The following is a 225,755-nucleotide window of genomic DNA, read 5'->3' as shown; positions in this document are numbered from 1 at the left end:
CGATCCACCCAGGTCCATCGTGCGGCCCTTGCGGTAGAGCGAGAAGACGCGGGGGTCGATGTAGCTCGACCGCGCCACGGCGGGGGTGTTGCCGAGCGCCTCGGCCGTCGCGCGGACGGCGGCGACCTCGGCCTTCTTGCGCTCGTTCTTCCCGCCGACGGCCCCCGCCTTGGCGAGCGACTCGGCGGCGATGATCGTGCCGCGGAGCGTACGGAAATCCTTCGCGCTGAACGGTCCACCGGTGAGCGAGCGCACGTACGCGTTGACATCGCCCGGCGTCAACGGCACGCGCCGCCTCCCCCGCTTGTAGCTCAGCAGCGCCGCCCGCGAACGTCCGAGAGCGAGTTCTTCGATGAGGGATGCCAGTTCGGCATCGTGCACGCGCAGGTCGGCGCGCTTGCCGCTCTTCGCCGGGAACGACAGGCGGATGAGATCGCCCTCGATCGTGGCATCCCTGCGCTGGAGGGTGGTGAGCCCGCGACTGCCGTTCGTGACGAAGTAGCGCGCGTTGCCGACGCGGGGTGCGACGAGATCGAGAAGCCGGAACGACGCCGCCAGCACCCGCTCCCGGTCGATCTCGCTCCGCCGCAGCGACTGCGTCGCCCGGGCGCGAGCGCGCGGCAGGGCTGCGGCGAGCTGCAGGGCGCGGGAGAACTTGCCCTTGTCCTGCCGCTTCGACCAGTCGGCGTGGTAGGTGTACTGACGCCTTCCGGCTTCGTCGGTGCCGACCGCCTGGATGTGCGCATTCGGCTCCCGGGCGATCCACACTTCGCGCCACGCCGGCGGGATGACCAGGCCTCGCGCACGCTCGGCGTCGCGCTCCGGGACGGCCGCACCGGTGTGGTCGACGAAGCGGAACCCCGACCCGTGGCGCACCCGTCGGTAACCCGGATCCTCGTAGGGCCGGACGCGGATCAGCCGCGCCATGCGCGTCAGTGCGAGCGGAGCATGTCGATGAGCTCCGCCTTCTTCTTACCGGAGTAGCCGGTGATGCCGAGCTCCTTCGCGCGCTTCTTCAGCTCGTCGACGGTGCGGTCCTCGTAGTTCTCCGCGTGACCGCCTTTCTCGCCGACCGCATCGCGTCCCTGCGCGGCGGCGGCGTTCGAGATACGGGCCGCCTTCTCCTTCGAGTCGCCCTGCTTGCGCAGCTCCTCGTAGAGCTCGGGGTCTTTCAGGCTGTTGGATCCTCGCCCCTGGGGCATGATCGTCTCCTTCCGTGGGGGTCTCCGACGCTACGGCCGCGCTCGTCACGACGTCCGCAGGGTTGACATCCGCGCGGCTACCAGCCGGTTTCGCGCAGCGTCAACCCCGGTGGCCGCCGTCCGACGCGGTGGCATGGTGGATACCGATCACCCGTTCCGTGCTGCGCCCGGCGCGGTGAGGGACGGATCGACCGACTCGCCAGGTCCCGCGCCATCGCGCGGGGAAGAAGGAGCCCCCCATGAACATCTTCCTGATCATCATCATCATCGCCGCGATCGTCATCGCCATCTTCAGCGGACTCGGCCAGGCGGCCAACTTCCTGCTGTGGATCGCCATCATCGTCGGCCTCATCGCCCTCATCGTGCTGCTGTTCCGCCTCATCAGCGGTCGCAAGCCCGTCTGACCCGATCGAGCGCGACGCGTTTCGGGTGCGCGTCGCCTCGACTCCCGGCGGGTTCGCCCGCCCCGGATGCCACGTCCTCACCGAGGGCGTGGCATCCGTCGTCTCCGCCCGTCGCGGTCCCTTCCACAGGCTCAGGGACCTCGGCTCGGTGCTGTCGCGGGGCCCCAGTGCCGCCGCGCCCGCCGAAGCCAGCGGCACCCCGCATCGAGGTGGCTGAGCCGGTCGAAACCGCCGGGCCCGCTCGGCCCTCGTGTGGGTTGACGAACTCGCGATATATCGCGATACTGGGCTCAACGCGATATATCGCGAGTGAGGAGCCCCACCATGGAGAAATGGATCGTCCACCCCGGCGAGACGCGCGTCATCGACGTCGCGGCGCTGCGCGAGCTGAAGATCGGCCTCGTCGGCGGACAGGTCGACGTGATCGCCCATGACGAGTCCGACGCCCGTATCGAGGTGCACGGCGTCACCGTCAAAGACCTCCGGATCGAGATGGCCGACGGCCGCCTCGAGATCGACCACCCGCAGCTGCGGTGGGACAACTTCCTCGAGGTGTTCCGCAACTTCGGCGCCGGCGGCCCCAAGGCCGAGATCAGCGTCGCCGTGCCCCGCACCGTCGCCCTCACGCTCGGCGTCGTCAGCGCCAGCGCGCTGGTCGCGGGCCTGCGCAGCGACGTGCGCCTGAACACGGTGTCGGGCGACATCATCGTCGACGGTCTCGTGGGCGATGTCGACCTGAACGCCGTTTCCGGCGACCTGCAGGTGCGCGAGCTCGACGGCGCGTTGAGCGCCAACAGCGTCTCGGGCGACGTGGCGGCCACCGGCCGCATCACGAAGGCCTCGATCGACACCGTGTCGGGCGCGATGCTGGTGGACTCCAGCGGCCCCACCCAGTCGATCTCGCTGAACTCCGTCAGCGGAACCGCGACGGTCCGCCTCGACCGCTCGCTGCCCGCGAACTACGTCTCCCGCTCCGTCAGCGGCCGGGTGCAGATCGACGGCGCCGTGCGCTCGGGCAAGGGCCCCACCACCTTCACGGGATCGACGGGCACCCTCGCCGGCAACTTCGTCGACGTGCGGGCCAACACCGTCTCGGGCGAGATCACGGTGCTGCGCCGCGGCATCTCGGGCCTGCGTCCGGAAGAGCTCGCCGGAGAGGAGGAGTGGTGATGAGCCCCGTCTTCTCCCACGGAGACCTGCGCCTGTACATCCTCAGCCTCCTCGACGAGGCGCCGCGTCACGGCTACGACCTCATGCAGGCCCTCTCGGAACGCACGGGCGGCACCTACTCGCCGTCCGCGGGCACCATCTACCCGCGGCTGTCGAAGCTCGAGGAAGAGGGCCTCGTGACCAAGACCGTCGACGGCCGCAAGACCGTCTACGAGATCACGGATGCCGGTCGTGCCGAGGTCGCCGAGCGCTCCGGCGATCTCGAGGGCATCCAGGCCGGACTCGCCGACAGCGTGCGCCTGATCGCCGACGAAGTGCGCGGAAGCGTCCGCGACGCGATGCGGAGCCTGCGCGCCGACCTCGCCGCCGCCTCCCGCGGGGAGCGCGAGCAGGCCGACGCCGCGCCCGTCGACGACGCACGCTCGCGCAGCCGCGAGCAGCTGTCGCGCGCCGACGCGGCGATCACCGAGTTCCGCGGCCGCGTGCGCTCGGAGCTCCGCGCGCACGTCGCCCGCGGCGGCGAGCTGTCGGCATCCGGGGTCGACGGGATCGAGGCGGCGCTGCAGCAGGCGTCGGACGCGGTCGCCCACGCGCTGCGCGGCTAGCGCGTCATTCCCACGGCAGCTGATCGTCGGCGCCGGCCGGCTCCCCCAACGGGACCACGAGCACCGGCCGGCGCTGACGATGGGTCAGGCGGGCGGCTACCGATCCGGTGAGGAACTCCCGCAGCGACTCGCCCAGCCCGCGCTTTCGCGTGCCGACGACGAGGAGCGACGCCCCGAGCTCGTCGGCCAGGTGGATGAGGGCCAAGGCGGGGTCGCCGATCTCCTGCCGCACGCTCCAGCTCACGTCGTCGTCGGCCAGGGCCTCGGTGGCCGCGCGACGCACCTCTTCCAGCGCAGCCTTCGACGCCGCCCCCGCCACGTCGACCGTGGAGGAGTGCACGTAGCCGTCGGGGTCTTCGAACGCGACGAAGCGGGTCGTGTCGACGTGGACGATCACGAGGGGCGCACCGGAGAGCGCCGCGTAACGGGCGGCCTCGCGGACGACCCGCGGCGACTGCCCGGGGACCACGCCCGCTATCACCGCACCCGCGGCGACGTTCGAACGGGACTGATCGGTCATGCCTGCTCCTCTCGCCATCCGGCGCCGAGCCGCCCATCGCCGCTCGGTCGGGCCGGACGGCTGGGCCGGAATGCGCCGTGATATCCTGGCTGTTACTCTTACCGGCTCGGTCCGGAACCGCAATACGCAGGGCCCCGCAACGCGGCCCTCGACGTCGATCGTGAGGGGGTCTCGCATGGGGCGTGGCCGTCAGAAGGCGAAGAACACCAAGATCGCCCGTGAGCTGAAGTACGACACCTACTCGGTGAACTACTCGGCACTCGAGCGCGAACTCGGCGCACCCGAGGCGGGTGAAGACGCGTACGTCGACAAGTGGGCCGACCAGTACGCCGACGAATACGAGGACGAGAAGGCCTGACGCCTTCCCTTCGAGCCATCCCGCCGACGCGCCAGCGCCGGGTGAGCGACAGCGCTTTTCGCCGACCCTCGATGTTGAACGGCGGTGACGTTTTCGTCACCGCCGTTCGCGCGTCCATCTCGCGATGAACGCAGCTGCGTCGATCCGTCACCAGGTGCGGCCGGTGCGTCGCTCCCAGGCGTCCTCGATCGTCTCGCGTCGCGCGACGACGATTCCCGCGGGCACCGCGCACGCGACGGCGCAGCCGAGCAGCACGAGCGCCGCCGTCCACCCGCCGGTGATCTCGTGGGTCACGCCGATGGCGAGCGGCATCAGCGCGGCAAGACCGTAGCCCACGCTCTGCACGAGCCCACTCAGCGCGACCGCCGTCTCGTGCGACCGGGTGCGCAGCCCGAACAGCACGAGCACCATCGGGAAGAGCAGCGGAGGGATGCCGATCAGCACGACCCACAGCACGGTCGCCGCGGTCGGGGCGAACAGCAGGCCGCCGGCACCGAGCAGGCCCGAGAACACGGCCACGGCGTAGAACGGCGTCGTCCGCCCGATCCGCTGCACGAGCAGCGGTACGACGAGCGACACCGGCAGCCCCATGAACGAGAACAGCGCGAGCAAGCCCCCGGCCGCGGCGGCATCGACCCCGGCCACGTCGATCAGCAGGGGCGGCAGCCAGGCGAACAGGCCGTACGCGATCGAGGAGTTCACCGCGAACGTGACCACGAGCGCCCACGTCTGCGGGACCCGCACGATGCGCGACAGCACCGAGGTGCGGGGCTCTTCCACCAGGTCGGCGCGTGAGGCGCGCGCCCGCAGGCTCATCGCGATCCACGGCACGACGGCCGAGAGGGCGACGACCGCCCACAACACGAACGACCCGCGCCATCCGACCGCCGCGGCCAGCGGCACCGCGACCAGCGGCGGCGTGAAGGTCGCGACCGCCATCGTGGTCGTGTACACCGTGGTCATCAGTCCGATGCGCTCGGGGAAGTACTTCTTCACCACCGCGGGGATCAACACGTTGGCCACGCCCACCGCCGCGAACACGCCCGCCGTCGCGGCCAGCAGCGTCCACGCGTCGACCGCGGCCGCCCGCAGGCCCAGCATGCTCGCGGCGACGATCGCGGCGATCAGCACGCTGCGTTCGAGCCCGAGTCGTCGTTCGATCGCGGGGGCGACCATGCCCGACAGCGCGAACGCCACGGGAGGCGCCATGCCGATGAGCCCCACCACCGCAGCCGGCAGCGGGAAGTCGCGGCCGATCACGACGAGCAGCGGCGAGAGGGATGCCACCGCGATGCGCAGCGTCAGCGCGAGCAGCACGATGGCCGCGGCGGCCAGCGCCAGCGTCCCCGCCGCGCGGCGGGTCAAGATTCCTGGCTGCCCTCGACCCAGGCGAGGTACTCCTCCGACACGGTGCCCGTGACGTAGCGCCCGTCGAAGCAGCTCATGTCGAGGTCGACGAGGTCGGTGCCCTCCATGATCGCGGCCTTCAGGTCGTCGACCTCCTGGTACACGAGGTAGTCGCAGCCCAGTTCCTCGGCGATCTCGGGGATCGTGCGGCCGTGGGCGACCAGCTCGTGACGCGAGGGCATGTTGATGCCGTACACGTGGGGGTAGCGCACGGGAGGTGCGGCCGAGGCGAACGTCACGCTCTTGGCCCCGGCATCCCGAGCCATCTGGATGATCTCGCGGCTCGTCGTCCCGCGCACGATCGAGTCGTCGACGAGGAGGACGTTCTTGCCCTGGAACTCGGTCGACATCGCGTTGAGCTTCTGGCGCACGCTCTTCTTGCGCACCGCCTGGCCGGGCATGATGAAGGTGCGGCCGACGTAGCGATTCTTGTAGAAGCCCTCGCGGTACTCGATGCCGAGCTTACGGGCCACCTGCATCGCCGCCGGACGCGCCGAGTCCGGGATCGGCATGACGACGTCGATGGCACCCGCAGGGGTGTACTTCGCGACGGTGTCGGCGAGGCGCTCGCCCATGCGCAGGCGCGTCTCGTACACCGAGACGCCGTTCATGACCGAGTCCGGGCGCGCGAGGTAGACGTACTCGAACGAGCACGGCGCGAGCATCGTCTTCTCGGCGCACTGCTGCGCGTGCAGGGTGCCGTCGAGGCTGATGAACACCGCCTCGCCGGGCTCGACGTCGCGCACGACCTCGAAGCCGCCGTTCTCGAGCACGAGCGACTCGGAGGCCACGATCCACTCGTCGCGCGGCTCGCCGCCGGGCACCTGGGCGGCGGGGCGCTTGCCGAGGATGAGCGGACGGATGCCGAACGGGTCACGGAACGCGAGCAGACCGTAGCCCGCGATGAGGGCGATCGAGGCGTAGGAGCCCTCGACGCGCTCGTGCACGCGCGAGACGGCGCGGAACACCTGGGCGGGGTCGAGGTCGGGGCCGGTGATCTCGGACTGCAGCTCGGAACCGAGGATGTTCACGAGCAGCTCGGTGTCGCTGCTGGTGTTGAGGTGCCGGCGGTCCTTGCTGAACAGCTCGCGCGTGAGTTCGCGCGTGTTCGTCAGGTTGCCGTTGTGCACCAGCACGATGCCGTAGGGGGCGTTGACGTAGAAGGGCTGCGCCTCTTCTTCGTTGGATGCCGTGCCCTTGGTCGCGTAGCGCACGTGCCCGAGGCCGATGTCGCCGAGGAGGGCCCGCATGTCGCGCGTGCGGAAGGCCTCGCGCACCTGGCCGCGGGCCTTGTGGATGTGGAACACGCCGCTGGACTCGGCGGTGGCCATGCCCGTGGAGTCCTGCCCCCGGTGCTGGAGGAGGAGGAGCGCGTCGTAGATCTCCTGGTTGACCGGACCCTGTCCGGCCATGCCGACGATGCCGCACATGAAGAGTTAGTTCGCTCCGTTCGCCGGGTGACCGGCATCCGCGTACGAGCCGACGAGACGCACGGCTCCGCCGTCGACGCCCTTCGCGCCCTGTTCGTAGTCGCCCTCGGGGCGGGCGTCGTCGCGCACGACGCCGACCTGCCAGGTCGCGATGCCGTCGGCCTGCAGCGCCGCGGTCGCGGCATCCGCGATCTCGGGGGCGACGACGGCGAGGAAGCCGATGCCGAGGTTCCACGTGCCCTCGGTCGCCGTGAGCTCGAGCCCGCCCAGATCGGCCAGCACGCGGAACACCGGCGAGGGGCTCCACGTCGAGCGGTCGACGTCGACCCACGTGTTTTGCGGCAGCACGCGCGCGAGGTTCGCCGCGATGCCGCCGCCGGTGACGTGGCTGAGGGAATGGATGCCGGAGCCCACCGCCGCGTCGTCGAGCAGACGCAGCAGCGGCGAGGTGTACAGGCGCGTGGGCTCGAGGAGCGCCTCGCCCCACGTGACGCCGAGCTCGGCCGAGGCGGCGCCGTAGGCGATGCCCGCGCCGGTGATGATGTGGCGCACGAGCGAGTAGCCGTTGGAGTGCAGTCCGCTCGAGGCGAGCGCGAGGACGACGTCGCCGCCCCGCACGCGGTCGGCACCGAGCACGCGGTCGGCCTCCACGACACCCGTCGCCGCCCCCGCGACGTCGTAGTCGTCGACGCCCAGCAGGCCCGGGTGCTCCGCGGTCTCGCCGCCGACGAGCGCGGTGCCCGTCATGGCGCAGCCGCGCGCGATGCCCGCGACGATGTCGGCGATGCGGGTCGGTACGACCTTGCCGCACGCGATGTAGTCCGTCATGAAGAGGGGGCGCGCACCCACGACGACGATGTCGTCGACCACCATGCCGACGAGGTCTTCGCCGATCGTGTCGTGCTTGTCGATCGCCTGGGCGATCGCGACCTTCGTGCCGACGCCGTCGGTGCTGGTCGCGAGCAGCGGCTTGGCGTAGTCGCGCAGGGCGGCCGCATCGAAGAGACCGGCGAAACCGCCGACCCCGCCGAGCACCTCGGGTCCGTGCGTGCGACGCACGGCCGACTTCATCAGTTCGACGGCGAGATCTCCGGCGGCGGTGTCGACGCCTGCGGCGGAGTACGGGTTTTCGTGGGGAGCGGAGGCCACCGCAACAGACTACCCGGGCGGACACGCGCGGGCGTCCCGCCGTCGGCGCAAGGGTCGCCCCTCACCCCGTTGCGCGTCCCTACAATGTGCGCATGACGGGCGGCCAGCCGGAGTGGGTGATCCGCGAAGACGCGGCGCAACCGGTGCTCGTCGCGCTCTATCTGCGCCAGGTGCTCGGCATCCGCTCCCCCGACGAGCTGCCGGCGCTCCGGCGGGTTCCGCCGCCGATCGTCGATGAACGCACGGATGCCGCGCAGGACCTGCTAGAGCGCGAGTGGCGGAGCTACTGGGCCCTGACGGTGGAGCCGCAGGCGCATCCCTCCCCCGTGCCGCTCGAGTTGGTGGACGGTTTCGACACCCTCGTCGCCCTGCCGGTCGAGGGCGCCGACACGCTGCGCAGGGCCATCGCCCGGCATGCCGACGACGCCGTCGACTTCGCCCGACTGGCCCACGACCGCTACGCGCGGGAGTCGGCGGCCCGGCCGGGGGTGTCGTACCGCGCCTACGCCAGTGCGATCGCGGCGCACGAGCGGGTCGTCGGCCGCCGGGCGCACTCCTTCGAACTGAACGTGCAGGTGCTGCCCCTGGCTCAGCGGGGCGTGTGGTGGATCGGCTCGCTGACGGTCGCGGTGACCGACGGGCTTCGCAGCGACGTGGTGGCGTTCGACACCGCGATCCACCCGATCATCGCCGAGCTGGCGTGACGCTCAGACCTCGAACTGCTCGTGGTCGACGGTCACCTGACGGGTGCGCCCGCCGAGGACGCGCTCGAAGACCAGGGCGACGATCGCGGCGAGAGCCACGCCCGCCACGACGCAGATGAGGGCCGTGAAGCCGAAGACCTGCATCTCGGAGTACACGACCTGCGTGTAGGGGCTCACGTCGGTGCCGTCGATGGCGACCGTGAGGATGAGGGCCACGAGGATGCCGAGGAAGGCACCCGCAGCCAGGAAGACGCCGTACTTGGGAGCGCGGCGCACCGTGACGGTCTCGATGTCGTCGCGGACGTACATCGGTCGTTCGTATGCGGGCTGGTCGGACATACGCATATTGTCCCACCGCCGCGCCGCGCGCGGGTCGGGTTCTTCGGCGTCGAGGCACCGCGCTCCCGGCCGCGCGTCGGGGGCATCGTGCGCGAGCTGACGGGCTTCTCGCGAGATGACCGGCGATTCGCACGAAAGCCGGGTCATCTCGCGCATCGCGGGTCCGTTGGGGGCGGCGGGGGCCGGGCGGGATGGCGGCGCGGGCGGGCGGGGGGCGGGGGGCCTGGGGGCCCGGGGGCCGGGCCGGGGCCTACGGGCGCAGCGGGAGCAGCGCGCTCAGGTCGGCGCGGACGCCGGAGGCGACGATGCGGCCCGCGGTCACGGCATCCGTCCAGTGCTCCTCGCCGGTGGCGACGGCGATCCAGGTCGCGGCGTCGGTTTCGACGACGTTGGGCGGGGTCCCGCGCGTGTGCCGCGGGCCCTCGATCACCTGCACCGCGCCGAAGGGCGGCACGCGCATCTCAACGGAGTTGCCCGGTGCCTTCTCGGCCAGCAGTTGCAGCAGGTAGCGCACCGCGGTGGCGGTCGCCGGACGCGGCGCGTCTCCGGCGGCCACGGCGGCGAGGGCGGCGCGTCCGTCTCCGGTCTCGATGCGGCGAGGGGGCATGGCATCCACGGTACTCGGGGGCGGTGCCGGGGGGGCGGCGAGACGGCGATCAGGGCGCGGCGGTGCCGAGAGGCTCCTTCGCACAACCTCGGCGATCCGCGCACCCTCGCCACCCGGCTGAGGCACGGAGCCTGGGCCAACCTCCCGCGCGGCGCCCCGCGACCCCGCACGCCGGAGCCGGTGCCCCTCGCTCGGTAGGCTGGCCGCGTGAGAATCCTGGTCCTCGGTTCGGGCGCGCGCGAGCACGCCATCATCCTCGCGCTGCGCTCGGAAGAGGCCTCGCACGCGATCTTCGCCGCACCGGGCAACGCCGGCATCGCGCGCGAGGCGCACCTGGTCGACCTCGACCCCCTCGACCCCACCGCCGTGCTGACCTTCGCGAAGAACGAGGCAATCGACCTCGTCGTCGTCGGTCCCGAGGCTCCGCTCGTCGCTGGCGTCGCCGACCCGCTGCGTGCGCACGGCATCCCGGTGTTCGGCCCGGGCAAGGCGGCGGCTCAGCTCGAGGGCTCCAAGACCTACGCCAAGCGGATCATGGATGCCGCGGGCGTGCCCACCGGACGCTCGGCGCGCGCGCACGACCTCGCCTCCGTCGAGGCCGCCCTCGACGAGTACGGTGCGCCGTACGTGGTCAAGGCCGATGGCCTCGCCGCGGGCAAGGGCGTCATCGTGACGAGCGACCGCGCGGCCGCGATCGTCCACGCCGAGACCTACCTGCCGACCGGCGCCGTGCTCATCGAGGAGTTCCTCTCCGGGCCCGAGGTCTCGCTCTTCTTCCTCAGCGACGGCGACCACGTCGCCCCCCTCAGCCCCGCGCAGGACTTCAAGCGCCTCCGCGACGGCGACGAGGGCCCCAACACCGGCGGCATGGGCGCGTACTCGCCGCTGCCGTGGCTCTCGGAGCGCTTCGGCGACGAGGACACGTTCGTCGACCACGTCAGGCGCGTGATCGCCGAGCCCGTGATCCGACAGATGGATGCCGAGGGCACCCCGTTCATCGGACTGCTCTACGCCGGGCTGATCCTCACCGAGCAGGGCGTGAAGGTCATCGAATTCAACGCCCGCTTCGGCGACCCCGAGACGCAGGTCGTGCTGCCGCGCCTGGTCGACCCGCTGTCGCGGCTGCTGCTGGCCGCGGCATCCGGCACGCTCGAGGACGAGCCCCGCCCGGCCTTCGCCGAGGCCACCGCCGTCACCGTCGTGCTCGCGAGCGAGGGCTACCCCGAGGCGCCGCTCACCGGTCGCGTGCTGACCGGTGTCGACGAGGCCGAGGAGGTCGATGGCGTGCACGTCGCGCACGCGGCCACCGCTCAGCGCGGCGGCGAGCTCGTCGCGACCGGCGGACGCGTGCTGAGCGTCGTCGCGACGGGCACGACCTTCGCCGAGGCGCGCGAGGCCGCCTACGCGGGGCTCGAGCGCATCGGCCTCGAGGGCGGGCAGTTCCGCACCGACATCGCGGCGAAGGTCGCGCAGGACTGACGGCGATCGCGGAGACGCGAGCCTTCGTCGGCGCGATCGCGCCTCGCGGCGCCGCGGGGCATCAGCGCCGCACCGGGTCCCCACCGCCGGCGAGGAAACGCTCGAGATCGCGGCGCGTCGGGGCCGCCTCCCAGTCACCGGGAACGAGGCAGGCCATCGCGCCGCAGGCGTTGCCGCGCACCAGCGCGTCCCCGGTGGGCAGGCCCTCGAGCCAGGCGCTGAGATAGCCGGCCACGAAGGCGTCCCCCGCCCCGACCGTGTCGAGCGGCTCGATCGCGAAGCCGAGCGCCTCGGTCGTGTCGTCGAGGGTGAAGACGGCGGCGCCTTCCGGTCCGCGTTTGACGATCACCTGCGCGGCTCCCGCCGCGAGGAGTGAGGTCGTGGCATCAGGACCCAGCAGGTCGAGCTCCTCGATACCGCCGAACACGAGGGTCGCGCGCTCCGCGATCTCGCGCAGCACCGGCCCCGCGACCTCGGGGGCGGCCAGGGCCGAGCGGTAGTTGATGTCGAAGCTCACCGGCACACCGGCGGCGCGCGCCCTCTCAACGACCGCGAGCACGGCGGAGCGGGCGGTGTCGGACAGCAGGGGCGTGATGCCCGTGACGTGCAGCAGCGCGGCCTCCTCGATCCAGCCGTCCGGCACGTCCGCGGCGCTCAACCGGGATCCCGCCGAGCCACGGCGGTAGTAGTGGACCGCGGTGGATGCCGCGGACGGACGCTCCTTGATCATCAGGCCCGTGGCGGCGGCGGTGTCGAAGACGGCCCGCACGTCCAGGCCTTCGCCGCGCAGCTCGCGCACGATGCGCTCCCCGAGGGGGTCGTCGCCGACGCGGCCGAGCCACGACGTCTCGATGCCGAGACGCTGCAATCCCACGGCGACGTTGCTCTCCGCCCCACCGATGCCCAGCGCGAGCCCCGACGCGTGGCGGAGCGACCCGATCTCGGTGGTGCGGGCGAGCGCCATGGTCTCGCCGAGGGTGACCACGCGCGTCACGACGCGCACACCTCCACGAACCGTTCCGCGCGCTCGCGCAGCGCTCCGAGGTCGCCACCACGGAACGCGTCGCCGAGCAGCGGGCCGCCGACGCTGACCGCCACGGCCCCCGCGGCCAGCCACGCGGCCGCGGAGTCGGCATCCACTCCCCCGGAGGGGACGACGGCGATGTCGGGGAACGGGCCACGTAGGTCTTTCAGGTACCCGGGGCCCACCTGTCCGGCCGGGAAGACCTTCACCGCGGAGGCGCCCGCCGACCACGAGGCGAACAGCTCGGTCGGGGTGAGGCCGCCCGGCACGATCGGCATCCCGGCATCCACCGCCCGCTCGACGAGTGCCGTCGAGGTGATCGGCGTCACGACGTAGTCGGCGCCGACCTCGATCGCCCGCTCGAGCTGGGCGAGGTTCGTGACCGTGCCGATGCCGAGGTCGCCGTCGAACGACGATCGCAGCACGGCGAAGGCGTCGAAGGTGCCCGGCGTCGTCAGCGTCAGCTCGACGCTCCGCACGCCCCCGTCGGAGAGGGCCGCGAGGACCGGCGCGTAATCCGACGCGGCAGACGCCCGGGCGACGACGACGAGCTTCGAGGCGAGAGTGCGGGCGGGGAGCTCACCAGTCATGGACGGTCCCATCCAGCAGGCGGTTCACCGGCAGATACGCCTTCGTGTACTCGAACGCGCCGGCGGCCTCTTCGTCGAGCTCGACGCCGAGACCGGGCTGATCGCCCGGGTGCAGGAAGCCCTGGTCGAACGTGAAGCTCGTCCGGAACACCTCGAGCGTCTGCTCGTTGTGCGGCATGTACTCCTGGATGCCGAAGTTGTGGACCGCGAGATCCAGGTGCAGGGCCGCCGCCATCCCGACGGGTGAGATGTCGGTCGGACCGTGGATGCCGGAGCGGATGCCGTAGATCGCCGCGAAGTCGAGGAGTTTCTTCATCGCCGTGATCCCGCCCGTGTGCGTGACGGCCGAGCGCACGTAGTCGATGAGGCGCTCGGTGATGAGCGTCTGGTAGTCGAACACGGTGTTGAAGACCTCGCCGATGGCGAGCGGGGTCGTAGAGTGCTGGCGGATCAGGCGCAGCGCCGTCTGGTCCTCGCCGGGGGTGGCGTCCTCGAGCCAGAACAGGTCGTAGGGCTCGACGTCCTTAGCGAAGCGCGCGGCCTCGATCGGCGTCATCCGGTGGTGGCCGTCGTGAAGGATCCGCAGATCGGTGCCGAATTCCTCGCGGATCTGCGCGAAGACGCCGGGCATGTGGGTGAGGTACTGGCGGGTGTCCCAGGTCTCCTCAGCGGGGCGATCGCCGGAGCGCTTGGCCGGTTCGTAGTCGTAGCGCACGCCGGGGCCCGCGGCCGAGACGCCGTAGATCTGCCCGAGGCCGGGGACGCCCGTCTGCACGCGCACGGCGGTGAAGCCGAGCTCGCGGTATCCGGTGATCGCGTTCGACAGTGCGGCGTAGTCGGTGCCCGAGGCGTGCGCGTAGACCCGCACGCCGTCGCGGCTCGCCCCGCCGAGCAGCTGGTACAGCGGCATCCCGGCCTTCTTGGCCTTGATGTCCCACAGGGCCATGTCGACGGCGGCGATCGCGGCCATGGTGACAGGTCCGCGACGCCAGTACGCGCCGCGGTAAAGGTACTGCCAGGTGTCTTCGATGCGGTCCTCGTCGCGGCCGACGAGCATCGACGCGAGGTGGTCGGAGAGGTACGACGCGACCGACAGCTCGCGCCCGTTGAGGGTGGCATCCCCCCATCCGACGACGCCGTCGCCGGTGGTGACCTTGAGGGTGACGAAGTTGCGGCCGGGGCTGGTGACGATGACGTCGACGGATTCGATGCTCATGCGGGGACTTTCTCGAGGAGGAGGGAAGAGGGATACCGAGCGGGCTCGCCGTCACGAGCCCGCCCGGGACGCGGGGCGTCGGGCCCCGCCGTTCACATCGCGGGACGGGGATCCCGCAGGTCGCGACCGGTCCACTCGGGGGCGACGATCGCGGCGACCAGCGCCGAGGCGGTGAAGACGCCCATGAGCACCATGATCGGGACGATGCTGCCGGTCGCGGCGGCCACCCACGCGGCGGCGACGACCGGGCCGATGCCGGTGGCGACGATGGCGGCGATCTCGCGGACCACAGCCGTCAGGGTGTAGCGGTTGCGGGCGCCGAAGATCTCGGGGATGGAGATGTTCTCCATGGATGCCAAACCCAGCACCGAGATGTTGTGGATCAGCGCGTAGCCGACGAAGATCCAGGCGACGTCGCGGGAGTTGATCAGCAGCAGGGTCGGGACGATCAGCAGGAGCGACAGCGCGGACATCACGATGTACATCCGACGGCGGCCGAACTTGTCGCCGAGGAAGCCCACCACGGGGATGGTGATGAAGCCGATCAGCGACGAGACGATGACGATCTCGGGGCCGACCTCCTTCGAGACGGCGAGGGTGATCGTGATGAACGAGATCAGGTAGGTCTGCACGATGCCGGAGTTGCCGGCCTGGCCGAAGCGCAGGAAGAACGACACGAGCACGGCCTTGAGCGGCTTCTTCTGCAGCGACTCGAGCGTGCGGATGTCGTTGGTCTCGGTGGCGACCTTCTGCAGCTCGGCGCGCGAGAGCGCCTTGCCGTCGACGACGTCGGTGCGCTCCTCGAAGACCGGGCTTTCCTTGAGGTTGAAGCGCACCCACAGGGCGAACAGCATGATGACGGCGCTGCCGATGAAGGGGATGCGCCAGCCCCACGCGATGACGTCGCTCTCCATCATCACGGCGAGCAGGATCGCCCAGATGCCGGAGGCGAAGAGCGTGCCGCAGTTCGTGCCGAGCGCGACGAGCGAGGCGACGACACCACGACGGTTGTCGGGGGCGTACTCGGCGAGCATCACGCCCGCGCCCGAGATCTCGGCGCCGGCGCCGAAACCCTGGGCCAGGCGGAGGATGACGAGGAGGATCGGGGCGAGGATGCCGACCTGCTCGTACGTGGGCAGGACCCCGATGAGGGTCGTCGCCGCTCCCATGAGCAGGATCGTGTAGAACAGCACCTGCTTGCGGCCGATCCTGTCGCCGATGCGGGCGAAGAAGAACGCGCCGACAGGACGGGCCACGTAGCCCACGCCGTAGGTCGCCATGGCCAGGACGACCGCCATCGCGGCGTCACCGCCGGCGAAGAAGATCTGGCTGAAGACGAGGGCGGCGGCGAGCGAGTAGAGCTGGAAGTCCATGAACTCCAGTGCGGTGCCGAGCCAGCCCGAGACGGCCGCGCGGGCGAGGTCGCCGACGGATCGCTTGGCGACGGGCGTCGGCGACGACGCGTCGACGCCGGGGGCGGAAGAGCTGCTCATCGGATTACTCCTTCGTAGTGATGATGATGTTCGGTGAAGCGGATCAGAGGGAAAGCAGGACCTTGGCGGATGCCGAGGAGTCGCGCGCGGTGGCGAAAGCGGTCACCGCGTCAGCGGCCGGGATGACATGCGAGACGACCGTGTCGAGGGCGTCGGTGGAGACGAGCAGGGCGATCGCGTCGTCGATCTCGGTCGAGAAGCGGAAGGCGCCGCGCAGCGTCAGCTCCTTGGCCAGCATCGGGGCGAGGTTCACGCCGATCTCCGCGTCGGGGAGCATGCCGACCTGCACGACCGTGCCGGCACGGCGGGCCGCGCGGACAGCCTGGGTCAGCGCGACGCCGACTCCCGAGCACTCGAAGACGACGTCGAACGACGCCGGGTCGATCGCGTCGGTGCCCACGAGGAACGTCTCGGTCGCCCCCAGCGCGCGCGCCCGATCGAGGGGCTCGGGCCGGACGTCGCTGGCGCCCACGACGGCGGCACCCGCGTGCACGGCCGCGGCGACGACGAGCAGACCGATGGGGCCGGCGCCGATGACGAGGGCGCGCTTCCCGGTCAGGTCGCCCGCGAGGCCCGCGGCGTGGATCGCGACGGCGAGGGGCTCGGCGAGCGCCGCTCGTTCGAGCGAGAGCCCCTCGGGGAGCACGCGGATCATGTGCTCCTCGACGATGAGCAGCTCGGCCGCCCCGCCCTGGCGGTGCGGGAAGCCGGCCGCGCTGCCGAGGTAGTCGCCTCCCGCGCGCAGGTGCGGGCGGTCCTCGAGGCCGGCGACCTCCGGCCCGAACCGTGCGGGGTGCACGGTGACCGGGGTCCCCGGCGCCAGGCGGCCCGAGGGGTCGAGGTCGACCTCGGCGGCGAGCTCATGTCCCGGCGTCAGGGGCTCGCGCACGGCGTACTCACCGTTCTTCCCGTGGAAGAAGTAGTGCAGGTCCGACCCGCAGATGCCGACGTAGCGCACGCGCAGGCGTACCTCGCCCTCGCCCGGCTGGGGCGTCGGGCGGTCTTCCCAGCGGATGTCTTCCGCGCCGTGGATCGCGAGGAGTTTCATCGCGTCTCTTTCCTGTCGTCTTGCGCTTCGGGAGCGCCGGGTGGGGCGCTCCGTGAACGCCATGTGGGCCGGGGGATGGGGCTCACGTCGAGGGATGCGCCAGGCTGCCGGCCGCCGCGAGGCTGTCGGAGATCGCGCTCTCGACACCGCGCTGCACGATGGTGTCGACGAGGTCGCCGACCCGCTCGACGAATGCGGTGCGGTGAGCGACCTCGTCCCCGAACAGCCGCAGGTCGACGACGGCGCGGTGCGCGAGGTCCCGCCCGCCGCGCGTCGGAACCGCCGTCAGCCGCTCTCTCGCGGGGTCGGTCATCGCTCCGGCGTGCGGCCCGGGGTCGAACCCGGCCGGCGGAGCGATGCAGGCGAGGTAGGCGGCCACGGTCAGCGCGATGAGGTGCGGGAATTCGCCGCGGTCGAGAGCGTGGGCGATCGGGCCCGGGATGCGCTGGCCGAGTTTGACCGATCCGTCGGACCCCACCTGGCTCGTGCGGTGCCCCAGCGCGCTGTTGCCCCACCGGGCGAAGAGCTCCCGCTCGTACTGCTCGATGTCGACACCGACGGGAGCGGTGACCGAGGGCTCGTATTCGCCGCGCAGGACGGCCGCCGCCGCGGCTTCGACGTCGGCCAGGGCGATGGCATCCGGGATCGTCGGGACACCCCGCAGAGCGCCGAGGTAGGCGATGAGGGAGTGCGTGCCGTTGAGCAGGCGCACCTTGAGTTGCTCGTACGCGCCGACCTCGTCGGTGAACACCGCACCCCCGGCCTCCCACGCGGGGCGGCCGCCGGCGAAGCGGTCCTCGATGGCCCACATCGTGAAGGGCTCGGCCGGCACGGGGACGTCGTCGCGCACGCCGAGGAGCCCGGCCACACGATCCGCCAGTTCGGGGGTGGTCGAGGGGACGATGCGGTCGACCATGCTCGAGGGGAAGGTCACGGCGCGGTCGAGGTAGGACAGGACGTCGGCACCCTCGGCATCCGGAAGCTCCTGGAGGAACTCGCGGACGAGCTTCTCGGTGTGCGATCCGTTCGAAAGCAGGTTGTCGCAGCTCAGGATCGAGACGGGAGCGCCGCCGGCAGCGGCGCGCGCCTGCAGGCCCCGAGCGAGCTGGCCGATGGTCGAGGTCGGCGCGCCGCCGCGCAGGTCGGCCCGCACGCGCGGATCGGTCACGTCGAGGTGCTGCGACGCCGACGAGAAGCTGTACCCGTTCTCCGTCACCGTGAGGGTCACGACGCGGATCCCGGGATCGGCGAGGTCGGCGACGACGCGGGCCGGGTCGTCGGCGGCGACGTACGAGTCGGTGTGGACGCCGGGGATGGCGAGCGTCGTGCCGTCGGGCGAGACCGTGGCGACGGCGTAGAGGTGGTCCTGCGCGTGCAGCGCGTCGACGACACGACGCGAGCGGGATGCCACGCCGATGATCCCCCACTCCCCGCCGTCGGCACGCAGCGCGGCCGCCGTGTACACCGCCTGGTGCGCGCGGTGGAAGCTGCCGAGACCGAGGTGCAGGATGCCCGCGGCGCCCGGGACCGGGGGGAGGGCGACCGAGGAGTCGCGACGCAGGCGCGCGGTCGGTGCAGAGGGATCATCGATGATCGACATACAAGCAGTGTGATGTGTTTGTACAAAGTTGTCAACTGATTACACGACGGTATGCGCGAAGATGGGACGACAGCACGAAGGAGCACGGATGGCGGCGACCCTCACCGACGTGGCCCGGCACGCCGGGGTCTCGATCGCCACAGCGTCGCGCGCGTTCGGTGAGCCCGACCGCCTGGCCCCGGCGACGCTCGAGCGCGTGCGCGCCGCCGCCAGCGAACTCGGTTACGCCGCCGCGCAGGTCGCGACCGGCGCGCGCACGATCGCGGTCCTCGTCCCGGATGCCGCGAACCCGGTCTATGCGACCCTCCTCAAGGCCATCCAGGGGCAGGCGTGGCACGGCCGCCACCGGATCGTGCTCTACGACGCCGACGAAGACCTCCGACGCGAGCGTGAGTCGATCGAACTCGCCGGGAAGGCCGACGGGCTCGTTCTGTGTTCCCCGCGCCTCCCCGAGGCGGACGTGCTCGCGCTGATCGGGGACACCCCGCATGTCGTGATCAACCGGCTCATCCCCGGAGCCGTCTGCGTGATCATGGACGCCGAGCGCGGCCCGAGTCAGGCGGTCGAGCACCTCGCCGCCCTCGGCCACGCGCACCTCGCGTACGCCTCCGGCCCGTACGGCTCGTGGGCCGACGACCAGCGCGCGCAGACCGTCGCGCGCGCGTGCGAGCGCTTCGGCATCCGCCTCACCCGCCTGAGCAATCACGCCGCTTCCATTCAAGGCGGCCGCGCGAGCGCCGCCGCCGCCATCGCCAGCGGCGCCACCGCCGTGATCGCCTACAACGACCTCGTCGCGCTCGGTCTGGAGGCGGGTATGGGCGAACTCGGCCGGTCATGCCCCGACGACGTGAGCATCGTCGGGATCGACGACATCGAGCTCGCCGGCGCCGTCACCCCGAGCCTGACCACGGTCCGGATGCCGATCGCACGATCGGGCGCCCTCGCCGTGGAACTGCTGCTGCAGTCGATGGCCGGCACCGCGCCGGAGGAGACCGCGGTGCTCTCGTCCGAGTTGATCGTCCGCGGGTCGACCGCGCCGCCGCGCGGCTGACGGCGAGGCGATACCCGCCTCCAGCGTCCTCACCCCGTCGCGGCTTTCGCCCGCGCGGGCACCCCGGCGCGCACTCCAGCTCCGACGAGTGAGGGCCGCGCAGGACGGACACGAATCGACGTCGTAGCCTCGAAGAGTGATCGCTCTCGAGACCGGCACCGGTCGTCCCCTGATCGCCCTTCACGGGTTCGGCGTCGACCACCGCATCATGCTCCCCCTCGAGCAGATGACGAGCGGCATGCCGTGGCGACGGATCTACATCGACCTGCCGTGGACCCACCTCGCCGCCGCGACCACGACGGTATCCAGCGCTCGCGAGGTCGCCGCCGGCGTCCTGGCCGAGATCGACGCGCACCTTCAAGGCGAGTCCTTCGCCGTCATCGGCAACTCCTTCGGCGGAATGCTCGCTCGTTTCGTCGCCCACGAGCGCCGCGAGCGCGTTGTCGGCGTCGCGACGCTCGCCGGCGTGGTCGAAGCCGATCATGTCTCGAGGACGGTGCCGCCGCGGACCGTCCTGGTCAGCGACCCCGCCGCCTTGGAACGAGCCGGCGCGGACCGAGACGCTTTCACCGAGCAGAGCGTGCTTCAAAATGTCGCGTCGCTCGACTCGTTCCGCCGCTTCGTCCTCCCCGGGCTGCGCGGTGCCGACGACGCCGTCATGGAACGGATCGCGAAGGATTACGCGCTCGACGACCTGCCAGAGCGCACCCACCCGGAACCGTTCGCTGCGCCTGCGCTGCACCTCTTCGGCCGCCAGGACCACGTCGTCGGATACGAGGACGGTCTCTCCCTGCGTGCACATTACCCGCGCGGCAGCTTCGTCGTGGTGGACGGCGCCGGCCACAACGTGCACCTCGAACGCCCCGAGCTGACGCGGGCGGCCGTCCGCGACTGGCTGGATCGCATGGATGCCGAGACCGCGGCGCCACCCGCCCCGTGAACGCCTACGACGCCCGCGCCGACGAATACATCGCGGCGCTCGGATCGATGGATGCCGTGCACCCGGTCGACCGCGCGATCGTCAACGCGTGGGCCACGGGACTCACGGGCCCGGTGCTCGACGCGGGCTGCGGCCCCGGCCACTGGACGGAGCATCTGGCCGATCTCGGCCTCGACGTGCGCGGGGTCGACCTCGCGCCACGGTTCGTGGAGCATGCGCGAGCGGCGCATCCCGGCATCCGGTTCGACGTCGGCTCGATCGATCGGCTGGACGCCGTCGACGACTCCTTCGGCGGCATCCTGTCGTGGTTCTCGACGATCCACCACGCGCCTGAGGCGATCTCGGCGCCGCTGAACGAATTCGCGCGCGTGACCCGCCCCGGCGGCGCGGTGCTGCTCGGCTTCTTCGTCGGGCCCGCGATCGAGCCGTTCGACCACGCCGTCGTGCGCGCGTACCGCTGGCCCGCGTCGGAGCTGGCTCGTCGAGTGGACGCCGCCGGCTTCGACGTGATCGAGACGCACACGCGTGAGTCGGCGGGCGAGCGGGCGGTCGGGGCACTCATCGCGCAGCATCGAGGATGACCCCGCCCGGGCCGACGTGGTCGCCGAGCCTCGCGGTTCACGAGCTCCCACCCGGAACAACGGACGCCGCCACCCGCGCGGGGTGACGGCGTCCGGGGTTCAGGTCCTACTCCCCCGCGGCGGCGGGAGCGGCCTGGGCGGTCTGCTGCGCGGTGGCCGCATCGCGCGGCGCGCCATGCGGGCGGATCATCGACGGCCGGCGCATGAACAGCACCGCGACGAGCCCGACGGCGATTACAACGATCGGCAGCAGCAGCGACTGGCCCATCGCCTGCGAGAACCCGCCGACCACCTGCTCCGGGAGCGGTCCGGATCCGAAGCTGGCCCCGGCATCCGCTGCCCCCGGCAGGTTCGCCTCGAGGCGCGCCTGCATGAAGGCGGCGATGGATGCCGAGCCGATCACGGAACCGACGGTGCGGGTGGTGTTGTAGATGCCCGCGCCGGCGCCCGCCTGACGCGGCGGGAGGTTGCGCGTGGCGGTGGTGGCCAGCGGGCCCCACATTCCGGCGTTGCCGATGCCCATGAACGCCGCGGGGATGAGGAACGTCCAGATGGGGGCGTCGTTCAGGATGAGCGCGGTGTATAGACCCAGCGAACCGCCGACGAGCAGCAGGCCCGGCACGAGCAGGAAGCGCGGATCGGTACGGTCGAGCAGCTTGCCCGCGAAGGGCGCGAGCACGCCCGACAGGATCGCGAGCGGGATGAGCAGCAGCGCGGATTCGGTGGGAGTGAGGCCCCGGGCCAACTGGAGGTAGAACATCTGGGGCAGCGCCATGCTCGTCACGGTGAAGCCGACGGCGGCGATGGCCAGGTTGGCGATCGAGAAGTTGCGATCCTTGAAGAGGTCGAGGGGTACGAGCGGTTCGCCCGTGCTGCGCGCCTGCGTCCACACGAACACCGCCATGACGGCGACGCCGGCGATGACCATGCCCCAGATCCAGGCCGCCCACGAGAAGTGCTCGCCCTCCTGCAGACCGAACACGATGAGGAAGAGGCCGACGGCGCTGAGGACGACCCCGAGGATGTCGAACTTGTGCGCGGTGCGCGGCAGCTGCGGGACCAGCACCACAGCGGCGATGAAGCCGATGACACCGACGGGGATGTTGATGAAGAAGATCCACTCCCAGCCGAGGCCGTCGACGAGCAGGCCTCCCGCGAGGGGACCGACCAGCGTCGCCACGCCGGCGGTGGCGCCCCACAGGCCCATCGCCGCGCCACGGTTCTGCGGCGGGAAGGTGCGGGTGATGACGGCCATCGTCTGCGGCGTCATCAGCGCGGCGCCGAGGCCCTGCACGGCGCGGGCGACGATCAACACCTCGAGCGTCGGCGCGAGACCGCACGCGAGCGAGGCGAGGGTGAAGATCGCGAGGCCCGTGAGGTAGATGTTCTTCGGGCCGAAGCGGTCGCCGAGGCGACCGGTGATCAGCAGCGGCACCGCGTAGGTGAGCAGGTACGCGCTCGTCACCCACACGACGTTGTCGAGGTTGTTGGTGTTCGGGTCGAGCGCCGCCTTGATGGCGGGGTTCGCCACCGAGACGATCGTCGTGTCGACCAGGATCATGAAGAAGCCGATGACGAGGGCCCAGAGGGCCGGCCACGGGCTCTTCGCCGGGGTCGTGAACGACCCGGTCCGGGTGGACCCGGTCGAGGGGGATGCCGCGGATGCGGCGGGGGAATCGGTCATGGGGTGGTCTCCTTCGAGACGCGTGATTTCGTCAAGTGTTCCGGGATTTCGCCGGGCCCCCAGGCGAGGGAGCCGTCGGCGAGGCGCGCACGCAGGGCGTCCTGCCACGCGAGTTCGGCGTCGAGGAGGGCGGCCTGCCGCTGCACCTCGACCATGAATTGGACGGGGACGTCGCGACGGGCGGCCTCGTCCAGACCGGCGCGGTGCTCGTGCGCCGAGGCGACGAGCAGGGCACGGCGTCGATCGAGCAGAGCGACCACGTCGTCGCGCTCGAGATTGTGCGCTTCGGCGAGCGCGACCCGGAAGTCGGTCGGGCGCTCGATCTGCGGCAGTTCGGTGCGCACCCACTCCTCGACCGCGAGGCGGCCGGCGTCGAGCAGCGTGTAGGTGGTGCGTTCGGGACGGTTGCCGTCGCGGTCGACGCCGACTTCGGCGAGCAGACCGTCGCGCTCGAGACGCGCGACCGTGTGGTAGATCGTGCCCTTCTGCAGCGGCACGAGGCGGTCGTCCTTGCGGTCGCGCAGCAGTCGCACGAGCTCGTAGGTGTGCATGTCCCCCTCGCGGAGGGTGGCGAGGATCATGACCGCGACAGGAGTGAGGCGCGCGCTCTCCGGCATCCCTTTCCCCCTTCGCATTGAGTGGTCCGTTTCGACTAGTCCACGTGGACTATACGCCCCGCGTGGACGAGACGCGAACCCGCGCGGATGAACATCGAGTGTCCAGAACACGCCGCCCCGCAGCGCCGGGATCGGCATGTCGTGGACAGTCAACGCTCGGTGGATGCCACGGGCGGCGGGCTTGCGCCCACGACACCGGGCGGTCACGACGAAGACGCCGCCCCGGCGGACCGGAACGGCGTCTTCGTGCGGGAGATACGGCTCAGGTCGACGAGGGAGAACCGGTCACCGCCTCGGCGGAATCCTTCGCCTCAGCGGCGGCGTCCGCCTGCGCGGCGACCGCCCGGCGGTGGCGCCAGCGCGCGGGGATTCCGAAGATGCCGCGCTGGTTGGGCTCCTCGACCTCGAGGCCGTAATGCTCGCCGATCGCGTCGCGCAGCTGGGCTCGTTCGGCCTTGTCGTAGGCCTTCATCTCTCGGCGGAAGGCCACGACGGTCGCCCAGCAGATCGCGAGCAGCACGATGCTGAAGGGCAGCGCGATGCTGATCGCCGCGGTCTGCAGGGCGGTGAGGCCACCCGCGATGAGGAGGGCGAAAGCGATGACGGCGGTGGCGAGCGCGAAGAACACACGCACCCAGTTCTTCGGCGACTCCTCGCCGCCCGTGGCGATCATGCTCATGACGAGCGCGCCGGAGTCGGCGGAGGTCACGAAGAACACGGCGATGAGGATGAGGAAGCCGACGATCAGCACGGCGGAGCCCGGAACGCCCTCGAGCATCTGGAACAGCGCCGTCGACACGTCGACCGACCCGTCCGCGCCCGTGTACGAGGCCGTGCCGGTCAGCTCGCCGTAGATCGCGGTGCCGCCGAGGACCGTGAACCACAGGATGCCGACGAGGGTGGGCACCAGGATCACGCCGACGACGAACTCGCGCACGGTGCGGCCGCGCGAGATGCGCGCGATGAAGATCCCGACGAAGGGGGCCCACGAGATCCACCAGCCCCAGTAGAAGGCCGTCCACGCGCCCTGCCAGGCCACGCCGTCGTCACCCGCGTACGCGCTGACGGTGAAGGACAGTCCGACGAAGCTTTGGATGTAGTTGCCGATCGACTGCACGACGTCGCGCAGCAGGAACTCGGTGGGGCCGACGAAGAGCAGGAAGAGCATCAGCACCCCGGCGAGCACCAGGTTGATGTTCGAGAGCCACTTCATCCCCTTGCCGACGCCGGAGAGCAGCGAGAACAGGACGAACCCGGTGATGATGCCGATGATGACGGCCTGGCTGATGATGCTGGGCGGCACGACCCCGAGGAAGTCGAGACCGGCGCTGATCTGGATGACGCCGAGACCGAGCGAGGTCGCGACGCCGAACAGGGTCCCGACGAGGGCCGCGACGTCGATCGCGTTGCCCCACCCACCCTGCACGAGGCGGGCACCGAGGATCGGCTCGAGCGCCCACCGGATGGTGCGGGGGCGCTTGCGACGGTGGAAGGCGTAGGCCAGGGCGAGGCCCAGCACGACGTAGATCGACCACGCGTGAACACCCCAGTGCAGGAAGGTCTGCGACATGGCCTGCTGCGCGAGTTCCGCGGGCGTGCCGGTGACGCCGGGCCGGGGCGAGACGAAGTGGCTGAGCGGCTCGCTCACGCCGTAGAAGACGAGGCCGATTCCCATGCCCGCGGCGAAGAGGAGCGCGAACCACGACATGGTCGAGAACTCGGGCTCGTCGTCATCCTGTCCGAGCTTGATGCTGCCGAAGCGACTGAAGCCCATCGCGAGGGCGAAGACGACGAAGAACGCCGCGATCAGCACGTAGTACCAGTTGAAGGTCGACACGATGGTCGTCTGCACGGTGTCGAAGGTGGCCTCGGCAGCGGCGGGGAAGAAGAGCGCGAAAGCAATGAACGCGATCGCGATCGCAGCGGCGGGCCAGAACACCCAGCCGCGAATGGTCGTGTGCCGGCTGCCCGCGTGAGGATCGATGGCTACCGCGGGTCCGGAGGGGTCATCGGTCATTCCATCGAGGGTAGCGAGCGCCCCCTCGCCGTCCGGGGGGCAGGCGTCGCGAGCGGCGTTGTGCGACAATTCGCGCGGGTGCGCCTCCCGCGTACCCGCAATAATGAGCGGGTGACCTCCGCCTCCCCCCTCGAGCTCGCCGGCTGGCGCCACGTCTACTCCGGCAAGGTGCGCGATCTCTACGTGCCCGCCGAGACGGTTGCCGACACCGCCCCCGCGCACCTCCTCGTGGTCGCGAGTGACCGCGTGAGCGCGTTCGATCACGTGCTCGAACCCGGCATCCCCGACAAGGGCGTGCTGCTGACGACGCTGAGCCTGTGGTGGTTCGACCAGCTCGCCGGGGCCGACGGCGGCTCGTCCCTTCCCAACCACCTCGTGGCCGATCACGCCCTCGACGGCGACGACGCGGTCAGCCTCATCCCGGCTGCCGTGCAGGGTCGGGCGATGCTCGTGCGCTCGCTCGACATGCAGCCGATCGAGTGCGTCGTGCGCGGCTACCTCACCGGCTCGGGCTGGGCGGAGTACCGCGCGGAGGGCACGGTGTGCGGAATCCCCCTCCCTCAAGGGCTGAACGACGGCGACCGTCTGCCGGAACCGCTCTACACGCCGGCGTGGAAAGCGCCGATGGGAGAGCACGACGAGAACATCACGTTCGAGCGCTCGGTCGAGCTGGTGGGCGCCGAGACCGCGGCCGCGCTGCGCGATGCGTCGCTGGAGATCTACCGCCGCGCCGCGGCGACCGCCGAAACCCACGGGCTGATCCTGGCCGACACGAAGTTCGAATTCGGCTACGACGCCGACGGCGTTCTCACCCTGGCCGACGAGGTGCTGACCTCCGACTCGTCGCGGTACTGGGATGCCGAGGCCTGGCGCCGCGGTACGACCCCCGCGGAGCGCATGGCGAGCTTCGACAAGCAGATCGTCCGCGACTGGCTGTCGGCCAACTGGGACAAGCAGGGCGAGCCCCCCGCCCTCCCCGCCGACATCGTCGAGCGCACCCGCGAGCGCTATGCGACGCTGCTGCGCCTGCTCACGGCATCCTGAATCGCCCTCCGGTCCCCCGCTGCTCCTCGGCCGCCCGTCGGTCTCGCCCCACCGCTGCCGCCCGCTCGACCACCGAGATGACCCGCTTCCCTCCAGACGACCCGCCGTTTCCCGCAGCGGCGCGTGGTCTCCGGGAACGCGTGTGATTTCGGCATCCACCCCCTCACAAGGAGACATATGTTCCGCTGGAAGCTGCACGGCGACGGCCGCACCGTCGCACCCGGAGCCGTCGTCGCCCCGGGCGAACGCCTGAACTGGGGCGCGACGATCGCGATCGGCCTCCAGCACGTCATCGCGATGTTCGGCGCGACTTTCCTCGTGCCCGTGCTCACCGGTTTCCCGGTGTCGACGACGCTGCTGTTCTCGGGCGTGGGCACGCTGCTGTTCCTGCTCGTGACGAAGAACCGCCTCCCCAGCTACCTCGGGTCGTCGTTCGCCTTCATCGCGCCGATCACCGCCGCCACCACCACCGCCGGCACGGGTTCCGCCCTCGCGGGCATCGTCGCGGTCGGTGTGCTGCTCGCGGCGATCGGCTTCGTCGTGCAGTTCGTCGGCCTCGGGTGGGTCGACAAGGTCATGCCGCCCGTCGTCGCGGGCGCGATCGTCGCGCTGATCGGCTTCAACCTCGCCCCCGTCGCGTGGTCGAACTTCCAGGTGCAGCCCCTCCCCGGCACGATCACGCTCGTCGCGGTGATCCTCTTCAGCGTGCTGTTCCGCGGCTTCCTCGGCCGCATCTCGATCTTCCTCGGCGTGATCGTGGGTTACGTCGCGACGGTGATCATCCAGCTGACGACCGGCGAGACCCTCATCGACTTCTCCGTCGTCGAGCAGGCGCCCTGGGTGGGCCTGCCGACGTTCGAGATCGCCGACTTCGCCTCTCCCGCGACCTGGTCGGTGATCGCGATGTTCCTCCCCGTCGTCCTGGTGCTGGTCGCCGAGAACGTCGGACACGTGCGCGGGGTCGCGGCGATGACGGATGCCACCGCCAACCGCTCCACCGGGCGCGCCCTCATCGCCGACGGTGTCGCCACGACGCTCGCGGGAACGTTCGGCGGCTCGGGCACGACGACCTACGGCGAGAACATCGGCGTGATGGCCGCCACGCGCGTGTACTCGACGGCCGTGTACTGGGTCGCCGGTCTCACCGCCATCGTGCTCAGCCTCTCGCCCAAGGTCGGCGCGGTGTTCAACACCATCCCGCCGGGCGTCCTCGGCGGTGTCACCACGGCGCTTTACGGCCTGATCGGCATCATCGGCATCAAGATCTGGGTCGACAACCGCGTCGACTTCTCGCGTCCGGTCAACCAGTACACGGGGGCCGTGGCACTGGTGCTCGCCATCGCCGGGTTCACGATGCAGTGGGGCGACTTCCAGCTCGGCGCGATCGTGCTCGGCTCGGTCGCCGCCCTCGTCATCTACCACCTCGGCAACGCGATCGCCCGCGCCCGCAAGACCGGCGCCGACGACGGCGGCCCGATCCCCGCGGTCGGCCCGCTGGGCGGCGACCCGTCCTGACGCGCGGCCCCGCGGCACCGGCCCCGCCCCACACCGCGTCCGCGCGGCGCGCGTGCCGCAGGATGACGCCGAGGTGACCCGCGATTCGCGCCGAACGCGGGTCATCTCGGCACACGCACGTCATGTCGAGGGCCGTCGGTCCACCCCGGACCGTCGGCCATCCCGGCACCACCCAGGCGGCCTCCGGTAAACTGGGAAACGGCGTGTCGGGAAGTCTGGTCGACGATCCATCGATCGACCCCGGAAGGGACCACCCCATGACCGAGACCCACACGCGCGCGCCGGGCTGGCCGGGCTACCGCGAAGTCCACCGCGTCACCACGCTGCTGCGCCGCGAGTCCGTCGGCGGGATGCTGCTGGTGGTCGCCGCGATCATCGCGATCATCTGGGCGAACTCCCCCGCCGCCGATGCGTACTTCGCGCTGCGCGACTTCCGCTTCGGCTACGAGCCGTGGCACCTCGAACTCAGCGTGGGGTCGTGGGCCGCCGACGGCCTGCTCGCCGTCTTCTTCTTCATGGTCGGCCTCGAGCTCAAGCGCGAGATCGTCTCGGGCAGTCTCCGTCGCTTCGGCACCGCCATCGTGCCCGTGACGGCGGCCTTCGCGGGCGTCGCCGTGCCCGCCCTCATCTACGTCGCGATCGTGCACACGCAGCCGAGCCTGCTCGCCGGGTGGGCCATCCCCACGGCCACCGACATCGCATTCGCCGTCGCCGTGCTCGCCCTCGTCGGCTCCCACCTGCCGGGACCGCTGCGCATCTTCCTGCTGACCCTCGCGGTCGTCGACGACCTCATCGCGATCGCCATCATCGCGATCTTCTACACGACCGACATCGCGCTGGTCCCCCTGGCCGTCTTCGCGGTGCTCGTCATCGTCTACGGCGTCATCGCCCGCCGCGCTCGCGCCTGGTTCTCGCGCCACGCGTGGGGTGCATGGGTCGTGCTGCTGCCGATCGGCTTCGCCGCGTGGGCGTTCCTGCACGCCTCGGGCGTTCACGCCACGATCGCCGGTGTCGCCCTCGCCTTCACCATCCCGGTAGCGGCCTCGCGCCGCCGGCCCGAGCACCACGGCATGGACCTCGCCGAGCAGTTCGAGCACCGCTTCCGCCCGCTCTCCAGCGGCATCGCCGTGCCGATCTTCGCGTTCTTCGCCGCGGGCGTCGCGGTGGGCGGCGGCGAGGGCATCGTCCGCGCACTCCTGGACCCCGTGACGATCGGCGTCGTGGCCGGCCTCGTGCTGGGCAAGCCCGTCGGCATCCTGCTCGGCGTGCGCCTGCTCACACTCGTCACCAAGGTGCGCCTCGACCCGGCCCTGAAGTGGATCGACATCGCGGGTGTGGGACTGCTCGCGGGCATCGGCTTCACCGTCTCGTTGCTGATCGCGGAGCTCAGCTTCCCCGCCGGCTCCCCGCACACCGACGACGCGAAGATCGCCATCATGGCGGCCTCGCTGCTGGCATCCGTCCTCGCCTCGGCCGTCCTGCTCGTGCGCAACCGCCGCTACAAGCAGCTCGCCCTCGCCGAGGACGTGGATGCCGACGGCGACGACGTGCCCGACGTGTACCAGCAGCCGGAGTCGCCGCGGCGTTGAGGCGTCCCGACGTCAGCCGAAGATCTGCGACGAGATCTCCGACAGCCACGCGCGGGCGTCGATGTTGACCGTCTCGAGGGAGATCCACACGCCGTCGCGCGCGACCACGACGTCTTCGGTCTCCGCCGTGCCGCCGACCGCCACGCAGTACTGGGCGCCGAAGTCCTCCGCCGCCTGGCACTGGTATCCCTGAGCGGGAAGTCCGTCGACGCCGGCGGCGACCTCTGCGGCGGCCGCGGTGCTGACGGTGAGCAGCACCCCGGCCGACTCCTCCTGGATCAAGTTGCACGACAGCTCGGTCGTCGCGTTCGCGGGCGCCGGCCGCACGAATCCGTCGGCGTGCTGAGCCGTGAGACCGCCCACCGTCTGCTGCCGCGTCGCCGCCGTACCGAGGTCGTCACAGGATGCCGGGATCACGGCCGGGTCAGCGGTCGCGGTCGCGGGCGTCGACGGCGCGGGAGCCGTCGGCGCGGCGCTCGGCGCCGTCGCCGACGGCGAGCCGACCGAAGCGGTCGGAGTCGGCGCGGGGTCCTCCGGGACGCACCCCGCCAACAGGGCCACAGCCCCGACCAGCAGCGCGCCCGTGACGGCGGCGGATGCACGATTCATGATGAGACACCCTCTGCTGAACGGTGATGTCCCCGCACCGTCCGCTCTCTGCGCTCACCATAGCGGCGATCCCGCGCCGGCTCGCCCTGCATTTGACCCTCACGCCGCGTGAGGGCCGACGCTGGGGTCATGGACGAGAACTTCCCTGCCTTCGACATCAGCCCCGTCCCCCCGCCCGGACCGGAGGCGGTCGCGCCTCCGTTGTACCGCGGCCTCTACGGCATGCCCATGTTCGTCACCCTGCCGACCGCCGATCTGACGGCATCCGTCGACTTCTGGACCCGAGGCCTCGGGTTCTTCGAACTGTTCGGCATCCCCGGGCAGATGGTGCATCTGCGGCGGTGGGCGTTCCAGGACGTCCTGCTCGTCAGCGGAGAGGTGATCGCGACCACGCCGCCCGCGAGCGTCAGCTTCGCGTGCGTCCTCGACGAGATCGACACCGTGGGCTCGTCGCTTCGCGCGCTCGGCGCCGCCCCGGAGGTGCGCGACACTCCGTGGAACACCCGGGACGTCGAGGTCGTCACGCCCGAGAACGCGCGGGTCCTGTTCACCGCCGCCAAGGTGTTCGACCCGGCGACCCCCGAGGGGCGAAACCTCCGGTCGGTCGGAATCGGACGCGACGACAATGGGTCCCATGGGTGAGCACGGGATGCCGGTGGGCGAGACGGCCGCTCGACTCGGCCTGACGGTGCGCACGCTCCACCATTGGGACGAGATCGGTCTCGCACACCCGGCCGGGCGCTCGAGCGCCGGCTACCGGCTGTACACGGACGACGACCTCGAGCGCCTCCGTCGCATCGTGGTCTACCGGGAGCTCGGGCTCGACCTCGACGCCATCCGCGCGGTGCTCGACGAACCGGGTGGAGACGTGGCCGCACAGCTCCGCGTCCAGCGTGCGCAGCTCGCTCAGCGCATCACGCAGCTGCAGCAGCTCGACGAGGACCTCGGCCGCATGATCGCGGCGCAGGAGCACGGCATCCTGCTCTCCGAAGAGGAGCAGGGCGCCACCTTCGGGCCGGGCTGGGACACGAATTGGCCCGCCGACGCACGAGCTGCCTACGGCGCCTCGCGCCAATGGCAGCAGTTCGCGGAGCGTTCGGTATCCCGTTCCGCCGACGACTGGGCGGCGGTGACCCAGGCGGTCTCCGCGTTCGACGAGGAGCTCGGCGCCGCCCTCGACGACGGCGTGGCACCCGGCGATGCGGCGGCCGAGGCGCTCGTCGACCGACACCGCGAGGTGTTCTCGCAGTACTTCCCCGTCACCCGGCAGATGCAGGTGCACCTGGGCCGGATGTACGCCGCCGACCCGCGCTTCGCCGCGCACTACGACGCCATCCGCCCCGGACTCGCGGCGTGGCTGCGCGACGCGATCGAGGCGAGTGCCCGCGCGCACGGCATCGACCCCGACACCGCGCGGTGGGAGTGATCAGGCGGAGCCGCGCTCGATGACCTCGGTGGGCAGGATCGTCGCGTGGGCGGCCGGCCGCCCGGCGAGGATGTCCAGGAGGACGGATGCCATGTACCGCCCCTGCGTGAGCGAGGGCTGGCGCACGGTCGTCAGGGCCGGGCTGAGAGCCGTCGACACCGCGGAGTCGTCGAAGCCCATCACGGCGATGTCGCGGCCCGGCTCCAGACCCTTCTCGCGCAGCACCGTGTAGGCGCCGCGCGCCATGAGGTCGCTGGCCACGAAGACCGCCTCGGGGCGCTCCCCCGCCGCGAGGACGCGGGTCATCGCCAGAGCCCCGCCCATCTCGGTGAAGTCGCCGTTCTCCACCGCCAGGGGGGCGAGCCCCGCCTCGGCCATCGCGTCGCGGAAGCCCTGGAGGCGGTCGATGCCGGCGGGCATGTCGGTCGGTCCGGAGATCGTCGCGATGCGGCGGTGCCCGCGCGCGAGCAGGTAGGCGGTGGCGACCCGACCGCCCTCGACGTTGTCGACGTCGACGTAGTAGTCGTCGGCGCGCACGCGCGCGGGCCGGCCGCCGTAGACGACGGGCACGACGTCGGCGACGCGGTCGAGGAAGGTGTCGCTGGTGTGGTGCGAGGCCACGATGGCGCCGTCGACGCTTCCCCCGCGGAGGTAGCCGAGCGCTTTCGCACTGGCGTCGTCGCTGGCGATCAGCATGTTCATGATGTAGTCGCTCTCGCCGATCACCTCGCCGATACCGGCGACGATCGAGGCGAAGAACGGGTCGCCGAAGAAGCGGTCCGTCTGCTCGGGGATGACCAGCGCGATCGCCCGCGTCTGACGACTGGCGAGCGAGCGCGCCGCGCGATTGGGAACGTATTGCAGTTCGTCGATCGCGCGGCGCACGGCCTCGAGTGCGGAAGGGGAGACGGCCGTCGAACCGTTGACGACGCGGGACACCGTCGAGCGGGAGACACCGGCTCGCGCCGCGACCTCTTCGATCGTGGCGGTACCGCGAACGGGTGCGATCTCCATTGCACTGCCTCCTGGCGACCCCGGCGGGCGAGCTCTAGACCGCGGGGACCACGGCCAGCGCGCGCTCGGCGATGATGCGAGCGTACTGCCGGCCCGAGTCCTTCAGGACACGCTCCTGGGTCTGGTAATCGACGTGCACGATGCCGAAGCGCTTGGCGTAGCCCCAGGCCCACTCGAAGTTGTCCATGAGCGACCAGTAAAAGTAGCCGCGCACGTCGACGCCCTGCTCGACGGCGTCGAGGACGGCACCCAGATGCGCCTCGACGAAGGCGGCGCGTTCGGTGTCGTGGACGTGGGTCTCGCCGCCCTCGACGGTCACCTCGTCGTCGTACGCCGCGCCGTTCTCGGTGACGTACAGCGCCGCGCCGGCCGCGGACGAGTACTCCTCGCTCACCCGCGCCAGCAGCCGCGTCAGCCCCTCGGGCTGCACCTCCCAGCCCATGTTGGTGCGCGGGAGACCCCGGTCGTGCCAGTAGAGCTTCTCGTGCGCCGGGAACGGCACGCCGATCGGACGCGTCGTGGGCGCGTCGCCCGCGGGCGGGTCGACCTCGGGCGGCGTGCCGCCGACGAACTCGCCGTGATAGTAGTTCACGCCGAGCGAGTCGATCGGGGTGGAGATGACGTCGAGGTCGCCCGGCCGGACGGCCTCCTGCCAGCGCGCGACGGCCTCGGCGTCGGTGTCGCGGAAGTCCCTGATGATGTCGGCGGGGTAGGTCCCACGGAAGATCGGGTCGAGGAACCACCGGTTGAACTGCCCGTCCACGCGCCGCGCGGCGTCGAGGTCCGCAGGGTCGGCCGGGTTCACGGCATCCGCCACCGTGAGATTGAGCGTGATGCCGAGGTTGAGGGCCGAGTCGCGCGCCCGCAGCTCGCGCACGGTCTGACCGTGGCCGAGCAGCAGATGGTGGGCCGCGAGCATGCCCTCGGCCTGCGAGTAGTGCCCCGGGGCGTGGATCCCGGCGGTGTAGCTGAGGAACGACGAGCACCACGGCTCGTTCAGCGTGGTCCACACGTCGACGCGGTCGCCGAGCGCGTCGTGCATGTCGAGCGCGTACTCGGTGAAGCGGTCGCTCGTCTCGCGCACGGTCCAGCCGCCGCGGTCCTGCAGGGCCTGCGGGAGGTCCCAGTGGTACAGGGTCAGCCACGGCAGGATGCCGGCATCCAGCAGTTCATCGACGAGGCGCTTGTAGAAGTCCACGCCCTTCGCGTTGAGCGCGCCGCCGTCGGGACGCACGCGCGACCACGAGGTGGAGAAGCGGTACGTCTGCAGGCCGAGCTGCTTCATGATCTGCACGTCACCGGCGTAGCGGTGGTAGTGATCGCACGCGACATCGCCGTTGTCGGCGTTGATCACGGCGTCGGGCACGCGGCTGAAGGCGTCCCAGATCGAGGCGGTGCGGCCGTCCTCGAAGGCGGCGCCCTCGATCTGGTATGCGGCGGTCGCGGCGCCGAAGAGGAAGCCCTCGGGAAAGGCTCGGGTGTCGGACATGGTTCGGGTTCCTTCCGTGGGCGCGAGGGTCATCCCTTGACCGCCCCTTGCATGATGCCACTGACCAGCTGCTTGCCCGCGAAGACGAACAGCAGCAGCAGCGGGATCGTCGACAGCAGCACGCCAGCGAGGACGATCGAGTAGTCGACGAAGTAGTTGGACTGCAGCAGCGACAGCGCCACCGGCAGGGTCGGGTTCTGCCGGTCGAGCACGATGAACGGCCAGAAGAAGTTGTTCCACGCGCTCACGAAGGTGAACAGCCCGAGCATCGCCGCGGCCGGACGCGCGGCCGGAACGCCCACGGTGAGGAAGGTGCGGAACGAGCTCGCCCCGTCGACGCGAGCCGCCTCGATCAGCTCGTCGGGAACCGCCTGGCGCAGGTACTGCGTCATCCAGAACACCCCGAACGCGCTCGTGAGCGCGGGGATGATGATGGCACCGAGCTGCCCGGTCCAGCCGAGCTCGCTGAACAGGATGTACAGCGGGACCACGCCCAGCTGCATCGGCACCGCCATCGTCCCGACGACGAACACGAGCAGCCACGGACCGCCGCGGAAGCGCAGCTTCGCGAACGCCCATCCCGCGAGCGTGGAGAAGAAGACGACGGATGCCGCGATCAGTCCGGAGCTGATGATCGAGTTCAGCAGCGCGGGCCAGAAGTTCACCGCCGGGTCGCCGATGACGGAGGCGGCGTTGGCGAAGAAGTTCCCGCCGGGGATCCACGAGCGGTTCGCGTCGCGGATCGTGGACGAGTCGCCCGAGCCGATCAGCAGCGACCAGTAGAAGGGGAAGACACTGGCCAGCAGTACGGCGCCGAGACTGGCGTAGACGATCCAGCCGGGACGCGAGCCGCGCACCGGGCGCGGGCGACGGCGCGGCGGCGACGGGATGTCGCGGTCCGCGAGGGGCACGGGGGCGGCGTTGACGGCGGTCATCGACGCGTCTCCTCTCCGCGGAGGCCGCCCGAGGCGGCATCCATCGTCAATCGTTGTCTCGCGGCCCGCGCTTGCGCACGACGCTCGCGGCGGCTGCGGGGGTCGCGGGTGCCGTCGTCGCGCACGAGGGAGCGCGTGACGACCATGTTGATCGCCCCGATGGCGAGGATGATCAGGAACAGGATCCAGGCGAGGGCGGCAGCGCGGCCGAAGTTCCACTCGCCCCACCCGACGTTGTAGAGCCACAGGGTGACGGTGAGCCACTGGTTGTCGGCTCCGCCCGTACCGTACTGGTCGTACATGCGCGGCTCGTCGAAGATCTGCAAGCCCCCGATCGTGGCGGTGATGATGACGAAGATCAGCGTGGGCTTGAGGCTCGGCAGCGTGATGGAGAAGAACTGGCGGATCTTGCCGGCGCCGTCCACCGTCGCCGCCTCGTAGTATTCGCGCGGGATCGCCTGCATCGCGGCGAGCAGGATGAGGGTGTTGTACCCGGTCCAGCGGAAGTTGACCATGGTCGCGATGGCGATGTGACTCGCGAACGCGTCTGAGTGCCAGGGCACGGCGGGCAGGCCGAGGTTCTGCAGCGTGGTGTTCACGACGCCGTACTGGTCGCCGAACATGTTGCTGAAGATGAGGGCCACGGCCACGGGGGCCATGACGTAGGGGATGAGCACGCTCATGCGCCAGAACGTCTTGGCGCGGATGTTCTGGTCGAGCATCGCGGCGATGAAGACGGCGATGATCAGCTGGGGGACGCTGGAGAGCAGGAAGATGCTGAAGGTGTTGCGCAGCGCGATCCAGAACTTGGGCTGCGAGAGCACCCACGCGTACTGGTCGAAGCCGATGAACTCGCCGGAATTGCGGACGAGGTCCCAATCCATGAACGAGATGACCGCCGTGTACGCGATGGGGAAGAGACCCGTGATCGCGAACAGGATGAAGAACGGCGAGATGTAGAGGTAGGGCGAGAGCTTCAGGTCCCACGCGCTGCGGCGGCTCCGGCCGAAGCCGAGGCGCCGGGGTGTGCGCTCCCCCGCGGACGGCGTCGCCGTCGGGGCGGGCCGCCGCTCGAGTGTGCTTGTCACGTGCTTTCTCCTTTTCCGATCGCGTGAGGTGCCGGAAACTGTCGCTTCGCGGGGTCGCGAAGCGACGTTTCTCGGCACCTCACGCGGGGAGGGACCTCAGGACAGGGCGTCGACCTCGGTCGCCCACTGCTTCCACGACTCGGCGGCGCTCTGCGTGCCGTCCTCGACGCGGGTCAGGGCCTTCTGCATCGCGTCGTTGATCTGGAAGTAGAACTGGCCCTTGTAGGGGGAGACCTTCACGGCCTGGGCGCGCTCGGAGAGCATCTCGCCGACGGGGGCGTTGTTGAAGTACGCGTTGACACTGCCGGTGAGGGCGTCGGCCTCGAGCGCTTCGGTCTGGCTCGGGAAGGTTCCCGCGTTCTCGAACGCCTTGACCTGCGTCTCGGGGTCGGTCAGCCAGTCGGCGAGCTCCTGTGCCGCCTCGACGTTCTCACCGTTGCCGGGGACGGTCAGGTACGACCCGCCCCAGTTGCCGGCACCGCCGGGGAAGACGTTCGCGATGTCCCAGCCCGTGACCTCGGGGGCGTTGCCCTCGATGACGCCGAGCATCCAGCCCGGGCACAGCATCGTGGCGAACGCGCCGTTTGACAGGCCCGCGAACCAGTCGTCGGACCACTGGCCGAGGTGCGCGGACTGCGTCGCGCTGGCGGCGAGCACCTGGTCGTAGATCTTCTTGACGTCGGGGTTGCTCGTCGCGGTGATCGAGCCGTCGTCCGGGTTCTCGTACGCGGCCTCGACCTGGTTGATCGCGCCCTGGTACGTGCCGCCGGCGGAGTCGAAGAAGGCCTTGCCGGTCGCCGCGACGTACTTGTCACCCGCTGTGAAGTAGGTCGACCAGTCGCCCTCGAGCATCTTGGCGACCTCGGCGCGATCGGTGGGCAGGCCCGCTGCGGCGAACAGGTCGGAGCGGTAGCAGACGCCCTCGGGGCCGATGTCGGTGCCGTAGCCGACGAGCTTGCCGTCGGAGCTGGTCGCCGCCTCGACCTTGTAGTCGAGCCAGCGGCTCTTGAGGTCGTCGGGCACGGGGGCCAGCAGGTCGGCGTACTCCATGACCTCGGGCAGCCAGTCGACCTCGATCGCCTCGATGTCGGCGAGACCGGTCTTGCCGAGCTTCTGGAAGTAGTTCTCGCGGGCCTCGTTGCTGGTGGCGGCCTTGTTGTGCACGATCTTCACGTTCGGGTGCGCATCCATGTACTCCTGCAGGAGCGCATCGGTGTAGCCGAAGTCGTTGAAGGTCGCGATGGTGAGGGTCACCTCGCCGTCTCCGCCCGAGGCGGAGCCCCCGGCGCCGGAGCAACCGGCGAGGACGAGGGCGGAGGTGGATGCGACCGCGGCGACGAGCGCGGTCCGGCGCAGGACATGGGTGTTCACTGATCACTCCTTTGTGGTGGGTGCTGACCGGCGCGACGAACGACTCTCCGTACGGTGCGTGGGAGCGCTCTCAACCGATCGGGACGACAGTATGGGATCGCTCCCACGAGGTCAAGAGATCGCTCCCATTCCGTTACCCGGTCGAGATCCGCCCGCACCTTCTCGATAAACGCTCGGTGCACTCGGAAACGCTCTCGGAACGCGTTTTTCCGTGCTGCAGGCGTTTATCGGGGTGGTGGTGCGGCGCGCCCCACCGGCGCCGGCCCCCCGCACCGCGTCGCATCGGGCACTCGCGTAAGATGACTCCCACAACGCCACCCGACTTCTGGAGCTGCAGTGCCCACCATCGTCGTCGACGTCATGCCCAAGGCCGAGCTGCTCGACCCGCAGGGGAAGGCCGTCGCCGGCGCCCTGTCGCGGCTCGGCGAGAACCGTTTCTCCGACGTCCGCATCGGCAAGCGCTTCGAGCTCACCGTCGAGGGCGAGGTCGACGAGGCCACGCTCGCCCGGGCCCGCGAGCTCGCCGACGAGATGCTCTCGAACGCCGTCATCGAAGACGTCGTCAACATCGAGGTCATCGAGCGGTGACCGCGCGCATCGGGGTCATCACCTTCCCCGGCTCCCTCGACGACCGCGACGCCCAGCGCGCGATCCGCCTCGCCGGCGGCGAGCCCGTCGCACTCTGGCACGGCGAGCACGACCTCAAGGGCGTCGACGCCCTCGTGCTGCCCGGCGGCTTCAGCTACGGCGACTACCTGCGCGCCGGCGCCATCGCCGCCTTCGCGCCGATCATGGCCGAGGTGAAGGACGCAGCCGCCAAGGGCATGCCCGTGCTCGGCATCTGCAACGGTTTCCAGATGCTCGTCGAAGCGCACCTGCTGCCCGGCGGCCTCATCCGCAACGCCCACCAGCAGTTCATCCGCCGCGATCAGCGTCTGCGGGTCGAGAACGCCTCCACCGCCTGGACCAACGACTTCACCGAGGGCGACGAGATCGTCATCCCTCTGAAGAACGCCGACGGCGGGTACATCGCGGATGCCGAGACCCTGGCCCGCGTGAACGGCGAGGGCCTCGTCGCCTTCCGTTACCTGGGCGTCAACCCGAACGGCTCGCTCGACGACATCGCCGGGCTCACCAACGAGCGCGGCAACGTCGTGGGCCTCATGCCCCACCCCGAGCACGCGGTCGAGCCGGGCTTCGGTCCGGGTACGGCTGCCGCCATGCGTTCCGGCGTCGACGGCCTCGGCTTCTTCACGTCGGCGATCGCCGCCGCGGTGAACGCCGCCGCCTGACCCGGCCCACCCCGTGACCGACAAGCGCGCCCCCGATCAGGACGCGCTGATCGATCGCATCCTGCACCTCTGGCGAGCGGATGCCGACACCCTGCCGTCCGAACCGCGCCTGGCCGAGCTGACCGGCGCCAGCCGCAACTCGGTGCGCGAGGCGCTCATCCGCCTCGAGGAGCGCGGATACGTGCACCGCACGCAGGGCGCGCGCACCTCGCCGAACCGCCGCCTCCCCGGCGTGGGGCGCCGCATCGACCAGCAGTTCGACCATCTCCTGTCGATCCGTTCCGCCGGCTACGACGCGACCCTCGACCTGGTGTCGTCGGAGCGCATCACCCTGGCTCCCGGCATCCATCGCTTCGATGACCTCCCCGACGGCACGAGCGTGCTGCGCACGGTGAAGATGTGGCGGGTCGACGGCGCGCCCTACGCCCTCGCCGAAGATCTGGTGCCCGTCACGCGGGAGTCCGAGGTCGACCCCCACCGCCCGGTCTTCGCGCTCGCGGAGGCCGTCAACGGCGTGCGCGTCGCGTGGGAGACCCTGTGGATCGAGGCGAGTGGTCTGGATGCCGAGCGCGCGGGCCTGCTGTCGGCGACGCCTTCGACGCCGGTCATCGAGATGACGTACTGCGGCTACGGCGCCGACGACGCGATCGGCTACTGGTCCCGCGAGGTGCAGCTTCCGGCGCCGCCGGGGCTGCGCAACGCGCTGATCCGGCGCGTGCGGGCGTGAGCGTTTCGGACGCGTAACGGCATCGTGAACTTGTCCGACAAGACCGATCCACCCTTGTTGGACAAGCGTAATCTCCGGGGACACCCGACGAAAGCGAGCCGTCATGTCCGACACCCTCACCGTCCACCCGCTGCGATCCGAGACCGTCTCGGCCGACGCCTTCAAGGCTTTCGGCGTCGTGCTGACGCCCATGGAGGACGGCACCCCGTTCACGGCCGAAGAGGCCGTTCTCGACGTGTCCGGCGGCATCCCGCGGTTCTACCTCATGCACCTCGACGACAAGCCCGCCGAGTTCGTGCGCGTCACCCGCCACCTCGAGACCACGCAGACGCTCATGGCCGTGGGCGATGTCGAGTGGACGATCGCCGTCGCCGCCCCCGGGATCGACGAGCCGGGCCTCGACGACCTGCGCGCCTTCCGCATCCCGCCGCGCACCGCGATTACGATGCGCAAGGGCACCTGGCACGCAGGTCCCTTCTTCGCCGCCCCGAGCATGGACTTCGTCAACCTCGAGCTCGACGACACCAACGTCTCGGACCACCACAACCACCGCCTCGACGACGCCTTCGGCGTGCGCGTCGTGATCGACGGGGAGTGACGATGCTCACCCCCCTTCCCGACGCCGCCGCGCGGCTGGCCGCCCTCGAGCGCGACGCCGCGCACCAGGCGGAGCTGAGCGCGGGCGACGGACGGTCGTGGGTCGGCGCCCGCGACGGCGTCCGACCGGTCGTCATCGTCGGCGCGGGGCAGGCCGGGCTCGTCCTCGCGCGCGGTCTGCGCCGCCGCGGGATCGACGACGTGGTCGTGGTGGACGCGGCCCCCGCCGACGCGGCCGGTCCCTGGACGACCTACGCGCGCATGCACACCCTGCGCACCCCGAAGGACATCGCATGGCCGACGTGGGGCACCCCCGCGGTGAGCCCGCGCGCGTGGTTCGAAGCCGTGTACGGCGACGCGGCCTGGGACGCCCTCGAGTTCTTCCCGACCTCGGCGTGGCAGGGCTTCCTGCGCTGGTATCGCGACGCCTCCGCCGTCACCACCGTCTCGTCGACCCACGTGAGCGCCCTGACGGTCGGCGGGGTCGACGACCCCCTCACCCTGCGTCTCGACGGACCCGACGGCGAGTGGATGCTGCCCGCCCGCCACGTCGTGCTCGCCACGGGCATCGAGGGTGCCGGCGGCCGCCACCTCCCCGCGCTGCTCGACGCCCTGCCCGCCGAGCGCGTGCATCACACGCACGACGACATCGACTTCGCCGCCCTCGCGGGCCTGCGCATCGGCATCCTGGGGGCCGGCACCGGCGCGTTCGACAACGCCGCCACGGCCCTCGAGCACGGCGCGGCGAGCGTCGACGTGCACATGCGGCGCCCGTCGATGCCGCAGGTGAGCCCCTACCGCTGGATGGAGTTCGCCGGGCTCATCGAGAACTACGGCTCGTTCACCGACGCGCAGAAGTGGGCGTTCAACGTGCACCTCTCGGCCGTCGACCAACCCGCGACGCAGAACGCCCTGTGGCGCGCGCACGCCTTCGACACCTTCCGCTTCCGCACCTCGTCGCCCTGGGAGAGCGTGTCGTGGACAGGCCGCGAAATCGCGGTCACCACGCCGCACGGCATCCATCACTACGACGTCGTGCTCGCGGCGACCGGAATCGTGGCGGACCTGGGCCGGCGCCCGGAACTCGCATCCGTGGCGGCCGACGCGACGCTCTGGAGCGACCGCCTCGCTCCCGCCGATGCCGCGCAGAACCCGGGCCTGGCCGCCTTCCCCTACCTCGACGACGACTTCGGCCTGGTCAGCCGCAGCGCCCCCGACGCCTCGCCGCTGTCGCGCATCCATCTGTTCAATCACGGCGCGCGCATCAGCCAGGGCATGCTCAGCCATCAGATCCCCGGCCTCGTCGGCGGGGCGACGAAGCTCGCCGCCGCCCTCTCGCGCCGGCTGTTCCAGCGCGACTCCGACGACCTCCTCGCCGAGTACCTCGCGTACGACGTCCCCGTCGGCGTGCACATCGGCCGACGTGCGCAAGACCCCGTCCCGGCGCCCACCCCGCCGGTAGCGTCGTGGGGGTGACGACCTCGACCCCGCTCTTCGTGTCCGTTCCCACCGCCCAGCTGCGCGACGACCTGGGCGAGCTGCCCGACGGCGTCGAGGTGGTGGTGTGGGACATGCAGGACGCCGCTCCCCGGGATCGCTTCGACATGGTCGTGCCGCCGTACATGTCGATGACCGGCGTGATCGAGCGCCTGCGGGAGGTCGAGGTCGGCCTCGTGCAGAGCCAGTCGATCGGCTATGACAACGTCGAGGGGCGACTGCCCGAGGGCCTCGTCTTCGCCAATGCGTCGAGCGTGCACGAGACCGCGACCGCCGAGCTCGCCCTGGCCCTCACCCTCGCCGCACAGCGTCGCCTGCCCAATTTCGTCCGCGCCCAGGACCGCGGCGAGTGGACCGGCGGCGGGGCTCCCGGGCTCGCCGACGCCCGCGTCACCCTGCTCGGCTTCGGCGGGGTGGGACGCGCGATCGCCGCACGGGTGAAGCCCTTCGAGGTGCGGCTGCGGGCCGTCGCCTCCCACGGCCGCCTGCAGGACGACGTCGAGGTGTTCCCCCTCGGCAAGCTCGCGGAGGTGCTCGCCGACACCGACATCGTCATCGCGTCGCTGCCCGGCGGCGACGCCACGCGTCACGTCCTCGACGACGCGGCGCTGTCGGCCCTCCCCGACGGCGCGCTCGTGGTGAACGTCGGACGCGGCCCCCTGATCGACACCGACGCCCTGGTCGACCACGTCCGCCGCGGACGCATCCGGGCAGCCCTCGACGTGACCGACCCCGAGCCGCTGCCCGCCGGTCACCCGCTCTGGAGCCTTCCGGGCGCGCTCATCGCCCCGCACGTGGGAGGGGCGACGGATGCCATGCGCCCCCGCATCGCACGTCTGGTGCGCCGCCAGATCGAGCGTCTCGTCGCGGGCGAGGAGCCGTTGAACGTGGTGCTGGGCGGCTGAGTCCCGCGCCGCGCACCCTCATGACGGCCGACGCCGACGCACCGATCGGGCCGTCTGCGCGATGAGCCGGGCATCGCTGCGACCGCAGACCGCCATCAGTGCCGACGCGGCCAGGAGCCACGTCACCGCGACGCACACCAACCGGGCGGATGCCGGCAGGTGCGCGAGCAGGGCACCGTCCACGCCCCACGCCGCCAGCGTCGCCCCGCCGCTGACGATCAGCGGCACCACGGCGGTGGCGGTGAGCCTCGCGGCGCGCAGCCCGGCCCGGGGGGCGAAGAAGAACGTGCCCGTCGCCCACAGGATCGTCTGCCCCGCCACGACGCCCCACGCCACTCCGGTCGGAGCGAGTGGCGCCCAGACGAGGATGAGCACGACGGTCGCCGCTCGGCCACCGATCTCGGAGAGGAACAGGGCACCCGAGCGTCCCTGGGCGGCGAACCCCCAGTAGTAGGCGTACGCCATCGTCTGGAACACCGTTCCGGCGGCCAGGATGGGCAGGTACTGCATGGCCGGAACCCACGGCGCGCCGAGGACGACCTCGATCAACGGCGTCCCGCACACGACGAGCAGACCCGTGACCGCCAGCAGCGCGTGGTTGACGAGTCGTTGCGCCCGCGCGAGCGCACTGTTCAGCGCATCCGCGTCGTCGGCGACCTGGGCCAGGCGCGGCAGCACCACACGCGTGAGGGGGGCGGCGATCTGCTGGAGCGGCAGCATGACGAGCTGGTACGCCCGCGTGTAGAACCCCACCGTCGCCGCGGAATACCAGGCCCCCATCGCGATCGTGTCCACGTTGGTCGTCACGTAGTGGGCGGCGTGCGTGCCCAGCGTCGAGACCCCGAACGTCAACAGGCGTCGCATCTCGGCCCGCCGCGGGAGGCCCGGACGCCACCCCGCCGCGACCCCCGCCCAGACGAGCGACACCGCGGCTGCGACCGTGCCCTGCAGGGCGAGGGCCGTGTACCCCGCACCCAGGAGTGCGAGGCAGATCGCCGTCGCCACCGCGAGGGCGTCGCCCCCCACCTCGGAAGCGGCGAGGCGGGAGAACCGCTCCTGCCGATTCAACTCGACCTGGAACTGCACGGCCGCGGCGCGGAACAGATACGCCGGAGCCGCGATCGACACCACCGCGATGAGCCGGTCGTCGCCGAAGGCGTTCGCGATCGGGACGGCGGCCAGCGCCACCCCCAGCGAAAGCACAGCGCCGACCGCGGAGTTGATCCACAGCAGGTTGCTCTTCTGCTGTGGGGTCAGGGTCTCCTCCCGCAGAGCCGCGAGGCTCAGACCGAAGTCGCCGAGCACGGAGGCGATGCCCACGACGGCGAGGCCCACGCTCACGACGCCGAAATCGGCGGGGCCGATGAGACGCGCGAGGACGACGATGTTCGCGATCTGCAGGAGGTAGCGGAGCCACTGCGTCGACAGCAGCACCGTCGCGCCGCGCACGCGCGAGCCGGTGGATCGTCCGATCTCCATACGAACCGTCCCTCACCGCCGGGCCGCACCCGCGGCACACCCTGGGAACCCTACGGTCGACTCACCCCCGCGCCCCGGCCCCCAGCCCTCCTCCCCGCCCGACGAGGCCCGATAATTCACCCGCGCCAGTGCGAGCGCGCCGCATCGGGAGCGCGGACGACGCGCCGCGAGGCGCGCATAGCCTGTGCGGATGACGACCCCCACCGCGGTGCCGCTTCGCGCCCGAGCGCTGGCGCCCGCCCTCCCGGACCCGGCGATCGCTGTCCGCTCCTCCGGTGCGCGAGCGATGACCTACGGCCTGTTGTCGGTCCTGTGGCTCGCCTGTCTCGCCGTGCCCATCGCACAGACGCTGACCATGAGCCGCCGCGTCGCGGTGGAAGGGGTGCAGACCGCCATCACGAGAGAGGTGAGCGATGCGTGGAGCGTCGCCTTCTACCTGCCCGCCGTGCTGGCCGTCCTCATCCTCGTCTTCGGCTTCGTCGGCACCCGCAACGACCTCGGCCCCCTCGTCGTGCTCGTCCTGCCCTGGATCTGGATCGTCGTCGACCAATACCTGCGCGGCGCCAAGGTCCCCGTCGAGATCCTGCTGCCCATCGGCATCGCCGTGGCGTTCTGGGTGGTGCAGGCCCGCGTCGCCGACCTGAAGATCTACGCGCTGCTGGGCGCGGCGCTCGCCGCGGTGACCATGGCTCTCACCTCGGTCGCGCCCACGCTCATGTACATGCCCCAGAGCTTCGACTCCGCCTCCGACAAAACGCTCACGGGACTGCCGCTGCTGGCGGGGGCGTTCAGCCACCCGAACCTCAACGGGCTCTTCCTCATCCTGGCCCTGCCGCTGACGCACCTCTTCGAACGGTGGTACCTGCGCTGGACGACTGCGGCCGTCCTCATCGCCGGGATCGTCTGGTCGTCTTCGCGCACGGCGTTCTTCGGTATCGCCGTCTGGCTCGTCGTGATCCTCCTCTCGCTCGTGCTGCGCGCCTCCCTGCGGCGGGTGCTCGGCATCCTTCTGCTCGTGCTCCTGGCCGCGGTGGTCATCGTCCCCCTCGTGACGAGGGATCCGTCGGCGTTCACCGAACGCGGCGCCATCTGGCTCTTCAACCTCGCGCAGCTCCACGGGTCGCAGTGGATCTGGGGCCTCGGTCACTCCTGGTACCTCGACAACTACCCGATGCTCAAGGACGCCCTGTCCTCGTCCGCCGGGCACGGCCACAACATCTTCGTGACGTACGTCGTGACGGGCGGTGTCGTGCTCTTCGCGCTGATCGCACTCGTCCTGCTCCGCGCCGGCCGGATCGCCGCGGACCTTCCCCGCCGGGAGCAGGTCGGCGCCTACTCGTTTTTGTGCGTCCTGGCGTTCGTCTCGATCAGTGAGACCGCGTGGCGCGTCGAAGCCCCCGATCCCCTGTTCGCCTCGATGGTCGTCCCACTTTTCGTGATCGCGACGCAGAGTCGCCGCGTGTCGGCCCCCACGCCACGCGCAGCGGGAGAGATGACCGGTGAACCGCTCACCCGGCGCGCCCGGCCCGGTCGGCGCTGAGCCGAAGGCCTCCCGTCAGGACGATCCGAGGAAGGCGCGCAGTCGTCGCAGGTTCGTCGACCCCGGCGGCAGATCCCACGTGAGAAGAGACCGCACGGCCGCATCGTCGATGCGCCGCGACCGCTGGATCGCACGCCGTTGCCGCAGCTTCTTGGGCGTCTTGGAAGCGGCGACCGCCGCCCCCTTCACCGCCACTCCCGCCTGACCACCCAGCACGGCGCGCCAGAACGTCAGCGCGTAGGCGAGCGCGAGCCGCGGGGCGACGGTGGGGAGCAGCCCACGGGGGACGTCCTTGATGAGGACCCACGGCAGGTTCTTCAGCGTCTGGTACGTGGTGAACCCCGGGATGCGCTCGCTCGTCGCCCCGATGCGGTGGTACGCGACGGCCCTCGGGGCGAGGCGCACTCGCCACCCCCGCAGCTGAGCACGCCAACTCAGGTCGACGTCTTCGAAGTAGGCGAAGAAGTCCTCGTCGAAGAGCCCGACCTCGCGCAGCATGCCGCTGCGGTACAGGGTCGACCCTCCGCTCGCCCCGAACACGTCGACGAGCTCGGCGTAGGCGTCCGAGCGGGCTTCGCCGCGGCCCCGCGGGAAAGGCAGACCCCAGCTCGAATAGCACTCGCCCGTGCTGTCGATGCGCTCCCCGTCCATCGTGACGAAGAAACTCGCGACCATCCCGACGCTGTCGTCGCGCTCCATCTCGGCGAGGAGCTCCTCCATCCACGTGGGGGCGGCGACCGCGTCGTTGTTCAGCAGAGCGACGAAGGGGTGACCGCGGTGCATCGCGTACCGCAGTCCCACGTTGACCCCGCCGGCGAATCCGAGGTTGATCGGCTGCACGAGCACGGTCACCTCGGGGTACGACGCGCGCAGCATCTCGAGGGACCCGTCCGTCGACCCGTTCTCGACGACCACGACATCGACCGGGACGCTCTGCCCTCGGAGCGAGTCGAGGCACCCGGGCAGGTCCTCCCGCCCGTTCCAGTTCGGGATGATGACCGCGGCGCGTGCGTTCTCGTTCACCGCTCGGCCGCTCTTCCGCGCAGAGCGTCCTGCAGACGCGCGGGGTAGGTCTGCATCGAGAACGCCGACTGCGCCCACTCGCGCGTGGAGCGCGCCGCGTCCCACGCCGCGACCGGATCGGCCAGCACACGCAGCAGCGCCGACGCGATGCCCTGCGCCTCGTCGACGACGACGAGGCCCGCCGTCTCACCCTCCCCCGTCAGCCCCTCCGCCCCGACCGCCGTCGAGACGACCGGGATCCCCCGCATCATCGCCTCGACCGTCTTGAATTTCAGGCCCGCGCCCATCCGTAGGGGAACGACGACCGCGGTGGCCGCGTCGTAGAAGGGCTCGAGGGAGGCCACTTCGCCCGTCACCTCGATCAGCGGGTCGGCAGCGGCCGCCGCCAGCATGCTCTCGGTGGGTCCGGCACCCGCGAGCACGAAACGGACGTCGCGACGCTCGGCGCGGACGAGCGGGACGATCTCCTCGATCAGCCACTCCGCCGCCTGCTGATTGACGTCGCGGAAGAACGCGCCGACGAACAGCACGGTCGCCGAGCCACCGTGACCGACGGGCATACGGCTCTCGACCCCGCCGGGGAACGGAGGCCGCAGCACCACGACGTCTTCCGCACCGACGCCCAGGCGGCGCACGTAACGGGCGTCCTTCTCACTGAACACGACGACGGTGTCCATCGACCGGTACAGGCGTCCCTCGTCTCGCCGCACGCTGAGGTTGCGCCACAGTCCGAGCAGCCAGGAGAACGAGCCCCTGCGCGTTCCGGCGAAGATGCGCTCGTAGGTCTGGACGATCATGTCCTGGGCGATGACCACTCGACGCACGCGGGGACTCGAGCGTCGCAGCGCCCGGGTGATCCACCCCATCTCGGTCCAGTGCGCCTCGATGAGGTCGGCACGAGCGACGGCCGCGCGAACCTCCGGAGACGTGAGGATCGCACGACGGTGGCGCAGCGGGGGGCGCACGGGGAACACGCGGATCTGCTGCGTGTCGACCCACCGAGACCATCGCCCCGCCGTCGTCGGCCCGCACACGAGCACCTCGACGTCGAGTTCGCTCCTCAGCAGACGCGCCCCGTCCGCGTTCCCCCGCCAGCCGGGGGCGATCACGGTGACCTCGTGCCCGAGCGCCCGCAGCGCGCGCAGGTGGGCCAGGACGTACTGGCCGCCCGCATGGGGGATGCCTGCGTACGGGACGTGCGCCATGACGCTGACGATCCGCATGTGTGTCTCCTCGCGCGACAGTCGATCGACGCACGCGGTCCGCGGGCGCCCCGGGGACGCTACCAACGCCCCGCGGAGGCCCGGCACGATCGGCCCGCTCCCGTCGGCCGTTCTCGGCCTCGCGCGAACGCCCGCGGCATCCTAGAGACGTCCCGCGAGACGGCTCGGATCCGAACTTCATCTGCAGCATCACCCGATATGCGCGCGGCGGCCGCTCATGGACTCCCCGCTCTCGACGGGCGACCGGCGACCATAATCTGCGGAGTCCCGGTTCGAGATGAGGCCCCTGTGGATGACCCGCGCCCGCACATCGTGATCGATGCCCGTTCGATGTTCACCTCCACCGGTCGCTACACGCGCACCCTCATCGAGCACCTCGCGCTGCTCGACACCGACCACCGGTACACGATCGTCCTGCCGCACGATCGCTTCGACGAGTGGGAGCCCGCGAACCCGCGCTTCGAGAAGGTCGCGACCGACACTCCGTACTTCTCCTGGCGCGAGCAGACGGTGTTCGCACGCGAGCTGCGCGCGTTGCGCCCCGACCTCGTGCACTTCGCGATGCCCCAGCAACCGCTGATCCTCGGGGTCCGCCGCGTGACCACCTTCCTCGACATGACTCTCCTCAAGGTGCGCAACCGCAAGAAGCACTGGGCGGTGTCGGCCGTGAAACGCCTGATCGGGGCGGCGGCGTTCGTGATCACCGCCCACCGCTCGCGCGTGAACGTCGTCATCAGCGCGCACGGCGGCCGCGACCTCGTCGCCTTCACCCGGACGCGCCCCGACAGCCTGTACGTCACCTACCCCGCGGCCGACCCGATCCCGGATGCCGCCACGGCGATCGACACACCCTTCTCGCGGTTCGTGCTCTACGTCGGACGGCAGGAGCCGTACAAGAACCTCGCGCGACTGGTCGACGCCGTGGCCGACCTGCGGGAGACCACCGGCCGCGACCTGGGCCTGGTCGTCGCCGGGAAGATCGACGACGACGGAGCGCGACTCATCGACGGCCTCGGCGACCGCGAGCGCGCCGCCGTGTATTTCGCCGGGTTCGTCAGCGACGGGCAGCTGCGGTGGCTGTACGAGGAGGCTGCGGTCTACGCCTTCCCGTCGTTCTTCGAGGGATTCGGATTACCGGGACTGGAAGCCATGCGACACGGCTGTCCCGTGGTCAGCAGCGATGCGACCTGCCTCCCCGAGGTCTACGGCGACGCGGCGCTCTACTTCGATCCCTCCGAGGTCTCGTCCCTCACCAGCGCCCTGGCGCGCGTGGTCACCGACGCCGCGTTGGCCGATGAGATGCGGGAACGCGGCCGTCGTCGCGCCGAGATGTACTCCTGGCGGTTCATGGCGCTGCGCACCCTCGATGCGTATCGGGACGCCCTCACCCGCTGAACCCGCCCGTGTCGCGCCGCGGTGGAGCACGCCCCCGCCGCAGAGCGGGTGAAGGCATGGGCGAAAACGATCGCCCGCCCCGTGCGTCGCGGGGTGGCCGGGAGCGGCGGTCAGCCCCGGAAGCCCGCCGGGTTCGACAGCAGATCGGCGAATGCGAGCTCGGCGGGCCCCACGAGCATGAGACGCGAGCGCAGGTGCGCCCGTTCGAGGCGGATCGTGCGTCCCTCGGCGCCGAGGGGGTGCACGCGGACGGCGTCGGCGAGGCGCTCACGGCTCACCGATAGCAGCGCCCCGAGGTACCCGGAGAGCACCACCGTCTCAGGGGCGAAGGCGTTGACGAAGTTCGTCAGTGCGAGCGACAGCATCTCGACCTGACGGGTGACCTCGGTCATCACGCGCGGGTTGCGTGCGACGCCGAGCTCGACGTCGAGCTCGTCCTCGTCGAGCTTGCGACGGCCCAGGAGCGGCTCGAGGATGTCGAGGCTGACCTCGGCCTCCAGGCATCCGCGACGTCCGCACACGCACGCCCGACCGCGCGGGTCGACGACCGTGTGTCCGAGCTCCCCGGCGTAACCGGACGTGCCGCGCAGCAGGGTGCCGTCGATGATGAGGCCGCCGCCGATGCTGTGCATCGCGCCACCGAGGTAGAGCAGGTTGCCGACGCCCACCCCGACACCGAAGCGCGATTCGGCGAGCGCCCCGATGCTCGCGTCGTTGCCCGCGGTCACCGGCATCCCGAGCTCGTCGCTGAGGCGGGCCGAGACCGGGTCGCGCTTCCACCCGAGGGTGGGCGAGACCAGCACCGAGCCGTTGGCGTTGACCAGGCCCGGCACGGCCAGGCCCGCGCCCACCACGCGGTAGTGCCGATCGATGTCGGCGCGCATGGCCTCCACCGACGACGCCACGATCTGCACGAAGCGCCGGGGCGAGGGCGCGCCGGCGGTGTCGTGCCGCAGTCGTGCGTGGACGACGCCCCCGAGGCCGACGAGGGCGACGGTCACCGCGTGGGGTTCGGCGCGCACGCTGAGGGCGGCGACGTGGTCCTCCGGCTCGAGGTCGAGGGTCGGACGCCCGACCTTGCCGGTGCGCTCCCCGCTCGGCGCTTCGCGCACGAGACCGAGCTCGGTGAGCTCCATGATGAGCCCCGTCACGGTGGACCGGTTGAGACCCGTCGTGGCGCCGAGCTGGGCGCGTGAGAGCGCTCCCCGCGAATGGAGCAACGACAGCACCGACGCGAGGTTCTGCTGCCGGATCAGGTCGTTCGTCGTACGACCGGCCGGGGGCGCGAGCGGGGTCGCGGGCTCGAACACGGCAGGGGTCATGAGGGGAGCACCTCCCCCATCATCCCATCGGAGTCACCTGGACGAGAAACGCAGCGGATGCCGCGGCGAGGTGGATGGGGAGCGGGGCCGGGGGCCGCGCTCCCCATCCGGTCAGACACCGCCGTTGCGGCGCTTGTTGAAGATGTCGAACGCAACGGCCAGCAGCAGCACGATGCCCTTGATGGCCATCTGCCACGCGGCGTCGACGCTGAGGATCGACAGTCCCATGTTCAGCACGCCCATGACCAGACCGCCGACGACCGCGCCCACGACCGTGCCGATACCGCCCTGCACGGCAGCCCCGCCGATGAACACCGCCGCGATGGCATCCAGTTCGTAGTTCTGACCGGCGGATGCCACGGCGCCGCCGGCGCGAGCAGTGCTGACCACCGCGGCGAGGCCCGCGAGCACGCCCATGTTCACGAAGATGAAGAAGTTGACCCACTTCGTCTTCACGCCGCTCATGACGGCGGCGAACAGGTTGCCGCCCATGGCGTAGATGTGGCGACCGAACGTCGTGCGGTTGAGCACGAAGGTGTACGCCAGCACCAGCACGGCGAGGATGATCAGCACGATCGGCGTGCCGTTGTAGGCGGCGATGGTGAAAGCGACCGCCATGATCGCGACGACCGCGATGGCGTTCTTCAGCCAGAACGACCACGCGAGCTCACGGGGCAGCTCGAGGCGGCGCAGCGTCGCCCGGGTGCGCAGCTGCTGGACGATCAGCAGCACGCACGCGATCGCACCGAGCAGGAGGGTGAGCGAGTCCCAGTTTCCGAGGTATCCGAGGAACGGCGGCAGCCAGCCGGCACCGATCGCGGTGAAGCCGTCGGGCAGGCCGCTGATCGTGCCACCGGTGAGCAGCACGAGCGTGAGACCGCGGAACAGGAGCATGCCGGCCAGGGTGACGATGAACGCCGGGATGCCGACGAAGGCGACCCAGAAACCCTGCCAGGCGCCGACCACGGCACCGACGACGAGCGAGAGCAGCACGGCGACGAACCAGGGCAGGCCCCACTGGTTCATCGCGATCGCGGCGATCGCGCCGACCATCGCGACGACCGAACCGACCGAGAGGTCGATGTGGCCGGCGATGATCACCATGACCATGCCGATCGCGAGGATCAGCACGTAGGCGTTCTGCTGGATCAGGTTGTTGACGTTGCCCGGCATGAGCAGGCGCCCGCCCGTGAGCACCTGGAACAGCACGATGATGATGACGAGTGCGGCGAGGATGCCGAACTGACGGAAGTTGATGCGCGAGAGGAGGCCGCGACGGCGCGGGCCCGGTTGCGTCGGCGCGTCGACCGTCTGGGTGGATGCGGTGGCCATTGCTGTCAGTTCCTTCCGGCGGTCATGTGCCGCATGAGGGTCTCCTGCGTCGCGTCGTCACGGCTGACCTCGGCCGTGATGCGTCCCTCGGAGATGGTGTAGATGCGGTCGGAGAGGCCGATGACCTCGGGCAGCTCCGACGAGATGACGATGACGGCCTTGCCCTGGGCCGCGAGTTCGTTGATGATCCCGTAGATCTCGTACTTGGCCCCGACGTCGATGCCGCGGGTGGGCTCGTCGAGGATGAGCACGTCGGGTCCGGTGAACATCCACTTCGACAGGACGACCTTCTGCTGGTTCCCGCCGGAGAGGCGTCCCGTGATCGCGGCGACGCTGGGCGCCTTGATGTTCATCTTGTAGCGGTACGAGTCGGCGACCTTGTACTCGCGGTAGCGGTCGACGACGCCGAGGCGGGCCAGGCGGGCCAGGGCGGATGCCGAGACGTTGACCTGGATGTCACCGATGAGGTTGAGGCCGTACTTCTTGCGGTCCTCCGTGGCATAGGCGATGCCGTGCTTGATCGCGGCGTCAACGGTCCGCACGTCGATCTGCCGACCGTTCTTGTAGACCTCGCCCGAGATGCCCGTGCCGTACATGCGGCCGAAGATACTCATCGCGAGCTCGGTGCGGCCGGCGCCCATGAGACCGGCGAAGCCGACGATCTCGCCCGCGCGGACCATGAACGACGCGTCCTGGATGACGACGCGCTCGGTGTCGACGGGGTGGTGCACGGTCCAGTTCTCGACGCGGAACAGTTCGTCGCCGATGTCGGGCTCGCGCGGCGGGAAGAGGCTGTTCAGGTCGCGGCCGACCATGGCCCGGATGATGCGCCCCTCGTCGGTCTCGGGGTCGGAGCGGAGCATCGTCTCGATCGTGCGCCCGTCGCGGATGATGGTGATGCGGTCCGCGATGCGCAGCACCTCTTTGAGCTTGTGGCTGATGATGATGCAGGTGATGCCCTGCGTGCGCAGCTGGTCGATCAGGTCGAGCAGGTGCGCCGAGTCGTCGTCGTTGAGGGCGGCGGTGGGCTCGTCGAGGATGAGGAGCTTGACCTCCTTGGCCAGCGCCTTCGCGATCTCGACCAGCTGCTGCTTGCCGACGCCGAGCTCGTAGATCTTGGTCGCCGGGTTCTCGCGCAGGCCGACGCGTTTGAGCAGGTCGGCGGCGGCGGTGTTCGTGGCGTTCCAGTCGATGACGCCGCGCTTGGATTTCTCGTTGCCCAGGAAGATGTTCTCGGCGATCGAGAGGTAGGGGCTGAGCGCCAGCTCCTGGTGGATGATGACGATGCCGGCGGCCTCGCTGTCGTTGATCGAGCGGAAGTCCATCTGCTCGCCCTCGAGGGTGATCGAGCCGTCGAACGTCCCTGCCGGGTAGACGCCGCTGAGCACCTTCATCAGGGTCGACTTGCCGGCGCCGTTCTCGCCGCAGATCGCGTGGACCTCGCCGCGGTACACGTCGACAGACACGTCGGCCAGGGCCGGAACGCCGTTGAACGACTTCGAGATCCCCGCCATGCGCAGGATCGGTTCGGTCATGGTGTGTTTCCTCCGTCAGCTCCCTCGCCGCGACGGCGAGGATCGAGCGGCGGGGCGGGCGAACCCGCCCCGCCGCGAGAGGGCCGGGGCGGGCACGCCCGCCCCGGCCGATGGGGATCAGAGCCCGACGTCGGAGGCCTTCAGGAAGCCCGAGTCGATGAGCTTGGACTGCACGTCGTCCTTGACGACGACCTCGGGGGTCAGCAGGTACGAGGGGACGACCTTCTTGCCGTTGTCGTAGGTCTCGGTGTCGTTGACCTCGACTTCCTTGCCGTCCTTGATCTCCTGGATCATCGTGAAGACGCGGTCGCCGAGGGCACGGGTGTCCTTCCAGACCGTCATGGACTGCAGCCCGTCGAGGATCGCCTTGACGTTGGCCTTGTCGGCATCCTGACCCGTGATGATCGGGTAGTCCGCTCCGGCGGTGTAGCCGGCCGACTTCAGCGACGCCTCGATACCGATGGCGAGGCTGTCGTTGGGCGAGAGCACGACGTTGACCTTCTTGCCGTCGCCGTAGAACGACGAGAGGCGGTTGTCCATCTCGGCCTGGGCCTTGTCGGAGGCCCAGCCCTGGATGCCGATCGACGCCCACGCGTCGTCGTTGGCGGGCGACTTGCCGCTGGGCACGACCAGCTGGCCCTTCTCGACGTAGGGCTGGAGGACGTCCCAGGCGCCGGCGAAGAAGAACTTGGCGTTGTTGTCATCGGGGCTGCCGGCGAAGGGCTCGAGGTTGAAGGGACCCTTGCCGTCCTTCAGACCCAGCTGCTCCTCGATGTACTGGCCCTGCAGGGTGCCGACCTTGTAGTTGTCGAAGGTGGCGTAGTAGTCCACGTTCTCGCTGCCGTTGATGAGACGGTCGTAGGCGATGACGGTGGCGTTCTGCGACTTCGCCTCCTCGAGGACGGGACCGAGCGTCGAGCCGTCGATCGCGGCGATGACGAGGATCTTCGCCCCACCCGAGATCTGGTTCTGGATCTGGCTGATCTGCTGGTCGGTCTTGTTGTCGGCGTACTGCAGGTCGACCGTGCAGCCGGCGTCCTGCAGCTTCTTCTGCAGCTGCTCACCGTCGTTGATCCAGCGCTCGAGGCTGCGGGTCGGCATCGCGATGCCGACGTTGCAGTCGCCGCTCGCGCCGGCGGCGTCTCCGCCGCCGTCCGCGGGGCGCGTCGAGCTGCAGGCTCCGAGGCCCACCGCGAGTGCGGCGATGGCCGCACCGGTCAGGATTTTCTTCAGCATGTGATCTGCGTTCCTCTCTGAACAGCAGGGACCCTCTGGTCCGTACCCGCGCCCTCCCCGGCGTCGGATCGGGTACGTCGTCGTCCCGGCACTCTGGTCCGTCGAATTATGACGGCTCCGAAAAAATATCCACCCGAGGGGGTTTTGTCTATAGCCACGTCAAAATACCTCCACGGCCGTGACCGGACCGTGACCGATCGGTCGGGAACCGCAGGACGCGCGGCGGACGGCCCGCGTCAGCGCACGTCGTGGTCGGCGCCCGACCACAGGTCCGCGCACTCCACGAAGGTCGCACCCTGAGCGATCAGGTACGGCCGCGCCCCCATGTCGCCGCGTACCGCGGCCGACACCGCGGTCCAGTGGGACCGCCCGAGCAGGACCGGGTGACCCGGTTCGTCGGCATAGGTGGCCTGCGCGAGCACGTCCCGGTCGGCGTGGCGGAGCAGGCGCGCCACGGCCGCCGGCGGCAGCTCGGGGGTGTCGACGGGGATGACCGCTGCCGCGACGGCCGGGCCGTCTGCGAGCGCCCCGAGGCCCGCGCGCAAGGACGCCGCCATCCCCGACGCCCAGTCGGCGACGTGCACGATCGCGACGCCGTCGGGCACGAGAACCGCCGCCTCGTCGGCCGCGGCTCCCAGCGCGACGGTGACGTCGTGGCATCCGCCCACTCTCAGCGCACGGACCGCGAGCGCCAACCAGGGCGTTCCACCGGGGGTGCGGGCGAGGGCCTTGGGACCGCCGAAACGGCGGCCCGCTCCCGCTGCCAGGACGAGCCCGGAGACGGCGGCGGAGGGCGCGGCGGGCATGGTCACGACAGCGTAGCGTGCGCGAAACACGCCCCGACTACCGTCGCCCCCATGCTCGATCTGGCCGCCGACCTGGTGCCCCTGATGGATGCCGGGGTGCCCCTCGCGGCCGTCACGGTCACCGCCGTCGTGCGCAGCGCACCGCGCGGCGTGGGCGCGACCCTCGTCGTCACCCGCGATGCGCGCGTGATCGGCTCGATCTCCGGGGGCTGCGTCGAGAACGACGCCGTGATGCTCGGACTCGACGCCCTGCGCACCGGATCGGTGCGCCGCGCCCGCTTCGGCTTCACCGCGGACGGGACCGTGACCCCCATCGCCGCGGGCCTCGCGTGCGGCGGCGCGGTCGACGTGGTCGCCTATCCCCTCGACGACTCGGTCCGCCCCGCGCTCGAGGCGGCCCGCGCGGGGCGCAGCGCGAGCGTGCGGCTCGAGCTCGACGGAGACCCGCTCGTGCTCGAGCGGCCCGCGGCCCCGCGCCTGATCGTCCTCGGCGCCGGCGAACACGCGGCGGCCCTGTGCCGCCTGGGCGCGGCCGCGGGATTCGCGGTGACGGTGTGCGACGACTGGGCGCTGCTCGCCACGCGCGAACGCTTCCCCGACGCCGTCGAGGTCGTCGTCGCCGCCCCGCACGACTACCTCGCGGGCCTCGACGACGCCGACGAACGCACCGCGGTGTGCGTGCTCACGCACGACGAACGCCTCGACGTCCCCGCACTCCGAACGGCATTGCGGATGCCGGTGGGGTTCGTGGGCGCGATGGGCGCGCGGGCGACGGTCGCTCGCCGCGCACAGCTGCTGCGCGCCGCCGGGGTGACGGATCCCGAGCTCGCACGCCTGCATTCCCCGCTCGGCCTGGATCTGGGCGGCGCCTCGCCGGAGGAGACCGCACTGTCGGTGATCGCCGAGATCGTGGCATCCCGCAACGCGGCGAGCGCACGGCCCCTGCGAGACGGCTCGGGTGCGCGTCTGCACGGCGCTCTTTCGTTCGCGGACACCGCCGCCGCAGCGTGCGCCGTGAGGAGCGCATGAGCGTCGTCGTCGTGCGCGGCGCGGTCGCCGTCGTCGAGGGCTCCGCGCGCGTGCGCACGGGCGACGTCGTGATCGCCGACGGGCGCGTCGTCGACACGGCCGACCTCGCCGGGGCGCGGGTCGTCGACGCGTCGGGCTGCGTCGTCACCCCGGGTCTGGTGAACGCGCACCACCACCTGCTGCAGACCGCGTTCCGGACGCTCCCTGGAACCCGCGGCATCCCGATGCGCGAGTGGCTGCCGGCGATGGCCGCCGCCTACTCCGAGGCCGGCGTCGACCCTGAGCTGACGTCCCTCGCCGCGCGCGCCGGCCTCGCCGAAGCGCTGCTGAACGGGGTGACGACGGTCGCCGACCACCACCTGACCTGGCCGAGCGGCGCCGACACGGTCGGGATGGCGCGCGCCGCCGCAACGGCGGCATCCGACCTCGGTGCACGCCTGGCGTTCGTGCGCGGCGCCGCGCGCGACGACCCGCAGGAGGCCGCCGTCTCGGCCGAAGCGATCGTCTCGGCGCTCGTGCCCGACGGCGTCGGTGGCCTGTCGCCCGACGGAATGCTGCAGGTCGCCGTCGGACCCGCGGGCGTGCACAGCGACCCACGCGAGACGTTCGAGCTGCTGGGCGAGGTGGCCCGACGCCACGGGCTGCGACGCCGCACGCAGGCCAACGAAGTGGTCGACGTCGAGATCGCGCTCGAACGGTACGGGCGGCGACCGCTCGACCTGCTCGAGGAGTGGGGCTGGCTCGGTCCCGACGTGACGCTCGCGCACCTGTGCGACGTGACCCCCGACGAGATCGCCCGCCTCGCGGCATCCGGGGTCACCGCCACGCACGCTCCCGGCTGCGACGTACCGATGGGCTGGGGCATCGCGCCCGTGCGACGACTCCGGGATGCCGGCATCCCGGTGGGTCTCGGCACCAGCGGCGGCGGAAGCAACGATGCGGGTCATCTGCTCGCGGACGCGCGCCTGGCGATGCAGGTGTCGGCGCTCGTGGGGCCGCAACTGCCGGCATCCGAGGTGCTGTCGATGGCCACGGAGGGGTCGGCCGACGGTCTCGGACGCCCCGACCTCGGGCGCCTGACGCCGGGATCGGCGGGCGACCTGTGCCTCTGGGACGTGTCCGGCGTGGCCGACGCCGGCGTCGCGGATGCCGTCGCCGGGCTGCTGTGGGCCGCCCCCGGCCGGCGCCCGCGCACGGTCGTCGTGGGCGGGCGGATCGTGGTCGACCGGGGCCGCCTCGTGAGCGCCGACGAGGGCGAGATCGTCGCCCGCCTCTTCGAGAGGGTGGCACGATGACGTCCATGGCTCCACCGGCGGTTCCCCTCTCGTTCGCGCATTCGACCCCGAAGACGCACGCCCCCACCAGCGACGAGCGCCTCGGGGCGCACCTGCGCGGCCTGCGCAAGGCACGGGGCCTCACGCTCACCCAGCTCGCCGAGGCGGCCGAGTTGTCGCATCCGTTCCTCAGCCAGCTCGAGCGGGGCCTCGCCCGACCGAGCATGGCGAGCCTCGAGCGACTGGCGCGGGCCCTGGGCACGAGCCGGGTCGAGCTGATCGCGGGCTCCGAGCCCCCGCGCGCCGACGCCGATGCGCAGCCGTCGTTCGTGGCGGCCGGCGCGGGCGTGACCGGTCCGTACGCCGAGGGCACCGCCCGCCTGCTCGCGGAGGGCCCCCGGCGCTTCGAGCCGCTCGAGTTCACCGGATCGAACCCGCAGCCGGGCGATCACTACGCGCACGACGAGGACGAGTTCCTCACGGTGCTCGAGGGCTCCATCGTGATCTCGTTCGGCGCCTTCGGCGAGCGCACGATGCACGTCGGCGACTCGGTGTACTGCCGCTCGGGCACGCCGCACCGCTGGCACTCGCCCGACGGCTCGCCCTACCGCCTGCTGATCGTCAAGGAGGTCGTCCACGGCGACGGCGCCGACGACCCGACCGACGTCTGACCGAGGAGAGCGAAACGTGAGTGCAGGGGTGAGCTTCGAGGCCGTCGTCCGGGAGCGACGGGATGCCGCCGACGGGGTCGTCGTGCTGGATCTCGAGCGGGCGGCGGGCACGCTGCCGCACTGGTCGCCCGGGGCGCACATCGACGTCGTGCTGCCGGACGGACTCGAGCGGCAGTATTCGCTGTGCGGTTCGCCCAGCGCGCGCGGCACGTGGCGCATCGGGGTGCTGCGCGAGCGCGAGGGCTCGGTCTGGCTGCACGAGAACGCGCACGTGGGTGCCACGCTGCGGGTACGGGGCCCCGCCAACCACTTCCTGTTCGCGCCCACCGCGGGTCGCTCGTACGTGTTCGTGGCCGGCGGTATCGGGATCACCCCGATCGTGCCGATGATCGAGGCCGCCGAGGCGGCGGGCGCCGCTTGGACCCTGCTGTACGTCGGGCGGTCGCGGAGGACGATGGCCTTCGTCGACGAACTCGAGGAGCGGTACGGGGACCGCGTCGAGGTGTTCGCGGGCGACGAGGGAGGTCGTCTCGACATCGCCGAACGCCTCGGGACGCCCGTCGCGCGCACCGTCGTGTACGCCTGCGGACCCGCGCGCCTGCTCGAGGCGCTCGACGACACGATGGCGGTCTGGCCGCGCGGAAGTCTGCACGTCGAGCGGTTCGAGGCGAAGGTGCTCGGCCCGCCCGTGTGGACCGAGCCCTTCGAGGTCGACCTCATGATGTCGGGGCTGACCGTGACCGTTCCCCCCGAGCGGTCGATCCTCGACGTGGTCGAGGAGAACGGCGTCGTGGTGCCCTCGAGCTGCCGCGTGGGCACGTGCGGCACGTGCGAGGTGGCCGTGGTGGACGGCGAGATCGAGCACCGCGACTCGGTGCTCTCGCCCGAGGAGCAGGATGCCAACCGCACGATGATGCCGTGCGTCTCCCGGGCCGCGTGCGAGCGGATCACGCTCGAGCTGTAGGGCCGGCTCCCCCGGTCGCGCGACGGCTCTCTCGCGCCGTCCGGCGCGGGCGCTGTCCCTGTGGAAGGCCCCCGAGCGCCGGTCCGGCCGGAGGTCTCGGGCGTGGGCGCTGCCCGGGAGGACTCCCGGGACAGGAGATCGGCTCAGAACAGGACGAACCGGCGTCATCGCGTTCTGTTCCCGCACGATCCCCGGTGCTCGTGCGCGAGCGAGGCCGGCACGCCCCGCGGGACGCGGGCGCGGCGGCGACCCTCGTCACAGCCTGTCGGACATGTTTGTCGAGAGGGTCACGCGGGAGAAATACGGCGGAAACGCACGCTTCCTAGCATCGGATCATCGCCGGATGTTGGTCACACCAACACTGACGTCGCCGCCTCGCGCGGCTCGCCCCATCGCCGTGGCGTTCGTCTCGACTCCTGTCTTCCCGACTCTCCGGAGGTCTCCGTGTCCGCCGTCCCACCCGTCTCGATCGCCGCTCTGCGGGGTGTGCGACTCGCCTCCGGCGACGTCGTCGACATCGCGCTCGACGGCGACACGGTGCTCGCGGTGGTGCCGGCCGGCAGCCCGCTGCCCGAGACCGACGGCGTCGTCCTCGACCTCCCGGGACACCTCGTCACCGCCGCCGGCGCGGAACCGCACGCGCACCTCGACAAGTCGCAGTCGTGGGATGCCATCCAGCCCCCGTTCGGCGACCTCGAGCGCGCCATCGAGAGCTGGCACGCCTTCGCCCTGACCCTCGATGAGGACGACACGCTGCGCCGGGCCCGCTCGACGGCGCTGCGGATGCTGGCATCCGGGATCACCTCGATCCGCACGCACGTCGACCTGCTGCGCGGAGAGGACGCGCTCACGGGCGTCCGCGCCCTGGTCCGACTGAAGGCCGAGCTCGAGGGGATCATGGACCTCGAGCTCGTGGCCCTGGGCGGCCCGACCGTCGCCGATGACGTCTTCGAGGCCGCGCTCGACGCGGGCGTCGACCTGGTGGGCGGGGCGCCGCACCTCGCCGACGACCCGATCGCCGACCTCGAGCGTCTCGTCGCCCTCGCCCGACGCCGCGACGTGGGTCTCGACCTGCACACGGACGAAAGCCTCGCGGGCGCCGACACCCTCGCCGCCTACGCCCGGGCCGTGACCGGCTGGCACCGGCCGCGCACCGCCGGCCACTGCGTGCGGCTGAGCATGATGCCCGCCGCCGACCTCTCCGCCCTCGCCGACGAGGTGCGCCGCGCCGATATCGGCGTCATCGCCCTCCCGATCACCAACCTGTACCTGCAGGGGTGGGATGCCGCGCACGCGGTGCCGCGCGGGATCGCGCCGATCGGGCGCCTCAAGGCCGCCGGCGTGCGCGTCGCGGCCGGGGCCGACAACGTGCGCGACCCCTTCAACCCCGTGGGCCGCTGCGACCACCTCGAGACGGCGTCCCTCCTGGTGACCGCGGGGCACCTCGCCCCCGCGGACGCCGTCGAGGCCGTCACCGTCGGCGCGCGCGACGTCATGGGCCTGCCGTTCGCGGGGCCCGTCGCCGGAGCGCGCGCCGATCTCGTCGCCGTCCTGGCCGACTCGCTCGGCGAGGCCGTCGCCTTCGCCTGCGCCGAGCGCGTCGTCATCCATCGGGGCCGACTCGTCAGCCGCACCCGCGTCTCGACCGAGACGGCCGCGATCTCCCCGTCCGAACCCACCCGCACCGCCGCACCCGCGACGGCGTCCTGACCCCGCCCCAACGGAAAGCGAGCGTCCCGTGACCCTGGCCTCCCCCGCCCCGGCATCCGTCGCGGATCCCACCGCGCCGATCCTGGACTTCCGCAACGTCGCCATGACGTTCCCCAACGGCACCACCGCCCTCTCGGGCGTCGACCTCACCGTCGAACGCGGCGAGTTCGTCAGCGTCGTCGGCCCCTCGGGCTGCGGCAAGTCGACGCTCCTGCGCATCGCATCCGGTCTCGAGTCCGCGAGCGAGGGCACCGCGACCGTCAACACCGACCGCATCGGCTACGTCTTCCAGGACGCGACCCTGCTGCCCTGGCGCGACGTGCAGGCCAACGTCGAGCTGCTCGCCGAGCTGAACTGGCAGCCCAAGCGCGTGCGCACCCCGAAGGCCCAGTGGGCGATCGACCTCGTCGGCCTCAAGGGCTTCGAGAAGCACCTGCCCAAGCAGATGTCGGGCGGCATGAAGATGCGCGCCTCCCTCGCCCGCTCCCTGACGCTCGACCCCGAGCTGTTCCTCTTCGACGAGCCCTTCGGTGCGCTCGACGAGATCACCCGCGAACGCCTGAACGACGAACTCATCAAGATCTTCGTCGAGCAGAAGTTCGGCGGGCTCTTCATCACCCACTCGGTCTCGGAGGCCATCTACCTCTCCACGAAGGTCGTGGTGATGTCGGGACGCCCCGGCCACCTCGTCGACACCTTCGAGGTCCCCTTCGACATGCCGCGCGACCCCGAGATCCGCTACACCGCCGAGTTCGCGAAGCTCGTCGGCGAGGTCTCCCACGCCCTCCGGGAAGGACACTCATGAGCACCACCTCCGCTGAGCCGGTCGTCGACCAGGCGACCGTACCCCCGGCATCCACTCCCCCGATCGAGCCGCCCCGCACCCGCACGGTCCCGCGCCGTCGGGGCTTCGGGTCGCGCGCCGCCGTCATCGGACCCCCGCTCGCCGTGCTCGTCGTGCTGCTCGGCGGCTGGTACGCCGTGTCGATCGCGCTGGCCGCGTCGGGCAAGGGCTTCCTCATGCCGATGCCGCACGAGATGTTCACGCTCGGGTTCTTCGACCCGCAGGTCGGCGCCGATATCTGGATCGCCCTGTTCCGCACGACCGGCGTCGCCCTCACCGGCCTCGCGGTGGCGATGATCCTCGGCATCGGCTGGGCCATCGCGATGTCGCTCGCGCGATGGGTCGAGCGGTCGACGTACGCCTACGCCGTGATGCTGCAGTGCATCCCGATCCTCGCGCTCGTGCCGCTGGTCGGCTTCTGGTTCGGCTACGAGTTCACCGCCCGCGTGATCGTGTGCGTGCTCATCGCCCTGTTCCCGATGGTGTCGAACACGCTGTTCGGCCTGCAGTCGGTCGACAAGTCGCAGCGCGAGCTGTTCCGCCTGCAGAAGGCGAACAAGTGGACGGTGCTCACCAAGCTCACCCTCCCCGCCGCCCTCCCCTCGATCTTCGTGGGCATGCGCACCTCGGCGGGACTGTCGGTGATCGGCGCGATCGTCGGCGACTACTTCTTCCGCCGCGGCGAGCCGGGCATCGGCTCGCTCATCGCCAACTACCAGTCGCGCCTGCAGAGCGCCGAGCTGTTCGCCGCCATCCTCGCGGCCTGCCTGCTCGGTGTCGCGATCTTCGCGTTCTTCGGCTGGCTGTCGAAGGTGGCCGTCGGCCGCTGGTACGAAAGCGCCCTCTAGACCCCGGATGCCACAGCACCGCCCCTCCCGCACGCACGTGCGGGAGGCGGCATCCGGCGTACCCGAAAACCCGCACCCGAGCTCCACCGACGTCACAGAAAGCGAACCAGCATGCAGCGCTCCACCCTTCTCCGCGGCACCGCCGTCACCGGCGCCGTCGCGATCGCCCTGACCCTCACCTCCTGCGCCGGCAGCGCGGCGGAGAGCGCCCCGGCCGCCTCCTCCGACATGGAGATCGGCTCGGTCGACCTCTCGGCCGACTGCCCCTCGACGATCGTCGTCCAGACCGACTGGAACCCCGAGGCCGAGCACGGTCACCTCTACGAGATGATCAAGGACGACTACGAGATCGACGCCAACACCAAGGCGGTCACCGGTCCCCTCATGTCGGACGGCGAGTACACCGGCGTCAACCTCGAGATCCGCGCCGGCGGCCCCGCCATCGGCTTCCAGACCGTGTCGGCGCAGATGTACCAGGACGACGCGATCACCCTCGGCTACATCAGCACCGACGAGGCGATCCAGCTCTCCTCGACCACCCCCACCAAGGCCGTCTTCGCGCCGCTGGACATCAGCCCGACCATGGTCATGTGGGACCCGGAGACCTACCCCGACGTCAAGACGATCGACGACGTCAAGGGCGCCCTGTCCGCGAACGGCGGCGTGTGGCGGTACTTCGACGGGTCGGCCTACATCGAGTACCTGAAGAGCGCGGGTCTCGCCGACGCCTCGATCCTCGACGGCTCGTACGACGGCACGCCCTCGAACTTCGTCGCCGCCGGCGGCAAGGACATGCAGCAGGGCTTCGCCTCGGCCGAGCCGTACGTCTACCAGAACGAGGTCTCGGCGTGGGGCAAGCCCGTCGACTTCGCCCTGATCCACGACGCCGGATGGCAGACCTACCAGTCGTCGGTGTCGGTGAAGGCCGATAAGTTCGACGAGCTCTCGCCCTGCCTCTCCAAGCTCGTGCCCGTGCTGCAGAAGGCCGGTGTCGCGTACTACGAGGACCCGTCCGCGGCCAACGACCTCATCCTGAAGCTCGTCGACGAGTACGCCACCGGCTGGACGTACACGCAGGGCGTGGCGGACTACTCGGTCAAGACGCAGGTCGACCTCGGCCTCGTCGGCGACGGCCCCGACTCCACCTACGGCAACTTCGACGACGACCGCTTCGCGGACTTCTTCGACAAGGCCGGCAAGGTCTACACCGACCTCGGCACCCCGCCGGCGTCGGGCTACACCCCGGCCGACCTCTACACGAACGAGTTCATCGACACCTCGATCTCGTTCTGACCGCCGCGACCCGGTCCGCCTCGCGCGGGCCGGGTCGTCCGGTGCGGCCCGGTGGCGTCGACAGGCTCAGCCACCTCCGCTCCGCCACCGCACCACCGGTGACTTCGAGGCCCAGCCACCTCCGCCCGACCCCCCACCCGTTCCACCCGGAGAAACACCCATGAGCGACACCGCCACCCGCGTCCTCTCCCTCGAGGACGAACTGCTCGACCTGCTCGGCCCCGCAGCCGTCAGCACCGAACCGCGCGTGCGCGAGCGCGCCAGCGTCGACGGCTCGCCGATGTCGCCGATCATCGCCGCGAAACTCCCCCTCGGCCTCGCCGACCTGGTCGTGTTCGCCGCCGACGCCGAGCAGATCGCCACGGCCGTGGCCGCGGCATCCCGTCACGGCGTCGCGATCACCGTGCGCGGCAAGGGCACCGGCAACTACGGACAGGCCATCCCGATGCAGGGCGGCCTCGTCATCGACACCACGCGCGCCAAGGCCATCGTGGAGGTCGGCGACGGCTACATCACCGCCGAGGCGGGAACGCCGATGGTGCTGCTCGAGCAGGCCGCGTGGGCCTCGGGCCAGGCGCTGTGGATGTACCCCTCGACCGCGCAGTCCACCATCGGCGGATTCCTCTCCGGCGGCTCCGGCGGCACCGGCTCGATCGCGTACGGCTCGAACGACCGCGGCTTCGTGGCGGCCCTCGACGTCGTGCACGCCGACGGCAGCGCCGACATCATCCACGTCGAGGGCGACGAGGCCCAGAAGTACGTGCACAACTACGGCACCGCCGGGGTCATCGTCCGCGCGACCGTCCGCCTCGAGCCGCTGCGCGAGTGGCGGGGCCTCTGGGCGAGCTTCCCCGACTTCGCCGGGACGCTGTCGGTGGTGCAGACCATCGGCACCCTCGACCCCTCGCCGCGCCTGGTCTCGGGCGACGGGCCGGAGATCTCGGCATCCCTCCCCGCCGACGACGCGATCCCCGAGGGGCGGTCGAGTCTTCGAGTGATCCTGGATGCCGGGCAGATCGACGCCGTCACCGCGATCGTCGAGGGCGCCGGCGGCCGCGTCGAGGCCGTGCGCGAGGGGCCGCAGGCCAGCATCCGGCTGTCGATGCTCAGCTACAACCACCCGATCGAGTGGTACCAGAAGAGTCAGCCGCACGAGGTGTTCCACCTCGAGGTCGCGGGCGCTCCGCTGGCCGACGACGTCGAGGCGGTCGAGGCCGTCTTCCCGGGCTCGCACCTGCACGTCGAGTCGACCAAGGCGTTCCCCATCGGCATGCTGGCCGCCCCGTACGTCAGCGAGGAGGACGTCTACCGCGGCATCGCCGCGCTCAACGCCATCGGCGTCGGCGTGCACAACCCGCACCAGTGGAACGTCGATTTCAACGTCGAGCAGACGGTCGAGACCGCGCGCGTCACCGACCCGAACGGCCTGCTGAACCCCGGCAAGCTCAACCCCGACTACACCGGCGCGCGCAAGGGAGCGATCATCTCATGACCCGTCTTCTCGCCGAGCTGAGCGGTTCCGCCGCCGCCGAGGCCCTCACCGAGGACTCGATCCTCGTGCTCCCCACCGGTGCGATCGAGCATCACGGCCCGCACCTGCCCCTGGCGACGGATGCCATCGTGGCCGAGGCGTCCGCGACGGCCGCCGTCGCGCGCGCCGCCGCGCAGGGCCTGGACGTCTGGCAGCTGCCGACGCTGTCGATCACGAAGTCGGACGAGCACTCGTGGGCGCCCGGGACGCTGTGGCTCACGCCCGAGACGATGCTGCAGACGATCGTCGACATCGGCCGCTCGATCCTCACGACCCGCGCGCGCACGCTCGTGTTCCTCAACGGCCACGGCGGCAACGTCGCCCTGCTCAACGTCGCGAATCGCGAGCTGCGTCGCCGCTTCGGTCTGCGCACGTTCTTCATGCCCGCCGCCCGCGTGCCCTCGTTCGACGGCAGCGACGGGGGCCCGGACGAGCACGGCACCGGCATCCACGCCGGGCACGGCGAGACGAGCATGATCATGCACCTGCGCCCGGAGCTGGTGGACGCGTCGAAATTCGAAGCGACCGTGCCCGCGCACATCGGCGACTTCCGCCACATCGGCTTCAACGGCAAGCCCGTGACCTTCGGGTGGCTGTCGAACGACTTCGGCCCCACCGGCGTGCTCGGCGACCCGACGGGGGCGAACGCCGCGCACGGCGCCCAACTGTTCGAGGACAGCGTGTCGTTCGTCGTCGAGGCGCTCGAGGAGATCAGCAGATTCGACTACACGGCGTGAGTCGCTCGAGGCGCGCACGACCCCTGCAGATCCGACGACTCCGCGCCGAGAACGGCTCGGAGGGCTCGCCCTGCAGGACTTGTGCAGCGCGCGGCCGCGACAGGTTGCCCGATGCCGCGCCTCGGGAGGTGCGCGCGTGAGCGTCGCCGCCGCCCCGGCCACCGGCGTCCGCGCCTACGGCCAGGTGCTGCGCCTGCCGGGTGCCCGCAGCTTCGTCGCCGCCGGCATCCTCGCCCGCTTCCCGCGGGCGACCCTGTCGCTCGGCATCATCCTGCTCGTCTCCGCCGCGACCGGGAGCTTCGCCTCCGCCGGGCTCGTCGTGGCCCCTCTCGTGGGCGGCATGGCCGTGGCGGCTCCGCTGTGGTCGTCGCGCATGGACCGACACGGCCAGGCCCGCGTCATCCTGGTGTCGCTCGGATGCCTGGTGTTCGCGGCATCCGGGCTCCTCGCCCTGGTGCTGGCGGGCGCACCGTTCTGGACATGGCTCGTGGCGGCGTTCGCCACGGGAGCGACCACCCCCGACCTGACGTCGGCCGTGCGCGCGCGGTGGACCGTGCTCGCGCCGCCCGCGCAGCGCACCCCGGCGCTCGCCCTCGAGACGATCGCCGACCAGATGGTGTTCATCGCCGGTCCGCCCGCGATCACCGCGGTGGCCGCCGCCGTCGATCCCGCGGTGGCGATGCTGGGCTCGCTCGGGCTCGGGGTGGTCGGTGGCGTGTGGCTCGCCGCCCAACGCGCGACGCAGCCGGCCCCGCAGCCGCAGGGGACCCGTCGCGGGGTCGTCCTCCCGCCCGCGGGCGTCGTGCCGATCGCCCTGGCCTGCATCGCGCTCGGCGGCGTCTTCGGCGCGTTCGACGTGAGCCTCGTCGGCTGGGCTGACGTCGGCGACCGGCCCTGGCTCGCCGGGCCCGCCTTCAGCGCCCTCGCGGTGGCCATCGCGATCGGGTCCGTCATCACGGGTGCGCGCTCGTGGGCGCTCTCCCCCGCCGCCCGCTACGTCGGCTTCGCCGCGCTGGCGGCGGTCGTCGCCGTGGGGCTGCCGTTCGCGCAGGGCTCCGTGCCGGTGCTGTTCGGCGTCATCCTGCTGCTCGGGCTCGCGGTGTCGCCGGTGATGGTGTCCGGCATCCTGGTCGCATCGGCGCGTGCTCCCGAGGGACGGGTGACCGAGACGCTCGCCTACCCGACCGCCGCGATGTCGCTCGGCGTGCCCATCGGCGGCGTGATCGCCGGAGCGGCTCTGGATGCCACGGGCCCCGCCGCGGCGCTCGTCACGATCGCGGTGTCGCTCGCGCTGGCTGCGGGGATCGCCGCGACGGGTGAGGCGTTACTGCGGGTGGGGCGGCGGTGACGGCCGAGGTGCTCAGCAGTGCAGAGATGTCACTCAGGTGTCTCACCGCGTCGGCGATCGCACCCCCGACATCGCATCCGACGGCACGAGCGGATGAGGCGCGTACTCGCGCAACACCAGCGACGTCGTGACAGGACCGAAGCGGGCGAGGGAGTCGACGATCCGCTCCAATCGGCCCGCGTCGACGCAGTGGATGTCGAGGAGCAGGCAGTCCTCCCCGGTGACGCGAAGAGTGGAGGTGACCTCGACCGTCTGGGACGCCAGTTCGAGTGCGGACGCCAGATGTGCGTGGGTGGTGCGCAAGCGCACCACGGCGCGGATGTTCAGCCCGACGGCGGCCGCATCGACGACGGCGCGGTACCCGGCGATCACGCCCGCCCGTTCGAGCCGGGCGATGCGTGCGCTGGCCGCGGGTTGCGACAGACCGACGCGGCGGCCCACCTCGGCCCCGGGTGCCGGCCGCGAAGCATCTCGCCTCGGGCTGGCGCAGCGATCTGCGTGTCATCGACGGCCGCGGCCACCTGAACTCGGCGAGCGATCTCGGCGGATGGCCCGAGGGACGCCGGCTACTCGACGAGCTCACGGCCCGCTGAAACCCTGGGAGACCCGGCGATCACAGGATGACGCCGAACTCCTCCGCCAGCGCGGGCAGTTCGGTGTGCAGCACGTGCGTCGCCTCGGCGGCGAGGGGGTTCGTCGAGACGCCGTTGTCGTTCACGAGCTTCCCGCCGACGTACACCTGCTTCAGGTTCCGCAGGCCGCACGCGAGGACGTAGCTGCGCACGGGGTTCCAGAGCGGTCCGACGTCGGGCAGACGCGGGTCGACCACCACGAAGTCGGCGAACTTGCCGACCTCGAGGCTGCCGACGCGATCGTCGACGCCCATGATCTCGGCACCGCCCAGGGTGTGCAGGCGCAGCACGCGCTCGGGCATCATCGACAGCGGGTCGTGGGTGCGGGCGCGCTGCATGAACATGCCCATGCGCATGTTCTGCCACGGGTCGGCGACGTCGGTGCAGGCCTGGTCGTCGAGGCCCATGCCGACCTTCATGCCCTGCTCCAGCATCTCGGGCACGTGCGCGATCCCGGACGCCAGACGCCCATTGGATGCCGGCTGCCACGACATCGATGCGCCGCCGGCCGCGGCATCCGCGATGATCTCCGGCGTCGTCTGGATGAAGTGGCCGAACATCATGCCGGGGCGGAGCGCTCCCGCGTTCTTGTACAGCTGGAACTTCGTCTGCTGGTGCTCGATCGCCTCGTACGTCTCGAGGAAGTGCGCCTGGTTGGTGACGCCGAAGCGGTCCATGACCGCGACCTCGATCTCGGCGGCGTCCGGCCGCGTCGACCACTGCACCTGCCCCATGATCGAGGCGCCGAGCGCGATGTCGGGGTCCATCGCCAGGACGTGATCGAGGGAGGCCTCGAACCGGGCGAAGATCTCATCGTCGGTGCCGACCGTCGCATCGAGCGCGGTGGAGTCGACGAAGCGGAGCCCCGCGTCGTGGCATCCGTCGGCCTGTCGGGTGTGCCAGGCGTGATCGCGGAGGATGCCGCCGCCGTCGGCGCGCTTGCCCTCCACCATCGGCTCCCAGGGCAGCAGCGGGTCGGTGAAGTTGTAGGCGGTGGTCACGCCGTTGGCGAGGAAGTCGAGCGAGCCGTGCAGCGTCGCCCAGTAGATCTGGTCGGGGGAGGCGTTGTTGAGCACGCTGAACATCGAGGTGCACCAGCCGTAGAGCGTCTGGTCGACGCCGAGGCCGCGCGAGCCGCTCGTGAACAGGTGGCTGTGAGACGACACGAAGCCGGGGGCGACGAACTTGCCGTCGACGTCGAGGATCTCGTCGGCCGTGACCTCCGGATCGGGGTCGCCCGCGCCGATCGCGGCGATGCGCCCGTCGCGGACGAGCATGTACCCGCGCTCGATGTAGCCGGGGTCGTCGGTGCCCGCGGGGACCGTGATGAGGCGTGCGTTCGTGACCAGGAGCGACATGTTGATGACGGTAACAATGGCGTGTTTCCGCGGTGTTCCGGGCCGGTGGCGGGGGTTTTGCGGAGGGGGCTCGTCCCACTCCTGGCGGGCATGTCCCAGAAATGGCCGGTGGAGCGCCCGCCGACCCACCACAAGTGGGACGAGGGGGCGCAGAGCTCAGGCGAACGCCGCCCGCACCGCCGGCGCGATCTGCGCGAGCACCTCGTCGCGCGCAGGCGTCGACGGGAACACCAGGAACAGGTGCGGCACCCCCGGCCTGCGCACGAATGCAACGGGGACCCCGGATGCCGCGAGGCGGTCGGAATACTCCTCCGCCTCGTCCGACAGGGGGTCGACCTCGGCCGCGACGACAACGGCCGGTGCCGCTGCGTCGACGGCGGGGGCGCGCAGCGGTGCCGCTTCGACCGGCGCCCCTCCCCCGGCATCCTGCACGTACAGCCGCCAGTACCACTGCATGCCCTTCGCCGTCAGCGGCAGGTTCTCGGTGTGCGCGCGGTAGCTCGAACGGTCGGGATCGGGGGCGTCGAGCACGGGGCAGAGCAGCACCTGTACCCGGATGCCGGGAGCCCGGCCCTCCCGCGCGCGCAGGGCCAAGGCGGCGGCGAGGTTGCCGCCCGCGCTGTGGCCGGCGACACCGAGCAGCGCGGGGTCGACCAGCCCTCCCGCGCCGTCGGCCGCGAAGCGCAACGCGCTCTCCAGGTCGTCGAGCCCGGCCGGGAAGGGATGCTCGGGCGCCAGCCGATAGTCGACGCTGAGCACCTGAGTTCCGGTCGTGAGGGCGAGGGCGCGGCACAGCGCGTCGTTGTTGTCGAGGTCGCCGGCGACCCAGCCCCCGCCGTGGGCGAAGACGAGCGTCCCGCGGTGGCCCCCGCGCGGACGGTACAGGCGCAGGGCGAGGCCGTCGGCATCCAGGTCGATCGATTCGAGGGCCTCGTCGTCGGGCAGGCGCACCCACGACGGGTTCGCGCGCAGCTCGGCGATCCGCGCGGCGTCGTCGCCGTCGGCATCCGTCGCCCCCGAGGGGATGGTCCCCGCCTGCGCGGCGAGCCGCGCGAGGTGCGCGCGCACGTGGGGGTCGGTGATGGCCGGGTGCACGGCGTCGGTCACGGGGGTCCTTCCGGTGGGGTTCGGGGTGCCGCTGGTCGCACGACGCACCGAGCGTAGAACGCCGGATGCCGCCGTCGCCGCCGTCACGACGAAGCTTCACGTCGCCGAAACATCGGCGCCTCCCCCACCTCCGACGCGCGTTACCGCCGCGAAACAGCACCGTCGCCGTGCCGTCCCCGGCTGGGCGTACGGTGACCGCCAGGGCGACCCGACGCCCGCGGAAGGAACCCCATGTCGCAGCGCGTCATCGTCACGGGAGGCTCCGGCGGCATCGGCGCCGCCATCGTCGCCCGCTTCACCGCCGACGGGGCCCGGGTCGCGGTGCTCGATCGCCGCGCCCCCGCCGAGGATGCGGCATCCTCCTTCTTCGCCGTCGACCTGCGGGACCCCCTCGACACACGACGCGCGGTCGGAGAAGCCGTCGAGGCGCTCGGCGGGATCGACGTGCTCGTGAACTGCGCGGGGGTGTTCCAGCACGCATCGCTCCTCGACATCACCGTCGACGACTGGGACCTCGTGCTCGACATCAACGCGCGGGCGACCCTCGTCACCATGCAGACCGTCGCTCCCCTCATGCTCGAGGCGCGGGGCGGCTCGATCGTCAACATCGCCAGCATGGCCGCCAAGCAGGGCGGCGGCGGCGAGGGCCACTACGCCGCCTCGAAAGCCGCGGTCGTCGCCCTCACCCGCGCCGGGGCGCAGGAGTGGGGATGCCACGGCATCACCGTCAACGCCGTTTGCCCCGGGTACGTGCTCACCGACATGGGAGCCGACACCCGCTCGGAGGACGACGTGCGCGCGTGGAGCGCGAAGTCGCCCCTCGGCCGGCTCGGCGCGCCCGAGGACGTCGCGGGAGTCACCCACTTCCTCGCCTCCGCCGCGGGTGGCTACCTCACCGGGCAGGCGATCAACGTCACCGGCGGCATGATCATGCACTGAGGTCGGCTCGCCCGGGCGTGTGACCGCGCGTGACGGCGGTCCCGCGGCCCGCCGAGGGGCGGTGGTTACGGTGGGGCTCTGGCATCCGTCCCGCCGTTTCCGACCTGGAGGCACCATGTCCGACTACTTCGACCGCACCGCCGACAAGACCTACACGAAGGTCTACAAGAGCGAGACGCCCGACATCCTCGCCGCCTTCGCCGCGTTCGATCAAGCCGTCTTCGCCCCCGAGGGCCGCGCGATCCCGCTGAAGTACCGGGAGTTGATCGCCCTCGCCGTGGGCATCACCACGCAGTGCGTCTACTGCATCGACGGACACTCGCAGAACGCGGTCAAGGCCGGGGCCACCGAGGCTGAGCTCGCCGAAGCCGCCTGGGTCGCCACCGCCATCCGCGCGGGCGGCGGATACGCGCACGGCCGCCTCGCGTTCAAGCTCGGCGAGGACGCCCGCCCCCACGAGCACTGACCCGTGTCGCCCCTGGAGGCGGAGGCGCTGGAGTTCATCCGCGCCCTGATCCGCATCGACAGCGTCAACACCGGAGACCCCGCCACGATCGGCGACGGTGAGACCCGGGCGGCGCGGTTCGTCCAAGCGCAGCTCGAGGACGCCGGCTACGACACGACGCTGGTCGAGCCCGTTCCGGGACGGGCGAGCGTGATCGCCCGCCTGGCCGGTTCGGATCCGGATGCCGGTGCCCTCGTCGCTCACGCGCACCTCGACGTGGTGCCGGTGGATGCCGCCGACTGGACGCACCCGCCGTTCGGCGCCGAGATCCACGACGGCATGCTGTACGGCCGCGGCGCCGTCGACATGAAGGACTTCGCCGGGATGCTGCTCGCGATCGCGCGGGCGTTCCGGCGCGACGGGATTGTGCCGCGACGGGACCTCATCTTCGCGTTCTTCGCCGACGAGGAGGCCGGGGGCGTGTGGGGCGCGCGCTGGATCGTGCAGAACCGGCCCGAGCTGTTCGCGGGGGCGACCGAGGCGATCAGCGAGGTCGGCGGGTTCTCGCTGGCGCTGCCCGAAGGCCGCCGCGCGTACCTCGTCGCCACGGCCGAGAAGGGCGTGTCGACCGCGACCCTCACCGCCCGCGGGCGGGCGGCGCACGGGTCGCGCCCCACCGCCGACAACGCCGTGGTGCGACTGGCGCAGGCCGTCGCCGCGGTGGGGGCGCACCGCTTCCCCGTCGTGCGCACCGCGACGCTGGACCGCTTCGTCGGCACCTGGGAGCGCGCCGGCGGCGACGTCGACGACCTCGGGTTCGCGGCATCCCTCCTCGATGCGGGTCAGCGCAACACCGCCTCGCCCACCGTGCTCGCGGCGGGCGGCAAGGCCAACGTCATCCCGGCTTCGGCGAGCGCGACGCTCGACGTGCGGATCGTCCCGGGACAGCACGACGCCGTTCGTGCGGAACTGGCGGCGGTGGTCGGCGACGACGTCGAGGTGACCTGGGCGTGCGACATCGCCGCGATCGAGGCGCCGGTCGACGCACCGATCGTCGACGTGCTCCAGCGCGCGATCACCGCGGAGGACCCCGACGGGGTGGTGGTGCCGTACCTGCTGCCGGCGAGCACCGACAACAAGCACCTCAGTCGGCTCGGCATCCGGGGCTACGGGTTCGTGCCGTTACGCGTGCCCGCCGATTTCGACGTGTTCGGGCAGTTCCACGCGGCCGATGAGCGGGTGCCCGTCGAGGCGCTCGCGTTCGGCACGCGGGTGACGGCGCGGATCCTCCGGGAGGCGTGAACCGGGATGCGGTAGCCCAGCCGCGCAGAACTCCTGCCGAGCCGGGAGTCGGGACGGCGGAACCGGGTCGCAGCGACGACGCTGCAGGAGGTGTGCACGACTGAGCCCGGTCCCCGACCGCCCGCCCGCCCCCGACGATCCTGGGCGCACACCTCCTGCAGGACCGGGTCTTCGATGTCTCGAACCCGCTTCGCGGGCCACTCTGCAGGAGTCGTGCTGAGCGCGCGCCGGGATCAGCCGAGCCGGTGTCGACCTATCCGACTCCGCTGCCCGCCGTCCACCGTGTTACCGCACATGGCGCCGCGTTGCCGTGAGCGGCGGGCCGTTGCGACGTGTGAATGAGCACCTCGATCCGGACGTCGATCCCGTCGTACCGTGACGCAACCCACCGGCGCCCGCGCCGCAACGGAGTCCGAGGAGCACGTCATGACCACCACCGCGCCGGCCCCCGCCGACCGCACGGCCCCGCCTGCCGGGACGACCGCCCCGGTCGATCTCGGCACGATCGCCGTCGTCCCCACCCGCCATTGGTGGCGCTGGATCCTCAGCGCCCTGCTGCTGTTCGTCGTCGCCCAGTTCGCCTGGAGCCTCGTGACGAACGACCGCTACATGTGGGGGACGTTCGCCGAGTACTTCCTCTCGGAGCCCGTGCTCGTCGGTATCGGGTACACCCTCGCACTCACCGCGGTCTCCGCCGTCGTCGGATTCGCCCTCGGCACGCTGCTGGCCCTCGGGCGCCTGTCGGCCTCGCCGCTGCTGAACGCGGTCGCGTGGGGCTACATCTGGTTCTTCCGGTCGGTGCCGCTCGTCGTGCAGATCATCGTCTGGTACAACCTCGGCTACCTGTACCCGACGCTCGGCCTCGGAACACCTTTCACCACCGACTTCTGGATCGTGGAGTTCCCCACGGTGCAGCTCGTCAGCGCCTTCGCCGCGGCGATCCTGGGCCTCGGCCTGCACCAGGCCGCGTACTCCGCCGAGATCATCCGCGGAGGGCTCGTCTCGGTCGACCCGGGTCAGCACGAGGCGGCTGCGGCCCTCGGCATCCCGGCATCCCGTCGCCTGTTCCGGATCATCCTGCCGCAGGCGATGCGATCGATCGTGCCGAACGCCACGAACGAGGTGATCGGCCTCGTCAAGGGCGCGTCGGTGGTGTTCGTCATCGCCATCCCCGAGCTGTTCTACGCCGTGCAGGTCATCTACAACCGCAACAGCCGCGTGATCCCGCTGCTGCTGGTCGCGGTGGTCTGGTACACGCTCATCACGACGATCCTCAGCGTCGCGCAGTACTACGTCGAGCGCCACTACGCCCGGGGCTCCGCCCGGGCCCTTCCGCCCACGCCGGTGCAGCGCGCCCGCCGCTGGGTGCGCACGCAGTGGGCGCGACTCGGCGACCCCCCTCCCGGAGGGAGGGATGCCGACGGCCCGGCCGCCGCGAAGGGGGTGCCCGCATGAGCACGATCGCCCCCCGCCGCGGACTCGTCGAGGTCCGAAACGTCCACAAATCGTTCCACGGCACGGAGGTGCTGAAGGGCATCGACCTCACGGTGCGTCCCGGCGAAGTCGTGGCGCTGCTCGGCCCGAGCGGCTCCGGCAAGTCGACGCTGCTGCGCACGATCAACCACCTCGAGACCGTGGATGCCGGCTCGGTCACCGTCGACGGGGAGTTCATCGGCTACGAGCTGCGGTACGGCAGGCTCCACGAGCTGCGGGAACGCGAGGTCCTGCGCCGCCGCACCCAGGTGGGGATCGTCTTCCAGAACTTCCATCTCTTCCCCCACCTCACAGCCCTCGAGAACATCACCGAGGCGCCCCTGGCTCTCAAGCGGCTGAGCAAGGACGACGCGACCGCGCTCGGCCGTGGCCTGCTCGACCGGGTCGGGCTCGCGCACAAGGCCGACGCCTACCCGCGGCAGCTCTCGGGCGGCCAGCAGCAACGCGTCGCGATCGCCCGCGCACTCGCCCTCCAGCCGAAGGTGCTGCTCTTCGACGAGCCGACCAGCGCGCTCGACCCCGAGCTCGTCGGCGAGGTGCTCGACGTCATCCGCGACCTGGCGAAGCTCGGCACGACGCTGGTGATCGTGACGCACGAGATCGGCTTCGCCCGCGAGGTCGCCGACCGCGTCGTGTTCCTCGATCAGGGGCGCATCGTCGAGCAGGGTTCCCCCGACGAGGTGCTCACGCGACCCCGGCATCCGCGCACCCGCGAGTTCCTCGCGAAGGTGCTCGGTTGAGGTCGAGCCCCGTGCCAGGTCCCTGAGCCCGTCGAAGGGGCCCCACCGCGGGGCGCCCGACCCGCACGACACAGGTCCCTGAGCCCGTCGAAGGGGCCCCACCGCGGGGCGCCCGACCCGCACGACACAGGTCCCTGAGCCCGTCGAAGGGACCGGGACCCGCCGCATGCCCGGTGGCTTCGACAGCTCAGCCACCTCACCGACCCCGCGGCGCGACCCGGCGCCGCGGCATCCCCACCCTCACAAGGAGAATCACCATGGCCCTCAGCAAGAAACAGGGGATCGCGCTCGGCGTGATCGCCGCAGCCCTCGTCGCGGTCGTCGGCGTGGGTGTCACCATCGGCCTCACCCGCCCCGTCGAGGCGGAAGCAGCGGCCGCGCCCACGGCGACCGCCGGCGCGAATCCTGACACGGGCGAGGTCCCGCGCATCACCGGGGAAGCAGTCCCCGAGGCCGTCGCCGCTCTGAAGGCGAGCGGCTTCACCCCGATCGAGCCCGGCAAGCTCACCGTTGCGGTCGGCGCGTTCGTCCCGCCCCTCAGCTACCAGCCCGAGGGGACCACGGCGGCCACCGACGTCGCCGGCACCGAGCCCAATTTTGGAGAGCTGATCGCCGAGGGACTCGGCCTCGAGTACAACCCGGTCGTGGTCGCCTGGGCCGATTGGCCGCTCGGCATCCAGTCGGGCAAGTACGACCTGATCACCTCGAACGTCACGGTGACCGACGAGCGAAAGGAGCTCTACGACTTCGCGAGCTACCGCCAGGACCTCCTGGGCTTTTACGTGCGGTCCGACAGTTCGATCTCGACCATCGAGAAGGCCGACGACATCTCGGGGCTCAAGATCGTCGTGGGCTCGGGCACCAACCAGGAGAAGGTGCTGCTGAAGTGGAACGAGGAGCTGACCGCAGCGGGCAAGGCCCCCGCCGAGCTGAACTACTACGACGACACCGCCGCGGCGACCCTCGCGTTGCAGTCCGGCCGCGTCGACGCCACCTTCGGTCCCAATGCCACGGCAGCGTGGGCGTCACGAGAGACGGGCCGGACGAAGCTCGTCGGAATCGTCCCCGGCGGCTGGCCGCTCGCGGCCGACATCGCCGCGGCGACGAAGAAGGGCAACGGCCTCATCGAGCCGGTCGGCATCGTGCTGAACGCCTACATCGCCGACGGCACCTACGCGAAGGTGCTGCAGGCGTGGGGCCTCGAGTCCGAGGGCGTCGACAAGAGCGAGATCAACCCTCCGGGACTCCCGAAGTCCTGATCCTCCGGCGGGGCCCGGTCATCCGCGACCGGGCCCCACCGAGCGCTGTGCGAGAAGAATGGATGCCATGACCCCCACGCCCTCATCGACCGTGACGATCCGCCTCGTCGAACCGCAGGAGTACGCCGAGGCCGGCCGCATCACCGCCGACGCCTACCGGCACAGCTACGACGGCCTGTCGGAGGCGTACCTCGCCTCCCTCGCCGACGTCGCCAGCCGTGTATCGCAGGGCGAGGTGTGGGTCGCGCTCGACGGAGAGGAGATCGTGGGGACGGTGTGGACGCCGCGGCCCGGCGAGCGACTGTCGCCGCTGGCCGGGGAGGGCGAGCTCGACTTCCGCCAGCTCGCCGTGGCCCCCTCGGCGCGGGGGCGCGGCATCGGCGAGTCGCTCACGCGGCACGTGCTGGCGATCGCGAGAGAACGCGGGGCCACGCGCGTCGTCATGAACAGCGGGCCCGAGATGCTCGGCGCCCACGCCCTCTACGGGAAGCTGGGGTTCCGGCGACTGACTGAGCGTGAGAACCCCGTCGAGGTCGAACCGGGTCGGTTCCTCGACCTGAAGGCCTTCGGGTACGACCTCTGAGACGTCGGCGGTCCGCTCAGCGCGGTGACCACGTGACGGCGAGCACCGTGACGTCGTCCTCCTGCTCCTGCGCGCCGGCACGGGTGATGAGGTCGTCCACGAGAGCGTCGATGTCGTCGTGCCCCGCGACGAGCGACGCGTAGCGGTCGATCGAATCGAGCGAGCCGCCGAACAGATCCAGCACGCCGTCGCTGACGCTCACAAGACTGTCACCCGGGGACAGAACCGCACCGAAGCTCGACCAGCTGCTGCCGACACCGACCGGGAGGTGGCCGGACCGCAGGAATTCGACCGCGCCGTCGACGCGCCGCAGGACGGTCAGGCCGTGCCCGGCGTCGACCCACCGGACGGTGCCGTCGGGGGCGATGCGCGCGTGGAAGCATGTGCTGAACTGCGCGCCGAGCATGTCGGTCGGCCCCGTGCGCAGACCGACCGCCGTGCGCTCGAAGGCCATCGCGGGATCCGCATCGTCGAGACCGCTGCGGATCACCGTGCGCACCGCGGCGGCGATCATTCCGGCCCCGGCGCCCTTGCCCATGACATCGCCGAGGGTGACCGCCGCACCCCCGTCGGGCGTCGGATACCAGTCGAAGAAGTCGCCGCCCACGGTGCGTGCCGGGACGCACGCGCCCGCGACCCGGAACGCGTCCGGGAGCTCCGAGCCGTCGGTGGGCTGGAGCGAGCGCTGCACGAAGGCCGCCTCCGACACTTCCGCCTCCGCGAGTCGACGGCGGTGCTGCGACAGCGAGAGCTTGAGCAGTGAACGGCGCGACAATTCGTTGACCACTCCGCCGACCGCGGCGTAGACGAGCATCGCGATGAGCAGACGAACGAGCTCGCTGGGCGTCAGGCCACGATCCGGGGACAGCATCAGCGGGAGCAGCAGCGCCGTACAGACCCCCAACAGAGGAAGGATGATCCGCCACCACCCACGGCCTGCGGCGATCCAGATGACGGGGAGGACGACGATCACGAAGAAGACCGACTGGTTGTCGCCGGTGCCGTACCGGAGCAATCCGATCGCGATGAAGTCGCCCAGGGGGATCACGATCTCCGCCCGACGGAGAGCGGGCCAGCGCGCCATCAGCACCGTCACGACGACGAGGGCCAGCGCCAGCGCCACGCCCTGCCACATGCGTGCGGCATCCGTGACCAGCAGCCACGGCACGGAGGCGCTCGCGACCCCGGCCACCACGACCAGTGTCGCCACCACGGCCTGCTTGGCGAGCGGTTCCCACGAGGTCTGCACGGTGGGCAGAAGCCTCGCGCCCGCGCCGGACGACCGGACTCGCGTGCGCGGCAGCTCCTGGGTCACCCTCCCAGTCAACTAGGGGATGCCGGTGCAACGGCCGATTTGAACCAGAATCGCAGCGAATTCGGCCGACTTGCGCAAACGACCCGTCGGCGGGCACCGACGGATGCCGTGTCAGCCCGAGGCCGCCGGTTGCGCGAGGTGACCGCCGAGTTGCACCGCGCCCGCGACCGGCGCAGAGTGTCCCGGTGACCTGCGCCTCGACCCTGAACATCCCGCACGCCGACGCCACCGTCCTCGACAACGCCGCGTGGCATTCACTCGCCGGCCCGCACGCCTCGTTCGCGATCGGCGGCCACCTCGTGCGGCGTTATCCGGCCGACGCCGCGCCCTTCGTGGCGGTGCGAGGGTGGGATGAGCCCGGGGTGTGGGACGCCCTGCGAGAGCTCGTCGGACCGGGCGCCGAGGTGGGCCTGTCGGGCTATGAGGGTGAGCTCCCGCAGGGATGGGAGTACCTCGGCGGCGGTGAGGGAGTGCAGCTCGTCGAGACCGACGCCCTGCAGACACGCCCCTTCGACGAGGCGATCGAACTCGGGGCCGATGACGCCGCCGACATGATCGCGCTCGTCGAGCGCAATCAGCCCGGCCCGTTCCGGCCGCGCACGTACGAGCTCGGTCGGTACATCGGCATCCGTCGAGAGGGTCGGCTCGTCGCCATGGCGGGCGAGCGTCTGCACCCCACCGGATGGACCGAGATCAGCGCGGTCGCGGTGGATGCCGATCATCGGCGCCAGGGCCTGGCCTCGCGCCTGGTGCTCGATGTCGCGTTCCACATCCAGCAGCGCGGTGACCGCGCGATGATGCACGCGGCCGCCGGCAACGTGAACGCCATCGCTGCCTACGAGAAGCTCGGTTTCGCGCTCCGGCGTCGCAACCGCTTCGCGGCGGTGCGGACGCCGGCATGACCCGCCGCCTGCGCTCCCTCGGCTTCCTCACCATCGGCCTCTTCGACCGCGACGACCCGCGGGCCGGACACGAGACGACCCTGTCGATCATCGAACGCGGCGAGCGCCTCGGCTTCGACAGCGCGTGGCTGCGCGACCGGCACCTGCAGTACGGCATCTCCTCGCCCGTGGCGGTGCTGGCCGCGGCCTCCCAGCGCACGAGCCGCATCCGGCTCGGAACAGCGGTGATCCCCCTCGGGTGGGAGAACCCGCTGCGGCTGGCGGAGGATCTCGCGACGGTCGACGTGCTCTCGGGCGGGCGACTCGAACCCGGGTTGTCGGTGGGCCCGCCGCGACGCCTCGACGACGTCGCCCCGGCGCTGTACCCCGACACCGCCGACCGGGAGGACTTCGGCTACGAGCGCCTCTCGCGGCTGCGGCGCTTCCTCGCCGGGGAGCCGGCCAGTCCGTTCGCAGGGACGGAGGGCATCGAGGAGTACTCGGAGCGCGTCGAACCCCACGCCGCGGGCCTCGCCGACCGGCTCTGGTACGGCGCCGGGAGCCCGGCATCCACCACCTGGGCGGCCGAGAACGGGTTCCATCTGCTCACCAGCAGCGTCATCCGATCGACCACGTCGACCGACTTCGACGTCGAGCAGCACGCGCAGATCCGCCTCTACCGCGACACGCACCCCGACGGCGAGAACGCGCGGGTGTCGCAGGGGCTGGTGGTCATCCCCACCGACTCGGCCACGCCCGAGCAGCGCCGACGCTACGAGGCCTACGCCGAGTCCCGGCGCGGGCGCGTCGGCATCCCCCAGGGTCCGCAGAAGATGCTGTTCGCCGAAGACCTCGTCGGCACCTCGGAGCAGATCGCCGAGCGCCTGCTGTCGTCGCGGGCCTACCCCGAGGTGGACGAGGTCGCCTTCGCGCTGCCGTTCTCGTTCGCCGCCGACGACTACGCGCAGATCCTCGACGACATCGCGGGGCGCCTCGGACCGCTGCTGGGGTGGGCGCCGGCAGACGTAACATGACGCCTCGCGGCGCCGTATGACGACGCCGATTGTGCGGCCCGGGCGCCGTTGACACAGTGGCCTTCCGGCGGGACCGACCCGTCGCGAAGGGAGCCCCGATGCCGGACCGCATCCACCTCGCCGTCGCCCTGGACGGCGCCGGCTGGCACCCGGCCGCCTGGCGCGAGTCCGGCGCCCGCCCCACGGAACTGACATCGGCCGGCTATTGGCGCGACCTCATCCGCACCGCCGAGGGCGCGAGCCTCCTCTTCGCCACGATCGAGGACGCGCTCAGCCTCGCTGGCCGTTCGAGCGAACCGGATGCCGAGACCCGGCGCGATCGTGTCCGCGGGCGCCTCGACGCGGTGGTGCTGGCGTCGTTCCTGGCTCCGGTCACGGGCCGGATCGGCCTCATGCCCACGGTGACGACCGCGCACCCGGAGCCGTTCCACGTCGCCACGGGACTCCAGACGCTCGACCACGCGAGCCACGGGCGCGGCGGCGTACGGCTCGTGGCCGGCTCCACGGCACAGGAGCGCGCGAACTTCGGTCGTCGCACCGACGGCCCCACCGCCCTGCCCGCGTCGGGCCGCGTCGAGGACGACCCGGCGCTGCTCGCCGCGTTCCGCGAGGCGGGCGAGGTCGCCGAGGTGATCCGCCGGCTCGCGGACTCGTGGGAGGACGACGCGATCGTGCGCGACGTCTCGACGGGGAGGTTCCTCGACCGCGACCGCGTGCACGACATCGACTACGCGGGCGAGTTCTTCTCGATCACCGGCGCCTCCATCGTGCCCCGCTCCCCGCAGGGACAGCCTCTCGTCACCACGCTCGCCCACCAGAGCGTGCCCTACCGCTTCGCCGCGGAGCACGCCGACCTGGTGTTCGTCACCCCCTCCGACACGGCCTCGGCCATCGGCATCCTGGACGAGCTGCGGGATGCCGCCGACGCGGTGCGCACGCTCGAGGAGCCGCTGCGCGTGTTCGCCGACCTGCTCGTGCTGGTCGAGGAGACGCGCGCGACCGCCGACGCCGTCTGGAACCGCCTAGAGGATCGAGCGGCCCTCACCACGGACGCGCACGTGGTGGTCGGAACCGCCGACGACGTCGTCGATGAGATCGCCGCGCTGGCCGCGGCGGGGGTCGACGGCATCCGCCTGCGCCCGGCCCGCCTGCCGGCCGACCTCGACGCGATCGCCGAGCGGGTGATCCCGCGGGCGGCGGACGCCGGCATCCTGCGTCCCGATGACGGCGCGGCGACGCTGCGCGAGCGTCTCGGACTCCCCCGTCCCGCCAGTCGCTACGCCCGTCAGGAGGTCGGCGCGTGACCCGTCGTCAGATCCACCTCGCCGCCCACTTCCCCGGCGTGAACAACACGACCGTGTGGACCGACCCGGCCGCGGGGAGCCAGATCGACTTCTCGTCGTTCGAGTACTTCGCCCGCACCGCCGAGCGCGGACTGTTCGACTACCTGTTCCTCGCCGAGGGGCTGCGCCTGCGCGAGCACCGCGGACAGCTGCACGACCTCGACGTCGCCGGGCGGCCGAACACCCTCGCGATCCTCGCCGCCCTGGCCGCGGTCACCGAGCACATCGGCCTCGTCGGTACGCTCAACACCACCTTCAACGAGCCGTACGAGCTCGCCCGCCAGCTCGGCACGCTCGACCTGCTGTCGGGCGGCCGCGCGGGGTGGAACGCCGTGACGAGCTCGGACGCCTTCCACGGCGCGAACTTCCGCCGCGGGGGCTACCTCGACCACGCCGACAGGTACGTGCGGGCGTCGGAGTTCGCCGAGCTGTCGAAGGCGCTGTGGTCGTCGTGGCGCGACGACGCGATCGAGGCGGATGCCGAGACCGGGGCGTTCCTGCGCGCGGGGGGTATCGCGCGGGTGCGGCACGCGTCGCGACTGTTCGACGTGGACGCCGTGTTCGACGTCCCGCGCTCGCGGCAGGGGCGGCCAGTGATCGTGCAGGCGGGCGACTCCGCCGACGGTCGTGACTTCGCCACCGCGCACGCCGACGTGATCTTCTCGCTGCACACGGAGTTCGCCGACGCGCAGCGGTTCTACCGCGACGTGAAGGGGCGGCTGGCCGCGCACGGCCGCGACGAGGACTCGCTGAAGATCCTGCCCGCCGCGACCTTCGTGCTCGGCGACACCGCCGAGGAGGCCCGCGAACGCTCGCGGGAGATCGCGCTCGCCCAGGTGCGCCCGCAGACGGCGATCACGTACCTCGAGCAGATCTGGAACCGCGACCTCAGCGGCTACGACGCCGACGGACCGCTGCCCGAGGTCGAGCCCGACACGGGGGTCGAGACCGCGCAGGGCTTCGCGGGTCGGCATGCGGCGATCCGCGCTCGGGTCGGGCAGTTGCGCGAGCAGGCCGCGGCCGACGATCTCAGCATCCGCGAGCTCGTCATCCGTCTGACCGCGAACCACACCTTCGTCGGCACGCCGGAGCACGTGGCATCCGAGATCGACCGCTCCGTGCAGGAGCGCGCGACGGACGGGTTCACCGTGGTCGGGCACGTGACCCCGCACGGCCTCGACGAGTTCGCCGACCGGGTCGTCCCGCTGCTGCAGGAGCGCGGCTCGTACCGCCGCTCGTACGACGAGGGTGCGACGCTGCACGATCTGCTGGGGCTGCCGGCGGTGCGCGAGGGGGTCGCCGCGCCGTGAGCGACCTCGTGATCGTCGGGGCGGGGCCCCGGGCGGTGATGCTCGTCGAACGCCTGCTCGCGCGGCGGACGCGCGTCACCGCCGTGCCCCTGCGCATCACGCTCGTCGACCCGTTCCCGCCCGGGGCCGGGCGCATCTGGCGGTACGAGCAGTCGCCGCTGCTGAAGCTCAACTCCATGGCGCGCGACGTCACCGTGTTCACCGACGACAGCTGCCTCATCGCCGGACCGGTGCGGTCGGGACCCTCGCTCATCGAATGGGCGGAGCGCGTGCGCGACGGTCGTCTGCCGGACGTACACATCGACGATCCCGAGCTGGCCGAGGAGGTGGACGGGCTCCGCGGCGACAGCTTTCCGACGCGCCGCCTGCAGAGCCTGTACCTCGACTGGTTCTGGCGCCGCACGGTCGCCATCGCCCCGCCCGGCGTGGAGGTGCGGTGGCATCCGGGCAGCGTGCAGTGGGTCGACGACATCCCCGACGGGTGGGAGGTGGCGCTCGCCGACGGCACCCGCTTGAACGCCGACGTCGTGGTCTACGCGCTCGGGCACAACGGGCGCGAACCCGAGGGGACGAACCTCGACATGAGCGCCGCGGCCGCCGACGCGGGCTTCACCTATCTCGAGCCGGCCTTCACCGCCGACGCCGACCTGTCTCGCCTCGCACCGGGCGACGACGTCATCGTGCGCGGGATGGGACTGGCATCGGTGGATGCCGTCGTGCTGCTGACCCAGGGACGCGGAGGGCGCTTCTCCCGCAACGCCGACGGGAAGCTCGTGTACGCCCCCTCGGGCCGGGAGCCGCGCCTGAACCTCGGGTCGCGACGCGGCGTGCCCTACCGATCGAAGGTCACGTCGCAGGTGCAGGGCGACCCGCCCGAGCGCGAGGTGCTGACGCCAGCGGCCGTCGCCGCGCTGCTGGCCCGCCCGGGCACCATCGACTTCCTCGACGACGTGTGGCCGCTCATCGCGCGCGAGCTCGTGTGGGGGCACTACCGCGAGCTCTTCACGGGGCATCCCGAACGCGTCGGCACCAGCTGGGACGCGTTCCGCGCGACATTGCGAGAGGTCGACGGCGACACAGCGGCGCTGCGCCGTGCCGTCGCCGAGGTGGTGCCGGACCCCCTCGACCGATTCGACGTGCCGCTGCTCGACGTCCCCCTGGGCGACGAGACCTTCCCGGACGAGCGGGCGGTGGACGACCGCGTGCGGCGGCACATCGCCGACGACCTGCTCGTGCGGACCTCGGCGGAGCGCAGCACGACGCAGGCGCTGTTCCTGACGATCCTCGGCTCGTTCCTCGCACTCGGTGACATCCCCATCGACCGCTGGAGCGCGCGCTCGCGCGCGGTCGACCTGCCCCTCACCTGGCACATGTTCTTCAGTTACGTCGCCTCGGGACCGCCGCCGCACCGCCTCCAGGAGCTGCTCGCGCTCGCGGATGCGGGGGTCGTCCGCTTCCTCGGCCCCGACCTGGCTGTGCACCTCGACCCGCTCCGGGGCTTCGTCGCGACCTCGCCCCGCCACGGCGGCGAGGTCGTGGCCGCCGCACTGGTCGACGCGTGGCTGCCCGCGCCGGGGGCCGCCGCGAGCGACAACCCGGCGCTGCGCGAGCTCGCCACGCGGCACGGGCGCGAGGTCCACGTGTCCGACGAGCAGTTCACCGGCTCGCTCGGACGCATCGACGTCGACTCCGACGGGCGTGTGGTCGGACGCGACGGCACGGCGCACGCGACACTGTTCGCCCTGGGGCCGTTCACGGCCGGCATGGAGGCGGGGGCCTTCACCCGGCCGAACTCCAACGCCCTCTCGCTGCGCCACACCGATCGCGTGGCGGGGGCTGTGGCGGCGGCGCTCGGGGCACGGGTCGGCGCATTCGCGCGCTGAGGGCGGGGACGTGCGCCGAGTACGGAGTCACACAACCTCAGCGATCCGAACGACCTCAGCCCCATCGGCATCCACCCGACTGAGGTTGCGCGAATCGCGGAGCCTGTGCGCCCGCCGTCAGCGCACCCGCTGCGCGATCTCGGCGAGCGCCTCGGCGAACGACTCCTCGGCGCCCTCGCGCCCGCCCGACAGATTCACGCCGACGACGCCGGGAATCGCGAGCATCTCCTGCGCCATCGCGGCTGCGAGGGCGATGCCCTCGGCGCGTGGGTCGCGAGCGTCACGGATGCGGCGGACGAATCCCTCGGGCAGCACCAGCGTCGTGAACGACTCCAGCAGGTCGGCCGAGGCGTGGTCCACCACGACCGGCACGCACGGGATGTAGCGGATGCCGTTTCCCGCCTCGGCGATGAACCGGCGGACGGGCACCGCACCGCCCGCGTGGTTGACGAAGCACACGTCGGCGCCCGCCCGGATCTTCTCCCGCAGCCGCGCCGCGCGCCGGTCGACGGGCGGGGCGGCCGGCGAGGCCGCGACCGAGACGACGTGCCCGGCGGCGCGGGCCAGAGCGGTGGCCTCCGTGGAGTCGAGGTCGAAGACCGGCGCCGCGTCGGGGCGGTGACCGGTGCGGGTGTGATCGCCGGTCACGCAGTGCACCCCGGCGACGCCCTCGACCGCGAGGGCCGCGAGCTCGCCCTCGATCGCCACGCGATTGCGGTCGCGCATGTTCAGCCCCGTCCAGACGCGCAGGCCCCGTCGCTGCAGCAGGTGCGCGCGGTATGCCGGAGGGAACTGCACGCGCGCGCTGCCCGCGTCGCCGGCCAGGACGGCATCCACTTCTCCCGTGAGAATCGCGGCGCACGCGTCGATGGATGCCACGCTCAGCGCCCGCGCCGGGAGATCGGCGACGATCCACGGGCGCGTGCCGAGCGCCTTGAGGGTCGCGGACGCCGCGGCGGTTCGTGAGCCGGGCGCCACCGCCGTGGTGCGATCGAGACCCGTCCACGGCACGGTCGGGCGGTGGACGAAGGCGCAGCGGTGCGCCGCGTCGACCTCGCACGAACCGTCGAAGCCGACCCCGCCGCAGGGGCCGTACTCCATGCGCTTAGGGCACGAGTCGATGAGGGGCAGCACGCTCATGCGGGGAGTGTACGAACGCCGTGTTTCCACGAATGTTCATGGCGGCAACATCGCCGAAACGCGCGCTGCCTACGCTCGTCGGAACCCGCAGCATCCCCGGAGGTCGCCATGATCACGGCCGGCACCACGTTCGGTTCCGACGTCGACGACGTCGACGCGCTCGTCGACGACCCGCTCGAGCTGCTCGTGCGGTGGTTGCCCCCGCACGACAGCGAGCTGCGCCCCCTCGCCGCCCTGGCGACGATGGGGCGCGACGGATTGCCGTCGCTGCGCCACGTGCTGGTCAGCGACCGCGACCTCACGGGACTGTACTTCCACACCGACTCCGCGAGCGCGAAGGTCGCGCAGATCGCGGCCCAGCCCGTCGCGGCCATGTCGGTCGCCTGGCCGGAGATCGGGCGGCAGCTCGTCGTGCGCGGGATCGTCGAGCGGGTCAGCGCCGCCGACGCCGCCGAGGTGTACCGGCAGCGCTCGCGCTACCTGCAGCTGCTGGCCTGGCTCAACACCGACGAGAACGCCCACCTTCACGTGCTCGAACGCCGACACCTGTGGGCCGAGTTCGACGCCGCCCACCCCGAGCTCGACCCGCCCGAGCGCTGGATCGGCTTCCGCGTGCGCCCGGTGACGCTCACGTTCTGGCGGGGCGACGCCCTCGGCCAGAGCACGCGCCAGCACTACTCCCTCGCCGACGGGCGCTGGACCGGCCGGATCATGGCGGGCTGAACGTGGACATCACCACCGTCACCTCGTACCGCGTCGCGCGCTCGCGCGCCGACCTCGCCCTGCGCCCCGGCGAGGTCGTGCTCGCCGGTGGCACGTGGCTCATGAGCGAGCCGCAGCCGGGCACGACCGGCTTCGTCGATCTGTCGGGCCTCGACTGGCCCGACCTCGAGGTCAGTGAGGAGGGCCTGCGGATCGGCGCGACCTGCACCATCGCGCGCCTGCTGGCGTGGGTCGAGGGCGAGGCTCCGTCCGCGTGGACGTCTCTCGCGCTCGCCCGTCCCGCCGCCGACGCCCTGCTGGCATCCTTCAAGATCTGGAACACCGCCACCGTCGGCGGCAACGTCTGCCAGGCGTTCGCGGCCGGGGCGATGATCGCGATGCTCTCGACCCTGGATGCCACGGCCCTGGTGTGGACGCCCGACGGCGGCGAACGCCGCATCGCGGTGGCCGACCTCGTCGTCGACAACGCCGCGACCTCGCTCGCGCCCGGCGAGGTGTTACGCGCCCTGGACATCCCGGCGCGCGCCCTCACCGCCGAGGTCGGGCTGCGCAAGATCGCCCTCGCCGAACTCGGCCGTTCCGGCGCGGTCGTCACCGCGCGCGTCGACCCCGACGGGTCGAGCGTGTTCGTCGTGACCGCGGCGGTGCGCCGCCCGCGGGTGCTGCGGTTCGCGCGGGTGCCCGGGGCCGGAGAGCTGCGGGATGCCGTGGCCGGAGCGACCGACTTCTACACCGACCCGCTCGGCAGCGCCGACTGGCGTCGCGGCGTCAGCGTCGTGCTCGCCGAGCGCCTGCGGGCGGGTTTCGCCCGCGAGCCGCATCGGGGTGCGGCGTGAGCGCCGGGATCGTCGAGCAGCGCCCCGGGCGATCGTGCGCGACGTCGCCGCGCACGGTCTCATCGTGCGCAGCGCGTCCCGGGCGCGGCATCCGCTCGAGCGCCTCGGCACCCGCTCCGCTCCGCCCACCGACAGCCGGGGAGGCAGCCGAGTGAAGTTCCATGTCAACGGCTCCCCCGTCGAGGCGGAGCCGCGGCCGGGTCAGTGCGCCCGCACGCTGCTGCGCGAGACGGGGCACGTCGAGGTCAAGAAGGGCTGCGACGCGGGTGACTGCGGCGCCTGCTCCGTGCTGCTCGACGGCACGCCCACGCACTCGTGCATCGTGCCCGCCGCGCGCCTGGAGGGACGCACCGTCACGACGGCCGCGGGCCTCGCCCCCGGCGACGAGCTGCATCCCGTGCAGGAGGCCATCGCCACCGGCTTCGGGTTCCAGTGCGGCTTCTGCTCCCCCGGCATGAGCGTGACGGCATCCACCCTCACCGCCGACGACCTCGACGACCTCGACCGCCGCATGAAGGGCAACCTGTGCCGGTGCACGGGGTACCGGCCCATCCGCGAGGCGATCCGGTCCTCGGTGCTCGGACCCGTGCGCGAGACGGGGAGCGGCGCGGGCGCCGACGCGGCCGAGTACGACGCGGGCGCGTGCGGCTCGGGCTGCGGCGGTCATTCCGGCGCCGCAACGGGAGCCGGGTCCACTCCGGCGGGGAGCACAACTCCTGCAGGACAGCGCGACCCGCTCTCCTCCGCCCCCGAATCGTCCGATCCGCAGAAGTCGTGCGCGTCCGCCCCCCGCTCCCGCGTCGGCACCTCGGTCGTCCCCGAAGCGGCGCGTCGCATCGTGCAGGGCCGGGAGCCGTTCACCCTCGACGAGCCCGTGCCCGGCGGTCCCGCCCTCGTGCTGCGGGTCGTGACCTCCCCGCACGCGCACGCCCGGGTGAGCGCGATCGATACCGCCGCGGCCCTCGCGACACCCGGGGTCGTCGCCGTGTTCACCCACGAAGACGTCCCCGACGTGCGCTACTCCACCGGGCGGCACGAGCACCGCACCGATGATCCCGACGACACCCGCATGCTCGACGACGTCGTGCGACACATCGGCCAGCGCGTGGCCGCGGTCGTGGCCGAGACGGCGGAGGCGGCGGATGCCGGCTGCCGGGCGGTGCGCATCGACTACGAGGTGCTTCCCGCCGTGTTCGACCCCGAGGAGGCCCGGCGCCCCGGGGCGCCCCTCCTGCACCCCGACCGCACCCCGGCCGAGCGCGTGATGGATGCCGGACGCAACGTCGTCGCCGGGTTCCACACCGGGCACGGCGGCGACATCGACGCCGCCCTCGCGGCCAGCCACACGACGGTGACCGGCGAGTGGCGCTCCTCGCGCGTCACGCACGCGGCGCTCGAGACGCACGCGGCCGTGGGGTGGCTCGACGACGACGGGCGCCTCGTCATCCGGTCGTCGACGCAGGTGCCGTTCCTCGCGCGCAACGAGCTCGCGCACGTCTTCGGCCTCGAGCACGATCGGGTGCGCGTGTACGCCACCCGGGTCGGCGGCGGCTTCGGCGGCAAACAGGAGCTGTTCACCGAAGACCTGACGGCCCTGGCCGTGCTGAAGCTCGGGCGCCCGGTGGCGTACGAGTTCTCGCGCACCGACCAGTTCGTCCGGGCTTCGCTGCGGCATCCGATGCGCGTGAGCGCGACCTTGGGGGCGGATGCCGCGGGCCGGCTCACGGCAATGAAGATCGACGTACTGAGCGACACCGGCGCCTACGGCAATCATGCGATCGGCGTGCTGTTCCACTCGTGCGCGGAATCGACGACCCTGTACCGGGTGCCGACCAAGTGGATCGACGCCGAGGCGGTCTACACCAACAACCCGCCCTCGGGGGCGTTCCGCGGGTACGGCCTCGGCCAGGTCGTCTTCGCCGTGGAGTCGGCGATGGACGCACTCGCCCAGGAGCTCGACATCGACCCGTTCGACCTGCGCCGCATCAACGCCGTGCGCGAGGGCGATCCGCTGCACCCCGACGACGACGAGAAGCACGAGGAGGACCTGATCTGGGGCAGTTACGGCCTCGACCAGTGCCTCGACCTGGCGCAGGACGCCCTGCGCCGCGGCAACGGCGTCGAGGCTCCCGCGGGGTGGCTCGTCGGCGAGGGGATGGCGACCGCGATGATCGCCACGATGGCTCCGCGCGGCCACATCGCCCACACCACCGCGACCCTGCGCGCCGACGGCACCTACCTGCTGCGGGTCGGCACGGCGGAGTTCGGCAACGGCACCTCGACCGTGCACCGGCAGATCGCCGCGACGGTGCTCGACGCCGCTCCCGAGCGCCTCGAGCTGTGGGCCGCCGACACCGACGCCGTCCGCCACGACACCGGCGCGTTCGCCTCGGCCGGGACCGTGGTCGCGGGCAAGGCGCTCTTCGGCGCCTGCACGGCGCTGCGCCGGCGCATGGTCGACATCGCCCGGGAACTCTCGAGCGGGGATGCCGCGGAGCTCGCTGTCGTGGCATCCGCCGTCGGGTCGGGGGCGCGCGGGTCGGTCGGCCGCGCCGGGGCGGCGGCATCCGCGAGCGACGAGGTGGAGTTCACGGCATCCGGGATCCGGGTGGGCGCAGAGATTGTCTCGTGGGCGCGGATCGTCGCGGTCGGGGCGGACGAGGATGCCGAGGGCCTGACCGCCGACGGCGCGGAGTTCGGCGACCTGCGCTCGCTCGCGTTCAACGTGCACGCCGCACGCGTGGCCGTCGATCCCGAGACGGGGACGGTGAGGGTGTTGCAGTCGATCCAGTCGGCCGACGCCGGGGTCGTCATCAATCCCGCCCAGTGCCGCGGGCAGATCGAGGGTGGGGCCGCGCAGGCCCTCGGCGGCGCGCTGTACGAAGAGGTGCTGCTCGAGGACGGCGTGGTGCAGAACCCGGTGTTCCGCACGTACCGTGTGCCGCAGTTCGCCGACGTGCCCGACACCGAGGTGTACTTCGCCGAGACCGACGACACCCTCGGACCCTTCGGCGCGAAGTCGATGAGCGAGTCGCCCTACAACCCGGTGGGCGCGGCGATCGGCAACGCCGTCGCGCGCGCGCTCGGGCGTCGCGGCTACGAACTGCCGTTCTCGCGGGATCGGGTGTGGAGGCTGGCGGGCGGGGAGTGAGGCGGGTCCGGTCCGCCTCCCGCTGGGGCCGGTCATCGTCGGGTTCGGGGCGCATCTCGCCGTTCGGGGCGGGGGAATGCACGCCACGAATGCGGGAAGCCGCCCCGAACGAGATGAAGGTGCAGCCGGCGAGGCCGTCTTCGGCTTTGGGGCGCATCTCGCCGTTCGGGGCGGGAAATTCACGCCCCGAACGCACGAATCCGCCCCGAACCGAACGTCAGAGGGGCGTCGCGGTTCCGCGCACGAGGATGCCACCGGATGCCGGCACCTCGACCTCGATCACGCTCGGCCGACCGATGTGCCGCCCCTGCCGCACGGTGAACGCGAACGGCACGGGCACGCCCACCCGCTCGCGCAAGTAGACGCCGAGCGAGGCGGCGGCGGAGCCGGTGGCGGGGTCTTCCGTGATGTCGCCGACCGGGAAGAGGTTGCGGGCCTCGGCGATCAGGCCGTCGGCGAGATCGCCGTCGGCGAGATCGCCGTCGACGTGCACGACGATGACGGTGCCCTTCCATTCCCTTTCGTCCATGAGCACACGCAGGGCGGCGGGGTCGAACGTGAAGGAGTCGAATCTCTCGCGCGCGGCGACGGCGACCACCGGGTGCAGGTTGCCGGCGAAGGCCTGGGCGAGTGGCATCCGGTCATCGAGATCGTCTCGCGTGAGGCCCAGGAGCGCGAGCAGGCGGTCGGCCACCGCCGGGTCGAGGTCGGTGACGGACGGCTCCACGCTCCGGAACCCTGCGACCGTGCGGCCGTCGTCGTGCCGGGTGTCCACCTCGATGGCGCCCGCGGGGGTGTCGAAGAGGAAGGGGCCGGGGCCCTCCGCGTCAGCGAGTGCGACCGCCGTGGCGATGGTCGCGTGTCCGCAGAACGGCACTTCGGCTCCGGGCGAGAAGTAGCGCACCGATATGCGGCGACCCTCACGGCTGACCACGAAGGCCGTCTCGGGGTGGCCGAGGTCGGCCGCGATGCGTTGCATGCGCGCGTCGTCGAGGGCCGCGGCATCCAGGACCACTCCGGCCGGGTTGCCGCCGCCGGGCTCGGCGGCGAAAGCGAGCAGCTGCAGGATGCCGGGATCTTCGGTCATGCAGCGATTCTCGCTCAGGTCGTTGCGCGGCGCCGGTGGCCAGTCGATGGTGCGTGGACCGTCGAGCGCACCTTCGGCGTCAGCGGACCTCCGCCCCCAGGTGCAGCACCGCCTCCGCGAGGGCCCGGAGCCCGGCGGCGACGTCGGCTGCGGACACCGCCTCGTCGGGATGGTGGCTGATGCCGTCGGGGTTGCGCAGGAACAGCATCCCGACCTCGGTGATCGCGCCGATCGACATGGCGTCGTGACCGGCGCGGCTGAAGAGCGTCGGCGCGTCGCCGCCGATACCGGCGCGGACGACGTCCTGCAGCAGGGGTGCGCAGAACACGGCGGGAGCGCTGTGCACTTCGCGGGCGCGCCACCGCAGACCCCGGCGACCCATGATCGCGTCGAGTTCGCTCGAGATCTCCGCCCAGGTGCGATCGCGCGTGTCGTCGAACTCCCCGCGCAGGTCGAGTGAGAAGTGCGCCTCCCCCGGCACGACGTTCACGGCGCCCGGGAAGGCCTCGAGCTGACCGACCGTCCCGATGATGTGGTGCTCGACGCGGCAGATGCGCTCGACGGCGAGGGCTGCCTCGCTCGCTCCGAGCAGCGCGTCGCGCCGCATGTCGTACGGCGTGCCCCCCGCGTGCCGGGCCTCTCCCTCGACGACGAGCTGGAATCGCCGGGCCGAGGCGATCGACGACACCGCGGCGAGCGCCTGCCCGCTGCGGTGCAGCTCGGGCCCCTGCTCGATGTGCGCCTCGAGGTAGGCGACGAGCTCGTCGGGTCGGCGTGCAGCCTCGCCGATGCGGCCGGGATCGAGCCCGAACTCGCGGAACGCCTCGCGGAGCGTGACGCCGTCGGCATCAGCGAGGTCCCACCACGCGGGATCCCACTGCCCGGCCACCGCCGACGATCCCAGCAGGGCTTTGCCGAAGCGTGTGCCCTCCTCGTCGCTGAAGGCGATGACCTCGAGGGCGAAGGGGAAGGGACTGGATGCCGCGCCGTCATCGTCGACGCGGCGGAGCAGCCGGACGACCTCGAGGGCCATCAACACCCCGACGATGCCGTCGAAACGCCCGGCGTCCGGGACGGTGTCGAGGTGCGACCCGAGGAGCAGGGCCGGGGCGTCGGGGACTCCCGCGGGAGCGAGGCGTCCGACCTGGTTGCCGGCGGCATCCTGTCGGGTCGTCATGCCGAGCTCGCGCATCCACTGCGCGGCGAGGCGGTTGACGCGCGCGTGCTCGGGCGAGAGGTAGACGCGGGCGATCTCGCCCGGCGTCGCGGTGACCCGGGCGAGCTCCTCGCACCGGCCCATGACGCGGCGGGCTGCCGCCGCGATGCGCTCGGGTGCCACCTGCAGGCGAGTGGCGGCGGTCATGCGCAGCCTCCCGTTCGAAGGCCGCGCAGCACGTGGGCGACCCGCCCGTCCGTCGCGCCGCGCGCGGCGCGCGACCGCGGCACGGGCATTTCTGCGCGCATCCCCCGCTCCGTGGGAGCGACACGGCGCATCACGCGCCGGCCCCCGCGTACACGCCCTGCGCCGCCTGCACACCCCCGCCGGCCGAGACCGTCGCGCCGTGGCGGCGCAGCACCGCCTCGAGCGCCGCGAGCGTGGTGAGCACGGCGTCGGTGCGCGCGTTGTAGCCCATCGTGCCGATGCGCCAGACCCGGCCGTGCAGCGGGCCGAACGACGTGCCGATCTCGATGCCGAAGTCGCTGAGCAGTTCGCTCCGCACTGCGTCGCCGACCACGCCGTCGGGGATCTCGACGGCGACGACGTTGGTCATCTTGTGCGCGACGTCACCGAAGACGGTGAGGCCGAGGCCCTCGACGCCCGCGAGCATCGCGTCGCCGTGCAGGCGATGCCGGGCGATCACGGCATCCCGGCCCTCCAGCAGCAGCACGCGCGCGCACTCGCGCGCGCCGTAGAGCATGGTGGTCGCTTCGGTGTGGTGGTTGAGGCGGCGCGGTCCCCAGTAGTCGAGGATCATCGCGAGGTCGAAGTAGTTCGAGCGGATGAAGTCGGATGCCACGGCGTCGCCCTCTTCGCGGATGCCGGCCTCGACGCGCGCACGCGCGCGCACGACCTCGACCGCGCGCTCGGACAGACTGATCGGCGCCGATCCCGACGGGCCGCCGAGGCACTTCTGCAGTCCCGCGGTTGCGGCGTCCAGCCCCCAGGCGTCCATCTCGAACGGGTTGCCACCGAGCGAGGCCGTTGCGTCGGTGTAGAAGAGGGCGCCGTGCGCGCGGCAGATCTCGCCGATCTCGTCGAGCGGCTGCAGCATGGTGGTCGATGTGTCGCCCTGCACGCACGCGACGAGGTGCGGCTTCACCCGCTCGATCGCCTCGCGGATCGCCGAGACAGGGAAGACCTCCCCCCACGGCACCTCGATCGTGTGCACCTCGGCGAGCGCACGCTCGGCGATCTCGGCGAGCAGGTGCCCGAAGCGACCGAAGACGGGCACGAGCACGCGGTCGCCGGGACGGATGAGCGAGACCATCGCCGCCTCGATCCCCGCGCGGCTCGTGCCGTCGATCAGGAGCGTCGCGTCGTTGTCGGTGGCCCAGACCCGACGGTAGAGCTCCTGCGTCTCGTTCATCGTGGCGGTCATGAACGGGTCGTACTGGCCGACGAGCGGTGCCCCCATCGCGCGCAGCACGCTCGGGTACGCCGAGATGGGACCGGGCCCCATCAGGAGGCGGGCGGGCGGATCGATCGGGCCGGGGAGGTGGGTCATCGGGGCTCCATGCTGCGGGCGTGGTGGGTGGGGCGAGAGGCGTGGGCGGCGAGGGGCGGAACGGCTCCGGCAGCACGGCTGTGCGAGGCGCTGGATGCCGCTGCGCGGATGGTCCGCGGGAGCGCTGCGCCGCGGGTCATCGCTCGGCTCCGGACGAGACGCGACCCGCGAGACGCCGGGCCAGGCGCACGAGTGCGATGTCGGTACCGGCGCGCGATACGAGACACACGCCGACCGGCGCACCGGCCACCGTCAGCAGCGGCACCGACACCGCCGGCAGTCCCGCGATGGCCGCGGGCGCGGTCATGCGCAAGGTCGCCGCGCGGACGGCATCCACGTCGGCGGTGCGCAGCGGCGCGGGTCCCGGGACGGTCGGGAAGATGAGCACGGCACCGTCGACCAGTTCGGCCAGGTGCGCGGCGATGGGGTCGAGGTCGGCGCGGGCGCGGGCCTCGTCGGCCGCGGTGATCTGCGACGCGGCGCGGAAGCGCTCGGCCACCGCCTCCCCCACCGCCCCGGGGTGCGCGCGCAGCCACTCCCCGTCGTTGCGCCAGGCCTCGGCGCCCTGCACGGTGCGGAACGCCGTGAAGGCGGCATCCACGTCGCCCGTGTGGACGGCGCGAAGCGACGGCGGGTCGTCGGATGCCGCGAGCGCGGCCAGCAGCCTCGAGAAGGCCTCGCGCGTGTCGGCGTCGGCGCAGTCGAGGATCTCCTCGGGCACGTGGAACCGCCAGGGTAGGTCGTCACCCGAGGCGCCGTAGACGCTCTCGGTCGACGCGGAACCGTCGTAGCTGAGGCACCAATCGGCCACGCGCTGAAGGGTGTCGCCGTCGCGGGTGAGCCAGCCGATCGTGTCGAAGGACTGCGCGAGCGGCAGCATGCCCTGGCGGGGGACGAGATCGTGCGTGGTGCGCAGCCCCCACAGGCCCTGGTACGACGCGGGAACGCGGATGGAACCGGCCGTGTCGGTGGCGAGTCCGACGTCGGCGTGGCCCGTGGCGACGGCCGAGGCCGGTCCGCTCGACGAACCGCCGGGCAGGGCGCCGACCACCGCCCCGTTGGGCGGGGTGCCGTAGTGCACGTTGTCGCCGGCGATCGAGTACGCGAATTCGTCGGTGCGCGCGATGCCGCGGAGGGAGGCGCCACCGCTCAGCAGGTCGGCGACGGCGGGCGCGGTGACCTTCTCGGGACGCGCTTCCTCGAGAAACGTGGGGTTGCCGGCGCCGATGCGGAAGCCCGCGATCGCGAAGAGGTCCTTCACCGCGACCGTCAGGCCCGCCAGCGGTCCTTCCCACGCGCCCTGCAGGAACGGGTCGCCGACGCTGCGCCAGATCGTGCGGTCGAGCGCGGGAGTGCGGGGGGTGACGTGGGCCGCGGTGATCAGCCACCGTCCGTCGATGCGCTGCCAGATCTGCGTCTGCAGACCGCGCCCACCGCCGCGGAACGCCGAGACCGAGACGAGCAGGGCCACGTCGCCGTCGATGCTCAGAGCGTCGGCGGTCGCGGCTGCCGCGTCGCCGGATGCCGCGCCCGCGCCGCCGCGGGCCAGCGGGCGGTAGTGCAGGTCGGCGATCTCGCGCGGCGGGACGCCGCCTCGCAGAGCCCGGAAGCCGCTGATCGCGTCGTGACCGACCAGCAGGCCGCCACTGTCGCCGCGCAGTGTGTCGCCCCCCGGGGCGAAGAACGCGTCGAGCGCGTCGAGGTCGTTCGCGACGATCGCCGCCTCGTACGCATCGAACGCGGCGCGCAGCTCGCCCGGGATCGTGGCCTCCGTCACTGTGCTCTCCTTCCCGCGCGATCGAGTGTCCAAGAAACGCCGACGGCGTCCCGCTCGATACGGCGTGCGACGGGCGTCATGCCGCACTCCCGTCTGCGTCGTCACCGGATGCCACGGACTCGGGCTCGACGGACGGAACGCCGGCGAAGTCCGCCTCGCGGATGCGGGCGTGAACACCGGAGACGATGTCGACGACCTGCGAGATGTCGAAGTCGGTGGCGGCGCTCAGGTAGGCGTAGGCGAGGTGCTCGTCCATGCCCCAGCGTCCCTCGATGAGCGCCAGGGAGGCGCGCACGCACGCGCGCATCGCAGCGTCGAGGTCGGGGTCCATCCCGGTCGGGACGAGATACCCGGGGGTCCGCACGAGCGGGCCGGTCACCTCGCCGAACGCCGCGCGGGCGGCATCCGCGGGGATCACCTCGAAGCGGAGGGTCGCCCGCAGTGAGGCCTCGAGCGCCGTGAGCGCGACCTCTCCGTCGCCCTGCGCGAAGTGAGGATCACCGACGTACGCGAGGGCGCCGTCGACCTGCACGGGCAGGAACAGCGTCGTGCCCTCGACGAGGAGATTGATGTCGATGTTGCCGCCGTGCGTACCAGGTGGCACCGAATGCGGTCGCTCGTCGGCCGCGACGGCGACCCCCATCGTGCCCAGGAACGGTGCGAGGGGGAAGGCGACGACCGGGTCGCCGCCCTCGATGACCGGGAGCGTGCCGTGCAGCACGCCCTCGCGCTCGGCGACGGCGGCGAAGACGCTGACATTGTGCTCGCCGCGGGGCAGCTCGCCCACCAGCGCACCCTTGCCGTGGCGGTTCGAGATCACGCCGTAGGGCACCCGGGGGGTCAGAGTCTCGACGGTGATCTTCAGCAGATCGCCGGGCCGGGCCTCGCGCACGCGCACGGGCCCCACCACGACGTGCGGTCCGTCGGCGAAGGGATCGCGGGAGACGGATGCCGCGATCTCGATCGCGTCGGCGAGCACGTGGTCCGCGGGCACGCCGTGGGCCGTGAAGTAGGCGTGCGGGTCTCTGCCCTGGTCGTCGAGGATGCCCTCGTGGCTGACGGTGTCGAAGGTCACGCTCTCGCCCGATGCGATCTCGAGCGCGGGCGCATCGGCCGCGCACGGGAGGCGCCCCCACATGACCGTGGCGGGGGCGGCGGGGAGGTAGTGGTCGCCGGGGATCGCGCCGACGCCGGGCTGGAGGATGGGGACGGGGGTCGCGCTCCCGGTCCCTTCGACGGGCTCGCGGACCTCTGTCGCCGCCGACTCAGGCGTGGCCGCGCTCATGCCTGCACCGCCGCGGCTGCGCGCAGGATCTCGCGGCCCTCGCGTTCGGTGACGGGTGCTCCCCGGCGGTAGGCCGAGACGCCGCGCACCCACGTCTCCCGCACGACTCCGATGAGGGTCTTGCCGTGCCACGGCGACACGGGATTGCGGTACTCGAGGCTCGCGGCGTCGACGACGAACCGCTCGTCGGGGGCGAACGCCACGAGGTGCGCGGGAGCGCCGGGCTCGATCACGCCGAGGCCGGGCAGGCCGGCGATGCGCGCGGGGCCCGTGGTCATGAGCGGCAGAAGGGTCTCGAACGCCAGGCCTCGCTCGCGGGCGGTCGTGTGGATCGCCGAGAGACCGGTCTGGAGTCCCGCGATGCCGCCCCACGCGAGGCCGAAGTCGGGGTTGCTCTTGAGCTCGACCGTCGCGGGAGAGTGGTCGCTCACGATGGCGTCGATCGTGCCGTCGACGATTCCGGCCCACAGGAGGTCGCGGTTGGCGGCCCCGCGGATCGGCGGGCAGCACTTGAACGCCGCGGCGCCGTCGGGCACCTCCTCGGCGTCGAGCGTGAGGTAGTGCGGGCATGTCTCGATCGTGAGGCGTACGCCCTCTGCCTTGGCCGCGCGCACGATGTCGAGCGCGCCGCCGTCGGAGACGTGGACGATGTGCGCGCGGGCGCCGGTGCGACGGGCCGCAGCGATCACGCGCTCGATCGCCGCGCGCTCACTCAGCGGCGGGCGACTGACCTCGAAGTCGCGATAGCGCGGTCCGAGCGCGCCGTGGGCGGGCAGGTGCGCGGGGTCTTCGGCGTGCACGATGAGCAGGCCGTCGAAGACGGCGAGCTCGGCGAGGCACTGCTCGAGCTGTTCGGCGTCGAGGTGGCCGAACTCGTCGATCCCGCTCGGCGAGAGGAAGCACTTGAAGCCGACGACGCCCGCGTCGGAGAGGGCGCGCAACGACCCCAGGTTCTCCGGAACGGCACCGCCCCAGTAGGCCACGTCGACGGCGAGCTTGCCCCGCGCGGCGGCACGCTTGGCCTCCAGCGCCTCGACGGAGGTGGTCACGGGGACGCTGTTGAGCGGCATGTCGACGACCGTCGTGACGCCTCCCGCTGCGGCGGCCGCCGTGCCGGTGGCGAAGCCCTCCCACTCGGTGCGGCCGGGCTCGTCGAAGTGCACGTGCGAGTCGACCAGGCCCGGCAGCAGTGTCGCGTCCTGCGGGAGCACGGTGTCGGCCCCGGCGTCGAACGCCTCGACCGCGACGATCGACCCGTCGGCGACGACGACGGTGGCGGGCGCGAAGGCGCCGTCGAGGAAGACCCGACGTGCGGCGATCCGAGAGCTCATGCGGTTCACGCTATGCGCCCCTCGTTTCACGAATGTAACCGTCATCAACATCTGTGCGAACACCCCGGAATCCGCCCGCTGGGGAGGAAACGTGCCGGCGGCCGGCCGTCACCGCGGCAGCGCTGCCGATCAGCACCCCCTCGCGCACCGGCGGCAGCGCGTACTCGTCGCGTTTGCTCGTGCCGAGTCCCATCCGCACCATCCCGGATGCCAACCCCACCGCCGCCGCCACCCCGTCGACGACCGGCACCCCGATGCGCGCCGTGAGCTCGGCGCACAGGTCCGCCATGCCCGCGCACCCGAGCACGATGACGTCGGCGCCGGCGGACGCGGCATCCGCGGTGTGACGGGCGATCGTCTCCGCGGCCGCCGACCCCGTGTCCTCGAGGTCGAGCACCGGGATCCCGGTCGCCGCGAGCGAGACGCACGCCCGCTCCATGCCGTAGCGCGCCACGAGGTCGCGAGCGCGACCGAGCGTGCGGCTCAGGGTCGTGACGACGCCGAAATGCCGCCCCGACACCGTCGCCAGATGCATCGCGGCCTCGGCGATCCCGATCACGGGCACCTCGACCAGCTCGCGCGCCGCGTCGAGCCCCGGGTCGCCGAAGCACGCGATGACGTACGCGTCCGCCGGGTCGATCCCGTCGCGGTCGGCGGCGATCAGTTCCACGACCGCCGCGGCCGCGGCGACCTCATCGACGTGGCTCTCGATGGCCGAGGCCCCGGTCGCGGGGCACACCGCCTCGACGAGCACGCCGGGTCCCGCCACCCCCCGGGCGGCGTCCGCGATCTTCGCGGTCATCGCCCGGGAGGTGTTGGGGTTGACGAGCAGGATCCTCACGCGGTCGCGCCCGATCCCGAGACGGGCCTGGCCGCCGAAGCCGTCGCATCCACCGGAATCCCGCCGGAGATCGCCGGCGGCTCGGATGCCGCGGTCGCGGCCGCCCCGTCGACGGCACCGTCGGAGATGCCCTCGGTCTCGCCGTCGAACGTCGGCACGCGGGGGTCGAGACGCTCGAAGAGGAGGAAGAGCACCAGGCCCAGCGCACAGCCGATGAACCAGCTGTAGTCGCTGATCGCGGAGACGTCGAACAGGCCCAGGTCGGCGAAGAGCTTCGGGGAGATCGCGACCGCCACCGTGGGAACCCCCGCGGCGATGACGGCTTTGACCGCGTTCGGGTTGAAGCCGTTGCGATACCAGTACGGGCCGGCGGCATCCATCGTGAACATCGCGTCGACCTTCACGCGCTGGCGGGCAGCGAAGTAGTAGCCGGCGATCAGGATGCCGAAGAGCGGACCGATCAGCGCACCGAGCACTCCGAGCGAGTAGTGGATCGCGTCGGCGTTCGAGTACCAGTTCCACGGCATGAGGAAGGTCGAGCCGACGGCCGCGATCATGCCGCCCGCGCGCCACGAGATCTTCTTCGGGGCGACGTTGGAGAAGTCGAACGCAGGCGAGATGAAGTTGGCGACGATGTTGATGCCGACCGTGGCGGTGACGAAGGTGAGGCCGCCGAGGAGGATCGCGAAGGGGGTGTCGATGCGCTCGACCGTCTGGATCGGGTCGGTGATGAGATCGCCGAACACGGGCACCGTGGCCGAGGCGGTGATGACGGTGAGCAGCGAGAAGAAGAGGAAGTTGATGGGCAGGCCCCAGAAGTTGCCCTTCTTCACCGCGGCGAAGCTTCTGCCGTAGCGGGCGAAGTCGCCGAAGTTCAGCATCGGGCCCGAGAAGTACGACACGACCAGGGCGATCGCGGCGAACATCACGGGGATCGAGGCCCAGAAGTCGAGCTGGGTGGTCGACAGGGTGAACGAGATGTTCTCGATGCCCGCCTGCGAGACGAGGTACACGGCGAGCACGATCATCACCAGGTAGACGGCCGGGCCGGCCCAGTCGATGAAGCGGCGGATGACCTCCATGCCGTTCCAGAAGAGGAGGAACTGCGCGGTCCACAGGATCGCGTACGAGATCCAGCCGAGCGCCGACAGGCCCGCGAACGACACGTCGAGCAGGGCGGCGGATCCCGGGATGAACTTCAGGAAGACGATGTTCAGCGACTCCGCCGCGAGGAAGGTCTGCACGCCGTACCAGGCGATCGCGATGAGCCCGCGGATGATCGCGGGGATGTTCGCACCCCGGATGCCGAACACCACGCGGTTGATCACGGGGTAGGGCACACCCGTCTTCTGGCTGGGCTTCGCGACGAGGTTCGCGAACACCTGCACGATGACGATGCCCGCGATGAGGGCGACGAGCACCTGCCAGGACTGCAGGCCCAGGGCGAACAGCGAACCCGCGGTGACGTAGCCGCCGACCGAGTGCACGTCGCTCATCCAGAACGCGAAGATGTTGTAGCTCGACCACTTCTGCTTCTTCAGCGGGGCGAGGTCCTCGTTGGCGAGCCGGTCGTCGTACTGCGGCTTCATGTTGCCGCCCCCGTGGGGGTGGCCGGCGGCCTCCACCAGATCGTGGGGGCCGGTGAGCGGGGTGGTCGTCATGTCATTCCTCTCAGGGCGATGGATGCCACGACGTGGAGTCCGCGGCCGGAGTGGAGCTCTGATGTGAAGTTATGGGTTCACGCGACGCGGGTGATTTCGCTCATGTAACGAGCGTGTGAAGTCAATCCTTCACACCCACCGGCTGCCTAGACTCGGGGCATGACGCAGCCGCCCCTCGCCGACGCCGTCGATCAGGACGCCGTCCCGACGGTCGACTCCGAGCCCACCGGTGTCGCGACGGCCGAGCCGTCGGCATCCGTCGGCGCCCGCATCCGCGATCTCCGGCAGGCCCGCGGCATCTCCGCCCGGGCGTTGGCCGCCTCGCTCGGCATCTCCCCCAGCGCCGTCTCGCAGATCGAGCGCGGCGTGATGCAGCCGAGCGTCTCGCGGCTCATCGCGATCACCGACGCCCTGGGCGTGCCGCTCGTCGCGGCCTTCGATCCGGCATCCGACCGTCCCGTCGAACCCGTCGGACCCTCGGGCTTCACGCTGCAGCGCGCGGGGCAGTCGCCCGACATCGTGCTCGACAGCGGCGTCTCGTTCCGCCGCCTGACACCCGGCTCCTCCCCCGGCGTCGACTACTTCGAGTCGATCTACCCGCCCGGCGCCGCAGCGCACGGCGCTGACGGCCTCTTCCACCACGAGGGCTACGAGGTCGGCACGGTCGTCGCGGGCGAGTTGACCATCGACTTCGAGGCCGAGCGCGTGATCCTCCGCGCCGGGGATGCCATCAGCTACCCCTGCTCGGTCCCCCACCGCCTGCACAACACCGGCGGAACGGATGCCGTGGCGCACTGGCTGATCGTGCACGCCTGACGCGGCGCGGGTCGGGGTGGGGCCCCCTGCGGGGCCGCGGGTCGGGACCGCGCGGCGGGGTCATGCGGCGGCGCCCTTCTGGTTCGGGGCGGGTCCGGCCCCTTGGGGCGCGAGTTTCACGCCTCGAGAAGCGGATCGCGCCCCGAAGGCAGCCGGTCGCCTCACCGCAGCCACGCCGAAATGTTCCCCACAGCAACATCGCCGACACATCGCGCCACAGCGCCGTAACGCGACGCCCCTAGCCTGGCCCGCATGCTCCTGCACCACTTCCATGCCCTCGACGACGCGGATGCCTCGGCCGTGGTCCGCGTGTGGGCCGACGTCCCCGGGTGGGTCGACGCCGTCGTCGCCGGCCGCCCGTACGCGACCGTCGACGCCCTCGCCTCGTATGCCGGGGACCTCGCTTCCGCGTGGTCGCCGCAGGACTTCGAGACGGCACTGCACGCCCACCCCCGCATCGGGGCGAAGGTCGCGGGCGACGGCGCCGAGGCCGCGGCATCCCGTCGCGAACAGGGCTCGATGGCCGAGGCCGCCGACGACGACGTCGCCGCGATCGCCGCCGGGAACATCGCATACGAGGAGCGCTTCGGCCGGGTCTTCCTCATCCGCGCCGCCGGCCGCACGCCGAGCGAGATGCGCGCCGAACTCGAGCGCCGCCTGAGCAACGACCCCGACGCCGAGACCATCGAGGCCACCCGGCAGCTCGCCGAGATCGCCCTCCTGCGGCTCCGCGCGACCTTCGCCGACGAGGCCCCCGCCGAGCCGGAGGCGGCCGAATGACCCACCTCACGACCCACATCCTGGATGCCACGACCGGCACGCCCGCGGCCGGGGTCACCGTGTCGGCGGCGGCGCTCGACGGCACCCCCGTCGCCGAGGGCACGACCGACCAGGACGGCCGCCTCGCGCTCGGCCCCGAGCGGCTCGCCGACGGCGACTACGCCCTGACGTTCGCAACCGGCGCGTACTTCCGCCAGCGCGGCGTCGCCTCGTTCCACCCCGTCGTGACGGTCGCGTTCACCGTGAGCGGCGAGGGCCATCTGCACGTGCCGCTGCTGCTGAGTCCGTTCGCCTACTCGACCTACCGCGGCAGCTGAGGAGAGTCATGAAGGTCATCGTCATCGGCGCCGGTGTCGGCGGAACCTCCGCCGCCCTCGCCCTGCAGAAACTCGGCCACGAGGTCGTCGTCTACGACCGCATGCGCGAGAACCGCCCCGTCGGCGCTGCGCTGTCGCTGTGGTCGAACGGCGTGAAAGTGCTCAACTGGCTCGGCCTGGGTCCGCAGGTCGCCGCCCTCGGCGGCCGCATGGACGACATGGCCTACTACGACGGCCACACCGGCGACGAGCTGTGCCGCTTCAGCCTCGCCCCCGTCACCGCCCAGACGGGCCAGCGGCCCTATCCCGTCGCCCGTGCCGACCTGCAGGCGCTGATGATGGATGCCGTCGGCCAGGCGTCCATCCGCCTCGGGAGGCAGCTGGTGGCCGTCGCCGACGACGGCGTCACGGTGACGGCGACCTTCGCCGACGGATCGACCGACACCGCCGACCTGTTGATCGGCGCCGACGGCGCGCGCTCGCTCGTGCGGGACTACGTCACCGAGCCCACCGGCATCCGTCCCGAGCGCTCCTACTCCGGCTACGTCAACTACAACGGCCTGGTCGCCGCCGACGAGCGCATCGGTCCGCTCGACCAGTGGACGACCTACGTGGGCGACGGCAAGCGGTGCGCGGTGATGCCCGTCGCGGGCGACCGCTTCTACTTCTTCGTCGACGTGCCGGGGCCGTCGGGGGTGCTCGAGGACCGCATGGCCGCCCTCGAGGAGGCGTTCGGCGCGTGGGGCGCCCCCGGCGTGCGGGCGCTGCTCGACGGCATCGACCCCGACGAATCGCTCAACCGCGTGGAGATCTGGGACATCGACCCCTTCAACACGTGGGTGCGCGGGCGGGTCGCCATCCTCGGCGACGCCGCGCACAACACCGCGCCCGACATCGGGCAGGGCGCCTGCTCGGCGCTGGAGGACAGCTTCGCGCTCGGCATCGTCTTCGCCACCTCGACCCTGGGCGTCGAGGACTCGTTGAAGCGTTACGAGCGCATCCGCACCGAGCGGGCCGGCGACCTCGTTCTGCGCGCCCGCAAGCGCGCGTTCGAGACGCACGCCTTCGACGTCGAAGCGACGCAGGCCTGGTACGACGGCCTCCGCCGCGAAGACGGGACGGGCGTCATCCGCGGCATCGTCGGCAACATCGAGGGCAGCCCGGTCGAGCTGGGCGCGAGCGTCCTGGGCTGAGGGCACCGGCACCGGCACCGGACAACCCTCACGGCCACGCCTGCCGTGGTCAGTACGCCCGGAGACGCTGCGGCGGAATCCAATCGACGCTCGCGCCGAGCTCGCGCGCCCAGCGCAGAGGCGTGCTGGGGTCGCGTAGGGCCGCACGCCCGATGCGCACTGCGGCGACGCCGCGCCGCACGACCTCTTCCGCCTGCTCCGCCGTCTCGATCAGACCGACGGCCGACGCGGCGACGCCCTCGCGGGCGATGCGCTCGGCGAGATGCGCCTGATAGCCCGGTCCGACAGGGATGTCGGCGAGCACGAGCCCGCCGGAGGAGGCGTCTACGGCATCCGCTCCCGCCGCGACCACCCAGGCGGCGACCGTCGCCGCATCGTCGGGGGTGAGTCCGCCGTCGACCCAGTCGGTCGCCGACAGGCGCACGATGATCGGCATCGTCCGCAGGTCGGCCCGGATGCGACGGACGATGTCGAGCAACAACGACGCCCGGCCCGCGAGGTCACCGCCGAACCGGTCGTCGCGGCGGTTCGCCAACGGCGAGAGCAGCTGATGCAACAGGTAGCCGTGAGCCGCGTGCACCTCGACGACGTCGAATCCCGCGTCGTCGGCGCGGTGGGCGGCCGCCACGAACGCATCGGCGATCTCCTCGAGCTCCGCGGCGGAAGCCGGACGCGGCGCAGCCAGCCCCATCACCGGGACGTCCGACGCCGACACCGTCTGCCAGCCACCGCGCTCGACGGGGACGGAGCCGCGTTCATCGCCGTCACGACCGAAACCCGCGAACGTGCTCGCCTTCGCACCGGCATGGCTCAGCTGCACCCCGATGGCCGCACCCTGCGCGTGCGCGAAGGCGACGATGCCGCGCCATGCCGCGACCTGCGCGTCGTTCCACAGTCCGGTGTCCTGGCGGGTGATGCGCCCCTCGGGAACGACCGCCGTCGCTTCGACGACGAGCAGACCGGTGCCGCCCGCGGCGAGCGCGCCGTAGTGCACACGGTGCCAGTCGGTGGGGATGCCGTCGTACGCATCGACCGAGTACTGGCACATCGGGGCGATCCAGATGCGGTTGCGCAGCGTCAGCTCGCGCAGCCGCATCGGCGCGACGATGCTGGTCACGCGGCATCGCCTCCGCCCAGGCGGACGAGGATGCCGGCCGCGAGCGCCGTACGCTGCACCATGCCGTCGATGGAGATCCATTCGTGACGCGCGTGAGCCCCGTCCCCGACGGCGCCCAGGCCGTCGAGCACCGGCAGCCCCAGAGCGGCGGCGAAGTTACCGTCGCTGGCTCCGCCGACCGAGATCTCCTCGACCGCCCATCCCTGCGCCGTCGACACCGCCTCCGCGATGCGGAACAGCGCGACCGTCGATGCGCTTCGCGGCATGACCGGTCGATTCCACCCGCCGGCGATGTGCAACGTCGCCTCCGCGCGGTGGGGCGCGAGGGCGTTCAGCGCGGCGTCGATCCGCTCGCTCTCGGCCACGTCGGTCACGCGCACATCGACGAGGGCCTCGGCGCGACCGGCGGTGACGTTGGAGCGCGACCCACCCGCGACGGTGCCGACGTTGATGCTCGTGCCGGCGCCGAGGTCCGCGAGCGCGTGCAGGGCGAGCACGATGCGAGCCATCTCGTCGATGGCGCTGACGCCCCGCTCCGGGTCGAGCCCCGCGTGGCCCTCGACACCGTGCGTCGTGACGCGGAAGATCCCCACGCCTTTGCGCGCCGTCTTGAGCGCGCCGCGGGCGCTCGCCTCGAAGACCAGCACGGCGTCGCGGCCCGTGACGGCCTCTTCGATGTGCGGGCGGGAACCGAGCGATCCGATCTCCTCGTCACCGTTGAGCACGAGACGGATGGCGGGCAGCGGCAGTCCCTGGGCCCGGGCGATCGCGATCGCGTGCGTCGCCTGGACGAGACCCGCCTTCATGTCGAAGACACCGGGGCCGGTGAGCCGATCGCCGTCGATCGCGACGGGCCACTCGGCCAGTGTGCCGAGAGGCCACACGGTGTCGTAGTGGCAGAGGATCGCAACCGACCCCGTACCGCCATCCGTCGCCTCCCAGTCGAGCACCGCGACATCGCCGTGGGGAGCGGCGTCGATCACGCGCTCCGCGTCGGGGGTGCCGAGGTGGCGCGTCACGAAGGCACGGACCCAGGCGAGCCCCCTCGCCAAGGCGTCGCGGTCGTCCGAGGGCGTTTCCTGCTGCGTATACGCCGTCAGATCGGCGACGAGCGCCTCGCGCGCTGCCTCGGCGGCCGTGAGCAGCGCACTCATGCGGTGGCCATCCGATCGAGCTCGTGCAGGTGCGCCTCGTCCATCGCGATCGCGTGCGTCTCGAGCTGCTCGATGCGGGACACCAGCCATCGCGTGAGCGGGGTCGGCATGCCTCTCCGCTCGCCGGCCTCGAGGACGGGGGCGTATTGCGTCGGCACCTCGGTTCGCCGGCCGCGCACGGCGATGTCGCGCCAGATGCCCGAACGCTTCTTCGTCTGACGGGCGAGCCAGGCCACCAGCCCGTCGGTGGCGGCGTTCGCGGCGGCTTCGTCGCCGAGATAGTCGTACGGGACGAAGGCGTCGAACCCCTCGAGCTCGATCCCCTCGGCCACGGCGATCTCGAGCACCTCACGGACGAGCGCGTGCAGGCCCACTCGATGGCGGTCGATGAGGTCGCCCATGTCGTCGTCGCAGAGAGCGGATGCCACGAGCATCGCGCCGAACCCCAGCTTCGACCACAGGAAGCCGGGCACGTTGTCGGAGACGATCGGCGCGCCCCACTCGCGCAGATCGTGAGCGAGTGCGCGGACGCGATCGCTCGACCCGCCGGCGTGCTCGCCCAGGGCGATGTCGCCGATGCCGCCGTCGCGCACCACACCGGGCTCGACGACGTCGGCGAACAGGTCGACGAAGGCGGCGACCGTGCGGTCGACGCCGACGTGCCGGGCGATGGTCGCCTCGTTCAGGCCGTTCTGCATCGACGCGATCCACCCGTCGGGCGTGAGTCGCGGCGCGATCCACGCAGCGACGGCGTCGGTGGCCTGCGCCTTGACGGCCAGGAGCACCGCGCCGAGCTCTGCGGGAGCCTCCTCGGGGGTCGAGATCGGCAGGCGGGCGCTGAACACCCCGCCGGGGTGCTCGATGCGCAGCCCGTTCGCGCGGACGGCGGCGATGTGATCGGCATCCGTGTCGACGAGATGCACGTCCGCGCCGGCCCGATGCAAGTGCACGGCGAGAGTGCCGCCGATGGCTCCCGCGCCGACGATCGTGTAGTTCGAGGTCATTCGTGTTCTCCCTGGCCGGTGGCGGCCCAGTGTTGCGGAAGGTGCCAGGCGCCGGTCGACGATCCGCCGTCGACGCGCAGCACCTCCCCGGTGATCCATTCGGCTTCCTCGCCCGCGAGCCAGACGACCGCGCGCGCGATGTCGGCGGGAGTGCCTCGACGGCCGAGGGGGGTGTCTCCGACCGCAGCGGCGTATTCGTCGGTCACGGGATTGACCCGCGAGTCGACCGTGACGAAGCCGGGCGAGACGGCGTTCACCCGGATGCCGTGAGGTCCGAGTTCCAGCGCCGACGCCCGGGTCGCGGCCTCGAGCGCCGCCTTGGAGGTCGAGTACGGCGCGGCGCCCGGCCGGGCGCGCAACGCCGCACCGGAGGAGATGTTGACGACGCTGGCGGGACGTCCCGACGCGATCGCGCGGCGGGCGAGGGCGACGGTGAGCAGTACGGGCGCCCTCGTGTTGACGTCGAGCACGCGGTCCCACGTGCGCGCGTCGAGGTCGAGGAACGGCGTCGCGGGATAGACGCCCGCGCTCGAGACGAGGACGTCGACCGGTGCGGTCGCCCAGGCCGTGCGCACCAGCTCGTCGGCGGCCTGGCCCTCGCGCAGGTCGACCGTCGCCGTCGCACAGACCGGTGCACCGGCTTCCCGGGCGAGCGCGGCCGTCTCGGCGAGGGGTTCGGCGTGCAGGTCGGCGACGGTCAGGGCCTCCCCGCGCCGCGCGAAGGCGAGGGCGATCTCGCGGCCGATCCCCGACCCGGCCCCGGTCACGACGACGTGGCGCATCAGTCGAGCTCCTTGCCCTTGGTCTCGGGCATGGTGAGGTACACCGCGAGGCCGATCGCTGCGGCGATGGACGCGTAGAGCCAGACCCATCCGCCGTAGCCGTTCGTGTTCATCCACGTGGTGATGTAGGGCGCCGTGCCCCCGAAGATCGCGACCGCCAGCGCGTAGGGCAGGCCGATGCCCGTCGCGCGCACCTCGGGCGGGAACTGCTCCGCCATGATCACCGCGCAGTTCGCCGAGTAGCCGACCAGCAGCACGATGCCGATGATCTCCACGGCCAGCAGGGCCCAGAATCCGCCGCCGATCAGCTGGAAGGCGGGCCACGCGAAGACGAGGAAGCCGCCCGCGAAGGCCGCCATGGTGGGCTTGCGACCGATCTTGTCGGAGAGCAGACCCCCGAAGGGCAGCAGCACGATGAAGATGATCATGGCGATGACATTCGCCAGCAGTGCCTGGTTCAACGGGATGCCCGTGGTGACCGCCGCGTAGGTGGGCATGAAGTTGACCCACATGTAGTAGAGCAGCGTGCCGGCGATGGTGATGCCGAAGACGCGCAGCGTGGCCTTGGGGTGGTCGCGGAACATGCGCACGAAGGCGTTGTGGCGGGCGGGCTTCGCGGAGCCGTCGACGCGCTCCCGGCCGGTCGCGAACGACTGCGTCTCCTCGATACCCCGGCGCAGCCACAGTCCGACGAAGCCGAGCGATGCGGCGAAGATGAAGGCGACGCGCCATCCCCAGTTGTCCACTGCCTCCGGCGGCAGCACGGTCGTGATCGTGAAACCGAGCGCCGACGCGATGAGCACTCCCGCGGCGACCGAGACCTGCTGCCACGATCCGGCGAACCCGCGCCGTTGGGGAGCAGCGGATTCGACGAGGAACGCCGAGGCCGAGCCGAACTCCCCGCCCGCGGCGAAGCCCTGTGCGAGGCGGGCGAGCACGAGCAGCAGCGGCGCGAAGATGCCGACCTGTTCGAAGGTCGGCGCGAGGCCGATCACGAGGGTGGCGGCTGCCATCAGGGTGATGGTGAAGAGCAGGCCCTTCTTCCGGCCGAAACGGTCGGCGTACGTCCCCATGACCGCGGCACCGATGGGACGCATGATGAAGCCGACGGCGAAGATGGCGAGCGTCGACAGCAGGGCCGCGACGTCGTTGCCCGCGGGGAAGAAGTGGTGGGCGAAGATCGACGAGAACGTCGAGTAGACGGCCCAGTCGACGAACTCGACGGCGTTGCCGATCGAGCCGGCGACGATCGCCTTCTTGCCCTTCTTGCTGAGCTTCGTCGCGTGGACGGTCTCGGGTGCGGTGGAGGTCATCTGCATTCTCTCTCGAGGCGGTGCGGGTCAGAGGAGGGGGCGCACGTGGGCGGCCAGGTCGGCGTGGGTGCCGATCCACACGTCGTCGAACGAGCGGATGTGACGGAGCAGCTCGTCGAGGATCCGCAGGCGCGAGCGGTGCCCGATGATGTGCGGGTGCATGGTCAGCTGGAAGACCCCGCCCTCCTCGCGCGCCGCGTCGAACTCGTCGATCCAGATCTGCAGGAGGCTGCGGGGCGGCATGTGAGGGCGGAGTCCGCCGAAGCGGTCCATCATCAGGTACGGGGCGTCGTCGCGGATCCACTCGACCGGGATCTCGACGATCCCGGTGCGCTCCCCGTGCTCCAGCAGCTCGTAGGGGTCGGCATCCGCCATCAATGAGGAGTCGTACACGAAGCCGAGCTCGCGGATGACGGCGAGTGTCGATCCCGAGAAGTCCCACGACGGGGTGCGGATGCCGGTGGGCCGATGTCCGATCTGCCGCTCGAAGACGTCGAGGCATCTGCTGACGAGATCGAGCTCGTCGTCATGTGTGAGCGCGGTGTTGCGTTCGTGGATCCAGCCGTGCACGGCGACCTCATGACCCCCCGCCACGTAGGACGGAGCCTCGTCCGGTCGCAGCAGTGCGCAGACCGCTGGCATGTAGAACGACGAGGGCGCCTCGTGCCGCGCGAGCAGATCGAGGATGCGGGGCACCGCGAAACGCGCGCCGAACTCACCCTGCGCCATCCGGCCGGGTGAGGTCTCGCCGTCGCGAAGAGGGATCGATTCGTGGTCGGAGTCGAACGACAGCAACACGGCGACCCGCGCACCCGACGGCCAGCGCTGCGCCGGGTCGTCGTGCACCAGTCGGCGTCCGGCGCGGACATGCTCGACGTGACCGCGCCACACGCTCTCGTCCCATTGCCACGGTTGCTGCTCGTCCATGCGATCCTCCTGGCCTTCGACGACACCTGCGTCATCGATGCAGGCAACTGTAGGAATAAACAAACTTGAGGGCAAGCATGATGGGCGAATATGTCATTCGTGTTTCCTCGAATGGGAAATTCGTGTTCCGGCCAGCGAGTGATGCCTGAGATAGGTTGAGATCGTGCACCGATCAGACCCACGCGCGGTCCGACCCCAGCTCGACGAGACCGATCTCGACATCGTCGCGGCCCTGCACATCGCCCCCCGCGTCCCCACGGCCGCACTGGCCGACATCCTCGGCATCCCCACGAGTACCGCGTCTCGGCGCCTCGCGCGCCTGCAGGACGAACGCCTTCTCCGCGTCGTCGGTCGGTTCGCCTGGGAGCTGATCACCTCGAGCAACCCCTTCGAGCTCTGGGTTACCTCCACCCCCGGTCACTCCGAGGCCGTCGTGCGCGAGCTCTTGCGTATTCCGGACGTGCAGTTCGTGCTCCGCACCAGCGGTGCGGCCGATATCTACGCCAACCTGTTCCCGCTGCGCGGGTCGGACCCCCACGACCTGTTGACCTCGACGATCCCCTCCATCCCGGGGGTCCGCGCCATCGACAGTCGCATGATCCTGGAGCCCGCCAAGGTCGGCCAGTCGTGGCGGTACCGCCGGCTCGACGCCGCGCGCACCACGGAGCTCGAGAAGCACGCCGCCGTGGCCGACGGCGAACCGCTCCGGGACCTCCAGCAGCTGTCGGACCTCGAGTTCGAGACCATGCGGATGCTCGGCGAGAACGGCCGCGTCACCGCCGCCGAGGTGGGACGTACGCTCGGCGTCTCGCCCACGACGGCCGCCCGCGCGATGCGGCTCCTCATCCATTCCGGGGCCATCTCCCCCCGCATCGAAATTCAGCCCGACCTCATGGGCTTCCCCCTCAACGCGGTCGTCACCATCGACGTCCGGCCGCGTGACATCCGCGGCGCGCTCGACACCCTCGCCGCGCACCCCAGCGTGCGCCTGCTGTCGACCGTCACCGGCTCGGCGCCGGTCAGCCTCGCGGGCGTCTTCGCCGGGCCCGTCGATCTCGCCCGCTTCGTGCGCGACGACCTCGGCACCCTCGCCGGCGTCAGATCGGTGCAGTCGGTCGCGGGCCTGCGGCTCGAACGTCGGTACTGGGTCGATCGCGACGGCCTCCGCCTCGGCGACTCCGTCGAGGGCGTCCTGCGCCGCTGAGCGGACTTCCGGGGCGTCGAAGCCCCGCCCTCCGCACGGCGGGAGCATTCATATCGCGCCGTTCGGGGTCCACTTGCTCCGTTCCGCGTTCTCGCGCGATGCCTCACGCGGCGGGTTCGGGATGCCGAGCCCGCGCGCGCGAGATACGCGGCATCCGCTCATATCGACGCGCGGCACTCTGGGGTCCGGTCGCACGCCGCCGGGCGGAGGCAGCTCCTCAGACGTGGAAGACCGAGTGCACCTCGTCGCCGAGCACGTCGCGGCCACCGAGGCCGTCGATCTCGAGCAGCGTCGCGATGCCGACGACCTCGCTGCCCACCGCCTGCAGCAGGTCGCGGCCCGCGCGGAGGGTGCCGCCTGTCGCGAGCACGTCGTCGAGCAGCAGCACGCGGGCGCCCGCGGCGTTGTCGTCGTGCATCTCGATCTGCGCCGACCCGTACTCGAGGTCGTACGACATACTCGCCGCGGGGCGCGGCAGCTTGCCCGCCTTGCGGATCGGCATGAGGCCCACGTTCGCGGCGATCGCGGCGGCGCCGGCCAGCAGGAATCCGCGCGCTTCGACGCCCGCGACCGCGTCGAAGCGGCCCGCGAAGGGCTCGACGAGCGCCTCGACGACGGTGCGCAGGGCCGCGGCATCCGTCAGCAGCGGCGTGATGTCGCGGAACACGATCCCCGGCTTCGGGTAGTCGGGGATGCTCGTGATGAGGGATTCAGCGCGGGCGAGGGCGGAGGCGTCGGGCACGTCTCCAGCCTAATCGCGGCTCTGTCGCACCGCCCCGCGCCCGGTGCCGCCCGGCGCCCGTGGCCGCCCGCTGCCCGCTGCCCGCTGCCCGCTGCCCGCTGCCCGCTGCCCGCTGCCCGCTGCCCGCTGCCGATTGTCCACAACACCCGGACGATTTTCCGGAGCGTCCGAGCGTCTTGGCCACTCGACGCCGCACGCCCAACCCAGCCCCTCCCTCGCTACGACGCCACCCCGATCCCACGCCCCGCACTCCGCGTGAGGCTTGACGCCACTGCAAGCGCTTGCAGTAGCGTGTACCGCATGACTTTCACGCAGGAAGACGCGCGCGCCGATCTCGCCTCGGCCCCGGGCTCCGAGTGGTGGCGCACCGCCGTCATCTACCAGATCTATCCCCGCTCCTTCGCCGACGCGTCGGGCGACGGCCTGGGCGACCTCCCCGGCGTCACCGCGCACCTCGACGATCTGCGCGACCTGGGGGTGGATGCCATCTGGCTGAGCCCCTTCCAGACCTCGCCGCAGAAGGACGCCGGCTACGACGTCGCCGACTACCGCGACGTCGACCCGATCTTCGGCACCCTGGCCGACTTCGACGCGATGCTCAGCGGTGCGCACGAGCGCGGCATCCGGGTCATCGTCGACCTCGTCCCGAACCACTCCAGCGATCAGCACGTGTGGTTCCAGCAGGCGCTGAAGGCCGCGCCCGGCAGCCCCGAGCGCGCGCGGTACATCTTCCGCGACGGCACGGGCGAGAACGGCGAGCTCCCCCCGAACAACTGGGAGAGCGTGTTCGGCGGCGGCATGTGGAAGCGCGTGACCGAGGCCGACGGCGCGCCGGGCCAGTGGTACCTGCACATCTTCGACGAGACTCAGCCCGACTTCGACTGGACGAACGAAGAAGTGCGCGCGGAGTTCCGCGACGTGCTGCGCTTCTGGCTCGACCGCGGCGTCGACGGCTTCCGCGTCGACGTGGCGCACGGCCTCATCAAGGCCGATGGTCTCCCCGACTTCACTCCCGACCCTGACGGCGGCTCGATGGGCGGCGACACCGCCGAGGTGCCGTACTGGGGTCAGGCCGGCGTCCACGAGGTGTGGCGCGAGTGGCACGAGGTGCTCGCCGAGTACGACGGTGACCGCGCGCTCTGCGCCGAAGCCTGGCTGCCGACGGTCGCGCAGACCGCGCTGTGGGTGCGTCCCGACGAGATGCACCAGGCCTTCAACTTCCACTACCTCGAGACGACCTGGGATGCCGCAGCCCTGCGCGACGTCATCACCGACTCGCTCGAGGAGTACGGCGCCGTCGGCGCCCCGAGCACCTGGGTGCTGTCGAACCACGACGTCGTGCGTCACGCCTCGCGCCTGGCGCTGACGGCCGAGAACCCGCAGGGCGCGGGAATCGGCCCGAAGTCCCCGGGCAAGCCCGACCCGGTGAAGGGACTGCGCCGCGCCCGCGCCGCCACCTCGCTGATGCTCGCGCTGCCCGGCTCGTCGTACCTGTACCAGGGTGAGGAGCTCGGCCTCCCCGAGGTCATCGACCTGCCCGACGACGCCCGTCAGGACCCGACGTGGTTCCGCACGAACGGCGAGCGTTACGGACGCGACGGATGCCGCGTGCCCCTGCCCTGGACCGCCGACGCGCCCGCGTACGGCTTCAACGACACGGGAGCGTCGTGGCTGCCGCAGCCGGCCGAGTGGGCGGACCTCGCCTTCGACCAGCAGGTCGACGATCCCTCATCGACCCTCTCGCTGTACCGCTCGCTGCTCGCCGAGCGCCGTGCCCGCAACCTCGGCGCCGGTGACCTCGAGTGGGTCGACGGCTACGGAGACGATGTCGTGGCGTTCCGCAACGGCTCGCTGCTGGTGATCGCCAACCTGGGCGACGCCGCCGTCGAGCTGCCCGCCGGAGAGGTGCTCATCGCGAGCGGTCCCCTCGACGGTGAGCGCCTGCCCACCGACACGACCGTCTGGATCGCGGCGGCGTAAGCCGCGGCATCCTCCATCCTCCCCGGACGCACGAGACCGTGGCCGGCATCGACGACGTCGCACGCGCGGCGGGCGTGTCGACGGCCACGGTCTCGCGGGCGCTGAGCGGACGGGGTCCCGTCTCCGCCGCCGCGCGCGATCGCGTGCTCGCCGCGGCCGACGAGCTCGGCTACGTGGTGTCGGCGGCGGCGTCGAGCCTGGCATCCGGACGCACGCGCGCGGTCGGGGTGGTCGTGCCCTTCCTCGACCGGTGGTTCTTCAGCACCGTGCTGGCGGGCATCTCCGACGCCCTCGTGCGTCAGGGCTACGACATCACGCTGTACAGCGTGAGCGCCGACCCCGCCGAACGCCGCCGCGTCTTCGACGACCACCTGCGGCGCCGCCGGATCGACGCGGTCATCACGATCGCCCTCGAACTGGATGCCGAGGAATCGTCGTCGCTGCGGGGCCTCGGTGTGCCGATCGTCGCGATCGCCGGCCCCAACCCGCTGCTGACCACCCTGACGGTCGACGACCTCGCCGTCGGCCGCCTCGCGACGACGCACCTGCTCGAGCTGGGGCACCGCCGCATCACCCACATCGGGGCGGACGCCGCGATCGATGCCGGATCGAGCGTGCCCTCGCTGCGTCGGCGGGGGTTCGAGCAGGTGCTCGCCGAGGCCGGTGTCGAGGGCGCGCGGTTCGAGCCCGCCGACTTCACCATCGAGGGCGGCTCCGAGGCGGCGGCGCGCGCGCTGGCCGTCGCCGATGCCCCGACCGCCCTGTTCGCGGCCTCCGACGAGATGGCCATCGGTGCGATCCTCGCCGCCCGGGAGCGAGGACTCCGCGTTCCCGACGACGTGTCGGTCATCGGTGTCGACGGCCACGAGCTGGGCCGCTGGTTCGGGCTGACCACCGTGGACCAGTTCGCGCGCGGCCAGGGCGAACGCGCCGCCGACGCCGTGCTGGCCGAACTCGACGGGGCCGAGCCCGCGCGCGGCCGGGGAACCCTGCCGTTCGAGCTGGTCGACCGAGGCTCGACGGCTCCGCCCGCGGCCTGACCGCGCGCGTCGGGAGCCGTCACCCCCGTCCACCGGCTCCGAGGGACGCGATCAGCGAGCAGACCCCCGCAGCGATCCGGTGGTCTCCTCCGCCTCGGGGTCGTACAGCAGGCACGAGATCTCGCGGTCGCCCTCGGCCCACGTCTGCTCGTTCGGCGCGACGTAGTAATAGGCGAGCGCGGACTGTTCCCAGGGGATGCCGACGAAGTCGGGATACGCGGCGTCGCACTGCTCGTACGCCGAGGACTCGACGGTGTCGTCGCCGGGGAAGGCGCCGTCCTCGAGGAAGAAGCTGCCGAAGACCTCGTACGCATGCGGCTGGGCGCAGTCGAGGACGTTCGCGGGCGAGATGACCCCGCTCGGGACCTCATCGAGACACAGCCCCACCGGCAGCGTGTACGCGTCGCTCGGCGCCTGCTCGCTCGGGCCGATGGTCACGCCCCCGTCGCCCGTATCGACGGGAGGATCGAACGGATCGACCGAGGTCGCCGCGACACCGGCGCCGAAGAGCGCGAGCATCACGAGGGCGACGACCGCGATGCCCGAGAGCACCGTGATGACGCCGCCCGCGACGATCCCGCCGATGGCGAGGCCGCGGCCCTTCTCGCCCGTGCGCTTGATCTGGGCGAGGGCGATGGCCCCGGCGATGATCCCGCCGATCGGCACGACGAAACCCATGATGATCGCGGCGATCGCGACGCCGTTGGTGCGTCCGGATGCCGCGGCCGGGGCGTAGGGCGGCATCCCGGGGGCGGAGGTCGACGTATCCGGGGCGTACGGAGACGTTCCGGGTGCGGAGGGCGAGCCGGACGGGACGAACTGGGCGGTTCCCGGGTAACCCGGGTAGCCGGCGGCAGCGGGGTTTCCGGGCGGCGGCACCGGAGACGCACCGACCGAGGGTGGGATGGGCCCGGCGATCGGCGCCCCCTCCGCGTCGCCCGCCGAGGCGCCGGCGATCACCCCCTGCCTCGCGAGCCGTTCCCCCACGCGGCGCGCGGCGTCGCGAGCGAGGTCCCCCTCGACCACGGCCGGGCCGTCGTCCGCCGGCGAGCGCTCGAACGACGCGAGCGCGCCCTCGGGGGAGTCGGTCAGGTGCACGTCGAACCGCCCGCGCGCGCCCGATCCGGTGGAGGCGTCTGCGTCGAGCGACGTCCCCCCGCTGTCGCGCGAGACGGAGAGCGCTCCGGTCGGCGTCGGCTGGACCGAGAAGCCCTCTTCGACGAGCGCGGCCGTCAGGGCATCGCGCGCGCGATCGATGGGCAGGGTGAGACGCAGCTCGGCTGTGGCCATGTGGGGTGCTCCCGGGTTTCGCGCACCGTGAGACGCACAGCGCGCGTCCAGGGTAGACCCGTGGAGCCGCGGGGCACACCGCCGATCGCGCGCGAGAGCGGCGGGCCGAGTCGTCACCGTCGCCGGTTCCGACCGGCCCGCCGGTCTCGATGCCCGTGGAGGCGCAGTCCGCTCAGCGGATCCGACCCACCAGATCGTCGCGCGTCAGGGTGTCGGCTTCCGCCAGCACCGTGCGGGCGGCATCCCGGGACTTCTCCACGTTCCAGAGGAGCACGCCCACGACGCGGTCGTCGTCGAGGTAGTAGACGACCCCGCGGTCGGCGTCGATCCAGTCCTCGACCGTGTCGAGCGAGGAGTCGAGGGTTCCCACCGCCTCGTACCGGATGCCGAACACCGCGGAGTAGTAGTACGGAGTGTGCGTGTACGGCTCGGCGGCGCCAGCGAGGTTGCGCCCCGCCGCCTTGCCCTGCTCGTTGGCGTTGTCGACGTGCTCGACCCGCCGGCGCCCCAGGAGGCGGTCGGGGTAGCTCGCCACGTCGCCGGCGGCGTAGACGTCGTCGGCCGAGGCGCGCAGCTGCGCGTCGACGTGCACGCCGTCGTCGACCGTGAGGCCGGCCTCCTCGGCGAGGTCGGTCGCGACCTCGATGCCGAGACCGCTCACCACGGCGTCGGCGCGCACCTCGTCGCCGTTCTCGAGTTCGAGGCGGGCGCCCGTGGCATCCACCTCTCCTCCCGAGACCTTCGACCCCGCGACGATCTCCACGCCCGCGTCGCGGAACAGCTTCTCGAAGCGCTCGGCGAGCGCCGCGGGGAAGACCGCGTCGCCCAGGACCGCCCCGGTGTGGATGAGCACGGTGTCGACGCCGTTCTGCACGAGGGCCGCCGCGAGCTCGGAGCCGATGTACCCGCCGCCCACGACCGCGATGCGCTCGACGTCATCGGCCAGCGAGCGGAGGCGCCGGTAGTCCTCGGCCGTGCGGAACGACAGCACCCGGTCACCGTTCGAGCGGTCGTCGACGGGGAGGGGCACGGGCTTCCCGCCGGTGGCGATCAGGAGCTTGCCGTACGAGAACGTCTCGTCATCGGCATCCACCTCGTGGTCATCGGGTCGGATGGCCGTGGCGCGCGTGCGCAGCCGGATGTCGGCGCCGGTGTCGGCGGCGGTGCCCAGCGGCACCGCGTCCCACGTGAACTCGTCGTCGGTCCACAGCTTCTTGCTGAGGGCGGGGCGCGTGTACGGCTCGTCGACGTCGTCGCTCAGGATGCCGATGGACCCGTCCGCGTCGATCTCGCGGATGCCGCGCGCGGCGGTGTCGGCGACCATTCCGCCGCCGACGATGAGGTAGTCGAAGTGTGTCGTGGTCATGCGCACAGCCTCTCCGCCTCGCCTGACCGGATCGGTCGGGTTGCGCCGGCTGCGGGGCATCCGGTAGCGCCCGTTCGCCGCAGCCGGGGCGGGTCCTCATAAGGCAGGTCGAGCGTCCAAGACACCCGGGGCAGTCTTCACGGCGTCCGGGTGTTCCGGACACTCGATCGAATGCCGGGGCCTGCGCGCCGGTGACGAGATTCTTCCGGGCGAGCGGGGCCCGGGGCGGGGAAGACGACCGCGAACTAGGCTCGATCCATGAGCGTCGACCTCGAAAGCCTCTACACCGACCTGCACACCCACCCGGAACTGTCGTTCCAGGAGACCCGGACGGCGGGCGTCATCGCGCGCCACCTCGCCGATCTCGGTCTCGAGGTCGAGGAGGGCGTCGGACGCACGGGGGTCGTCACGCGGATCGACAACGGCCCCGGGCCGGTCGTGTGGCTGCGCGCCGACATGGACGGCCTCCCCGTCGAGGAGCAGACGGGCCTCGCCTACGCCAGCACTGCCCGCGGCACCGACCCCGCCGGCAACGCCGTGCCCGTCATGCACGCGTGCGGTCACGACATGCACGTCACCGCTCTCATCGGCGCGCTCGAGCGGCTCGTCGCCACGACCGACGAGTGGTCGGGCACCGTCGTCGCGGTGTTCCAGCCGGCCGAGGAGTACGGCGCGGGCTCGCAGGCGATGATCGCCGACGGCGTGCTCGATCGCTACCCGAAGCCCGACATCGTGCTCGGCCAGCACGTCACACCGCTGCCCGCCGGTGTCATCGGCGTCCGCCCGGGCACGCAGATGGCGGCATCCGACGGTCTCACCGTGGTGCTGCACGGCCGCGGCGGCCACGGCTCGCGCCCGCACTCCACGATCGACCCGGTCGTCATGGCCGCGGCGACCGTCATGCGCCTGCAGACGGTCGTCTCGCGCGAGGTCGACCCGCGCGACGTCGCGGTCGTCACGGTCGGTTCGATCCACGCGGGCCTGAAGAACAACATCATCCCGGCCGAGGCGAAGCTCGAGCTGAGCCTGCGCTATCCCGACGACGCGGCACGCGCGCGGGTCATGAGTAAGGTCGAGCGGATCATCCGGGCCGAGGCCGCGGCATCCGGTGCCGAGCAGGAACCCACCATCAGCACCGACCACACCCTGCCGCCCACCATCAACGACGTGGATGCCACCTCCCGCCTGACGGCCGCGTTCCGGCGGGCTTTCGGGGAGGCCGGCGTGGTCGATCCCGGCATGTTCACCGGCAGCGAGGACGTGTCGTGGTTCGCCCGCGAGTCCGGCGCGCCGCTGGTGTTCTGGTTCTGGGGCGGGGTCGACCCTCAGAAGTTCGCGGACGCCCTGGCCGGCGGCACGATCGAGCGCGACATCCCGACGAACCACTCCCCCTTCTTCGCCCCGGTCATGCAGCCGACGATCGACCGCGGCGTGGAGAACCTCGTGGTGGCGGCGCGGGAGTTCCTGGACTGAGCGGTGTGACGTGCGAAGAGAGGGACCTCGCCACGGCTGGGCCCGGAGCGGCCATGCCCCGACTCGGCGTGTGAAGGCGCGACGGGAGCGGGCACGCGCACGGCGCACCCGCTTCGTCCTCACTCCGCGTAGGTCGCCAGACGCATCGTCGCCGTGGCGCTGTGCGCGGCCATGCCCTCGGAATCGGAGATCGTCTGCACCGCTTCGGCGAGGGCGGGCGTCGCGGCCCGGCTGATGCGCTGGTAAGTGAGCGGCTTGACGAACCGCGACACCGACAGACCCGCGCTGTGTTTCGCCCCACCCGCGGTGGGGAGCACGTGATTGGTCCCTGCCATGCCCTTGTCGGAGTAGGCGACGGTGCTCCACGGCCCGAGGAAGATCGAGCCGTAGTTGCGGAGGCGGTCGTGGTACCAGTCGTCGTCGGTCGTGATCACCTCGAGGTGCTCGGGAGCCAGGTCGTCCATGAGCGCGACGGCGGTCTCCCGGTCGGCCGCGACCGTCACCGTGCCGTAATCGCGCCACGCGGGACCGGCGATCGGCTCCGTGGCGAGCGTCGCGAGCTGACGCTCCACGGCGGCGATCACGGCCCGGCCGTGCTCGTGCGAGGTGGTCACCAACGCCGCGGGCGAGTTGGGTCCGTGCTCGGCCTGACCGAGCAGGTCGGCGGCGACGATCTCCGGGTCGGCACTGTCGTCGGAGAGCACAGCCACCTCGGACGGCCCCGCGAGGAGGTCGATGGCGACGGTTCCGAACAGCTGGCGCTTCGCTTCGGCGACGAAAGCGTTGCCGGCGCCGACCAGCATGTCGACGGGGAGGTCGCCGAGCAGGCCGTAAGCCATCGCGGCGAGCGCTTGCACACCGCCCAGCACGAAGACGCGGTCGACCCCGGACAGGTGAGCGGCGTAGACGACGGCGTCGTTGGCGCCCCCGTCGGGCTGCGGGGGCGTGCAGGCGATCACCGTCGGCACGCCGGCCGCCTTCGCCACGCCCACCGTCATGAAGGCGCTCGCGGTGAGGGGGAACCGCCCCGCGGGCAGGTAGGCGCCGACGCGCGACACCGGCACGTAGCGCACGCCCGTGGCCAGCCCGGGGACCAGTTCGGTCTCGAAGTCCCGCAGGCGGTCGCGCTGCTCGGCGGCGAAGGCCTTCGTCCGCTCGGAGCCCAGCTCGATGGCGGCCCTCAGGTCGGGGGCGAGACGCTCGCCGCTCGAGGCGATCTGCGCCGCGGTGAGTTCGATGTCGCCGCCCTCGTAGCGATCGAGTCGACGCGCGTAGTCGAGCACGGCATCCATTCCGCGGCGCCCGATGTCGCCGAGCATCTCCGAGACGGTCTGGATGACCGCCGGGTCGCGCTGCGCGGCAGGGGCGTCGATGAGCGGGGTCTTGAGGTGGGAGAAGGAGCCGTCGAGTCGCTCGAGGAGCGCGGGGGTGAATCGCATGGTTGAACGCTAGGGCGCCACATCATCCCCCACAAGGACGATGGATGCGATGGCATCCACAGGTTTTACCATTGGGTATGACGATCGCCCAGTTGCGCGCCTTCCTGACCGCTCTCGAGCGGGGCTCATTCACGGCCGCCGCGGTCGAGCTCGATTCCACGCAGGCCTCGGTGTCGGAGCTGGTGGCGCGCCTCGAGCGCGAGCTCGGCGTGCGCCTTTTCCAGCGCGGGGGGCGCCGCCTCGTGCCGACGGACTCCGCCCTCGCGTTGCGCCCGCACGCCGAGCGGGCGGTGGGCGCGATCCACCACGGCGTCGAGGCCATGCGCGCGCTCACCGCGCTCGAGTCCGGCACCTGCACCTTCGGCGTGCTGCGCAACGCCGCCTACTACGACCTGTCCGATCTGCTGCAGCGTTTCCACGAGCGCCACCCCGGGGTGCGGGTACGACTCGTGGGCATCAACTCGGCCCTCGTCGCACGGTCCCTCGCGGCGGGCGAGATCGAGGCGGGTCTCCTGGTGCTCCCCGTCGACGACGAGGGCCTGTCGATCACCCCCCTCCTGCGTGACGAAGTCGTCTTCGCCTCGGCGCGCGCCGACGCCCCGACGCAACCCGTGGGCATGGCCGAGGTCGCCGCCGCGAAGCTCGTCCTCTACGACGCCTACGCAGGCTGGGACGACCCCACCCGCCGTCAGCTGCGCGAGCGCGCGAGCGCGCAGGGGTTCGCCCTCGAACCCGCGATCGAAGTCGAGAACGTGGAGACCGCGCTGGGCCTGGTCGCTTCCGGGACCGCCGACACGATCGTCTCGCGCTCGATCGCCGACTCGCCGGCGTTTCCCCCCGGCATCCGGGTGGTCCCTTTCGCCGAACCCCTCTACGACACGATCGCTCTCGCGCGGCGGGAGGGGACGGAGCTGTCGCCGGCGGCCGGACGTCTGGCCGAGATGGCGCGGGACATGCTGCACGCCCGTGCGGGACGCATCGCGGTGCACTGACGCACGACGGCGACGGCGGCCGCCAGGCATCGGCGGCGCGACGCGCGCACGCGGAGCTCAGCCGTAGAGTTCGGGCCGCCGATCGGCGAAGAGGTCGTTGAACGGCGGGAGGGACTTGTCGGAAGGATGCCGTACGCGCAGCGTCGCGATGACCGTGCCGACACCGTCGGCCGGCGCCGCCGCGACCCACCCGTCGTCGTCGATGATCGCCGTACCCCCGGTCCAGGCGACACCGCGCTCGCAACCGTGTCGGTCGGCGATCACGGTCGAAAGCCGCGAGGAGCGGGCCGCCGCCATCGCCTGGATCGTCTCGGGTGCGCGCTCCCCCGCCGGCCGATCCACCAGCGGCCAGTTCACGGGCAGCGCCAGAACCTCCGCCCCGGCGAGAGCGAGCCGCCGTGGCACCTCGGGGAACTCGTTGTCGTAGCAGATCGCCACTCCGATGCGCCCGACCGGGGTCTCGACCACTGCTCCCGCGGCGTCGCCCGACGCGAAGAACAGCGATTCCTCCCCCCAGAGGTGCGACTTGCGGTAGTCGCCGAGGCGGCCGTCGCGGGTGAGGACGGCGGCGGTGTTGAACAGCCGGGCTCCGGCATCCTCGGCGTATCCGACGACGGCGACCGTCTCCTCGGGCAGCTCCCTCGCGATCGTCTCCCAGCCGGGATCGTCGCGGGACACCGCCGCGGACCGGGCCTCCGCGGCGTCGGCGAAGACGTAACCGCTGAGCGCGAGCTCGGGCACGACGATCAGACGCGCACCGGCCCGGGCGGCATCGCCGACCGCGGCGCGCGCCGCATCGAGGTTCGCCGCGACCTCCCCCACGACGATGCGGGGGGAAGTCGCGGCGACGACGAGCTCGCGCGGGGCGATCAGTCGTCCTCCGTCGCGGTGACCATCACGCCGACGGGCGCGAGGTAGCCGTTGGGGTCGATCATCCAATCGGCGTCGCGAGCGGCGTCGACGACCTCGGGGGCCCATTCGAGGTACACCCGGTCGTCGCCCGAATTGACCACGAGCAGCTCTCCGGCGCCGGTGTCACCGGCCTCGATGCACCGGAACGCCCGCCAGGCACCGGCGGGCACCGAGAAGGAATCCCAGGGGTCGAGCTCGATGGTCGTGGAGGGATCGCCGTTCAACGTGACCGCCCAGCGTCCGCTCTTGACGAGCAACGCCTGGTTCTTGTCGTGACGGTGACGCAGGATCCCTTCGTCTTCGACGGCGCGGACCCAGGCCATGTTGAAGGAGTGGGGTTCGTGGATGCGGGGGACCTGACGGCGGTCCTCGGTCATGCCGTAGCCGATGGCCAGGCTCAGCTCGGCGGCACCGCCCGGGAGGCTCGCGCACAGGAGCGCGTTCGCGCTGTAGACGCGGTCGCCGGGCTGGATGACCCGCTCGCGCATCTGCTCGACCGAGAACGGCGTCAGCTCGTCGATGTACTTCTGCTGGATCGGCTTGATCAGCGCCACGTCCTGCGGCAGCTCGTCGCCGGCCACGGTGTCGATCAGCTGATTGTCGGCGGTGAGGTGCAGACCGTACGACTCCGCCTCCTTCAGCACCGACGGTCCCCAGATGATGCCACCCGTCACATCGCGCCCGAGGACGGTCCAGAGGATGCCGTCGTCCGGACCCTCGTTGGTGAAACCGCGGAAGATCCACGTGGGGATCGAGATGATGTCGCCGTCGGTGCTGACGTACTCCCCCTGCTTGCCGTCGATGCCCCAGCGCAGACGGAATTCGCCGCCGAGGTTCACGAAGACCTCCGCGGTGAAGTGCAGGTGCAGGTTGTTCGAGATGCCGTTCGGCATGCCCGCGGCGCCGGTGTTGAAGCCGTGCTCCTCGGTGAGGTTGATGACCTGGCCCGCGTTCTGCGAGACGCCGCCGCCGATGAAGGCGTAGTTCGACTTGCGGTCGGAGCCGGGGGTGCGGCAGTCGATGAAGGCCGCGTTGTGGGGGGCCCAATCGCTCTTGCGGATGGTGCGCCGCTGGATCTCGGCCCCATCGACGTCGGTGGAGGGGCTCACGTGGTCGGTGCTCATGATGTGTTCCTTCGTTGGATCAGTAGATGTTGCCGAGGACGACGGGCTCGTCGCCTCGCATTCCGGCGATCTGCGCACGCAGCGCGATGTCGTCCCACAGCCGCACTTCCTTCACCAGCGCGCCCTGATGGAAGGTGAACTGCGAGATGCCCAGCACGTCGACGGGCCGGCCGGTGAGCGGTCCGTAGTTCGCGACGCCGTTGTAGTCGCCGACGAACTTCCACGTGACGGCGACGCGCAGACCGGCGTAGCGCACGTCGTAGTTGGTCTGGATGTCGCGGATTTCGAACCGCCCGGCCGGGAACGACTCGAGGAACCGCAGGAGCGCGCGTCGATAGCCCTCCGGACGGATGACGAGGCGGTTGCCGACCGTCAGCAGCACGAGGTCGCGGTGAAAGAACTTCTCCACTTTCTGCAGGTCGCGGTCGTTCCACACCGTCTGGATCATCTCGACCACGCGCTCGACCTCGGGACGGTAGTCGTCGGGTCGCGGCCCGGAGTCCCCCACCGCGATGGGGTCGGCCGGAGCGGGCTCGGTCCACGTGCCGGTGTAGCCGCGGAACGCCTGCGCACGGGCGAGCTCGTCGAGATCGCTCTGCAGCACGAGCGCGCCGGCGAGGGTGTCGCGCACCACCCATTCCTCGACCATGCGGCCGCGGCGGTACAGGCAGTTGGCGATCGTGCGGCTGTATTCGGAGGACTGCAGGTGCCCCGACAGCACCAGATGCGAGCTGAGGAAGGCGTCGTCTCCGCGTGCCTCCCAGATGACGTCCTCGGCCTGCCCGGTGCGATCGGGGGTCGCCGAGATGCGCATCAGTGTGCCCTCGATGACCTCGTCACGGGTCGTCGAGGTGCCGTAGGCCCCGTGGACGATCGAGTCGGGTTCGTAGTTGTCGCGGATGAAGCTGATGGAACGGTCCACCCAGATCAGATCGGTGACTTCGCGGATGAAGTCATCGGGATCCGCGTACGGCTGGTAGGCGACCGGGTCGAGAGGCACTCGAGGCTCCTTCGGGTGTGGCGCCGGGTGGGCGCGGGGCGATGTCGGCAGTGTATGCGTATGCACAACCGAGGCGCAAGACTCCCGCGCGTCTCGTCCGCCCCGCTCGTCGGGGCCTCGTCAGCCGATCAGCGGGAGTGGACCGCGGCCAGGGTCCGGCGTTCGACGAAGGTCGTCGCGAACTCCACGTGCGCGTACTCCTCCGGCCGATCCTCGATGCGTCGCACCATCAACCGGCCCGCCTCGCGCGCCATGCGCACGTAGTCGTAGGCGATCGTCGACAACTCGATGAGGGGCCAGGATGCCGGGGGCAGATCGTCGAAGCCGACGATCGACACCCCGTCGGGCACCGTCACACCGGCGCGTCGAGCGGCGTTGAGCGCGCCGTACGCCATGACGTCGTTGCCGCAGAAGATGAGGGTGGGGGCGTCCTCGAGCGCCAGCAGCTCGGTCGTTGCGGCGTCGCCTGCGGCCGTGTCGAACGGTCCGTGGCGCACGCAGGCGGCGTCCAGCGCGATCCCGCGGTCCGCGAGCGCGGTCCGCAGCGCGCGCTCGCGCGAACGGCCCGTGCTGGTGTTCTGCGGACCCAGGACGGCTCCGATGCGCCGATGCCCGAGGGCGAGGGCCCGGTCCACGGCATCCTGCAGTCCGGACGCGGGGGCGACCACCGTGGCGTCCGCATCGACGAGGGCCGCTGTGCGGTTGAAGTACACGAACGGCAGGCCCCTGTCGCGAAGGCGCAGCGGGACGACGGACTCGACCGTGGTGGTGGCGAGGATGACGCCGTCCAGACCGTTGGCGATCAGGCGCTCGGCGACCGACTCGTCGGTGGTCTCGGTGTGGAGAACCAGCTGATAGCCGTGGGCCTCGAGCTCGCGATGGAGGGGGGCGATGATGTGCGAGTAGAACTGGTTCTCGAGGTCGGTCACGAGCAGGCCGATGCGACGCGTCCGGCCGGACGACAGCGCACGCCCCGCCTCGCTGGGCACGTACCCCAGCAGTACCGCCGCGTCGCGGACGCGCTTCTTGGTCTCCTCGGAGACGCGCGGGTCGTCGCGCAGGGCACGGGAGACGGTGGGCTGCGAGACGCCGGCCAGTCGAGCGACGTCTCTGCTCGTGACGGCCATGGCTCCCCCTGGCGACTCAGTGCTGAGGAGGGAAGTCTAGCGAAAGGTTGACCCGGTGTGCATACGCAGTCATGATGGACGCATACGTATGCAATGGAAGGACGCGAAGATGCCCCTGTACCTGAAAACGGCACCCACGAAATCGTTCACGGACACCGCGCAGAGCGATGTCGCCGCCCGGGTGGGGACGATCATCGACGACATCCGCGCGCACGGGGATGCAGCGGTGCGCCGGTATGCGTCGCAGTTCGACGGGTGGGAGCAGCCCTTCCGTCTCGACGACGCCCGCGTCGCGGAGATCATGGCGACCCTCGACCCGCAGGTCATCGACGACATCCGTTTCGTCCAGGAACAGGTGCGCACCTTCGCACAGGCGCAGCGCGACTCGCTCGTCGACATCGAGGTCGAGACCCTGCCCGGCGTGCACCTCGGACAGAAGCACGTCCCCGTGCGCGCTGCCGGCGCCTACATCCCCGGCGGAAAGTACCCCCTCACGGCATCCGCGCACATGACGATCATCACGGCCAAGGTGGCGGGCGTCCCCCGCGTCGTCGCGTGCACCCCGCCGATCCGGGGCGAGATCCCCGCGGCGACGGTCGCGGCGATGAAGCTCGCCGGCGCCGATGAGATCTACATCCTCGGCGGGGTGCAGGCGGTCACCGCCATGGCGGTGGGCACCGAGACCATCGCGCCGGTCAACATGATCGCCGGGCCCGGCAACGCCTATGTCGCCGAGGCCAAGCGGCAGCTGTTCGGAGAGGTGGGCATCGACCTCTTCGCGGGGCCGACCGAGATCCTCATCGTGGCCGACGACGACGCCGACCCGTTCCTCACCGCCGTGGATCTGCTCTCGCAGGCGGAGCACGGTCCCGAGTCGCCGGCTGTGCTCATCACGACCTCCCGCCCCCTCGGCGAGCGCGTGATGGAACTCGTCGAGGAGATCCTGCCGGGCATGCCCACGCGCGACTACGCCGGGCCCGCCTGGCGCGACTGGGGTCAGGTCATCGTGGTCGACGACCTCGACGAGGCGTACGCCCTCGCCGACTCCTTCGCGTTCGAGCACGTGCAGATCTTCACGCGCGAGCCCCGCATCGCGCTCGAGAAGATGCACGACTACGGGGCGCTGTTCCTCGGCGAGAACACCTGCGTCTCCTACGGCGACAAGGTCATCGGCACCAACCACGTGCTTCCGACGCTCGGCGCCGCCCGGTACACCGGGGGCCTCTGGGTGGGCAAGTACCTGCGCACGATCACGTACCAGGAGATCACCGACCCCGCGTCATCGGCGATGCTGGGCGAGGTGTGCGGGCGAGCCGCACGCGTGGAGCTGTTCGAGGGCCATGCCCGCTCGGGCGACGCGCGGGCGTGGCGGCACGGGGGCGCGAGCTTCCCCTGGATCGAGCAGAGCACGGCGGGAGCCCGATGACCGACCTCGCCGGGCGCACCGCCCTGGTCACCGGTGGGGGGAGCGGCCTCGGAGCGGCGATCGCGGATGCGCTGTCGAGGGCCGGGGCCGACCTCGTCGTCGTGGGCCGCCGGCGCGATGCGCTCGACGCCGTCGTCGATCGACTGCCCGGGCCGGCGCGCGCGCTCGTCTGCGACGTCGCCGACGAGCGCTCCGTGGCCCGGCTGAGCGAAGACCTCGCCGCCACCGAGGTGTCGATCCTCGTCAACAACGCCGGCATCGCGGGGCCCGTCGCGGCGCTCACCGACATCGGCGTCGACGACTGGGACGAGGTCTTCGCGGTCAACGTGCGCGGGATCTTCCTGATGTGCCGGGCATTCCTGCCCGCGATGGTGGCGAGGGGAGCCGGCGACGTCATCAACCTCGCCTCGGTGTCCGGGAAGCGGCCGCTCGCCCACCGCACGCCCTACACCGCGTCGAAGATGGCGGTCCTGGGGCTCACCGCCACCCTGGCCTTCGAGGTGGGCCCCGCGGGGGTCAGCGTGAACACGCTGTCGCCGGGGCCGGTCGACGGCGAACGCATGAGCCGCAACTTCCGCCGCGAGGCCGAACGCTCGGGCGGGACGGCCGCTGAGGCCGAGGCGGCATTCGTGTCGCGCGCCGCGCTGGGACGCATGGTGACCGAGGCGGAGGTGGGCGCGGCGGTCGTGGCCATGCTGGCGATGCCGGGCATGTGCGGGGCCGACGTCGACCTCTCGGCGGGGATGATCGCGTGAGCGCGCCCCAGGCGTCCGATCGCCCGGTGTCCCTCCGCGCCCGCGCCGAGGCCGGAGAGCGGCTCATCGGCGCGCTCCTGCGCATGCCGGGTGAGGAGCTCGCCGAGATGCTCGCGGTCGCGGGCTTCGACTTCGTGCTGATCGACGCCGAGCACGGACCCGCCGACGTGATCGCGCTGCGTCAGCACATCGCCGTCGCCGCCGTGCACGGGGTGCCCGTGATCGTGCGTGTCGGGGAGGACGAGCCGGGCATGATCCTGCGCGCGCTCGATCAGGGCGCCCAGGGCGTTCTCGTTCCGCACATCGACGACGCGCGGGCGGCCGCGGCCGTCGTCGCGGCGACGCACTATCCGCCCGTGGGAACCCGCGGCTTCGCGACCTACAGCCGCGCCGGGCGGTTCGGCGAGACCCCTCCCGCGGACCACCGCGACTGGTATCTGCGCAACACCCTCGTCCTCGGCATGATCGAGTCGCCGGCGGGCGTCTCCGCGGCGGAGGCCATCGTCGCCACGCCCGGCCTCGACGGGATCATGATCGGCCCCGCCGACCTCGCGGCATCCACCGGTCCCGACGACCTCTCCGTGCCCGAGTCGACCGCGGCCGTGAATCGCGCGGTCGCGGCGGCGGGCAAGATCCGCATGGACATCGTGGGCACCCCCGGCGCGGCCGTCGCGGCGTTCGACGACGGGGCGGGCCTCGTCGTCTACAACCTCGCGGCGTCGCTCATGACGCATCTGCGCGGCCTCCGGGCGGCCGCGGACTGATCAGGACTCGGACTCCACACGGGCGCGCCACGCCTGTACGAGCCCCCCGAATTCGGTGGGCCGCTCGAGCGGAACGAGGTGCCCCGCCACGAGCCGCTCCTGGTGCGCGCCCGTCAGCGATGCGGCGATCTCGTCGTGGAAGCTCGGCGGACACAAGGCGTCGTCGGCCCCGGCGATCACGAGAGTCGGCACGGAGAGGGCGGTGAGCCGCGGCCGCAGGTCGACGCGGCTCGCCTGCAGGCGCAGCTGCGCCGCCAGCGCGCGCGATGACGTCTCCTCGCCCATGCGCAGCGTCCGCTCGACGAGGTCGGGGCGCGAGGCGAGCGCGGTCGCCGACAGCAGCGCGGGCAGGATGTCGGCCTGCAGCGCGGCGGGAGTCTCGCCGGCCGACAGCCGGGCGAGCCAGGCCGCCCACCCCGAGTACTGCCGAGGGGTGGGCGCCTTCGCGTTGGCCGCGGTCACGCACAGACCGACGACGCGCTCGGGCGCACGGATCGCCAGCGCCATCGCCAGGATGGCCCCGAGCGAGAGGCCGCCGATGACGAATCGTGCCGGCAACCGCCGCAGCAACCGGTCCACCTGGGCGTCGAGGTCGTCGGCATCCAGAGCCGGGGTGAGGGCGTCGTCGAGCCCGCACCCCGTCCAGAGATCGGCCGTGCAGTTCATCCCCGCCAGCAGGACGAGCGGCGCAGCCGACACCGTCAGCCCTTCACCGCACCGTCGCTGAGGCCCGCCACGAGGTACTTCTGCGCGATGAACGCGATGATCACGACGGGGATCGTCAGCAGCATCGAGGCCGCACCCGCCTGCTGCAGCATCGGCAGCGTCTGTCCGAGCTGCGTGGCGATGAACACGGGCACGGTCTTCGAGGAGGTGTCTGTCAGCACGAGCGCGGTCAGGTACTCCTGGAAGGCGAACAGGAAGACGAAGATGCCGGCGGTCAGGATGCCGGGACCCATCAGCGGGATCATGACCCGCCGCAGCATGCCGATGCGGGTGCAGCCGTCGATCATCGCGGCCTCGTCGAGCTCGCGGGGGATCTCGGCGAAGAAGTTGCGGAGCAGCCAGATGGTGAACGGCTGGTTGATTGCGACGAGGGCGATGGCCAGCGCGAAGGTGGTGTCGTAGATGCCGAGCGCTCGGCTGATGTCGTACATCGGCAGCACCACCGCGAATCGCGGCAAGGCGCGGAAGATCAAGGCCAGCACGAGGAGCAGGGCCGAGATGTAGCTCGGGAACCGCGAGAGCGCGTAGGCGGCGGGGATGCCGATCACCAGGGCGATCAGCGTCGAGATCACCGCCACCGACAGGGTGTTCACGAGGTAGTCGGCGAAGTAGGTGGTCTCCCACAGGTCGACGAACGCCTTCAGCGTCGGCTCGTAGCCCGACAGGACGGGCGGGTTGGCGAAGGCGACGTCGGTCGGCTTGGTCACCGACAGCGTCATCCACACGAAGGGACTGAGCATGAGGAAGCACAGGATGCCGAGCAGCACCCCCGTGACGCCCCGGATACGTCGTCGCGGCCGCGGTCGGCGGTTCTTGCCCTCGATGTCGCCGGTCGTGATGGCGCGCGTCGAGAGCGCTTCGGTGCGGAGGGTCATCGGGCGGCCTTCGCTTCCTTGAAGATGCCCCGGATGAAGGGGATGAGCATGACCAGGATCAGCAGGATGGTCAGCACGTTGATGGCGCTGCCGAGACCGAGCGCCTGCGCCCCGTTCGCGAAGGCGACGGAATAGACGTAGAGCATGATCGACTCGTTGCCGATGGTCTCCGCCTGCGGCGACAACGGGATCAGCGCGTCGAAGATGCGCAGCACGTCCATGATCGTGATGAGGCAGACGAACCCGAGTACCCCGCGCATGGTGGGGATGATGACCTGCAGGTGCGTCTGGAACGCGTTCGCACCGTCGATGCGGGCGGCTTCGCGCAACTCCACGGGCACACCCTGGAGGCCGGCGAGGATGATGAGCATCGCGAACGGCAGCATCTGCCAGACGGTGTTCAGGATGACGAGCAGGGCGTTGGGGACCTGATCGGTGAACCAGAGCACCTGCGTGCCGCCGAGGAGGCCGATCAACCGGTTGACAACGCCCCCGAAATTGTCGTCGAAGAGCCACGAGAAGGCGACGGCTCCCACCAGGTTGGGCAGCACGTACGACACGAGCATGATGCCGAGCACCAGGGGCCGGGACAGGCGGAGGGTGTTGACCGCGATGGCGATCAGGTAGCCGAACACCAGCAGGATGACGGTGGTCACCACCGTCACGACCAGGGTGAAGACGACGGCACGGTGGAAACGCGGGTCGCCGAGGGCGTCGGTGAAGTTCGCCAGACCGACGAACGTCCCCGGGACGCCGTAGCGGACATTCTCGAAGCTCCATTGCACGGTGCGCAGGAGGGGGAACACGAGCAGGGCGCTCATGATGGCCAGACTGGGGGCGAACAGCACCCAGAACTCGCGGGCTTTCACGGGACGACTCCTCTCAGTGGGCTCCGGCCCGGTCGTCGTCGACCGGGCCGGGCTCACCTGTTCACCGGTGGGTGCGGGCGATCGCGGGCGTCAGCCCGCGATCTTCTCCCCCGCGGCCTGCATCTGCGCCGTCGCCTCGTCGACCGACATCCCGCCGGCCAGGAACTGCGCCACGATCGGCGTGATCTCGTTGCTGATCGGGGCCAGGACGGGCGAGACCACGGGCGGCATCGCCCCCGCGATGGAGTCGTTGGCCGCCTGGCCGTACGGCGAGTTGTCGGTCGTGACCATTCCCTCGCGAGCCGGGTAGGCCGCCGGGACCGACGCCTTCGACGCGTCCTCGCTGACGGCCGAGGCCATCATCTCGAACAGCATCTTGTGATCGAGCTTCGTGTTGAAGGGGATCGACCACCCGTCGATCGAGAGTCGGTCGTACAGGTACGGCGCCGACGACGACACCTTCGGCGGGGCGGCGAAACCGAAGTTCTCGGACAGCTTGCTGTTCTCGGCCTTGGTGAGGTCGCTCATACGCCCCGAGAACATGATGGACATCGCCGCGGTGTCGTTGTACATCTGCTGCTGCACCTTCGGCTGATCGAAGGTGGTCACCTGCGGGTCCATGTAGGGCTGCAGGCTCTGCATCGCCTGCAGGGCCTCCTTGGCCTCCGGGGTGTCGAGGGTGACGTTGCCGCTCGCGTCGACGAAGTCGCCGCCGAGCGAATTCATCACGGCCTGGAAGCTCGTGGTGACATCAGCGGTGGCGAGCCAGGGCAGCGCGATCGGGTATTGCATCTTGCCCGAAGCCTTGATGGCCTCGGCGGCGCTGATCATGTCGTCGAAGGTCTGCGGCACCTCCAGGCCCAGCTCGTCGAACACGTCGGTGCGGTAGGCCATGACGAACATCTGCGCCTGCATCGGCAGAGCGTAGAGCTTGCCGTCGTACGACATCCCCTGACGCATCGACTCGCTGATGGCGTTCAGGTCGTACTCGTCGGCGAACTCGTCGAACAGGTCGTCGAGGGGGACCAGCTTGTCGTCGACGGCGAGGCTCGGGATGACGAAGCCGTAGGTCTCGACGATGTCGTAGCTGCCGGTCTCGCCCGACAGCGTCGCCGTGGTCTTGGTGACCTGCCCGCCGAAGTCGATGGGGTCGTGCTTGACCGTGACATCATCTTTGGTGCAGCTGGAGACCATCGTGTCGGTGAAGGGGTCGATGGCGGAGGAGTTGTAGGCGAGCACGTTGACGGTGGTCGCGGATTCGGGTGCGGTGTAGTCGCAGGTGACCTCGGTGGCATTCGCGTTTCCCGTGCGGCTACCCGCGCCGCATCCGGAGAGGGCGAGTGCACCCACGGCCGCGACGGCGGCAAGGGCGATAGCGCGCTTCTTGGTGGATGACATGGCCAAACCGTATACGTATGCATAGCCCTTAGGGAAGCCTAAGCGCGCACATCCGCCGGTAACGATCGTGTTTCATGAATACGTATGAGCACAAGCGTCTCGCGCGCGACCCGGAACGCCGCGAGGCGGCGGTCCCTCCGTCGGCGCCCGCCCCCGATGGCGCCGGGCCTCACTTGATCCCGCTGCGCGCGAAGCCCGCCACGAAGTACCGCTGGAAGACGAGGAAGACGATCGCGATCGGCACGACGTTCAGCAGCGCGTAGGCCATCGGTACGCCCCCGATCAGCGGGGATCGGGGGGTTGCGGAACCGGCGGAGTTTTCGATGAAGCGGTCACGGGCGAGAAGTCCAGCCCCGTGACCGCCGCATCGTGCGCCCGTACCGTGAACGTCGTGACGTTCAACGACAATGCCCGCGTCGGCGGGAACTCGGCCAAGCGGCGCGGCGGAACGGTCGCGGCCGTCGGTGGCGGCGCGGTGGGCCTCGGCGCGATCGTGGTGTTCCTGATCTCCGCCTTCACCGGCACCGACCTGTCCGGACTCCTCGGCGGCGGTGGTGCGCCCGCCGCGCCCCAGGGCGGCGGCGAGGCGATCGCCAACTGCTCCACGGGACAGGATGCCAACACCGACGACACCTGTCGCCTCGCGGCCGCGACCCTCAGCATCGACCAGTTCTGGCAGGAGCGCCTCGACGGATACCGCGAGCCGCAGCTGATCATCGTCGATCAGGCGACGTCGAGCTCATGCGGAACGGCGTCGAACGCGACCGGACCGTTCTACTGCCCGCCGGATGAGACCGTGTACGTCGATCCGACGTTCTTCTCGATCCTGCGGGAGCAGTACGACACCACCGCCGGCCCCCTCGCCCAGCTCTACGTGCTCGCGCACGAGTACGGCCACCACGTGCAGAACCTCACCGGCGTGATGCAGCAGTACCCGAACAACGGCACCGGGCCCGACAGCAACGGCGTGCGCACCGAACTGCAGGCCGACTGCTACGCCGGCGCGTGGGTCGCCGCGGCCGGCGAGCAGGTCGACGAGAACGGCACGCCCTACCTGCAGCCCCCGACCGAGCAGCAGATCACCGACGCGCTGTCGGCAGCGGCCGCGGTCGGCGACGACCACATCCAGGCCGAGGCGGGCCAGGTCACCAACCCCGAGAGCTTCACGCACGGCTCGAGCGAGCAGCGCACGCGCTGGTTCGACGCGGGGCGCCAGGGCGGCGTCAACGCCTGCGACACCTTCTCGGTCGCGGGCTCGAACCTATAGGCCGCGGCGTTCGGCCCCTCGCGGCCCGTCGCCCTGGCGGCGGCGCCGGGGCACCGGCATCCGGAATCCGGCGCCGGGTGGGACGGCGCGAGACGGCCCGCCCGCCGCGGACCTCCGTCGGCGGGCGGGGCCGCCTCAGTCCTCGCGGCCGCGCGTGCGCAGGATGATGACGATCAGGATGCCGACGAGGACCACGGCACCGCCGCCCGCCAGCAGTCCGATCGTCAGGCCCGACATGCCGGCCGGGGCCGGGGTGTCGGTCGCGGGTGCCGCCTCTCCCGCGCCGACGGCGGCCGCGCAGGGGGACTCCTCCGCGCCAGACGAGACGCCCTCCCCCGTGTAGGTGAACGGGATCACGCCCGAGACCGGGTGACCGTCGGACGACACCGCGCGCCACTCGACCTGGTAGTCGCCGGGCTCACCCAGCGCGACAGCGGTCGTCAACGTGGGGCCCGCGAGAGCCGTGCACTCGCTCTCGTAGTGCCGCCCGTCGGGGCCCACCACGATGACGAGGTTGCCGCCGTCGGTTCCGAGCAGGTTGGCGCTGAAGTCGAGGGTGACCTCCGACAGCGTCGAGACGCTGTCACCGTCGGCCGGCGACGACGACACGAGACTGTCGTGCGCCGAGGCCGCCGTGGCCCCGCCCAGGGCGGCCGTCATCGCCGCAGCGACCACCACCGCCCCGGCGAGAACGCGACGCAGCGCATTGCGGGTGCGCATGCTCACGCGCGCTTCGGACGACGCGCGAAGGCGAGGGCGCCGAGCACGGCGCCGGCCGCGGCCACGACCAGGGCCGCGATGCTCAGGCCCAGCGCGATGCCGGACGAGGAGTCGCCCGCCTCCGCGCTCGCCTCGCTCGAGTGGTCGTCCCCGCCGGAGGATGCCGTCGTGGACGTTCCGTGGCTGTGCTCCGCGGTCGGCGGGGCGTCGTTGATGTAGAGCACGGGGGCGGGCTCGAGCGTGTCGTCGGCGGCGACCTCGTCGGGCGTGGCGGCCCAGTCCACGACCTCCCCGTCGGAGTACGTCTGCTCCGCGGGCAGCAGCAGGTGGCCGGTGTCGGGCACCGGGCCGAGCACGGCCGAGAAGATCTGGAACTGGTCCTGACCGATGCCGACGCCGGGGTCGGCCTGCCACACGATCTTCAGCGCGGCATCCGAGATGGTGTTGCCGTCGACCTCGACGGGCGCGGGCAGGGCGCCCTTCTCGACCGTGGCGGTCCAGCCGGGCACCGGCTCGACGAGCACGGCGCTCAGCGGGGTGTCGGTGGGCAGGGTGACCTCGACCTTGACGGTGGATGCCGTCTCGGACTCGGTCGGCACGCGGAAGTTCACCGTGGCGTAGCTGCCGGGGGTGGCGGTGTTCGGGTTGACGGTGACGTGCGCGGAGGCCGCCAGGGGCGCGCCGAGGGCCAGGACGGCACCGGCGGCGAGACCGGCGAGGGTACGACGAAGGATGGTCTTGCGAGACATGGGTGCTGCTTTCTGCGGATGGGCGCGCCGATCAGGCGGTCGCGCCGCGGATGAGGAGGTCGAAGGTCACGCCGCGCGCGGCGGACCCCGGTGCCTCATCGGCGACAGCACCGTCATTGCCCGCGGCAGCAGCAGAGGCTCGGGCGCGGTGCGCACGGCGTCGGTGGGCGCGGCGATGCCGCGGAACGGACGCAGGACCAGCAGGGCGGCGACGAAGAAGCGAGCGATCGCCTGCGCCGCGCGCTCGCCCCGGCCGAGCGCCAGGATCGTCACGACGGCGGCGAAGGCGTGGGCGGCCCACATCCATGGGGAGTGCGCGCCGTGCTCTGCGACAGGGGCGGCGGCATCGAGAACGACAGCGGACGCGCCGTGATGGCCCCCGCCGACGGCAGTGCCGTCGCCGCGCAGATCGAGGATCAGGATGCCGTGGAACAGCGCCTGGCTGAGCACGACCGCCGCCGACAGACGCCACCACGACATCGCCCGCCCGGCCAGCAGCACGCACACCGGCGTGGCGAGGCAGAGCGCGACGGCGATGTTGATCGCGGACGGCAGAGCGGAGTCGACCGCACCGTGCGAGACGGTGGCGAGGAAGGTCGCCGCAGCGGCCGCGGCGACACCGCGACCCGCGCGCTGAGCACGCCCTGCTCTCGACGACATGGGACTCCTTCTCGCCCAGCCTATTCGGCGCGCGGTGCGGTTCGACGGTGGTGGTCCGTCATCGAGACAGGTCGAGGGGCGTGCGGGCGCCGCAGCCGCGCACAACGGCGGGTCGCCACCGCGACGCGCCGGGTCACGGCATCCGGGATCGGCGAGCCGGTCGCGGTCCCCGCCGCCGTGCACGCGCGGGGCCGCGCGGGTCAGGCCGAGCCGGCCCGCAGCGCCTCCCACGCGTCGTGCGCGGCATCCGCGAGCTGCTCGACGTCGGGCACCGCGGCCGGGTCGACGCAGAACCCCACGCCGAGCCAGCGATCGTTGGAGATCGCGGCGACGCGCAGCGCGTGTCGGGGACCCGGCTCCGACGACGTGTAGACGTGTCCGACACGGCGCCCGGCCACGGCCACCGCGACGCGCGGCCCGGGCACGTTGGAGATGGCGAGTGCGAACTCGCGCGGGTCGTCGGCGAGGCCACGCGCGAGCGTACCGAGCGGACCCGCCGACGCGAGCGCGTGGAACAGCTCCTCGAGCGCCCGGGCATCGCGCCCCTTCTTTCGCGCGCGCATCTCGGCGCTCAGCAGATCGAGTCGGCGCAGGTCGTCGGGCTCGTGCAGGTGCAGGCCCACGTCGACGAAGGAGTCGCGATTTCCGGATGCCGCGGCATCCTCCCCCTTCTCGTGCAGGCTCACCGGCACCTGTGCGTTCACGCGCGGCGCGTGGCCGTGATGGAGGAGCCGTCGGCGCAGCGCTCCCGCGATCACGGCGAGGAGCACGTCGTTGACGGTCGCGTGGGCGGGGCGCGACGCGCCGACCGCCCGCGCCTCGGCGAGGGGCACGTCGACGAACGCCAGGGCACGGCGCGCGGTGAGCGGGCGGTCGAACGGCGAGTGCGACCCCGGGTGGCCGAGCTCACGGGCCAGGGTCAGCGGCATCCGCTCCCATTCGCTCCACCGCGTCGGGCGCGCGGCGGGATCGCGGATGCCGACCTCGTGCGCGGGGGCATCGTGCGGTTCGAAGACCACGGTTTCGAGGAAGCGCACGGCGGTCAGTCCGTCGGCGAGCGCGTGGTGCAGGCGCACGGCCACGGCCTCGCGCCCGTCGGCGAAGGGCCCGATGAGATCGATGGTCCACAGCGGCCGAGATCGGTCGAGGGGTTCCGACATGAGCCGCCCGACGACCGCACGCAGGTCCGCCGGGTCGCCCGCGACGTATCGACGAACGTGGTGGTCCATCTCGACGTCGGCCACGTCGACCCACGCGGGCCCGTCGCCGTCGTCGACCACGACCTGACGCCCGCGCGGGAAGGCGCTCAGCCGCTCGGCGACGCTCGCACGCACGGACTCGAGATCCAGGGCCGCGCCCGGCTCGAGCACGAGCAGCTTGAGGGCGTGCCCGCGCACGACATCGGATTCGAGCGCCAGGATGCGCGCGTCCGCGGGCGACAGCGGCTCTCTCATGCGGTCACGGTAGCGCGGCAGGTGATCCCCCGCATGCGCCGCCGCTCGCGACCCGCCCGACGCGCCTTCTCCGCGCGTCACCCGGAGAGTGGTTACAGCGGCCGCTTCCACGACGAGGTGCTCATGGGCGTGCTGGCCGAGGAGTTCGCCGCGAACCGGTGACGTCCACCGGGATCGTCAGATCCAGGGCCGGAACTCGGTGTCGATGTCGCGCCGCTCGTGCAAGACGCGGTGGACGCGGACGGCATCGTCGTCGCACGGGGAGAAGAGGAGTCATGGGCGGAGGTCTCCGCGAGCCGACGATGTCGCATCCACTGACGGACTCACCGCCCCCGCCCGATCATCGACCAGGCGGCGGCGTCCGATCCACCCGGTGAGGCCGCGCCCGTCGCGCCACGCGACGAGAAGCGCCCCCGTCGCCAGCGCCAGCAGGAATGCCAGCAGCGACCACGGCACCGGCAGCGCCGCGAGCAGCGTGTAGGCCCCGGCCCCCGTGAGGAACCGCAAGAGACGCGCCACCCACGTCGGCAGCACGCCGTTCGTGAAGCGCACGCGCGTGGCGAGGTCGCCGATCGACCGCCCCGTCGTCAGGATCACGACCAGCCACACACCCGTCGACACCGCGGTGCCCGCGAGCGAGGCCACCTCATCGGTCGAGAAGGCCGCGGCATCCCCCAGGGTGAGGGAGATCACCGCCTGCACGACCACCGATACGCCGAACCCGACGAGCCACACACCCACGACGTCGCACACGATGCCGAGCAGCCGACGGCGGCGCGTCACCGGGCGGGGGCGCTCGGCATCCGGACTCCTCTGCGCCCCGCGGTGCTGCGCGGGCACCGTGAGCGCGAGCAGAGACCCCAGCAGAGCACCCGACGTGTTCGCGATCAGATCGTCGACGTCGAAGACGCGGTAGGCGCAGGGGAAGATGCCCCACACGCCGGTGAGCTGCGTGGTCTCGATGAGACCGGAGACGACGAGTCCCGCGAGGCCCGCGGTCAGGATGCCGCGCCCACCGAGCACCCGCAGGAGGAAACCGAGCGGGAGGAAGAGGAGCACGTTCAGCGCCACCTGCAACACGGCGGGGTCGGTGAGATAGCGGCCTGAGACGGCGACCGCCGCGCGGATGTCGTCGACGAACTCGAAGGGGCGGAGGTTCACGCCCGCGCAGCGGTAGTCCTCGCCGTCGGGCAGAGGGATCAGCGTGTACGTCCAGATCGACCAGAAGTACACCGCAGCTCCCGCCCAGAGGAGGGCGCGCCACAGCGTCAGGCCCCCGCGACGGCGGTAGCTGAGCGCGACGAACGGCACGAAGGCCAGCACCGCGATGATCGCGCCCGCCAGCACGGCGAGCAGTCCGGATCTCACGATGTCGTCCACGACGCGAGCTTAGGCGGGCACCCGGGTCGACTCCGTAGCCTTGTGCACATGACGCGTGCCGCCCTCCTGCGCGATGATCTCGTCGCCCGCATCGACGACACCGGCTTCCGCGCGCACGGGGTGCACGTGCGGGTGGGCGATGACACCGCGACGCATCGCTGGACACCCGACGTGCGAGAGGAGATCCACTCCGTCGCGAAGGCGGTGGCGGTGCTGGCGGCCGGGATCGCGGTCGACGAGGGAGTGGTGTCGCTCGACGAACCCGTCTCCGAGATGCTTCCCACCGCGGCCGACGTCACGCTCCGGCACCTGCTCACCATGTCGAGCGGCATCGATCTCCCGTACTCCGCGACGATGATGAGCGACTGGCCCGACCTCGCCGCCGAGTTCCTCTCGCGCCCCTCGCGCGGCCGCGTCTTCCACTATTCCAACGCCAGCACGTACACCGCGATGCACGCGCTGTCGCAGCGCACCGGCGACGTCGAGGACTACCTGCGCCCACGGTTGTTCGCGCCGCTGGGCCTCGACGACGTGTCGTGGCGCCGATGCCCGAACGGGCGCGTGCTCGCCGGCGAGGGCCTCGCGCTGCGCACCGAGGAGATGGCGCGCCTGGGCCTGCTCATCCGCGACCGCGGCGTCTGGAGCGGGCGCCGCCTCGTGTCGGCGGAGACGGTGGATGCCATGCACTCGGGGTGGATCGACACCGGCGGCGTCGGCGACGGGTACCGTCGCTACGCCCTTTCCGGCTGGGAGGGCCCGGGCGACGCGTGGCGCCTGCACGGGGCCCACGGCCAGCTCGTCGTCTTCGCCAGCGACGCCGTCGTCACGATCTCGGCCGACGACCACGCCGGGGCCGATGCGGTGGCACTGTTCATCGCCGAGGTCGCCACACCCTGATCGCGTCGTCGAACGCCGGGAATACGGCATCCGGAGCCACCGTTCATCACGTTCGAGCGACCAGCGGCTGAACGACCTGCGCGTCAGATTGCGCAGAGCCCGGAGTGCGCGTAATGTCGCGCGCCGTGACTGACGAAAGTCGCGTTGACGGCGAAGAGACGCCGATCGCGAAACGCATCTTGATCGGCGAGCCCCTCACCTCCGAGAAACTCGACGAGCAGCTCCTCCCCAAGAAGATGGCGCTGCCCATCTTCGCCTCCGACGCCCTGTCGTCCGTGGCCTACGCGCCGCAGGAACTGCTGATGATCCTGCTCATCGGCGGGACGGCTCTGCTGACGCTCAGCCCGTGGGTCGCCGTGGCCGTCGTGGTGCTGCTGGTCGTGGTGGTGCTCAGCTACCGTCAGCTCATCAAGGCCTACCCCTCGGGCGGCGGCGACTACGAGGTCGCCAGCAAGAACCTCGGCGAGGTGCCCGGTGTCGTGGTGGCCGCGGCCCTGCTCGTCGACTACGTGCTCACGGTGGCCGTGTCGGTGGCATCCGGGGTCGACAACATCATCTCGGCGCTTCCGGAACTGAACCCGTTCCGCGTCGAGATCGCCGTCGGCTTCGTCATCCTCATCGTCATCGTCAACCTCCGCGGCGTGCGCGAGGCCTCGAGCGTCTTCGCCATTCCGACGTACCTCTTCATCGGTTCGGTCGGCGTGATGATCGTCGTCGGCCTGGGCCGCACCCTCCTCGGCTTCGCGCCCGTCGCCTCGAGCGCGCAGTACGCGGTGCAGGCCGAGTCGCTGACGCAGGCGGCGCTGATCCTGCTCGTTCTGCGCGCGTTCTCGAGCGGCTGTTCCGCGCTCACGGGCGTCGAGGCCGTGTCCAACGGCGTGCCCGCCTTCCGGATGCCGAAGATCCGCAACGCCCAGACGACGCTGACGATGATGGGCGGCATCGCCATCATCCTGTTCGTCGGCCTCACCGCGCTCGCGCTCATCTCGGGTGTGCACTACGCGGAGAACCCCTGCCACCTCATCGGGTTCGACTGCGCCAACAACCCGCAGCCGAGCCTCATGGCCCAGGTCGCCGCCGCGACCTTCGGCATGGGCAGCATCCCGTTCTTCATCATCCAGGCCGCGACCGCGTGCGTATTGCTGCTGGCGGCCAACACCGCCTTCAACGGCTTCCCGCTGCTGGGGTCGGTGCTCGCTCGTGACGGCTACGCGCCGAAGGCGCTGAACACCCGCGGGGACCGGCTCGTGTACTCGAACGGCATGATCATCCTCGGCATCGTCGCCATCGGCGTGCTGATCGTCTACCAGGCCAATCTGACCACGCTGATCCAGCTCTACATCATCGGCGTCTTCGTGTCGTTCTCGCTCGGGCAGATCGGCATGGTCAAGCACTGGCGACGGATGCTGCGCGGACTGAAGGAGCTCCCGCCCGAGGCGGCGAAGCAGCAGTCGGCCGCGATCGAGCGGCGCTCGGCGATCTCGGGCCTGTGGATCAACTCCGTGGGTGCGGCCATGACCGTGCTCGTGCTGCTCATCGTCACGATCACGAAGTTCACGCACGGCGCGTGGCTGGTGTTCATCGCCATCCCGATCCTCGCCGTGCTGATGATCGGCGTGAACCGCTACTACCGCGACGTCGAGCACGAGATCCAGATGGATGACACCGTGCACTTCGGCTCGTCGGGCGACGTCGCCATCGTGCTGGTGAACCGTCTGCAGAAGCCGGTGATGAAAGCCCTCGACTACGCCCTCGCCGCCAAGCACGAAAAGACGCTCGCCGTGCACGTGGCCATCACCGAAGAGGATGCCGCGAAGCTGCAGAAGGAGTGGCAGGAGCACGACATGCCCGTGCCCCTCGTCATCATCGAATCGCCGTATCGCACGTACACCTCGCCGGTGACCTCGTTCATCAAGAGCTACCGCGCGAAGCACGGCTCGTCGGTCGTGACGGTGTACCTGCCGCAGTTCATCGTCGGGCACTGGTGGGAGTCGATCCTGCACAACCGCCGCTCCCGCCGCCTGGCGCAGCAGCTCATGCTCGTGCACGGGGTGTCGATCACGCTCGTGCCGTGGCTGCTCGATTCGTCCGAGCTCATCTACGGCCGGCGCTCCCGGCCGCTCCCCGGCCAGCAGCGTCGGGGTCAGCCCGTGGCCGAGGTCCCCGCGCACCGCGGCACGAAGAAGACCCCGACCAGCTCGGCATCCTGAGTCCGTTCGAACGCCCTCGCCATCGGCGGGGGCGTTCGGCGTTTCCGACGGCGTCGCGCGCGGTGGGCCGCCGCGGGCTCGATCGAGTGTCCGAGAAACCCGGACGGATTTTCGCGACGCCCGGGTGTTGTGGACACTCGCGCCGCGCGCCCGCCCCATCCCTGTCGAGCCAGAAGGGGCGGGAGTCAGTCGGTCGGGCGGCGGCGCAGGCGCTTGACGTCGGTGCGGCGCTGCTTGGCCTGCAGGCGACGTTCCTTCGAGCCGCGGGTCGGCTTCGTCGCGCGACGCGGCGGGGCGGGAGAACGCACGGCCTCGGCGACGAGGGCCGCGAGCCGGGCGCGCGCGGCGTCGCGGTTGCGCAGCTGCGCCCGATGCTCGGATGCCGCGATCGTCAGCACCCCGCCGACCAGACGCTCGCCCAGCCGGTCGAGGACCCGTTCGCGCTGCAGCGGGGAGAGCACCGCCGAGTTCCCGGCATCCCACGTCAGCTCCACCCGGGAATCGGCGGTGTTGACGCCCTGCCCGCCCGGCCCCGACGAGCGCGAGAACCGCCACGACAGCTCCGCCGCCGGGATCACGAGCGCCCCGTTCACGCGCACGTCGCTGTCGGCCATGCCTCCATCATGCGGGGTCGTGCGCACAGCGACTGCGTGAGCACCCCGTATGCGTTCGTCAGGGAGCCGTAGGGAAAGCGTGAGGAACCCCGGATGCCGGCTCCCGGCGGAGTTTCATCGACACACGTGCCGCCCCGCGGCGCCCGCGGATTGCCCGCGGTACAGACCCGAACCTGGAGTCGTCGTGCTCGATGTCGTCTTCCTCGCCGTGACCGTCGCGCTGTTCGCGCTGGTCGCGCTCGTCGCCAAGGGGGTCGAGAAGCTGGGCCCCGAGGCCCGCCCCTCGTCCGCTCGCCCCACCGGTCGAGGCGGTGACCGCTCGTGATGTTCTTCTCGATCCTCGCCGCCGTCCTCGCGGTCGCCGCCGTGGTGTACCTCGTGGTCGCCCTCGTCCGCCCCGAGAAGTTCTGACGTGGATGCCGCACAGATCTGGTCGATCGTCCTGACCAGCCTCACCCTCATCGTCGCCCTGGGCCTGGCCTACCGCCCGCTCGGCGACTACGTCGCCCGCATCTACACCGGCGAGCGCGACCTCGCCGTGGAGCGCGGCACGTACCGCCTGATCGGCGTCGACGCGCGCAGCGCGCAGACATGGCAGGCCTACCTGCGGTCGGTGCTGCTGTTCTCGTTCGTCAGCGTGCTGTTCGTGTACGCCCTCATGCGCCTGCAGGCGGTCCTGCCGTTCGCCCTGGGCCTCGAGGCCCCGGGCGAGGCGCTGTCGTTCAACACCGCGGTCTCGTTCGTCACCAACACGAACTGGCAGTCGTATTCCGGAGAGACGACGCTCGGCTACACCGTGCAGTTCGCCGCCCTCACCGTGCAGAACTTCGTCAGCGCGGCCGTCGGCGTCGCCGTCGCGATCGCGCTCGTCCGCGGCTTCGCCTACCGCCGCAGCGGAGTGATCGGCAACTTCTGGGTCGACCTCGTGCGCGGCACCTTCCGCCTTCTGCTGCCGTTCTCGATCGTGGCCGCGCTCGTGCTGCTCGCGGGCGGCGTCATCCAGAATCTCAACGGCTTCACGGATGCCACGACCCTGGCTGGAGCGACGCAGTCGATCCCGGGTGGGCCGATGGCATCCCAGGAGGCCATCAAGCTCCTCGGCACCAACGGTGGCGGCTTCTTCAACGTCAACTCCGCGCACCCGTTCGAGAACCCGACGCCGTGGACGAGCCTCTTCGAGATCTTCCTGATGCTCGTGATCCCGTTCTCGCTTCCCCGTGCATTCGGCCGGATCGTCGGAGATCACCGCCAGGGCTACACGATCCTGGGCGTGATGGCCGTGATCTTCGCGGCATCCACCGCCCTGCTCACCTGGGCCGAGACGGTGGGCGCGGGCACGGCCCCGACGCTCGCCGGCGGCGCGATGGAGGGCAAGGAGGTGCGGTTCGGCATCTTCGGCTCGACGCTGTTCGGCTCGACCAGCACCCTCACCTCGACGGGTGCGGTCGACTCCATGCACGACAGCTACACGGCGCTGGGCGGCATGATGCCGATGATCAACATGATGCTCGGCGAGGTCGCCCCCGGCGGCGTCGGCTCGGGCCTGTACGGCATGCTGATCCTCGCCGTGATCGCGGTGTTCGTCGGCGGTCTGCTGATCGGCCGCACGCCGGAGTATCTCGGCAAGAAGATCGGGCCGCGCGAGATCAAACTCGCGAGCCTCTCCATCCTCGTCACGCCCACCCTCGTGCTCGCCGGCACCGCGCTGAGCTTCGGTGTTCCCGGCATCCGGGACGACGTCGAGACCACCTCGATCTGGAACCCGGGCGTGCACGGCCTGAGCGAGGTGCTCTACGCCTTCACGTCGGCGGCGAACAACAACGGGTCGGCGTTCGCCGGGCTCACCGCGAACACGCCGTGGTTCACCACCGCGCTGGGCGTGGCGATGCTGCTCGGGCGCTTCCTGCCGATCGTGTTCGTGCTCGCGCTGGCCGGCGCCCTCGCGGCTCAGGATGCCGTGCCGGCGACGGCCGGGACCCTGCCCACGCACCGCCCGCAGTTCGCGGGCCTGCTCGCCGGTGTCGCCGTGATCGTCACCGCCCTGACCTATTTCCCCGTCCTCACCCTCGGACCCCTCGCTGAAGGACTGACCCGCTGATGTCCACTCCCCTTTCCACGATCCCTGAGCCTGTCCAAGGGTCGCCGGCCCCTCAGCCCGTCGGCGGGCCCGGCGCCAACAGCGCCCCGCGCCGCGCCTTCAGCGCCGCGCAGATCGTCGCCGCCCTGCCGGGAGCTGCCAAGAAGCTCAATCCCGCCGCCCAGTGGCGCAATCCCGTGATGTTCCTCGTCTGGGTCGGTGCGGCGTTGACGACGCTGATCGCTGTGGCGGAGCCGTTCCTCGGCGACGCCTCGACAGGGTCCGGAGGCGGCTCCGCGTCCGACGCCCTGCCGTTCGGCTTCACCGGGGGCATCGCCGCGTGGCTCTGGCTCACGGTGTTCTTCGCGAACATCGCCGAATCGGTCGCCGAGGGCCGCGGCAAGGCGCAGGCCGCGACGCTGCGCAAGACGCGCACGACGACCTCGGCCCGCCGCGTCGTGTCGTATGACGAGAAGGCCGACCCCGCGGCATCCGGGGCCGCCACCGAGGACGTCCCGTCGGGTGACCTGCGCGTCGGCGACATCGTGCTGGTAGAGGCCGGGGAGCTCATCCCCGGCGACGGCGACATCGTGCACGGCATCGCGACGGTCGACGAATCGGCCATCACGGGCGAGTCCGCGCCCGTCGTCCGCGAGTCGGGCGGTGACCGCAGCGCGGTGACCGGAGGCACGCGCGTGCTGAGCGACCGGATCGTCGTGACGATCACGTCGAAGCCCGGAGAGACGTTCGTCGACCGGATGATCGCCCTGGTCGAGGGTGCCTCCCGTCAGCGCACGCCGAACGAGATCGCGCTCAACATCCTTCTCGCGAGCCTGTCGATCGTGTTCGTCGTCGTGGTGCTCGTGCTGAACCCGATCGCCTCGTACGCGGCATCCCCCGTCTCGATCCCCGTGCTCGTGGCGCTGCTCGTGTGCCTCATCCCGACGACGATCGGCGCGCTGCTCAGCGCGATCGGCATCGCGGGCATGGACCGACTCGTGCAGCGCAACGTCCTGGCGATGTCGGGCCGCGCGGTCGAGGCCGCGGGAGATGTCACCACCCTGCTGCTCGACAAGACCGGCACGATCACTTACGGCAACCGCCGGGCCTCGGCCTTCGTGCCCCTCGGCGGTGTCGGCGGGCCGATGCTCGCGCAATACGCGTCGCTGTCGTCGCAGGCCGACCCCACGCCCGAGGGTGTCTCGGTGGTCGAGCTCGCCGTCGCCCAGGGCATCGTCGCCGACATGCCCCGCGACGCCGAGCCCGTGCCGTTCACCGCCCAGACCCGCATGAGCGGCCTCGACCTCGCCGACGGCACCCAGGTGCGCAAGGGCGCGGCGGCCGCCGTGGTGGCCTGGCTCGCGGCATCCGGATCCCCCGTCCCCGACGACCTGCGCGCGCAGTTGCAGAGCGCGACGGATGCCATCTCGCAGTCGGGCGGAACGCCGCTGGTCGTCGCGACCTGGACGCCGGCGCGGGGCCCGGCGGCTTCGGCGAGCTCAGCCACTTCCCCCGGGACCCAGGTCCCTGAGCCTGTCGAAGGGACCGGCCGCGTGCTCGGCGTCATCCACCTCAAGGACGTCGTCAAGGACGGCCTGCGCGAGCGCTTCGGAGAGCTGCGGGCGATGGGCATCCGCACCGTCATGATCACGGGCGACAACCCCCTCACCGCCAAGGCGATCGCCGCCGAGGCCGGCGTCGACGACTTCCTCGCCGAGGCCACGCCGGAGGACAAGCTGGCGCTCATCCAGCGGGAGCAGGAGGGCGGCAACCTCGTCGCCATGACCGGTGACGGCACGAACGACGCCCCGGCGCTCGCGCAGGCCGACGTCGGCGTGGCGATGAACACGGGCACCTCCGCTGCGAAGGAGGCCGGCAACATGGTCGACCTCGACAGCGATCCGACCAAGCTCATCGACATCGTGCGCATCGGCAAGCAGCTGCTCATCACGCGCGGCGCGCTGACGACGTTCTCGCTCGCCAACGACATCGCGAAGTACTTCGCCATCATCCCGGCGATGTTCATGGGGGTGTTCCCGGGCCTCGCGGTGCTCAACGTCATGCAGCTGTCGTCGCCGGCATCCGCGGTGCTCAGCGCGATCATCTTCAACGCGATCGTGATCATCGTGCTCATCCCGCTCGCCCTGCGCGGAGTGAAATACCGCGCGGCGAGCGCATCGAGCATCCTCAGCCGCAATCTGCTCGTGTACGGGCTCGGCGGCGTCCTCGTCCCCTTCATCGGCATCAAGCTCATCGACCTCGTCGTGAGCCTGCTCCCCGGCTTCTGAAAGGCCCCGTCATGCGCACCACCCTGCGTACCGCCGGCGTCGCCGTCCGCGCGATGCTCGTCTTCACCGTCCTCCTTGGGGTCGGCTACATGCTCCTCATCACCGGGATCGGGCAGGTCGCCCTCCCGTTCCAGGCGAACGGATCGCTCGTCCGCTCGGCCGACGGGACGGTGGCGGGCTCCCAGCTGATCGGCCAGTCCTTCACGGATGCCGACGGGCAAGCGCTTCCGCAGTACTTCCAGTCGCGCCCCTCCGCGGCGGGCGACGGCTACGACTCCGCGGCGTCGAGCGGGTCGAACCTCGGCCCCGAGAACGACGACCTGATCGCCTCGATCGAGGAACGCAGGACGGCCTCCGTCGAGCTCGACGGGGCCGGGGAGATCCCCGCCGACGCCCTTACCGCCTCGGCCTCGGGCCTGGACCCCGACATCTCCGTCGCGAACGCGCAGCGCCAGGTGGGGCGGGTGGCCGAGACCCGTGGCATCCCCTCGTCGGAGGTGTCGGCGCTGGTCGCCGCGCACACGATTCCGCGCGACCTCGGGTACCTCGGCGAGCCGCGCGTCAACGTGCTCGAGCTCAACCGCGCGCTCGACGCGCGCTGAGCGGCGAGAATCAGGACATGCGCCTGTCACCCGCCGCCGTCGCGCCCCTCGCGCGGCGGCGGCGCCGTGCGCCCGGGGCCCCGACCGACCCGCGGAGCGCGTCGTGAAGCGCGGGCGCCTGCGCGTGCTGCTCGGCATGGCCCCGGGCGTCGGCAAGACGTACGAGATGCTCGAGGAAGGCCGGCGCCTGCGCGACGAGGGGCGCGACGTCGTCATCGCGATCGTCGAGACGCACGGCCGCGTCGCCACCGCCGCCCAGGCCGAAGGCCTCGAGGCCGTCGAGCGCCGGACCGTCGCGCACCGCGGCGTCGCCCTCGACGAGATGGACCTGGATGCCGTGCTCCAGCGGCATCCGCCGATCGCCCTCGTCGACGAGCTCGCGCACACCAACGCCCCCGGCTCCCGCAACGACAAGCGCTGGCAGGACGTCGAGGAGCTGCTGGACGCGGGCATCGACGTGATCACCACGGTCAACGTGCAGCACATCGAATCCCTCAACGCCGTCGTCGAGAAGATCACCGGCGTCGCGCAGCGCGAGACGGTCCCGGATGCCGTGGTGCGCGCCGCCGACCAGATCGAGGTCGTCGACCTCGCCCCGCAGTCTCTGCGCGACCGGCTCGCGGCCGGGTCGGTGTACCCGGCCGAGCGCATCGACGCGGCCCTGTCGAACTACTTCCGCCTCGGCAACCTCACCGCCCTGCGCGAGCTCGCGCTGCTGTGGCTCGCCGACGAGGTCGACTCCGCCCTGCAGCGCTATCGCTCCGAGCACGGCATCGAGGGCACGTGGCAGGCGCGCGAGCGCGTCGTCGTCGCCCTCACCGGCGGCCCCGAGGGTGAGACGCTGCTGCGCCGCGGCGCGCGCATCGCCGCCCGGTCGGCGGGGGGCGAGCTGCTCGCCGTGCACGTGTCGTCGCAGGACGGCCTGCGCGCGAGCGCCCCCGGCGCCCTCGCCGAGCAGCGCGCGCTCGTCGAGGCCCTCGGCGGCACCTACCACCAGGTGGTCGGCAACGATCCGGCGACCGCCCTCGTCGACTTCGCCCGCTCGGTGAACGCCTCGCAGCTCGTGATCGGCGTGAGCCGTCGCGGGCGTGTGGCCGCCGCCCTCACCGGTCCCGGCATCGGCGCGACCGTCATCCGCCTCTCGGGCGACATCGACGTGCACATCGTCAACCACGCCCGCGCGGGCGGGCGCTTCACCCTCCCCCGCCTCACGGGTCCCGCGCTCAGCGCGAAGCGTCGCATCCTCGGCTTCGTCACGGCCCTGGTGGGCGGACCGCTCATCTCGCTGCTGCTGCTGTCGACCGGGAGCGACGACTCCGTCGCCGCCGACGTCCTGGTCTATCAGCTGCTCGTGGTGGTCGTGGCGCTGATCGGCGGCATCTGGCCCGCGGTGTTCGCCGCCGTGCTGTCGGGCGTCACGCTGAACTTCCTCTTCATCGAGCCGCTGTACACCGTGACCATCAGCAACCCGGCCAACGCGATCGCCCTCGCGCTCTACGTGATCATCGCGACGCTGGTGAGCGTCGTCGTCGACCAGGCCGCCCGGCGCGCCCGCGCGGCCCGCCGCGCCGCGGCAGAAGCCGAGCTGCTGGCGACGGTCGCCGGGAGCGTGCTGCGGGGCGAGAGCGCCGTCCCCGCGCTGGTGAGCCGGGCCCGCGAGGCGTTCGGACTCGCGGGGGTGCGGCTCATGGCATCCGATGGGTCGACGCTGGCCACCGACGGCGAACCCGTCCGCGACGGCCGATCGACCATCGTGCCCGTGGGCAACGACCGCGCGCGCCTCGAGCTGCACGGGAGCGACCTGGATGCCGGTGAACGACGTCTCCTCGACGTCGTCGTCGCGCAGCTCGCCGCCGCCCTCGAGCGCACCGACCTCGCCGAGACCGCGGCCGAGGCGGGGGCGCTGGCCGAGACCGACCAGGTGCGCAGCGCCCTGCTGTCGGCCGTCAGTCACGACCTGCGCCGCCCGCTCGCCGCCGCGGTCGCCTCTCTCGGAGGACTACGAGCCGCAGGCGACAACCTCACCGAAGCCGACCGCCTCGAGCTGCTCGAGACCGCCGACGAGAGCCTCACGACCCTGTCGGTGCTGGTGACCGACCTGCTCGACGTCAGTCGTGTGCAGGCCGGCGTGCTCGCGGTGTCGCTCACCGAGGTCGATGCCGCGGGCGTCGTGCTCGCCGCCCTCGACGAGCTCGGCCTGGGACCGGATGCCGTCGAACTCGCCCTCGACCCCGATCTCCCGGCCCTGCGCGCCGACCCCGTGCTGCTGCAACGCGTGATCGTCAACGTGCTGACGAACGCCGACCGCTATACCCCCGCGGGACAGCGCGTCCGCATCGCGACGAGCCGCCTGGGCGGTACGGCCGAGATCCGCGTGATCGACTACGGCCCCGGCATCGCCGCGGAGCGGCGCGAGGACATGTTCTCGCCCTTCCAACGCCTCGGCGACACCGACAACACCGCGGGCCTGGGTCTCGGACTCGCGCTGTCCCGCGGCTTCGCCGAGGGGATGAGCGGAACGCTGACCCCCGAAGACACCCCGGGCGGCGGGCTGACGATGGTGGTGGCGCTGCCGGTGTCCGCCGACCGGCCCGCTGATGATCCGTACACCCGCGACGCCGCGCCCCTGGCATCCGGATCCCGAGAGGACGCGCCGTGAAGGTCCTGATCGCCGACGACGACCCGCAGCTCGTCCGCGCCCTGCGCATCACCCTCGCCGCGCACGGCTACGACGTGGTCGCTGCGGCCGACGGCGCTGCCGCGATCACGCTCGCCGCCCAGGCGCACCCCGACCTCGTGCTGCTCGACCTCGGGATGCCGCACCTCGACGGCGTGCAGGTGATCCAGGCGCTGCGCGGGTGGACGACCGCGCCGATCATCGTCGTCTCCGGTCGCACGGGCTCGGCCGACAAGGTCGAGGCGCTGGATGCCGGCGCCGACGACTACGTGACCAAGCCGTTCCAGATCGACGAGCTGCTCGCGCGCCTGCGCGTGCACGCGCGGCGTTCGGTTCCGGCATCCGGTGATGCGGTCGTGCGCTTCGGCGAGGTCGAGGTCGACCTCGCGGCCAAGGCCGTGCTGCGGGCGGGAACCCGCGTGCACCTCACCCCGACGGAGTGGCGGATGCTGGAGTTCCTCGCCCGTAACCCCGGCTCGCTCGTGACGCGTCAGACGCTGCTGAAGGAGATCTGGGCGAGCGAGCAGGTGGCCGACAGCGGGTACCTGCGGCTGTACATGTCGCAGCTGCGAAAGAAGCTCGAGGCCGACCCGTCGAACCCGGTGCACCTGCTCACGGAGCAGGGGATGGGGTACCGGTTGGTGGTGTGACGCTGCGGGCGGCGCGCGCCGCAGTCCTCACTGTTCGCGTGCGGTGAGGCTCAGTTCAGCACGGCCGGCACCTCGGCCCACACCGCACGGTCGGAGACCGACGGAGCGTCGGGGATGCGCCCCTCGCCGTCGGGCTCGGGGATCGCCGCCAGCAGGGCGCGCGTGTACGGATGCCGCGGCTGCGCCCAGAGGTCGGAGGTCGGCCCCGATTCCAGCACGCGTCCGCCGAACATGACGTGCGTGCGATCGGCGATGCGGCGCACCACGGCGAGGTCGTGGGAGATGAAGAGCATGCCGGCGCCCGCCTCGGCGACCAGGTCGCGCATGAGCGCGGCCACGCTCGTCTGGGTCGAGGCGTCGAGGGCGGAGATGGGCTCGTCGGCGACGAGCAGCGACGGGCGCGCGGCGAGGGCGCGCGCGATCGCGAGGCGCTGCTTCTGGCCGCCCGAGAACTGGTGCGGGAAACGGGTGGCGACGCCGGCCGGCAACCCCACGCGTTCGAGCCACTCGGCGACGCTCGATCCGGCGGCGCCGCGCGCGCGGGCGGTCGCGATGCCGTCGGCGATCTGGTCGCCGACACGGCGGCGCGGGTTGAGCGAGGTCGACGGGTCCTGGAACACCATCTGGATGCTCGTCAGCGCCTTCGCGCGACGGCGCAGCCCGAGCGGGGCGACGGGCGCACCCTGGAACAGCACGGTTCCGTCGGCGGTCTTCTCGATACCCACCACGGCCCGCGCGAAGCTCGACTTGCCGCTGCCCGACTCCCCCACCAGCGCCACGGTCTCCCCGGGCGCGACGCGCAGCGACACCTCGTCGACGGCGACCACGGGCGGAGTGCCCGGGTAGCGCACGGTGACGCGCTGCGCGTCGAGGACGGCGGTCTCACTCATCGATCTCGCCCTTCATCACGGCATCCGCATCCGGAATCTCGATCTTCGACCCCGGCAGCGCCGCCAGCAGCGCGCGCGTGTACTCGTGCCGGGGGTCGCGGAAGAGGGTCTCGCGGTCGGCGCGCTCGACGATCAGACCGTCCTTCATCACGGCGACCTCGTCGGCGATCGCGCTCATCACCCCCAGATCGTGGGTCACGAGCAGCACCGCCAGGCGACGCTCGGTCGCGAGGTCGCGCAGCAGCTGCAGGATGCCGGCCTGCACCGTCACGTCGAGGGCGGTGGTCGGCTCGTCGGCGAGCAGCACCTCGGGGTCGCACGCGAGGGCGCACGCGATGGCGATGCGCTGACGCTGCCCGCCGGAGAACTGGTGCGGGTAGCGACCGAGCGCATCCGCCGGCCGCGGCACCTGCACCGTCTCGAGCAGCTCTTCCGCCCGCGCGCGAGCGGCCTTGCCCTTCAGCCCGAGGTGCACGCGCAGGTGATCGGTGAGCTGCCGGCCAACCGTCAGCTGCGGATGCAGAGACGACGATGGGTCCTGGAAGACCATCGCGATGCGCTTCCCGCGGATGCGGTTGAGCGCGCGGCGACCGAGCCCGAGGATCTCCTCACCCGCGAGCAGGATCGACCCGCCGGTGCGCGCGTGCCGCGGCAGCAGACCGAGGACTGCGAGCGAGGTGAGGGTCTTGCCCGACCCGGACTCTCCGGCCAGTCCGTGGATGCGACCCGGCTCGAGCTCGAGCGAGACGCCGCGCACGAGCGGGCGGCCGATGTCGATGGTCAAATCGCGGATCGAGAGGGCGCTCACGCGGGCACCCCCGCCGAGGCCTTGTGGTCTGCCTGACGTTCGTGCGTGATCTCGGCCGTCGGGTCGAGCACGTCGCGCATCGCGTCGCCGAGGAAGTTGAAGGCCAACACAACCGTCAGGATCGCCAGGCCCGGGAACACTCCCAGCCACCAAGCGTCGAAGTTCTGCATCGCGCCCGAGATCATCGAGCCCCATTCGGCGGTCGGCGGCTGAGCGCCCAGGCCGAGGAACGACAGTCCCGACAGCAGCAGGATCGCGGCGCCGATGTCGAGGGTCGCGAGCACGAGCACCGGACCGGCGATGTTCGGGAGGATGTCGACGAAGAGCGTGCGCAGCGGCGAGTGGCCGAGCAGGCGCCCCGCGATGACGTAGTTCTGACCGCGAAGGCCCAGCACGATGCTGCGGGTGACGCGCGAGTACTGCGGCCACGACACCACGATCGCCGCGATCACGGCGTTGAAGAGCGACGGCCCGAGCGAGGCGGTGACGACCATGGCCAGGATGACGGTGGGGAACGCCATGAACAGGTCGGTGAGGCGCATGAGCGTCTCGTCGACCCACCCGCCGAAGTAGCCCGCCACCGAGCCGATGACCGTGCCGATGATCATGGCCGCGATCACGAGCATGAGCGCGAGCGGCAGACTGACGGTGGCACCGGTCATCAGGCGCGAGAAGATGTCGCGGCCGTTGCCGTCGGTGCCCAGCAGGGTGTCGATACCGGGCTCCTGCAGGCGGGGAAGCACCTGCGCGTTCGGGCCGAACGGCACCCACCACTGAGCGGTGAAGGCCACGATGATCCACGCGGCGGCGATGACCGTGCCGATCACGCCCAACGGCGTGCGCCAGGCGCGGGGCCAGCGGAAGCGGAAGCGCCCGCGTCTCGATGCGGCGGCGAGGTGGCTCATGCGATCCTCACTCTCGGGTCGAGCACGCCGTAGAGCAGGTCGACGACGAAGTTGATGAGCAGGTAGATGAGGCCCACCACGAGACCGACGCCCATGATGCCGGGCAGGTCGAGATTCGCTGCGGAGTTGTAGGCGTAGGTCCCCAACCCCGGCCACGCGAACACCGACTCCACGAGCACGGTGCCCGACAGCAGGGCGCCGAAGGCGACGCCGACGACCGTGAGGATCGGCAGCGAAGCGCCGCGCAGCACGTAGTCGAGGATGATGCGCATCGCGGGCAGTCCCTTGGCGCGGGCGGCCCGCACGTAGTCGCTGCCGAGCACCTCGAGCACCGAGGTGCGGATGAAGCGGGTCAGCAGACCCACCGTCACCAGCGAGAGCACCAGGACCGGCAGCGCCAGGTGCGCGAGGGCGTCGAAGAAGCCGACACCGTCGCCGTTCAGGAGGTAGTCGACGGTGTAGAGCCCCGTCACGCGCGGGGGCGGGGTGATCGCCGGGGAGATACGGCCCGACCCGGGCGCGATGCGCAGCTCGAGGAAGAACACGTAGAAGCTGACCAGGGCCAGCCAGAACGTCGGCACGCTGAGCCCGACCAGCGTGACCACGCGGATGACCTGGTCGGACACGAGTCCGCGACGGTAGGCCGCGAGGGTGCCGAGCACGATGCTCACGACGAGGCTCAGCACGATCGCGCCGATGGCGATCTCGATCGTCGCGGGGACGGCCGTGGCGAGGTCGCTGGTGACCGGGCGGCCGGTCACCAGCGACGTTCCGAGGTCTCCGCGCAGGAGGTTCCCCATGTAGATGAAGTACTGCACGAACAGCGGCTGATCCAGACCCTGCGCCCGGATGAACGCCTCGCGGGTTGCGGGATTCTGCGAGGCGCCCTCACCGAGGGCCGCGGAAACGGGGTCTCCGGGAACCAGGTTGGTGAGCGCGAACGTGACCACGGTCACGCCCACCAAGAGGATGAGGGAGGTTCCCGCGCGACGCAGCAGGTAGCCGATCAGGGGTGATCGACGCCGCGCGCGCCGCTGAGTCGGCACTGTCGTCATGAGGGTCCCGCTCAGCCGGCCGGGGTGATCTCGGCGATGTCCATCTCCCAGACCGAGTTGTAGACGGCACCCGTGACGGTGTTCGACGTTGCGATGTTGCGGCCGGGGATGATCAGCGGCACGAACGGACCCTCGGCCTGCATGGCCTCGGCGAAGTCGGTGAAGGCGGCCGTGCGGGCGCTCGCGTCGGTGGCGGAGGCGGCATCCGCGGCGATCTGCGCGATGGTGGGGTTGGCCTCGGCGGTCCATCCCGAGCGCAGGCCCACCTTGAGGCCGGGGCCGAAGGGCAGGAAGTTCGCCGAGTCGGCGTAGTCGGGGCCCCAGAACCACAGCCCGAAGCCTTCCGTACCGCCGACGTAGGCATCGAGCTCGGTGGCGAAGGGAGCGGGGGCCAGCTCGACCGAGATGCCGGCATCCTTCAGCTGCGACTGCACGCGCTCGGCGAGCGGGGTGAACTCCACACCGCCGACCGGGTAGTCGTTCGGGAACTGCAGGCGCAGCGTCTGGCCCGTGTAGCCCGCCTCGGCCAGCGCGGCCTTGCTCTTGGCGAGATCCTGGGTGACGCCGGAATCGAGCGCGCCCTCGAAGCCCAGCGGGATCACGCCCGTCGCCTGCTTCGCGCCCGCGCCGGCGAGCTCCAGCAGAGCGTCGTAGTCGAGGGCGTAGCGGATGGCCTCGGCCATCTTGACGTTCGCGAGCTCCCCGGCGACGGCCGGCGACTGGTTCAGCAGCAGGAAGATGGTCTGCCCCGAGGGCACCGAGTCCACCGTCAGCGAATCGCCGAGGCCCGAGACCTGGTCGCCGTTGAGGTCCATCGCGACCATGGAGTCGCCGCCCTTGAGGTTCGCCAGCTGCGTGGCGCTCTCGGTCACGTTGCGCACGACGACGCGCGAGAAGTCCGACTTCTCGTCGCCGTTGTACGCGTCGTTCCGCGTCAGCACGACCTGCGACGAGAGGTCGAGGGTGTCGAGCACGAACGGGCCCGAGCCGGCCGAGGCGCCGTCGAGGTACTTCTGCGCCGAGTCCGACCCGTCGACGCTGCCGCCGTTCTCCTGCACGACGTCGGCGTTGACGATGCCGAGCGCGGGGTTGGCGAGGATCGCGGGCAGCTGCAGCAGGGGCGTCTGCGACGTGAACGAGATCGTCTTGTCGTCGACCTCGGCGATGGTGATGCCGCCCAGCAGGAAGTTCGGCTTGGCATCCTCCATGCCCTGGATGCGCTGCAGGCTGAACACGACGTCCTTCGCCTCGATCGGCGAGCCGTCGGAGAAGACGCGGTCGCCCTCGAGCGTGAAGGTGAACTCGGTCGCGGCGTCGTTCTGCGTCCAGGAGGCGAGCCCCGGGACGGGCGTGGAGACGTCGGACCCGTCGAAGTCGACGAGGGTCTCGTACAGCGCCTTCGCGATCATGTTGCCCGTGGGGTCGTAGGTGTGGCCCGGGTCGGCCGTCTCGATCGAGAATGCGGTGTCGATCACGAGCGACTGGTTGCCCTGCGCGTTTCCGCCGTTGGTGTTCGCCGAATTACCCCCGGTGCACCCGGCGAGCGCGAACAGCGCCACCGCTCCGATCGCGAGAACCGAGGTGGTGCGACGTGACGACATGGGGGCCTCCGGAGTCGAGGAGTACATTCGGGAAAAGTCGTCCGACAAGTGGACGACCCGGTTTAGATTCGCACCTTATGCGACGATGTGTCCAGCGATGTTACGCGACAGCGTCGGTCCGTCCAGAGAAAGCGCACCTTGGAGCAGAATGTCCAGCAATGATGCGGAACCCCCGAAGGATTCTGGACGAAGTGGCACGCCGTTGGACGATACGGCGTACAAAATCCTCGCCGTCCTCCGAGATAACGGTCGCATTTCGATAGCCGCCCTCGCCGAGAAGGTCGGAATCTCGCGCGCCAACGCATACACGAGGGTCGAGGCACTCGTCCAGGACGGGGTGATCACGGGCTTCAGCGCCCAGGTCGACCACGCCCGGGCGGGGCTGTCGATCGGTGCGCTGGTGTTCGTCACCGTCATGCCGCAGGCCTGGGCCTCGTTCCGCGACCGGGTCGTCGAGATGCCCGACGTCGAGTGGTGCGCAATCACCACCGGAGAACACGACGCGATGCTGCTGATCCGCGCGGTCGACGTCAGCGGCGTGCACGAGTTCTCGACCGGCGTCATCGCGCAACTGCCCGAGGTGCGCACCGTCGTGAGCGTCGTGGTGCTCGACGAGGTCATCCGCCGGCCCTACCTGCTGCCGGCCGACCTGCCCGACCGCACGGCGACCAACACCCTGCTGGGCATGACGCGCTGGACGCCCGCGACCCCGGGCCGCGACACCCTGCCGCCGCGCTGACTCAGGCCGTGATCTCCTCGCAGACGCTCAGCTGCGGGGCGCCGTGCATCTCGTAGTGCTCGACCAGCCGGATGCCGCCGCCTTCGGTGAGCTCGAGGTCGCTCTCGCCGTCTCCCGTGACCACCGTGCCGTCGGCCACCAGCACGTGCACGAACGAGACCCAGATCTTGTCGGCCGTGCGGGTGCCGACGAACTTGCCGAAAGTGACGGTGTCGCCCTCGTAACCACCCCAGATGGCTCCGTCGCGTTCGAAGTACTCGAAGACGCTGGGGGCGTCGGGGTCGACGACGGAGGTGGTGGAGGACACCATGCGGAATCGGCGGCCGTCGAGAGAGGGGAGCGTCGCGGTCATCTGTCGATTATGGGGGGCGCCGCCGACGTCGCCGCGTGCGCACCCCGCAGCTGCGGTCATCGGGCGCGCGTCGCCGGTCGCAAACGGCGAAGCGTCGCTCCGCGACCCGGACCATGGCAGCGGGAGAGGCGATGATTTTCCTTTCTCGGGTGAATCGGCCACGGCGGCGCCGTCAGACCTCGTCAGCTCCTGCCAGCGTGGAATCACCGTCACCGTGATGAACGGGTCCGCACCGTCAGCGGGCGTGGCCGTGACGGTCAGCCTCTCGGACGGCTATACCTTCGCCGGCGGCGCGACCTCCTACGCGGGCACCACGGACGCCTCGGGGAAGGTTCTCGTTCCGACCATCTTCGTCCCTCGCGGGGCACCTTCGACGGTCTTCACCGCCACATCCTCCGGCGCCGTCGGGACCGCAAGCAGCTCCGGGACGCCCGGCGTCGGGTCCTATCCGCTCATCGCTCGACGGGTGAGTACGTCTGCACAGGTGTACGCCGCCATGGTCATAGCCACCGACGGCTACGCCTACACGTGCTCCTTCAACCGAGACACCGGCGCATGGGACAGCTGGAACCGACTCGCCATGGCGAACACCACGTTCCTGACCGCCAGCACCGACGGAAACCAGGCATTCCAATCGGACGGAACCGTCGTCAGCACGATCGAGGGCACCAACTCCCCCGCCCTGCCAGCCGGCATCACGGTGACGCAACTCTTCGCACGCCGGGCGAGTGAATCGCCCGCCGTGTACAGCGCCATCATCATCGGAAGCGACGATCGCGCATACGGCTGCGACTTCTACCAGGACTACAACGTGTGGCAGTCGGCGTGGAGCGCCACCGCGATGACCGGCGTCGCCTATGTCGCCGCCAGTACCGACGGACTCCAGGCGTTCGAGTCCGACGGCATCACCGTCTCCACCCTCGGCGGGAAGACCGCGCCCGCCCTCCCCGGCAGCATCGCCTTGGCGCACCCGTGCTGACCGGCGGGGCGACTCTCGGACAAACGCTCGAAGCCGCCCCGTCGTTCTGGCTGCGTACCCTCCCGGCACTCACCCACCCGCCGCCGCGTAGCCTGGAATCGTGACACTCCCCTTCGACGTCGACGCCGTGCGCGCCGACTTCCCGATCCTCGAGACCGAGGTCGACGGCCGCCCCCTCGTCTACCTCGATTCCGGCGCGACGAGCCAGAAGCCGCGCGCCGTGCTCGACGCCGAGCGCGACTTCCTCGAGCACGCGAACTCCGCCGTGCACCGCGGGGCGCACACGCTCGCCGCCGAGGCGACAGAGCTGTTCGAAGACGCCCGAGTCACGGTCGCGGAGTTCGTCGGGGCCGAGCCCGAGCAGCTCGTCTGGACGAGCGGCGCCACGGCCGGCCTGAATCTCGTCGCCGGCTCTCTCGGCTACGCCGGGCGGCTGCGCGAGGGCGACGAGATCGTCGTCACCGAGGCCGAGCACCACGCGAACCTCATCCCGTGGCAGGAGCTCGCCGCCCGTACCGGCGCGCGACTGCGCCACATCCCCGTGCTCGACGACGGCACGCTCGACATGCACGCCGCCGCCGACCTGATCGGCGAGCGCACGCGGGTTGTCGCTTTCCCGCACGTCTCGAACGTGCTCGGCATCGTGAACCCGGTCGCCAAGCTCGTCACCCTCGCCCGCGGCGTCGGCGCGCTGACGGTTCTCGACGCGTGCCAGTCGGCACCGCATCTGGCGCTCGACCTGTCGGCATCCGGGGTCGACCTCGCCGTGTTCTCGGGGCACAAGGTCTACGGACCGTACGGTATCGGTGCGTTGTGGGGCCGCGACGAGGTGCTCGAGTCGCTGCCGCCGTTCACCACCGGCGGCTCGATGATCACCACCGTCACCCTGGACAAGGCCGAGTACCTGCCCGCGCCGCAGCGCTTCGAGGCGGGCACGCAGCCGGTGTCGCAGGCCGTGGCCTTCGCCGCCGCGGTGCGATGGCTCGGTGAGCACGACCTCGCGGCCGCGCACGCGCACGAGGCCGCTCTCGAGCAGCGCATGCGCGAGGGGCTCCGCTCGATCGCGGGCATCCGCCTGCTCGGAGACACGGATGCCGCCGATCGCGTCGCCCTGCAGGCGTTCGCCGTCGAGGGGGTGCACGCGCACGACGTGGGCCAGTTCCTCGACTCGCGCGGGGTCGCCGTGCGCGTCGGACACCACTGCGCCCAGCCGCTGCACCGCCGCTTCGGGCTGACGGCGTCGGTGCGCGCGAGCGCGGCGATCCACACGACCGAGGCCGAGGTCGACACCTTCCTCGACGCCGTCTCGGGCGTCCGCGGGTTCTTCGGCGTCGGCGCCGGCACGGCGGGAGCGCGCGCATGAGCGGGCTGGAGTCGCTGTACCAGGAGCTCATCCTCGACCACGCGAAGAACCGCCGCGGCTTCGGCCTCGCCGAGCCCGGCGCGCACAGCGCCACCGTGCACCAGCGCAACCCCATCTGCGGCGACGAGATCACGCTCCGCGTCGACGTCGAGGGCGATCGGGTGGCATCCGTCACCTGGGAGGGCGCGGGCTGCTCGATCTCGCAGTCGTCGGCGTCGATGCTCGTCGCGCTGCTGCAGGAGGACGGCGGGGTCGAGGGGATGCCGACCGCCGATGTCGAGGCACTGATAGCGCAGTTCCGCGAGGCCCTGCGCTCGCGCGGCAAGATCCCCCTCGACGAGGAGACCTTCGCGGATGCCGCCGCCCTGTCGGGCGTCTCGAAGTACACCGCGCGCGTGAAGTGCGCGATGCTCGCGTGGGTCGCGCTCGAAGAGGGATTGCGGCAGGCCTGAGACTGCCGGCACGGCGGTCCACTCCCTCACCGTTCGAGTGTCCAGAACACGCGGACATTCCGAAAAACCGTCCGGGTGTCTCGGACACTCGACGGGCCGTGGGCTGAACATCCGGACCCGTTCACCCCGCCGACGCCGCGGCGATATCCTGCGTCCAGACCGACGAGAGGACGGATGCCATGGCCACCAGCGGAGCGGGATTCAGCGACGAAGAACGCGCGGCGATGAAACAGCGCGCCGAGGAGCTCAAGGCGATGAAGGGCCTGAAGGGCCTGGCGAAACTGCAGAAGGAGAGCGAGGCCTGCCTCGAGGCCATCGAGAAGCTCGAGGGCGTCGACCGCGCGGTCGCCGAACGACTGCACGTCATCGTGCTGGAAGAGGCTCCGCATCTGAACCCCAAGACGTTCTACGGCTTCCCCGCGTACGCGAAGGACGGCAAGGTCGTGGTGTTCTACCAGCCGGCCTCGAAGTTCACGACGCGCTACGGAACGGTCAGCTTCGACGAGACCGCGCAGCTCGACGACGGGCCGATGTGGCCGGTGTCGTTCGCCGTCGTCGAGGTCACGCCCGAGGTCGAGCAGCGCATCCGCGAGCAGGTGCGCCGGGCGGCTCCGGCGGCCTGAGGTCCGCCACCCGCCCGCAGAGCGGCGCGGAGCTCGCGAAGCTCCCTCCGGATGCTGCGAGCAGCGAGACTCTCTGCGGGCCTCGCATCGACGCACCCCGGGAGGCGGGTGCCGCGAACCCCGGGCCGCGGCACCCGCTTCCCCTCACGCCAAAACGACGCGCTCCATGCGCCGGAAGCTCTCCTCCATGCCGTCGACCATGCCCGTGGCGAGCACGGCGTCGCGGGTGGCGGCATCCGGATACTCGATCAACAGGGTGACCAGCGTCGCGCCGTCCTCCTCGTAGAGCGACAGGTCGTTGAGCGTCGAGGGGTAGTCGGTACCGGTCATGTGCTCGGTCTGCACCATGCGCCGCGGCTCGTCGAGCAGCAGGATGTCACCGTCGAAGCCGAAGGGCTCGCCCTTGGTACCGGGCTCGGGCTCCCACGCGATGCGGTAGCGGCCGCCCTCGGTGCGGTCGATCTCGCAGATCAACATGCGCCACCCGTCGGGACCGAGCATCCACTGCCGCATGAGGTCGGGGTCGAGGTGCGCGCGCCAGACGAGCTCGCGCGGACCCTCGATCAGCCGGGTGATGCGCACGTGCTGATCGTCGAGGATCTCCAGGCGCGTGCCCTTGCCCTGCGCGAACTCGCGGAGACCGAGCAGCACCGCGTCGAGCTGGTTCATCGCGAGGGTCGAGCCCTCGACGGCGCCCATCTCGATCAGCTGCTCGAGGGCCTCGAGCGAGTCGAAGTACGTGACGTTCGTGAGGCGGGCGCCGGCATCGGTGGCCTCGAAGGCGAAGGTCATGCGCATCGACGGCATCCCGGGGATGGCCTCGCCGTCTTCGTCGACGAAGGAGTCCACGACCTCGAACCCGCGCGGCGCCTCGATGTCGACGAATCGCCAGCTGCCGCGCGCGACCTCGCCGCCGGTGCTGCGCATCTCGTACCGGGCGCGCCCACCCGCCTCGAACGCGAACGAGGTGAAGGTCGCCGGCCACCCGGGAGGTCCCCAGAAGCGCTCGAGCTGACGCGGATCGGAGAAGGCGGCCCACACCCGCTCGGGGCCGACCGCGAAGTCGGCGACCAGGGTCATGGTGAGCGCTTCGGCGTCGCTCTCGACGGACGTGACGGGCATGACGGACTCCTTCGTCGGTTTCAGGTCGTGGGGTTCTCGGTCGGCGGGGTGGATGCCGTGGGCGCCGGCGTCCCGCGACGTGCGGCCGGGGCGCCCGCTCCCGGCATCGCGGCCGAGGAAGAGGGGGCGGTGGATGCCGCGGCATCCGGTTCTTCGGCCAGCAGCGCGTCGAGACGGTCGACGCGCCCGCGCCAGAGGTCTTCGTACGAGCGGAGCAGCTGCTGCGCCCGGGCGATCGCGGTCGGGTCGGCACGCACGAGTCGCACCCTCCCCTCCGCGCGTTTGGTGATGAGCCGCGCTTCGGCGAGCACGGCTATGTGCTTCGACACCGCCGCGAACGACATCGCATAGGCCGCCGCGAGCTGGGTCACCGACTGCTCGGCGATCAGGGTGCGCCGCACGATGTCGCGTCGCGTGGCATCGGCGAGGGCGTGGAACACCCGGTCGATGTCGGCGTCGCTTTGTTGTTCAACCATTTGGTTGTAAAATAGCGGACGCCCTCTTCGATCGCAAGACCGACTCGAAGGGGCCCGCCCGGAGCCAAGCGGCTCCGCCGATCCCGCCGGGCGCGGTCGATGAGGACGTCGCGTCAGCGCGACAGGGTGCCGGCTGCGAACTGCGCCGACAGCATGCCGGCGACAGCGTCGAGAGCGCCGGGCACGAGTCGGTAGTACGCCCACGTTCCGCGCTTCGAGCGCGTGAGGAAACCCGCCTCGGTCAGCACCTTGAGATGGTGCGAGACGGTGGGCTGCGAGAGGCCGACCGGCTCGGTGAGGTCGCACACGCACGCTTCCTGCTCGGCGGCGGTCGCCACGATCGACAGCAGGCGGAGCCGCGTCGGATCGCTGAGCGCCTTCACGCGTCGGGCGAGATCGTCGGCGTCCGCGACCGACATCGGAACGCCACCCGCGGGTACGCAGCAGGCGGCGGGCTCCAGAAGCGGCAGCGAGGTCATGCATCGACGATACTCGATATTGACATCCGTCGATAGATGCGGGCACCATGAGGCATCGACAACCATCGATGCAGGAGGAGTCCCATGTCGACGCTCACCCTCACCCCGCGACCTCGCGTGACCGACCGGCTCACCACCCTCCCCGTCGTCGTCATCGGCGCGGGACCCGTCGGTCTGGCCGCCGCCGCCCACCTCGCCGACCGAGGAATCCCCTTCACGGTCCTGGAGGCGGCATCCGGACCCGCCGCAGCGGTGCAGCAGTGGGGCCACACCCGCCTCTTCTCGGCCTGGCGCGAGGTCGTCGACCCCGTCGCCCGACGTCTGCTCGAGGCGACGGGCTGGACCATGCCGGGCGAAGGGCGAGCCCCGTCGGGCCGTGAGCTCGTCGACGACTACCTGCGCCCGCTCGCCGAGCTGCCCGAGATCTCCGCCCACGTGCGTTACGGCGCCCGCGTGATCGGAGTCGCCCGTCAGGGCATGGACCGCACGCGCTCGCTCGACCGCGAGACCACGCCGTTCCTCGTCCGCACCGCCGACGGAGAATTCCTCGCCCGCGCGGTGCTCGATGCCTCGGGCACGTACGACTCGCCCAACTCCCTCCTGTCGACGGGCCTGCCCACCATCCATGACGCGCGCATCTCGCACGCCCTGCCCGACGTTCTCGGCCATGAGCGCGAGCGCTTCGCCGGAAAGCACACGATCGTCGTCGGCGCCGGTCACTCCGCCGCGAACACCCTCATCTCGCTCGTCCGCCTCCAGCGCGACGCCCCCGGCACCCGCATCACGTGGCTCATCCGAAACTCCAGCGCCGTGCGCGTGTCGTCGTCGGTCGACGACGAGCTCGTCGGTCGCGCGCAGCTCGGCGCACGCGTCGACCGTTACGTCGAGACTGGCGCCGTCGAGAAGATCGACTCGTTCGAGATCGGGCATGTCACCGCGCGGGAGGACGGCATCCGTCTGTCCGGAACGCGTCGCGGCGAGCCCGCCGAAATCACAGCCGATGTCGTCGTCAATGCGACGGGGTTCCGCCCCGACCTCGCGCCGCTGCGCGAGATCCGCACCGACCTGGATGCCGTCGTCGAGGCGCCGCGGCTGCTCGCGCCGCTCATCGACCCCAACGTGCACTCGTGCGGCACGGTCGAACCGCACGGCTTCCGCGAGCTGACGCACCCCGAGCACGGCTTCTTCCTCGTCGGGATGAAGTCGTACGGCAGGGCGCCCACGTTCCTCCTCGCGACGGGCTACGAGCAGGTGCGCTCGATCGTGGCGTGGCTCGCGGGCGATCTGGCCTCGGCATCCCGCGTCGAGCTGACGCTGCCGGCGACCGGCGTGTGCTCGACGGATGCCGGCGGGTGCTGCTGACATGACGCTCGTGCGCGCGTTGGAACGCACGGACTGGGCGGCGGTGGAGGACATCTACCGCGAGGGCATCGAGGGCGGTAACGCGACCTTCGAGACCGAGACACCGACCTGGGACGCGTTCGACCAGGCGAAGGCCCGGTTCGGACGTCTGGTCGCGGTCGATGACACCCGCGTGGTCGTCGGCTGGGTGGCGGCGTCGCCGGTATCGGCCCGTGCCGCGTATCGGGGTGTCGTCGAGCACTCGGTGTACGTGGCTCCGCGCGCGCAGGGTCGCGGGATCGGCGCCGCCCTGCTGCGCGCGTTCATCGCCGCGGCCGAGATGAACGGGGTGTGGACGATCCAGTCGAGCATCTTCCCCGAGAACGCGGCATCCCTCCGACTGCACGAGAGCCTCGGCTTCCGCGAGGTCGGTCGACGCGAGCGCATCGCGCGGTCGTCGATCGGCCCGTGGGCCGGGCAGTGGCGCGACACCGTCCTCATCGAACGCCGGAGCGCGATGAACGGTCGCGCGTGACCCCTCACCCCGCACGTCACCAGCCGTTCACCTCGACGGAGAAAGATAACCAGATCATGACCCGCCCCACCGTGCTCTTCGTCTGCGTCCACAACGCCGGCCGCTCGCAGATGGCCGCCGGCTATCTGCAGCAGTTGGCCGGCGACCGCATCGACGTGCTGTCCGCCGGATCCGCGCCCAAGGACTCGATCAACCCGATGGCCATCGCCGCGATGGCCGAGGAGGGCATCGACATCTCGGCGAACCAGCCGAAGGTCCTCACCGTCGACGCGGTCAAGACCTCTGACGCCGTCATCACGATGGGGTGCGGCGATGCGTGCCCGATCTTCCCGGGCAAGCGCTACGAGGACTGGGATCTCGACGACCCGGCAGGTCAGGACCTCGACGCCGTACGTCGCATCCGCGACGAGATCAAGGGGCGGGTCGAGGGGCTGATCGCGAGCCTGTCCGGGGAGTGATCCGCCGGCGTCGCGTGCGGGCGAGCTGAATCAGACGGCGCAGGAACCCAGCGGAGAGGCGCCGAGCCTCTCCTCAGCGCGCGATCAACGCCTCCAGCGGTCCCTCCGGCAGCACGACCCACCCCTCGCGCCGCGCGACGGCGAGCATGTCGGGGGCCGGGGCCGGGAAGAGACCCAGCGCTCCCGCGCGCGTGGCCAGCGCGGCGATGACCGCGTCGAAGGCGTCGGCCTTGCGGATCGCCGACGCGGCGAAGCCGCCGAGGTCGAACCAGGGTGCCCGCTCGCGCAACGCGTCGAGCAGGATGGCCCGGCGGGCGGCATCGACCCGGTATCCCGTCGTGTCGAAGCCCCATACGCGCAACGACCCGCCGGGGTAGACCTCGAACAGGCGCCCCTCGGCCGCGCGATCGACGGGGAAGTCCGCCGCGGCGAGACGCCGCAGCAGCCCCGCGCCGCGCAGGGCCGTGACGCCGAGCCGATCCGTCGAGACGCTCAGGGGCCAGCGCCCGATCCGCTCGCGCACGACGTGATCGGTGTGGCGATAGACGAGCGGGCGACGCCAGTCGGCGTGGCCCTCGACCGGCCCGAGCAGCGGGTCGGTGGCGGCGTGATGCGCGCCGACGAAGTCGACGAACGCGTCGGGCCAGCCGAGGGGGCAGTCCACGCCGAGCCATGCCTCGCCGGAAGTGACGGATGCCACGATGTCGGCATCCGTCATCCCGATCTCGAGGCGCTCGAGTCGGGCGGCGCCGCCGGACCAGATGATCTCCGCGAGCGCGGTACCGGGCGCTCCCGCGGCGAGGTCGACTCCGACGGTTCTCATCGGGAGGAGCCTAGGTCACGGCGGGGCGGCACGGGCGGGCGGGATGGCGAGGTGCGCTGTGCTCGCAGAACGGCGGCGATCTCGCAGGACCCGCCGCGGGGAATCCGAGGGCGCGGTCGAGCTGCGAGATCCACGTGCCAGGGCGCTTCTTACGGCGGGGCGCGTCAAACGGGATGCCGCGGCTGACAAGACATCGCCGATCCGCGCCATGACCTGGGAGGATCGACGCATGGCAGACGAGGATCTCCCCGATTCGCTCGAACCGGCGAGCGACGTCCCGCCGCGCGACGAACCGCCCGCTCCCCCGACCCCGAAGGGCGACCTTCGCGCCGTGTCGATCATCGCGATCGTCACGGGAGTGATCGTCGTCGCCTGGTACCTCTTCATCGCGACCGCGCGGACGATCGCGGAGATCGATCAGCTGCCGTGGATCCAGATCGGCATGTGGGTGCTCGCCGCCGTGTCGTTCGTGTGCGGCATCCTGAGCCTGAATGCCCGCATGGCGCGGGAGCTCGCCGCTGCGGGCTTCATCGCCGGGGTGGCCGCGGGTCTGCTGTCGATCTCGATCGGCTTCTTCAGCGAGCTGCTGAACTGAGGGTCAGCCCTAGCACTCCCGGCTGAGATCGGTCAGCATCCACGACCCGCTCGTGCGGTCGAGGTGCACCGTGCCGCAGTCGCCGCCGGCGTAGGTGACGTTGAGCACCACCTCCGTCGCGGTCTCCGAGGCGAGTTCGACGTCGACGTCGGCCGACATGCCGGTCGCGGCATACAGTGCCGAGGTCTGTGCGATCAACGTCGCGCAGTCAGCGATTCCGGCGCCGGTCGCGGCGTTGTACTCCTGGATCATGCGCTGCTGCAGCGGCTCGGTGAGGGCGCCGCAGGCCGCGACCGTGTCGGCCGCGCGCACCGCCGTCCACCAGGACTCGAAGCGCGCGACGGGACCGGGTTCGGGAGACGCGGTGGTGGTGGCGGCGGGGGCGGCGCTCGGCGAGACCGCGGCCGGGGAAGCGGAAGCGGAAGGGGCGGTTTCGGACGCCGTCGGGCCGGTGCAGGCGGAGAGCACGACGGCGCTGCCGGCGAGCGCGGCGAGGAGCAGCGGGCGGGGGGATCGCATGCCTCCATCCTCCGGCAGGCGGCTCGCGGGTGCCAGTCGGGTGAGGTCGGAGGGGCTGCGGAATAGCCGCACGGTGACACCGGTTCGCCAGTGACATGACCTCGCCGCATGCCCTCGAACGCGCCCTGTCGAGCATCGACGTGACGCCCGGACGGGCATGGCGGCAGCTCCTGGCGGCCGGAGAACGACTTCCGCTGGCCCGCGGCGTCGCGGCGCTGGTCTACCTTCGCGGCGGCGAGCTCACCGGCCGCGCGTCGCAGCGGTCGGCGTGCACGGTCGACGCTCCGTCGGGTGCGGCGACGACGCTCGACGGCGAACGGACGCTTCTCGCCGGAGACGCCGTCGTCTCGCTCGGATGCCACGGCCTCACCCTGACCTCACAGTCCGGCGCCGAGGTGACCGTCGTGCCCCTGGAGGTCGCCCCCACGAGCGACACCCGCGCCCTGCCGCCCGTCGTGTTCGTGAGCGAGTTCTCCCGCGCCGAGCCCGCCGCCGCCGGCCTGGCCGCGCATCTCGGCATCCCGGCCGCGGGGGCGACGAGCGGCCGTGACGGTGACGAGACGATCTGCAAGCTCATGGTCACGACCGTTCTGCTGTCGGCGCTGCGGGCCTGGGCCGCGACCGCGCAGGAGCAGACCTGGCCGCCCCGCACCGACGACCCGTTCCTCACGCGGGTGGTGTCGGCTGTCGTCGACGATCCCGGTCGCGAGTGGACGATCGACCACCTCGCGGCCCTCGGAGCCATGTCGCGGTCGGTGTTCGCGGCGCGGTTCCGGCAGGTGTTCGGCACCTCGCCCGCGTCGTACGTGACCGAGGTGCGCATGCGGCGGGCGAAGGAGCTGCTGGATGCCGGGACCGGCGTCTCGGAGACCTCCCGCGCCCTGGGCTACGCCTCGGACGAGGGCTTCCGACGGGCGTTCCGGCGTCACGTCGGCGTCGCGCCGTCGGCGTGGCGGGCGGGTCGACGCGGCGTCACCGTCTGACGCGGGCGCGGCAGCGCGCCGCCGCCGCTCCACACCCCCGGTCCCGCGCCGATTCGGGGCGCGATCCTGCGTTCGGAGCGCGAAAGCTCACGCCCCGAACGCGAGAATGCGCCCCGAACCCGGGGCCGACCCCGGCGTCACCGCGGCTCAGCCCCGCACGGACCGCCGCTCGCGCACCGACACCCCGAACAGCACAGCGCCGATCACGAGGAGCGCGATGCCGATGGCATCCACGGTCTGCACGCTCGTCGCGTCGACGAGGATGCCGCCCGCGCCCGCCGCGATCGTGATGGCGAGCTGGAAGCCGGTGACGACGAGGCTTCCACCGGCCTCGAGACGGTCGGGCATGCGGTGCCCGACCCAGGTGTTGACGATGATCAGCCACGACGAGAAGAAGAAGCCCCACACCGCCACGGCCGTCGCGACGGCCGCGATGGCCCCGGGCAGCAGCATGACGCCGGCGATCGCGAGCGCGATGGCGAGCGGTCCGACGACGGCGAGGCGGCCGAAGGCGCGGTCGACGACGACGCCCACCGCGAGGTTGCCGACGAAACCACCCACCCCGAAGAGGGCGAGCAGCAGCACGATCGTGCCGGCGTCGACGTCGGGGATGCGCTCGAGCGACAGACGCACGTAGGTGTAGGCGACGAAGTGTCCGAGCACGACGAGCACGTGACCCGCCATACCCAGGCCCACACCGGGCCGCCGCAGGGTGCCGAACAGGATGCCGAGGCTCGACGCTGCGGCCGGCGGCACCGGGGGCAGCGTCACGCGCACGGCGACGCCCACGGCCGCGGTCGCCACGGCGACGAGGAGGAAGGCCAGCCGCCAGTCGAGCGCCTCGCTCAGCGCCACGCCGATAGGCACACCCGCGACCGTGGCGAGGGAGAGTCCGGCGGAGCCGAACATCATCGCGCGACCGATGCGGTCGGGGCTCGACAGGCGGGCGGCGACCGTTATCGACATCGACCAGAACGCGCTGATCGCGGCCCCCAGGAGGAACCGGGCGACGAGGATCGCCGGGAGGCTCGGGGCGATCGCGACGACGAGGCTCGAGACGGTGGCCGAGGCGGCTGCGCCGATCAGCAGCGTGCGGCGGTCGAGCCGAGGAAGCAGCAGGCCGACGGTGGGGGCGAAGAGGAGCCCGGCGAGCGCGGTGACGGTGACGGTCTGGCCGGCCTGGCCCGCGGTGACGCCGAGCGAGGCGGCCATCTCGGTGAGCACGCCGTTGGGGAGGAACTCCGCGGTGACGAGCAGAAAGCTCAGCAGCATCACGACGACGAGCCCGCCGTAGCGCATCGTGGACGGCCCGGCGACGGGCGTGGGGACGGGAGCGGTGGTGGTCATGCTCCGATGCTCGCGCCGGGCCGCGGCTCGCGCCGGGCCGTTCGTCCGCGGCATCCGACCGATCGTCCGGGGTGGCTCGGCCGCCCGGGCTCACCGGGTCAGCGCCGGCCCCACGTACCGCGCCGCGGGCCGGATGATCTTCGGATCCCGCGCTTGCTCGAGCACGTGCGCGCTCCAGCCGATGGTGCGGGCGAGGGCGAAGGTGGGCGTGAACATCTCGCGCGGGATGCCGCACTGCTCCATCACCACGGCGGCGTAGAACTCCACGTTGGCCTTCAGGGGCCGCTCCGGATGCCGCGCGGCGAGTTGCCGCTCGGCCTCGGCCTGGAAGGCCAGCGCCTGCTCCACGCGCGGCCCCCCGAGGCCGCGCGCGACCTCGCGCAGGAGTTCCGACCGCGGATCCGCCGTGCGGTAGACGGCATGTCCGAATCCCATGAGGCGTCGCCCGGCGGACAGCTCCCCCGCGATCCATGCGGCCGGGTCGTCGCCCGCGGCGTCGAGACTGTCGAGCGCCCGCGCCGGAGCTCCGCCGTGCAGCGGCCCCGAGAGGGCTCCGAGCGCTCCGGTGAGACAGGATGCCATGTCGGCCCCGGTCGACGCGATGACCCGGGCGGTGAACGTCGAGGCGTTGAAGCCGTGGTCCATCGCCGCGACGAGGTACGCCGACAGCGCGCGTACGTGCACGTCGTCGGGGACGACGCCGGTCACGCGCTCGAGGTAGTCGGAGACGACGCCGCGACCCGCCGGCATCCGCTCCGATGCCGGGGCGAGGGCGAGGGGCGCGAGGGCGGCGAAGGCGACGGCCTCCTCCAGCCTCCCGGCCTCGTCGAGGTCGTAGAGCGCCGGGGAGCGGCGGATGGATGCCGCGAGCGTCCACACCGCGCGCAGTACCGCGAGCGGTTGGTCGCTGCGCGCGCGCACGGCGGCGATCAGGGAGGGCATCCGGTCGTCGACCTGCGCCGCGGCGATCCGGTCGGCGAAGGCGCGCGCGTCGCCGGGCCACGCGCCGACCACGAGCAAGTGCCACACGTCTTCGAACGTGCGGGTACGGGCGAGCTCGACCGCCGGGTGGCCGCGGTAGTGGTAGAAACCCGCCTCGCCGTTCACGTCGCTGATGGCGGTCTCGGCCGCCACGACGCCGTTGAGTCCGCGGGGCACATCGATCAGGTCGCTCATGCGCCCAGTGTGCGAACATGACGCCGACAGCGTCAACGTTGATCGGATCAAGATGTCTACTCCCCTCCCCCGCCTTTCCGCCGCCCAGGCCGCCGCTCGCCTGGGCGTGAAGCCCGAGACGGTCTACGCCTACGTCTCGCGCGGCCTGCTCGGCCGCGAGCGCGACGCGCGCGGCTCGACCTTCGACGCCCTCGAGGTCGAGGCGTTCGCGGCCGGCCGGCGACGCGCCGCCGCGCAGACGCCGGCCCACCCCACCACCGGGATGCCGCTGGGGGTGGTGCACACCGACATCGCCGACATCGAGGACGACGAGCTGCTGTACCGCGGCCGGCGCGCCCGCGATCTCGTCGACCGTCCGTTCGCCGAGGTCGTCGCGTGGCTGTGGGACGCCGGGCGCGTCGACGCTCCCGACCCCGCCATCGGGAGCGCGCGGGAGATGGTGGCGGCGCTGCCCCCTCATGCCGACGCCATGGATCGCCTGCGCGCCGCCCTCACCGGCTTCGCCGCCGATGATCCCCTCCGCCATGACACCGCGCCGGCCACCCTCCATCGCATCGGGTGGACGCTGCTGACCGGGCTCCCGGTGGCCCTCGGCGGAGACGCCGGCCCCGACATCGCGCTGTCGCTGTCGCGCGCGTGGAACGCCCCGGCATCCGTCGGTCCCGCCGTCAATGCGGCCCTCGTCCTGCTGATCGACCACGACCTCGCGGTCTCGACCTTCGCCGCGCGGGTGGCCGCATCGGCGCGCGCCGACGGGTACGCCGCGGTCAGCGCCGCCCTCGGTGCGGCCGACTCCCCGCTGCACATCTCGGCCGCGGCCCGGACGGCGCGACTGCTCGCGCGCGTGCGACGGGGCCTCGACCCCGAGCGGGCCCTGGCCGAGGCGCTGCAGGACGGCAACGGCATCCCGGGCTTCGGCCACCCGCTCTACCGCGGTGTCGACGACCGCGCCGACGCCCTGTTCCCGTTCATCGCAGTGCTTCCCGACGGGACGGCGACGATGGATGCCGTGCACCGGCTCTCGGAGGTCGTCGCCGCTCGCGCGCGCCTGCGGCCCAACGTCGATCTGGCGCTGGCAGCCTTGGCATCCGGTGCTCGGCTGCCCGAAGACGCCGCGAGCACGATCTTCGTCATCGGCCGGCTGGCGGGGTGGATCGCGCACATCGCCGCGGAGTATGGGGAGCCGGCGATGCGGCTGCGTCCGCGGGGTGAATACGTCGGGCGGTAGCGTCGTTCTAGCCAGGTATATGGCTAGGATGCCGTCATGATGTACAACGTCCTGGAGGCGCGCAACAACCTGTCGCGGCTGATCGCCGACGTCGAGTCGGGCGTCGAGGTCACCATCGCGAGACGGGGCGTGCCCGTCGCGCGGATCGTGCCGTTCGATGCGCCGGAACCGTCTCGGAACGCCTTCGCGACGTGGCTGTCGGAGAACCCGTTGACACCCGAGCTGACACGACCCGTCGAGGAGATCGAGGGGATCATCGCCGTGAGCCGGGTAGCCGGAGGATGATCTATGTCGACAGCTGCCTGGTGATCTACGCGGTCGAGCGCGGTGACGACCTCGGCGACCGCGCGCGCCAGGTTCTCACCGAGGCGGACTCACCCCTGGCCGCGAGTCCTCTCGTCATGCTCGAAGCCATGGTCGGACCGATGCGCGACGGGTACGCCGAGCCGCAACTGCGCATGTGGAGCGTCTTCGACCGGTTCGAGATGCTGCCCGCGGAGCCGGACGCGTACCTCCGTGCCGCACGTCTGCGGGCGAAGTACCCGAGACTGGGGACGGCGGACGCCCTCCATCTCGCCATCGCGCAGCGTGCGGGGTGCTCGCGCTTTTGGACGAACGACTCGCGTCTCGCCGCCATCGCGCCGGAGTTCGCGGTCGACGCGCTCACGTCGGCCTGACCTCAGCGAGCGGCACCGACCAGCGTCAGCAGGCTGCGCAACCCCTCGGGCGTGCCCGGCCAGTGCCGCTCGATCGCCGGCATCCCGGCGTGACGGATCGCGAAGCGCAGGGCGATGACCACCACGATCGCGTCGTCGGCGTAACCGATCACCGGCAGGAAGTCGGGGACGAGGTCGATCGGCAGCAGCAGGTAGACCAGCAGCCCTCCCAGCCACCACCGGGTGGGCCGCGGCACGGTGGGGTCGGCCGCCAGCCGGCGGATCAGTCGCACCACGTCGGGCGCCAGGCGCAGCACGGCGCGCCAATCGACCGCCTCGCCCGACCGCTTCTGCTGCAGCCACAGCACCGCCACGAGGGCGAGCCACAGGATCACGAGCCCGGCGAACACGCCGAGCACGATGACGAGCCACTCAGGCATCGCGGATCAGCGGTGCTCCCACCCGCGCGCCATCTCGACGACGGCGGCGACGGCGGCCTCGGTGTCGGCGGGCGAGCCTCCCGCGCGGCCTGCGACGAGACCGGCCACGAACGCGCTGAGGGGGGCCGCCGGGCGGGCGACACCGTTCGCGACGTCGCGGGCGAGGTCGAGGACGAGCGAGATGGGGATGTCGCCCTCGGCCAGGCCGAATCGCTCGGCCAGCGCGGCACTCCAGTCGTTCAGCGCCTCGGGCGGCAGGGTGCGGTTCTCGGTCATGGCTCCTCCTCGGGCTCTCCGGAGATCGTCCCACGTGTCGACGTCGCGCGTGTCGGTGGGCGGCGCCGGGATCGCCGTCACTGTGAGGCCGCCGAGCAGCGCCCGCATCGACGCGTCGCGGCCTTCTTCGGGGAGGCCGGATGCCGCTGCCCGCAGCGCCGCGGTGCGATAGCGGCCGATGAGCCACTGGCGTCGGCCATCGTCGAGACACACCCCGTCGGCCCCGGGCGGGAGCGGGTCGGTGAGCCGGCGGACGGCCGCGGCCGGTGCGGCGAGGTCGCAGGAGAGGACGTAGACCTCGTCGGCATCCACCGTCGGCAGCGCCGCGACGACGGCGGCGACCGGGCCGCCGAAGGGCGGATCCTCACGGACCCACTCGACGTCGAGCGCGGAGTCCAGCACCGGTGCGACCACGACGACGCGTTGCGCGCCACCTGTCCGGACGGCGTCGACCGCCGCGGCGAGCAATGTCGATCCGCCGACCTCGAACAGCGGCTTCACGGCGCCGCCCACGCGCGACCCGCGGCCGCCGGCGAGCAGGATGGCGTCGACGCTCACCACAGGGCGACCGTCACGAGGGCATCGGGGGCGAGATCGTCCTCGCGCGAGGGGATCACGGCCAGTCCCTGGGCCTCGCCGAGTCCCCGCGTGCCGCGCGGCGTCGGGGTCGCCCGCCAGCGTTCCGGGTCGGAGCGGTCGAGAGACACGGGCACGTACTGCGTCCTGCCCGGGCGCGCCCGCCACCCCCCGGCGAGCGCCACCCGCACCTGCGCGCGCCCCAGGTCGACGTCGCCCTCGAGCGCGCGCAGCGCCGGACGCACGAACAACTCGAACGACACCGCGGCGCTCACGGGATTGCCCGGGAGCCCGAACAGCAAGGTGCCGGCGGGGCTGCGTCCGAAGCCCTGCGGCTTCCCGGGCTGCATGCGCACGCGGTCGAAGCGCATGAGGTCGCCGAGGGTGTTCTTCACGACCTCGTACGCTCCGGCGCTCACGCCGCCGGAGAAGACGACGACGTCGGCCTCCGCCGCCTCGGCGGCGGCGATCGCGCGGCGCGGGCCGTCGCCCTCGTCGTCGACGCTCGTGCGCAGCACGACGTCGGCCCCGGCCTCTTCGGCGAGACCGGCGAGCAGCACGCTGTTGGACTCGGGGATCTGGCCACGTCGCAGCGCGACGCCGGGCGCGACGAGCTCGGCCCCGGTCGACACCACGGCCACCCGGGCGGCGCGCGACACCTCGACGGCGCCGACGCCGGATGCCGCGATCGCGCCGATCCGCGCGGCGGTCAGGCGCACGCCGGCCTCGACGACGAGGTCCCCCTGCCGTACGTCCGAGGCGCGGCGGCGGATGTGCGCGCCCGGCGCCCGCGGGGCGACGACGACCTCGACGGGCTCGAGGCCCCCGGAAAGCCCGCGCGCGGTCTCCTCGAACGGGACCACGGCGGTGGCGTCGGTGGGGACGGGCGCCCCGGTCATGATGCGGGCGGCGTCACCGGCATCCATCGGCGGGTCGAGGTCGGTGCCGGCGGGGAGGTCGGCGACCACGCGCAGGGTGCCCGGGGCGGTGAGGTCGCGCACGGCGAAGCCGTCCATCGCGGACGAGTCGAAGCCCGGCACATCGACCGCGGCCGAGACCGGATGCCGGAGCACCCGGCCGCGTGCGGCGGCGACGTCGCGGGGCTCGGGGGCGAGGGGCCGTACCGCCTCGAGGATCGCCGCGAGGTGCTCGGCGACGTCGATCACGCGGCGGACCGGGGACGGGACAGGGGCATGTGCCCAGCGTAGGCGCGGCGCCGCGGGCGGACGCGGGATTGCGGGCGCCGCGGGTACGAGCGAGGCGGGGCGCAGGCGCGCCAGGGAGGGAGTGCGCGGTCAGGGTGCCGCGGGTACAGGGAGGGGGCGGGCGCATCGGCGAGCAGGCGCTCGAGACGCGGCAACGGAGACCGGCGCCTCGAGCGTCGCGAGCGGCCACCCGCAACCCGGACCGGCGCGGCATCGCGCCCCGCTACCGTGAGCGCATGGACGACCTGACCTACGCGGAGGTCGGTGCGACCGCCGGCGAAATGCCCGCGAGCTACCACCATGTGCGCGCCCGCCGGGTGATCGGCCGCGGTCCGGACGTCTTCGCGCGCGCCGCCGATGCGCTGCTCGCGGGCGAGGCGCAGCGCCGGGCGGGAGCGCGGGTCGAGCTCAGCGAGACCCCGATGCGCGAGGGCACCCGCGTGACGATGCGTCTGGGGGTCGGCATCCTGAGCTTCCGCATCCCCTGCCTCGTGGTGTGGGCCGAGCGCACCGACACCGTGGCGGGGTTCGCGTACGGCACGCTGCCCGGGCACCCCGAGCGCGGGGAGGAGCGGTTCACGCTCACCCTGCGGCCGTCGGGCGAGGTCGTGTTCGAGATCGCCGCGTTCTCGCGCCCCGGCCGCTGGTTCACGCGCGTCGGCGCTCCGCTGGGGCGCCTCGTGCAGGCGTGGATGACGCGGCGCTACCTGCGGGCGCTCTGACCTCGGGGCGGTCCGCGCGGGGTGCGCGAGACGGCATCATCCGCGCGAGCGCGCGTGTCCCCCACCTCGGTGTGGTGCCGAGGCGTGCTCTCGCGGAAGGGATGCCGGCATCCCCGCGGGGGAGAACTGCTTATGCCACGTCCCGGGCGTCTTGGCAACGCCCTCGACCTTCTCCGACCACTTCTCGACCCTGGCGAAGCGCTTCTCGACGCCGAGACGGCGCGCGAAAGGAGAAGACAATGCGCGACATCATCCCCGGGTCCTCCGCCGCCGACCGGTCCTGCCGGTGACCGTCTCCTCCGCCCCTGCCACCGAGAGCGACACCGCGCGAAAGCACCGCCGACCTCCCCGTCAGAGGGTCAAGTACAACCGCCGCGAAGCGGTCGCGGGTTACCTGTTCATCTCGCCGTGGATCATCGGGTTCCTCGTCTTCACGGCGGGCGCGATGATCTACAGCCTGGTCATCTCGTTCTCGAGCTACAACCTCGCCACCGGCGCCGCGCGCCCGGTCGGGGCGTCCAATTACGCGCAGCTGTTCGAGGACCCGCGCGTGGCCGTGTCGCTGGGCAACACCCTCTTCTACGCCGTCATGGCGGTGCCGCTCGAGATCGCCTTCGCACTCTTCCTCGCGCTGCTGCTGAGCCGCGTCGGGCGTGGTGCCGGCATCTTCCGCACGCTCTACTACCTGCCCAAGATGACGCCGGCGGTGGCGACGGCGGCGGTGTTCTTCCTGCTGCTCAACGGCAACTCCGGGGCGATCAACCAGGCGCTCGGGGCCATCGGCATCCCGGGCCCGCAGTGGCTCGTCGACCCCGCGTGGGTCAAGCCGAGCATCGTGATCATGGCGCTGTGGACGGTCAGCGGCACGATGGTGATCTTCCTCGCGGCGATCAAGAACGTGCCCGTCGACCTCTACGAGGTCGCGCAGATCGACGGGGCGGGGCCGGTCCGTCGTTTCTTCTCGATCACCCTGCCGATGATCTCGGGCGCGATGTTCTTCAACGTCATCGTGCTGACCATTGCGGCGTTCCAGGTGTTCGACCAGGCGTACCTGCTGTTCTGGCGTGACCAGAGCAACGCCTCGCCCGAGGCCTCGCTCTTCTACGCGATCTACCTCTTCCAGCAGGCGTTCCGGCAGTTCAACTTCGGCTTCGCCGCCGCGATGGCGTGGCTGCTGTTCGTGATCATCCTGCTCATCACGCTCGTGCAGGTGCGCCTCGGCAACCGCTTCGTCTACTACGAGGGGGACCGCTGATGACGAACACCCTGCAGACCCCGGGCGTCGCCCAGGCCCGCCCCGAGCTCGCGGCATCCGCGGCTCGTCCCCCGCGGTGGCGCCGCGCGCTGAAGCAGCCGAGGACCCTCGCCGGCCGCGTCGTGCTCGCGGCGGTGCTGGTGCTGTTCGCGCTGCTGTTCCTCTACCCGTTCGCGTGGCTGCTCGCCGCGAGTCTCAAGCCGCGCGGCGAGGTCTTCGACAACGCCCTCATTCCCAAGACGTTCACCCCCGGCAACTACGCCGACGTGTGGAGTCAGCTGCCGCTGCTGAACTGGATGTTCAACAGCGTCGCGATCGCCCTGCTCGCCGCGACCACCGTGGCGGTGATGAGCTCGATCGTCGCGTTCGGCTTCGCCTACTTCCGCTTCCCCGGTCGCGGCCTGCTCTTCGGGCTCGTGCTGGCCACCATGATGCTGCCCGGCGCGGTGACGATGATCCCGATCTACCTCATCTGGAAGGAGACCGGGCTGCTGGGCACGTGGGTGCCGCTGTGGGGCATGAACCTGTTCGGCAGCGCCTTCTACATCTTCCTGCAGAGGCAGTTTTTCCTCGGCGTTCCGCGCGAACTGTTCGAGGCGGCGCGGCTCGACGGCTGCAGCGCCTGGGGCCTGTTCTGGCGCATCGCGATGCCGCTGTCGATCCCCTCGTTCATCATCGTGTTCCTGTTCGAGTTCCAGGCGAGCTGGAACAACCTGCAGGCGGCGCTCATCTACCTCAACGCCGGCAGCGTCGAGGACTTCACCGCCCCGCTCGGCATCGCCTACGCGATGACGAAGTACAGCCCCAGCGCGGGCGGGCAGGGCGACTACCAGTACGTCATGGTCGCCTCGCTCCTGGTGACCCTGCCGATGCTCATCATCTTCGCCTTCGGCCAGCGGTACTTCGTCGAGGGCGTCGCGACCCAGGGTCGCAAAGGCTGATCCCCTCCCCCCGTTTTCGAAAGGACCCACCATGCGCACGCATTCCCTCGCCGGTGCCGCCGCGATCGCGGCATCCGTCCTCGTCCTCACCTCCTGCAGCGGCGGCGGCGACCCCTCCGAGCAGGCCGCCGACGTCGACTTCTCGGCCGCGCCGAGCGGCACCCTGTCGGCATGGGGCTTCGAGAACGCCGACGACGTCGGCCAGTCGCGCCTCGACTACGCCGCCGAGCAGCTGCCCGACGTGGAGGTGACCCTGGATGCCACGGCCTTCGACGCGCAGAAGTTCACCACCCGCATCGCCGGGGGCAACGTGCCCGATGTCGTGCAGATGGACCGCCGCTACGTCACGACCTACGCCGCGCAGGGACTGCTGATGCCGCTCGACTCCTGCTTCGAGGCGAAGGACGTCACCCCCACCGACCGCTGGTACCAGAACGTCGTCGACGACGTCACGTACGAGGATGCCGTCTACGCGGTGTCGCAGTTCTACCAGCCGCCCGCGATCCTGCTGAACATGAACGTGCTGAATGAGGCGGGCGTGAGTCCCGACGCCTTCGACACCTCCGACATGGACGGCCTGCTCGCCGCGATCGACAAGATCTACCAGGGCTCGGGCAGCACCCCGACCCGCCTCGGGTTCGACCCCGTCGCCACCGGACAGGGCGGACTGTGGGTGCTGGGCATGGGCGGGCAGCTCACCGACAACACCGGAAAGCCCACTCTCGACGACCCCTCGAATGTCGCAGGCATCGATGCACTGAAGAAGATCACCGACGCGCAGGGCGGATACGCCGCGGTGAAGAGCTTCACCGACTCGTTCGACACCTTCGGCGACGCGAACCAGTTCGTGTCGAACCAGGTCGGCGCGCAGGTCGCCAACCAGTGGTACCCCAACGTGCTGAGCGCCTACCGCGACCAGATCTCGCTGCAGGCCGTTCCGTTCCGGGATGCCGAGGGCCAGCCGTTCTCCCTCGCCTCCGGCACCGCGTTCGTGATCCCGGCGGGGGCGAAGAACCCCGCCGCGGCGTGCGCGTGGATGACCGACCTCACCTCGACCGACGCGTGGATGGCAGCCGGCGCCGCGCGCGCCGCCACCATCGAGGGCAAGGGCGGGCTCAACACGGGCCTGTTCACCGGGTCGCCCGAGGCCGACGAGAAGATCCGCTCGCAGTACGTCACGCCCACCGGCGACAGCGGCTTCGACCAGGTGATCTCCACGTACTACGACGTGGTTGGCTCCGGCCGGTCGTTCGGTTCGTCGCCGGCCGGTCAGGACATCCAGAACGAGCTCAACAACGCGATCACCGCGGCTCTGCTGGGCGACAAGACGACCGAGCAGGCACTCGCCGACGCGCAGCAGGCGGCGCAGCGGGCGTACGACAACGCGACGGCGCAGTAAGCACCCCCAGGACGACGAAAGGGCGCCCCGGCCGATCGCCGGGGCGCCCTTTCACATCTGCAGGTCAGCTCTGCGGCCGCTCGTCCTCCACGACCGACTGCACGCCGTCGGTGGCCGGCGTCGCGTCGTCGGCGCGTACCTCGTCTGCCGCGATGGCGATGTCGACCGCGGCGTCTTCGAGCGCCTCGGCGACGACGTCGTGCACATCGGCGCGTTCATGGGCGCCGCGCACATCCGCGCGCTCATCGGCACCGCGCACGTCGGCGCGCTCGCCCGCGGCAGGCACGGTGGTGTCGAGGGCCGAACCCTCGTCGGTCGGATCGAGGCCCTCCGTCACGCGGTCGGCGGCGTCGATGTCGGCCTGCGCCTGCTCGCGGCGGGTGGCCTCGCCGTTCTGGCGGGCGAACTCGCCGGCCGCGGCGGCCGCACCGGCGGCGAGGTCGGACGCGGCGTCCTTCGCGTCGCCGAGCGCCTTCGCGGCGTCGTCGGCCTTCTCGCGCACGACGGCGGCGGCGTCGGCCGTCCTCTCGCGCACGGCCGCCGACGCGGCATCCGTCCGCTCCTTCACGTCTCCGGCGATCTCGCGAGCGCGGACGCCCGCGGCATCCGTCTTCACCTTGACGTCCCCGGCGATCTCGCGGGCGCGGTCCTCGGCGGCATCCGCCCTCTCTTCCGCCTCGTCCACGATGTCGCGGTCGAAGGGACCGAAGACGCCGGTCACGACGACGTCGACGTCGATGCGTCCGCGCCCGAGCGGCTCGAGGGCCGTGCGGACGGCGGTGCGCACGGCATCCGACACCTCGTGGAGCTTGTGCGGGTAGTCGACGACCAGCGAGATCGTGGCCGTGACCGAGTCGGCGCGGTCGGTGTCGATCTTCACGCCGGGGGCGGTGCTGGCCAGACCCACGCGTTCGCGGACGGCGTCCGACGCGCGGCCCAGCAGGCTGCCCAGGGCGTGCACGCCCGGCACCGAGCCGGCCGCGGTGGCGGCCAGGCTCGCCGCGGCATCGAGGTCGGGCGGGTCGATGGTGGCATCGATGGTGGTCATGACGGCTCCTCGTGGAATGTCAGTGTCAGTGCACGCGGGTGTTGTCGCGCGCGAGCTTTGCGCGCAGGCCCGAGTGGATGGAGATGTACGCGCGCAGGTTCTGGCCGGTGAGGGCGGCGAGGTTCGTCACGAGCGTGTCGACGTGCTCCGCCACCTGGCGGGGCGAGGTGTTCTGGCGCGGGGTGACCGCGACGTGCAGCACCGACTCGTTCTTGATCTCGCCGGCGCTGACGCGCGAGGACAGGATCTCGTCGCGCTCGGCGAGGGCGTTCTTCAGCGCCTCCGAGGCGAATCCGTCGGTGACCGTGATGCGACCGGCGTCGCTCGCGCTGCCGGTGGACTGCAGCGGCGCCGGACGGCGTCCGCGCACGGCGGCCGACGCGATCACGATGAGGATGATCGCCAGTACGACGAAGGCGGCCACGGCGCCCCAGCCGGCGGACTCACGACCGAGCGACTCGAGCCAGCCCTGGAAACCGCCCATGACGGAGGTCCAGGTGTCGGTTCCGCCGGGCAGCAGCCCGACGGCGAGCGCGAGGGCGCCCAAGCCCAGCAGCACGAGGGCGACCAGGAAGAGGATGAAGCGGTTGAGACCGCGGCGCGTGGCGTTCATCAGGACTCCTTGGTGTCGGGACGCTCCACGCGCAGGTGGGTGCGCACGGCGGGGGTGAGCTTGTAGGCGGCGACCTCCTCGTCGACGATCCGACGCAGCTGCGCCTCGTCGACCGGGATGCCGACCGGGGGCCGCACCGTCACGTCGACGGCGCGGTGGGCGACGCCCACGACGATGTCGTCACGGGCGATGCCGGACTCGTTGCTGAGGTGCTGGGCGAGGGCGGATGCCACGACGCCGTTGTCGACGACGACGGCACGCTCGCCCCACTCCATCTCGTGACGCGAGAGGCGACCGGGCTTCAAGGCGATCACGAGGACGACGAGGCCGAGGATCGCGAGCACGACGCCGCCGACGATGAAGGCGACCGGCATGAGCGCGGTGGGTGCCGCGACCACGGCGTTGAGCGCCTCGCCGGGCGAGACCAGCAGCGGCTGCGCGCCGGTGAGGGCGAGGATGATCTCGACCGCGGCGTACGCCAGGGCCAGGAGCAGTAGGGCGACCACGACGAGCATGGCCACGGTGCGCGGGGAGTGCGTCTCGCGACGCACCACGGTGCGGAGCACGGCGTCAGTCATCACAGCACTCGCTTTCGCTGAGGGGCGGTGGCGCCCGAGATGGTCAGGTCGACGCGCGAGATCTCGCGGCCGAACAGCCGCGTCAGGCGCGTGCGGAGTTCGCTCTGGGCGGCGGTGGCCGCTTCGAGCACGGGGGTGGCAGACCGGACGGCCGCCGTGTCGTCGAGGCGCGGCACCGGGAACGGCGACCTCACGCGCACGGCGGCGGTGTCGCGGGCCGAGACGATCTCGACGTGGACGCCCTTGGCATCCACGCCGATGATGTCCGCGGCGGCCCGCTCCGCCGTCTTCTGCAGCACGCGGTCGGCGATGGTCACCCGGCCGGCCGGGAGGCCGGGGCCGGCAACCGCGCTGCGGCTGCCGACCCCGGGGGAAGCGGTGACGGTGGTCACGATGTGCTCCGACCCTTGAAGGCGTTGACGACGTTGCGGAAGTCGATCTCGCCCGCGGTGATACGGGCGACGACCACACCGATCGCCATGAACAGGGCGACGAGGATGAATCCCCAGAAGCCGAAGATCAGAGCGCTGAGGGCCAGCACGAGGCCGGCGAGAGCGCCCTTCGTGGTGGCGCTCACTGGACGCGCTTCTCGGTCTCGGCGTCGTCGTTGTCGTCGCCCGGGATGTGGACGTCGTTCACGTCGACGTTGACCTCGACGACCTCGAGACCGACGAGCCGGTTGATCGCACCGGCGACGCGGCCGCGGACCTGGTCGGCGACCTCCTGGATCGGAGCGCCGTACTCGACGACGATGGTGACGTCGGCGGCGGCCTGGGTCTCGCCCACCTCGACCTTGACGCCCTGCGTCAGGTCGGTCGCATTGATGGCGTCGCGGATGGCGCCGAGGGCGCGGGCTCCGCCGCCGCCGAGCGCGTACACGCCGTTGACCTCACGCGCCGCGATCCCCGCGACCTTGGCGACGACGCCCTCGGCGATCGTGGTCTTGCCTTCGGTGTGGGTCTCCTGGCCGCGCGCGGCGAGGGGACGGTTCACGCGCGACGCCGACTGGGGGACGATCTGCGCAGCGGGGGTGGTGGGGGCGTTCTCAGCCATGTCCGTGCCTTTCGATGTCGTGACCCGGTGTCCCGGGGTGGGCGCTTCGGCCTACACCACTAAGACGTACCGGCTTGCGCAATCGTCACGCCGGGATTGAAATTCCTTTCGCAATGTGTATGTGAACGAATGCGCTTACGCCGTATATCGCCGTGGTGGCGGGGCGGTCAAGCGCCCACTCGCGTTCGTTTCGCGCCGCGATGATTCCGTGGTGGCGGCGGCATCCGGGACTGTCCGGGTGCGACACTCGCCCCGCTCGCAACGTCGTCCCCCCCGACACGCCCCTGGGAACGGACAGAACGGAGCATGATGGGCAAGAAGGACAAGAAGCGCAACGAGCCGGTCGGCATCGCGGACTCCCCCCTCGGAGCAGCAGCGGCTGTTGGTGTTCGTCATCGCCCCGATCGCCGGAGCCCTCGTGGCCGGTGCCGTGGTGCGCGTGCCGGGTCGTCGCGCCGTCACCGCCTGACCCCGACCGCCCTGCCACCACGTCCGCCGGGCGTACGCTCGACCCATGTCCCCCCTGCTGCCGTCGGCCCGGTCCTGACATGGGCCGCCTCACCACCTCGCGCCGGGTGACGCGCCTCACCCTCGAGGGGGCGAACCGACAACGACCGGATGCCATCGCGGTCGAGGAGCCGCTCGAGATCCGCGTCGCGGGCTCCCCGCTCGCCGTCACGATGCGCACGCCCGGGCACGACGTCGAACTCGCCGCCGGCTTCCTCGTCTCGGAGGGCGTTCTCAGCCGCGGCGACCAGTTCGCCCGCGCGATCCACTGCGGCGGTCCGGGCACCGGCGGCGCGGACGGCAACACGTACAACGTGCTCGACCTCACCCTCGCGCCGGGCGTTGCCCTGCCCTCCCCCGACATCGCGCGCTCCTTCTACACGACGAGCTCGTGCGGGGTGTGCGGCACGGCCTCCATCGAGGCGGTAGAGAAGGTCTCGACCTACGACGTCTCGACCGACGCGCTGTCGGTGTCGGCGCACGACGTCGCCGCCTTCCCCGACCGGCTGCGCGAGCAGCAGAAGACGTTCGACAAGACCGGTGGCCTGCACGGGGCCGCCCTCTTCGACGGCACCACCGGCGAGCTGCTCGTCGCCCGCGAAGACGTCGGTCGGCACAACGCCGTCGACAAGGTCGTCGGGTGGGCGCTGCTGAACGACCGCCTGCCCCTGCGCGGCACGGTGCTGCAGGTTTCGGGCCGCGTGAGCTTCGAGCTCGTGCAGAAGGCCGTGATGGCCGGCATCCCGATGCTCTCGGCCGTGTCGGCGCCGTCGTCGCTCGCCGTCGAGCTCGCCGAACGCGCGGGCCTCACTCTTGCCGCCTTCGTGCGCGGCTCGAGCATGAACCTCTACACGCGTTCGGATCGCATCGTCGCCTCGTCCACAACCCCCGTTGCCGACGAGGTCGCGGGCGTACGCTGACGGTCGTGCGCGCGGTGTGTGGATGCCACCGACTCGGCGCCGGATACCACGGAGGGTGAACATGGGTGAGTCGTTCGGGCTGATGACCGAGGAACCGCGCCAGGGAGGCCTCGGCCCGCAGGTCGACGGCGAATGGTCGAGCACCGGCCCCTACGAGCACCCCGCCGCCGGATGGGGCGCCGCGCTCACCGTGGGCAAGGTGCTGTACGAACAGCGTCAGCCGATCGCGGGCACCAAGGCGATGTTCACGATGAACCACCCGAAGAGCGGTTTCGACTGCCCCGGGTGCGCCTGGCCCGACGACAAGGGCGTCGCCCTCGACATCTGCGAGAACGGCATCAAGCACGTCACGTGGGAGATGACGCACAAGCGCGTGGGCAAGGAGTTCTTCGCCGAGCACTCCGTGAGCGAGCTGTCGCAGTGGAGCGATTTCGAGCTCGAGGATGCCGGGCGCCTGGTGGGCCCGATGGCGTACGACGCCGCGACCGACCACTACGTGCCCATCTCGTGGAACGACGCGTTCCGTACGATCGCACGGCATCTGACCGCGCTGGACTCGCCCGACCAGGCGGCGTTCTACACCTCGGGGCGCCTGAGCAACGAGGCGTCGTTCCTCTACCAGCTCTTCGCGCGCGAGCTCGGCACGAACAACCTCCCCGACTGCTCGAACATGTGCCACGAAGGTTCGGGTCGTGGGCTCACGGCATCCCTCGCCACGGGCAAGGGCACCGCCGACCTCGAGGACTGGGAGGCGTGCGACGCCCTCTTCGTGCTCGGCGTCAACGCCGCCTCGAACGCTCCGCGCATGCTCACGAGCCTCGCCGAGGCCATCGACCGCGGCGCGCAGGTCGTGCACGTCAACCCGCTGCGCGAGGTCGCGGGCACCCGCACGATCGTGCCGCACGAGATCGTCGACATGGCGACCTTCCACTCGACCCCCACCAGCACGATGAACCTCCAGGTGCGCCCGGGCGGCGACCTCGCGCTGGTCCGCGGCATGGCCAAGGTCGTGTTCGAGGCGTCCGAGACCGACCCCACCGCGCTCGATCAGGCCTTCCTCGACCAGTACACGACCGGCCTCGACTCCTACCGCGCCCTCGTCGAAGCGACCTCCTGGGCCGAGCTCGTCGAGCAGGCGGGGCTCACCGAGGCCGAGATCCGCGCGGCCGCCGGCATCTACCTCGCCTCGAAGGCGTGCGTCATCAGCTGGTGCCTCGGCGTGAGCCAGCACCAGCACGGCGTCGACACGGTGCGCGAGATCGTCAACCTGCTGCTGCTCCGCGGCAACGTCGGGCGCAAGGGCACCGGCCCTTCCCCCGTACGCGGCCACAGCAACGTGCAGGGCAACCGCACGTGCGGCATCAACCACAAGCCCACCGAGGAGTGGCTCGCGAAGCTCGACGAGGTGTGCGGCATCACCTCGCCGCGCAAGCCCGGACTCGACACCGTGCACACCGTCGCGGCCCTGCACCGCGGCGACCTCAAGGTCTTCCTCGGCATGGGCGGCAACTTCGTGCGGGCAGCTCCCGACACCACGCTCACCGCCGAGGGCATGGGCCGCTGCGATCTGACGGTGCACGTGAGCACCAAGCTCAACCGCAGCCACCTCACCCACGGCAAAGAGGCGCTCATCCTCCCGTGCCTCGGCCGCACCGAGCGCGACGTGCAGGAGGCGGGCCCCCAGTCGATCTCGACCGAGGATGCCATGAGCTCCGTCATGCTCTCGCTCGGATCCCGCAAGCCCGCGTCGCCGCACCTGCTCAGCGAGCCCGAGATCATCGCGCGCATCGCGCGGGCGACGATGCCCGATTCGGCCACCCCGTGGGAGTGGTACGTGGGCGATTACGACCGCATCCGCGACACGATGGCCAAGGCGCTGCCCGGCTTCGAGGGCTTCAACGAGCTCGTGCGCCAGCAGTACGGCTTCCGCATCCCCCAGCCCGCGCGCGAGCGTGACTTCCAGACACCCTCCGGCAAGGCGGAGTTCTCGGATGCCGAGCTGCCGAACGTCATCCCCGAGGAAGCCGACGTGCTCGTGCTGCAGACCATGCGCTCGCACGATCAGTGGAACACCACGATCTACTCGGCCGACGACCGCTACCGGGGTGTGCGCAACATCCGCGAGCTGGTCTTCATGAACCGGCGCGACATGAAGGAGCGCGGCATCGCCGAGGGCGACCTCGTCGACATCGTCGCCACGTCGCGCGACGGCTCGGTGCGCAGCGTCACCGCGTTCCGCGCCCTCGAGTACGACACCCCGCGCGGCAGCGCCGCCGGCTACTTCCCCGAGATGAACGTGCTGCTCGGCCCCGACGACTACAGCCGCCAGAGCGACCAGCCGCTGATGAAGGACATCCGGGTGCGGATCGCGAAGACGGCCTGACGCCGGGACTCAGCCCGGCAGCACCCCCGTCCGCGCGAGCTCGGCGTACCAATGCCCGCTGTCCTTCACCGTGCGATCGAGGGTGTCGAAGTCGACGCGCACGATGCCGAAGCGCTTCGCGTAGCCGTAGCCCCACTCGAAGTTGTCCAGCAGCGACCACACGAAATACCCGCGCAGGTCGACGCCCTTCTCGAGCGCGCGGTGGGCGGCGGTGAAGTGGCGACGGAGGTAGTCGCGTCGCTCCGCGTCGGGGACGGAACCGTCGGCGGCCACGACGTCGTCGAACGCGGCGCCGTTCTCGGTCACCATGAGCGGCTGCTGCGGGAACTGCTCGCGCAGCGACAGCAGAAGCTCCTCGAGCCCCTCGGGGGCGATGTTCCACCCCATCGCCGTGGACGGACCCGGCTGGGGCAGGAACTCCAGCACGTCGTCGCTCCCGGGCCAGGCCGTGCCACCGGCGGCGGCCTTGTGCCCATCGTTGTTCTGCTTCGGCGACACCCCGTCCCAGATCTGCACGGTGACGGTGGAGTAGTAGTTCACGCCCAGCACGTCGAGCGGCTGGTGGATGGCATCCAGGTCACCGTCGTGCACGAACGACCAGTCGGTGACCGATGCCGTGTCGGCGAGCAGGTCGTCGGGATAGGCGCCGCGCAGCATCGGTCCGGTGAAGGCGCGGTTTGCCAGAGCGTCGACGCGGCGCACCGCCTCCGCCGCCTGCTCCCCCCGGCCCCGCGGCACGTGAAAGTTCAGCGTCACCGAGTATTCGGGGTCGCCGGTCGACGTGGCCCGCAGCGCCTGCACGGCACGGCCGTGGGCGAGGTTCAGGTGGTGCACCGCGGCGAGCGCTGCCGCCGGTTCGTGACGCCCCGGCGCGTGTCCGCCCTGGCCGTAGCCGAGGTAGGCCGAGCACCACGGTTCGTTCAGCGTCGTCCAGGTGTGGATGCGATCGCCCAGCGCCGCGCCCACGATCTCGGCGTATCGCTCGAACGCGTCAGCCGTCGCGCGCACCGGCCAGCCGCCGGCATCCTCCAGGGTCTGCGGCAGATCCCAGTGATACAGCGTCGCGACCGGACGGATGCCGCGATCGAGGAGGCCGTCGACGAGGCGCGAGTAGAAGTCGATTCCCGCCTGGTTCACCGCACCGGTGCCCTCGGGGACGATGCGCGGCCACGCGATCGAGAAGCGGTAGGCACCGAGGCCCAGCTCCGCCATGAGGTCGAGGTCGGCCTCCCAGCGGTGGTAGTGGTCGCAGGCCACGTCGCCGGTGTCGCCGTTCCAGACGCGGCCCGGGGTCTTGCTGAAGGTGTCCCAGATGGAGGGGAGGCGGCCGTCCTCCGCCGCTGCGCCCTCGACCTGGTACGACGCCGTGGCCGAACCGAACGTGAAGCCGGCGGGGAAGACGAGTCCGCTGTCGCGGTAGTCGGCGGCGCCGACCGTGGGAAGAAGGGTCATCGGGAGGCCTCCTGGAGGTCGACGGTGAAGACGGAGGCGTGTCCGTCGGGGGTCGTGACGGTGACGTCCCGCGTGCCGGACCCGCCGGGGAAGACGCGCAGTTCGAGTCCGTCGAGGTAGTCGTAGTCGGGTCGGTCGACGCGCGCACCCCAGGGGATGACGGCGCCCGGCCGGGCGTAGAGCGGGAGGCTGTCGAAGCCGTGGCGTTCGCGGAGCCAGCGTCCCCCCTCGACCGTCTCGCCGCTCAGCAGGTGCGTCCAGCGCCCCGCGGGGAGGTAGAACTCCACCTCGCCCCCGGCCGAGAACACGGGGGCGACGAGCAGGTCGGGCCCGAGCATGTACTGCCGGTCGAGGTGGGCTGCGGCGGGATCGTCGGCGAACTCCAGCGCCATCGGACGCATGACGGGCACCCCGGTCGCGGCCGCCTCGAGACCGAGCTGGAACAGGTACGGCATCAGCCGCATCTTGACGTTCGTGAATAGGCGCGTGATCTCCACCGCCTCCTCGTCGAACTGCCACGGCACGCGGTACGACTCCGAGCCGTGGAAGCGGCTGTGGGTTCCGAGCAGGCCGAACGCAGTCCAGCGCTTGAACACCGCGGCATCCGGGAGCCCCTCGAACCCGCCGATGTCGTGGCTCCAGTGCGCGAAGCCGCTCATCGCGAGCGACAGCCCTCCGCGCAGGGTCTCGGCCATCGAGGCGAACGTCGACGTGGAGTCCCCGCCCCAGTGCACGGGCATGCTCTGCCCGCCGGCCGTGGCCGACCGCGCGAACAGGACGGCGTCGCCCTCGCCCCGCTCCTCCACCAGCACGTCGTAGACCGCGCGGTTGTACAGCTCTGTGTAGAGGTTGTGCATGCGGTCGGGCGCGCTGCCGTCGGCGTAGACGACGTCGAGGGGGATGCGCTCCCCGAAGTCGGTCTTGAAGCAGTCCACGCCCTGACGGATGAGGCGGCGGAGGTGCTCCTGGAACCAGCGGGTGGCATCCGGATCGGTGAAGTCGACCAGGCCCATGCCGGCCTGCCACAGGTCCCACTGCCACACCGAGCCGTCGGCGCGGCGCACGAGGTAGCCCGCCTCGGCCGCCTCGGCGAACAGCGGCGATGCTTGACCGATGTAGGGGTTGATCCAGACGCAGACGCGGAGGTCGCGCTCGTGCAGGCGCCGGAGCATGCCGTCGGGATCGGGGAACACGCGGGGGTCCCACTCGAAGTCGCACCACTGGAACTCGCGCATCCAGAAGCAGTCGAAGTGGAACACCGACACGGGCAGTTCGCGGCGCGCCATCTCGTCGATGAACGACGTGACGGTCGCCTCGTCGTAGTCGGTGGTGAAGCTCGTCGACAGCCAGAGCCCGTACGACCAGGCCGGCACGACCGGAGGGCGACCGGTGAGGGCGGTGTAGCGCGAGAGGACGTCCTTGGGCGTCGGCCCGTCGAACACGAAGTACTCCAGGGCCTCGCCGGCGACGGAGAACTGCACGCGCTCGACCGCCTCGGACCCCACCTCGAACGACACATGACCGGGGTCGTTGACGAGCACGCCGTAGCCGCGGTTCGACACGTACAGCGGCACGTTCTTGTACGCCTGCTCGCTGGAGGTGCCGCCGTCGGCGTTCCAGATGTCGACGGACTGGCCGTTCTTCACCAGGGGCCCGAACCGCTCGCCGAGGCCGTAGACGAGCTCGCCGACGCCGAGGTCGAGCTGCTCGTGGACGAAGGTGCGCGGAGGGCTCGATCCCGCCGGGTCGACGATCGCCCGGTCGACCTGGGCCCCCTCGTCGAGGGTGACGTAGGCCTGCGCCTTGGCGGCACTGGCGGTGAGCAGGCGGCCGTCCGACCGGAACGTCAGCGACCACGGCGCGCCGGCGGTCACCCGCGCCTCGAGCGTCCCGGTGCGCAGGATGCCGGCATCCGCATCGACCGCCCCCGCCGAGCGCCCGGCGCCGGGCAGCGGGAAGGAGCAGCCGCGGCCCCCACCCGTGTGGTGCTCGATCCGTACGCGCACGACCCCCTCGGCCGGCGACGACAGGGTCGTGGTGAGCACGGGCCGGTTCAGCGTGTCGCCGCGACGCTCGATCACCTTCGTCGGGGCCAGCACCCGCAGGCCCGGGCCGTCGATCGTCTCGACCTCGCGGACGTCGACCGCCTCCTGCGCGTACAGCGCGCGCACGCCCGGCCGCAGCTGCCAGAACCCGTCGGTGAACTTCATCGCTCCTCCTCCACGACGACGACGGCTCCGGATGCCACCCGCACGGTGCCGTCGTACCGCTCGCCCGTCACGAGGTCGCGCCCCGACGCCGACGCCGAGCGCGCGGCATCCGTGTGATTGATGAGGAACAGGTACGACGAGCCGTCGCCCACCCGTCGGATCACGTCGAGCCCCGGCTCGGACGCGACCACCGGACCCACCCCGGCGGCATCGAGCACGTCGGAGAGCACGGCGTCGAGACCCTCGGTGTCGGGGCGGGTCGCGAGGTAGGAGGCACTGCCGCGTCCGAGCGCACGACGCGTCCAGGTCGGGATGCCGGAGCGTTCGCCGCTCGTCACGCGCGCCCGCACCTCGGCGTCGCGCGCGTCGACGTTCTCGAGCCAGACCGATGCGGAGTGGCCGGTGTCGAGCGACACGCTCTCGCCCGCCATCAGCGGGAAGAACTCGTCGACGCGGATGCCGAGCAGCTCGCGGAAGGCGCCCGGGTATCCGCCGGGGCGCACGCGGTTCTCGGGGTCGACGATGCCGGAGAGGTAGGTCACGAGCACGTGGGCACCGCCGTGCGCGAGCCGTTCGAGGCGCGCGGGCAGCGCGTCGTCGACGAGGTAGAGGGTCGGCACGATCACCGCCGCGTACCCGTCGAGATCGGCCGACGACGGTAGCACGTCGACGGCGATCCCGCGCAGGGTGAGGGCGCGATGCACCGCGATCGGCATGTCCATGGGGTCGACGAGGTCGCTGGGCTTTCGGCCGCTGCGAAGGGCCGCGACCGTGTCGTGGTCGAAGAGCAGCGCGACGCGCGCCTTCTCCACGCGCGTTCCCCGCACGGGCGCGAGGGCCTTCAGCGTCGCGCCGAGCCGTTCGACGTCGCGGAAGATCGTCGAGTCCGCTCCGGCATGCGGCACCATCGCCGAGTGGTACTGCTCGGCCCCCGCTGTCGACGCCCGCCACTGGAAGAACAGGATGCCGTCCGAGCCCCGAGCGACGTGGGCGAGGGAGTCGCGCGCCATCTCACCGGCGGACTTCGCACGGTTCACGCCCTGCCAGTTCACGGCCGCCGTCGAGTGCTCCATGAGCATCCAGGGACGCCCGTCGACGAGCCCGCGGACGCGGTCGGCGCTGAAGGCCAGCTCGCTGTGCCGGAAGGGGTCGGCGCCGATCGTGTAGTGGTCGTTCGCGACGATGTCGACCTCGCGCGCCCACACCTCGTGATCGGTGGCGCCCGGGGTGTTCATCACCATGAAGTTCGTGGTGATCGGGATTCCGGGGGTGATCCGCCGCAGTTCGTCGCGCTCGGCGCGATAGTGGGCGATCAACGCGTCGGAGGTGAAGCGCTCGAAATCGAGCAGCAGCCCGGGGTTGTGGCCCGTCCGCGCACCGCGCGGGGGCTCGATCTGGTCGAACGAGGTGTAGTGATGGCCCCAGAACGCGGTGCCCCACGCAGCGTTCAGGCGCGAGACGTCGCCGAAGCGCTCGGCGAGCCAGACGCGGAACGCCGCCCCCGTCTCCTCGCTGTAGCAGCGCCCGTTCTCGTTGCCAATCTCGTTGCTCACGTGCCACATGCGCAGCGCCGGGTGAGTGCCGTACCGCTCGGCGATCGCCCGGACCAGGCGCAGCGCGTAGCGCCGGAACACCGCCGAGCTCGGCGACCAGGCGAGGCGCCCGCCCTGCGCGGTGCGGTGGCCGTCGGCATCCACCGTCGCGATCTCGGGGTGCGCCCGCAGGAGCCAGATCGGCGGCGCCGCGGTCGGGGTGGCCAGGTTCACCCCGATGCCGCCGGCGTGCAACAGGTCCATGATGCGGTCGAGCCAGCCCCAGTCCCAGACCCCGTCGGCCGTCTCGAGCAGACCCCACGAGAAGATGCCGAGCGACACCGAGGTGACTCCGGCGCGCTGCATCAGGGCGATGTCCTCGGGCCAGAGCTCCTCGGGCCACTGTTCGGGGTTGTAGTCCGCTCCGAACGCGAGGCCGTCGGCGATCCAGTCGAAGCGGGTGGGGGCGGGCAGGTCGGCGGCGTGCGAGGAGAAGTCGTTCATGGTTCTTTCGTGAGGAGGGGGCGCGGTCGGGGGAGGTCAGCCCTTGAGGCTGCCGCTGACGAGGTCGAGACGCCAGAACCGCTGCAGGAAGATCATCAGGAGCAGCAGCGGCACGATGGCCAGCAGCGCGCCGACGATGGCGAGCGAGTACAGCGCCGGTGTCCCCGTCCCGCGGTTCAGCAGCAGGTAGAGGCCCGTCGTGAGGGGATAGAGCTGCTCGTTGCTGAGCATGATGAACGGGAGCAGGAAGTTGTTCCAGATGCCGACGAACTGCAGCATGAACACCGTGATCAAGCCGGGGACCATGACGGGCATCGCGATCGACAGGAAGATGCGGAACTCGCTCGCCCCGTCCAGCCGCGCGGCCTCGACCGTCTCCTCCGGCACCGACGACTGCGCGTAGATGGTCGCCAGGTAGATGCCGAACGGGTTGATGATGCTCGGCAGCAGCACGGCCCAGTACGTGTTCGCGAGGCCCATCTCCGCCATGAGGAAGTACTGCGGGATCGCGAGGGTGATCTGGGGCAGCATGACGCCCGCGAGCAGCACGTTGAACACCACCGCGCGTCCTCGGAAGCGGTAACGGGCGAGCGCGTACCCGGCCGCGGCCGACACGAGGGTCGACAGCACGGCGCCACCCCCGGCGTAGAGCAGGCTGTTGCCCGCCCACTTCCAGTACACGCCACCGCCGTAGGTGGACAGATCGACGAGGTTCTGCCAGAACCCGGTCCCGGGCAGGAACGAGAAGGTGCTGAACAGCTCCCCCCGCGACTTCGTCGAGGCCGTGATCACCCAGACGATCGGGATGAGCGTGTAGATCGCGCCCATCAGCAGCACGAGGGACGGGATGACGCGACCCCGGGCGGCGGGGCGCGGCCGTCGCGCGGGCGGACGCGGCGCGGTCTTCGTCGGGGCGTCGGCGGTGAGGGTGGCCATCAGTTCTCTCCGAAGGTGCGGCGCTGCAGGAGGCGGAGGAGCCCGAGCGAGATGACGAGGGTTCCGAGGGCGAGCACGACCGAGGCGGCCGCCGCCCCCGAGGTGTTGTCGAGGTTGAAGGCGTCGCGGTAGATCTTCATCAGCGGGAAGAAGTTGAACGAGATCGAGTTCGACATCGACCGCAGCGTCGTGGGTTCGCCGTACGCCTGGAGCGTGGCGATGATCGAGAACAGGAACGTCAGCACGAGCGCCGGCGTGAGCAGGGGCACCTTGATCCGCCACGCGATCTGCCACTCCGAGGCGCCGTCGATCTTGGCCGCCTCGTAGAGCTCGGTCGGGATCGACCGCAGCGCGGTGTACATGACGATCATGTTGAAGCCGACGCCCGCCCACACCGCGATGTTCGACAGCGACAGGTAGAGCCACGAGCCGTTCAGGAAATCGACCGAGGGCAGCCCCACGGCCTGCAGCAGGTAGGTCGCCGGACTCGTCCGGGGGAGGTAGAGGAAGCCCCACAGCAGGGCGCCGATCACCCCGGGCACGGCGTAAGGCAGGAAGATCGCCAGGCGCGAGAAGCGGGCGAGGCGCACGCCGGGCAGATCCAGCAGCAGCGCGAACGTCAGCGCCAGACCGAGGGTCAGCGGCACCGAGATGAGCGCGAAGATCCCGAGGCGACCCAGGGATGCCACGAGCTCGGGGTCGGTGAGCGAGGCGACGTAGTTGTCGAGACCGACGAAGGTCTGCCGACGGATGCCGAAGGCACCGCCGCTGGAGCGCAGCTGCATGACGCTGAGATAGATCGCGTACCCGATGGGCACGACGAGGAACATCGTGAACAGCGCGAGGGCCGGGGCGAGGAACGCCCACGGGGCGATGCGGGGCCGGAGGGAGGTGCGGCGGGATGCCCCGCGCGAGACGGTGGTGGTCACAGGTCGTTCTCCTGGGTGGGCGGAGGGAGGGCGCGTGCCCTCCCACCGCGGGGCGATCACTGGACCGTGAATCCGGACTTCTCGAGGTCGGCGACGACGGCATCCTGAGCCGACTCCAGAACGGCGGTGTAGGAACCGCCGCTCTGCGTGGCGGCCTTCACCCCGTCGGACCACGCGTCGAAAGCCACCTGGACGTTCGGGCCCCATGTGAAGGGCGCGCTGTTCTCGGCGATGTCGACCGCGAGATCCCAGAAGTCCGCCTGAGTGCTGACCAGATCGGGGACGGGCTGACCGGCGAGCTGCGACTGGCCGGCGGAGGAGGCCGGGAACAGTCCGATGTCGATGAGACCGCGGGTGCCGTCGTCGCTCGCGTTGAGCCACTGCAGGAACTCGACGGCCTCCTTCGGGTGCTCGGTGTTCTTGGTCACCATGACGGAGGAGCCGCCCATGAAGCCGGTGCCGGTCTCGCCGTCCCACGTGGGCATCTTCGCGGCGGCCCACAGGCCCGCCGTGTCGGGGGCCACCGAGAAGGCGGCGGCGGGCGCCCACGCTCCGGCGGTCCAGCTCAGGATGCTGCCGTCGTTCATCTTCGTGCCCCATTCCGGGGTGAAGAAGTGCGTCGTGTCGACGAGGCCCTGCTCGACCAGCGGCTGCCAGAAGTCCACGACGCGCTGGGTGGGAGCCTCGTCGATGCCGACCTTCCACGCGTCACCCTCGGTGGCCCACCACTCCGCGCCGAGGGGCTGCGCGTACGCGGCCATCGTCGACGCGTCGTCGGGGTAGCCCCCGAGCAGGGTCCCGGGGAGCGTGGTCTTCACCGTCTGCGCGAGGGCGGCGTACTCGTCCCAGGTGGACGGAGCGGCCCACCCGTTCTGATCGAAGATGTCCTTGCGGTACATGAAGATCATGGGGCCCGTGTCCTGCGGCACCGCGTAGACGCCGTCGCCGACGGTGACGAGGCTCATGGCCCCGTCCGAGAAGCCGTCCGCGAACGTGTCGGCGTACTCGCTGATGTCGAGCGCGACATCGCTGACGACCATGTTGGGCAGCTTCTGGTACTCCGCCTGAGCGAGGTCGGGGCCCTCCCCCGCCCGCTGCGCCGCGAGCAGCTTCGCGATCATGTCGTCGGCGCCCGCGGCTTCCACGACCTTCACCTGGACGTCGGGGTGCTGCTCGTTCCAGACGTCGATGACGTCGCCGATGCCGGGCGCCCAGGCCCAGTATTCGAGGGTCACCGGACCCGATGACTGGCCCGCATCGCCGGCGCAGCCGGCGGTGGTCAGGACGGCGGCACTCGCGACGGCGAGGGCGCCGGCGCGGAAGAGATTGCTGCGCTTCACGAACTACTCCTTTGTAGGTGCGACCGGCTCCGGGCGACGGTGCGGCCGATGCTCCCCGGGGCCGACCCCCGGGTGCTCGCGTCCTACCCTCGCCGCCCCGCTCTATTTTGTCAACCTATGAAACAAAACATTTGGCGCGCTCGCGAACGACACCCCTCGCACGGGGCGACGCCTGCGGGGGTCAGACCGATAGCAGCTCGCGGATCGCGGTCGCGGCCGCACCGCGGGCGTACAGGCCGAAGGCGAAGGGCGGCCGATCGATGCGGACGCTCGCGCGCGGAACCTGCTCGAGATGCGCGGTGAGGCCCTCGTCGAAGGCGGTGGGGTCCAGGTCGAGCATGTCGAGACCCTCCCCCATCAGCGAGACCAGTTCCGGGTCGAGGAGGTTCACCGTCTCGGCCACCGCCGCGCCGAGCGCGTACGCCGCGGCCGCGAACGCGGCCCGCTCGCGGCCGTCGACCGCCCGCGCCCGCTCGAGAGCCGATGCGTACTCGCCGGGCGCGACGCCCGCGTTGGCCTCGATCGCGGGCATGCTCACGAAGCTGTGCACGCAGTCGGAATGCCCGTTCGTGCACGGACGCCCCGTTCGCGCGATCCGGGTGTGCCCCACCCGCCCGCTGCGCCCGTGAGCTCCCTGCACGAGCTCGTCGTCCACGACGACCCCGCACCCGATGCCGGCCCCCACGCCGTAGACCACGACCGACCGGTGGTCCACGCCGCTGCCGAACCAGTGATGTGCCGCCGTCAGTGCGTGCACGTCGTTCGCGACGGTGACGGGCACCCCCACCCGCTCCGCCAACAGCCCGGCCAGCGGGACGGGGGCGCTCCACCCGAGCAGGGGCGAGCTCGCCACGAGGGGCTCCCCCTCGCGCCGCAGCACGTCGGCCGCGAGCCCGACGCCCACCGCCGACATCGTCCCGTGCCGGTCTCCCAGCGTGCGGGTGGCTCCGACGATCGCGTCGACGACCTCCCTCTCGGCCGGTGAGGCGAGGGCGATCTCGAGTTCGTCGACGACGGTCGCCGCGAGATCGGTGACCACCGCGTACACCCGCTCCGCGGTCACTTTCACGCCGACGAAGTGCGCCGCCTGCGGGCGCAGGTGCAGCTCCTCGGCCGGGCGCCCGCGCGAGGCGCTGGCCAGCATGTCGCCCGGCAGGATGAGACCGCCGTCGACGAGCTCGCGCGCGACCCGCGTGAGGCTCGCTCGGGAGAGCCCGAGGCGCTCGGCGATGCGGATCCGGGAGCGGGGACCGTGCACCAGCAGGTCCAGCAGCACCCGCCGGCCCGTCGCGCTCATAGCCGACCACCTCAGGGGCGGGCCCGAGGCGATCTCGGCGGGGCGCGACGTCACGAGATGAGGCTACGCCCATCGGCCCGCGCACCCCCGTCCCTCCTGCGCCGCGATACGCCCGGCATCCGCTCGACGGTCAGGGCCGGATGCCGCCTCCCCACCGCGACAGCGCCGCCTGCGTCGTCGCGCGGACGGCGGCGACGGGCGCGCTCCGGGCGCGATCCTCGCCCACGGTGTCGACGAGCGAGATCGTCAGCGCCCGGGCCGCGCGCGGGTCGACCACCCCCGCGATCACCACCGCGGGCACCCCTCGCGCCGCGGCGAGCGCGAGCACATGACCTGGGCCCTTCCCCGTGAGCGAGGTCTCGTCGAAGGCGCCCTCGCCGGTGAGGACGAGGTCGGCATCCGCGATCTTCCCGTCCAGTCCCAGCGCCTCGGCGACGAAGTCCGCTCCGTCGACGAGCTCCGCCCCCGCGGCGAACAGCGCCCCCGAGAGCCCACCCGCCGCGCCCGTGCGGGGAACGCGACGCACGTCCCGCCCGAACCGCACCGTCCACTCCTCGGCATCCGTCTCGAGTCGCGCCGTGAGGCGCTGCACCATCGCGGCATCCGCGCCTTTCTGCGGTGCGAACACCCGCGCGGCGTCGCGGAAGGCGACCGTCGTGTCGGTCAGCACGACGACCCGGCCGGGTGCGAAGGGGACGCGGGCGTCGAGCGCCTCGAGCGCGCCGCGTCCGCCGTCGGTCGTCGCCGAGCCGCCCATGCCGACGACGATGTACGAGGCGCCCGCGTCGAGGGCGCGCGCGATGAGCTCCCCGGCGCCCCGGCTCGTGGCGCCCCAGGGGTCGTTACGGTCCGCTCCCCCGGCGAGCACGAGACCGGATGCCGCGGCGGATTCGATCACGGCCCGCGCGCCGTCGAGGCGCCACGGGGCGCGGACGGGCGCACCGAGCGGTCCGGTCACCTCGTCGTCGCGGTTCGCGCCGCCCAGGGCATCGAGCGTCCCGTCGCCACCGTCGGCCATGGGGATCACCGCGACCTGCGCCTCGGGCCAGCGATGCCGCACCGCGTGAGCCATGGCATCCGCCGCCTCGCGGGCGCTCAGCGTGCCCTTGAACTTGTCGGGGGCAATGACCACGCGCATCCGATCGACTCAGACGTCGGCGCTGACGAGCACGCCCTGCCGCTGCAGGTCGGCCTCCACGCGGCCGACGACCTCTTGGTAGGCCTCGCGCAGCTTGAGCTGCTCGAGGCCGTCGTCACTGCCGCCGGCCGGCTGGAAGATCGGGCGATGCAGATCCACCCGCACGGTGCCGCCCAGGTCGGCGAAGCTCACGTCGAGCACCTCTCGCACGTCGGCGTCGTGCGCGCGCAGGCCGAGGAACATCGTCTTGGCGACGCTGCCGTGGGTCGCCTTCCAATGGTCGCGCTGCTCGGCGACGGTGAAGCCGGCCGCGTCGAGGGCGGTGCGGGTGGCCTGCTGGGCGGCGGCGAGGTCGCCGGAGACGACGAGGTGGAAGTTCAGGATGGCCATGGGTGCGCGCCTTTCGGTCCGGTGCGGCCAGCCTGTCGCGTCCTTCGACCTCCGCACAACCTCGGTCCGCTCCACCGCGCGCCGACCGAGAACGTGCGGATCGCCGAGCGTGGAGGGTCGCCGGAGGTGCGGGGGTGCGCGAACAGGGGAATGGATGCCACCGCCCGCCCCTCCTCCCCACCAGCCGCTCCTCCTCGGGCCGGGGAATGCCGCCCGGGCATGTCGGCCCGCCCAACTAGACTGACTCCCGTCCGGCCCCTGCGATTCTTGGAGCTCAGCCGCGTGACCACCCCGAACCCCGCCGCCCGTACCGCCCTCGCGGATACCGTCGAGAACGCGATCGCCACGCCCGAGAAGGACCAGCCGTACGGCGCCCTCGGCCTCAAGAGCGACGAGTACGCCAAGATCCGCGAGATCCTGGGCCGCCGGCCCACCAGTGGTGAGCTGGCGATGTACTCGGTCATGTGGAGCGAGCACTGCTCGTACAAGTCGAGCAAGATCTACCTGCGCCAGTTCGGCCAGAAGGTCAGCGACGAGATGAAGACCCGCCTCATGGTCGGCATGGGCCAGAACGCCGGCGTCGTCGACGTGGGCGACGGCTGGGCGGTCACCTTCAAGGTCGAGTCGCACAACCACCCCAGCTACATCGAGCCCTTCCAGGGCGCCGCCACCGGCGTCGGCGGCATCGTGCGCGACATCATCTCGATGGGCGCGCGCCCGGTCGCGGTCATGGACCAGCTGCGCTTCGGCGCGATCGACCACCCCGACACCCCGCGCGTCGTGCACGGCGTCACGAGCGGCATCTCGTTCTACGGCAACTGCCTGGGCCTGCCCAACATCGGCGGCGAGACGGTGTTCGACGCCGTCTACCAGGGCAACCCGCTCGTGAACGCCCTCGCGGTCGGCGTCATGCGCCACGAAGACATCAAGCTCGCCAACGCCACGGGCGTGGGCAACAAGGTCGTGCTGTTCGGTGCGCGCACGGGCGGTGACGGCATCGGCGGTGCCAGCATCCTGGCATCCGACACCTTCGCCGACGGCGGCCCCACCAAGCGCCCCGCGGTGCAGGTCGGCGACCCGTTCGCCGAGAAGGTGCTCATCGAGTGCTGCCTCGAGCTCTACCGCGACGACCTCGTCGAGGCCATCCAAGACCTCGGGGCCGCGGGCATCTCGTGCGCGACGAGCGAGCTCGCCGCCAACGGCGACAGCGGCATGAAGGTCGAGCTGTCGAAGGTGCTGCTGCGCGACCCCTCGCTCACGCCGGAGGAGATCCTCATGAGCGAGAGCCAGGAGCGCATGATGGCGATCGTCGCGCCCGAGAAGCTCGACGCGTTCCTCGCGGTCGTCGGCAAGTGGGACGTCGAGACCAGCGTGCTCGGCGAGGTCACCGGCGACGGCCGCCTCGTCATCGATTGGTACGGCGAGCGCATCGTCGACGTCGACCCCTCGACCGTCGCGGTCGACGGCCCCGTCTACGAGCGCCCGGTCGCCTACCCCGCGTGGATCGACGCCCTGCAGGCCGACTCCGCCGCGTCCCTCCCGCGGGCGACGGATGCCGACACCCTCCGCGAGCAGTTCACCACTCTGGTCGCGAGCCCCAACCTCGCCGACACGTCGTGGATCACCAACCAGTACGACTACTACGTGCTCGGCAACACCGCCCTGAGCTTCCCCGACGACGCCGGCATGATCCGCGTCGACGAGGAGACCGGCCTCGGCTTCGCGATCGCGACCGACTGCAACGGCCGCTACAACCAGCTCGACCCGTACAACGGCGCGAAGCTCGCCCTCGCCGAGGCGTACCGCAACGTCGCCGTCACGGGTGCCGTGCCCACCGCCGTCACCGACTGCCTCAACTTCGGCAGCCCCGAGAACCCCGAGGTCATGTGGCAGTTCAGCCAGGCCGTCGAGGGCCTGAGCGACGGCTGCCTCGAGCTCGGCATCCCGGTGACGGGCGGCAACGTGTCGTTCTACAACCAGACCGGCGACCAGCCGATCCACCCGACCCCCGTGGTCGGCGTGCTCGGCGTCATCGACGACGTGGCCGCGCGCATCCCGAGCGGCTGGCAGGATGCCGGCGAGAACCTCTACCTGCTCGGCACCACCGCCGATGAGCTCGACGGATCGCAGTGGGCCGGCACCATCCACGACCACCTCGGCGGGCGCCCGCCGAAGGTCGACCTCGCGCAGGAGCGCAAGCTCGCCGAGCTGCTGCAGGCCGCGGGCTCGCAGTCGCTCGTCTCGAGCGCGCACGACCTGTCGTCGGGTGGCCTCGCTCAGGCCCTCGCCGAGGGCGTCCTGCGCTTCGGCATCGGCGCGCGGGTGTGGCTGACCGAGCTCATGGAACGCGACGGGGTGGATGCCACCGCCGCCCTGTTCAGCGAGTCGACGGGCCGCGTGCTGGTCAGCGTCCCCCGCGAGGAGGACGTGAAGTTCCGGGGCCTCTGCGACGGCCGCGGCTACCCGGTGCTGCGCATCGGCGTGACCGACGTCGAGCCGGGCACCGAGGCGGCGCTGGAGATCCAGGACGTCTTCACCGTCGCCGTGTCGGAGCTGCGTCGCCTGTCGACCGAGACCCTGCCCGCGGTCTTCGGGCCGACCGTCGCGGAGCCGGTGGCATAAGCCGCTCGGCGCGGATGGTCCCGCCGAACGCACCACGTGAGGAGACACGCGATGACCGATGACGACGACGACATGACCGTGTTCAGCGACAAGCGTCAGAAGCGGGTGAAGATCACGGCCTGGGTGGTGATCGGGGCGCTCATCCTCACCGGCGGGGGCGCCACGGTGATCTCGCTCATCCTCGGCTGACGACGACGCAAGGCGGTTCCGCATGTCCCTCATCGACCCGGCCCCGGAGACCGTCGCCTCGATCGACGCGCTGTCCGACGCCGCGCGTGCCCAGCCCGACAGCTTCGCGGCGATGGACGCCCTCTGGCGGGCCGTGTACGCGCTGCCGCACTGGTCGTTCATCGCCCGGGGGCCCGATGACGCCCCGTCACCGTTCATCGGTCAGCTCCCGAACGGCCCGATGGTCTTCGCCTTCACCTCGCGGCAGCGCGCGCACGACGGAGCGCTCGCGAACGGGCTCGACGAAGAGGCAGCCTCCCGCGTGCTGAGCGTTCCCCTGCCGGGGGCGGTCGAGTGGCTCGCCGCGTTCGCCCAGCAGGGCGTCGCGGGCGTCGTGTTCGACATGCCCGCGCAGGGTTACATGGCACCGCTGCACAACCTGCTCCCGATGCAGGCGCACATCGCGAGCGCTCCCCCGGCCTGAGGGCCGGCGTCAAGCCAGGGCGGCGAACCGCTCCGTCCGCTCGACCGGGCCGATCACGATGAGCAGGTCACCCTCTCGGATCACGGTCGCCGCGCCCGCAGCGTGCCACTCGCCGTCCGCGCCGCGGACCTTGACGATCGTCACACCGTGGCGCCGACGGACGGCTGCCTGCTCCAAGGTCTGACCGACGAGCTCCCGCGGGGCCACGGTCTTCGCGACGACGAGGTCGCGGTCGAATTCGACGTAGTCGAGCATCGAGCCGCGAACGAGGTGCGCGACGCGGCGCCCCATGTCGGCTTCGGGATAGACGACGTGCTCGATGCCGAGCTGCTCGAGGATGAGGCCGTGCTGTTCGCTGATCGCCTTGGCCCAGATCGAGCGGGTGCCCATGCGCTTGAGCAGCGACGTCGTCAGGATGCTCGCCTGGATGTCGGAACCGATGCCGACCACGACCCGGTCGAATTCGGCGATCCCGAGCTGCTCCAGGGCAGCCTGCTTCGTCGAGTCGGCACGGACGACGTGCGTGAGGACGCCGTTGAGCGACTGGACGATGTCTTCGTCGGTGTCGACGCCCAGCACCTCGCTGCCACTGCGCGCGAGCTCGGTGGCGAGCGCCCCGCCGAATCGTCCGAGGCCGATCACCGCGATCGACGTCGCCGCGGTTCCGCGCACTCGGCGTCGGCTGAAGAACGTGTTGTTATCCAATGATCGGACGCTCCTTCGGGAGTTCGTACATGCGCTTCTCGCGCGTCAACGCCAGCGCGGCGCCGAGCAGGACGGGGCCGAGCCGGCCGATGAACATCAACAGGATCAGAACGAGCTGCGCCACCGGCGGAAGGGATGCCGTGATGCCGGTCGACAGGCCCACGGTGGCGAATGCCGAGATGACCTCGAAGAAGACGCGGTCGAAGCCGAACGGGCTCACCACCATGATCGCCAGAGTCGATCCGACGACGAGGGCGACCGACAGCAGCGCGACCGTGAGGGCCTCGCGGTGGGTCGAGCGCGGGAGTCGCTTGCCGAACATGTTGACCGCGGTGTCGCCGCGCAGCTCGGCCAGCACGATGAACAGCAGCACCGCGAACGTCGTGATCTTCACGCCTCCCGCGGTGCCGGCGGGGCCGCCGCCGATGAACATGAGGATGTCGGTGACGAACCAGCTCTCGGGCAGCATCTGCGAGACGTCGATCGAGTTGAAGCCGGCGGTGCGGGGCATCACCGACATCGTGAACCCGGCGAGCAGGCGGCCGGCGGGGTCCATCGCCCCGAGCGTGGCCGGATTCGACCACTCCAGCGCCGTGAGGACGATCGTGCCCCCCATGAGCAGGGCGGCACTTCCGACGAGCACGGTGACGGTGTTCAGCGTCCATCGACGGGGGAAGCGGTACTGACGCCAGAGCTCCATGATGACCGGGAAGCCGAGGCCGCCGAGGATGATCGCCGCGCAGATCGGCAGGCAGATCAGCGGGTCGGTGGCGAACGACATGAGGCTGTCGCTGAAGAGCGCGAAGCCCGCGTTGTTGAACGACGACACTGCGTGGAAGACGCCGAGCCAGACGGAGTGGCCGAGAGATTCGCCGTAGCCGAGCCAGAAGCGTCCGGTGAGCATCATCGCGACCACGGCCTCGGTGACCAGTGCGATCACGGCCACGCCGAGGAGCACGCGGCGCACGTCGCCGACCGCGACCGTGTGCGTCTCGCTCACGGCCGTCAGGCGCGTGCGCAGACCGAGGCGTCGGGCGACGAGCAGACCGAGCAGCGTCGCGAGCGACATGACGCCGAAGCCGCCGATCTGGATCAGCACCAAGATCACGACCTGGCCGAACGGCGACCAGAAGGTCGGTGTGTCGACGATGATGTGGCCCGTCACGCACACGGCGCTGGTCGCCGTGAAGAGGGCCTCCATGAAAGTGGCCGGCCGCCCCTGGGTCGCCACGGGCAGCGAGAGCAAGGCCGTCCCCAGGGCGAGCACGATCCCGAAGGCGAGTGCGATGACCCGCCCGGGCGTGAGCACGACGCGCCGTCGAGCGAACCCCGGGATGCGGGCCGCGCTGGTTCGCCGAGTCACCGGCCTACGATCTCACACCCGGCGGCTCGCCCCGTGCGCATTCCGGCCCACCGCCCAGCCGCCTGTCGGGACCCCGGCATAGCATGGGCACGTGGAACCGCTGATGGCCCTTCTGGTCGAGTGGTGGTGGATCGGCCCCGCGGCGGCCGGTGCGGGCACCGTCGGCTGGGTCGGCGTGCGCCGAACGCGGCGGCGCGCCCTGCCTTCCGGGGTGAACACCACCGGCGACCGCGCAGCCCGGGCGTGGGCGTCCCGCCCCCTGGGCAAGGCTGCGGCGCGACGCCTCGAGCTCGACGCCGCTCTGCTCGACCTGCAGACCGCGCGCCACGCCGTCACCCGCGGACGCGCCGACGTCAAGGTCGCCGACGCCGAGGTGGTGCGCGCTCAGGCCGAGCGGGCGGCATCCCGGGTTTCGCCCGACGTCGTCTCCGCCGCACGCGGACGCCTCACCGACGCGCAGCGCGACCTGCGCGCCGCGATCGCCGAGGTGCGCGCCCGGCGTGCGGGCGTGCGGGCGGCCAAGGCGATGCTCCCGGCGATCCGCGCGGGCAGCGCTCCGCTGCCGGTGGCCCGGCTGCTCGCCGAGCACGACGCGATCCTGGCGCGCTGGATGGCCTACGAGACCGACCCCGGCCTCGCGATCGACTACCCGCAGATGAGCGACTCCCGCTCGCCCCTGCTGGCCGAGTTCCTCCGCGCGCACGAGCGTGCGCAGTGGCTGCGTCCCGCGTCGGTGCAGACGCGCCTCGAGCCCGCCGACTTCCTCGCCTACCGCGACGCCGTCCGCCGCACCGCCCACGCCTTCGACCGTGCCGAACGGGCGGCCCGCCAGAGCGGTGAGCAGCCCGGCATCGAGGGCGGCGACGCCTGGAGCCGCGTCGCATCGGACCTCGCCGAGACGGCCCAGCGCGCCCTCGCCCGCTCGATGGAGTCGATGGGCCGCGCCGCCGCCCGCGGCTGGGAGGAGCGCGGCGCCCGACGCGCGCAGAAGCGGACCCCGGATGCCGGCGACCCGCCGCCGCGGAACGGCCCGGTCTGGCCGCCTCCCGCACGCGATCGGCCGCGACCCCCGGCATCCTGACGAGGGCGAAGTCGGTCGGCGTAGCATGGCGCAGGTGGAAGAGCTCCTGAACTTCGCCGGTCACTACTGGTGGCTCGCCTTCCCCCTCTTCGGAATGGCGATGGGTGCCGTGAACGCGCGTGCGAAGCATCGCGAGGTGACCGCACGCCGCCGCCACAAGGAGCAGCTGGAGCTCCTTCAGGCACAAGGCATCGCGTCGGGTGCCCCGGCCCCCGCCTCGGCTGCGATCGCCGCCCCGGTCGACGCCCGCGAGCGCTTGACGTCCGCACACGACGCCGTCACGCACCGCTGGCTCGAGTACGAGCTCGATGCGACCACGCTCATCACCTACCCAGCGATGAGCGACGGTCGCCAGCCGCTCACCGCCGCGTTCCTGCGCGCCAAGAAGGTCGCCGACAACCTCCGCCCCGCCGAGGGTGAGGCCCTCACGCCCGAGCGGCTCACGGAGTACCGCGAGGCCGTCACCGACTACGAGGTCGCCTTCGACGTCGCCGAGCGCGAGGCACGCCGCGTCAAGGATGCGGCGTTCACGGCCGATGAGCGCAAGCGCCTCGACACGGCGAAGCAGCTGCTGACCGTCGCCACCGACCAGGCGGCGACGCCGAACGAGCGTCAGCTCGCCTACAAGCGCGTGCGCGAGGAGCTCGACGGCCTCATCTGGCTGAGCGACGAGGCGGTCGACGAACTCGAGAAGAAGGTCGCCCTGGAGCTTCCCCGCGGCGCCGCGCAGCCGCGTTCCTCGACGGCCCCGCCCGAGCCCGCCGTCTGACCGCCGCTCACCCCTTCCGGCGGATCCGCACCGGCCCCCGCGCCGTGGTCACGTCGACCACCTCGCCCTTCTGCGTGACCTCGACCTCTCCGAGACCGACCAGCTCGTGCGCGGCGTCGCGCGCGGGCTGCATGAGGTCGCGCCAGTCCTCGCCGCCGACGGCCCGCGCCGCTTCCGAGGGGCAGATGGTCTTCCCGGCGTCGCGTGCGGCGAGCAGCTCCCGGATGGATGCCACGAGCCGAGGGTCCGCACCAGACGACGAGGTCATCTGTCCAGTGTCCCTCCGCACGAGGGCGCCGGGGCCAGAATGAGCCGGTGATCACCGAGCGCCACGCCCCCGACCTCCCCGGTCGCGCCGTCATCGCCCAGCGCTGGAACCGCGCCGTGTTCGTGCACTGGCGCATCGACCCTGCCGAGGTCGCCCCTCTGCTCCCCCCGGGCACCCGTCCTGACGTCCACGACGGGTCGGCCTGGGTCGGGCTCGTACCGTTCGTGCTGAGCGAGTTCCGCTTCCTGCCTCTCCCGCCCGTCCCGTTCGTCGGCACCTTCACCGAGATCAACGTCCGCACCTACGCCGTGGACGACGCGGGGCGGCGCGGCGTCGTCTTCCGCACGCTCGAGGCGGAGCACCTCGCGCCGGTGCTCGCGGCGCAGGCGCTCTTCGGCCTGCCCTACCGCTGGGCGCGCGCCGGCGTGCGCACCGAGGGCGACCGCATCGAGTACCGCTCGCGACGCCACGGGGGTCGGCATCCGGGGACGCGCATCCGAGCCCGACTCGGCACCGAGACGGTCGACGATGACCTCTCGCGCTTCCTGACCGCGCGCTGGGGCTTCCACGAGCGCCACCTCGGCCGCACGATCTGGGCGGCCAACAGCCACGAGCCCTGGCCACTCGTCACGGCCGAGCTCGAGGCGCTCGACGACGAGCTCGTGGCGGATGCCGGCTTCCCCCACCTCGCGGGACGCGCCCCCGACTCGGTTCTCGCGATGCCCGCCGGCCACCCCGGCTTCATCACGCGCTTCACCGCGGCGCACGCCATCGCCTGACGACGTCACGGCCCCGAACGCAACGACGGCCCCCTCCACCCGAGGGGGAGGGGGCCGTCACTGCGCTGCGCGCGGGGTCAGTCGCGCTGCGTCGAGAACGCGTCGGGGTTCTGCTCGAGCCAGGCGTCGACCGCGTCGGCTTCCTGGCCCTCGCCGTACTCGTTGACGACGAGGTCTTCGAGCGAGCCGTACTGCGCGTCGTCGAGCTGGATGCCGGCGATGAGCTCGGCGGCATCCGGGTACTCCTCGGCGAAGCCGGCGGTGCCGAGGAAGTGCAGCGCCTCGGGGTCGCCCATCAGGCCCTGGGGGTCTTCAAGGTCCTTCACGTCGTAGGCATCGTTCGCCCAGAAGGGGCGCCAGAGCGTGACGGCGATGTCCTTCTGCGCCGAGATGGCGTTGTCGAGCTCGGTCAGCATCGCCGCGGTCGACGAGGTGACGAGCTCGTAGCCGTCGAGGCCGTAACCCGGCATCGCGACCTCCTGCGTCTGCTTGGTCAGACCCGCACCCGGCTCGATGCCGTAGATCTTCCCGTCGAAGCGCGCGGCGTTCGCCTGCAGCTGGTCGATCGAGTCGATGTCGACGTAGCTGGGCACCGCGATCGTGAGCTTCGCCCCGTCGTAGTAGGCGCCGAGGTCCTCGATCGAGTCGCCGTACGTCTCCATGTAGTCGGCGTGGGTGAGCTCGGGCCAGGCCGAGGGGTAGATGTCGACGTCGCCCTGCGCGAGTCCGGCGTAGAGCGGTCCCGCCTCGGTGAGCGTCTGCATCTCGACGGTGTAGCCGAGCTTCTCGAGCTGGTCCTCGAGCAAGTACGCGGTGCTCAGGCCGTCCGTCCACGAGGGGAGGAAGCCGAGGGTGATCGTGCCCTTGCTGTCGCCGCCGCCCGAGCCGCCTTCGGCCTGGTTGCCGCTGGCGCAGCCGGCGAGCGCGAGTGCGCCGACGGCGCCGAGGGCGAGGGCACTGGTGAGGTGTCGCTTGTTCATTGCTGTGTTCTCTTCCTTTTCGTATGTGATTTCCGTAGGCCCCTCGCGCCGGTGAGCGCGCGAGGGGTCATTTCTCGTCGCCTGGCAAGGAACTCGTCGACAATTTCTGACCCCTCACTCGCCTTTAGCGCGGGAGAGGGGGATGCCGAGGGTCAGCGACCCGTCGAGATCGGGGCGCGGCGCGGGGAAGCCTTTTCGCGATCGGCGTCGCGAGCGGCATCCTGCGCACTCGTGTCGACGCGCGGGGCCGCGGTCGCGCCGGCCGTGACCGCGGCCGCGGGACGCGCGGCGCGCCGCCGGGCGAGGAGGCCGAGCAGCGAACCGGTGTTGTCGGCGCGGTTGCCGAGGGCGGCGGTGAGGCGATCGAGGTAGACCGCGAGGATGACGACGCTCAGGCCGGCCTCGACGCCCTTGGGCAGATTGACCGTCGAGATCGACTGCACGACCTCCTTGCCGAGGCCGTCGGCGCCGACGATGCCGGCCACGACCGCCATCGACAGCGCGAGCATGATGACCTGGTTGACGCCCGCCATGATCGTGGGCATCGCCAGCGGCAGCTGGATGCCGCGCAGGATCTGCCACGGGGTCGCGCCGAACGCGTGTCCGGCCTCGACCGTCTCGGAGTCCACGCCCCGGATGCCGAGCTCGGTCAGTCGCACGCCCGGGGGCAACGCGAAGATGACGGTCGAGACGACACCGGGCACGACGCCGATGCTGAAGAACGTGATCGCGGGGATCAGGTAGACGAAGGCGGGCATCGTCTGCATGAAGTCGAGGATGGGCTTCAGCACCGCACGTACGGTGCTGTTACGCGCCGACCAGATGCCCAACGGCACCGAGATCGCCACGGCGACGATCGTCGCCACGAGCACCAGCGCGAGCGTCTGCATCGCGGTGACCCACTGCCCCATCGCGAGGATCAGGGCGAAGCCCACCACGGTGCCGATCGCGAGCTTCCAGGAGCGCAGCAGCCAGGCCAGCAGCGCGGCGATCACGATCAGCACGACGATGGGCGCCGACAGCAGCACGTCGCTGAGACCGCCGACCAGGAATCGGACCGTCACGGCGATGACGTCGAAGACGCCCGAGAGGTTGTCGCGGAGCCAGTCCACGCCGACGTCGACCCAGGAGCCGACCGGGATGCGGAATCCATCCATCAGCGCACCCCCTCGTTCTCGGTGGCGGCGACCGGGGTGTCGAGCACCGCATCGATCTCGGCGGAGGGCAGGGGCTGGGGCAGCACGGTGATCTCCTCGGTGGAGGTGGGCCCGGGCCCGAGGGCGGCGAGCAGCGTGACGCGCGGGATGACACCGGTCAGGCGGCCATCGGCGTCGAGCACGGCGAGCGGCAGGGGCGATTCGACCGAGGGGACGAAGAGGTTCATGAGGACGTCGTCCTCACGCACGGTCTGCGGAACGGGCTTCAGCCGGCCGAGCAGGGAGCTCTCCCCCGCCCGCACGAGCTTCATGGCATCCCGGTCGGTGACGATGCCGAGCGGCTTGCGGTCGCGGTCGGTGACGTAGACGGCCGACATGTAGGCGTCGCGCATCTGGCGCAGGGCCGTGCGGGGTCCGGCGGAGGCGTCGACGCGCGGGCGCGGGCGCTCCATGACGTTGCCGGCGGTGAGCACGCGGGCGCGGTCGACGTCCTGCACGAACTGCTCGACGTAGTCGTTCGCGGGGTCGGTGAGGATGTCTTCCGGCGTGCCGATCTGCACGATGCGCCCGTCGCGCATGACGGCGATGCGGTCGCCCAGGAACATCGCCTCGTTGAGGTCATGGGTGATGAAGACGATCGTCTTCTTCAGCGTCCGCTGCAGCTCGATGAGCTGCTCCTGCATCTCGCGGCGGATGAGCGGGTCGAGCGCGCTGAAGGCCTCGTCCATGAGCAGGATGTCGGTGTCGGCGGCGAGAGCGCGGGCGATGCCGACGCGCTGCTGCATCCCGCCCGACAGCGCCGAGGGGAGCTTCTCGCCCCAGCCCTCGAGGCCGACGAGGCCGAGGATCTCGTTCGCCTTCGCCAGGCGCTCGGTCTTGCCGACGCCACGCAGCTCGAGGGGGTACGCGACGTTGGCCGCGACAGTACGGTGCGGCAGCAGCGCGAAGTGCTGGAACACCATGGCGAGGCGATCGCGCCGAAGGCCGCGCAGGCGGGATGCGCCGACGCCGGTCAGGGCATCGCCCTGCACCTCGACGCTCCCAGCGGTGGCCTCGTGCAGACCGTTGAGCATGCGGATGATGGTCGACTTGCCCGAGCCGGACAGGCCCATGATGACGAAGATCTCGCCGGGGCGGACGTCGAAGCTCGCGTCGATGACCGCGGCGGTGCCGTGGTCGGCGATCTCGTCGCGCGTCGACCCGGAACGGAGCTTGTCGACGGCGGCCTGCGGGGCACGGCCGAAGACCTTGAAGAGGTTCCTGGCGGAGAGGGCGGGTGTTTCGCTCGCGGATGACGGCGCAGATGCCGTCGGGGCAGGCGGATGGGTCACTGTGTACCTCGGCGGCCTTCGGGTGGCCGCATCGGTCACGCCCGGGTGGCAGCCGTCGGCGCTCTCCGGGGGTGGAGCACGTCGACACCGGACATCGGGTCCGGCGTCCTGGCCGCCGACCGTACGCTCGCGGCATCCCCTCCCCCGAGAAGACACCGACGACCGCGGACTGGTCGGGTGAACGGCCCATAAGGACCTCATCCAACGTTTCACGGTGATGGATCGGCTGGCAAATCGTCGCGCGCCTTGCGGATCCGGAGGCCGTGTGGCACGCGCGCGCGGTTGCGGGTGGCTCGCACCGCCCCGGGAATCGATGCGCCTGAATACCACCCCGGGCGTGTCGCCGCCCCTGCGACGCCGCGTCAAAGTCGTGCGCTCAGTCCGCCTGCGGCTGCGCGGCGGCCGTGCGGTGGTGGCGGATGACCTCGGCCACGACGAAGTTGAACCACTTCTCGGCGAACGCGGGATCGAGGTCGGCGTCCTCGGCCAGGCGCATCAACCGCGCGATCTGCTGCTCCTCGCGATCGGGGTCGGATGCCGGCATCCCGTGCTTCGCCTTCAGAACGCCGACCTGCTTGGTGCAGCGGAAGCGCTCGGCGAGCAGGAAGATGAGCGCGGCGTCGATGTTGTCGATGCTGCCGCGCAGCCCCTGCAGGATCGTCGTGGGATCGGCGTCGGTCATGTGTCCTCCCAGATCGTTCCCGACCCTATCGCGCCGCGCTGTGCGCCGATGCTCGCGACGGCCGAGTCCTACAGTGTGAGCATGAGCCGATCGACGCGCCCCGACCCCACCGCCGTAGGCGCCGACGCCGGGGCGCCCACGTCGCGCGACAAGCCGATGTGGTCGGCGATCTCCCGCCCCTACGCGGCCGGGTTCTTCCTGACCCTCGGCGGGCTCACCGCCTTTCTTCTCGCGCTCGCGCTGGGCAAGCTCTCCACGGTTCTCATCTACATCGCGATCGCGCTCTTTGTCGCGCTCGCCCTCGACCCGCTCGTGCGTCTGCTCGTGCGCCGGGGCCTCTCGCGGGCGTGGGGAATCGTGATCGTGTTCGGGGGGCTGGCGATCATCCTCGCCGGAGCGCTCTGGCTGCTCATCCCGCCCGTCGTGCGGCAGGTGGAGCAGTTCGTCGGCGACATCCCGTCGTTCGTCAACGATCTGATCGACAGCGACGCCGTGCGGTGGGTGGAGCAGAACTTCGGCGACAGCCTGGGCGACGTCCTCAAAGAGGTGCAGAGCTTCGTCACCAACCCCACGAACATCGCGGCGATCGGGGGTGGGCTCCTCCAGGTGGGCATCGGCATCGGCGAATTCATTTCGGGCGCCATCATCGTGCTCGTGCTGAGCCTGTACTTCCTGGCATCCCTGCCGAAGATGAAGAACAGCCTCGTGCGCATCACCCCGGCGCGCAGCCGCGAGACCGTGGCCGACATGACGGGCCAGATCACCGACTCCGTCGGTGGTTACCTCGCCGGCATGGTTGTGCTGGCGTTGTGCAACGCGGTCTTCGCCTTCATCGTGCTCACGATCCTGCAGCAGCCATTCGCGGCGCTGCTCGCGGCGCTCGCCTTCGGCATCACGCTCATCCCGCTGGTCGGGTCGGTGCTGTTCTGGGCGACCGCGACGCTGTTCACCCTCATCGTCAGCCCCACCGCGGGGCTCATCTTCGCGATCGTCTATCTCGTCTACATGCAGATCGAGGCATACATCCTCACGCCGCGCGTGATGAACCGCACGATCTCGATCCCCGGCGCGCTCGTCGTCATCGGCGCGCTCGTCGGCGGCACGCTGCTCGGACTGCTCGGCGCGCTGGTCGCGATCCCCGTCACGGCCTCGGTGCTGCTCATCATCAAGCAGATCGTCATCCCCCGACAGGATGCCAAGAAGTAGCGACGCCCGGACGACGAGGGCGCCGCTCAGCGCATCGCGAGCAGACGCGTCGGCGACGCCGAGAGGGTGCGGTGCCGCACGCGGCCCGGGACGCCCGTGCGCGCGTCGAGCGGCAGCGACACGATCTCGTCGGCGAGCTGACCGGCGACGAGCAGCGTGTCGTCGACGACGAGGTGGTGCCGCGGCCAGTGGGTGCCGGTCTCGGCGAGGGCGGTGAGCTGCAGGGTCTCCCCCGCGCCGCGCACCGAGAGAACGCCGATCGTGTCGCTCCCGCGCACGCCTGCGTACAGCGTCGACCCGTCGCGACTCGCGCTGAGCTCCGCGGCGGTGTCGGTGTCGAGGGTGCCGAGCAGCGGTTCGCCGGAGCGGACGTGCCAGCGGCCCTCGCGGTCGGCGGCGAGCGCGAACACCTCCCGGCTGAGCTCGGTGACGACGTAGTAGTGCCCTGACGGATGCCACACGCCGTGCCGCGGTCCGCTGCCCTTCGGCAGGACGACTTCCTGCACCAGCCGCAGGCCCGAGGGCGCGTTGCGCCAGAAGCGCACGAGATCGAGCCCCATGTCGGTCGTCGCGATCAGGCCGCCGGGGAGGAACGTGGCCTGGTGGGCGCGCGAGACGCGCGCACCGGCCGCCGCCTCCTCCGACTCGGCGTCGGTCTCGGGAACCTCGTCGTACGCGGGCACGAGGTGCGCGTACTCGTCACCGGCCGCGTCGCGGAGCGCGCGGGCCGCGGCGGCGAGATCGGGCACGACGGCGCCCGAGACGCGAGCACCGGTGGACACCGTCCCCTCCTCCGGCGACGAGCCGTGGGGGTCGGCGGCCTCGGCGGCGATGACGGGTCGCGAGGGGCGGCCCGCGGCATCCAGATCCATCCGCACCACCCGGCCGTCGGCCCAGCAGCTGGCGACGAGGAACGACGCGTCCGGCGCCACGGCCACGTGGCACACCGCGCCGCCCGCCTCGACGGGCGGGCCGAGCGGGGCCAGCCGCGTGTCGGACACGCGGCGGTAGGCCTGGACCGTCCCGTCGGACTCGAGCGCCGCGTAGAGCAGGTCACCCGAGGGGTGCGGTGCGATCCACGACGGCGAGCCGGGAGCGGCAACAGCGGTGCCCACCATGCCGAGCGGACCACCGGCGCCCGGAGCGTCGGCTTCGCCGGCCTGCAGGATGCCGATCCCCTCGGCGGAGCCGGCATCCCCGGCGTACGCGCCGACCCAGAGGCGCATCAGTCGATGAGGTCGTGACGCACGATCACCTGGTCGCGGGCGGGGCCCACGCCGATGACCGAGATGCGGGTGCCGCTCATCTTCTCGAGCGCGAGCACGTAGTCCTGCGCGTTCTGCGGCAGGTCGTCGAAGGTGCGGGCGGTGGAGATGTCCTCGCTCCAGCCGGGGTGGTACTCCAGGATCGGCTTCGCGTGGTGGAAGTCGGTCTGGTTGACCGGAAGGTCGTCGAACCGCTCGCCGTCGACGTCGTACGCCACGCAGACGGGGATCTGCTCGAGGCCCCCGAGGATGTCGAGCTTGGTCAGCACGAGGTCGGTGATGCCGTTGATGCGCGTGGCGTATCGGGTGATGGGCGCGTCGTACCAGCCCACGCGGCGCGGACGGCCGGTCGTGGTGCCGAACTCGAAGCCGCGCGAGCGCAGCCAGTCGCCGCTCTCGTCGAACAGCTCGGTCGGGAACGGACCCGAGCCCACCCGCGTCGTGTAGGCCTTCACGATGCCGACGATGCGGTCGAGGCGGTTCGGGCCGACGCCGGAGCCGGTCGAGGCCCCGCCCGCCGTGGCCGACGACGAGGTGACGAACGGGTAGGTGCCGTGGTCGACGTCGAGCATGGTGGCCTGGCCGCCCTCGAACACGACCACGTCGCCGGCCTCGAGGGCGTCGTTGAGCAGCAGGGAGGTGTCGGCGACCATGGGACGCACGCGCTCGGCGTAGGCGAGCAGATCGTCGACGATCTCGTCGGCCGTGATCGAGCGGCGGTTGAAGATCTTCACCAGCAGGTGGTTCTTCTGATCGAGCGCCCCCTCGACCTTCTGGCGCAGGATGTTCTCGTCGAAGAGGTCCTGCACGCGGATGCCGACGCGGTTGATCTTGTCGGCGTAGGCCGGGCCGATGCCGCGACCGGTCGTGCCGATCATGCGCTTGCCGAGGAAGCGCTCGGTGACCTTGTCGAGCGTGCGGTGGTACTGCGTGATGATGTGCGCGTTGGCGCTGATCTTCAGGCGGCTGGTGTCGAGGCCGCGTGCATTGAGCGCCTCGAGCTCGTTGAAGAGCACCTCGAGGTCGACGACGACGCCGTTGCCGATCACGGGCGTGACGCCCGGAGACAGGATGCCGCTGGGCAGCAGGTGCAGCGCGTACTTCTCGTCGCCGATGACGACGGTGTGGCCGGCGTTGTTGCCGCCGTTGAACTTCACCACCCAGTCGGTGCGCTCACCGAGCAGGTCGGTGGCCTTGCCCTTGCCCTCGTCGCCCCACTGGACTCCGACGATCACGATTCCGGGCATGAGTGCTCCTCGCATGTTGTCCGGCGGTACACCCCATCCTACCGAGCAGGGAGGCGAGACCCGCGGTCTGTCGTCGCCGCCGTCCCGTCACTAGCCTGAGCCCATGACGAGGACGACGGCATGGGCCACCGGCTGGAACATCGCCCGCGCGGTCGCGGCCGCGGCGATCATCGCGGCGGTCGTGGCGCAATTCGTCTCAACCCTCGCGGGGGCCGTCGACAACGGCCGCGACGTCGTGACGACCGTGGCCAACTTCTTCAGCTTCTTCACGATCCTGTCGAACGTGTCGGCATCCGTCGTGCTGCTCCTGCTCGCCGGACGCTTCGCCCGTCGACGGAGCCTCGAGGTCGATCCGCCCGCGCTCGCGACCGCTCTCGCCTGGGTGTCGACCTACATGATCGTCACCGGCGTGGTCTACAACCTGCTGCTGCGTGGGCTCCCGCTGCAGCCCGAGACCGTCGGCTGGTCCAACGAGATCCTGCACGTCTGGGGTCCGCTCTTCCTCCTCCTCGACGTGCTGCTCGGATCCGGCCGCCGGCGCCTGCCGTGGACGGCGGCCCTCGGCGCCGCGATCTTCCCGATCGCGTGGATCGTCTACACGCTGGTGCGCGCTCCGCTCATCACGAACCCCACGACGGGGGCTCCGTACTGGTACCCCTACCCGTTCCTCAATCCGAACGAAGGCGGCGGGTGGGCCAGCGTCGCCGTGTACATCGTGATCATCGCGGTGGCGATCGTCGGGCTCGCCGTCGGCGTCGTCGCGATCGGCCGCAGGCGCAGCGCGCGCGCAATCTGACCCGGACAGCACGCTTTCCCGGCTTCACCGGGCATAATGACTCGACCCCCGCTCCCCCCACGAAGGACCCGCCGGATGCCGCCGCGTCGCACGTCCCGCACGATCGCCCTCCTCGCGGGCTCCCTCGTGGCCCTCATCGCCCCCTTCGCGATCGCCGGCCCCGCATCGGGGGAGACCCCGCGCACGGTGCCGCAGGTCGCGACGGCGAACCCCTTGGCATCCGGTCCCGCCCTCCCGACGTACTCGGCCGCCGCGGAGGCGCAGAAGGCGGCGACCGCCGCCGGGCGCACGAAGGTCGCCGAGCAGATCGGCGTCATCGCGCGTCAGCCCACGGCGGTCTGGCTGGGCGAATGGTACGACCGCACCACGCTCGTGCGCGTGCTGCAGGCCGAGACGCGCGCGGCCGCGCAGCAGAAGAAGACCGCCGTGTTCGTGCTCTACTCCATTCCGGCGCGCGACTGCGGGCTGCACTCCGGCGGAGGGCTCGACCCCGCCGGCTACCGCGAGTGGGTGGCCCTCATCGCGCAGACACTTCGCGGCACCCGGGCGGTCGCCATCGTCGAGCCCGACGCGCTCGCGATGCTCGGCGACTGCGCCGGGCAAGGCGATCGCACGGGGCTCATCCGCGACGCCGTCCGCACCCTCGCCGCGGCGGGCGTCGCCTCGTACATCGACGCCGGCAACTCCGGCTGGATCCCGGCCGAGACGATGGCGAAGCGCCTGCGCGACGCCGGCGTCGCCGACGCCCGGGGATTCGCCACGAACGTCTCGAACTTCTCCCCGACGGCGTCCGAGCAGAAGTACGCCGAGCGCGTGCGCTCCCTCGTCGGCGGGAAGGCGCGATACGTCATCGACACCTCGCGCAACGGTCGCGGATGGACGGGCGACTGGTGCAACCCCTCCGGCGTCGGCCTGGGCAGCACCCCGCGCGCCGTCAGCGGGAGCGGCGGGCTCGACGCGCTGCTGTGGATCAAGCGCCCGGGCGAGAGCGACGGCACCTGCAACGGGGGTCCTTCGGCGGGGAGCTGGTTCGAGAAGGCCGCGCTCGCCCTGGTGACGCTGCGCAAGACCTGAGCGCCCTACCCTGGAACGCGTGCGTACGCGACTGATGTCCGCGGCCCTGGCCGCTTCCGCCCTGCTCCTGCTCGCCGGCTGCTCCGGCGGCATGTCGAACGACGCCGCCCCCGCCTCGAGCGCCCCGGCGGCGAGCGCCGGCAGCGCCGAGTGCGCGTACCCGGCCTCGGGGCAGCCGGCCGTGGACGTCACCCCGCCCACGGAGGGGACCGACCGGCCGACCGGCGAGGTCGAGGCGGTGCTGCAGACCTCGGCGGGCGACATCCCGATCACCCTCACTGGCGAGCGCACCCCGTGCACCGTCGAGAGCTTCGTCTCGCTCGCGCAGCAGCAGTACTTCTCGAACACCGAATGCCACCGCCTCACCACGTCGGGCATCTTCGTGCTGCAGTGCGGCGACCCCACCGGCACCGGCCGGGGCGGACCGGGCTACCGCTTCGCCGACGAGCTCGACGGCAGCGAGACCTACCCCGCCGGGACGGTCGCGATGGCCAACGCCGGCCCCGGCACCAACGGGTCGCAGTTCTTCCTCGTCTACGAGGACACGCAGCTGCAGCCGGACTACACCGTCTTCGGCCGGATGTCGCCCGAGGGCCTCGCCGTCGTGCAGGGCATCGCCGCGACCGGCGCCGAGGGCGGGGCAGCCGACGGACGCCCGGCGACGCCCGTCACGATCACCGACGTCACGGTCGGCTGAGGCTCCTCCCCAGGCCTTTCGCCGGCCGCGCTCGTCCACGGGAGTCGGGCCACGGCATCCCTCCGCCCTAGAATCGAGGGCATGTCCAAGGTCCTGCAGTCCCTTCCCGTCGGCGAGCGCGTCGGCATCGCGTTCTCGGGTGGTCTCGACACCTCCGTGGCCGTCGCGTGGATGCGCGACAAGGGCGCCGTGCCCTGCACGTACACGGGCGACCTCGGGCAGTACGACGAAGACGACATCGCGTCGATCCCGGGCCGCGCGACCCAGTACGGCGCCGAGATCTCGCGCCTGGTCGACTGCAAGACGGCGCTCGTCGAAGAGGGCTTCGTCGCGCTCGCGTGCGGTGCGTTCCACATCCGCTCGGGCGGTCGCACGTACTTCAACACCACGCCGCTGGGCCGCGCCGTCACCGGCACGCTGCTCGTGCGCGCGATGAAAGAAGACGGCGTCGACATCTGGGGCGACGGCTCCACCTACAAGGGCAACGACATCGAGCGGTTCTACCGTTACGGCCTGCTCGCCAACCCCGCACTGCGCATCTACAAGCCGTGGCTCGACGCCGACTTCGTCACCGAGCTGGGCGGCCGCAAAGAGATGAGCGAGTGGCTCGTCGCCCACGACTTCCCCTACCGCGACAGCGCCGAGAAGGCCTACTCGACGGATGCCAATATCTGGGGCGCCACGCACGAGGCGAAGACGCTCGAGCACCTCGACGTCTCCCTCGAGATCGTCGAGCCCATCATGGGGGTGCGCTTCTGGGACCCGGCGGTCGAGATCGAGACCGAAGACGTCACCGTCGAGTTCGAGGCCGGTCGTCCGGTCGCGATCAACGGCACGCGCTTCGACGACCCGGTCGCGCTGGTGCGCGAGGCGAACACGATCGGCGGACGCCACGGCCTCGGCATGAGCGACCAGATCGAGAACCGCATCATCGAGGCCAAGTCGCGCGGCATCTACGAGGCCCCGGGCATGGCGCTGCTGTTCCTGACCTACGAGCGCCTGGTCAACAGCATCCTGAACGAAGACACCCTCGCCACGTACCACGAGCAGGGTCGTCGCCTGGGTCGCCTCATGTACGAGGGCCGCTGGCTCGAGCCGCAGTCGCTCATGCTGCGCGAGTCGATCCAGAAGTGGGTCGGATCGACCATCACCGGCTCGGTCACCGTGCGCCTGCGCCGCGGTGAGGACTACACGATCCTCGACACCGTGGCATCCGGCATGTCGTATTCGCCCGAGAAGCTGTCGATGGAGCGCGTCGGCGACGCCGCGTTCGGGCCGGTCGACCGCATCGGCCAGCTCACCATGCGCAACCTCGACATCGCGGACTCGCGTGCGCGCCTCGAGCAGTACGCGGGCCTCGGCCTCATCGGCGGTCCGACCGGAGAGCTCGTCGGCGACGTCGCCGCCGGTGGCGCCCGCGAGATCGTCGAGCCCGCCGCTCCCCTGAGCGCCGACGGCGAGCGCCTCGCCGAGGCGACGGACGCCGCGGGCGAGGGCGCCGCGTTCGACTCCGGCACCGACTGACGCGAAACCCCCGACACAGCCCGCGACGCACCGGCGTCGCGGGCTCTGTCGCGTCCGGGTCGGCTCCGGCGACGTCGGCGGCCCCCGACCACCTCGCGAGACCCCGCACACAGGCCCGTGACAGGTCCCCGAGCCAGTCGGGCCCAGACCCCGGCGCATCCCCATGGCTTCGACGGGTACAGCCACCCTCGACCTCACGCCCAAGGAATAACTTGCACACTTGTGTGCACGTTAGGCGTACACTCGCTCTGTGAGCACCCCCACCCGCCGCGACGCCGTCGAGAACCGCGCTGGCATCCTCGACGCCGCCACCGCCGCGATCGGACACGACCCCCGCGCCTCGATCGACACGATCGCCCGCCGTGCCGGCCTCTCGCGCCGCGCGCTCTACGGTCACTTCGACGATCGCAACGCCATCGTGCGCGAGGTCATCGCCGCCGGCGCCGCCCGCTTCAACGCCATCGCCGCCGGAGTGGATGACGCCGACTCCCGCGTCGCGCTCGCCCGCCTGGCATCCGAACTCTGGCGCGAGGCCGCCCACGTGCAGGCCGCGGCGGCCCTCGCGCTCGACGACGCGCACCTGCCCGAGACGTCGGCCGCATTGGCTCCCCTGCGCCGCCGCATCGACGCGATCGTGCGGCGCGGCCAGGAGGCGGGAGAGCTGCGCACCGACCTCCCCGCCCCGACGCTGGCGCGCTTGCTGGAGGAGACGGGCCGCATGGTCGTCTCCCGCGTGGACGCCGAATCCTCCACCGCGCGCGCCATCGCGGTGTGCGCTGTGCTGGGCATGGCCGGACTCTCGTGGACCGAAGCGCGCGAGATCCTCGCGCAGCACCCCGAACTGGAGGCGCAGTGAAGATCGTCGTCGATGCCGTCGCCAAAGGCCGCAGCGCGTTGCCGGAGACCTCGACGGCCTTCGAGACCGGCGCGGCCACGCTCGCGGTCGCCGAGACCGAGCAGCGTCCCACGGTGCTGGGCCTCGTGTCATCCGGCCGCATGAAAGTCGACGCGGGCACCGTCACGATCGACGGACGGGCCGACCGCGGCGCGATCCGTCGCCGCGTGGCCCTCGTCGACGCGCCGGTCGTGTCGGAGCCGGAGCCGAACGTCACCGTGACCGGCGTCGTCGCCGAGGAACTCATGTTCGCCGGACGCGCGCCGACGCCGTTCGCGGCCGCGCGCTGGCTCGAACAGATCGGACTCGAGGCGATCGCGTCGATGCCCGTGGGAAACATCGACCCCGCCGCGCGCGTGCGCCTGCTGCTCGAACTCGCCGCCCTGCGCAAAGACGTCGAGGGGCTCGTGCTCGTCGCGCCCGACCGCCACGGCGGCGAACCGCTCGCCTGGTGGCGCATCGCGCGCGAGTTCGCCGAGCGCGGCTACGCCGTGCTCGTGATCGCGGGGAGCGCGTCGCGCACCGCGATCGACCGGTTCGACGACGCCGAGGAGGCGACGCGATGAAGATCCCCCAGATGATCACGGCCGAACTGCGCCGTCTCACCTCGACGCGCATGTCGGTGCTGGCCCTGATCGCCCTGCTCGCCGTGCCGATCCTCTACGGCGGCCTTTACCTCTGGGCCAATCAGGACCCCTACGGCAACCTCTCCAGCGTGCCCGTCGCGCTCGTCGTCGACGACCGGGGTGCCGAGGTGAACGGAGAACAGCGCAACCTGGGCGACGAGGCCGCCGAGCAGCTGCTCGACAGCGACACCTTCGAGTGGCACCGCGTCTCATCCGACCAGGCCGACGCCGGCCTGCAGGCGGGCGACTTCGACTTCGTCGTGACCTTGCCGGCCGACTTCACGGATGCCGTGGCCTCGCTCTCGAGCGACTCCCCGCGCCAGGCCGACATCGAGCTGCGCACGAACGACGCGAACAACTACCTCGCCTCCACGATCGGCACGCAGGCGGTGGCGAAGATCCAGACCTCCGTCGCACAGAAGGTGATCGACGAGGCCGGGGGCACCCTGCTCGACGCCCTGCACACGATCCGTGTGAAGCTCGTGGACGCCACGAACGGTGCGACCCAGCTCGTCGACGGTCTCGCCACGGCCAAGGACGGTTCCGGCCAGCTCGCCAGCGGGTCCGTCACCCTCGCCGACGGCTCCGCGCAACTCGCCGACGGAACGGCCCAGCTCTCGTCGGGGGCGAACCAGCTCCGCGACGGCACCGCGCAGCTGCGCGACGGCTCGGCGCGCGTCGCCGACGGAGCGGCCCAGGTCGCCGACGGGGTCGACCGCATCGACGCGGCCGCGCGACAGGTCGGCAGCATCGCCGGGGAGGCTGCGGCGCAGCTGCCGCAGGCCCGATCCGACATCGCCACGGCCCTCGCCGACGCGGGCCTCGACCAGGCGCGCATCGACGAGATCCTCGCGCGCCTGGATCCGGTGGGCGAACGACTCACCGCCGCGAACGACCGCGTGCAGAGCACCGTCGACCAGATCAACCAGCTCGACGACGGCGCACGTCAGGTCGCCGACGGCAGCGCCTCGGTGGCCGCGGGCGCCGCGACCGCCGCTGACGGCTCCTCCGCCCTCGCCGACGGCGCCGCCACGGCGGCATCCGGGGCCGCGCAGCTGCGCGACGGATCCGCTCAGCTGCGCGACGGCGCGGCCCAGCTCGACAGCGGCATCGGTCAGCTCTCCGACGGCGCGACGCAGCTGCGCGACGGCCTCGCGGCCGGCGTCGCGCAGATCCCCGACTCCGACGACGCCACGCGGGCAGCGCAAGCGGCGGCCATCAGCGACCCCGTCGCCGTCGGCACGAGCGCCGTCACCAAGGCGCAGAACTACGGCGCGGGCCTCGCGCCCTTCTTCGCCGCGCTGGCGGGGTGGATCGGCATCTACGCCCTCTTCCTCATCGTGAAGCCCGTCTCCAAGCGCGCCATCACGGCGCTGCGCTCCCCCGTGCGCGTCACCCTCGCGGGCTGGCTCACGCCGGCCGGCCTCGGCGCCCTGCAGATGGTGGGGCTGTTCACGGTGCTCGCCATCGCCCTGCAGTTCTCGTTCGCGAACCCGTGGGCCGCCCTCGGCATCCTGCTGTTCGCCTCGGCGACGTACGCGGCGATCGTGCTCGCGCTGAACGTGTGGCTCGGCTCGGTGGGGCAGTTCCTCGGCCTCGTGCTGATGGTGCTGCAGCTCGTCACCGCGGGCGGGACGTTCCCGTGGCAGACCCTGCCCGCTCCCCTGGCGGCGCTGCATCACGTGCTGCCGATGGGATACGTGGTGGATGCCATGCGTCAGGTCATGTACGGCGGCGACGTCTCGCGGGTCGGGCCCGACCTGCTGGTGCTCGGTGCGTGGATGGCCGGCGGGGTGCTGCTCGCGGCGATCGGCGTGACCCGCATGACGCACCACCGCACGCTGCGCGACCTGCAGCCGAGCCTGATCGGCTGACGCGCCTCCTCACCACGCGCGAGTCGGGAGCGGCGGGTCACATCGGCAGGCGCACCGCGAACGTCGTTCGCCCGGGCACGCTCTCGACCGCGATGCTGCCGCCGTGGGCCTCGGTGATCGCCTGCGCGATCGACAGTCCGAGCCCCGTGCTGCCGGCATCCCGGTTGCGGGAGTCGTCGCCGCGCGCGAAGCGGTCGAACAGTCGCTCGGCGAGCGCCGGGTCGATGCCCGGCCCGTCGTCGGCGACGCGCAGGACGGCGTCCCCGCCGTCGCGCGCGAGCGAGAGCGTGACGGTCGTGCCGGGCGGGGTGTGCACCTGCGCGTTGCGCAGCAGGTTCGCCACGACCTGCCGCAGACGGTTCTCGTCGCCGGTCACCGAGATGAGGTCGTCGGTGACGTCGAGGCGCCAGGCATGCGTGGCATCCGCCGCCTGCGCGTCGCTCACGGCGTCGACGGCGAGGAGCGTCAGCTCCACCTCCTCACGGCGCAGGGGCTGACCGGCATCCAGACGCGCCAGCAGCAGCAGGTCGTCGACGAGGGATGCCATGCGCGTGGCCTCCGACTCGATCCGGTCGAACGAGCGCGCCTGTGTCGGCGTCATCGGCGCGTCTTCGCCGAGCGACAGCTGCGCGTACCCGCGGATGCTCGACAGGGGCGTGCGCAGCTCGTGGCTGGCATCGGCGATGAAGCGGCGGAGCTGATCCTCGCTGTGCTGGCGGGCCGCGAGGGAGGACTGCACGTGTCCGAGCAGCCCGTTGAGCGACGCGCCCACCCGGCCCACCTCGGTCACCGGATCGGTGTCGGCGGGCGCGACCCGGTCGGGGATCTCGACGCTCCCGGCGTCGAGCGACAGCGTCGACACCCGCTGCGCGACAGCGGCCACGCGATCGAGCGGCCGCAGGCTCCGGCGCACGAAGAGCGAGAGCCCGACGACGGCGATGAGGAGGGTGGCCGCGCTCACCGCGAGCAGGATGATCGTGAGGGCGGTGGTGGTCGCCGAGACGTCGGCCTCCGAGCTGCCCGCGAACACCGTCGTGCCATCGACCTCGGCCGCGGCCACCCGGAACGATCCCAGGTCACCGCCGAGGTCGATGGAGACCGGGGTGCGGTCGGCGGGCACGTCCTGCTGCAGCGACGTCACCTGTTCCGCGGTCAGCTGCACCTGCGTGCCGTCGCTGCGCGTGTAGTCGGAGGCCCGCACGGTGCCGTCGGCGTCGACCACCGCCTGCAGCGAGCCGATCCGCGGCGCCGGACGGTCGGCATCCTGGGCCTGGTCCTGGTCCTGGCCCTGATCCTGACCCTGGCTCGGCGGCGGCTGCGATCCGCCGCGGTTCTCGAACGACCCGCGGCCGGCCGCGAACGACAGGCCCTCAGTGACCTGCTGATCGAGACGGTCGAGGGTGAAGGAGCGCAGCGAGACGATCGTCGCGAGGCTCATGATCACGAAGGCGAGGGCGACGAGCACGCTGGTGCCGACGACGAGGGTGCGGCGCAGCGCCCACCGTCGACCCGTCCGGTGCCGATCAGATGGCCGCCGCGACGACGGATGCCGCGACACGGCGGACGCGGTCATGACGCCTTGATCGTGTAGCCGACGCCGCGCACCGTGTGGATGAGCGGTTCGCCGAGGGTGTCGATCTTCTTGCGCAAGTACGAGATGTAGATCTCCACGACGCTGCCGTCGCCGCCGAAGTCGTAGCTCCACACCTGGTCGAGGATCTGCGCCTTGCTCAGCACGCGGCGAGGATTCTGCATGAGGTAGCGCAGCAGCTCGAATTCGCGCGCGGTGAGTTTGATCGGGATGCCGCCGCGCTCGACCTCGTACGCCTCCTCGTCGAGCGTCAGATCGCCCACGCGCAGGCGCGGGTCGGCCTCGGCGACGGCGGCGACGTGCCGGCGGGCCATCCCGCGCAGGCGCACGACGACCTCCTCGAGGTTGAAGGGCTTCGTGACGTAGTCGTCGGCGCCGGCCGAGATGCCGGCGATGCGGTCCTCCACGGCATCCTTCGCCGTCAGGAAGAGCACGGGCGCGTCGTTCCCGGTCGCGCGGATGCGGGTGAGCAGACCCATGCCGTCGAGCCCGGGCATCATGATGTCGAGCACCAGCAGGTCGGGGTCGAAGTCGCGGATGACGCCCAGCGCCTCCTGCCCGTCGGCGGCGGTGCGGGTGTCCCACCCCTCGTTCTGCAGCGCCATGCGCAGCAGTTCGCTCAGATTGGCCTCGTCGTCGACGACGAGCGCGCGGATCGGCGTGCCATCGGGACGCATCAGGGGGGCGGGGCGGGAGGTCATGGATGCCAGCATGCCCGCCCACAGCCGCCGTGTCACCGCGACATACGCGCTTCATAGAAAGCGTGAGGCGGCGGTGAGGGTGCCGTTCCTACGTTCGCTGCGACGGCCGCATCCCGCGTCCGGAAGGAGAAGCATGTACGGCACCTACCTGCGGCGCGAACTCGCCGGCCGCACCAAACAGACCGTGATCGTCGCCATCGGACTCGCCATTGCGATCGCTCTCGTCATCGTGGTCAACGCCCTGTCGGCCGGCGTGCGCGATGCGCAGTCGCAGGCGCTGTCGTCGGTCTACGGCGTCGGCACCGACCTCACCGTCACGGGGGCTCAGACCGAGCCGGGCGAAGGCGGCGGCGGTCCGCGCTTCGACTTCGGCGCCGAGGACGGCGCCACCAGCGACGGAACGACCACCCTCAGCCAGTCGCGCCTCATGACCGACATGATGCGCGGCACGCTCGACGCCTCCACCGTGACCACGGTGACCGGCCTCGACGGCGTCTCCGCCGCGACCGGCGCCCTCGCCCTGACCAACACGACGTTCTCGGGCGAGATCCCCGACCGCAGCGCAGACGCCGGCACCGGCACCGAGCAGGGCCAGGGCACGGGCGAACCGCCGGCCGGCGGCCCCGGCGGCGACGGCGGCAGCGCCTTCGGCGTGGACTCCTTCAGCGTGCTCGGCGTCGACCCGGCGGCATCCGTCGGCCCCCTCTCCTCCGTCACCGTCAGCGACGGTCGCGCCCTCGAGGCATCGGATGCCGGAACGAACGTCGCCGTGATCGACGCCACGTACGCGGCGAGCGCCGGGCTCAGCGTCGGCGGCACCGTCGACGTGGGTGGCACGGCGATGCAGATCGTCGGGATCGTCGCCTCGGCCTCGGCGGACGCCGACACCGCCGCGAACGTCTACCTCCCCCTCGA

At 71.4% G+C, this 225,755-nt stretch carries 216 protein-coding genes and 1 pseudogene (2 of these 217 only partly in view); 106 read left to right on the top strand and 111 right to left on the bottom strand.

Features of this window, described 5'->3' with window-relative positions:
* Both B0B15_RS03640 and B0B15_RS03635 read right to left on the bottom strand, forming a co-directional pair.
* Positions 1-927, bottom strand: the 5' portion of a protein-coding gene (locus tag B0B15_RS03640) for a DNA topoisomerase IB (protein WP_076673361.1). Its footprint begins 39 nt before the window's first position; 927 of the gene's 966 nt are visible here — the first part of the coding sequence; its start codon is at positions 925-927; its stop codon lies beyond the left edge, outside the window.
* 5 nt (positions 928-932) lie between these two features.
* Entirely contained in the window at positions 933-1,202 is a 270-nt protein-coding gene (locus B0B15_RS03635; protein WP_076673359.1) for a DUF7218 family protein, read from the bottom strand.
* Positions 1,203-1,441: 239 nt separating this feature from the next.
* Between B0B15_RS03635 and B0B15_RS16415 the strand changes: the two genes are divergently transcribed.
* The 3 genes from B0B15_RS16415 to B0B15_RS03625 all read left to right on the top strand — a co-directional run bounded on the left by B0B15_RS16415 (position 1,442) and on the right by B0B15_RS03625 (position 3,381).
* Positions 1,442-1,606 carry a hypothetical protein gene (locus B0B15_RS16415; protein ID WP_176776556.1) on the top strand — a complete coding sequence of 55 codons (165 nt, stop codon included), beginning with the start codon at positions 1,442-1,444 and terminating at the stop codon, positions 1,604-1,606.
* 324 nt (positions 1,607-1,930) lie between these two features.
* Positions 1,931-2,776 carry a DUF4097 family beta strand repeat-containing protein gene (locus tag B0B15_RS03630; protein ID WP_076673358.1) on the top strand — a complete coding sequence of 282 codons (846 nt, stop codon included), beginning with the start codon at positions 1,931-1,933 and terminating at the stop codon, positions 2,774-2,776.
* Positions 2,776-3,381, top strand: coding sequence for a PadR family transcriptional regulator (locus B0B15_RS03625; RefSeq protein WP_076673356.1), 606 nt, complete (start codon positions 2,776-2,778; stop codon positions 3,379-3,381). Before B0B15_RS03630 ends, B0B15_RS03625 begins: the two co-directional genes overlap by 1 nt.
* Positions 3,382-3,385: 4 nt before the next feature.
* Here the strand turns inward: B0B15_RS03625 and B0B15_RS03620 are convergent, their stop codons facing one another.
* The gene (locus B0B15_RS03620) at positions 3,386-3,901 is read right to left on the bottom strand and encodes a universal stress protein (RefSeq protein WP_076673354.1); all 516 of its coding nucleotides are present in this window, start codon (positions 3,899-3,901) and stop codon (positions 3,386-3,388) included.
* A gap of 175 nt (positions 3,902-4,076) precedes the next feature.
* Here B0B15_RS03620 and B0B15_RS03615 point away from each other — a divergent pair, with 175 nt between their 5' ends.
* Entirely contained in the window at positions 4,077-4,259 is a 183-nt protein-coding gene (locus B0B15_RS03615; RefSeq protein ID WP_076673353.1) for a DUF3073 domain-containing protein, read from the top strand.
* Positions 4,260-4,406: 147 nt separating this feature from the next.
* Here B0B15_RS03615 and B0B15_RS03610 read toward each other — a convergent pair whose 3' ends face one another.
* The 3 genes from B0B15_RS03610 to purM are packed head-to-tail and all read right to left on the bottom strand — an operon-like array spanning position 4,407 to position 8,245.
* Positions 4,407-5,624 carry an MFS transporter gene (locus B0B15_RS03610; protein WP_083708843.1) on the bottom strand — a complete coding sequence of 406 codons (1,218 nt, stop codon included), beginning with the start codon at positions 5,622-5,624 and terminating at the stop codon, positions 4,407-4,409.
* A complete protein-coding gene (gene purF / locus B0B15_RS03605) occupies positions 5,621-7,096 on the bottom strand; it encodes an amidophosphoribosyltransferase (protein ID WP_076673349.1) in 1,476 nt (491 codons plus the stop codon). The genes B0B15_RS03610 and purF overlap by 4 nt, the downstream gene beginning before the upstream one ends.
* 6 nt (positions 7,097-7,102) lie before the next feature.
* Positions 7,103-8,245, bottom strand: coding sequence for a phosphoribosylformylglycinamidine cyclo-ligase (purM, locus tag B0B15_RS03600; protein WP_076673348.1), 1,143 nt, complete (start codon positions 8,243-8,245; stop codon positions 7,103-7,105).
* Positions 8,246-8,337: 92 nt separating this feature from the next.
* On the opposite strand from purM, the gene B0B15_RS03595 reads away from it, so the two are divergent.
* Entirely contained in the window at positions 8,338-8,949 is a 612-nt protein-coding gene (locus tag B0B15_RS03595; RefSeq protein WP_076673346.1) for a zinc-binding alcohol dehydrogenase, read from the top strand.
* A gap of 3 nt (positions 8,950-8,952) precedes the next feature.
* Here B0B15_RS03595 and B0B15_RS03590 read toward each other — a convergent pair whose 3' ends face one another.
* Both B0B15_RS03590 and B0B15_RS03585 read right to left on the bottom strand, forming a co-directional pair.
* Entirely contained in the window at positions 8,953-9,288 is a 336-nt protein-coding gene (locus B0B15_RS03590) for a potassium transporter Trk (protein ID WP_076675132.1), read from the bottom strand.
* 250 nt (positions 9,289-9,538) lie between these two features.
* The gene (locus tag B0B15_RS03585; protein ID WP_076673345.1) at positions 9,539-9,895 is read right to left on the bottom strand and encodes a sterol carrier family protein; all 357 of its coding nucleotides are present in this window, start codon (positions 9,893-9,895) and stop codon (positions 9,539-9,541) included.
* A gap of 207 nt (positions 9,896-10,102) precedes the next feature.
* Here B0B15_RS03585 and purD point away from each other — a divergent pair, with 207 nt between their 5' ends.
* Complete coding sequence (purD, locus tag B0B15_RS03580) at positions 10,103-11,374, top strand: phosphoribosylamine--glycine ligase (RefSeq protein WP_076673343.1); 1,272 nt, start codon at positions 10,103-10,105, stop codon at positions 11,372-11,374.
* Between the two features lie 61 nt (positions 11,375-11,435).
* On the opposite strand, the gene B0B15_RS03575 is transcribed toward purD, so the two are convergent.
* From B0B15_RS03575 to B0B15_RS03550, 6 genes are all read right to left on the bottom strand, one after another.
* The gene (locus tag B0B15_RS03575; RefSeq protein ID WP_076675131.1) at positions 11,436-12,368 is read right to left on the bottom strand and encodes a sugar kinase; all 933 of its coding nucleotides are present in this window, start codon (positions 12,366-12,368) and stop codon (positions 11,436-11,438) included.
* Complete coding sequence (locus B0B15_RS03570) at positions 12,365-12,988, bottom strand: bifunctional 4-hydroxy-2-oxoglutarate aldolase/2-dehydro-3-deoxy-phosphogluconate aldolase (RefSeq protein WP_076673342.1); 624 nt, start codon at positions 12,986-12,988, stop codon at positions 12,365-12,367. Before B0B15_RS03570 ends, B0B15_RS03575 begins: the two co-directional genes overlap by 4 nt.
* A complete protein-coding gene (gene manD / locus B0B15_RS03565) occupies positions 12,978-14,204 on the bottom strand; it encodes a D-mannonate dehydratase ManD (RefSeq protein WP_076673340.1) in 1,227 nt (408 codons plus the stop codon). Before manD ends, B0B15_RS03570 begins: the two co-directional genes overlap by 11 nt.
* 92 nt (positions 14,205-14,296) lie before the next feature.
* Complete coding sequence (locus B0B15_RS03560; RefSeq protein ID WP_076673339.1) at positions 14,297-15,697, bottom strand: MFS transporter; 1,401 nt, start codon at positions 15,695-15,697, stop codon at positions 14,297-14,299.
* 43 nt (positions 15,698-15,740) lie between these two features.
* On the bottom strand, positions 15,741-16,745 hold the full coding sequence (locus tag B0B15_RS03555; protein ID WP_076673337.1) for an L-idonate 5-dehydrogenase: 1,005 nt from the start codon (positions 16,743-16,745) through the stop codon (positions 15,741-15,743).
* An 82-nt stretch (positions 16,746-16,827) separates the two neighbouring features.
* Positions 16,828-18,345: a mannitol dehydrogenase family protein gene (locus tag B0B15_RS03550; protein ID WP_076673335.1), complete on the bottom strand. Its 1,518-nt coding sequence runs from the start codon at positions 18,343-18,345 to the stop codon at positions 16,828-16,830.
* A gap of 88 nt (positions 18,346-18,433) precedes the next feature.
* Here B0B15_RS03550 and B0B15_RS03545 point away from each other — a divergent pair, with 88 nt between their 5' ends.
* The 3 genes from B0B15_RS03545 to B0B15_RS16160 all read left to right on the top strand — a co-directional run bounded on the left by B0B15_RS03545 (position 18,434) and on the right by B0B15_RS16160 (position 20,917).
* A complete protein-coding gene (locus B0B15_RS03545; RefSeq protein ID WP_076673333.1) occupies positions 18,434-19,396 on the top strand; it encodes a LacI family DNA-binding transcriptional regulator in 963 nt (320 codons plus the stop codon).
* Positions 19,397-19,532: 136 nt separating this feature from the next.
* Positions 19,533-20,336, top strand: coding sequence for an alpha/beta fold hydrolase (locus B0B15_RS16165; RefSeq protein ID WP_076673331.1), 804 nt, complete (start codon positions 19,533-19,535; stop codon positions 20,334-20,336).
* The gene (locus B0B15_RS16160; protein WP_076673330.1) at positions 20,333-20,917 is read left to right on the top strand and encodes a class I SAM-dependent methyltransferase; all 585 of its coding nucleotides are present in this window, start codon (positions 20,333-20,335) and stop codon (positions 20,915-20,917) included. Before B0B15_RS16165 ends, B0B15_RS16160 begins: the two co-directional genes overlap by 4 nt.
* 106 nt (positions 20,918-21,023) lie before the next feature.
* Here B0B15_RS16160 and B0B15_RS03530 read toward each other — a convergent pair whose 3' ends face one another.
* From B0B15_RS03530 to B0B15_RS03520, 3 genes are all read right to left on the bottom strand, one after another.
* Positions 21,024-22,601, bottom strand: coding sequence for a DHA2 family efflux MFS transporter permease subunit (locus tag B0B15_RS03530; RefSeq protein WP_076673328.1), 1,578 nt, complete (start codon positions 22,599-22,601; stop codon positions 21,024-21,026).
* The gene (locus tag B0B15_RS03525; RefSeq protein ID WP_076673326.1) at positions 22,598-23,218 is read right to left on the bottom strand and encodes a PadR family transcriptional regulator; all 621 of its coding nucleotides are present in this window, start codon (positions 23,216-23,218) and stop codon (positions 22,598-22,600) included. The genes B0B15_RS03530 and B0B15_RS03525 overlap by 4 nt, the downstream gene beginning before the upstream one ends.
* A 262-nt stretch (positions 23,219-23,480) precedes the next feature.
* On the bottom strand, positions 23,481-25,235 hold the full coding sequence (locus tag B0B15_RS03520) for a BCCT family transporter (protein ID WP_076673325.1): 1,755 nt from the start codon (positions 25,233-25,235) through the stop codon (positions 23,481-23,483).
* Between the two features lie 111 nt (positions 25,236-25,346).
* Here B0B15_RS03520 and B0B15_RS03515 point away from each other — a divergent pair, with 111 nt between their 5' ends.
* The 3 genes from B0B15_RS03515 (at position 25,347) to nhaA (ending at position 29,383) form a co-directional block, all read left to right on the top strand.
* Complete coding sequence (locus B0B15_RS03515; RefSeq protein WP_076673323.1) at positions 25,347-26,279, top strand: phosphoribosylaminoimidazolesuccinocarboxamide synthase; 933 nt, start codon at positions 25,347-25,349, stop codon at positions 26,277-26,279.
* A 177-nt stretch (positions 26,280-26,456) separates the two neighbouring features.
* Positions 26,457-27,794 (top strand): uracil-xanthine permease family protein, encoded by a 1,338-nt coding sequence (locus B0B15_RS03510; RefSeq protein ID WP_076673322.1) that lies wholly within the window; start codon positions 26,457-26,459, stop codon positions 27,792-27,794.
* A 257-nt stretch (positions 27,795-28,051) separates the two neighbouring features.
* On the top strand, positions 28,052-29,383 hold the full coding sequence (nhaA, locus tag B0B15_RS03505) for a Na+/H+ antiporter NhaA (RefSeq protein WP_076673320.1): 1,332 nt from the start codon (positions 28,052-28,054) through the stop codon (positions 29,381-29,383).
* Between the two features lie 12 nt (positions 29,384-29,395).
* On the opposite strand, the gene B0B15_RS03500 is transcribed toward nhaA, so the two are convergent.
* Positions 29,396-29,992 (bottom strand): hypothetical protein, encoded by a 597-nt coding sequence (locus tag B0B15_RS03500; RefSeq protein WP_176776555.1) that lies wholly within the window; start codon positions 29,990-29,992, stop codon positions 29,396-29,398.
* Between the two features lie 129 nt (positions 29,993-30,121).
* Here B0B15_RS03500 and B0B15_RS03495 point away from each other — a divergent pair, with 129 nt between their 5' ends.
* Positions 30,122-30,634, top strand: coding sequence for a VOC family protein (locus B0B15_RS03495; RefSeq protein WP_076673317.1), 513 nt, complete (start codon positions 30,122-30,124; stop codon positions 30,632-30,634).
* Positions 30,627-31,418, top strand: a complete 792-nt coding sequence (locus B0B15_RS03490; RefSeq protein WP_076673315.1) for a MerR family transcriptional regulator — start codon at positions 30,627-30,629, stop codon at positions 31,416-31,418. Before B0B15_RS03495 ends, B0B15_RS03490 begins: the two co-directional genes overlap by 8 nt.
* On the opposite strand, the gene B0B15_RS03485 is transcribed toward B0B15_RS03490, so the two are convergent.
* The 5 genes from B0B15_RS03485 to B0B15_RS03465 form a co-directional block, all read right to left on the bottom strand.
* On the bottom strand, positions 31,419-32,432 hold the full coding sequence (locus tag B0B15_RS03485) for a LacI family DNA-binding transcriptional regulator (RefSeq protein WP_076673313.1): 1,014 nt from the start codon (positions 32,430-32,432) through the stop codon (positions 31,419-31,421). It abuts the gene before it with no gap.
* A 34-nt stretch (positions 32,433-32,466) separates the two neighbouring features.
* Positions 32,467-33,921 (bottom strand): glycoside hydrolase family 1 protein, encoded by a 1,455-nt coding sequence (locus B0B15_RS03480; protein WP_076673312.1) that lies wholly within the window; start codon positions 33,919-33,921, stop codon positions 32,467-32,469.
* 29 nt (positions 33,922-33,950) lie between these two features.
* Positions 33,951-34,856, bottom strand: a complete 906-nt coding sequence (locus B0B15_RS03475; protein ID WP_076673310.1) for a carbohydrate ABC transporter permease — start codon at positions 34,854-34,856, stop codon at positions 33,951-33,953.
* Complete coding sequence (locus tag B0B15_RS03470) at positions 34,853-35,944, bottom strand: carbohydrate ABC transporter permease (protein ID WP_076673309.1); 1,092 nt, start codon at positions 35,942-35,944, stop codon at positions 34,853-34,855. The genes B0B15_RS03475 and B0B15_RS03470 overlap by 4 nt, the downstream gene beginning before the upstream one ends.
* A 96-nt stretch (positions 35,945-36,040) precedes the next feature.
* Positions 36,041-37,315 (bottom strand): ABC transporter substrate-binding protein, encoded by a 1,275-nt coding sequence (locus tag B0B15_RS03465; protein WP_076673307.1) that lies wholly within the window; start codon positions 37,313-37,315, stop codon positions 36,041-36,043.
* A 336-nt stretch (positions 37,316-37,651) separates the two neighbouring features.
* Between B0B15_RS03465 and purS the strand changes: the two genes are divergently transcribed.
* From purS to B0B15_RS03435, 6 genes are all read left to right on the top strand, one after another.
* Positions 37,652-37,903, top strand: a complete 252-nt coding sequence (gene purS, locus B0B15_RS03460) for a phosphoribosylformylglycinamidine synthase subunit PurS (protein ID WP_076673305.1) — start codon at positions 37,652-37,654, stop codon at positions 37,901-37,903.
* On the top strand, positions 37,900-38,607 hold the full coding sequence (purQ, locus tag B0B15_RS03455; protein ID WP_076673303.1) for a phosphoribosylformylglycinamidine synthase subunit PurQ: 708 nt from the start codon (positions 37,900-37,902) through the stop codon (positions 38,605-38,607). Before purS ends, purQ begins: the two co-directional genes overlap by 4 nt.
* A 13-nt stretch (positions 38,608-38,620) precedes the next feature.
* Complete coding sequence (locus B0B15_RS03450; RefSeq protein ID WP_076673301.1) at positions 38,621-39,334, top strand: GntR family transcriptional regulator; 714 nt, start codon at positions 38,621-38,623, stop codon at positions 39,332-39,334.
* Positions 39,335-39,437: 103 nt separating this feature from the next.
* Positions 39,438-39,932 carry an ureidoglycolate lyase gene (locus tag B0B15_RS03445; protein ID WP_076673300.1) on the top strand — a complete coding sequence of 165 codons (495 nt, stop codon included), beginning with the start codon at positions 39,438-39,440 and terminating at the stop codon, positions 39,930-39,932.
* A 2-nt stretch (positions 39,933-39,934) separates the two neighbouring features.
* A complete protein-coding gene (locus tag B0B15_RS03440; protein ID WP_143016326.1) occupies positions 39,935-41,407 on the top strand; it encodes an FAD-dependent oxidoreductase in 1,473 nt (490 codons plus the stop codon).
* Positions 41,404-42,333 carry an NAD(P)-dependent oxidoreductase gene (locus tag B0B15_RS03435; RefSeq protein ID WP_076675129.1) on the top strand — a complete coding sequence of 310 codons (930 nt, stop codon included), beginning with the start codon at positions 41,404-41,406 and terminating at the stop codon, positions 42,331-42,333. Before B0B15_RS03440 ends, B0B15_RS03435 begins: the two co-directional genes overlap by 4 nt.
* A gap of 18 nt (positions 42,334-42,351) precedes the next feature.
* Here the strand turns inward: B0B15_RS03435 and B0B15_RS03430 are convergent, their stop codons facing one another.
* A complete protein-coding gene (locus B0B15_RS03430; RefSeq protein WP_076673297.1) occupies positions 42,352-43,812 on the bottom strand; it encodes a lipopolysaccharide biosynthesis protein in 1,461 nt (486 codons plus the stop codon).
* 190 nt (positions 43,813-44,002) lie between these two features.
* Here B0B15_RS03430 and B0B15_RS03425 point away from each other — a divergent pair, with 190 nt between their 5' ends.
* Positions 44,003-45,352: a hypothetical protein gene (locus B0B15_RS03425; protein ID WP_076673295.1), complete on the top strand. Its 1,350-nt coding sequence runs from the start codon at positions 44,003-44,005 to the stop codon at positions 45,350-45,352.
* A gap of 15 nt (positions 45,353-45,367) precedes the next feature.
* Here B0B15_RS03425 and B0B15_RS03420 read toward each other — a convergent pair whose 3' ends face one another.
* Together B0B15_RS03420 and B0B15_RS03415 are read right to left on the bottom strand one after the other, a co-directional pair.
* Entirely contained in the window at positions 45,368-46,375 is a 1,008-nt protein-coding gene (locus B0B15_RS03420; RefSeq protein WP_076673294.1) for a glycosyltransferase family 2 protein, read from the bottom strand.
* Positions 46,372-47,598 (bottom strand): glycosyltransferase, encoded by a 1,227-nt coding sequence (locus B0B15_RS03415; protein ID WP_076673292.1) that lies wholly within the window; start codon positions 47,596-47,598, stop codon positions 46,372-46,374. Before B0B15_RS03415 ends, B0B15_RS03420 begins: the two co-directional genes overlap by 4 nt.
* Before the next feature lie 288 nt (positions 47,599-47,886).
* Here B0B15_RS03415 and B0B15_RS03410 point away from each other — a divergent pair, with 288 nt between their 5' ends.
* Positions 47,887-48,993 (top strand): glycosyltransferase family 4 protein, encoded by a 1,107-nt coding sequence (locus B0B15_RS03410; RefSeq protein WP_176776554.1) that lies wholly within the window; start codon positions 47,887-47,889, stop codon positions 48,991-48,993.
* Positions 48,994-49,103: 110 nt separating this feature from the next.
* On the opposite strand, the gene B0B15_RS03405 is transcribed toward B0B15_RS03410, so the two are convergent.
* From B0B15_RS03405 to B0B15_RS03385, 5 genes are all read right to left on the bottom strand, one after another.
* Complete coding sequence (locus tag B0B15_RS03405; protein ID WP_083708841.1) at positions 49,104-50,315, bottom strand: ROK family transcriptional regulator; 1,212 nt, start codon at positions 50,313-50,315, stop codon at positions 49,104-49,106.
* A gap of 111 nt (positions 50,316-50,426) precedes the next feature.
* Positions 50,427-51,647: a multiple monosaccharide ABC transporter permease gene (mmsB, locus tag B0B15_RS03400; RefSeq protein WP_091366298.1), complete on the bottom strand. Its 1,221-nt coding sequence runs from the start codon at positions 51,645-51,647 to the stop codon at positions 50,427-50,429.
* A 5-nt stretch (positions 51,648-51,652) separates the two neighbouring features.
* Positions 51,653-53,182, bottom strand: coding sequence for a multiple monosaccharide ABC transporter ATP-binding protein (gene mmsA / locus B0B15_RS03395; protein WP_076673288.1), 1,530 nt, complete (start codon positions 53,180-53,182; stop codon positions 51,653-51,655).
* Between the two features lie 117 nt (positions 53,183-53,299).
* Complete coding sequence (gene chvE, locus B0B15_RS03390; protein WP_076673287.1) at positions 53,300-54,418, bottom strand: multiple monosaccharide ABC transporter substrate-binding protein; 1,119 nt, start codon at positions 54,416-54,418, stop codon at positions 53,300-53,302.
* Between the two features lie 236 nt (positions 54,419-54,654).
* On the bottom strand, positions 54,655-55,224 hold the full coding sequence (locus tag B0B15_RS03385; RefSeq protein ID WP_076675125.1) for a nucleotidyltransferase family protein: 570 nt from the start codon (positions 55,222-55,224) through the stop codon (positions 54,655-54,657).
* 51 nt (positions 55,225-55,275) lie between these two features.
* On the opposite strand from B0B15_RS03385, the gene B0B15_RS03380 reads away from it, so the two are divergent.
* The 11 genes from B0B15_RS03380 (at position 55,276) to B0B15_RS03330 (ending at position 67,473) form a co-directional block, all read left to right on the top strand.
* Positions 55,276-56,253 carry an XdhC family protein gene (locus B0B15_RS03380; RefSeq protein WP_076673285.1) on the top strand — a complete coding sequence of 326 codons (978 nt, stop codon included), beginning with the start codon at positions 55,276-55,278 and terminating at the stop codon, positions 56,251-56,253.
* The gene (locus B0B15_RS03375) at positions 56,250-57,548 is read left to right on the top strand and encodes an amidohydrolase family protein (protein WP_076673284.1); all 1,299 of its coding nucleotides are present in this window, start codon (positions 56,250-56,252) and stop codon (positions 57,546-57,548) included. The genes B0B15_RS03380 and B0B15_RS03375 overlap by 4 nt, the downstream gene beginning before the upstream one ends.
* Positions 57,545-58,198: a helix-turn-helix domain-containing protein gene (locus tag B0B15_RS03370; RefSeq protein WP_083708840.1), complete on the top strand. Its 654-nt coding sequence runs from the start codon at positions 57,545-57,547 to the stop codon at positions 58,196-58,198. The genes B0B15_RS03375 and B0B15_RS03370 overlap by 4 nt, the downstream gene beginning before the upstream one ends.
* A gap of 16 nt (positions 58,199-58,214) precedes the next feature.
* Complete coding sequence (locus tag B0B15_RS03365; protein ID WP_076673282.1) at positions 58,215-59,162, top strand: PDR/VanB family oxidoreductase; 948 nt, start codon at positions 58,215-58,217, stop codon at positions 59,160-59,162.
* Positions 59,163-59,606: 444 nt separating this feature from the next.
* Positions 59,607-60,872, top strand: a complete 1,266-nt coding sequence (locus B0B15_RS03360) for an amidohydrolase family protein (RefSeq protein WP_076673281.1) — start codon at positions 59,607-59,609, stop codon at positions 60,870-60,872.
* Positions 60,873-60,900: 28 nt separating this feature from the next.
* Positions 60,901-61,677, top strand: coding sequence for an ABC transporter ATP-binding protein (locus B0B15_RS03355; protein WP_167494159.1), 777 nt, complete (start codon positions 60,901-60,903; stop codon positions 61,675-61,677).
* On the top strand, positions 61,674-62,564 hold the full coding sequence (locus B0B15_RS03350) for an ABC transporter permease (protein WP_076673279.1): 891 nt from the start codon (positions 61,674-61,676) through the stop codon (positions 62,562-62,564). The genes B0B15_RS03355 and B0B15_RS03350 overlap by 4 nt, the downstream gene beginning before the upstream one ends.
* 111 nt (positions 62,565-62,675) lie before the next feature.
* Complete coding sequence (locus B0B15_RS03345) at positions 62,676-63,857, top strand: nitrate ABC transporter substrate-binding protein (RefSeq protein ID WP_076673278.1); 1,182 nt, start codon at positions 62,676-62,678, stop codon at positions 63,855-63,857.
* Between the two features lie 160 nt (positions 63,858-64,017).
* Positions 64,018-65,349: an FAD-binding oxidoreductase gene (locus tag B0B15_RS03340; protein ID WP_076673277.1), complete on the top strand. Its 1,332-nt coding sequence runs from the start codon at positions 64,018-64,020 to the stop codon at positions 65,347-65,349.
* Positions 65,346-66,125: a creatininase family protein gene (locus tag B0B15_RS03335; protein ID WP_076673276.1), complete on the top strand. Its 780-nt coding sequence runs from the start codon at positions 65,346-65,348 to the stop codon at positions 66,123-66,125. The genes B0B15_RS03340 and B0B15_RS03335 overlap by 4 nt, the downstream gene beginning before the upstream one ends.
* Before the next feature lie 136 nt (positions 66,126-66,261).
* Entirely contained in the window at positions 66,262-67,473 is a 1,212-nt protein-coding gene (locus B0B15_RS03330; protein ID WP_076673275.1) for an MFS transporter, read from the top strand.
* A 42-nt stretch (positions 67,474-67,515) separates the two neighbouring features.
* Here the strand turns inward: B0B15_RS03330 and B0B15_RS16150 are convergent, their stop codons facing one another.
* Entirely contained in the window at positions 67,516-67,845 is a 330-nt protein-coding gene (locus tag B0B15_RS16150; RefSeq protein ID WP_256334252.1) for an Lrp/AsnC family transcriptional regulator, read from the bottom strand.
* Between the two features lie 6 nt (positions 67,846-67,851).
* Positions 67,852-67,914: pseudogene (locus B0B15_RS16740) on the bottom strand (Lrp/AsnC family transcriptional regulator); the annotation flags it as partial.
* 11 nt (positions 67,915-67,925) lie between these two features.
* On the opposite strand from B0B15_RS16740, the gene B0B15_RS16910 reads away from it, so the two are divergent.
* Positions 67,926-68,066: an alpha/beta hydrolase gene (locus B0B15_RS16910; RefSeq protein ID WP_218123533.1), complete on the top strand. Its 141-nt coding sequence runs from the start codon at positions 67,926-67,928 to the stop codon at positions 68,064-68,066.
* A gap of 20 nt (positions 68,067-68,086) precedes the next feature.
* On the opposite strand, the gene B0B15_RS03315 is transcribed toward B0B15_RS16910, so the two are convergent.
* Both B0B15_RS03315 and B0B15_RS03310 read right to left on the bottom strand, forming a co-directional pair.
* Positions 68,087-69,463: an amidohydrolase family protein gene (locus tag B0B15_RS03315; protein ID WP_076673274.1), complete on the bottom strand. Its 1,377-nt coding sequence runs from the start codon at positions 69,461-69,463 to the stop codon at positions 68,087-68,089.
* A gap of 156 nt (positions 69,464-69,619) precedes the next feature.
* The gene (locus B0B15_RS03310) at positions 69,620-70,570 is read right to left on the bottom strand and encodes an alpha/beta hydrolase (protein ID WP_076673273.1); all 951 of its coding nucleotides are present in this window, start codon (positions 70,568-70,570) and stop codon (positions 69,620-69,622) included.
* Between the two features lie 231 nt (positions 70,571-70,801).
* Here B0B15_RS03310 and B0B15_RS03305 point away from each other — a divergent pair, with 231 nt between their 5' ends.
* The 7 genes from B0B15_RS03305 to B0B15_RS03275 all read left to right on the top strand — a co-directional run bounded on the left by B0B15_RS03305 (position 70,802) and on the right by B0B15_RS03275 (position 77,332).
* On the top strand, positions 70,802-71,509 hold the full coding sequence (locus B0B15_RS03305; RefSeq protein WP_076673272.1) for an SDR family NAD(P)-dependent oxidoreductase: 708 nt from the start codon (positions 70,802-70,804) through the stop codon (positions 71,507-71,509).
* A 115-nt stretch (positions 71,510-71,624) separates the two neighbouring features.
* Complete coding sequence (locus B0B15_RS03300; protein ID WP_076673271.1) at positions 71,625-71,975, top strand: carboxymuconolactone decarboxylase family protein; 351 nt, start codon at positions 71,625-71,627, stop codon at positions 71,973-71,975.
* Positions 71,976-71,978: 3 nt separating this feature from the next.
* Positions 71,979-73,256 (top strand): M20/M25/M40 family metallo-hydrolase, encoded by a 1,278-nt coding sequence (locus tag B0B15_RS03295; RefSeq protein WP_076673270.1) that lies wholly within the window; start codon positions 71,979-71,981, stop codon positions 73,254-73,256.
* 426 nt (positions 73,257-73,682) lie between these two features.
* A complete protein-coding gene (locus B0B15_RS03290) occupies positions 73,683-74,711 on the top strand; it encodes an amino acid ABC transporter permease (RefSeq protein ID WP_076675120.1) in 1,029 nt (342 codons plus the stop codon).
* The gene (locus B0B15_RS03285) at positions 74,708-75,490 is read left to right on the top strand and encodes an amino acid ABC transporter ATP-binding protein (RefSeq protein WP_076673269.1); all 783 of its coding nucleotides are present in this window, start codon (positions 74,708-74,710) and stop codon (positions 75,488-75,490) included. Before B0B15_RS03290 ends, B0B15_RS03285 begins: the two co-directional genes overlap by 4 nt.
* A 257-nt stretch (positions 75,491-75,747) precedes the next feature.
* Complete coding sequence (locus B0B15_RS03280; protein ID WP_076673268.1) at positions 75,748-76,749, top strand: ABC transporter substrate-binding protein; 1,002 nt, start codon at positions 75,748-75,750, stop codon at positions 76,747-76,749.
* A gap of 67 nt (positions 76,750-76,816) precedes the next feature.
* Complete coding sequence (locus tag B0B15_RS03275) at positions 76,817-77,332, top strand: GNAT family N-acetyltransferase (protein WP_076673267.1); 516 nt, start codon at positions 76,817-76,819, stop codon at positions 77,330-77,332.
* A gap of 16 nt (positions 77,333-77,348) precedes the next feature.
* Here B0B15_RS03275 and B0B15_RS03270 read toward each other — a convergent pair whose 3' ends face one another.
* Complete coding sequence (locus tag B0B15_RS03270) at positions 77,349-78,647, bottom strand: PP2C family protein-serine/threonine phosphatase (protein WP_083708837.1); 1,299 nt, start codon at positions 78,645-78,647, stop codon at positions 77,349-77,351.
* Between the two features lie 185 nt (positions 78,648-78,832).
* On the opposite strand from B0B15_RS03270, the gene B0B15_RS03265 reads away from it, so the two are divergent.
* The 5 genes from B0B15_RS03265 to B0B15_RS03245 all read left to right on the top strand — a co-directional run bounded on the left by B0B15_RS03265 (position 78,833) and on the right by B0B15_RS03245 (position 85,098).
* A complete protein-coding gene (locus tag B0B15_RS03265; protein WP_076673266.1) occupies positions 78,833-79,549 on the top strand; it encodes a GNAT family N-acetyltransferase in 717 nt (238 codons plus the stop codon).
* On the top strand, positions 79,546-80,562 hold the full coding sequence (locus tag B0B15_RS03260) for an LLM class flavin-dependent oxidoreductase (RefSeq protein ID WP_076673265.1): 1,017 nt from the start codon (positions 79,546-79,548) through the stop codon (positions 80,560-80,562). The genes B0B15_RS03265 and B0B15_RS03260 overlap by 4 nt, the downstream gene beginning before the upstream one ends.
* Before the next feature lie 98 nt (positions 80,563-80,660).
* Positions 80,661-81,866: an LLM class flavin-dependent oxidoreductase gene (locus B0B15_RS03255; protein WP_076673264.1), complete on the top strand. Its 1,206-nt coding sequence runs from the start codon at positions 80,661-80,663 to the stop codon at positions 81,864-81,866.
* Complete coding sequence (locus B0B15_RS03250; protein ID WP_076673263.1) at positions 81,863-83,215, top strand: NtaA/DmoA family FMN-dependent monooxygenase; 1,353 nt, start codon at positions 81,863-81,865, stop codon at positions 83,213-83,215. The genes B0B15_RS03255 and B0B15_RS03250 overlap by 4 nt, the downstream gene beginning before the upstream one ends.
* Complete coding sequence (locus B0B15_RS03245) at positions 83,212-85,098, top strand: FAD/NAD(P)-binding protein (protein WP_076673262.1); 1,887 nt, start codon at positions 83,212-83,214, stop codon at positions 85,096-85,098. The genes B0B15_RS03250 and B0B15_RS03245 overlap by 4 nt, the downstream gene beginning before the upstream one ends.
* 117 nt (positions 85,099-85,215) lie before the next feature.
* On the opposite strand, the gene B0B15_RS03240 is transcribed toward B0B15_RS03245, so the two are convergent.
* Positions 85,216-86,238: a methylenetetrahydrofolate reductase C-terminal domain-containing protein gene (locus B0B15_RS03240; RefSeq protein ID WP_076673261.1), complete on the bottom strand. Its 1,023-nt coding sequence runs from the start codon at positions 86,236-86,238 to the stop codon at positions 85,216-85,218.
* A gap of 108 nt (positions 86,239-86,346) precedes the next feature.
* Between B0B15_RS03240 and B0B15_RS03235 the strand changes: the two genes are divergently transcribed.
* The 3 genes from B0B15_RS03235 to B0B15_RS03225 all read left to right on the top strand — a co-directional run bounded on the left by B0B15_RS03235 (position 86,347) and on the right by B0B15_RS03225 (position 90,948).
* Positions 86,347-86,961 carry a pyridoxine/pyridoxamine 5'-phosphate oxidase gene (locus B0B15_RS03235; RefSeq protein ID WP_076673260.1) on the top strand — a complete coding sequence of 205 codons (615 nt, stop codon included), beginning with the start codon at positions 86,347-86,349 and terminating at the stop codon, positions 86,959-86,961.
* A gap of 2 nt (positions 86,962-86,963) precedes the next feature.
* Entirely contained in the window at positions 86,964-87,797 is an 834-nt protein-coding gene (locus tag B0B15_RS03230) for an FAD binding domain-containing protein (protein ID WP_076673259.1), read from the top strand.
* 151 nt (positions 87,798-87,948) lie between these two features.
* Positions 87,949-90,948 (top strand): molybdopterin-dependent oxidoreductase, encoded by a 3,000-nt coding sequence (locus B0B15_RS03225; protein WP_076675119.1) that lies wholly within the window; start codon positions 87,949-87,951, stop codon positions 90,946-90,948.
* Between the two features lie 217 nt (positions 90,949-91,165).
* On the opposite strand, the gene B0B15_RS03220 is transcribed toward B0B15_RS03225, so the two are convergent.
* From B0B15_RS03220 to B0B15_RS03185, 8 genes are all read right to left on the bottom strand, one after another.
* Positions 91,166-92,035: a PhzF family phenazine biosynthesis protein gene (locus B0B15_RS03220; protein ID WP_076673258.1), complete on the bottom strand. Its 870-nt coding sequence runs from the start codon at positions 92,033-92,035 to the stop codon at positions 91,166-91,168.
* A 79-nt stretch (positions 92,036-92,114) separates the two neighbouring features.
* A complete protein-coding gene (locus tag B0B15_RS03215; protein WP_076673257.1) occupies positions 92,115-93,398 on the bottom strand; it encodes an allantoate amidohydrolase in 1,284 nt (427 codons plus the stop codon).
* 130 nt (positions 93,399-93,528) lie between these two features.
* Positions 93,529-94,761: a pyridoxal-phosphate-dependent aminotransferase family protein gene (locus tag B0B15_RS03210; RefSeq protein WP_076673256.1), complete on the bottom strand. Its 1,233-nt coding sequence runs from the start codon at positions 94,759-94,761 to the stop codon at positions 93,529-93,531.
* A gap of 136 nt (positions 94,762-94,897) precedes the next feature.
* Positions 94,898-96,538 (bottom strand): AtzH-like domain-containing protein, encoded by a 1,641-nt coding sequence (locus B0B15_RS03205; RefSeq protein WP_076673255.1) that lies wholly within the window; start codon positions 96,536-96,538, stop codon positions 94,898-94,900.
* A gap of 76 nt (positions 96,539-96,614) precedes the next feature.
* Complete coding sequence (locus tag B0B15_RS03200) at positions 96,615-97,823, bottom strand: acetamidase/formamidase family protein (protein WP_083708836.1); 1,209 nt, start codon at positions 97,821-97,823, stop codon at positions 96,615-96,617.
* Positions 97,820-99,154, bottom strand: coding sequence for an allantoinase AllB (gene allB / locus B0B15_RS03195; RefSeq protein WP_076675116.1), 1,335 nt, complete (start codon positions 99,152-99,154; stop codon positions 97,820-97,822). The genes B0B15_RS03200 and allB overlap by 4 nt, the downstream gene beginning before the upstream one ends.
* A gap of 10 nt (positions 99,155-99,164) precedes the next feature.
* Positions 99,165-99,995, bottom strand: a complete 831-nt coding sequence (locus tag B0B15_RS03190) for an aspartate/glutamate racemase family protein (RefSeq protein ID WP_083708835.1) — start codon at positions 99,993-99,995, stop codon at positions 99,165-99,167.
* Positions 99,992-101,656: an NCS1 family nucleobase:cation symporter-1 gene (locus tag B0B15_RS03185; protein WP_076673254.1), complete on the bottom strand. Its 1,665-nt coding sequence runs from the start codon at positions 101,654-101,656 to the stop codon at positions 99,992-99,994. Before B0B15_RS03185 ends, B0B15_RS03190 begins: the two co-directional genes overlap by 4 nt.
* 159 nt (positions 101,657-101,815) lie before the next feature.
* Between B0B15_RS03185 and B0B15_RS03180 the strand changes: the two genes are divergently transcribed.
* From B0B15_RS03180 to hpxO, 4 genes are all read left to right on the top strand, one after another.
* Positions 101,816-102,472 (top strand): helix-turn-helix domain-containing protein, encoded by a 657-nt coding sequence (locus B0B15_RS03180; protein ID WP_076673253.1) that lies wholly within the window; start codon positions 101,816-101,818, stop codon positions 102,470-102,472.
* Between the two features lie 252 nt (positions 102,473-102,724).
* Positions 102,725-103,252, top strand: a complete 528-nt coding sequence (gene uraD / locus B0B15_RS03175; RefSeq protein WP_076673252.1) for a 2-oxo-4-hydroxy-4-carboxy-5-ureidoimidazoline decarboxylase — start codon at positions 102,725-102,727, stop codon at positions 103,250-103,252.
* Positions 103,249-103,569, top strand: coding sequence for a hydroxyisourate hydrolase (gene uraH, locus B0B15_RS03170; protein ID WP_076673251.1), 321 nt, complete (start codon positions 103,249-103,251; stop codon positions 103,567-103,569). The genes uraD and uraH overlap by 4 nt, the downstream gene beginning before the upstream one ends.
* A gap of 8 nt (positions 103,570-103,577) precedes the next feature.
* Positions 103,578-104,762: an FAD-dependent urate hydroxylase HpxO gene (gene hpxO / locus B0B15_RS03165; protein ID WP_076673250.1), complete on the top strand. Its 1,185-nt coding sequence runs from the start codon at positions 103,578-103,580 to the stop codon at positions 104,760-104,762.
* A gap of 49 nt (positions 104,763-104,811) precedes the next feature.
* On the opposite strand, the gene B0B15_RS03160 is transcribed toward hpxO, so the two are convergent.
* The 6 genes from B0B15_RS03160 to B0B15_RS03135 are packed head-to-tail and all read right to left on the bottom strand — an operon-like array spanning position 104,812 to position 111,059.
* Positions 104,812-105,879, bottom strand: a complete 1,068-nt coding sequence (locus tag B0B15_RS03160; RefSeq protein ID WP_256334163.1) for an oxidoreductase — start codon at positions 105,877-105,879, stop codon at positions 104,812-104,814.
* Positions 105,876-107,033 carry a M20 family metallopeptidase gene (locus B0B15_RS16635; RefSeq protein WP_076673249.1) on the bottom strand — a complete coding sequence of 386 codons (1,158 nt, stop codon included), beginning with the start codon at positions 107,031-107,033 and terminating at the stop codon, positions 105,876-105,878. Before B0B15_RS16635 ends, B0B15_RS03160 begins: the two co-directional genes overlap by 4 nt.
* A complete protein-coding gene (locus tag B0B15_RS16630; RefSeq protein WP_076673248.1) occupies positions 107,030-108,037 on the bottom strand; it encodes a ketopantoate reductase family protein in 1,008 nt (335 codons plus the stop codon). The genes B0B15_RS16635 and B0B15_RS16630 overlap by 4 nt, the downstream gene beginning before the upstream one ends.
* Complete coding sequence (locus B0B15_RS03145; protein WP_076673247.1) at positions 108,034-108,819, bottom strand: SDR family NAD(P)-dependent oxidoreductase; 786 nt, start codon at positions 108,817-108,819, stop codon at positions 108,034-108,036. Before B0B15_RS03145 ends, B0B15_RS16630 begins: the two co-directional genes overlap by 4 nt.
* The gene (locus B0B15_RS03140; protein WP_076675113.1) at positions 108,819-110,132 is read right to left on the bottom strand and encodes an MFS transporter; all 1,314 of its coding nucleotides are present in this window, start codon (positions 110,130-110,132) and stop codon (positions 108,819-108,821) included. The genes B0B15_RS03145 and B0B15_RS03140 overlap by 1 nt, the downstream gene beginning before the upstream one ends.
* Before the next feature lie 27 nt (positions 110,133-110,159).
* The gene (locus B0B15_RS03135) at positions 110,160-111,059 is read right to left on the bottom strand and encodes a polysaccharide deacetylase family protein (protein WP_076673246.1); all 900 of its coding nucleotides are present in this window, start codon (positions 111,057-111,059) and stop codon (positions 110,160-110,162) included.
* 163 nt (positions 111,060-111,222) lie between these two features.
* Between B0B15_RS03135 and B0B15_RS03130 the strand changes: the two genes are divergently transcribed.
* A complete protein-coding gene (locus tag B0B15_RS03130; RefSeq protein ID WP_076673245.1) occupies positions 111,223-112,263 on the top strand; it encodes an Lrp/AsnC family transcriptional regulator in 1,041 nt (346 codons plus the stop codon).
* 217 nt (positions 112,264-112,480) lie between these two features.
* On the opposite strand, the gene B0B15_RS03125 is transcribed toward B0B15_RS03130, so the two are convergent.
* Positions 112,481-113,005, bottom strand: a complete 525-nt coding sequence (locus B0B15_RS03125) for an adenine phosphoribosyltransferase (protein WP_076673244.1) — start codon at positions 113,003-113,005, stop codon at positions 112,481-112,483.
* 300 nt (positions 113,006-113,305) lie between these two features.
* On the opposite strand from B0B15_RS03125, the gene B0B15_RS03120 reads away from it, so the two are divergent.
* Positions 113,306-114,985: a glycoside hydrolase family 13 protein gene (locus tag B0B15_RS03120; RefSeq protein WP_076673243.1), complete on the top strand. Its 1,680-nt coding sequence runs from the start codon at positions 113,306-113,308 to the stop codon at positions 114,983-114,985.
* Between the two features lie 38 nt (positions 114,986-115,023).
* Positions 115,024-116,025 (top strand): LacI family DNA-binding transcriptional regulator, encoded by a 1,002-nt coding sequence (locus B0B15_RS03115; protein WP_076673242.1) that lies wholly within the window; start codon positions 115,024-115,026, stop codon positions 116,023-116,025.
* A 51-nt stretch (positions 116,026-116,076) separates the two neighbouring features.
* Here the strand turns inward: B0B15_RS03115 and B0B15_RS03110 are convergent, their stop codons facing one another.
* Both B0B15_RS03110 and B0B15_RS03105 read right to left on the bottom strand, forming a co-directional pair.
* Complete coding sequence (locus B0B15_RS03110) at positions 116,077-117,315, bottom strand: DUF4190 domain-containing protein (RefSeq protein WP_076673241.1); 1,239 nt, start codon at positions 117,313-117,315, stop codon at positions 116,077-116,079.
* A gap of 172 nt (positions 117,316-117,487) precedes the next feature.
* Positions 117,488-118,681 carry an NAD(P)/FAD-dependent oxidoreductase gene (locus B0B15_RS03105; RefSeq protein WP_076673240.1) on the bottom strand — a complete coding sequence of 398 codons (1,194 nt, stop codon included), beginning with the start codon at positions 118,679-118,681 and terminating at the stop codon, positions 117,488-117,490.
* A gap of 258 nt (positions 118,682-118,939) precedes the next feature.
* On the opposite strand from B0B15_RS03105, the gene B0B15_RS03100 reads away from it, so the two are divergent.
* Positions 118,940-120,154 (top strand): amidohydrolase, encoded by a 1,215-nt coding sequence (locus B0B15_RS03100; protein ID WP_076673239.1) that lies wholly within the window; start codon positions 118,940-118,942, stop codon positions 120,152-120,154.
* Between the two features lie 119 nt (positions 120,155-120,273).
* On the opposite strand, the gene hisD (B0B15_RS03095) is transcribed toward B0B15_RS03100, so the two are convergent.
* Positions 120,274-121,593, bottom strand: a complete 1,320-nt coding sequence (gene hisD, locus B0B15_RS03095; RefSeq protein ID WP_076673238.1) for a histidinol dehydrogenase — start codon at positions 121,591-121,593, stop codon at positions 120,274-120,276.
* 77 nt (positions 121,594-121,670) lie between these two features.
* Between hisD (B0B15_RS03095) and B0B15_RS03090 the strand changes: the two genes are divergently transcribed.
* Complete coding sequence (locus B0B15_RS03090) at positions 121,671-122,585, top strand: LysR family transcriptional regulator (RefSeq protein ID WP_076673237.1); 915 nt, start codon at positions 121,671-121,673, stop codon at positions 122,583-122,585.
* 57 nt (positions 122,586-122,642) lie between these two features.
* On the opposite strand, the gene B0B15_RS03085 is transcribed toward B0B15_RS03090, so the two are convergent.
* The 4 genes from B0B15_RS03085 to B0B15_RS03070 form a co-directional block, all read right to left on the bottom strand.
* The gene (locus B0B15_RS03085) at positions 122,643-123,563 is read right to left on the bottom strand and encodes a nitrilase-related carbon-nitrogen hydrolase (RefSeq protein WP_083708933.1); all 921 of its coding nucleotides are present in this window, start codon (positions 123,561-123,563) and stop codon (positions 122,643-122,645) included.
* The gene (locus B0B15_RS03080) at positions 123,455-124,621 is read right to left on the bottom strand and encodes a cupin domain-containing protein (protein ID WP_076673236.1); all 1,167 of its coding nucleotides are present in this window, start codon (positions 124,619-124,621) and stop codon (positions 123,455-123,457) included. Before B0B15_RS03080 ends, B0B15_RS03085 begins: the two co-directional genes overlap by 109 nt.
* Positions 124,622-124,640: 19 nt before the next feature.
* Complete coding sequence (locus B0B15_RS03075) at positions 124,641-125,621, bottom strand: ester cyclase (RefSeq protein WP_076673235.1); 981 nt, start codon at positions 125,619-125,621, stop codon at positions 124,641-124,643.
* Between the two features lie 128 nt (positions 125,622-125,749).
* Entirely contained in the window at positions 125,750-126,748 is a 999-nt protein-coding gene (locus B0B15_RS03070) for a LacI family DNA-binding transcriptional regulator (RefSeq protein WP_076673234.1), read from the bottom strand.
* Between the two features lie 109 nt (positions 126,749-126,857).
* Here B0B15_RS03070 and hisD (B0B15_RS03065) point away from each other — a divergent pair, with 109 nt between their 5' ends.
* The 3 genes from hisD (B0B15_RS03065) to B0B15_RS03055 are packed head-to-tail and all read left to right on the top strand — an operon-like array spanning position 126,858 to position 129,693.
* A complete protein-coding gene (gene hisD / locus B0B15_RS03065) occupies positions 126,858-128,174 on the top strand; it encodes a histidinol dehydrogenase (RefSeq protein ID WP_076675110.1) in 1,317 nt (438 codons plus the stop codon).
* Positions 128,171-128,929: an SDR family NAD(P)-dependent oxidoreductase gene (locus B0B15_RS03060; RefSeq protein ID WP_076673233.1), complete on the top strand. Its 759-nt coding sequence runs from the start codon at positions 128,171-128,173 to the stop codon at positions 128,927-128,929. Before hisD (B0B15_RS03065) ends, B0B15_RS03060 begins: the two co-directional genes overlap by 4 nt.
* Positions 128,926-129,693, top strand: a complete 768-nt coding sequence (locus B0B15_RS03055; protein ID WP_076673232.1) for an HpcH/HpaI aldolase family protein — start codon at positions 128,926-128,928, stop codon at positions 129,691-129,693. The genes B0B15_RS03060 and B0B15_RS03055 overlap by 4 nt, the downstream gene beginning before the upstream one ends.
* On the opposite strand, the gene B0B15_RS03050 is transcribed toward B0B15_RS03055, so the two are convergent.
* The 4 genes from B0B15_RS03050 to B0B15_RS03035 form a co-directional block, all read right to left on the bottom strand.
* Positions 129,694-130,392: an alpha/beta fold hydrolase gene (locus B0B15_RS03050; RefSeq protein WP_076673231.1), complete on the bottom strand. Its 699-nt coding sequence runs from the start codon at positions 130,390-130,392 to the stop codon at positions 129,694-129,696.
* A 2-nt stretch (positions 130,393-130,394) separates the two neighbouring features.
* Positions 130,395-131,294, bottom strand: coding sequence for a carbohydrate ABC transporter permease (locus tag B0B15_RS03045; RefSeq protein WP_076673230.1), 900 nt, complete (start codon positions 131,292-131,294; stop codon positions 130,395-130,397).
* Positions 131,291-132,163 (bottom strand): carbohydrate ABC transporter permease, encoded by an 873-nt coding sequence (locus B0B15_RS03040; protein ID WP_076673229.1) that lies wholly within the window; start codon positions 132,161-132,163, stop codon positions 131,291-131,293. Before B0B15_RS03040 ends, B0B15_RS03045 begins: the two co-directional genes overlap by 4 nt.
* 90 nt (positions 132,164-132,253) lie before the next feature.
* Positions 132,254-133,357, bottom strand: coding sequence for an ABC transporter substrate-binding protein (locus B0B15_RS03035; RefSeq protein ID WP_371113244.1), 1,104 nt, complete (start codon positions 133,355-133,357; stop codon positions 132,254-132,256).
* A 595-nt stretch (positions 133,358-133,952) separates the two neighbouring features.
* Between B0B15_RS03035 and B0B15_RS03030 the strand changes: the two genes are divergently transcribed.
* The gene (locus tag B0B15_RS03030) at positions 133,953-134,828 is read left to right on the top strand and encodes a KPN_02809 family neutral zinc metallopeptidase (protein ID WP_076675108.1); all 876 of its coding nucleotides are present in this window, start codon (positions 133,953-133,955) and stop codon (positions 134,826-134,828) included.
* Positions 134,829-134,963: 135 nt separating this feature from the next.
* Here B0B15_RS03030 and B0B15_RS03025 read toward each other — a convergent pair whose 3' ends face one another.
* From B0B15_RS03025 to B0B15_RS03010, 4 genes are all read right to left on the bottom strand, one after another.
* On the bottom strand, positions 134,964-135,548 hold the full coding sequence (locus tag B0B15_RS03025; protein ID WP_076673227.1) for a copper resistance CopC family protein: 585 nt from the start codon (positions 135,546-135,548) through the stop codon (positions 134,964-134,966).
* Positions 135,549-135,550: 2 nt separating this feature from the next.
* Positions 135,551-136,297: a YcnI family copper-binding membrane protein gene (locus B0B15_RS03020; RefSeq protein ID WP_076673226.1), complete on the bottom strand. Its 747-nt coding sequence runs from the start codon at positions 136,295-136,297 to the stop codon at positions 135,551-135,553.
* A gap of 66 nt (positions 136,298-136,363) precedes the next feature.
* Positions 136,364-136,957 (bottom strand): hypothetical protein, encoded by a 594-nt coding sequence (locus B0B15_RS03015; RefSeq protein ID WP_076673225.1) that lies wholly within the window; start codon positions 136,955-136,957, stop codon positions 136,364-136,366.
* Positions 136,958-137,157: 200 nt separating this feature from the next.
* Positions 137,158-138,411 carry a wax ester/triacylglycerol synthase domain-containing protein gene (locus B0B15_RS03010; protein ID WP_076673224.1) on the bottom strand — a complete coding sequence of 418 codons (1,254 nt, stop codon included), beginning with the start codon at positions 138,409-138,411 and terminating at the stop codon, positions 137,158-137,160.
* 33 nt (positions 138,412-138,444) lie between these two features.
* Between B0B15_RS03010 and B0B15_RS16735 the strand changes: the two genes are divergently transcribed.
* Positions 138,445-138,573, top strand: a complete 129-nt coding sequence (locus B0B15_RS16735; RefSeq protein ID WP_256334162.1) for a hypothetical protein — start codon at positions 138,445-138,447, stop codon at positions 138,571-138,573.
* Positions 138,574-138,684: 111 nt separating this feature from the next.
* On the opposite strand, the gene B0B15_RS03005 is transcribed toward B0B15_RS16735, so the two are convergent.
* The gene (locus B0B15_RS03005; protein WP_076673223.1) at positions 138,685-139,791 is read right to left on the bottom strand and encodes a VanZ family protein; all 1,107 of its coding nucleotides are present in this window, start codon (positions 139,789-139,791) and stop codon (positions 138,685-138,687) included.
* A gap of 48 nt (positions 139,792-139,839) precedes the next feature.
* On the opposite strand from B0B15_RS03005, the gene B0B15_RS03000 reads away from it, so the two are divergent.
* Together B0B15_RS03000 and B0B15_RS02995 are read left to right on the top strand one after the other, a co-directional pair.
* Positions 139,840-140,688, top strand: a complete 849-nt coding sequence (locus B0B15_RS03000) for a serine hydrolase domain-containing protein (protein ID WP_076673222.1) — start codon at positions 139,840-139,842, stop codon at positions 140,686-140,688.
* Positions 140,689-140,801: 113 nt separating this feature from the next.
* Positions 140,802-142,898 (top strand): APC family permease, encoded by a 2,097-nt coding sequence (locus tag B0B15_RS02995; protein ID WP_076673221.1) that lies wholly within the window; start codon positions 140,802-140,804, stop codon positions 142,896-142,898.
* Positions 142,899-143,083: 185 nt separating this feature from the next.
* On the opposite strand, the gene arfB is transcribed toward B0B15_RS02995, so the two are convergent.
* Positions 143,084-143,512 carry an alternative ribosome rescue aminoacyl-tRNA hydrolase ArfB gene (arfB, locus tag B0B15_RS02990; protein WP_076673220.1) on the bottom strand — a complete coding sequence of 143 codons (429 nt, stop codon included), beginning with the start codon at positions 143,510-143,512 and terminating at the stop codon, positions 143,084-143,086.
* Between the two features lie 184 nt (positions 143,513-143,696).
* Between arfB and B0B15_RS16730 the strand changes: the two genes are divergently transcribed.
* The 7 genes from B0B15_RS16730 to B0B15_RS02960 all read left to right on the top strand — a co-directional run bounded on the left by B0B15_RS16730 (position 143,697) and on the right by B0B15_RS02960 (position 151,806).
* Positions 143,697-143,837, top strand: coding sequence for a hypothetical protein (locus tag B0B15_RS16730; RefSeq protein ID WP_256334160.1), 141 nt, complete (start codon positions 143,697-143,699; stop codon positions 143,835-143,837).
* Positions 143,837-143,923, top strand: coding sequence for a K(+)-transporting ATPase subunit F (gene kdpF, locus B0B15_RS02985; protein WP_076673219.1), 87 nt, complete (start codon positions 143,837-143,839; stop codon positions 143,921-143,923). The genes B0B15_RS16730 and kdpF overlap by 1 nt, the downstream gene beginning before the upstream one ends.
* 16 nt (positions 143,924-143,939) lie before the next feature.
* A complete protein-coding gene (gene kdpA, locus B0B15_RS02980) occupies positions 143,940-145,610 on the top strand; it encodes a potassium-transporting ATPase subunit KdpA (protein ID WP_176776602.1) in 1,671 nt (556 codons plus the stop codon).
* Positions 145,610-147,877, top strand: a complete 2,268-nt coding sequence (gene kdpB, locus B0B15_RS02975; RefSeq protein WP_076673217.1) for a potassium-transporting ATPase subunit KdpB — start codon at positions 145,610-145,612, stop codon at positions 147,875-147,877. The genes kdpA and kdpB overlap by 1 nt, the downstream gene beginning before the upstream one ends.
* Positions 147,878-147,888: 11 nt before the next feature.
* Positions 147,889-148,479 carry a K(+)-transporting ATPase subunit C gene (gene kdpC / locus B0B15_RS02970; RefSeq protein WP_076673216.1) on the top strand — a complete coding sequence of 197 codons (591 nt, stop codon included), beginning with the start codon at positions 147,889-147,891 and terminating at the stop codon, positions 148,477-148,479.
* Positions 148,480-148,582: 103 nt separating this feature from the next.
* Positions 148,583-151,138, top strand: a complete 2,556-nt coding sequence (locus tag B0B15_RS02965; protein ID WP_076673215.1) for a DUF4118 domain-containing protein — start codon at positions 148,583-148,585, stop codon at positions 151,136-151,138.
* Entirely contained in the window at positions 151,135-151,806 is a 672-nt protein-coding gene (locus tag B0B15_RS02960) for a response regulator (RefSeq protein WP_076673214.1), read from the top strand. The genes B0B15_RS02965 and B0B15_RS02960 overlap by 4 nt, the downstream gene beginning before the upstream one ends.
* A gap of 50 nt (positions 151,807-151,856) precedes the next feature.
* Here the strand turns inward: B0B15_RS02960 and B0B15_RS02955 are convergent, their stop codons facing one another.
* From B0B15_RS02955 to B0B15_RS02935, 5 genes are read right to left on the bottom strand one after another with little or no spacing between them, the layout of a single operon-like run.
* Positions 151,857-152,696, bottom strand: coding sequence for an ABC transporter ATP-binding protein (locus tag B0B15_RS02955; protein ID WP_076673213.1), 840 nt, complete (start codon positions 152,694-152,696; stop codon positions 151,857-151,859).
* Positions 152,689-153,504: an ABC transporter ATP-binding protein gene (locus B0B15_RS02950; RefSeq protein ID WP_076673212.1), complete on the bottom strand. Its 816-nt coding sequence runs from the start codon at positions 153,502-153,504 to the stop codon at positions 152,689-152,691. The genes B0B15_RS02955 and B0B15_RS02950 overlap by 8 nt, the downstream gene beginning before the upstream one ends.
* Positions 153,501-154,409 carry an ABC transporter permease gene (locus B0B15_RS02945; protein WP_076673211.1) on the bottom strand — a complete coding sequence of 303 codons (909 nt, stop codon included), beginning with the start codon at positions 154,407-154,409 and terminating at the stop codon, positions 153,501-153,503. Before B0B15_RS02945 ends, B0B15_RS02950 begins: the two co-directional genes overlap by 4 nt.
* The gene (locus B0B15_RS02940) at positions 154,406-155,464 is read right to left on the bottom strand and encodes an ABC transporter permease (RefSeq protein ID WP_076673210.1); all 1,059 of its coding nucleotides are present in this window, start codon (positions 155,462-155,464) and stop codon (positions 154,406-154,408) included. The genes B0B15_RS02945 and B0B15_RS02940 overlap by 4 nt, the downstream gene beginning before the upstream one ends.
* An 11-nt stretch (positions 155,465-155,475) precedes the next feature.
* Positions 155,476-157,065, bottom strand: coding sequence for an ABC transporter substrate-binding protein (locus B0B15_RS02935; RefSeq protein ID WP_076673209.1), 1,590 nt, complete (start codon positions 157,063-157,065; stop codon positions 155,476-155,478).
* 202 nt (positions 157,066-157,267) lie between these two features.
* Between B0B15_RS02935 and B0B15_RS02930 the strand changes: the two genes are divergently transcribed.
* Positions 157,268-157,804 carry an Lrp/AsnC family transcriptional regulator gene (locus B0B15_RS02930; RefSeq protein WP_083708832.1) on the top strand — a complete coding sequence of 179 codons (537 nt, stop codon included), beginning with the start codon at positions 157,268-157,270 and terminating at the stop codon, positions 157,802-157,804.
* Position 157,805: 1 nt separating this feature from the next.
* Here B0B15_RS02930 and B0B15_RS02925 read toward each other — a convergent pair whose 3' ends face one another.
* Positions 157,806-158,156, bottom strand: a complete 351-nt coding sequence (locus B0B15_RS02925; RefSeq protein WP_256334159.1) for an avidin-fold protein — start codon at positions 158,154-158,156, stop codon at positions 157,806-157,808.
* Positions 158,157-158,373: 217 nt separating this feature from the next.
* Here B0B15_RS02925 and B0B15_RS02920 point away from each other — a divergent pair, with 217 nt between their 5' ends.
* The 4 genes from B0B15_RS02920 (at position 158,374) to B0B15_RS02905 (ending at position 161,573) form a co-directional block, all read left to right on the top strand.
* Positions 158,374-159,135 (top strand): hypothetical protein, encoded by a 762-nt coding sequence (locus tag B0B15_RS02920; protein WP_143016320.1) that lies wholly within the window; start codon positions 158,374-158,376, stop codon positions 159,133-159,135.
* Between the two features lie 97 nt (positions 159,136-159,232).
* Positions 159,233-160,498, top strand: a complete 1,266-nt coding sequence (locus tag B0B15_RS02915; RefSeq protein WP_371113243.1) for an aminotransferase class V-fold PLP-dependent enzyme — start codon at positions 159,233-159,235, stop codon at positions 160,496-160,498.
* On the top strand, positions 160,495-160,950 hold the full coding sequence (gene sufU / locus B0B15_RS02910; protein ID WP_076673205.1) for a Fe-S cluster assembly sulfur transfer protein SufU: 456 nt from the start codon (positions 160,495-160,497) through the stop codon (positions 160,948-160,950). The genes B0B15_RS02915 and sufU overlap by 4 nt, the downstream gene beginning before the upstream one ends.
* Before the next feature lie 179 nt (positions 160,951-161,129).
* Positions 161,130-161,573 (top strand): hypothetical protein, encoded by a 444-nt coding sequence (locus B0B15_RS02905; protein WP_076673204.1) that lies wholly within the window; start codon positions 161,130-161,132, stop codon positions 161,571-161,573.
* 144 nt (positions 161,574-161,717) lie between these two features.
* Here B0B15_RS02905 and B0B15_RS02900 read toward each other — a convergent pair whose 3' ends face one another.
* The 3 genes from B0B15_RS02900 to B0B15_RS02890 form a co-directional block, all read right to left on the bottom strand.
* Positions 161,718-162,695 carry an SRPBCC family protein gene (locus B0B15_RS02900; RefSeq protein ID WP_076673203.1) on the bottom strand — a complete coding sequence of 326 codons (978 nt, stop codon included), beginning with the start codon at positions 162,693-162,695 and terminating at the stop codon, positions 161,718-161,720.
* A 20-nt stretch (positions 162,696-162,715) separates the two neighbouring features.
* Positions 162,716-163,171, bottom strand: a complete 456-nt coding sequence (locus B0B15_RS02895) for an ArsR/SmtB family transcription factor (RefSeq protein ID WP_083708831.1) — start codon at positions 163,169-163,171, stop codon at positions 162,716-162,718.
* 113 nt (positions 163,172-163,284) lie between these two features.
* A complete protein-coding gene (locus B0B15_RS02890) occupies positions 163,285-163,650 on the bottom strand; it encodes an ArsR/SmtB family transcription factor (RefSeq protein ID WP_076673202.1) in 366 nt (121 codons plus the stop codon).
* Between the two features lie 84 nt (positions 163,651-163,734).
* Here B0B15_RS02890 and B0B15_RS02885 point away from each other — a divergent pair, with 84 nt between their 5' ends.
* Genes B0B15_RS02885 through B0B15_RS02875 form a run of 3 tightly spaced genes read left to right on the top strand, consistent with a single transcriptional unit; the run spans position 163,735 to position 165,984 of the window.
* Positions 163,735-165,012, top strand: a complete 1,278-nt coding sequence (locus tag B0B15_RS02885; protein ID WP_076673201.1) for an NAD(P)-binding domain-containing protein — start codon at positions 163,735-163,737, stop codon at positions 165,010-165,012.
* 1 nt (position 165,013) lies between these two features.
* Positions 165,014-165,526, top strand: coding sequence for a GNAT family N-acetyltransferase (locus B0B15_RS02880; protein WP_076673200.1), 513 nt, complete (start codon positions 165,014-165,016; stop codon positions 165,524-165,526).
* A gap of 56 nt (positions 165,527-165,582) precedes the next feature.
* Complete coding sequence (locus tag B0B15_RS02875) at positions 165,583-165,984, top strand: arsenate reductase ArsC (RefSeq protein ID WP_076675105.1); 402 nt, start codon at positions 165,583-165,585, stop codon at positions 165,982-165,984.
* 73 nt (positions 165,985-166,057) lie between these two features.
* Here B0B15_RS02875 and B0B15_RS02870 read toward each other — a convergent pair whose 3' ends face one another.
* Complete coding sequence (locus B0B15_RS02870) at positions 166,058-166,807, bottom strand: DUF429 domain-containing protein (RefSeq protein ID WP_076673199.1); 750 nt, start codon at positions 166,805-166,807, stop codon at positions 166,058-166,060.
* Positions 166,808-167,036: 229 nt separating this feature from the next.
* On the opposite strand from B0B15_RS02870, the gene B0B15_RS02865 reads away from it, so the two are divergent.
* Positions 167,037-167,402 carry a hypothetical protein gene (locus B0B15_RS02865; protein WP_076673198.1) on the top strand — a complete coding sequence of 122 codons (366 nt, stop codon included), beginning with the start codon at positions 167,037-167,039 and terminating at the stop codon, positions 167,400-167,402.
* A gap of 9 nt (positions 167,403-167,411) precedes the next feature.
* Here the strand turns inward: B0B15_RS02865 and B0B15_RS02860 are convergent, their stop codons facing one another.
* The gene (locus B0B15_RS02860) at positions 167,412-167,921 is read right to left on the bottom strand and encodes a hypothetical protein (RefSeq protein WP_076673197.1); all 510 of its coding nucleotides are present in this window, start codon (positions 167,919-167,921) and stop codon (positions 167,412-167,414) included.
* Between the two features lie 95 nt (positions 167,922-168,016).
* Here B0B15_RS02860 and B0B15_RS15950 point away from each other — a divergent pair, with 95 nt between their 5' ends.
* A complete protein-coding gene (locus tag B0B15_RS15950) occupies positions 168,017-168,904 on the top strand; it encodes a helix-turn-helix transcriptional regulator (protein ID WP_083708830.1) in 888 nt (295 codons plus the stop codon).
* Between the two features lie 147 nt (positions 168,905-169,051).
* On the opposite strand, the gene B0B15_RS02850 is transcribed toward B0B15_RS15950, so the two are convergent.
* Positions 169,052-170,251, bottom strand: a complete 1,200-nt coding sequence (locus B0B15_RS02850; protein WP_076675102.1) for an MFS transporter — start codon at positions 170,249-170,251, stop codon at positions 169,052-169,054.
* Between the two features lie 90 nt (positions 170,252-170,341).
* On the bottom strand, positions 170,342-171,427 hold the full coding sequence (locus tag B0B15_RS02845) for a citrate synthase (protein WP_076673196.1): 1,086 nt from the start codon (positions 171,425-171,427) through the stop codon (positions 170,342-170,344).
* 52 nt (positions 171,428-171,479) lie between these two features.
* Here B0B15_RS02845 and B0B15_RS02840 point away from each other — a divergent pair, with 52 nt between their 5' ends.
* The 3 genes from B0B15_RS02840 to B0B15_RS02830 are packed head-to-tail and all read left to right on the top strand — an operon-like array spanning position 171,480 to position 173,332.
* On the top strand, positions 171,480-172,655 hold the full coding sequence (locus B0B15_RS02840; RefSeq protein ID WP_076675100.1) for a citrate/2-methylcitrate synthase: 1,176 nt from the start codon (positions 171,480-171,482) through the stop codon (positions 172,653-172,655).
* A gap of 36 nt (positions 172,656-172,691) precedes the next feature.
* On the top strand, positions 172,692-172,940 hold the full coding sequence (locus B0B15_RS02835) for a type II toxin-antitoxin system Phd/YefM family antitoxin (protein WP_076673195.1): 249 nt from the start codon (positions 172,692-172,694) through the stop codon (positions 172,938-172,940).
* Complete coding sequence (locus B0B15_RS02830) at positions 172,937-173,332, top strand: type II toxin-antitoxin system VapC family toxin (RefSeq protein ID WP_076673194.1); 396 nt, start codon at positions 172,937-172,939, stop codon at positions 173,330-173,332. Before B0B15_RS02835 ends, B0B15_RS02830 begins: the two co-directional genes overlap by 4 nt.
* Before the next feature lie 2 nt (positions 173,333-173,334).
* On the opposite strand, the gene B0B15_RS02825 is transcribed toward B0B15_RS02830, so the two are convergent.
* Genes B0B15_RS02825 through glp form a run of 3 tightly spaced genes read right to left on the bottom strand, consistent with a single transcriptional unit; the run spans position 173,335 to position 175,769 of the window.
* Complete coding sequence (locus tag B0B15_RS02825) at positions 173,335-173,751, bottom strand: YkvA family protein (protein WP_076673193.1); 417 nt, start codon at positions 173,749-173,751, stop codon at positions 173,335-173,337.
* Between the two features lie 6 nt (positions 173,752-173,757).
* Positions 173,758-174,585, bottom strand: a complete 828-nt coding sequence (locus B0B15_RS02820; protein WP_256334158.1) for a molybdenum cofactor guanylyltransferase — start codon at positions 174,583-174,585, stop codon at positions 173,758-173,760.
* Positions 174,582-175,769, bottom strand: a complete 1,188-nt coding sequence (gene glp, locus B0B15_RS02815; protein ID WP_076673191.1) for a molybdopterin molybdotransferase MoeA — start codon at positions 175,767-175,769, stop codon at positions 174,582-174,584. Before glp ends, B0B15_RS02820 begins: the two co-directional genes overlap by 4 nt.
* Before the next feature lie 275 nt (positions 175,770-176,044).
* Here glp and B0B15_RS02810 point away from each other — a divergent pair, with 275 nt between their 5' ends.
* From B0B15_RS02810 to B0B15_RS02795, 4 genes are all read left to right on the top strand, one after another.
* On the top strand, positions 176,045-176,530 hold the full coding sequence (locus B0B15_RS02810; RefSeq protein WP_076673190.1) for a DUF1990 domain-containing protein: 486 nt from the start codon (positions 176,045-176,047) through the stop codon (positions 176,528-176,530).
* A 286-nt stretch (positions 176,531-176,816) separates the two neighbouring features.
* Positions 176,817-177,785, top strand: coding sequence for a carbohydrate ABC transporter permease (locus B0B15_RS02805; RefSeq protein WP_076673189.1), 969 nt, complete (start codon positions 176,817-176,819; stop codon positions 177,783-177,785).
* On the top strand, positions 177,785-178,726 hold the full coding sequence (locus B0B15_RS02800) for a carbohydrate ABC transporter permease (RefSeq protein WP_076673188.1): 942 nt from the start codon (positions 177,785-177,787) through the stop codon (positions 178,724-178,726). Before B0B15_RS02805 ends, B0B15_RS02800 begins: the two co-directional genes overlap by 1 nt.
* A gap of 31 nt (positions 178,727-178,757) precedes the next feature.
* Positions 178,758-180,125, top strand: a complete 1,368-nt coding sequence (locus B0B15_RS02795; RefSeq protein ID WP_076673187.1) for an ABC transporter substrate-binding protein — start codon at positions 178,758-178,760, stop codon at positions 180,123-180,125.
* Positions 180,126-180,189: 64 nt separating this feature from the next.
* Here the strand turns inward: B0B15_RS02795 and B0B15_RS02790 are convergent, their stop codons facing one another.
* Genes B0B15_RS02790 through B0B15_RS02765 form a run of 6 tightly spaced genes read right to left on the bottom strand, consistent with a single transcriptional unit; the run spans position 180,190 to position 183,417 of the window.
* Positions 180,190-181,173 carry an Asp23/Gls24 family envelope stress response protein gene (locus tag B0B15_RS02790; RefSeq protein WP_076673186.1) on the bottom strand — a complete coding sequence of 328 codons (984 nt, stop codon included), beginning with the start codon at positions 181,171-181,173 and terminating at the stop codon, positions 180,190-180,192.
* Positions 181,174-181,198: 25 nt separating this feature from the next.
* Positions 181,199-181,786, bottom strand: a complete 588-nt coding sequence (locus tag B0B15_RS02785) for a hypothetical protein (protein ID WP_076673185.1) — start codon at positions 181,784-181,786, stop codon at positions 181,199-181,201.
* Positions 181,786-182,364 carry an Asp23/Gls24 family envelope stress response protein gene (locus tag B0B15_RS02780; protein WP_076673184.1) on the bottom strand — a complete coding sequence of 193 codons (579 nt, stop codon included), beginning with the start codon at positions 182,362-182,364 and terminating at the stop codon, positions 181,786-181,788. The genes B0B15_RS02785 and B0B15_RS02780 overlap by 1 nt, the downstream gene beginning before the upstream one ends.
* Positions 182,364-182,756 (bottom strand): alkaline shock response membrane anchor protein AmaP, encoded by a 393-nt coding sequence (locus tag B0B15_RS02775; protein WP_256334157.1) that lies wholly within the window; start codon positions 182,754-182,756, stop codon positions 182,364-182,366. Before B0B15_RS02775 ends, B0B15_RS02780 begins: the two co-directional genes overlap by 1 nt.
* The gene (locus B0B15_RS02770; protein WP_076673182.1) at positions 182,753-182,941 is read right to left on the bottom strand and encodes a DUF2273 domain-containing protein; all 189 of its coding nucleotides are present in this window, start codon (positions 182,939-182,941) and stop codon (positions 182,753-182,755) included. The genes B0B15_RS02775 and B0B15_RS02770 overlap by 4 nt, the downstream gene beginning before the upstream one ends.
* Positions 182,938-183,417 carry an Asp23/Gls24 family envelope stress response protein gene (locus B0B15_RS02765; RefSeq protein ID WP_076673181.1) on the bottom strand — a complete coding sequence of 160 codons (480 nt, stop codon included), beginning with the start codon at positions 183,415-183,417 and terminating at the stop codon, positions 182,938-182,940. Before B0B15_RS02765 ends, B0B15_RS02770 begins: the two co-directional genes overlap by 4 nt.
* Positions 183,418-183,965: 548 nt before the next feature.
* Between B0B15_RS02765 and fdhD the strand changes: the two genes are divergently transcribed.
* Both fdhD and B0B15_RS02755 read left to right on the top strand, forming a co-directional pair.
* A complete protein-coding gene (fdhD, locus tag B0B15_RS02760) occupies positions 183,966-184,844 on the top strand; it encodes a formate dehydrogenase accessory sulfurtransferase FdhD (RefSeq protein WP_076673180.1) in 879 nt (292 codons plus the stop codon).
* A gap of 61 nt (positions 184,845-184,905) precedes the next feature.
* A complete protein-coding gene (locus B0B15_RS02755) occupies positions 184,906-187,227 on the top strand; it encodes an FdhF/YdeP family oxidoreductase (RefSeq protein WP_076673179.1) in 2,322 nt (773 codons plus the stop codon).
* Between the two features lie 9 nt (positions 187,228-187,236).
* Here B0B15_RS02755 and B0B15_RS02750 read toward each other — a convergent pair whose 3' ends face one another.
* The 9 genes from B0B15_RS02750 to B0B15_RS02710 form a co-directional block, all read right to left on the bottom strand.
* The gene (locus tag B0B15_RS02750) at positions 187,237-188,679 is read right to left on the bottom strand and encodes a GH1 family beta-glucosidase (RefSeq protein ID WP_076673178.1); all 1,443 of its coding nucleotides are present in this window, start codon (positions 188,677-188,679) and stop codon (positions 187,237-187,239) included.
* Positions 188,676-190,889: an alpha-xylosidase gene (gene yicI, locus B0B15_RS02745; protein WP_076673177.1), complete on the bottom strand. Its 2,214-nt coding sequence runs from the start codon at positions 190,887-190,889 to the stop codon at positions 188,676-188,678. The genes B0B15_RS02750 and yicI overlap by 4 nt, the downstream gene beginning before the upstream one ends.
* Positions 190,886-192,925 (bottom strand): beta-galactosidase, encoded by a 2,040-nt coding sequence (locus B0B15_RS02740; RefSeq protein WP_083708828.1) that lies wholly within the window; start codon positions 192,923-192,925, stop codon positions 190,886-190,888. Before B0B15_RS02740 ends, yicI begins: the two co-directional genes overlap by 4 nt.
* Before the next feature lie 36 nt (positions 192,926-192,961).
* A complete protein-coding gene (locus B0B15_RS02735) occupies positions 192,962-193,861 on the bottom strand; it encodes a carbohydrate ABC transporter permease (protein WP_076673176.1) in 900 nt (299 codons plus the stop codon).
* The gene (locus B0B15_RS02730; RefSeq protein ID WP_076673175.1) at positions 193,861-194,790 is read right to left on the bottom strand and encodes a carbohydrate ABC transporter permease; all 930 of its coding nucleotides are present in this window, start codon (positions 194,788-194,790) and stop codon (positions 193,861-193,863) included. Before B0B15_RS02730 ends, B0B15_RS02735 begins: the two co-directional genes overlap by 1 nt.
* Before the next feature lie 56 nt (positions 194,791-194,846).
* Positions 194,847-196,130, bottom strand: a complete 1,284-nt coding sequence (locus B0B15_RS02725) for an ABC transporter substrate-binding protein (RefSeq protein WP_076673174.1) — start codon at positions 196,128-196,130, stop codon at positions 194,847-194,849.
* Positions 196,131-196,311: 181 nt separating this feature from the next.
* Positions 196,312-197,481 (bottom strand): ROK family transcriptional regulator, encoded by a 1,170-nt coding sequence (locus B0B15_RS02720; RefSeq protein WP_176776553.1) that lies wholly within the window; start codon positions 197,479-197,481, stop codon positions 196,312-196,314.
* Positions 197,482-197,557: 76 nt separating this feature from the next.
* A complete protein-coding gene (locus tag B0B15_RS02715) occupies positions 197,558-198,559 on the bottom strand; it encodes a glycerate kinase (protein ID WP_176776552.1) in 1,002 nt (333 codons plus the stop codon).
* A 15-nt stretch (positions 198,560-198,574) separates the two neighbouring features.
* Entirely contained in the window at positions 198,575-198,955 is a 381-nt protein-coding gene (locus B0B15_RS02710; RefSeq protein ID WP_076673171.1) for a hypothetical protein, read from the bottom strand.
* A 219-nt stretch (positions 198,956-199,174) separates the two neighbouring features.
* Between B0B15_RS02710 and purL the strand changes: the two genes are divergently transcribed.
* The 3 genes from purL to B0B15_RS02700 are packed head-to-tail and all read left to right on the top strand — an operon-like array spanning position 199,175 to position 202,229.
* The gene (gene purL / locus B0B15_RS02705) at positions 199,175-201,577 is read left to right on the top strand and encodes a phosphoribosylformylglycinamidine synthase subunit PurL (protein ID WP_371113232.1); all 2,403 of its coding nucleotides are present in this window, start codon (positions 199,175-199,177) and stop codon (positions 201,575-201,577) included.
* A 51-nt stretch (positions 201,578-201,628) separates the two neighbouring features.
* Positions 201,629-201,766 (top strand): hypothetical protein, encoded by a 138-nt coding sequence (locus B0B15_RS16410; RefSeq protein ID WP_176776550.1) that lies wholly within the window; start codon positions 201,629-201,631, stop codon positions 201,764-201,766.
* 22 nt (positions 201,767-201,788) lie between these two features.
* Complete coding sequence (locus tag B0B15_RS02700; protein WP_076673169.1) at positions 201,789-202,229, top strand: hypothetical protein; 441 nt, start codon at positions 201,789-201,791, stop codon at positions 202,227-202,229.
* A 9-nt stretch (positions 202,230-202,238) separates the two neighbouring features.
* On the opposite strand, the gene B0B15_RS02695 is transcribed toward B0B15_RS02700, so the two are convergent.
* On the bottom strand, positions 202,239-202,934 hold the full coding sequence (locus B0B15_RS02695) for a potassium channel family protein (protein ID WP_176776549.1): 696 nt from the start codon (positions 202,932-202,934) through the stop codon (positions 202,239-202,241).
* Positions 202,927-204,297, bottom strand: a complete 1,371-nt coding sequence (locus B0B15_RS02690; protein ID WP_083708826.1) for a TrkH family potassium uptake protein — start codon at positions 204,295-204,297, stop codon at positions 202,927-202,929. Before B0B15_RS02690 ends, B0B15_RS02695 begins: the two co-directional genes overlap by 8 nt.
* A 91-nt stretch (positions 204,298-204,388) precedes the next feature.
* On the opposite strand from B0B15_RS02690, the gene B0B15_RS02685 reads away from it, so the two are divergent.
* A complete protein-coding gene (locus tag B0B15_RS02685; RefSeq protein WP_076673166.1) occupies positions 204,389-205,378 on the top strand; it encodes a hypothetical protein in 990 nt (329 codons plus the stop codon).
* 34 nt (positions 205,379-205,412) lie between these two features.
* Positions 205,413-206,147: a hypothetical protein gene (locus B0B15_RS02680; RefSeq protein ID WP_256334155.1), complete on the top strand. Its 735-nt coding sequence runs from the start codon at positions 205,413-205,415 to the stop codon at positions 206,145-206,147.
* 7 nt (positions 206,148-206,154) lie between these two features.
* Here the strand turns inward: B0B15_RS02680 and B0B15_RS02675 are convergent, their stop codons facing one another.
* Positions 206,155-206,415, bottom strand: coding sequence for a DUF3253 domain-containing protein (locus B0B15_RS02675; RefSeq protein WP_076673164.1), 261 nt, complete (start codon positions 206,413-206,415; stop codon positions 206,155-206,157).
* A gap of 47 nt (positions 206,416-206,462) precedes the next feature.
* On the opposite strand from B0B15_RS02675, the gene B0B15_RS02670 reads away from it, so the two are divergent.
* Entirely contained in the window at positions 206,463-207,194 is a 732-nt protein-coding gene (locus tag B0B15_RS02670; RefSeq protein WP_076673163.1) for a YqjF family protein, read from the top strand.
* Between the two features lie 77 nt (positions 207,195-207,271).
* On the opposite strand, the gene B0B15_RS02665 is transcribed toward B0B15_RS02670, so the two are convergent.
* The 4 genes from B0B15_RS02665 to B0B15_RS02650 all read right to left on the bottom strand — a co-directional run bounded on the left by B0B15_RS02665 (position 207,272) and on the right by B0B15_RS02650 (position 211,344).
* A complete protein-coding gene (locus B0B15_RS02665; protein WP_076673162.1) occupies positions 207,272-208,174 on the bottom strand; it encodes a glycine betaine ABC transporter substrate-binding protein in 903 nt (300 codons plus the stop codon).
* 152 nt (positions 208,175-208,326) lie between these two features.
* Positions 208,327-209,331: an ABC transporter permease gene (locus B0B15_RS02660; RefSeq protein WP_076673161.1), complete on the bottom strand. Its 1,005-nt coding sequence runs from the start codon at positions 209,329-209,331 to the stop codon at positions 208,327-208,329.
* Entirely contained in the window at positions 209,331-210,662 is a 1,332-nt protein-coding gene (locus tag B0B15_RS02655) for a quaternary amine ABC transporter ATP-binding protein (RefSeq protein WP_076673160.1), read from the bottom strand. The genes B0B15_RS02660 and B0B15_RS02655 overlap by 1 nt, the downstream gene beginning before the upstream one ends.
* 376 nt (positions 210,663-211,038) lie before the next feature.
* Positions 211,039-211,344 carry a chorismate mutase gene (locus B0B15_RS02650; protein ID WP_076673159.1) on the bottom strand — a complete coding sequence of 102 codons (306 nt, stop codon included), beginning with the start codon at positions 211,342-211,344 and terminating at the stop codon, positions 211,039-211,041.
* Between the two features lie 81 nt (positions 211,345-211,425).
* On the opposite strand from B0B15_RS02650, the gene B0B15_RS02645 reads away from it, so the two are divergent.
* The gene (locus B0B15_RS02645; protein WP_256334153.1) at positions 211,426-212,550 is read left to right on the top strand and encodes an AI-2E family transporter; all 1,125 of its coding nucleotides are present in this window, start codon (positions 211,426-211,428) and stop codon (positions 212,548-212,550) included.
* Between the two features lie 26 nt (positions 212,551-212,576).
* On the opposite strand, the gene B0B15_RS02640 is transcribed toward B0B15_RS02645, so the two are convergent.
* Together B0B15_RS02640 and B0B15_RS02635 are read right to left on the bottom strand one after the other, a co-directional pair.
* Positions 212,577-213,776: a lactonase family protein gene (locus B0B15_RS02640; RefSeq protein WP_076673157.1), complete on the bottom strand. Its 1,200-nt coding sequence runs from the start codon at positions 213,774-213,776 to the stop codon at positions 212,577-212,579.
* Positions 213,776-215,062 carry an adenylosuccinate synthase gene (locus B0B15_RS02635; RefSeq protein ID WP_076673156.1) on the bottom strand — a complete coding sequence of 429 codons (1,287 nt, stop codon included), beginning with the start codon at positions 215,060-215,062 and terminating at the stop codon, positions 213,776-213,778. Before B0B15_RS02635 ends, B0B15_RS02640 begins: the two co-directional genes overlap by 1 nt.
* Before the next feature lie 103 nt (positions 215,063-215,165).
* Here B0B15_RS02635 and B0B15_RS02630 point away from each other — a divergent pair, with 103 nt between their 5' ends.
* The 7 genes from B0B15_RS02630 (at position 215,166) to B0B15_RS02600 (ending at position 222,548) form a co-directional block, all read left to right on the top strand.
* Positions 215,166-215,858, top strand: a complete 693-nt coding sequence (locus B0B15_RS02630) for a Pr6Pr family membrane protein (protein ID WP_076673155.1) — start codon at positions 215,166-215,168, stop codon at positions 215,856-215,858.
* Between the two features lie 75 nt (positions 215,859-215,933).
* Positions 215,934-216,932: a glycoside hydrolase family 6 protein gene (locus B0B15_RS02625; protein ID WP_076673154.1), complete on the top strand. Its 999-nt coding sequence runs from the start codon at positions 215,934-215,936 to the stop codon at positions 216,930-216,932.
* Positions 216,933-216,951: 19 nt separating this feature from the next.
* On the top strand, positions 216,952-217,629 hold the full coding sequence (locus B0B15_RS02620; protein WP_256334152.1) for a peptidylprolyl isomerase: 678 nt from the start codon (positions 216,952-216,954) through the stop codon (positions 217,627-217,629).
* An 81-nt stretch (positions 217,630-217,710) separates the two neighbouring features.
* Complete coding sequence (gene argG / locus B0B15_RS02615; RefSeq protein ID WP_076673152.1) at positions 217,711-219,153, top strand: argininosuccinate synthase; 1,443 nt, start codon at positions 217,711-217,713, stop codon at positions 219,151-219,153.
* 250 nt (positions 219,154-219,403) lie between these two features.
* Positions 219,404-220,009 carry a TetR/AcrR family transcriptional regulator gene (locus tag B0B15_RS02610; protein ID WP_076673151.1) on the top strand — a complete coding sequence of 202 codons (606 nt, stop codon included), beginning with the start codon at positions 219,404-219,406 and terminating at the stop codon, positions 220,007-220,009.
* Positions 220,006-220,614 (top strand): hypothetical protein, encoded by a 609-nt coding sequence (locus B0B15_RS02605; protein WP_076673150.1) that lies wholly within the window; start codon positions 220,006-220,008, stop codon positions 220,612-220,614. The genes B0B15_RS02610 and B0B15_RS02605 overlap by 4 nt, the downstream gene beginning before the upstream one ends.
* Positions 220,611-222,548, top strand: coding sequence for a YhgE/Pip domain-containing protein (locus B0B15_RS02600; protein WP_076673149.1), 1,938 nt, complete (start codon positions 220,611-220,613; stop codon positions 222,546-222,548). The genes B0B15_RS02605 and B0B15_RS02600 overlap by 4 nt, the downstream gene beginning before the upstream one ends.
* Positions 222,549-222,585: 37 nt before the next feature.
* Here the strand turns inward: B0B15_RS02600 and B0B15_RS02595 are convergent, their stop codons facing one another.
* Both B0B15_RS02595 and B0B15_RS02590 read right to left on the bottom strand, forming a co-directional pair.
* Positions 222,586-224,121 (bottom strand): sensor histidine kinase, encoded by a 1,536-nt coding sequence (locus B0B15_RS02595; protein WP_076673148.1) that lies wholly within the window; start codon positions 224,119-224,121, stop codon positions 222,586-222,588.
* The gene (locus tag B0B15_RS02590) at positions 224,118-224,840 is read right to left on the bottom strand and encodes a response regulator transcription factor (RefSeq protein WP_076675097.1); all 723 of its coding nucleotides are present in this window, start codon (positions 224,838-224,840) and stop codon (positions 224,118-224,120) included. Before B0B15_RS02590 ends, B0B15_RS02595 begins: the two co-directional genes overlap by 4 nt.
* 133 nt (positions 224,841-224,973) lie before the next feature.
* On the opposite strand from B0B15_RS02590, the gene B0B15_RS02585 reads away from it, so the two are divergent.
* Positions 224,974-225,755 carry the 5' portion of an ABC transporter permease gene (locus B0B15_RS02585; RefSeq protein ID WP_076673147.1) on the top strand. 685 nt of this gene lie beyond the right edge of the window, so the window shows 782 of its 1,467 coding nt (coding positions 1-782); the start codon lies at positions 224,974-224,976; its stop codon lies off the right edge, out of view.

It is taken from the genome of Microbacterium sp. RU1D, assembly GCF_900156435.1.
In the GTDB taxonomy this organism is placed as follows: domain Bacteria; phylum Actinomycetota; class Actinomycetes; order Actinomycetales; family Microbacteriaceae; genus Microbacterium.
This window is presented reverse-complemented; position numbering and strand designations above follow the sequence as displayed.

What these genes read in the sequence shown, in the direction of transcription:
- B0B15_RS03635 (WP_076673359.1), bottom strand. Translation starts at nt 1,202, where the DNA reads ATGCCCCAGGGGCGAGGATCCAACAGCCTGAAAGACCCCGAGCTCTAC.
- B0B15_RS16415 (WP_176776556.1), top strand. Translation starts at nt 1,442, where the DNA reads ATGAACATCTTCCTGATCATCATCATCATCGCCGCGATCGTCATCGCC.
- B0B15_RS03630 (WP_076673358.1), top strand. Translation starts at nt 1,931, where the DNA reads ATGGAGAAATGGATCGTCCACCCCGGCGAGACGCGCGTCATCGACGTC.
- B0B15_RS03625 (WP_076673356.1), top strand. Translation starts at nt 2,776, where the DNA reads ATGAGCCCCGTCTTCTCCCACGGAGACCTGCGCCTGTACATCCTCAGC.
- B0B15_RS03620 (WP_076673354.1), bottom strand. Translation starts at nt 3,901, where the DNA reads ATGACCGATCAGTCCCGTTCGAACGTCGCCGCGGGTGCGGTGATAGCG.
- B0B15_RS03615 (WP_076673353.1), top strand. Translation starts at nt 4,077, where the DNA reads ATGGGGCGTGGCCGTCAGAAGGCGAAGAACACCAAGATCGCCCGTGAG.
- purF (WP_076673349.1), bottom strand. Translation starts at nt 7,096, where the DNA reads ATGTGCGGCATCGTCGGCATGGCCGGACAGGGTCCGGTCAACCAGGAG.
- B0B15_RS03595 (WP_076673346.1), top strand. Translation starts at nt 8,338, where the DNA reads ATGACGGGCGGCCAGCCGGAGTGGGTGATCCGCGAAGACGCGGCGCAA.
- B0B15_RS03590 (WP_076675132.1), bottom strand. Translation starts at nt 9,288, where the DNA reads ATGTCCGACCAGCCCGCATACGAACGACCGATGTACGTCCGCGACGAC.
- B0B15_RS03585 (WP_076673345.1), bottom strand. Translation starts at nt 9,895, where the DNA reads ATGCCCCCTCGCCGCATCGAGACCGGAGACGGACGCGCCGCCCTCGCC.
- B0B15_RS03570 (WP_076673342.1), bottom strand. Translation starts at nt 12,988, where the DNA reads ATGACTGGTGAGCTCCCCGCCCGCACTCTCGCCTCGAAGCTCGTCGTC.
- manD (WP_076673340.1), bottom strand. Translation starts at nt 14,204, where the DNA reads ATGAGCATCGAATCCGTCGACGTCATCGTCACCAGCCCCGGCCGCAAC.
- B0B15_RS03560 (WP_076673339.1), bottom strand. Translation starts at nt 15,697, where the DNA reads ATGAGCAGCTCTTCCGCCCCCGGCGTCGACGCGTCGTCGCCGACGCCC.
- B0B15_RS03555 (WP_076673337.1), bottom strand. Translation starts at nt 16,745, where the DNA reads ATGAAACTCCTCGCGATCCACGGCGCGGAAGACATCCGCTGGGAAGAC.
- B0B15_RS03550 (WP_076673335.1), bottom strand. Translation starts at nt 18,345, where the DNA reads ATGTCGATCATCGATGATCCCTCTGCACCGACCGCGCGCCTGCGTCGC.
- B0B15_RS03545 (WP_076673333.1), top strand. Translation starts at nt 18,434, where the DNA reads ATGGCGGCGACCCTCACCGACGTGGCCCGGCACGCCGGGGTCTCGATC.
- B0B15_RS03530 (WP_076673328.1), bottom strand. Translation starts at nt 22,601, where the DNA reads ATGACCGATTCCCCCGCCGCATCCGCGGCATCCCCCTCGACCGGGTCC.
- B0B15_RS03525 (WP_076673326.1), bottom strand. Translation starts at nt 23,218, where the DNA reads ATGCCGGAGAGCGCGCGCCTCACTCCTGTCGCGGTCATGATCCTCGCC.
- B0B15_RS03520 (WP_076673325.1), bottom strand. Translation starts at nt 25,235, where the DNA reads ATGACCGATGACCCCTCCGGACCCGCGGTAGCCATCGATCCTCACGCG.
- B0B15_RS03510 (WP_076673322.1), top strand. Translation starts at nt 26,457, where the DNA reads ATGTTCCGCTGGAAGCTGCACGGCGACGGCCGCACCGTCGCACCCGGA.
- nhaA (WP_076673320.1), top strand. Translation starts at nt 28,052, where the DNA reads ATGACCGAGACCCACACGCGCGCGCCGGGCTGGCCGGGCTACCGCGAA.
- B0B15_RS03500 (WP_176776555.1), bottom strand. Translation starts at nt 29,992, where the DNA reads ATGAATCGTGCATCCGCCGCCGTCACGGGCGCGCTGCTGGTCGGGGCT.
- B0B15_RS03495 (WP_076673317.1), top strand. Translation starts at nt 30,122, where the DNA reads ATGGACGAGAACTTCCCTGCCTTCGACATCAGCCCCGTCCCCCCGCCC.
- B0B15_RS03490 (WP_076673315.1), top strand. Translation starts at nt 30,627, where the DNA reads ATGGGTGAGCACGGGATGCCGGTGGGCGAGACGGCCGCTCGACTCGGC.
- B0B15_RS03485 (WP_076673313.1), bottom strand. Translation starts at nt 32,432, where the DNA reads ATGGAGATCGCACCCGTTCGCGGTACCGCCACGATCGAAGAGGTCGCG.
- B0B15_RS03480 (WP_076673312.1), bottom strand. Translation starts at nt 33,921, where the DNA reads ATGTCCGACACCCGAGCCTTTCCCGAGGGCTTCCTCTTCGGCGCCGCG.
- B0B15_RS03475 (WP_076673310.1), bottom strand. Translation starts at nt 34,856, where the DNA reads ATGACCGCCGTCAACGCCGCCCCCGTGCCCCTCGCGGACCGCGACATC.
- B0B15_RS03445 (WP_076673300.1), top strand. Translation starts at nt 39,438, where the DNA reads ATGTCCGACACCCTCACCGTCCACCCGCTGCGATCCGAGACCGTCTCG.
- B0B15_RS03440 (WP_143016326.1), top strand. Translation starts at nt 39,935, where the DNA reads ATGCTCACCCCCCTTCCCGACGCCGCCGCGCGGCTGGCCGCCCTCGAG.
- B0B15_RS03430 (WP_076673297.1), bottom strand. Translation starts at nt 43,812, where the DNA reads ATGGAGATCGGACGATCCACCGGCTCGCGCGTGCGCGGCGCGACGGTG.
- B0B15_RS03425 (WP_076673295.1), top strand. Translation starts at nt 44,003, where the DNA reads ATGACGACCCCCACCGCGGTGCCGCTTCGCGCCCGAGCGCTGGCGCCC.
- B0B15_RS03415 (WP_076673292.1), bottom strand. Translation starts at nt 47,598, where the DNA reads ATGCGGATCGTCAGCGTCATGGCGCACGTCCCGTACGCAGGCATCCCC.
- B0B15_RS03405 (WP_083708841.1), bottom strand. Translation starts at nt 50,315, where the DNA reads ATGACCCCTGCCGTGTTCGAGCCCGCGACCCCGCTCGCGCCCCCGGCC.
- mmsB (WP_091366298.1), bottom strand. Translation starts at nt 51,647, where the DNA reads ATGGCCACCGCATCCACCCAGACGGTCGACGCGCCGACGCAACCGGGC.
- mmsA (WP_076673288.1), bottom strand. Translation starts at nt 53,182, where the DNA reads ATGACCGAACCGATCCTGCGCATGGCGGGGATCTCGAAGTCGTTCAAC.
- chvE (WP_076673287.1), bottom strand. Translation starts at nt 54,418, where the DNA reads ATGCTGAAGAAAATCCTGACCGGTGCGGCCATCGCCGCACTCGCGGTG.
- B0B15_RS03385 (WP_076675125.1), bottom strand. Translation starts at nt 55,224, where the DNA reads ATGCCCGCCGCGCCCTCCGCCGCCGTCTCCGGGCTCGTCCTGGCAGCG.
- B0B15_RS03380 (WP_076673285.1), top strand. Translation starts at nt 55,276, where the DNA reads ATGCTCGATCTGGCCGCCGACCTGGTGCCCCTGATGGATGCCGGGGTG.
- B0B15_RS03375 (WP_076673284.1), top strand. Translation starts at nt 56,250, where the DNA reads ATGAGCGTCGTCGTCGTGCGCGGCGCGGTCGCCGTCGTCGAGGGCTCC.
- B0B15_RS03370 (WP_083708840.1), top strand. Translation starts at nt 57,545, where the DNA reads ATGACGTCCATGGCTCCACCGGCGGTTCCCCTCTCGTTCGCGCATTCG.
- B0B15_RS03350 (WP_076673279.1), top strand. Translation starts at nt 61,674, where the DNA reads ATGAGCACCACCTCCGCTGAGCCGGTCGTCGACCAGGCGACCGTACCC.
- B0B15_RS03345 (WP_076673278.1), top strand. Translation starts at nt 62,676, where the DNA reads ATGCAGCGCTCCACCCTTCTCCGCGGCACCGCCGTCACCGGCGCCGTC.
- B0B15_RS03340 (WP_076673277.1), top strand. Translation starts at nt 64,018, where the DNA reads ATGAGCGACACCGCCACCCGCGTCCTCTCCCTCGAGGACGAACTGCTC.
- B0B15_RS03335 (WP_076673276.1), top strand. Translation starts at nt 65,346, where the DNA reads ATGACCCGTCTTCTCGCCGAGCTGAGCGGTTCCGCCGCCGCCGAGGCC.
- B0B15_RS03315 (WP_076673274.1), bottom strand. Translation starts at nt 69,463, where the DNA reads ATGTCGCTCCTGGTCACGAACGCACGCCTCATCACGGTCCCCGCGGGC.
- B0B15_RS03305 (WP_076673272.1), top strand. Translation starts at nt 70,802, where the DNA reads ATGTCGCAGCGCGTCATCGTCACGGGAGGCTCCGGCGGCATCGGCGCC.
- B0B15_RS03300 (WP_076673271.1), top strand. Translation starts at nt 71,625, where the DNA reads ATGTCCGACTACTTCGACCGCACCGCCGACAAGACCTACACGAAGGTC.
- B0B15_RS03290 (WP_076675120.1), top strand. Translation starts at nt 73,683, where the DNA reads ATGACCACCACCGCGCCGGCCCCCGCCGACCGCACGGCCCCGCCTGCC.
- B0B15_RS03285 (WP_076673269.1), top strand. Translation starts at nt 74,708, where the DNA reads ATGAGCACGATCGCCCCCCGCCGCGGACTCGTCGAGGTCCGAAACGTC.
- B0B15_RS03280 (WP_076673268.1), top strand. Translation starts at nt 75,748, where the DNA reads ATGGCCCTCAGCAAGAAACAGGGGATCGCGCTCGGCGTGATCGCCGCA.
- B0B15_RS03275 (WP_076673267.1), top strand. Translation starts at nt 76,817, where the DNA reads ATGACCCCCACGCCCTCATCGACCGTGACGATCCGCCTCGTCGAACCG.
- B0B15_RS03260 (WP_076673265.1), top strand. Translation starts at nt 79,546, where the DNA reads ATGACCCGCCGCCTGCGCTCCCTCGGCTTCCTCACCATCGGCCTCTTC.
- B0B15_RS03255 (WP_076673264.1), top strand. Translation starts at nt 80,661, where the DNA reads ATGCCGGACCGCATCCACCTCGCCGTCGCCCTGGACGGCGCCGGCTGG.
- B0B15_RS03240 (WP_076673261.1), bottom strand. Translation starts at nt 86,238, where the DNA reads ATGAGCGTGCTGCCCCTCATCGACTCGTGCCCTAAGCGCATGGAGTAC.
- B0B15_RS03235 (WP_076673260.1), top strand. Translation starts at nt 86,347, where the DNA reads ATGATCACGGCCGGCACCACGTTCGGTTCCGACGTCGACGACGTCGAC.
- B0B15_RS03220 (WP_076673258.1), bottom strand. Translation starts at nt 92,035, where the DNA reads ATGACCGAAGATCCCGGCATCCTGCAGCTGCTCGCTTTCGCCGCCGAG.
- B0B15_RS03215 (WP_076673257.1), bottom strand. Translation starts at nt 93,398, where the DNA reads ATGACCGCCGCCACTCGCCTGCAGGTGGCACCCGAGCGCATCGCGGCG.
- B0B15_RS03210 (WP_076673256.1), bottom strand. Translation starts at nt 94,761, where the DNA reads ATGACCCACCTCCCCGGCCCGATCGATCCGCCCGCCCGCCTCCTGATG.
- B0B15_RS03200 (WP_083708836.1), bottom strand. Translation starts at nt 97,823, where the DNA reads ATGAGCGCGGCCACGCCTGAGTCGGCGGCGACAGAGGTCCGCGAGCCC.
- allB (WP_076675116.1), bottom strand. Translation starts at nt 99,154, where the DNA reads ATGAGCTCTCGGATCGCCGCACGTCGGGTCTTCCTCGACGGCGCCTTC.
- B0B15_RS03185 (WP_076673254.1), bottom strand. Translation starts at nt 101,656, where the DNA reads ATGACGACCACCCCGCTCACCGGCCCCCACGATCTGGTGGAGGCCGCC.
- B0B15_RS03180 (WP_076673253.1), top strand. Translation starts at nt 101,816, where the DNA reads ATGACGCAGCCGCCCCTCGCCGACGCCGTCGATCAGGACGCCGTCCCG.
- uraD (WP_076673252.1), top strand. Translation starts at nt 102,725, where the DNA reads ATGCTCCTGCACCACTTCCATGCCCTCGACGACGCGGATGCCTCGGCC.
- uraH (WP_076673251.1), top strand. Translation starts at nt 103,249, where the DNA reads ATGACCCACCTCACGACCCACATCCTGGATGCCACGACCGGCACGCCC.
- hpxO (WP_076673250.1), top strand. Translation starts at nt 103,578, where the DNA reads ATGAAGGTCATCGTCATCGGCGCCGGTGTCGGCGGAACCTCCGCCGCC.
- B0B15_RS16635 (WP_076673249.1), bottom strand. Translation starts at nt 107,033, where the DNA reads ATGAGTGCGCTGCTCACGGCCGCCGAGGCAGCGCGCGAGGCGCTCGTC.
- B0B15_RS16630 (WP_076673248.1), bottom strand. Translation starts at nt 108,037, where the DNA reads ATGACCTCGAACTACACGATCGTCGGCGCGGGAGCCATCGGCGGCACT.
- B0B15_RS03145 (WP_076673247.1), bottom strand. Translation starts at nt 108,819, where the DNA reads ATGCGCCACGTCGTCGTGACCGGGGCCGGGTCGGGGATCGGCCGCGAG.
- B0B15_RS03140 (WP_076675113.1), bottom strand. Translation starts at nt 110,132, where the DNA reads ATGACCTCCACCGCACCCGAGACCGTCCACGCGACGAAGCTCAGCAAG.
- B0B15_RS03135 (WP_076673246.1), bottom strand. Translation starts at nt 111,059, where the DNA reads ATGGACGAGCAGCAACCGTGGCAATGGGACGAGAGCGTGTGGCGCGGT.
- B0B15_RS03120 (WP_076673243.1), top strand. Translation starts at nt 113,306, where the DNA reads ATGACTTTCACGCAGGAAGACGCGCGCGCCGATCTCGCCTCGGCCCCG.
- B0B15_RS03110 (WP_076673241.1), bottom strand. Translation starts at nt 117,315, where the DNA reads ATGGCCACAGCCGAGCTGCGTCTCACCCTGCCCATCGATCGCGCGCGC.
- B0B15_RS03105 (WP_076673240.1), bottom strand. Translation starts at nt 118,681, where the DNA reads ATGACCACGACACACTTCGACTACCTCATCGTCGGCGGCGGAATGGTC.
- B0B15_RS03100 (WP_076673239.1), top strand. Translation starts at nt 118,940, where the DNA reads ATGAGCGTCGACCTCGAAAGCCTCTACACCGACCTGCACACCCACCCG.
- hisD (WP_076673238.1), bottom strand. Translation starts at nt 121,593, where the DNA reads ATGCGATTCACCCCCGCGCTCCTCGAGCGACTCGACGGCTCCTTCTCC.
- B0B15_RS03090 (WP_076673237.1), top strand. Translation starts at nt 121,671, where the DNA reads ATGACGATCGCCCAGTTGCGCGCCTTCCTGACCGCTCTCGAGCGGGGC.
- B0B15_RS03085 (WP_083708933.1), bottom strand. Translation starts at nt 123,563, where the DNA reads ATGGGCCCCCGAGGTCGTCGACGCCGCTCGCGACGCCGATTGGATGAT.
- B0B15_RS03080 (WP_076673236.1), bottom strand. Translation starts at nt 124,621, where the DNA reads ATGAGCACCGACCACGTGAGCCCCTCCACCGACGTCGATGGGGCCGAG.
- B0B15_RS03070 (WP_076673234.1), bottom strand. Translation starts at nt 126,748, where the DNA reads ATGGCCGTCACGAGCAGAGACGTCGCTCGACTGGCCGGCGTCTCGCAG.
- hisD (WP_076675110.1), top strand. Translation starts at nt 126,858, where the DNA reads ATGCCCCTGTACCTGAAAACGGCACCCACGAAATCGTTCACGGACACC.
- B0B15_RS03060 (WP_076673233.1), top strand. Translation starts at nt 128,171, where the DNA reads ATGACCGACCTCGCCGGGCGCACCGCCCTGGTCACCGGTGGGGGGAGC.
- B0B15_RS03045 (WP_076673230.1), bottom strand. Translation starts at nt 131,294, where the DNA reads ATGACCCTCCGCACCGAAGCGCTCTCGACGCGCGCCATCACGACCGGC.
- B0B15_RS03035 (WP_371113244.1), bottom strand. Translation starts at nt 133,357, where the DNA reads ATGGTCTCCAGCTGCACCAAAGATGATGTCACGGTCAAGCACGACCCC.
- B0B15_RS03025 (WP_076673227.1), bottom strand. Translation starts at nt 135,548, where the DNA reads ATGCGCACCCGCAATGCGCTGCGTCGCGTTCTCGCCGGGGCGGTGGTG.
- B0B15_RS03020 (WP_076673226.1), bottom strand. Translation starts at nt 136,297, where the DNA reads ATGTCTCGCAAGACCATCCTTCGTCGTACCCTCGCCGGTCTCGCCGCC.
- B0B15_RS03015 (WP_076673225.1), bottom strand. Translation starts at nt 136,957, where the DNA reads ATGTCGTCGAGAGCAGGGCGTGCTCAGCGCGCGGGTCGCGGTGTCGCC.
- B0B15_RS03010 (WP_076673224.1), bottom strand. Translation starts at nt 138,411, where the DNA reads ATGAGAGAGCCGCTGTCGCCCGCGGACGCGCGCATCCTGGCGCTCGAA.
- B0B15_RS16735 (WP_256334162.1), top strand. Translation starts at nt 138,445, where the DNA reads ATGCGCCGCCGCTCGCGACCCGCCCGACGCGCCTTCTCCGCGCGTCAC.
- B0B15_RS03000 (WP_076673222.1), top strand. Translation starts at nt 139,840, where the DNA reads ATGACGCGTGCCGCCCTCCTGCGCGATGATCTCGTCGCCCGCATCGAC.
- B0B15_RS02995 (WP_076673221.1), top strand. Translation starts at nt 140,802, where the DNA reads ATGTCGCGCGCCGTGACTGACGAAAGTCGCGTTGACGGCGAAGAGACG.
- arfB (WP_076673220.1), bottom strand. Translation starts at nt 143,512, where the DNA reads ATGGCCGACAGCGACGTGCGCGTGAACGGGGCGCTCGTGATCCCGGCG.
- kdpF (WP_076673219.1), top strand. Translation starts at nt 143,837, where the DNA reads ATGTTCTTCTCGATCCTCGCCGCCGTCCTCGCGGTCGCCGCCGTGGTG.
- kdpB (WP_076673217.1), top strand. Translation starts at nt 145,610, where the DNA reads ATGTCCACTCCCCTTTCCACGATCCCTGAGCCTGTCCAAGGGTCGCCG.
- kdpC (WP_076673216.1), top strand. Translation starts at nt 147,889, where the DNA reads ATGCGCACCACCCTGCGTACCGCCGGCGTCGCCGTCCGCGCGATGCTC.
- B0B15_RS02955 (WP_076673213.1), bottom strand. Translation starts at nt 152,696, where the DNA reads ATGAGTGAGACCGCCGTCCTCGACGCGCAGCGCGTCACCGTGCGCTAC.
- B0B15_RS02945 (WP_076673211.1), bottom strand. Translation starts at nt 154,409, where the DNA reads ATGAGCCACCTCGCCGCCGCATCGAGACGCGGGCGCTTCCGCTTCCGC.
- B0B15_RS02940 (WP_076673210.1), bottom strand. Translation starts at nt 155,464, where the DNA reads ATGACGACAGTGCCGACTCAGCGGCGCGCGCGGCGTCGATCACCCCTG.
- B0B15_RS02935 (WP_076673209.1), bottom strand. Translation starts at nt 157,065, where the DNA reads ATGTCGTCACGTCGCACCACCTCGGTTCTCGCGATCGGAGCGGTGGCG.
- B0B15_RS02925 (WP_256334159.1), bottom strand. Translation starts at nt 158,156, where the DNA reads ATGACCGCGACGCTCCCCTCTCTCGACGGCCGCCGATTCCGCATGGTG.
- B0B15_RS02920 (WP_143016320.1), top strand. Translation starts at nt 158,374, where the DNA reads ATGAACGGGTCCGCACCGTCAGCGGGCGTGGCCGTGACGGTCAGCCTC.
- sufU (WP_076673205.1), top strand. Translation starts at nt 160,495, where the DNA reads ATGAGCGGGCTGGAGTCGCTGTACCAGGAGCTCATCCTCGACCACGCG.
- B0B15_RS02905 (WP_076673204.1), top strand. Translation starts at nt 161,130, where the DNA reads ATGGCCACCAGCGGAGCGGGATTCAGCGACGAAGAACGCGCGGCGATG.
- B0B15_RS02900 (WP_076673203.1), bottom strand. Translation starts at nt 162,695, where the DNA reads ATGCCCGTCACGTCCGTCGAGAGCGACGCCGAAGCGCTCACCATGACC.
- B0B15_RS02895 (WP_083708831.1), bottom strand. Translation starts at nt 163,171, where the DNA reads ATGGTTGAACAACAAAGCGACGCCGACATCGACCGGGTGTTCCACGCC.
- B0B15_RS02890 (WP_076673202.1), bottom strand. Translation starts at nt 163,650, where the DNA reads ATGACCTCGCTGCCGCTTCTGGAGCCCGCCGCCTGCTGCGTACCCGCG.
- B0B15_RS02885 (WP_076673201.1), top strand. Translation starts at nt 163,735, where the DNA reads ATGTCGACGCTCACCCTCACCCCGCGACCTCGCGTGACCGACCGGCTC.
- B0B15_RS02880 (WP_076673200.1), top strand. Translation starts at nt 165,014, where the DNA reads ATGACGCTCGTGCGCGCGTTGGAACGCACGGACTGGGCGGCGGTGGAG.
- B0B15_RS02875 (WP_076675105.1), top strand. Translation starts at nt 165,583, where the DNA reads ATGACCCGCCCCACCGTGCTCTTCGTCTGCGTCCACAACGCCGGCCGC.
- B0B15_RS02870 (WP_076673199.1), bottom strand. Translation starts at nt 166,807, where the DNA reads ATGAGAACCGTCGGAGTCGACCTCGCCGCGGGAGCGCCCGGTACCGCG.
- B0B15_RS02865 (WP_076673198.1), top strand. Translation starts at nt 167,037, where the DNA reads ATGGCAGACGAGGATCTCCCCGATTCGCTCGAACCGGCGAGCGACGTC.
- B0B15_RS02860 (WP_076673197.1), bottom strand. Translation starts at nt 167,921, where the DNA reads ATGCGATCCCCCCGCCCGCTGCTCCTCGCCGCGCTCGCCGGCAGCGCC.
- B0B15_RS15950 (WP_083708830.1), top strand. Translation starts at nt 168,017, where the DNA reads ATGACCTCGCCGCATGCCCTCGAACGCGCCCTGTCGAGCATCGACGTG.
- B0B15_RS02850 (WP_076675102.1), bottom strand. Translation starts at nt 170,251, where the DNA reads ATGACCACCACCGCTCCCGTCCCCACGCCCGTCGCCGGGCCGTCCACG.
- B0B15_RS02845 (WP_076673196.1), bottom strand. Translation starts at nt 171,427, where the DNA reads ATGAGCGACCTGATCGATGTGCCCCGCGGACTCAACGGCGTCGTGGCG.
- B0B15_RS02840 (WP_076675100.1), top strand. Translation starts at nt 171,480, where the DNA reads ATGTCTACTCCCCTCCCCCGCCTTTCCGCCGCCCAGGCCGCCGCTCGC.
- B0B15_RS02835 (WP_076673195.1), top strand. Translation starts at nt 172,692, where the DNA reads ATGATGTACAACGTCCTGGAGGCGCGCAACAACCTGTCGCGGCTGATC.
- B0B15_RS02830 (WP_076673194.1), top strand. Translation starts at nt 172,937, where the DNA reads ATGATCTATGTCGACAGCTGCCTGGTGATCTACGCGGTCGAGCGCGGT.
- B0B15_RS02825 (WP_076673193.1), bottom strand. Translation starts at nt 173,751, where the DNA reads ATGCCTGAGTGGCTCGTCATCGTGCTCGGCGTGTTCGCCGGGCTCGTG.
- B0B15_RS02810 (WP_076673190.1), top strand. Translation starts at nt 176,045, where the DNA reads ATGGACGACCTGACCTACGCGGAGGTCGGTGCGACCGCCGGCGAAATG.
- B0B15_RS02800 (WP_076673188.1), top strand. Translation starts at nt 177,785, where the DNA reads ATGACGAACACCCTGCAGACCCCGGGCGTCGCCCAGGCCCGCCCCGAG.
- B0B15_RS02795 (WP_076673187.1), top strand. Translation starts at nt 178,758, where the DNA reads ATGCGCACGCATTCCCTCGCCGGTGCCGCCGCGATCGCGGCATCCGTC.
- B0B15_RS02790 (WP_076673186.1), bottom strand. Translation starts at nt 181,173, where the DNA reads ATGACCACCATCGATGCCACCATCGACCCGCCCGACCTCGATGCCGCG.
- B0B15_RS02785 (WP_076673185.1), bottom strand. Translation starts at nt 181,786, where the DNA reads ATGAACGCCACGCGCCGCGGTCTCAACCGCTTCATCCTCTTCCTGGTC.
- B0B15_RS02780 (WP_076673184.1), bottom strand. Translation starts at nt 182,364, where the DNA reads ATGACTGACGCCGTGCTCCGCACCGTGGTGCGTCGCGAGACGCACTCC.
- B0B15_RS02765 (WP_076673181.1), bottom strand. Translation starts at nt 183,417, where the DNA reads ATGGCTGAGAACGCCCCCACCACCCCCGCTGCGCAGATCGTCCCCCAG.
- fdhD (WP_076673180.1), top strand. Translation starts at nt 183,966, where the DNA reads ATGGGCCGCCTCACCACCTCGCGCCGGGTGACGCGCCTCACCCTCGAG.
- B0B15_RS02755 (WP_076673179.1), top strand. Translation starts at nt 184,906, where the DNA reads ATGGGTGAGTCGTTCGGGCTGATGACCGAGGAACCGCGCCAGGGAGGC.
- B0B15_RS02750 (WP_076673178.1), bottom strand. Translation starts at nt 188,679, where the DNA reads ATGACCCTTCTTCCCACGGTCGGCGCCGCCGACTACCGCGACAGCGGA.
- yicI (WP_076673177.1), bottom strand. Translation starts at nt 190,889, where the DNA reads ATGAAGTTCACCGACGGGTTCTGGCAGCTGCGGCCGGGCGTGCGCGCG.
- B0B15_RS02740 (WP_083708828.1), bottom strand. Translation starts at nt 192,925, where the DNA reads ATGAACGACTTCTCCTCGCACGCCGCCGACCTGCCCGCCCCCACCCGC.
- B0B15_RS02735 (WP_076673176.1), bottom strand. Translation starts at nt 193,861, where the DNA reads ATGGCCACCCTCACCGCCGACGCCCCGACGAAGACCGCGCCGCGTCCG.
- B0B15_RS02710 (WP_076673171.1), bottom strand. Translation starts at nt 198,955, where the DNA reads ATGGCCATCCTGAACTTCCACCTCGTCGTCTCCGGCGACCTCGCCGCC.
- purL (WP_371113232.1), top strand. Translation starts at nt 199,175, where the DNA reads ATGTCGGCCCGCCCAACTAGACTGACTCCCGTCCGGCCCCTGCGATTC.
- B0B15_RS16410 (WP_176776550.1), top strand. Translation starts at nt 201,629, where the DNA reads ATGACCGATGACGACGACGACATGACCGTGTTCAGCGACAAGCGTCAG.
- B0B15_RS02700 (WP_076673169.1), top strand. Translation starts at nt 201,789, where the DNA reads ATGTCCCTCATCGACCCGGCCCCGGAGACCGTCGCCTCGATCGACGCG.
- B0B15_RS02675 (WP_076673164.1), bottom strand. Translation starts at nt 206,415, where the DNA reads ATGACCTCGTCGTCTGGTGCGGACCCTCGGCTCGTGGCATCCATCCGG.
- B0B15_RS02665 (WP_076673162.1), bottom strand. Translation starts at nt 208,174, where the DNA reads ATGAACAAGCGACACCTCACCAGTGCCCTCGCCCTCGGCGCCGTCGGC.
- B0B15_RS02660 (WP_076673161.1), bottom strand. Translation starts at nt 209,331, where the DNA reads ATGGATGGATTCCGCATCCCGGTCGGCTCCTGGGTCGACGTCGGCGTG.
- B0B15_RS02650 (WP_076673159.1), bottom strand. Translation starts at nt 211,344, where the DNA reads ATGACCGACGCCGATCCCACGACGATCCTGCAGGGGCTGCGCGGCAGC.
- B0B15_RS02645 (WP_256334153.1), top strand. Translation starts at nt 211,426, where the DNA reads ATGAGCCGATCGACGCGCCCCGACCCCACCGCCGTAGGCGCCGACGCC.
- B0B15_RS02640 (WP_076673157.1), bottom strand. Translation starts at nt 213,776, where the DNA reads ATGCGCCTCTGGGTCGGCGCGTACGCCGGGGATGCCGGCTCCGCCGAG.
- B0B15_RS02635 (WP_076673156.1), bottom strand. Translation starts at nt 215,062, where the DNA reads ATGCCCGGAATCGTGATCGTCGGAGTCCAGTGGGGCGACGAGGGCAAG.
- B0B15_RS02630 (WP_076673155.1), top strand. Translation starts at nt 215,166, where the DNA reads ATGACGAGGACGACGGCATGGGCCACCGGCTGGAACATCGCCCGCGCG.
- B0B15_RS02625 (WP_076673154.1), top strand. Translation starts at nt 215,934, where the DNA reads ATGCCGCCGCGTCGCACGTCCCGCACGATCGCCCTCCTCGCGGGCTCC.
- argG (WP_076673152.1), top strand. Translation starts at nt 217,711, where the DNA reads ATGTCCAAGGTCCTGCAGTCCCTTCCCGTCGGCGAGCGCGTCGGCATC.
- B0B15_RS02600 (WP_076673149.1), top strand. Translation starts at nt 220,611, where the DNA reads ATGAAGATCCCCCAGATGATCACGGCCGAACTGCGCCGTCTCACCTCG.
- B0B15_RS02595 (WP_076673148.1), bottom strand. Translation starts at nt 224,121, where the DNA reads ATGACCGCGTCCGCCGTGTCGCGGCATCCGTCGTCGCGGCGGCCATCT.
- B0B15_RS02590 (WP_076675097.1), bottom strand. Translation starts at nt 224,840, where the DNA reads ATGACCTCCCGCCCCGCCCCCCTGATGCGTCCCGATGGCACGCCGATC.